General features: G+C 38.1%; 223 protein-coding genes, 2 tRNA genes, 1 pseudogene, 1 riboswitch and 1 other annotated feature (1 of these 228 cut by a window edge). Of the genes and pseudogenes, 126 read left to right on the top strand and 100 right to left on the bottom strand.

Translation table 11 applies throughout. The features are described from left to right. On the bottom strand, nt 1-528 hold the 5' portion of the coding sequence (gene yvcK / locus ABN212_RS10090) for a uridine diphosphate-N-acetylglucosamine-binding protein YvcK (RefSeq protein WP_349443178.1). Its footprint begins 411 nt before the window's first position; 528 of the gene's 939 nt are visible here — the first part of the coding sequence; the start codon lies at nt 526-528; its stop codon lies beyond the left edge, outside the window. Between the two features lie 279 nt (nt 529-807). Further along, a riboswitch (molybdenum cofactor riboswitch) is annotated at nt 808-950 on the top strand. Between yvcK and moaA the strand changes: the two genes are divergently transcribed. The 5 genes from moaA (at nt 940) to ABN212_RS10065 (ending at nt 4,049) form a co-directional block, all read left to right on the top strand. After that, nucleotides 940-1,920: a GTP 3',8-cyclase MoaA gene (gene moaA, locus ABN212_RS10085; protein ID WP_088493379.1), complete on the top strand. Its 981-nt coding sequence runs from the start codon at nt 940-942 to the stop codon at nt 1,918-1,920. It overlaps the preceding riboswitch by 11 nt. 39 nt (nt 1,921-1,959) lie before the next feature. Then, a complete protein-coding gene (gene moaC, locus ABN212_RS10080; protein ID WP_349443177.1) occupies nt 1,960-2,439 on the top strand; it encodes a cyclic pyranopterin monophosphate synthase MoaC in 480 nt (159 codons plus the stop codon). Further along, complete coding sequence (moaD, locus tag ABN212_RS10075; RefSeq protein ID WP_109373984.1) at nt 2,436-2,681, top strand: molybdopterin synthase sulfur carrier subunit; 246 nt, start codon at nt 2,436-2,438, stop codon at nt 2,679-2,681. Before moaC ends, moaD begins: the two co-directional genes overlap by 4 nt. Before the next feature lies 1 nt (nt 2,682). Next, nucleotides 2,683-3,144 carry a molybdopterin synthase catalytic subunit MoaE gene (moaE, locus tag ABN212_RS10070; RefSeq protein ID WP_098943826.1) on the top strand — a complete coding sequence of 154 codons (462 nt, stop codon included), beginning with the start codon at nt 2,683-2,685 and terminating at the stop codon, nt 3,142-3,144. Between the two features lie 194 nt (nt 3,145-3,338). Further along, a complete protein-coding gene (locus tag ABN212_RS10065; RefSeq protein ID WP_109373985.1) occupies nt 3,339-4,049 on the top strand; it encodes a Bax inhibitor-1/YccA family protein in 711 nt (236 codons plus the stop codon). Between the two features lie 138 nt (nt 4,050-4,187). On the opposite strand, the pseudogene ABN212_RS10060 reads toward ABN212_RS10065, so the two are convergent. The 8 genes and pseudogenes from ABN212_RS10060 to cecR all read right to left on the bottom strand — a co-directional run bounded on the left by ABN212_RS10060 (nt 4,188) and on the right by cecR (nt 12,497). After that, nucleotides 4,188-4,628, bottom strand: a pseudogene (locus ABN212_RS10060) (glyoxalase). Between the two features lie 16 nt (nt 4,629-4,644). Next, complete coding sequence (locus ABN212_RS10055; protein ID WP_198620440.1) at nt 4,645-5,280, bottom strand: retron system putative HNH endonuclease; 636 nt, start codon at nt 5,278-5,280, stop codon at nt 4,645-4,647. Next, nucleotides 5,255-6,685, bottom strand: a complete 1,431-nt coding sequence (locus ABN212_RS10050) for an AAA family ATPase (protein ID WP_198626137.1) — start codon at nt 6,683-6,685, stop codon at nt 5,255-5,257. Before ABN212_RS10050 ends, ABN212_RS10055 begins: the two co-directional genes overlap by 26 nt. A 65-nt stretch (nt 6,686-6,750) precedes the next feature. Then, nucleotides 6,751-7,860 carry an ABC transporter permease gene (locus ABN212_RS10045; RefSeq protein ID WP_198620442.1) on the bottom strand — a complete coding sequence of 370 codons (1,110 nt, stop codon included), beginning with the start codon at nt 7,858-7,860 and terminating at the stop codon, nt 6,751-6,753. Nucleotides 7,861-7,873: 13 nt separating this feature from the next. Further along, on the bottom strand, nt 7,874-9,025 hold the full coding sequence (locus ABN212_RS10040) for an ABC transporter permease (protein WP_109373988.1): 1,152 nt from the start codon (nt 9,023-9,025) through the stop codon (nt 7,874-7,876). Continuing rightward, nucleotides 9,018-10,787, bottom strand: coding sequence for an ATP-binding cassette domain-containing protein (locus tag ABN212_RS10035; RefSeq protein ID WP_349443176.1), 1,770 nt, complete (start codon nt 10,785-10,787; stop codon nt 9,018-9,020). The genes ABN212_RS10040 and ABN212_RS10035 overlap by 8 nt, the downstream gene beginning before the upstream one ends. Nucleotides 10,788-10,800: 13 nt before the next feature. Further along, the gene (gene hlyD, locus ABN212_RS10030; RefSeq protein ID WP_198620443.1) at nt 10,801-11,787 is read right to left on the bottom strand and encodes a secretion protein HlyD; all 987 of its coding nucleotides are present in this window, start codon (nt 11,785-11,787) and stop codon (nt 10,801-10,803) included. 11 nt (nt 11,788-11,798) lie between these two features. Continuing rightward, nucleotides 11,799-12,497: a transcriptional regulator CecR gene (gene cecR, locus ABN212_RS10025; RefSeq protein WP_198620444.1), complete on the bottom strand. Its 699-nt coding sequence runs from the start codon at nt 12,495-12,497 to the stop codon at nt 11,799-11,801. A gap of 373 nt (nt 12,498-12,870) precedes the next feature. On the opposite strand from cecR, the gene rhlE reads away from it, so the two are divergent. The 3 genes from rhlE to ABN212_RS10010 all read left to right on the top strand — a co-directional run bounded on the left by rhlE (nt 12,871) and on the right by ABN212_RS10010 (nt 15,681). Continuing rightward, nucleotides 12,871-14,286 (top strand): ATP-dependent RNA helicase RhlE, encoded by a 1,416-nt coding sequence (gene rhlE, locus ABN212_RS10020; protein WP_196534301.1) that lies wholly within the window; start codon nt 12,871-12,873, stop codon nt 14,284-14,286. Between the two features lie 9 nt (nt 14,287-14,295). Further along, entirely contained in the window at nt 14,296-15,228 is a 933-nt protein-coding gene (gene dusC, locus ABN212_RS10015) for a tRNA dihydrouridine(16) synthase DusC (RefSeq protein WP_198620445.1), read from the top strand. Nucleotides 15,229-15,432: 204 nt separating this feature from the next. Beyond that, a complete protein-coding gene (locus ABN212_RS10010) occupies nt 15,433-15,681 on the top strand; it encodes a GlsB/YeaQ/YmgE family stress response membrane protein (protein WP_075672760.1) in 249 nt (82 codons plus the stop codon). Between the two features lie 77 nt (nt 15,682-15,758). Here ABN212_RS10010 and sseA read toward each other — a convergent pair whose 3' ends face one another. The 4 genes from sseA to metC all read right to left on the bottom strand — a co-directional run bounded on the left by sseA (nt 15,759) and on the right by metC (nt 19,692). Further along, nucleotides 15,759-16,601: a 3-mercaptopyruvate sulfurtransferase gene (sseA, locus tag ABN212_RS10005; protein WP_349443175.1), complete on the bottom strand. Its 843-nt coding sequence runs from the start codon at nt 16,599-16,601 to the stop codon at nt 15,759-15,761. A 13-nt stretch (nt 16,602-16,614) separates the two neighbouring features. After that, nucleotides 16,615-16,800 (bottom strand): hypothetical protein, encoded by a 186-nt coding sequence (locus ABN212_RS10000; RefSeq protein WP_100159496.1) that lies wholly within the window; start codon nt 16,798-16,800, stop codon nt 16,615-16,617. Nucleotides 16,801-17,112: 312 nt separating this feature from the next. Next, nucleotides 17,113-18,480, bottom strand: coding sequence for a C4-dicarboxylate transporter DcuC (gene dcuC, locus ABN212_RS09995; RefSeq protein WP_109373446.1), 1,368 nt, complete (start codon nt 18,478-18,480; stop codon nt 17,113-17,115). A gap of 36 nt (nt 18,481-18,516) precedes the next feature. Beyond that, entirely contained in the window at nt 18,517-19,692 is a 1,176-nt protein-coding gene (gene metC, locus ABN212_RS09990; protein WP_198620447.1) for a cystathionine beta-lyase, read from the bottom strand. Between the two features lie 408 nt (nt 19,693-20,100). Here metC and purB point away from each other — a divergent pair, with 408 nt between their 5' ends. Together purB and ABN212_RS09980 are read left to right on the top strand one after the other, a co-directional pair. Then, entirely contained in the window at nt 20,101-21,468 is a 1,368-nt protein-coding gene (purB, locus tag ABN212_RS09985; RefSeq protein ID WP_160230094.1) for an adenylosuccinate lyase, read from the top strand. An 81-nt stretch (nt 21,469-21,549) separates the two neighbouring features. After that, entirely contained in the window at nt 21,550-22,929 is a 1,380-nt protein-coding gene (locus ABN212_RS09980) for an MmgE/PrpD family protein (RefSeq protein ID WP_198626141.1), read from the top strand. A 69-nt stretch (nt 22,930-22,998) separates the two neighbouring features. Here ABN212_RS09980 and fabZ read toward each other — a convergent pair whose 3' ends face one another. Both fabZ and ABN212_RS09970 read right to left on the bottom strand, forming a co-directional pair. Beyond that, nucleotides 22,999-23,424, bottom strand: coding sequence for a 3-hydroxyacyl-ACP dehydratase FabZ (gene fabZ, locus ABN212_RS09975; RefSeq protein ID WP_198620449.1), 426 nt, complete (start codon nt 23,422-23,424; stop codon nt 22,999-23,001). 210 nt (nt 23,425-23,634) lie between these two features. After that, the gene (locus ABN212_RS09970; protein ID WP_109373451.1) at nt 23,635-24,543 is read right to left on the bottom strand and encodes a LysR family transcriptional regulator; all 909 of its coding nucleotides are present in this window, start codon (nt 24,541-24,543) and stop codon (nt 23,635-23,637) included. Between the two features lie 242 nt (nt 24,544-24,785). On the opposite strand from ABN212_RS09970, the gene dinG reads away from it, so the two are divergent. From dinG to ABN212_RS09945, 5 genes are all read left to right on the top strand, one after another. Continuing rightward, on the top strand, nt 24,786-26,894 hold the full coding sequence (gene dinG / locus ABN212_RS09965; RefSeq protein ID WP_349443174.1) for an ATP-dependent DNA helicase DinG: 2,109 nt from the start codon (nt 24,786-24,788) through the stop codon (nt 26,892-26,894). 931 nt (nt 26,895-27,825) lie between these two features. Further along, nucleotides 27,826-29,382 (top strand): [FeFe] hydrogenase, group A, encoded by a 1,557-nt coding sequence (locus ABN212_RS09960; RefSeq protein WP_109373453.1) that lies wholly within the window; start codon nt 27,826-27,828, stop codon nt 29,380-29,382. Nucleotides 29,383-29,400: 18 nt separating this feature from the next. Then, nucleotides 29,401-30,231: a 4Fe-4S dicluster domain-containing protein gene (locus ABN212_RS09955; protein WP_198620457.1), complete on the top strand. Its 831-nt coding sequence runs from the start codon at nt 29,401-29,403 to the stop codon at nt 30,229-30,231. Continuing rightward, nucleotides 30,228-31,373: an NrfD/PsrC family molybdoenzyme membrane anchor subunit gene (nrfD, locus tag ABN212_RS09950; RefSeq protein WP_109373455.1), complete on the top strand. Its 1,146-nt coding sequence runs from the start codon at nt 30,228-30,230 to the stop codon at nt 31,371-31,373. Before ABN212_RS09955 ends, nrfD begins: the two co-directional genes overlap by 4 nt. 97 nt (nt 31,374-31,470) lie before the next feature. Continuing rightward, complete coding sequence (locus ABN212_RS09945; RefSeq protein WP_198626143.1) at nt 31,471-33,504, top strand: TonB-dependent receptor domain-containing protein; 2,034 nt, start codon at nt 31,471-31,473, stop codon at nt 33,502-33,504. 75 nt (nt 33,505-33,579) lie between these two features. Here the strand turns inward: ABN212_RS09945 and dps are convergent, their stop codons facing one another. Both dps and rhtA read right to left on the bottom strand, forming a co-directional pair. Next, nucleotides 33,580-34,086: a DNA starvation/stationary phase protection protein Dps gene (gene dps, locus ABN212_RS09940; protein WP_100159508.1), complete on the bottom strand. Its 507-nt coding sequence runs from the start codon at nt 34,084-34,086 to the stop codon at nt 33,580-33,582. 274 nt (nt 34,087-34,360) lie between these two features. Next, entirely contained in the window at nt 34,361-35,251 is an 891-nt protein-coding gene (rhtA, locus tag ABN212_RS09935; RefSeq protein ID WP_100159509.1) for a threonine/homoserine exporter RhtA, read from the bottom strand. A gap of 332 nt (nt 35,252-35,583) precedes the next feature. On the opposite strand from rhtA, the gene ABN212_RS09930 reads away from it, so the two are divergent. Next, nucleotides 35,584-36,162 carry a TIGR00730 family Rossman fold protein gene (locus tag ABN212_RS09930; RefSeq protein WP_349443173.1) on the top strand — a complete coding sequence of 193 codons (579 nt, stop codon included), beginning with the start codon at nt 35,584-35,586 and terminating at the stop codon, nt 36,160-36,162. Between the two features lie 9 nt (nt 36,163-36,171). After that, on the top strand, nt 36,172-36,636 hold the full coding sequence (locus ABN212_RS09925) for a GNAT family N-acetyltransferase (RefSeq protein WP_198620459.1): 465 nt from the start codon (nt 36,172-36,174) through the stop codon (nt 36,634-36,636). A gap of 92 nt (nt 36,637-36,728) precedes the next feature. Here ABN212_RS09925 and ABN212_RS09920 read toward each other — a convergent pair whose 3' ends face one another. The 3 genes from ABN212_RS09920 to moeA all read right to left on the bottom strand — a co-directional run bounded on the left by ABN212_RS09920 (nt 36,729) and on the right by moeA (nt 40,677). Then, complete coding sequence (locus tag ABN212_RS09920) at nt 36,729-38,429, bottom strand: amidohydrolase (RefSeq protein ID WP_349443172.1); 1,701 nt, start codon at nt 38,427-38,429, stop codon at nt 36,729-36,731. Nucleotides 38,430-38,662: 233 nt separating this feature from the next. Then, the gene (moeB, locus tag ABN212_RS09915) at nt 38,663-39,430 is read right to left on the bottom strand and encodes a molybdopterin-synthase adenylyltransferase MoeB (protein WP_349443171.1); all 768 of its coding nucleotides are present in this window, start codon (nt 39,428-39,430) and stop codon (nt 38,663-38,665) included. 5 nt (nt 39,431-39,435) lie between these two features. Further along, on the bottom strand, nt 39,436-40,677 hold the full coding sequence (moeA, locus tag ABN212_RS09910; protein ID WP_349443170.1) for a molybdopterin molybdotransferase MoeA: 1,242 nt from the start codon (nt 40,675-40,677) through the stop codon (nt 39,436-39,438). 210 nt (nt 40,678-40,887) lie between these two features. On the opposite strand from moeA, the gene ABN212_RS09905 reads away from it, so the two are divergent. The 3 genes from ABN212_RS09905 to yeiB all read left to right on the top strand — a co-directional run bounded on the left by ABN212_RS09905 (nt 40,888) and on the right by yeiB (nt 44,030). Further along, nucleotides 40,888-42,057 carry a YbfB/YjiJ family MFS transporter gene (locus tag ABN212_RS09905; protein WP_349443169.1) on the top strand — a complete coding sequence of 390 codons (1,170 nt, stop codon included), beginning with the start codon at nt 40,888-40,890 and terminating at the stop codon, nt 42,055-42,057. Nucleotides 42,058-42,205: 148 nt separating this feature from the next. After that, nucleotides 42,206-42,865 (top strand): GTP cyclohydrolase I FolE, encoded by a 660-nt coding sequence (gene folE / locus ABN212_RS09900; protein WP_023581251.1) that lies wholly within the window; start codon nt 42,206-42,208, stop codon nt 42,863-42,865. A gap of 13 nt (nt 42,866-42,878) precedes the next feature. Beyond that, a complete protein-coding gene (gene yeiB, locus ABN212_RS09895) occupies nt 42,879-44,030 on the top strand; it encodes a DUF418 domain-containing protein YeiB (RefSeq protein WP_198620463.1) in 1,152 nt (383 codons plus the stop codon). Here the strand turns inward: yeiB and sanA are convergent. The 6 genes from sanA to metG form a co-directional block, all read right to left on the bottom strand. Then, the gene (sanA, locus tag ABN212_RS09890) at nt 44,027-44,758 is read right to left on the bottom strand and encodes an outer membrane permeability protein SanA (protein WP_349443168.1); all 732 of its coding nucleotides are present in this window, start codon (nt 44,756-44,758) and stop codon (nt 44,027-44,029) included. The genes yeiB and sanA overlap by 4 nt on opposite strands. Nucleotides 44,759-44,899: 141 nt before the next feature. After that, nucleotides 44,900-46,597 (bottom strand): NAD-dependent malic enzyme, encoded by a 1,698-nt coding sequence (locus tag ABN212_RS09885; protein WP_196533004.1) that lies wholly within the window; start codon nt 46,595-46,597, stop codon nt 44,900-44,902. A 214-nt stretch (nt 46,598-46,811) separates the two neighbouring features. Continuing rightward, the gene (gene cdd / locus ABN212_RS09880) at nt 46,812-47,696 is read right to left on the bottom strand and encodes a cytidine deaminase (protein WP_198620465.1); all 885 of its coding nucleotides are present in this window, start codon (nt 47,694-47,696) and stop codon (nt 46,812-46,814) included. A 200-nt stretch (nt 47,697-47,896) separates the two neighbouring features. After that, complete coding sequence (locus ABN212_RS09875; protein ID WP_100159648.1) at nt 47,897-48,592, bottom strand: CidB/LrgB family autolysis modulator; 696 nt, start codon at nt 48,590-48,592, stop codon at nt 47,897-47,899. Further along, complete coding sequence (locus ABN212_RS09870; RefSeq protein ID WP_349443167.1) at nt 48,592-49,065, bottom strand: CidA/LrgA family protein; 474 nt, start codon at nt 49,063-49,065, stop codon at nt 48,592-48,594. Before ABN212_RS09870 ends, ABN212_RS09875 begins: the two co-directional genes overlap by 1 nt. A gap of 134 nt (nt 49,066-49,199) precedes the next feature. Then, nucleotides 49,200-51,227: a methionine--tRNA ligase gene (metG, locus tag ABN212_RS09865; RefSeq protein WP_198629724.1), complete on the bottom strand. Its 2,028-nt coding sequence runs from the start codon at nt 51,225-51,227 to the stop codon at nt 49,200-49,202. A 204-nt stretch (nt 51,228-51,431) separates the two neighbouring features. Here metG and apbC point away from each other — a divergent pair, with 204 nt between their 5' ends. From apbC to dcuC (ABN212_RS09840), 5 genes are all read left to right on the top strand, one after another. Beyond that, the gene (gene apbC, locus ABN212_RS09860) at nt 51,432-52,544 is read left to right on the top strand and encodes an iron-sulfur cluster carrier protein ApbC (RefSeq protein ID WP_036912151.1); all 1,113 of its coding nucleotides are present in this window, start codon (nt 51,432-51,434) and stop codon (nt 52,542-52,544) included. 220 nt (nt 52,545-52,764) lie between these two features. Beyond that, the gene (gene udk / locus ABN212_RS09855; protein WP_109373469.1) at nt 52,765-53,406 is read left to right on the top strand and encodes a uridine kinase; all 642 of its coding nucleotides are present in this window, start codon (nt 52,765-52,767) and stop codon (nt 53,404-53,406) included. Between the two features lie 67 nt (nt 53,407-53,473). Further along, a complete protein-coding gene (dcd, locus tag ABN212_RS09850; protein WP_006537532.1) occupies nt 53,474-54,055 on the top strand; it encodes a dCTP deaminase in 582 nt (193 codons plus the stop codon). A gap of 46 nt (nt 54,056-54,101) precedes the next feature. Continuing rightward, nucleotides 54,102-56,039, top strand: a complete 1,938-nt coding sequence (gene asmA, locus ABN212_RS09845) for an outer membrane assembly protein AsmA (protein ID WP_198620468.1) — start codon at nt 54,102-54,104, stop codon at nt 56,037-56,039. A 275-nt stretch (nt 56,040-56,314) separates the two neighbouring features. Then, complete coding sequence (gene dcuC, locus ABN212_RS09840) at nt 56,315-57,676, top strand: anaerobic C4-dicarboxylate transporter DcuC (protein ID WP_198620469.1); 1,362 nt, start codon at nt 56,315-56,317, stop codon at nt 57,674-57,676. Between the two features lie 148 nt (nt 57,677-57,824). Here the strand turns inward: dcuC (ABN212_RS09840) and ABN212_RS09835 are convergent, their stop codons facing one another. Then, complete coding sequence (locus tag ABN212_RS09835) at nt 57,825-59,405, bottom strand: TerC family protein (protein ID WP_109373472.1); 1,581 nt, start codon at nt 59,403-59,405, stop codon at nt 57,825-57,827. 244 nt (nt 59,406-59,649) lie between these two features. Here ABN212_RS09835 and gndA point away from each other — a divergent pair, with 244 nt between their 5' ends. Next, a complete protein-coding gene (gene gndA / locus ABN212_RS09830; RefSeq protein WP_023581264.1) occupies nt 59,650-61,056 on the top strand; it encodes an NADP-dependent phosphogluconate dehydrogenase in 1,407 nt (468 codons plus the stop codon). A 114-nt stretch (nt 61,057-61,170) separates the two neighbouring features. Here the strand turns inward: gndA and ABN212_RS09825 are convergent, their stop codons facing one another. From ABN212_RS09825 to ABN212_RS09815, 3 genes are all read right to left on the bottom strand, one after another. Next, nucleotides 61,171-62,523, bottom strand: a complete 1,353-nt coding sequence (locus ABN212_RS09825) for a dicarboxylate/amino acid:cation symporter (protein WP_198620470.1) — start codon at nt 62,521-62,523, stop codon at nt 61,171-61,173. Nucleotides 62,524-62,960: 437 nt separating this feature from the next. Next, nucleotides 62,961-64,310, bottom strand: a complete 1,350-nt coding sequence (locus ABN212_RS09820) for a dicarboxylate/amino acid:cation symporter (RefSeq protein ID WP_198629727.1) — start codon at nt 64,308-64,310, stop codon at nt 62,961-62,963. Nucleotides 64,311-64,742: 432 nt separating this feature from the next. Then, nucleotides 64,743-65,240: a YbaK/prolyl-tRNA synthetase associated domain-containing protein gene (locus tag ABN212_RS09815; protein ID WP_100159528.1), complete on the bottom strand. Its 498-nt coding sequence runs from the start codon at nt 65,238-65,240 to the stop codon at nt 64,743-64,745. Between the two features lie 314 nt (nt 65,241-65,554). Between ABN212_RS09815 and yiaY the strand changes: the two genes are divergently transcribed. Further along, complete coding sequence (yiaY, locus tag ABN212_RS09810; protein ID WP_198620472.1) at nt 65,555-66,706, top strand: L-threonine dehydrogenase; 1,152 nt, start codon at nt 65,555-65,557, stop codon at nt 66,704-66,706. A gap of 110 nt (nt 66,707-66,816) precedes the next feature. On the opposite strand, the gene hisIE is transcribed toward yiaY, so the two are convergent. From hisIE to hisG, 8 genes are read right to left on the bottom strand one after another with little or no spacing between them, the layout of a single operon-like run. Continuing rightward, on the bottom strand, nt 66,817-67,434 hold the full coding sequence (gene hisIE / locus ABN212_RS09805) for a bifunctional phosphoribosyl-AMP cyclohydrolase/phosphoribosyl-ATP diphosphatase HisIE (protein WP_198620473.1): 618 nt from the start codon (nt 67,432-67,434) through the stop codon (nt 66,817-66,819). Next, nucleotides 67,434-68,207, bottom strand: a complete 774-nt coding sequence (gene hisF, locus ABN212_RS09800; protein ID WP_109373478.1) for an imidazole glycerol phosphate synthase subunit HisF — start codon at nt 68,205-68,207, stop codon at nt 67,434-67,436. Before hisF ends, hisIE begins: the two co-directional genes overlap by 1 nt. Beyond that, entirely contained in the window at nt 68,189-68,926 is a 738-nt protein-coding gene (gene hisA / locus ABN212_RS09795) for a 1-(5-phosphoribosyl)-5-[(5-phosphoribosylamino)methylideneamino]imidazole-4-carboxamide isomerase (RefSeq protein ID WP_198620474.1), read from the bottom strand. Before hisA ends, hisF begins: the two co-directional genes overlap by 19 nt. Before the next feature lie 6 nt (nt 68,927-68,932). After that, nucleotides 68,933-69,523 (bottom strand): imidazole glycerol phosphate synthase subunit HisH, encoded by a 591-nt coding sequence (gene hisH, locus ABN212_RS09790; RefSeq protein WP_109373480.1) that lies wholly within the window; start codon nt 69,521-69,523, stop codon nt 68,933-68,935. Continuing rightward, nucleotides 69,523-70,590, bottom strand: coding sequence for a bifunctional histidinol-phosphatase/imidazoleglycerol-phosphate dehydratase HisB (gene hisB, locus ABN212_RS09785; RefSeq protein ID WP_198620475.1), 1,068 nt, complete (start codon nt 70,588-70,590; stop codon nt 69,523-69,525). Before hisB ends, hisH begins: the two co-directional genes overlap by 1 nt. A gap of 49 nt (nt 70,591-70,639) precedes the next feature. Beyond that, on the bottom strand, nt 70,640-71,722 hold the full coding sequence (gene hisC, locus ABN212_RS09780; protein ID WP_198632263.1) for a histidinol-phosphate transaminase: 1,083 nt from the start codon (nt 71,720-71,722) through the stop codon (nt 70,640-70,642). Further along, nucleotides 71,712-73,040 (bottom strand): histidinol dehydrogenase, encoded by a 1,329-nt coding sequence (hisD, locus tag ABN212_RS09775; protein WP_349443166.1) that lies wholly within the window; start codon nt 73,038-73,040, stop codon nt 71,712-71,714. Before hisD ends, hisC begins: the two co-directional genes overlap by 11 nt. Before the next feature lie 6 nt (nt 73,041-73,046). Beyond that, on the bottom strand, nt 73,047-73,946 hold the full coding sequence (gene hisG / locus ABN212_RS09770) for an ATP phosphoribosyltransferase (RefSeq protein WP_109373484.1): 900 nt from the start codon (nt 73,944-73,946) through the stop codon (nt 73,047-73,049). A 44-nt stretch (nt 73,947-73,990) separates the two neighbouring features. Then, nucleotides 73,991-74,120, bottom strand: a sequence feature (His leader region). Nucleotides 74,121-74,533: 413 nt separating this feature from the next. Between hisG and ABN212_RS09765 the strand changes: the two genes are divergently transcribed. Then, nucleotides 74,534-75,355 carry an SDR family oxidoreductase gene (locus ABN212_RS09765; RefSeq protein WP_109373485.1) on the top strand — a complete coding sequence of 274 codons (822 nt, stop codon included), beginning with the start codon at nt 74,534-74,536 and terminating at the stop codon, nt 75,353-75,355. Between the two features lies 1 nt (nt 75,356). Here ABN212_RS09765 and ABN212_RS09760 read toward each other — a convergent pair whose 3' ends face one another. After that, the gene (locus tag ABN212_RS09760) at nt 75,357-75,977 is read right to left on the bottom strand and encodes a glutathione S-transferase family protein (protein ID WP_198620478.1); all 621 of its coding nucleotides are present in this window, start codon (nt 75,975-75,977) and stop codon (nt 75,357-75,359) included. Nucleotides 75,978-76,134: 157 nt separating this feature from the next. Between ABN212_RS09760 and ABN212_RS09755 the strand changes: the two genes are divergently transcribed. Beyond that, nucleotides 76,135-77,337: a serine hydrolase gene (locus ABN212_RS09755; protein WP_109373487.1), complete on the top strand. Its 1,203-nt coding sequence runs from the start codon at nt 76,135-76,137 to the stop codon at nt 77,335-77,337. Nucleotides 77,338-77,487: 150 nt separating this feature from the next. Here the strand turns inward: ABN212_RS09755 and ABN212_RS09750 are convergent, their stop codons facing one another. The 4 genes from ABN212_RS09750 to ybjG all read right to left on the bottom strand — a co-directional run bounded on the left by ABN212_RS09750 (nt 77,488) and on the right by ybjG (nt 83,816). After that, a complete protein-coding gene (locus ABN212_RS09750; RefSeq protein WP_198626151.1) occupies nt 77,488-79,158 on the bottom strand; it encodes a formate--tetrahydrofolate ligase in 1,671 nt (556 codons plus the stop codon). A gap of 328 nt (nt 79,159-79,486) precedes the next feature. Next, nucleotides 79,487-80,851, bottom strand: coding sequence for an L-serine ammonia-lyase (locus tag ABN212_RS09745; protein ID WP_198620481.1), 1,365 nt, complete (start codon nt 80,849-80,851; stop codon nt 79,487-79,489). Between the two features lie 125 nt (nt 80,852-80,976). Beyond that, the gene (locus ABN212_RS09740) at nt 80,977-82,293 is read right to left on the bottom strand and encodes an HAAAP family serine/threonine permease (RefSeq protein ID WP_160230107.1); all 1,317 of its coding nucleotides are present in this window, start codon (nt 82,291-82,293) and stop codon (nt 80,977-80,979) included. A 911-nt stretch (nt 82,294-83,204) separates the two neighbouring features. Further along, nucleotides 83,205-83,816, bottom strand: a complete 612-nt coding sequence (ybjG, locus tag ABN212_RS09735; protein WP_198620482.1) for an undecaprenyl-diphosphate phosphatase — start codon at nt 83,814-83,816, stop codon at nt 83,205-83,207. Nucleotides 83,817-84,054: 238 nt separating this feature from the next. On the opposite strand from ybjG, the gene ABN212_RS09730 reads away from it, so the two are divergent. Beyond that, nucleotides 84,055-84,480 (top strand): secondary thiamine-phosphate synthase enzyme YjbQ, encoded by a 426-nt coding sequence (locus ABN212_RS09730; RefSeq protein ID WP_198620483.1) that lies wholly within the window; start codon nt 84,055-84,057, stop codon nt 84,478-84,480. A 253-nt stretch (nt 84,481-84,733) separates the two neighbouring features. Here the strand turns inward: ABN212_RS09730 and ABN212_RS09725 are convergent, their stop codons facing one another. After that, nucleotides 84,734-84,997 carry a GrxA family glutaredoxin gene (locus ABN212_RS09725; protein WP_036912158.1) on the bottom strand — a complete coding sequence of 88 codons (264 nt, stop codon included), beginning with the start codon at nt 84,995-84,997 and terminating at the stop codon, nt 84,734-84,736. Between the two features lie 171 nt (nt 84,998-85,168). Between ABN212_RS09725 and ABN212_RS09720 the strand changes: the two genes are divergently transcribed. The 4 genes from ABN212_RS09720 (at nt 85,169) to ABN212_RS09705 (ending at nt 88,622) form a co-directional block, all read left to right on the top strand. Then, a complete protein-coding gene (locus ABN212_RS09720; protein WP_196533025.1) occupies nt 85,169-85,471 on the top strand; it encodes a YbjC family protein in 303 nt (100 codons plus the stop codon). A 166-nt stretch (nt 85,472-85,637) separates the two neighbouring features. After that, on the top strand, nt 85,638-86,153 hold the full coding sequence (locus ABN212_RS09715; protein WP_109373494.1) for a YbjN domain-containing protein: 516 nt from the start codon (nt 85,638-85,640) through the stop codon (nt 86,151-86,153). A 30-nt stretch (nt 86,154-86,183) separates the two neighbouring features. Next, nucleotides 86,184-87,317 (top strand): 23S rRNA (uracil(747)-C(5))-methyltransferase RlmC, encoded by a 1,134-nt coding sequence (gene rlmC / locus ABN212_RS09710; protein ID WP_198620484.1) that lies wholly within the window; start codon nt 86,184-86,186, stop codon nt 87,315-87,317. A gap of 105 nt (nt 87,318-87,422) precedes the next feature. Next, nucleotides 87,423-88,622, top strand: a complete 1,200-nt coding sequence (locus ABN212_RS09705) for a multidrug effflux MFS transporter (RefSeq protein ID WP_349443165.1) — start codon at nt 87,423-87,425, stop codon at nt 88,620-88,622. Between the two features lie 118 nt (nt 88,623-88,740). On the opposite strand, the gene artM is transcribed toward ABN212_RS09705, so the two are convergent. The 6 genes from artM to ABN212_RS09675 form a co-directional block, all read right to left on the bottom strand. Next, entirely contained in the window at nt 88,741-89,409 is a 669-nt protein-coding gene (gene artM / locus ABN212_RS09700) for an arginine ABC transporter permease ArtM (RefSeq protein WP_196533029.1), read from the bottom strand. Beyond that, nucleotides 89,409-90,113, bottom strand: coding sequence for an arginine ABC transporter permease ArtQ (gene artQ / locus ABN212_RS09695; protein ID WP_198620486.1), 705 nt, complete (start codon nt 90,111-90,113; stop codon nt 89,409-89,411). The genes artM and artQ overlap by 1 nt, the downstream gene beginning before the upstream one ends. A 31-nt stretch (nt 90,114-90,144) precedes the next feature. Continuing rightward, nucleotides 90,145-90,879 carry an arginine ABC transporter substrate-binding protein gene (gene artJ, locus ABN212_RS09690; protein ID WP_023581291.1) on the bottom strand — a complete coding sequence of 245 codons (735 nt, stop codon included), beginning with the start codon at nt 90,877-90,879 and terminating at the stop codon, nt 90,145-90,147. 14 nt (nt 90,880-90,893) lie between these two features. After that, nucleotides 90,894-91,622 carry an arginine ABC transporter ATP-binding protein ArtP gene (gene artP, locus ABN212_RS09685; protein ID WP_109373499.1) on the bottom strand — a complete coding sequence of 243 codons (729 nt, stop codon included), beginning with the start codon at nt 91,620-91,622 and terminating at the stop codon, nt 90,894-90,896. Nucleotides 91,623-91,734: 112 nt separating this feature from the next. Continuing rightward, complete coding sequence (locus ABN212_RS09680; RefSeq protein ID WP_349443164.1) at nt 91,735-93,192, bottom strand: DUF2867 domain-containing protein; 1,458 nt, start codon at nt 93,190-93,192, stop codon at nt 91,735-91,737. Between the two features lie 52 nt (nt 93,193-93,244). Next, nucleotides 93,245-94,147 (bottom strand): lysine exporter LysO family protein, encoded by a 903-nt coding sequence (locus ABN212_RS09675; protein ID WP_196533032.1) that lies wholly within the window; start codon nt 94,145-94,147, stop codon nt 93,245-93,247. A 343-nt stretch (nt 94,148-94,490) separates the two neighbouring features. Between ABN212_RS09675 and ABN212_RS09670 the strand changes: the two genes are divergently transcribed. The 3 genes from ABN212_RS09670 (at nt 94,491) to macB (ending at nt 99,343) form a co-directional block, all read left to right on the top strand. Beyond that, nucleotides 94,491-96,167 carry an ATP-dependent nuclease gene (locus tag ABN212_RS09670; protein WP_198632268.1) on the top strand — a complete coding sequence of 559 codons (1,677 nt, stop codon included), beginning with the start codon at nt 94,491-94,493 and terminating at the stop codon, nt 96,165-96,167. 120 nt (nt 96,168-96,287) lie between these two features. Then, nucleotides 96,288-97,397 carry a macrolide transporter subunit MacA gene (gene macA / locus ABN212_RS09665; RefSeq protein WP_198626156.1) on the top strand — a complete coding sequence of 370 codons (1,110 nt, stop codon included), beginning with the start codon at nt 96,288-96,290 and terminating at the stop codon, nt 97,395-97,397. Further along, nucleotides 97,397-99,343, top strand: coding sequence for a macrolide ABC transporter ATP-binding protein/permease MacB (gene macB, locus ABN212_RS09660; RefSeq protein WP_311748487.1), 1,947 nt, complete (start codon nt 97,397-97,399; stop codon nt 99,341-99,343). Before macA ends, macB begins: the two co-directional genes overlap by 1 nt. A 137-nt stretch (nt 99,344-99,480) precedes the next feature. Here the strand turns inward: macB and cspD are convergent, their stop codons facing one another. Further along, entirely contained in the window at nt 99,481-99,690 is a 210-nt protein-coding gene (cspD, locus tag ABN212_RS09655; RefSeq protein WP_109373505.1) for a cold shock domain-containing protein CspD, read from the bottom strand. A gap of 288 nt (nt 99,691-99,978) precedes the next feature. Here cspD and clpS point away from each other — a divergent pair, with 288 nt between their 5' ends. Together clpS and clpA are read left to right on the top strand one after the other, a co-directional pair. Next, the gene (gene clpS, locus ABN212_RS09650; RefSeq protein WP_109373506.1) at nt 99,979-100,293 is read left to right on the top strand and encodes an ATP-dependent Clp protease adapter ClpS; all 315 of its coding nucleotides are present in this window, start codon (nt 99,979-99,981) and stop codon (nt 100,291-100,293) included. Between the two features lie 30 nt (nt 100,294-100,323). Further along, nucleotides 100,324-102,615 carry an ATP-dependent Clp protease ATP-binding subunit ClpA gene (gene clpA, locus ABN212_RS09645; protein ID WP_198629734.1) on the top strand — a complete coding sequence of 764 codons (2,292 nt, stop codon included), beginning with the start codon at nt 100,324-100,326 and terminating at the stop codon, nt 102,613-102,615. Between the two features lie 123 nt (nt 102,616-102,738). Here clpA and infA read toward each other — a convergent pair whose 3' ends face one another. From infA to trxB, 5 genes are all read right to left on the bottom strand, one after another. Next, nucleotides 102,739-102,957 (bottom strand): translation initiation factor IF-1, encoded by a 219-nt coding sequence (infA, locus tag ABN212_RS09640; RefSeq protein WP_004244560.1) that lies wholly within the window; start codon nt 102,955-102,957, stop codon nt 102,739-102,741. Between the two features lie 340 nt (nt 102,958-103,297). Beyond that, the gene (gene aat / locus ABN212_RS09635) at nt 103,298-103,990 is read right to left on the bottom strand and encodes a leucyl/phenylalanyl-tRNA--protein transferase (RefSeq protein WP_198620491.1); all 693 of its coding nucleotides are present in this window, start codon (nt 103,988-103,990) and stop codon (nt 103,298-103,300) included. 1 nt (nt 103,991) lies between these two features. Next, on the bottom strand, nt 103,992-105,743 hold the full coding sequence (gene cydC, locus ABN212_RS09630) for a heme ABC transporter ATP-binding protein/permease CydC (protein WP_198632270.1): 1,752 nt from the start codon (nt 105,741-105,743) through the stop codon (nt 103,992-103,994). A gap of 2 nt (nt 105,744-105,745) precedes the next feature. Then, nucleotides 105,746-107,515 (bottom strand): heme ABC transporter permease/ATP-binding protein CydD, encoded by a 1,770-nt coding sequence (cydD, locus tag ABN212_RS09625; protein WP_198626161.1) that lies wholly within the window; start codon nt 107,513-107,515, stop codon nt 105,746-105,748. Nucleotides 107,516-107,656: 141 nt separating this feature from the next. After that, entirely contained in the window at nt 107,657-108,616 is a 960-nt protein-coding gene (trxB, locus tag ABN212_RS09620; protein WP_109373510.1) for a thioredoxin-disulfide reductase, read from the bottom strand. 544 nt (nt 108,617-109,160) lie between these two features. On the opposite strand from trxB, the gene lrp reads away from it, so the two are divergent. From lrp to allD, 9 genes are all read left to right on the top strand, one after another. Next, on the top strand, nt 109,161-109,655 hold the full coding sequence (gene lrp / locus ABN212_RS09615) for a leucine-responsive transcriptional regulator Lrp (protein WP_004244566.1): 495 nt from the start codon (nt 109,161-109,163) through the stop codon (nt 109,653-109,655). Between the two features lie 132 nt (nt 109,656-109,787). Further along, nucleotides 109,788-113,510 (top strand): DNA translocase FtsK 4TM domain-containing protein, encoded by a 3,723-nt coding sequence (locus ABN212_RS09610; RefSeq protein ID WP_349443163.1) that lies wholly within the window; start codon nt 109,788-109,790, stop codon nt 113,508-113,510. A gap of 113 nt (nt 113,511-113,623) precedes the next feature. Beyond that, complete coding sequence (gene lolA, locus ABN212_RS09605) at nt 113,624-114,232, top strand: outer membrane lipoprotein chaperone LolA (protein ID WP_109373511.1); 609 nt, start codon at nt 113,624-113,626, stop codon at nt 114,230-114,232. 7 nt (nt 114,233-114,239) lie between these two features. Then, complete coding sequence (locus tag ABN212_RS09600; protein ID WP_198620527.1) at nt 114,240-115,589, top strand: replication-associated recombination protein A; 1,350 nt, start codon at nt 114,240-114,242, stop codon at nt 115,587-115,589. A 118-nt stretch (nt 115,590-115,707) separates the two neighbouring features. Next, nucleotides 115,708-116,997 (top strand): serine--tRNA ligase, encoded by a 1,290-nt coding sequence (gene serS, locus ABN212_RS09595; protein WP_109373512.1) that lies wholly within the window; start codon nt 115,708-115,710, stop codon nt 116,995-116,997. Between the two features lie 304 nt (nt 116,998-117,301). After that, nucleotides 117,302-118,288 (top strand): methionine ABC transporter ATP-binding protein, encoded by a 987-nt coding sequence (locus tag ABN212_RS09590; protein ID WP_198620495.1) that lies wholly within the window; start codon nt 117,302-117,304, stop codon nt 118,286-118,288. Nucleotide 118,289: 1 nt separating this feature from the next. Next, nucleotides 118,290-118,976 carry a methionine ABC transporter permease gene (locus ABN212_RS09585; protein WP_198620496.1) on the top strand — a complete coding sequence of 229 codons (687 nt, stop codon included), beginning with the start codon at nt 118,290-118,292 and terminating at the stop codon, nt 118,974-118,976. Nucleotides 118,977-119,028: 52 nt separating this feature from the next. Then, the gene (locus ABN212_RS09580) at nt 119,029-119,853 is read left to right on the top strand and encodes a MetQ/NlpA family ABC transporter substrate-binding protein (RefSeq protein ID WP_198626163.1); all 825 of its coding nucleotides are present in this window, start codon (nt 119,029-119,031) and stop codon (nt 119,851-119,853) included. A gap of 257 nt (nt 119,854-120,110) precedes the next feature. Further along, nucleotides 120,111-121,160, top strand: coding sequence for an ureidoglycolate dehydrogenase (gene allD, locus ABN212_RS09575; RefSeq protein WP_349443162.1), 1,050 nt, complete (start codon nt 120,111-120,113; stop codon nt 121,158-121,160). A gap of 86 nt (nt 121,161-121,246) precedes the next feature. Here the strand turns inward: allD and ABN212_RS09570 are convergent, their stop codons facing one another. The 5 genes from ABN212_RS09570 to ycaO form a co-directional block, all read right to left on the bottom strand. Next, nucleotides 121,247-122,134: a BPSS1780 family membrane protein gene (locus tag ABN212_RS09570; RefSeq protein ID WP_349443161.1), complete on the bottom strand. Its 888-nt coding sequence runs from the start codon at nt 122,132-122,134 to the stop codon at nt 121,247-121,249. A 299-nt stretch (nt 122,135-122,433) separates the two neighbouring features. Continuing rightward, nucleotides 122,434-123,174 carry a pyruvate formate lyase 1-activating protein gene (gene pflA / locus ABN212_RS09565; protein ID WP_023581312.1) on the bottom strand — a complete coding sequence of 247 codons (741 nt, stop codon included), beginning with the start codon at nt 123,172-123,174 and terminating at the stop codon, nt 122,434-122,436. Between the two features lie 108 nt (nt 123,175-123,282). After that, complete coding sequence (pflB, locus tag ABN212_RS09560; RefSeq protein ID WP_198620500.1) at nt 123,283-125,565, bottom strand: formate C-acetyltransferase; 2,283 nt, start codon at nt 125,563-125,565, stop codon at nt 123,283-123,285. Nucleotides 125,566-125,619: 54 nt separating this feature from the next. Beyond that, nucleotides 125,620-126,474 carry a formate transporter FocA gene (gene focA, locus ABN212_RS09555; RefSeq protein ID WP_100159566.1) on the bottom strand — a complete coding sequence of 285 codons (855 nt, stop codon included), beginning with the start codon at nt 126,472-126,474 and terminating at the stop codon, nt 125,620-125,622. A gap of 672 nt (nt 126,475-127,146) precedes the next feature. Then, nucleotides 127,147-128,904 (bottom strand): 30S ribosomal protein S12 methylthiotransferase accessory factor YcaO, encoded by a 1,758-nt coding sequence (ycaO, locus tag ABN212_RS09550; RefSeq protein ID WP_198620528.1) that lies wholly within the window; start codon nt 128,902-128,904, stop codon nt 127,147-127,149. Between the two features lie 230 nt (nt 128,905-129,134). Between ycaO and ansB the strand changes: the two genes are divergently transcribed. Continuing rightward, nucleotides 129,135-130,172 (top strand): L-asparaginase 2, encoded by a 1,038-nt coding sequence (gene ansB, locus ABN212_RS09545; protein ID WP_109373520.1) that lies wholly within the window; start codon nt 129,135-129,137, stop codon nt 130,170-130,172. Between the two features lie 69 nt (nt 130,173-130,241). On the opposite strand, the gene ABN212_RS09540 is transcribed toward ansB, so the two are convergent. Further along, entirely contained in the window at nt 130,242-131,675 is a 1,434-nt protein-coding gene (locus tag ABN212_RS09540) for an MFS transporter (protein ID WP_198632275.1), read from the bottom strand. Nucleotides 131,676-131,811: 136 nt separating this feature from the next. Here ABN212_RS09540 and serC point away from each other — a divergent pair, with 136 nt between their 5' ends. The 11 genes from serC (at nt 131,812) to kdsB (ending at nt 145,223) form a co-directional block, all read left to right on the top strand. Beyond that, on the top strand, nt 131,812-132,900 hold the full coding sequence (gene serC, locus ABN212_RS09535) for a 3-phosphoserine/phosphohydroxythreonine transaminase (protein ID WP_196533048.1): 1,089 nt from the start codon (nt 131,812-131,814) through the stop codon (nt 132,898-132,900). Between the two features lie 196 nt (nt 132,901-133,096). Continuing rightward, nucleotides 133,097-134,383, top strand: a complete 1,287-nt coding sequence (gene aroA, locus ABN212_RS09530; RefSeq protein WP_198626167.1) for a 3-phosphoshikimate 1-carboxyvinyltransferase — start codon at nt 133,097-133,099, stop codon at nt 134,381-134,383. Nucleotides 134,384-134,695: 312 nt separating this feature from the next. Further along, nucleotides 134,696-135,382, top strand: a complete 687-nt coding sequence (gene cmk / locus ABN212_RS09525) for a (d)CMP kinase (RefSeq protein ID WP_098943727.1) — start codon at nt 134,696-134,698, stop codon at nt 135,380-135,382. A gap of 173 nt (nt 135,383-135,555) precedes the next feature. Continuing rightward, complete coding sequence (gene rpsA, locus ABN212_RS09520) at nt 135,556-137,229, top strand: 30S ribosomal protein S1 (protein ID WP_006537421.1); 1,674 nt, start codon at nt 135,556-135,558, stop codon at nt 137,227-137,229. Between the two features lie 64 nt (nt 137,230-137,293). Next, the gene (gene ihfB / locus ABN212_RS09515) at nt 137,294-137,581 is read left to right on the top strand and encodes an integration host factor subunit beta (RefSeq protein ID WP_006537420.1); all 288 of its coding nucleotides are present in this window, start codon (nt 137,294-137,296) and stop codon (nt 137,579-137,581) included. Nucleotides 137,582-137,985: 404 nt separating this feature from the next. Then, nucleotides 137,986-140,364 (top strand): DNA internalization-related competence protein ComEC/Rec2, encoded by a 2,379-nt coding sequence (locus ABN212_RS09510; protein WP_349443160.1) that lies wholly within the window; start codon nt 137,986-137,988, stop codon nt 140,362-140,364. A 36-nt stretch (nt 140,365-140,400) separates the two neighbouring features. Continuing rightward, nucleotides 140,401-142,146, top strand: a complete 1,746-nt coding sequence (msbA, locus tag ABN212_RS09505; RefSeq protein WP_109373525.1) for a lipid A ABC transporter ATP-binding protein/permease MsbA — start codon at nt 140,401-140,403, stop codon at nt 142,144-142,146. Next, nucleotides 142,143-143,132: a tetraacyldisaccharide 4'-kinase gene (gene lpxK, locus ABN212_RS09500; RefSeq protein ID WP_198620504.1), complete on the top strand. Its 990-nt coding sequence runs from the start codon at nt 142,143-142,145 to the stop codon at nt 143,130-143,132. Before msbA ends, lpxK begins: the two co-directional genes overlap by 4 nt. A gap of 514 nt (nt 143,133-143,646) precedes the next feature. Beyond that, the gene (locus tag ABN212_RS09495; protein WP_023581324.1) at nt 143,647-143,862 is read left to right on the top strand and encodes a cold-shock protein; all 216 of its coding nucleotides are present in this window, start codon (nt 143,647-143,649) and stop codon (nt 143,860-143,862) included. 415 nt (nt 143,863-144,277) lie between these two features. Further along, on the top strand, nt 144,278-144,457 hold the full coding sequence (locus ABN212_RS09490) for a Trm112 family protein (RefSeq protein WP_004244593.1): 180 nt from the start codon (nt 144,278-144,280) through the stop codon (nt 144,455-144,457). A gap of 4 nt (nt 144,458-144,461) precedes the next feature. Beyond that, on the top strand, nt 144,462-145,223 hold the full coding sequence (gene kdsB, locus ABN212_RS09485; RefSeq protein ID WP_072069670.1) for a 3-deoxy-manno-octulosonate cytidylyltransferase: 762 nt from the start codon (nt 144,462-144,464) through the stop codon (nt 145,221-145,223). 87 nt (nt 145,224-145,310) lie between these two features. Here the strand turns inward: kdsB and elyC are convergent, their stop codons facing one another. Next, nucleotides 145,311-146,138, bottom strand: a complete 828-nt coding sequence (gene elyC / locus ABN212_RS09480; RefSeq protein ID WP_198620505.1) for an envelope biogenesis factor ElyC — start codon at nt 146,136-146,138, stop codon at nt 145,311-145,313. Between the two features lie 375 nt (nt 146,139-146,513). Between elyC and cmoM the strand changes: the two genes are divergently transcribed. The 8 genes from cmoM (at nt 146,514) to ABN212_RS09440 (ending at nt 158,375) form a co-directional block, all read left to right on the top strand. Continuing rightward, the gene (cmoM, locus tag ABN212_RS09475) at nt 146,514-147,287 is read left to right on the top strand and encodes a tRNA uridine 5-oxyacetic acid(34) methyltransferase CmoM (protein ID WP_198620506.1); all 774 of its coding nucleotides are present in this window, start codon (nt 146,514-146,516) and stop codon (nt 147,285-147,287) included. Between the two features lie 9 nt (nt 147,288-147,296). Further along, nucleotides 147,297-148,619, top strand: coding sequence for a chromosome partition protein MukF (mukF, locus tag ABN212_RS09470; protein ID WP_198620507.1), 1,323 nt, complete (start codon nt 147,297-147,299; stop codon nt 148,617-148,619). Then, a complete protein-coding gene (mukE, locus tag ABN212_RS09465) occupies nt 148,600-149,331 on the top strand; it encodes a chromosome partition protein MukE (RefSeq protein WP_109373531.1) in 732 nt (243 codons plus the stop codon). The genes mukF and mukE overlap by 20 nt, the downstream gene beginning before the upstream one ends. Beyond that, a complete protein-coding gene (gene mukB / locus ABN212_RS09460; RefSeq protein WP_198620508.1) occupies nt 149,328-153,788 on the top strand; it encodes a chromosome partition protein MukB in 4,461 nt (1,486 codons plus the stop codon). The genes mukE and mukB overlap by 4 nt, the downstream gene beginning before the upstream one ends. A 226-nt stretch (nt 153,789-154,014) precedes the next feature. After that, on the top strand, nt 154,015-154,728 hold the full coding sequence (aphA, locus tag ABN212_RS09455; protein ID WP_109373533.1) for an acid phosphatase AphA: 714 nt from the start codon (nt 154,015-154,017) through the stop codon (nt 154,726-154,728). A gap of 353 nt (nt 154,729-155,081) precedes the next feature. Next, nucleotides 155,082-156,809, top strand: coding sequence for a L,D-transpeptidase (gene ldtD, locus ABN212_RS09450; RefSeq protein WP_349443159.1), 1,728 nt, complete (start codon nt 155,082-155,084; stop codon nt 156,807-156,809). Nucleotides 156,810-157,138: 329 nt separating this feature from the next. Next, nucleotides 157,139-157,687: a DUF882 domain-containing protein gene (locus ABN212_RS09445; protein WP_198620510.1), complete on the top strand. Its 549-nt coding sequence runs from the start codon at nt 157,139-157,141 to the stop codon at nt 157,685-157,687. Between the two features lie 37 nt (nt 157,688-157,724). Beyond that, on the top strand, nt 157,725-158,375 hold the full coding sequence (locus tag ABN212_RS09440; RefSeq protein WP_196533060.1) for an MBL fold metallo-hydrolase: 651 nt from the start codon (nt 157,725-157,727) through the stop codon (nt 158,373-158,375). Between the two features lie 154 nt (nt 158,376-158,529). Here ABN212_RS09440 and ABN212_RS09435 read toward each other — a convergent pair whose 3' ends face one another. The 4 genes from ABN212_RS09435 to pncB all read right to left on the bottom strand — a co-directional run bounded on the left by ABN212_RS09435 (nt 158,530) and on the right by pncB (nt 164,408). After that, nucleotides 158,530-159,720 (bottom strand): amino acid aminotransferase, encoded by a 1,191-nt coding sequence (locus ABN212_RS09435; RefSeq protein WP_198620511.1) that lies wholly within the window; start codon nt 159,718-159,720, stop codon nt 158,530-158,532. Nucleotides 159,721-160,097: 377 nt separating this feature from the next. After that, complete coding sequence (locus tag ABN212_RS09430) at nt 160,098-161,195, bottom strand: porin (RefSeq protein ID WP_285714138.1); 1,098 nt, start codon at nt 161,193-161,195, stop codon at nt 160,098-160,100. A 340-nt stretch (nt 161,196-161,535) separates the two neighbouring features. Beyond that, a complete protein-coding gene (asnS, locus tag ABN212_RS09425) occupies nt 161,536-162,936 on the bottom strand; it encodes an asparagine--tRNA ligase (protein WP_160230120.1) in 1,401 nt (466 codons plus the stop codon). A 257-nt stretch (nt 162,937-163,193) separates the two neighbouring features. Further along, nucleotides 163,194-164,408 (bottom strand): nicotinate phosphoribosyltransferase, encoded by a 1,215-nt coding sequence (gene pncB / locus ABN212_RS09420; RefSeq protein ID WP_349443158.1) that lies wholly within the window; start codon nt 164,406-164,408, stop codon nt 163,194-163,196. 340 nt (nt 164,409-164,748) lie between these two features. On the opposite strand from pncB, the gene pepN reads away from it, so the two are divergent. The 5 genes from pepN (at nt 164,749) to ABN212_RS09395 (ending at nt 171,319) form a co-directional block, all read left to right on the top strand. Further along, nucleotides 164,749-167,364 carry an aminopeptidase N gene (gene pepN, locus ABN212_RS09415; protein WP_349443157.1) on the top strand — a complete coding sequence of 872 codons (2,616 nt, stop codon included), beginning with the start codon at nt 164,749-164,751 and terminating at the stop codon, nt 167,362-167,364. A gap of 204 nt (nt 167,365-167,568) precedes the next feature. Then, nucleotides 167,569-168,579 carry a quinone-dependent dihydroorotate dehydrogenase gene (gene pyrD / locus ABN212_RS09410; RefSeq protein ID WP_099074980.1) on the top strand — a complete coding sequence of 337 codons (1,011 nt, stop codon included), beginning with the start codon at nt 167,569-167,571 and terminating at the stop codon, nt 168,577-168,579. A 218-nt stretch (nt 168,580-168,797) separates the two neighbouring features. Then, on the top strand, nt 168,798-169,349 hold the full coding sequence (locus ABN212_RS09405) for a cell division protein ZapC (protein WP_196533064.1): 552 nt from the start codon (nt 168,798-168,800) through the stop codon (nt 169,347-169,349). 376 nt (nt 169,350-169,725) lie between these two features. Beyond that, on the top strand, nt 169,726-171,051 hold the full coding sequence (locus ABN212_RS09400) for a colicin E3/pyocin S6 family cytotoxin (protein WP_349443156.1): 1,326 nt from the start codon (nt 169,726-169,728) through the stop codon (nt 171,049-171,051). 10 nt (nt 171,052-171,061) lie between these two features. Next, complete coding sequence (locus ABN212_RS09395) at nt 171,062-171,319, top strand: colicin E3-like toxin immunity protein (RefSeq protein WP_088493276.1); 258 nt, start codon at nt 171,062-171,064, stop codon at nt 171,317-171,319. Between the two features lie 302 nt (nt 171,320-171,621). Here ABN212_RS09395 and ABN212_RS09390 read toward each other — a convergent pair whose 3' ends face one another. Next, on the bottom strand, nt 171,622-172,779 hold the full coding sequence (locus tag ABN212_RS09390) for a YcbX family protein (protein ID WP_349443155.1): 1,158 nt from the start codon (nt 172,777-172,779) through the stop codon (nt 171,622-171,624). 108 nt (nt 172,780-172,887) lie between these two features. Between ABN212_RS09390 and rlmKL the strand changes: the two genes are divergently transcribed. The 7 genes from rlmKL to ABN212_RS09355 all read left to right on the top strand — a co-directional run bounded on the left by rlmKL (nt 172,888) and on the right by ABN212_RS09355 (nt 182,739). Further along, the gene (gene rlmKL / locus ABN212_RS09385; protein WP_198629748.1) at nt 172,888-175,002 is read left to right on the top strand and encodes a bifunctional 23S rRNA (guanine(2069)-N(7))-methyltransferase RlmK/23S rRNA (guanine(2445)-N(2))-methyltransferase RlmL; all 2,115 of its coding nucleotides are present in this window, start codon (nt 172,888-172,890) and stop codon (nt 175,000-175,002) included. Between the two features lie 6 nt (nt 175,003-175,008). Continuing rightward, nucleotides 175,009-176,937, top strand: a complete 1,929-nt coding sequence (locus tag ABN212_RS09380) for an ABC transporter ATP-binding protein (protein WP_198620516.1) — start codon at nt 175,009-175,011, stop codon at nt 176,935-176,937. A gap of 85 nt (nt 176,938-177,022) precedes the next feature. Beyond that, nucleotides 177,023-178,312 carry a membrane integrity-associated transporter subunit PqiA gene (pqiA, locus tag ABN212_RS09375; protein ID WP_109373546.1) on the top strand — a complete coding sequence of 430 codons (1,290 nt, stop codon included), beginning with the start codon at nt 177,023-177,025 and terminating at the stop codon, nt 178,310-178,312. Beyond that, the gene (pqiB, locus tag ABN212_RS09370; RefSeq protein ID WP_198620517.1) at nt 178,305-179,957 is read left to right on the top strand and encodes an intermembrane transport protein PqiB; all 1,653 of its coding nucleotides are present in this window, start codon (nt 178,305-178,307) and stop codon (nt 179,955-179,957) included. The genes pqiA and pqiB overlap by 8 nt, the downstream gene beginning before the upstream one ends. Beyond that, entirely contained in the window at nt 179,957-180,529 is a 573-nt protein-coding gene (gene pqiC, locus ABN212_RS09365; RefSeq protein ID WP_109373548.1) for a membrane integrity-associated transporter subunit PqiC, read from the top strand. The genes pqiB and pqiC overlap by 1 nt, the downstream gene beginning before the upstream one ends. A 672-nt stretch (nt 180,530-181,201) precedes the next feature. Beyond that, nucleotides 181,202-181,372 (top strand): ribosome modulation factor, encoded by a 171-nt coding sequence (rmf, locus tag ABN212_RS09360; protein WP_349443154.1) that lies wholly within the window; start codon nt 181,202-181,204, stop codon nt 181,370-181,372. Nucleotides 181,373-182,247: 875 nt separating this feature from the next. Then, nucleotides 182,248-182,739 (top strand): hypothetical protein, encoded by a 492-nt coding sequence (locus ABN212_RS09355; protein WP_349443153.1) that lies wholly within the window; start codon nt 182,248-182,250, stop codon nt 182,737-182,739. 116 nt (nt 182,740-182,855) lie between these two features. Here the strand turns inward: ABN212_RS09355 and fabA are convergent, their stop codons facing one another. Both fabA and ABN212_RS09345 read right to left on the bottom strand, forming a co-directional pair. Further along, on the bottom strand, nt 182,856-183,374 hold the full coding sequence (gene fabA / locus ABN212_RS09350; protein WP_023581351.1) for a bifunctional 3-hydroxydecanoyl-ACP dehydratase/trans-2-decenoyl-ACP isomerase: 519 nt from the start codon (nt 183,372-183,374) through the stop codon (nt 182,856-182,858). A gap of 83 nt (nt 183,375-183,457) precedes the next feature. After that, entirely contained in the window at nt 183,458-185,200 is a 1,743-nt protein-coding gene (locus ABN212_RS09345) for an AAA family ATPase (RefSeq protein WP_198620520.1), read from the bottom strand. 361 nt (nt 185,201-185,561) lie between these two features. Between ABN212_RS09345 and matP the strand changes: the two genes are divergently transcribed. Beyond that, nucleotides 185,562-186,023: a macrodomain Ter protein MatP gene (matP, locus tag ABN212_RS09340; protein WP_088493264.1), complete on the top strand. Its 462-nt coding sequence runs from the start codon at nt 185,562-185,564 to the stop codon at nt 186,021-186,023. Nucleotides 186,024-186,202: 179 nt separating this feature from the next. Here the strand turns inward: matP and ompA are convergent, their stop codons facing one another. After that, on the bottom strand, nt 186,203-187,294 hold the full coding sequence (gene ompA, locus ABN212_RS09335) for a porin OmpA (protein WP_198620521.1): 1,092 nt from the start codon (nt 187,292-187,294) through the stop codon (nt 186,203-186,205). A 349-nt stretch (nt 187,295-187,643) separates the two neighbouring features. After that, entirely contained in the window at nt 187,644-188,195 is a 552-nt protein-coding gene (sulA, locus tag ABN212_RS09330) for an SOS-induced cell division inhibitor SulA (protein WP_109373552.1), read from the bottom strand. 228 nt (nt 188,196-188,423) lie between these two features. Between sulA and ABN212_RS09325 the strand changes: the two genes are divergently transcribed. Next, on the top strand, nt 188,424-189,032 hold the full coding sequence (locus tag ABN212_RS09325) for a TfoX/Sxy family DNA transformation protein (protein ID WP_109373553.1): 609 nt from the start codon (nt 188,424-188,426) through the stop codon (nt 189,030-189,032). Nucleotides 189,033-189,102: 70 nt separating this feature from the next. On the opposite strand, the gene yccS is transcribed toward ABN212_RS09325, so the two are convergent. Beyond that, on the bottom strand, nt 189,103-191,271 hold the full coding sequence (yccS, locus tag ABN212_RS09320; protein ID WP_198620523.1) for a YccS family putative transporter: 2,169 nt from the start codon (nt 191,269-191,271) through the stop codon (nt 189,103-189,105). 114 nt (nt 191,272-191,385) lie between these two features. On the opposite strand from yccS, the gene helD reads away from it, so the two are divergent. Beyond that, entirely contained in the window at nt 191,386-193,437 is a 2,052-nt protein-coding gene (helD, locus tag ABN212_RS09315; protein WP_198629753.1) for a DNA helicase IV, read from the top strand. Between the two features lie 2 nt (nt 193,438-193,439). On the opposite strand, the gene ABN212_RS09310 is transcribed toward helD, so the two are convergent. Then, a complete protein-coding gene (locus tag ABN212_RS09310; RefSeq protein WP_075673145.1) occupies nt 193,440-193,898 on the bottom strand; it encodes a methylglyoxal synthase in 459 nt (152 codons plus the stop codon). 137 nt (nt 193,899-194,035) lie between these two features. Between ABN212_RS09310 and ABN212_RS09305 the strand changes: the two genes are divergently transcribed. Next, nucleotides 194,036-194,449, top strand: a complete 414-nt coding sequence (locus ABN212_RS09305; RefSeq protein ID WP_109373556.1) for a CoA-binding protein — start codon at nt 194,036-194,038, stop codon at nt 194,447-194,449. A gap of 79 nt (nt 194,450-194,528) precedes the next feature. On the opposite strand, the gene hspQ is transcribed toward ABN212_RS09305, so the two are convergent. Beyond that, entirely contained in the window at nt 194,529-194,849 is a 321-nt protein-coding gene (gene hspQ, locus ABN212_RS09300; RefSeq protein WP_006537351.1) for a heat shock protein HspQ, read from the bottom strand. A gap of 196 nt (nt 194,850-195,045) precedes the next feature. On the opposite strand from hspQ, the gene ABN212_RS09295 reads away from it, so the two are divergent. Continuing rightward, nucleotides 195,046-195,327, top strand: coding sequence for an acylphosphatase (locus ABN212_RS09295; RefSeq protein WP_198620525.1), 282 nt, complete (start codon nt 195,046-195,048; stop codon nt 195,325-195,327). A gap of 34 nt (nt 195,328-195,361) precedes the next feature. Here the strand turns inward: ABN212_RS09295 and tusE are convergent, their stop codons facing one another. Next, entirely contained in the window at nt 195,362-195,691 is a 330-nt protein-coding gene (tusE, locus tag ABN212_RS09290) for a sulfurtransferase TusE (protein ID WP_023581360.1), read from the bottom strand. A gap of 182 nt (nt 195,692-195,873) precedes the next feature. Between tusE and ABN212_RS09285 the strand changes: the two genes are divergently transcribed. Both ABN212_RS09285 and ABN212_RS09280 read left to right on the top strand, forming a co-directional pair. After that, nucleotides 195,874-195,961 (top strand) — tRNA-Ser (locus ABN212_RS09285). 165 nt (nt 195,962-196,126) lie between these two features. Beyond that, nucleotides 196,127-197,311 (top strand): tyrosine-type recombinase/integrase, encoded by a 1,185-nt coding sequence (locus ABN212_RS09280; protein ID WP_161747994.1) that lies wholly within the window; start codon nt 196,127-196,129, stop codon nt 197,309-197,311. A 3-nt stretch (nt 197,312-197,314) separates the two neighbouring features. Here the strand turns inward: ABN212_RS09280 and ABN212_RS09275 are convergent, their stop codons facing one another. The 10 genes from ABN212_RS09275 to ABN212_RS09230 all read right to left on the bottom strand — a co-directional run bounded on the left by ABN212_RS09275 (nt 197,315) and on the right by ABN212_RS09230 (nt 201,120). Continuing rightward, the gene (locus ABN212_RS09275) at nt 197,315-197,521 is read right to left on the bottom strand and encodes a helix-turn-helix transcriptional regulator (RefSeq protein WP_004244695.1); all 207 of its coding nucleotides are present in this window, start codon (nt 197,519-197,521) and stop codon (nt 197,315-197,317) included. A 29-nt stretch (nt 197,522-197,550) separates the two neighbouring features. Continuing rightward, complete coding sequence (locus ABN212_RS09270; RefSeq protein ID WP_098943689.1) at nt 197,551-197,745, bottom strand: hypothetical protein; 195 nt, start codon at nt 197,743-197,745, stop codon at nt 197,551-197,553. Between the two features lie 84 nt (nt 197,746-197,829). Beyond that, nucleotides 197,830-198,432: an MT-A70 family methyltransferase gene (locus ABN212_RS09265; protein WP_285714146.1), complete on the bottom strand. Its 603-nt coding sequence runs from the start codon at nt 198,430-198,432 to the stop codon at nt 197,830-197,832. Next, nucleotides 198,419-198,646, bottom strand: coding sequence for a hypothetical protein (locus ABN212_RS09260; protein WP_161747978.1), 228 nt, complete (start codon nt 198,644-198,646; stop codon nt 198,419-198,421). The genes ABN212_RS09265 and ABN212_RS09260 overlap by 14 nt, the downstream gene beginning before the upstream one ends. Then, the gene (locus ABN212_RS09255; protein WP_349443152.1) at nt 198,643-198,807 is read right to left on the bottom strand and encodes a hypothetical protein; all 165 of its coding nucleotides are present in this window, start codon (nt 198,805-198,807) and stop codon (nt 198,643-198,645) included. Before ABN212_RS09255 ends, ABN212_RS09260 begins: the two co-directional genes overlap by 4 nt. 161 nt (nt 198,808-198,968) lie before the next feature. Beyond that, entirely contained in the window at nt 198,969-199,334 is a 366-nt protein-coding gene (locus ABN212_RS09250; protein WP_349443151.1) for a DUF2528 family protein, read from the bottom strand. Next, the gene (locus tag ABN212_RS09245; protein WP_349443191.1) at nt 199,321-199,458 is read right to left on the bottom strand and encodes a hypothetical protein; all 138 of its coding nucleotides are present in this window, start codon (nt 199,456-199,458) and stop codon (nt 199,321-199,323) included. Before ABN212_RS09245 ends, ABN212_RS09250 begins: the two co-directional genes overlap by 14 nt. A 64-nt stretch (nt 199,459-199,522) precedes the next feature. Then, nucleotides 199,523-200,221 carry a hypothetical protein gene (locus ABN212_RS09240; protein WP_349443150.1) on the bottom strand — a complete coding sequence of 233 codons (699 nt, stop codon included), beginning with the start codon at nt 200,219-200,221 and terminating at the stop codon, nt 199,523-199,525. A 69-nt stretch (nt 200,222-200,290) separates the two neighbouring features. Then, on the bottom strand, nt 200,291-200,605 hold the full coding sequence (locus ABN212_RS09235) for a hypothetical protein (RefSeq protein WP_349443149.1): 315 nt from the start codon (nt 200,603-200,605) through the stop codon (nt 200,291-200,293). Continuing rightward, the gene (locus ABN212_RS09230; protein WP_349443148.1) at nt 200,605-201,120 is read right to left on the bottom strand and encodes an ASCH domain-containing protein; all 516 of its coding nucleotides are present in this window, start codon (nt 201,118-201,120) and stop codon (nt 200,605-200,607) included. Before ABN212_RS09230 ends, ABN212_RS09235 begins: the two co-directional genes overlap by 1 nt. Before the next feature lie 124 nt (nt 201,121-201,244). Between ABN212_RS09230 and ABN212_RS09225 the strand changes: the two genes are divergently transcribed. Next, nucleotides 201,245-201,481, top strand: a complete 237-nt coding sequence (locus ABN212_RS09225) for a hypothetical protein (protein WP_349443147.1) — start codon at nt 201,245-201,247, stop codon at nt 201,479-201,481. A gap of 56 nt (nt 201,482-201,537) precedes the next feature. Here ABN212_RS09225 and ABN212_RS09220 read toward each other — a convergent pair whose 3' ends face one another. From ABN212_RS09220 to ABN212_RS09180, 9 genes are all read right to left on the bottom strand, one after another. Beyond that, on the bottom strand, nt 201,538-201,864 hold the full coding sequence (locus ABN212_RS09220) for a hypothetical protein (RefSeq protein WP_349443146.1): 327 nt from the start codon (nt 201,862-201,864) through the stop codon (nt 201,538-201,540). 311 nt (nt 201,865-202,175) lie between these two features. Continuing rightward, nucleotides 202,176-202,652 carry a single-stranded DNA-binding protein gene (gene ssb / locus ABN212_RS09215; protein WP_349443145.1) on the bottom strand — a complete coding sequence of 159 codons (477 nt, stop codon included), beginning with the start codon at nt 202,650-202,652 and terminating at the stop codon, nt 202,176-202,178. After that, a complete protein-coding gene (locus ABN212_RS09210; RefSeq protein ID WP_109373563.1) occupies nt 202,652-203,263 on the bottom strand; it encodes an ERF family protein in 612 nt (203 codons plus the stop codon). The genes ssb and ABN212_RS09210 overlap by 1 nt, the downstream gene beginning before the upstream one ends. 1 nt (nt 203,264) lies before the next feature. Then, on the bottom strand, nt 203,265-203,585 hold the full coding sequence (locus ABN212_RS09205; protein ID WP_349443144.1) for a hypothetical protein: 321 nt from the start codon (nt 203,583-203,585) through the stop codon (nt 203,265-203,267). After that, nucleotides 203,582-203,734, bottom strand: coding sequence for a hypothetical protein (locus ABN212_RS09200; protein ID WP_164530398.1), 153 nt, complete (start codon nt 203,732-203,734; stop codon nt 203,582-203,584). The genes ABN212_RS09205 and ABN212_RS09200 overlap by 4 nt, the downstream gene beginning before the upstream one ends. Beyond that, complete coding sequence (locus ABN212_RS09195; protein WP_164530399.1) at nt 203,731-204,006, bottom strand: hypothetical protein; 276 nt, start codon at nt 204,004-204,006, stop codon at nt 203,731-203,733. The genes ABN212_RS09200 and ABN212_RS09195 overlap by 4 nt, the downstream gene beginning before the upstream one ends. Continuing rightward, nucleotides 203,997-204,173: a hypothetical protein gene (locus ABN212_RS09190; protein ID WP_160230130.1), complete on the bottom strand. Its 177-nt coding sequence runs from the start codon at nt 204,171-204,173 to the stop codon at nt 203,997-203,999. The genes ABN212_RS09195 and ABN212_RS09190 overlap by 10 nt, the downstream gene beginning before the upstream one ends. Nucleotides 204,174-204,261: 88 nt before the next feature. Then, nucleotides 204,262-204,489 (bottom strand): hypothetical protein, encoded by a 228-nt coding sequence (locus ABN212_RS09185; protein ID WP_164530400.1) that lies wholly within the window; start codon nt 204,487-204,489, stop codon nt 204,262-204,264. A gap of 88 nt (nt 204,490-204,577) precedes the next feature. Then, the gene (locus ABN212_RS09180) at nt 204,578-204,802 is read right to left on the bottom strand and encodes a hypothetical protein (RefSeq protein ID WP_138158020.1); all 225 of its coding nucleotides are present in this window, start codon (nt 204,800-204,802) and stop codon (nt 204,578-204,580) included. Nucleotides 204,803-204,882: 80 nt separating this feature from the next. Here ABN212_RS09180 and ABN212_RS09175 point away from each other — a divergent pair, with 80 nt between their 5' ends. Next, nucleotides 204,883-205,257, top strand: a complete 375-nt coding sequence (locus ABN212_RS09175) for a hypothetical protein (protein WP_098943679.1) — start codon at nt 204,883-204,885, stop codon at nt 205,255-205,257. A gap of 199 nt (nt 205,258-205,456) precedes the next feature. Here ABN212_RS09175 and ABN212_RS09170 read toward each other — a convergent pair whose 3' ends face one another. Continuing rightward, nucleotides 205,457-205,759 (bottom strand): hypothetical protein, encoded by a 303-nt coding sequence (locus tag ABN212_RS09170; RefSeq protein WP_098943678.1) that lies wholly within the window; start codon nt 205,757-205,759, stop codon nt 205,457-205,459. Nucleotides 205,760-206,204: 445 nt separating this feature from the next. Here ABN212_RS09170 and ABN212_RS09165 point away from each other — a divergent pair, with 445 nt between their 5' ends. Beyond that, nucleotides 206,205-206,399, top strand: a complete 195-nt coding sequence (locus tag ABN212_RS09165; RefSeq protein ID WP_098943677.1) for a DUF2767 family protein — start codon at nt 206,205-206,207, stop codon at nt 206,397-206,399. A gap of 155 nt (nt 206,400-206,554) precedes the next feature. Here ABN212_RS09165 and ABN212_RS09160 read toward each other — a convergent pair whose 3' ends face one another. After that, entirely contained in the window at nt 206,555-206,842 is a 288-nt protein-coding gene (locus ABN212_RS09160; protein WP_231039483.1) for a DUF3024 domain-containing protein, read from the bottom strand. A gap of 62 nt (nt 206,843-206,904) precedes the next feature. Continuing rightward, nucleotides 206,905-207,615 (bottom strand): LexA family protein, encoded by a 711-nt coding sequence (locus tag ABN212_RS09155; RefSeq protein WP_098943676.1) that lies wholly within the window; start codon nt 207,613-207,615, stop codon nt 206,905-206,907. Between the two features lie 95 nt (nt 207,616-207,710). On the opposite strand from ABN212_RS09155, the gene ABN212_RS09150 reads away from it, so the two are divergent. From ABN212_RS09150 to ABN212_RS09040, 24 genes are all read left to right on the top strand, one after another. Then, a complete protein-coding gene (locus ABN212_RS09150) occupies nt 207,711-207,896 on the top strand; it encodes a Cro/CI family transcriptional regulator (protein WP_088495874.1) in 186 nt (61 codons plus the stop codon). A gap of 118 nt (nt 207,897-208,014) precedes the next feature. Then, a complete protein-coding gene (locus tag ABN212_RS09145; RefSeq protein ID WP_260294046.1) occupies nt 208,015-208,362 on the top strand; it encodes a transposase family protein in 348 nt (115 codons plus the stop codon). A 95-nt stretch (nt 208,363-208,457) separates the two neighbouring features. Then, nucleotides 208,458-208,631: a hypothetical protein gene (locus tag ABN212_RS09140; RefSeq protein ID WP_172409601.1), complete on the top strand. Its 174-nt coding sequence runs from the start codon at nt 208,458-208,460 to the stop codon at nt 208,629-208,631. Then, on the top strand, nt 208,628-209,395 hold the full coding sequence (locus tag ABN212_RS09135; protein ID WP_109374413.1) for a helix-turn-helix domain-containing protein: 768 nt from the start codon (nt 208,628-208,630) through the stop codon (nt 209,393-209,395). The genes ABN212_RS09140 and ABN212_RS09135 overlap by 4 nt, the downstream gene beginning before the upstream one ends. Next, on the top strand, nt 209,395-210,780 hold the full coding sequence (locus ABN212_RS09130) for a replicative DNA helicase (RefSeq protein WP_017628813.1): 1,386 nt from the start codon (nt 209,395-209,397) through the stop codon (nt 210,778-210,780). Before ABN212_RS09135 ends, ABN212_RS09130 begins: the two co-directional genes overlap by 1 nt. Nucleotides 210,781-210,801: 21 nt before the next feature. Further along, on the top strand, nt 210,802-211,137 hold the full coding sequence (locus tag ABN212_RS09125) for a hypothetical protein (RefSeq protein ID WP_017628812.1): 336 nt from the start codon (nt 210,802-210,804) through the stop codon (nt 211,135-211,137). A 67-nt stretch (nt 211,138-211,204) separates the two neighbouring features. Further along, the gene (locus ABN212_RS09120) at nt 211,205-211,654 is read left to right on the top strand and encodes a YbcN family protein (protein WP_036919942.1); all 450 of its coding nucleotides are present in this window, start codon (nt 211,205-211,207) and stop codon (nt 211,652-211,654) included. 78 nt (nt 211,655-211,732) lie between these two features. Further along, on the top strand, nt 211,733-212,023 hold the full coding sequence (locus tag ABN212_RS09115) for a DUF1364 domain-containing protein (RefSeq protein WP_004245984.1): 291 nt from the start codon (nt 211,733-211,735) through the stop codon (nt 212,021-212,023). After that, a complete protein-coding gene (locus ABN212_RS09110; protein ID WP_004245983.1) occupies nt 212,020-212,376 on the top strand; it encodes a RusA family crossover junction endodeoxyribonuclease in 357 nt (118 codons plus the stop codon). Before ABN212_RS09115 ends, ABN212_RS09110 begins: the two co-directional genes overlap by 4 nt. Then, on the top strand, nt 212,376-213,008 hold the full coding sequence (locus ABN212_RS09105) for a bacteriophage antitermination protein Q (protein ID WP_198801269.1): 633 nt from the start codon (nt 212,376-212,378) through the stop codon (nt 213,006-213,008). The genes ABN212_RS09110 and ABN212_RS09105 overlap by 1 nt, the downstream gene beginning before the upstream one ends. A 239-nt stretch (nt 213,009-213,247) precedes the next feature. Further along, nucleotides 213,248-213,706, top strand: a complete 459-nt coding sequence (locus ABN212_RS09100) for an Hsp20 family protein (protein WP_072062620.1) — start codon at nt 213,248-213,250, stop codon at nt 213,704-213,706. A 580-nt stretch (nt 213,707-214,286) separates the two neighbouring features. Continuing rightward, a complete protein-coding gene (gene cspE, locus ABN212_RS09095; protein ID WP_041701226.1) occupies nt 214,287-214,499 on the top strand; it encodes a transcription antiterminator/RNA stability regulator CspE in 213 nt (70 codons plus the stop codon). A 7-nt stretch (nt 214,500-214,506) separates the two neighbouring features. Beyond that, complete coding sequence (locus ABN212_RS18875; protein ID WP_419775829.1) at nt 214,507-214,647, top strand: cold shock small protein YmcF; 141 nt, start codon at nt 214,507-214,509, stop codon at nt 214,645-214,647. Between the two features lie 339 nt (nt 214,648-214,986). Then, nucleotides 214,987-215,064 (top strand) — tRNA-OTHER (locus ABN212_RS09090). A gap of 83 nt (nt 215,065-215,147) precedes the next feature. After that, entirely contained in the window at nt 215,148-215,555 is a 408-nt protein-coding gene (gene psiE / locus ABN212_RS09085; RefSeq protein WP_098943670.1) for a phosphate-starvation-inducible protein PsiE, read from the top strand. A 100-nt stretch (nt 215,556-215,655) separates the two neighbouring features. Beyond that, nucleotides 215,656-216,651, top strand: coding sequence for a YbgA family protein (locus ABN212_RS09080; RefSeq protein ID WP_109372766.1), 996 nt, complete (start codon nt 215,656-215,658; stop codon nt 216,649-216,651). 24 nt (nt 216,652-216,675) lie between these two features. Continuing rightward, nucleotides 216,676-217,185 carry a lipocalin family protein gene (locus tag ABN212_RS09075; protein ID WP_109850509.1) on the top strand — a complete coding sequence of 170 codons (510 nt, stop codon included), beginning with the start codon at nt 216,676-216,678 and terminating at the stop codon, nt 217,183-217,185. Between the two features lie 486 nt (nt 217,186-217,671). After that, nucleotides 217,672-217,941: a hypothetical protein gene (locus ABN212_RS09070; protein WP_098943665.1), complete on the top strand. Its 270-nt coding sequence runs from the start codon at nt 217,672-217,674 to the stop codon at nt 217,939-217,941. Then, nucleotides 217,941-218,411 (top strand): lysozyme, encoded by a 471-nt coding sequence (locus tag ABN212_RS09065; protein ID WP_349443143.1) that lies wholly within the window; start codon nt 217,941-217,943, stop codon nt 218,409-218,411. The genes ABN212_RS09070 and ABN212_RS09065 overlap by 1 nt, the downstream gene beginning before the upstream one ends. Next, on the top strand, nt 218,393-218,551 hold the full coding sequence (locus tag ABN212_RS09060; RefSeq protein WP_012367623.1) for a hypothetical protein: 159 nt from the start codon (nt 218,393-218,395) through the stop codon (nt 218,549-218,551). The genes ABN212_RS09065 and ABN212_RS09060 overlap by 19 nt, the downstream gene beginning before the upstream one ends. A gap of 2 nt (nt 218,552-218,553) precedes the next feature. Then, nucleotides 218,554-219,015 (top strand): lysis protein, encoded by a 462-nt coding sequence (locus ABN212_RS09055; RefSeq protein WP_349443142.1) that lies wholly within the window; start codon nt 218,554-218,556, stop codon nt 219,013-219,015. A 687-nt stretch (nt 219,016-219,702) separates the two neighbouring features. Continuing rightward, complete coding sequence (locus tag ABN212_RS09050; RefSeq protein ID WP_196533160.1) at nt 219,703-220,287, top strand: BRO family protein; 585 nt, start codon at nt 219,703-219,705, stop codon at nt 220,285-220,287. Further along, entirely contained in the window at nt 220,284-220,490 is a 207-nt protein-coding gene (locus ABN212_RS09045) for a hypothetical protein (protein ID WP_349443141.1), read from the top strand. The genes ABN212_RS09050 and ABN212_RS09045 overlap by 4 nt, the downstream gene beginning before the upstream one ends. Next, nucleotides 220,487-220,645 carry a hypothetical protein gene (locus tag ABN212_RS09040; protein ID WP_167392488.1) on the top strand — a complete coding sequence of 53 codons (159 nt, stop codon included), beginning with the start codon at nt 220,487-220,489 and terminating at the stop codon, nt 220,643-220,645. The genes ABN212_RS09045 and ABN212_RS09040 overlap by 4 nt, the downstream gene beginning before the upstream one ends. 15 nt (nt 220,646-220,660) lie before the next feature. On the opposite strand, the gene ABN212_RS09035 is transcribed toward ABN212_RS09040, so the two are convergent. Next, a complete protein-coding gene (locus ABN212_RS09035; protein ID WP_196566908.1) occupies nt 220,661-220,999 on the bottom strand; it encodes a hypothetical protein in 339 nt (112 codons plus the stop codon). A 306-nt stretch (nt 221,000-221,305) separates the two neighbouring features. Here ABN212_RS09035 and ABN212_RS09030 point away from each other — a divergent pair, with 306 nt between their 5' ends. After that, nucleotides 221,306-221,470 (top strand): hypothetical protein, encoded by a 165-nt coding sequence (locus ABN212_RS09030; RefSeq protein WP_167392489.1) that lies wholly within the window; start codon nt 221,306-221,308, stop codon nt 221,468-221,470. Between the two features lie 195 nt (nt 221,471-221,665). Here ABN212_RS09030 and ABN212_RS09025 read toward each other — a convergent pair whose 3' ends face one another. Further along, on the bottom strand, nt 221,666-221,896 hold the full coding sequence (locus ABN212_RS09025; protein ID WP_196566909.1) for a hypothetical protein: 231 nt from the start codon (nt 221,894-221,896) through the stop codon (nt 221,666-221,668). A 26-nt stretch (nt 221,897-221,922) separates the two neighbouring features. Here ABN212_RS09025 and ABN212_RS09020 point away from each other — a divergent pair, with 26 nt between their 5' ends. The 11 genes from ABN212_RS09020 to ABN212_RS08970 all read left to right on the top strand — a co-directional run bounded on the left by ABN212_RS09020 (nt 221,923) and on the right by ABN212_RS08970 (nt 230,542). Next, the gene (locus ABN212_RS09020) at nt 221,923-222,495 is read left to right on the top strand and encodes a terminase small subunit (RefSeq protein WP_196566910.1); all 573 of its coding nucleotides are present in this window, start codon (nt 221,923-221,925) and stop codon (nt 222,493-222,495) included. Further along, nucleotides 222,492-224,063: a terminase gene (locus tag ABN212_RS09015; protein WP_196566911.1), complete on the top strand. Its 1,572-nt coding sequence runs from the start codon at nt 222,492-222,494 to the stop codon at nt 224,061-224,063. The genes ABN212_RS09020 and ABN212_RS09015 overlap by 4 nt, the downstream gene beginning before the upstream one ends. 1 nt (nt 224,064) lies before the next feature. Beyond that, nucleotides 224,065-225,447, top strand: coding sequence for a DUF4055 domain-containing protein (locus tag ABN212_RS09010; RefSeq protein WP_349443140.1), 1,383 nt, complete (start codon nt 224,065-224,067; stop codon nt 225,445-225,447). A 2-nt stretch (nt 225,448-225,449) separates the two neighbouring features. Then, nucleotides 225,450-226,511, top strand: coding sequence for a phage head morphogenesis protein (locus ABN212_RS09005; protein ID WP_109372774.1), 1,062 nt, complete (start codon nt 225,450-225,452; stop codon nt 226,509-226,511). Between the two features lie 66 nt (nt 226,512-226,577). Next, entirely contained in the window at nt 226,578-227,264 is a 687-nt protein-coding gene (locus ABN212_RS09000) for a hypothetical protein (RefSeq protein ID WP_089503223.1), read from the top strand. Between the two features lie 5 nt (nt 227,265-227,269). Next, entirely contained in the window at nt 227,270-228,220 is a 951-nt protein-coding gene (locus ABN212_RS08995; RefSeq protein WP_285714154.1) for a major capsid protein, read from the top strand. A gap of 42 nt (nt 228,221-228,262) precedes the next feature. Continuing rightward, nucleotides 228,263-228,640, top strand: coding sequence for a DUF7370 family protein (locus tag ABN212_RS08990; protein ID WP_349443139.1), 378 nt, complete (start codon nt 228,263-228,265; stop codon nt 228,638-228,640). A 1-nt stretch (nt 228,641) separates the two neighbouring features. After that, nucleotides 228,642-228,983: a hypothetical protein gene (locus tag ABN212_RS08985; RefSeq protein WP_349443138.1), complete on the top strand. Its 342-nt coding sequence runs from the start codon at nt 228,642-228,644 to the stop codon at nt 228,981-228,983. Between the two features lie 2 nt (nt 228,984-228,985). Further along, on the top strand, nt 228,986-229,354 hold the full coding sequence (locus ABN212_RS08980) for an HK97 gp10 family phage protein (protein ID WP_198626620.1): 369 nt from the start codon (nt 228,986-228,988) through the stop codon (nt 229,352-229,354). Further along, a complete protein-coding gene (locus ABN212_RS08975) occupies nt 229,351-229,722 on the top strand; it encodes a phage tail termination protein (protein ID WP_109372776.1) in 372 nt (123 codons plus the stop codon). The genes ABN212_RS08980 and ABN212_RS08975 overlap by 4 nt, the downstream gene beginning before the upstream one ends. Nucleotides 229,723-229,786: 64 nt before the next feature. Beyond that, the gene (locus tag ABN212_RS08970) at nt 229,787-230,542 is read left to right on the top strand and encodes an Ig-like domain-containing protein (protein ID WP_349443137.1); all 756 of its coding nucleotides are present in this window, start codon (nt 229,787-229,789) and stop codon (nt 230,540-230,542) included. The last annotated feature ends 144 nt before the right edge of the window (nt 230,543-230,686 follow it).

The raw sequence follows: 230,686 nt of genomic DNA, 5'->3' as shown, positions 1-230,686 counted from the left end.
GGCTTCTCGTGTAGTCGGTACTTTAGGGTAGAGATCAAGCTTTTGGGGGATCTTTGGTAAAATATCAACATTGACCTCACCATAAATCTCATTTCCTTGGTCATCTATCGCCATAAGGTCAACGGCTTGTTCAGACATAGGAATAAGGTGAGCATTCACTCTTAATAATCCGCGGATAAGATTAATGGCTTCTAAAGGTCGAACACTTAAGTTATCAAGTGCTTTAAGCATTAGATTACCTAAATTATGTCCTGCCAGTTCGCCTGTACCAGAAAAACGGTATTCAAACATTGCAGAAGCAACGGAAGGCTCAGTAATTAACTGATTAATACAATTGCGCATATCACCCCACGCAATGCCACCTTCTTCTTGGCGAATACGGCCAGTAGAACCGCCATTGTCTGTTGTTGTAACAATACCAGTGAGACGAGAGCCTAAGTAGGAGAGTGCTGAAAGCACACGTCCAAGGCCATGACCACCACCAAGGGCAACAACACGATCTAAATCACTTAGCGTGCGATTTCGCATATTTGTTCTACTCATCTTTAAAAATTTGCCGCTAATTTATCACAGTTAAATTTTAAGCCTATGATCACGACGTGATTTCATCACATTCCTAGTTTAATTTTACTTTTGATAGCCTAATATTTAATCAATGAAAGTGTTTTTACTTATGTTATTAAAGTGATTAAAGTGTCGTAAGTCGTTGTATTATAAATTATATAGCGAAAACATTATTCGCTTTTTGAAAGATTAGCAGGTAGAATCCACAATAAATATATAGGTATTAGAAACCTGTGAAAAACAGGTAAAGATTAACTCCTAGCCTTAACGTCTAAGTCATGTGTTTACAAGATATGATGTTCTGGCCGTGACGAAACAAGTCACCAGGGTGCAAGGTAGAAATGCCCGCATCTCCCGATTTGGAAAGGTGTTACTATGCAACAACTCGTTGATGCGTTTTCCCGCAAATTTTTCTATTTACGTCTTTCAATTACAGACGTGTGTAATTTTCGTTGTACTTATTGCCTACCTAATGGTTATAAGCCTAACGGTCATAAATCATTTCTTTCGTTAGATGAAATCAGCAGACTGACACAATCTTTTGCCGCGTTAGGGACAGAAAAAATTCGCCTAACTGGTGGTGAGCCTACAATGCGTCGTGATTTTACTGATATTATCGCAACCATTAAAGACAATGCGGCTATCAAAAAAATTGCAGTTACAACAAATGGTTATCGATTATCTCGTGATGTCGCTCAATGGCGTGATGCCGGTTTAAGTGCAATTAATGTGAGTGTTGATAGCCTCGATCCTCGTCAATTCCATGCTATTACAGGGCAAGATAAATTTAGCCAAGTGATGGAAGGTATTGATGCAGCATTTACCGCAGGTTTCGAAAAAGTCAAAGTCAACGTTGTGTTGATGCGCAATGTAAATGATAAAAACCTCCCTGATTTTCTAAATTGGATCAAAGACAGACCCATTCAGCTGCGCTTTATTGAATTAATGGAAACTGGTGACGGTAGTGATATATTCAACCGCTTTCATTTATCTGGTGAAGTTATTCGCCAGCGTTTACTCAATGAAGGTTGGTTACAAATTCCTCGCGCTCGTAGTGACGGGCCTGCTCAAGTATTTACCCATCCTGATTATCAAGGTGAAATCGGTCTTATTATGCCTTATGAAAAAGACTTTTGCCTAACCTGTAACCGTTTACGTGTTTCGGCCATTGGTAATCTCCATCTTTGCTTATTTGGTGAAAATGGTATTCCTTTACGCGATCTGCTTGCTGATGATAGTCAACAAGAAGCATTACAACAGCGTATCCAGGGTGGTCTTCTTCATAAACGAGAAACCCATTTTCTTCATCAAGGCGATAGCGGTATTACACCGAACTTATCTGTGATTGGTGGATAGTTTTTCGCTCTGTTATTTCGTTAATTTCAGGAGTTGTGCATGTCTCAACTAACTCATATTAATGCTGCCGGTGAAGCTCACATGGTGGATGTTAGCGCTAAAGCTGAAACAGTGCGAGAAGCGCGTGCTGAAGCCTTTGTTGAAATGTCAGCAGAAACATTAAGCATGATCACCGAAGGCAAACATCATAAAGGTGATGTATTTGCGACCGCAAGAATTGCAGGTATTCAAGCAGCAAAAAGAACATGGGAGTTAATCCCATTATGTCATCCGCTGTTATTAACTAAAGTTGAAGTGCGTTTAGAAGCACTCACAGGATCCAACCGCGTACGTATTGAATCTGTTTGCCGTTTAACGGGTAAAACAGGGGTTGAGATGGAAGCATTAACTGCGGCATCGGTAGCTGCGTTGACGATTTATGATATGTGCAAAGCTGTTCAAAAAGATATGGTGATAGGACCTGTACATTTATTAGAAAAAACAGGTGGTAAATCAGGTCACTTTAAGGTGGAAGCATGATTAAGGTTCTCTTCTTTGCTCAAGTCCGTGAATTAGTGGGTGTTGATTCGCTTGAATTAGATTGTAAATACCACACAGTAGATGATTTACGTAAGGCATTAATTACTAAAGGTGAACGTTGGTCACTCGCATTAGAAGATGGCAAGTTACTCTCTGCGGTAAACCAATCCTTTGTTCAAGGTTCTCACGTTATTAATGATGGTGATGAAATCGCTTTTTTCCCACCTGTTACAGGAGGATAAGATGAGCGCATCAACTCGTATTTCAGTACAAACCGAAAATTTTAGTGTTGGTGATGAATACCAATGGCTTTCAGAGTGTGACAGCGATGGTGCTGTTGTGACATTTACGGGTAAAGTTCGTAATCATAATCTCGGTGATGAAGTAAGTACGCTCACGCTTGAACACTATCCAGGAATGACTGAAAAAGCACTAACAGATATTGTGAATGAAGCTCGCTCTCGTTGGCCTTTACAGCGTGTAAGTGTTATTCACCGCGTTGGAACTTTGCATATTGGTGAAGAGATAGTGTTTGTCGGTGTCACCAGTTCTCATCGCAATAGTGCATTTGAATCTGCTGAATTTATTATGGATTTCTTAAAAACACGCGCACCATTTTGGAAAAAAGAAGGGCTTTCTGAAAACAACGACAGATGGGTTGATGCACGCCAAAGTGATTATGACTCGGCTGAGCGCTGGGAATAAATCATCACACTGAATTAAACGCTACATTACTTTACTTAAATTTATTTTATGGTGACATTTCATACAGTTTAATTCGTGGAAATGTAAAATCAGTGTGATAAAATTAAATTCTAATGAGTCCATAATGGACTTTTTACTGAAATAAACGTTATTGTTAAACCTAACGTTATCACTATGATTAAAGGGTAATCATCATGGATCGATTTTCACGTTCAAATGATTCAATCGTACAGCGCACAGGTTCTGGCCTACAAACCTTTATGGCTCAGGTTTATGGTTGGATGACTGTAGGTCTGTTACTCACTGCGTTTGTTGCACTCTACGTTGCATCAAGCGAAGCATTATTATCAATGATTTTTTCTAGCAAGGTCGTCTTTTTTGGTCTGATCATTGCTCAATTAGGGTTAGTTTTCGTGTTATCTGGTATGGTTCATAAAATGAGTGGCGCAATGGCAACCTCATTGTTTATGCTCTATTCCGTGCTAACTGGTGTGACTATCTCAAGCGTATTACTGGTTTATACCGCATCTTCAATTGCTAGCACTTTCTTTATTTGTGCTGCGATGTTTGGTGCATTAAGTGTTTACGGTTACACGACTAAGCGTAGCTTAACGGGTATGGGTAGCTTCCTGTTTATGGGGCTTATCGGTATCATTATTGCTTCTATCGTGAATATCTTTATGCAAAGCTCAATGATGAGCATGGTTATCTCTTATGCTGGTGTGTTGATTTTCGCAGGTTTAACTGCTTACGACACACAAAAATTAAAAGATATGGGGAATGAAATTAACCAAGAAGATAAAGAAAATATGCGCCGTTACTCAATTATGGGTGCATTAACGCTTTATTTAGATTTCATCAACTTGTTCTTAATGTTACTGCGTATTTTAGGCGACCGTCGTTAATTTTAACGGTATCTACGGATAAACGTAATTTAAAAACAGCATAAAAAATAAATCCCATAACTTTTATAAGTTGTGGGATTTTTTTGTGCATTTATTAAGAGAATTTTTCTGTCGCACATAATTGAAATAGAATGAAGTTTAATTATCTCGTAACCAAGGCGTAATAGTTAAACCTACTAAAGCTCCTTCAGGGCTTAATAACCGTGTGACAGTTTGTCCCCAAGGTTCAATTCGATTATCAACAAGCAGTTGATAGCCTTTTTGTTTTAAAGTTTGAGTGGCGGTATTAATATCTTCTACTTCAAATTCAACCCAATATTGTGGTATCGGCAGATCATTTGGCCAAACATCATTACCAAAGCAAGACATAGCGGCTTGCTCTAAAGGTCACAGTGCAAAATGTTTAACACCTTTTAATTCACCTTCTGATGTTGATAAATAATCACTATTATCTTCCATTGGTTTTAAAGGCAAATTAAGCGCATCTTTATAAAAAAGCTGGCTTTGTGCATTATTACGAGTAATAGAACCAAAACCGGCAACAAAGAGAATGTTTATACCAGAAATAGCAGGAGTCATAATATTCCCCTTATTGTTAAGTTAACCACTGTTTTAATATATTAATAATAATAGGTGAAAAGCTTTCTAATTTTCCATCATCATTAGGTTTTGCTAGTTCTATGATTAAATCATTAAGTAAATCATCATCTTCTAGTCCTTCACTAGGATCAATTCCATTAATAAATAAGATTTGTTCAATAGCGTGTTTTCTTTTACTGATTAATAAGTTATTGGGAAAAGTGCTAGAGCCTAAATTCAATATTTCAATTGCCTTTTCAGCACGGGATGTTAAACCATTAACTCTACCACTAATTGAAAACTGTAATTCAGTCTCACACTCATCCATAAGTGGAGTAAGGGGAAGTGCGTGATGTTGATGAGAATCGCCGCATTGTTTCTTAGCATTGCAACTGGCGATAAGATTAGAGAACTCAAGCGTTTTATTTTGTGCTAATTGTTGAGGTTCGATATGTTCATTGTGGCAGTCATGAATTGATTTTATTTGCTGACAACAATGACCACATAAATAGAACTGCTCTTCTAGCAATACTTCTCTTATTTCTGTTCGAATTTCTGGGGTTAAATCAGCGTATTTTTTATATTTATTTTGCCTTTTCCATTGAGTTAAACTTGTGGGTTCATAATCATTTCTTTTGCTGATTTTTCTCAAGTTGAACTTCCTTTTTCTTTAGCAATAATCGTGCTTTAACTAGCTCAATATTATTTGTTGAAACATCTTGTTCTAATTCAGCTAATAAATCTTTTGCTGTTGCAATATCGGCATTTTGAATCGCATCAAGAATATCGCCGATTTGGCTTTGCACTTTTTGATTGATAAAGTCAGTATCCATAATTTCTGACAGTACGCTATTGATATCTTGCCCATAAAGTGAAGAGACTTTTTCAACCTGACCTTTTTCAATGCTGTAAACAAGAATATCTTTGTGATCGCTGATCAATAATGGTGAGTGTGTCGTTAATACAAATTGGCAGTTAGGAAAGGTTTTATCCAATAAAGCGATTAATCGTCGTTGCCATTGAGGGTGTAAGTGGATGTCAGGCTCATCAATTAAAATAATGCCTTTGCCCTTTAAGGGATTATCCAAAGTTGGATTTAAAATTGTTAAACGGCGTGCGATATCACCAACCATAGCAAGTAATGATTTTTCGCCATAAGAGAGTTGTTCAATAGAAAAGTGAGTACCGTCTTTCACTACTTTCATGGAAAGATCAGGTGTGCGCTCAATATAGATATTTTCAATCGTAGAACTGTCATCAGATAAGAAAATTTTAATGGCTTCACGTACAGCAGTTAATGCTTTATCTTGCAATTTCTTTTGCTCAGCTAACATACTTTGGTAAATTTCACTATTTACATCAGTATGTTTTTCTAACAATTTCATAATGCTTGTGTGAGGAGCCGTTTCATTTTCGATATCTTCACGGTAACGAAACCAAGCAAAGAAATCGGCATAATCTGTTTTAACTTCTAGAGCATCTTTATACGCGGATAAAATATCAAATTGACGGTTATTATTGGGCTGAATTGCGTTGTTGATTGTTGTGTCATAAGTATGGCGAGTTGCGCCATAATAAGCTGTGATGGGAAAATTTAATTCAATTTTTTCTTTTGATCGTAATGCATGGCGATATGAAGCAGAAAAATGATCTAATTGATTATCGCTAGCATAAGAAGAAAGTTTATTATTATCTGTTAAATAGCGCGCTGTTGTTAAATCAAAATCTAAAGTATTTGTATCTATATTTGAAGAGTGATTAATCAAAGTAATATTTGTTTTTTCTTTTTTATTAAAAGAAATTGTGGCGACTTCAGATAAAAGATTAATTTTAGCTTTAGTAATTAATTTCCCTTCCGCATTTTTATCTTCCAGCTTCGCTACAAACCAACTTAAACCTGTTGCAATCGCATCTAAAATACTGGTTTTCCCTGAACCATTATTACCAATAAATACAGTAATATTTGAGCCATTTTCGTTGCCATCTTTTGTGGCTAACGTGATGTCAGCATCAGTAAAAACACCATAATTTTCAAGTCGTAGTTTGCTGATTTGCATATTGCACGCCTATTGATTTTTTCTTTGGTATCAGTCTATTAGAGTTAGTTATCAAAGTACAGATTTTAAGCTATCTTCCTTTGGAAAAGATAATAGGCAATGCTACCTGTTCCTACAGCAATCACCAATAAAGGCCATAAACTGTGCCATATAACAGTGATATCGGCATTTTTAAGGTAAATCTGTTTTGTGATATCGGTGAAATGGCGAATTGGGTTTATCCATGTGGCATGTTGTAGCCAAACGGGCATGTTTTCTACGGGGGAAATATAGCCAGATAATAAAACAGCGGGCATCATAAACACAAAGACACCAATAAAAGCCTGTTGCTGTGTCGAGCTTAATGCGGATATTAGCAAACCAAAACCCACCAGCGATAAGCCATAAATCAGCATGGTAAAGTAAAACAGCAATAATGAGCCAGAAAAGGGAATTTGATAACCAAATATACCAATAATTAACACGATAGTACCTTGAATGGCAGCAACGACCATTGCTGGAACGGCTTTACCGACAAAGATTTGCCATGTTGAGAGAGGCGAAACTAACAGTTGATCTAACGTGCCTTGTTCGCGCTCTCTAGCAACAGAAAGTGAAGTCACAATCATGACGCCAATGGTAATAATTAATGCGACTAAAGAGGGCACAATAAACCATTTGTAATTTAAATTCGGGTTATACCAATTACGAACAACAAGTTCTGTTTTATTCAGTAAAGAAGGTGTATTGCCTGCTAATTCAGTTTGATAGTTTTGTACGATTTGCTGTACATAATTAGCGGCAATTTGCGCACTATTAGAATTTCGACCATCTAGGATTATTTGTAATTTAACAGGAACATGGCTTTCTAAATCGGCGCTAAAATTCTGTGGAAAACGAACTAATAAAAGCGCTTTACGATTATCAATAGCCTCTTTTATTTCATGTTCATTTTTAAGCAAAAGAGTTTGAGAGAATGCACTTGCTTTGGCGATACGCTGGGTTAACTCAATAGATTGTTTACCATTATCTTCATCAAAAATGGCAATAGAGGCATTGGTAACATCTAATGTTGCGGCAAATGGAAATAAGATCATTTGAAAGATAACTGGCATTATTAAGATAATGCGAGTTTGAGGCTCTTGTAATAATGACTGTAACTCTTTCATTATCAGGGTGAGAAGACGATAAAACATAAATACTCTCCCTTTAATCTAATCGACGTCGTGTTGCTAACGCCGTTAAGCCAATAAAGAATATGGCAGAAACGATCAACAACCACATATCTAACATTAATATCAATGGAATATCGCCAGCTAAAAATAGTGTTTGCAAACTACTCACAAAATAACGCGCAGGAATAAAATAGGTCACTACTTGAATAAAAAATGGCATGCTATCAATTTCAAAAACAAAGCCTGATAACATAATTGCAGGCAAAAATGCAGCATTTAACGAAATCATCGCGGCATTAAATTGATTACGCGTTAGTGTGGAAATAAGTAATCCCATACCTAAAGCAGTAGCTAAAAAGAGCGACGTAATGCCACCTAAAATCCACAATGATCCCCGATAGGGCACACCAAGCACAAATACAGTGACTACCATACATAGCACCATGACAAAACTCCCTAACACTTGGTAAGGAATAAGTTTTGAGAGAAGAAGCTCAGTACGTGTAATTTGAGTGGAAAGTAAGGCTTCCATAGTGCCTCTTTCCCATTCACGAGCAATTACCAACGAGGTAAGAATAGCCCCAACTACCGTAATAATAATGGTGACGGCACCTGGAATAATATAGTGCTGACTAATTGCCGCAGGGTTAAACCAATAGCGAGGTTCGATTTCAATTAATGGCGTCGTATCAATACCTTTACTGATAGCTTGTTGTTGTAACCAAATTTGCCAAACCCCTTTTGTGTAAGCTTGTACAAAGTTTGCCGTATTAGGTTCACTGCCATCGGTGATCACTTGAATGGGGGCTTTAGTATCTTGGCGAGCAAGTAATTCAGCAAAATTAACAGGAATAACCACAATGCCGCGGATTTGCCCCGCCTGCATTTTATCAATTAATAATTGTCGATTATCGCTAATAGTTGCATTGATATAGGGTGAATTTGTGAAGGTGTAAACAAGTTCTTGTGCTGGTTGGCTTTGTTGATTAGTTAAAATGCCAATATTTAATTTGCTTGAGTCTAGATTAATGCCATATCCAAAAATAAACAGCAAAGTAAGTGGGATAACAATAGCAATTAGGGCACTGCTGGGATCACGAGTAATTTGCTTTGTTTCTTTTAAACACAGTGCGTATAAACGTCGCCAAGAAAAGCGGGCATGAGATGATTGAGCTGAATTATGCATGTTTTTCGCTCCCTTTATCATTTTCACTTTCAAGTTTTTTATCGTAATCCAGCACTAAACCAATAAAGGCATCTTCCATTGAAGGGGTTGGATTATCTTTGCTGGCAACCATTTTTTTCAGAGAATCAGGCTCGCCAGCTGCAATGATTTTGCCTCGATAAACCAAACCAATGCGATCGCAATACTCTGCTTCATCCATAAAGTGAGTGGTAACCATCACGGTCACTCCTTTATCCACCATGCCATTAATATGTAGCCAAAACTCTCTTCGCGTTAATGGGTCAACACCTGATGTAGGCTCATCTAAAAAGAGAATATCAGGCTCGTGCATTAATGAGCACGCAAGGGCAAGGCGTTGTTTATAACCTAAAGGTAAGGTTTCAGTGATTTGATTCACCATCGGCTGTAAACCAAAGGCAGTTATCATATCGTTGATTTTATCGCGTTGTTGTTTGCCATGTAAGCCATAAACACCTGAGAAGAATTTCAAGTTTTGTCCCACTTTAAGGTTGCCATAAAGTGAGAATTTTTGTGCCATATAACCTAAATGTTGACGCGCTTTTCCAGAGCTCTCTTTCAAGTCCATACCTAGCACAAGGGCTTTACCGCTGGTGGGGACTAATAAACCACACATCATTTTAAAGGTTGTCGATTTACCTGCACCGTTAGGGCCTAATAAACCGAAAATTTCACCACGTTTAACTTGGAAATCGACATGATCAGTCGCTGCAAATTGACCAAACATTTTGGTTAACTGTTGCGCTTCAATCACAGTTTCATTAGGTGCGGGAGGGATCTGAGGCATAATTTCAGCTAATTCAGATTTATGAGAAGGACCGCCTCCTAATAAATCTATAAAAGCATCTTCAAAGCGAGGTGTAGCAGGAATAAGCTTCGTATCAGATTTACCCAAAGCGCTTAGTAATTCAGTTTGATTATTCTGTTTTTTCAGGATCAAACGAACGGATTGCCCTTGAATAACGCCATCCGTAACTTGAGGTTGAATAATGGCCTGTTGTAACACTTTTCTACGCTGATGACCTTCAACATTAAGTAGAAAAGAGCGACCTGCCATTTTTGCTGTTAAATCTTGAGGAATACCACTATAAAGTAGCTCTCCTTTGTTAAGTAAGAGAATGTTTTTACATTGCTCTGCTTCATCAAGATAAGAGGTGCTCCATAGTATCAACATGCCATCGCTGGCCAAAGCATGCACCATTTGCCAAAGCTCACGGCGTGCAATGGGATCGACACCCACGCCTGGCTCGTCAAGAAGCAGAACTTTAGGACTACCTAATAAAGTACAAGCCAGCCCAAGCTTTTGTTTCATGCCTCCAGACAGATTACCTGCAAGGCGAGATGTAAAGCGAGTGAGATCAGTAAATGTCAGTAGTTGTTGATAAACTTTTTTACGCTCTTCACCCACGACATTTTTTAAATCGGCATAAAGATTGAGGTTTTCTAATACTGTTAAATCTTCATACAGACCAAATTTTTGTGGCATATAGCCAAGAATAGCTCTGACATCGACACTCTGTTTTTGCGGATCCATTCCTAAAATACGAATATCACCAGCATCAGGCTTTAATAAGCCTGCAAGCATACGAATTAAGGTTGTTTTGCCTGCGCCATCAGGGCCAACTAAACCCGTCACAGAGCCACCTGTAATGGTGGCTGTTAATGACGAAACAGCGGGGCTTTCCAGTCCTGTAAAGTGTTTTTCAACACCGAGAAGTTCGATAGTGTAATCAGCGAGTCCCATTTTTCCCCCACACTTAATGAGAGGAAGCAAATTTTAAGGTGACAGGCATACCTTGGCGTAATGCGTCATCAGCATCCGTCACAACTACTCTGAGGCGATACACTAAATCGGTTCTTAACTCCGGTGTTTCAACACTTTTTGGGGTAAATTCGGCTGTTGGTGAAACAAATCCAATCGTACCGTGATAAGGTTTATCTTTACGTCCATCGGTGTATAGATAAACTTCTCGATTAGGAACAGCTTCGCTTAAGTGAGTTTCACTGATATAAGCTCTGACCCAAACAGGGTTAGTTAATGACACCGTAAATACAGGGCTTCCAGCCGATAATATTGTACCGGGTTCCACCGCTCGAGTTAGCACAGTACCTTGTGATGGAGAGATTAGTTGCGTGTCTTGGAGGTTTAATTCAGCTTGTGCAACAGCGGCTTTAGCTTGCATAACTTGTCCTTTCGCCGCATCAATGTCTTCTTTTCGATAACCATTTTGATACTGATTGAGCTTATCTTGTGCCGCTTTTAAGGCAGCCGCCGCTTGATTGCGATTATTTCTTGCGCTATCTAAATCATTGGCTGAGATGACTTTTCGGTTAGCAAGATCTTGCTGACGTTTATAAAAGTTTTCTGCGTATTGCCAAGCGGCTTGCTTTAATGACACATCAGATTGAGCTTGCGCGATTTCTTCAGTGCGATATCCCGCTTCCATTAAGGCTAATGCGGCGATAGCACTATCTCGTTCGCCATATGCTTTGTTAAGCGCATTACGATAAGGTGCATCGTCGAGCTGACCTAATAATTGTCCTTTTTCAACGGGCGCACCCTCATCAACATGCAATGTATCTAATTTTCCAGCAACACGAAAACTAAGATTGACTGTACGGATATCGACATTGCCATAGAGTACTAATTCAGACTCTTTGTTTTCTTCGTAATAATAGATACCTGCAACAATACTGATAATAATCATTAAGATGATAAAGAAACTGATTTTTTTAGTTTTCATAATAACTCTATTTATGCGTGATGAGTGTTAGTGTAAATCTCTCTTAATCCATTGAGTAATAAAGTAATATGAGTTTTTAACGTGTTGGAGATAATCTGATACTCATTCTTACCAATTCTATCCCATCCCGTTTGTCTTAGAATGGTTTCCCTTACTAAGCGAAATGATAACACTTCTCCTAATATAGCGTGAGTATGTAGCATTGTTGCAGGAAGTGTTTCATCTAAACCGATATAAATAGCTAATAACTTGTTTACTCGCCTTAAAAGTGGCGATAACGCTTGCTGGTGGATAAGAGAATACGCTTCGGTAGGGACAAGCTGTTCCCTTGCCATAATGCGACTAAGATGAATATTTTCTTTATCAAGCACAAGACGAGCATATTGTAAAAAACTATCTGTAATAAGCGTTTGCAGTAATGGGAGGTGTTCTACTGGGTTAGGCCGTTCAAGAAATTCGTCAAGAATGACCACGGTCGGTTCAAAATCAAGGCGAATAAGATCAGCAATATGTTGTGCAACGGCGAGATATAGCCCTTCTTTGGAACCAAAATAATAAGCGATAGCGGCAATATTTTGTTGAGCAGCTTGTGCAATTTGGCGTGTTGTGGCGGCATCTGGCCCATTTTTACCAAAGATCTCACATGCCGCTTCCAATAATTGTCGTTTTGCTAGTTCACCGCGCGTTGTCTTCTGGTGGATGTCTGACATGATAGAAGATACCTTACTTAAGTAAAATGTAACAAAACCAATGATATTAAAAACAGCGATAACAAGGCGTATTATATTAGATGATATTGAACAATAGGGAAAATTTGTGATAAATAATCGAATAAAGCTGATGTGTAATAAAAAAAGTGTAATCTATTATTGAAAATTATTTTTGTATTCTGAATATAGCAAAAACTGTTAGAATAGGTGTTATTAGGTTAACCTAACAAGATTCATTCTCTTTCATCACTGTCTATACCTAGAAATGATAGTACCTATAGAGTAATAATGCCTATAGATTGACAGTATGAAAGCCCGTCATTTTTAATTTCAATCACCGTGTTATACGTTCTGGTTGTAGGAGACTACTGTTTTGACCGATTTTACATCGCTTGGTTTAAGTGAGGCGCTTCTCCGCGCTATTGATGAACAAGGGTATAAAACCCCAACCCCTATTCAACAGCAGGCGATTGAGCCGATTTTGGCGGGTAAAGACGTATTAGCGAGTGCGCAAACAGGCACAGGTAAAACAGCAGCTTTTACATTACCAATACTGGAAAAGTTATCTCAATCAGCAGTAAAAACAAAAGGTCGTCAACCAGTTAAAGCGCTGATTTTGACACCAACGCGCGAGCTTGCGGCTCAAATTGCTGAAAACGTAAAAGCGTATAGCCGTTATATTCCTATTCGCTCGTTAGTCGTTTTTGGTGGTGTGAGCATTAATCCACAAATGATGAAGTTACGTGGTGGTGTTGATGTACTGATTGCAACTCCTGGACGTTTACTCGATCTTGAACATCAAAATGCGGTTGACCTTTCTCGCGTTGAAGTTTTAGTGCTTGATGAAGCTGATCGTATGTTAGACATGGGTTTTATCCACGATATTCGCCGTGTGATCAATAAATTACCGAAAAAACGTCAAAACTTACTGTTTTCAGCGACGTTCTCTAAAGAGATCACGGGGCTTGCTAATTCACTATTAAATAACCCTGTGAGTATTTCAGTTGCGCCAAAAAACTCGGCTGCTGAATCTGTTGATCAATATGTTCATTTAGTGGATAAAAAACGTAAAACAGAGTTGTTATCACACTTAATTGGCTTAGAAAATTGGCCACAAGTGCTTATTTTTACACGTACTAAACACGGGGCGAATAAGCTTGCTGAACATTTAAATGCCGATGGTATTAAATCAGCTGCTATTCATGGCAATAAAAGCCAAGGTGCGAGAACGCGTGCTTTAGCTGACTTTAAAGACGGCAAATTAAAAGCGTTAGTAGCAACAGATATTGCGGCTCGAGGTCTTGATATCGACCAACTGCCTTATGTGGTCAATTTTGAATTACCGCAAGTGGCAGAAGATTATGTTCACCGTATTGGTAGAACGGGTCGTGCTGCTGCAACGGGTAAGGCTATTTCGCTTGTTTGTGTTGATGAACATGGTTTATTAGCTGATATTGAACGTCTATTAAAACGCGAAATTCCACGTTTAGCATTAGAAGGTTACGATCCTGATCCTTCAATTAAAGCGGCTCCTTTACATAAAAAACCAAAGAATAATGCACCGCGTAGAAGTGGTGGTCGTGCAGATATTCGCGGTAAAGATAATCGCAACAATAGTCGTAAAGAGGGCGATAGCGAAGGTAAAGAGTCTGGACGTAATAAAAGCAAAGAAAACTACCGTAATAAAGATGGCTCTCGTACCGGAAAATTAGGGCCTCGCCGTTCACGTAAAAGTGATGAAGGTAGTGATAATCAAAGCCCTTGGTCAAAAGCTAGAAAAGAGTTTTGAGGTTAAAAAGTGCGAGTTCTATTAGCGCCAATGGAGGGGGTTTTAGACCCCCTTGTGAGAGAATTACTCACTTCGATTAACGATTACGATCTCTGTATTACAGAGTTTGTACGAGTTGTAGACTCATTACTGCCAACGAAAGCGTTTTATCGCTTATGCCCTGAATTGCAGACAGAAAGCCGTACTAAAAGTGGAACTCTGGTGCGAGTGCAATTATTAGGACAACATCCACAGTGGTTGGCTGAAAATGCTTTTAGAGCTGTTTCTTTAGGCTCTTGGGGCGTTGATTTAAACTGCGGTTGCCCTTCAAAAACGGTTAATGGCAGTGGTGGTGGAGCTTCACTTTTAAAACAGCCAGAAACGATTTATCAAGCCACAAAAGCGATGCGTGATGCTGTACCTTTAGAATTGCCAGTATCAGTTAAAGTGAGACTAGGCTGGGATTCTTCAGCGTATAGCCATGAAATTGCAGATGCCGTGGCACAAGGTGGTGCAACAGAAATCACTGTTCATGGCAGAACAAAAGAAGATGGTTATAGCGCGGAAAAAATCAATTGGCAGGCCATTGGTGAGATCCGCCAAAGACTCTCTATTCCTGTGATTGCTAATGGTGAAATTTGGAACCGTGAAGACGCATTAGCCTGCTTAGCCACAACAGGTTGCGATGCGATAATGATTGGTCGTGGTGCAATGAATACCCCTAACTTAAGCCGAGTTGTAAAAGGCATAGAAGCTAGAATGCCATGGTCAGAGGTTATCCAACTATTAAAGCGCTATGTTCGTTTAGAAAAGCGCGGTGATACGACGATTTATCATGCATCACGTATTAAGCAGTGGTTTAGCTATTTACGCAAAGAGTATCCAGAAGCCGATGAGTTATTTAGGCAAATTCGAACACTAAAAACCTCGCCAGAAATCGCTGTAGCAATAGAAGCGTTGTAATTTAAAAATCATCTCATTTGATAAAAAAATAGTGCTAATTAATAAGCGCTATTTTTTTGTTTGTTAAGTCATAATCTTTCTGTTTATCTTAAATATAATGTTACTTATCTCCAATAATTGGAAAAAATAACTATTTCGACTTACACTCAATAAGTGACATTTTTAGGTATGTTGTTTATATCATGACTATTTTTAGGGGGAAATATGGGAATTATTGCTTGGATTATCTTTGGTTTGATCGCGGGTATTTTAGCGAAATTCTTAATGCCTGGCTCTTATGATATTGGTCTGATATGGACTTGTATTCTGGGTATTGTCGGTGCCGTTGTGGGTGGTGCAATTAGTAGCTTCTTTGGTAAAGGTAAAGTAGACGGATTTAATTTTGGCAGCTTTGTAGTTGCGGTTATTGGTGCCATTGTTGTGCTCTATCTTGCAAAGATATTTGCAAGTTAATACTTTCACGCCAAACAGAGAGTGATAATAAACCCGCGTAATGCGGGTTTACTTTTTTAAGGCAAAAGCTGATTAAATTAGCATTCACAAGGGAGGGCACTTTCAGCGCCCCATTGCGCCCAAGAGCCGTCATAAAGTGCAATAGATTGGCAACCGAGTACCGTTAACGCTAAAAATAAAATAGCTGCTGTCATGCCTGAGCCACAAGTAACAATGATTGGCTGTGATAAATCCACGCCTGTTTGCTCAAATATTTGCTTCAGTTCCGCATTATCTTTTAATTGCCCATCAGTCACTAATTCATTCCAAGGTACATTTTTACTGCTGGGAATATGTCCACTGCGCAAACCAGGGCGAGGTTCTGGTGCTCTACCATAAAATCTGTCTGCCGAACGAGCATCTATCATCTGTTTTTGCTTGGTATTGAGATTATCAAGAAGCTGTTGTTTATTGGCATAACGTTGAGTATGACGCTCAACCACAAAAGGCGAAGTTGCTGGCGTAGCAATGACTTCACCTTGTTGGATTTCAAATCCAGCATCAATCCAAGCTTGTAATCCACCCGCTAAAATACGCACATTGCGACAACCTAATGTCGTGAATGTCCACCAGCCTCGTGGCGCTGAAAATAAATTACCTTGATCATAAATAATGACAGTAGTGGTATTAGAAATACCTAATTGCGTCAACGTTTCTGAAAATAGTGCATCAGAAGGTAACATATGGGGGAGTGACGTGGTTTTATCGGCGACTTCATCAAGATCAAAAAAATGCGCATGTGGAATATGACGTTCAAGATAAAGTGCTGAATAGTCAATGTCTTGTGTTGGCATCGGCGCACTGACATCAAGGATCACAAGGTCGCTATTATTTTGATGTTCAAATAGCCATTGGGGCGTGACAAAGTAATCATATTCCATAGTGCAACCTCATTTATTTTGTGGAAGGTGAGCTGTCGGGTATTGCTGGAAATTGTTGTGTTGGCGATGTTTCAGGTTGAGCTTGTTTGTTTTCTATTGGTGTAGTTGAACGGGTATAAATATTTAATCCCGCAAGGAAAACGCCACCGATAGAGCCAAAAGCAAGTAGTGCGATAACAACGATAATTATTTTTTTCATAATGTTCATTTGCAGATGAATGTTGCGCAAAAGTATATCGAGATATGAGGTTGAAACAAGCGCTAAGTCTCCAGATTGAGGAAAAACACAGAATAAAGGAGAGGCTTCTATCGCGTTAAATAGGGTGAATAGAGATGTAAAAAAGGCTATTTACCTTTTATAAATAGCCTTAATTACAGTACAAGTTGTGTTAATGATTTCAATCAAAGGTTACAGTCAATGATAAGAAAAACCCCTTAAACTCAGGAGTAAATGAGTTTAAGGGAAAGGGGTAACGCAACTTAAGACTTCATTTAAAATACAACTTAATTTTTACGAGTAAAGGAACCAGAATGTCATTGCTAAGTTCACAATGGCTGCCACAGCCATAGGAATAGCGGTTCGTTTAACTATTTGGAATGGTGAAACATTCGCAATACCTGCAATGGCGACGATGGCTGCGGTAATCGGTGAAACAGTACGACCAAAGCTTGTCATAATTTGCATAGGTAGAATTAAGGTAATGACATCCACTTTTAAGAAAGCCGCAATTTTCGGTGTTAAGGCTGCAAATGAGAAGAATGCAGCATTACCAGAGCCCATTAAGAATGCCGCTAAGGCAAGAATGGCACTCATCACAAGGATCATGGCGACAACACCGAAACCTGCATCTTGAGCAGAGCTAATAAGTGTATCGACTGCACCACTTTTTAATAAACCATTAGCAAAAAACTCACCCGATACAATTAACGATACCACTAAGACAAATTGCTTACCCATTCCTTCAAAAAACAGCATAAAGCTATTCATTACGGCCTTTGCATCACGTAAACGAACATATTCAAAGAGAAGTGCAATCACTGTACTGATAACCATCGCTGTGGTGACTTCTAATTTAATATAAGGGTGTAATAAAGGACTAAAGCCAATAATGAGTACCAAAGGGATCACGGGTAATAAGGCATAAGACAGTGGAATTTTGTTTCCTTCTTCTTTAACTGCATCAATTGTTGTTGGGTCAAAAACAAATCCTTCACGTTTATCCCACCAGCGTTGAATAAAGAAATGGGTAATCGCAACAGCAATAATAATAGGAATAGTAATAGGCAACTGGTGCTGAACAAAATAAACGGCAGGTTCAATATCCGCAGTTTTTGCTGCCATAATGACGTTACCAGAGCCGGGACCATGGTCGATAAACTGGCAGCATCCAATAACCGCTAAAGCAGAAAGTGGGCTAATGCCAGAACGAATTAATATCGGATACATGGTGACCATTAATAGCATTCCCAAACCAGCATGACTTGGAATAAAAATAACCAAGATTTGGGTAACTAAAAATGAAATAACCAAAAGTAAATAAGGCGATTTAATTGCTTTTAAAGGTTTTTCAAAAATGGCAAATAAAGCACGGCTTGCGCCAACGTGTTCCATATAACGAGAGAAACCCGCAATAGCCATTAATGTTAAGCCCAGTCCCGCTAAGCGAGAACTCATAATATCCGTAAAGATTTGGAAAATATCAAAATACTTAAATTGCGTTGATTTATTTTCTGGTAGTAACGGATTAAGATCGAGAGAAGCAGTTAGGAGCAGTAGCAATAAGCCCCCGAGTAATAATACTGGCTGAGGTTTATAACCTCTAGCCAGTAGATAAACCACCAACGCGGTTACCAGCGCGGCAATGATTAAACCTGTCATAGTAAATTCCCTAGTAGTGACGCAATAATATTGTTGTTATTTATTTAATGCTGAGAACGCTTGTGTAATGTCTGCAATTAAATCCTCAGTTGCTTCAAGCCCGATATGTAAACGAACAAAAGGACCGTGGCCTTCATGCCAATCAGAAGCACTTCTTGCTCCCGCAACATTGGCAGGTAAAGCAAGGCTTTCGAATCCACCCCAAGATGCACCAATACCAAAAAGTGTAAGAGCATCAATAAATTGTTCTGATTGTTTGGCGGTATAACCTTGTTTAAATTCAATGGTTAATAAACCGTTGCTGCCTTTACAATCACGTTTCCATAAATCATGACGAGGGTGATTAGGTAATTCAGGGAACCACACTTTTTCAACTTCAGGACGTGTTTCTAGCCATTGCGCAATAGCAAGAGCAGATTTGCCATGAGCTGCAATACGCTGTCCCAGTGTTCTCATACCACGAAGCACTAATGCCGCATCATCAGGGCTGCTGGCTTGACCTAATGCTTCAGGCAATGCACCAATTTTTTCCCATGCTTTTTCATTCGCAACCATAATTCCCATCATCACATCAGAGTGGCCGCATAAATATTTAGTCGCTGCAATAACTGAGACATCAGCACCTAATTCCAGCGGGTTATAAAGCCATGCAGAGCCCCAAGTATTATCAACACCAACAGGAATATTTCTTTCATGCGCAATACGGCAGATTTCAGGTAAGTCGAGCATTTCATAAAGTAATGAACCCGGTGATTCGACAAAAATAAGCTGTGTATTGTCTTGAATTTTTTGCTCAAAATCTGAACCATCTGTTTTAAAGAAGCTATAAGCAATGTTATTGGGTTCAAGAAAAGCAGAGGCAATTTTACGCACGGGTTCATAAACAGAATCTGCAAATAAAACATGACCACCACTGCGAGCATATCCCATAATGGTCACAGCGATAGCTGCCAATCCAGTAGGGAACAGTTGAGCGCGATGGCCACCTTCTAGCTCAGTTACTAAAGCTTCCAGTGCAAAAGCGGTTTCAGTACCACGAGCGCCGTAACTCAATACGCGCTCTGTTGCACGACGATCACGGACATCACGCCAGCTTTTAATAGAATCAAAAACAATGGTGCTGGCTCTCATAACGGGTGGATTAACTGGACCTGAGGTTTTAATTTCTTGGCGTCCACTGTGTATCAGTTTTGTTTGTTTATTTTGTTTCATTATTAATATCTCCAAATATAGAAATAGAGTTCCCCGGTAATTAAATAAAACCTTTAATTACTTTTTTCTCTGCGCTTATTCTGTTTCTATTATTTATAACAAACTTATTTATTTTTAAAATAGCTCTTTTTAAAAAAAGATGATCTTCATCTAATTTTTTAGCATTAATTATTCTAATTAAATCTTAAATAACATTTAAGATTCAAAAGTTATAACTAATAAATAAAGAGTTATTTATAACATATTGAATTAATGTTATTTTTTGATTGATTAGAAATTTTTTAATTTAGATTAAAATTATCAAAGTGTTTTTTTAGAGATTATATTGCATAAATAAAATAACAATCTAACAAGTCGTTTGATTAAAAAAACGATTTTTTTATTATTCTTTTAACAGGGGAAATAATTATGGGAACCAGCGTTTTTGATTCGGTTTTATTAAAGAATTTATGGTCAACAGAAGAAATGAGAACTATTTTTTCTGATAAAACGAGAATGCAAAATTGGCTTGATTATGAAGCGGCATTAGCCATAGAACAAGCAGAATTAGGGTTGATCCCAAAAGAGGCGGCAAACGTTATTGCAGACACCGCAAAGCTTGAAAAGCTCGATATGGATTATGTATTAGAACAAGTGCGTTTGACTCGCCATCCATTAGTGCCAACTATTCGTGGTTTAGAACATGCTTGCCCTGAACATTATGGTGAATATGTTCACTTTGGGCCAACCACACAAGATGTGATTGATACAGGTCTTGTACTGCAACTTAAAGATGCTCATCATACTTTCCTTCGTGATATCAAAATATTAGGTCGTTCATTATTATCATTAAGTGAAAAACACCGAAATACCCCAATGGTAGGGCGCACATTAGCATTACAAGCACTGCCAATCACTTTTGGTCATAAAACTGCAATTTGGTTAACAGAATTAGCCCGTCATTATCAACGTCTTAAAGAAATTGAACCACGTTTATTTGTGGGAAGTGTCGTCGGAGCGGTGGGCACAAAAGCCTCTTTAAGTGATAAGGCTGATGAATTAGAAGCGCGTGTATTAAAACGTTTAGGTTTAGGTGTGCCTGAAATTTCATGGCAACCTGCACGTGATAGATTTAGCGAATACGGCATGTTGATTGGCTTAATTAGCGGTACATTAGGTAAAATTGCCAATGAAATTTTGATATTAGCACATAACGAAATTGATGAATTATCAGAGCCTTTCAGCAAAGGACAAGTCGGTTCTTCAACGATGCCTCATAAACGCAATCCAGCTATTGTTGAAAATGCCGCTTGTGTTAGCAATACCTTAAAAGCAAACCTTTCTGTTTTAACCGATATGATGAAACATCAACACGAGCGTGATGGTGCAATCTGGAAAATGGAATGGAAAATCATGCCAGAACTGTGTCTGATGCTGTCTGTTATTTTTGATAATATGAAAACAGTATTAGGCGGGTTAAATGTTCATGTTGAAAAAATGCGCAAAAATATGGATATTTTGGGTGGCTTTATGCTGGCTGAACGCGTGATGTTTGCATTATCTGATAAAGCAGGTAAACAAACGGCACATGAAATTGTGTATGAAGCATCAATGTCAGGGCAAGAAGAGGGCATTACCTTCGTAGAAGCAATTAATCGTGATACACGTATTCGTGATCATATTACGCAAGAAGAACTTGATGCTTTGTTAGATCCAACGACTTATGTGGGTAATGCACCAGCTCAGGTTGATCGCGTTGTCGCACAAACCAAAGCCTCTGGCTGGTTAAATGACTAAGTGAATTAATTACCTCCAACCTTCTTATTATCTAAAAGCCGGTGATATTGCTGGCTTTTTCTTATCAATTTCGAGGTGTTTATGACATTGAGTCAGCAGTTAGCCCAATTTATTACCACAACCACATTTTCTGATTTACCTGCTCAAGTTGTTAGCCGAGCTAAAATTCATTTATTAGATACATTAGGTGTCGCTTTGGCTGGCAGTGTGCAGCAAAGTGCAATTCAAGGACGACAAGGCGTTGCTTTTTTACCTGATAGCCAAGGTGATATCCCTATTTGGGGAAGTTCACAAACGGCAAGTACAACCGTGGCAGCTCTTGCCAATGGAATTGCAGCACATGCTTTAGATTTTGATGATACACATACCGATTCCATTACACATGGTAGTGCAGTATTAACACCGATTGCTTTTTCATTGGGTGAATCTATCGGTGCATCATCACAAGATATTTTAACGGCGTGGGTGATTGGCTGGGAAGTCGCGGCAAGAGTAGGCTTAGCAAGCCATAGTGGATTTCATCAGCGTGGTTTTCATGCCACCGCAATTGCTGGTATTTTTGGCGCAACGGCTTGTGCCGCTTCGCTATTAAAATTGACGCCTGAACAAACTGTGAATGCATTAGGGTTAACAGGAAGCCAAGCAGCAGGAGTAGCTGAATATCTTACTAATAGCTCATCTTCTAAATGCTTTCATGCGGGATGGGCTGCGCAATCAGGTATTATCGCCGCATCATTAGCAAAAGGTGGAATGACAGGCCCTGAAACAATATTTGAAGGTCGGTATAGCCTTTATCAAACCCATGGTATTCGAGAGCAAGCGCAACCAGAACAAGTAGCATTGGGATTAGGTGAAGTATGGGAATTTTTAAATGTTTCTATTAAGCCTTATCCGGTGTGCCATTTTGCTCATGCAACGGTTGATTGTGGGCGTAATTTGCTGAAAAAAGGGATCACCGCTGATGATATCGAGAGTGTCGAGTGCGTTGTCGATCCAGTAGCTGCTGCTTTGATTTGTGAGCCACCTGAAACAAAATGGGCACCTCAAACAGCTTATGGCGCTAAATTTAGTTTACCGTGGTTATTTGCTGCGGGTTTTTTAGATAATGCATTAACACTATCTTCATTATTACCTGAAAACCTCCAACGGGAAGATATTCAATCGTTAGCGAAGCGTGTAAGTTATCGTTATCCCGAAAAAGGAGAAATTCCATTTCCTACTTATTTTCCCGGGTTAATTTTCGTGACATTAAAAAATGGCGAAAAGATCACGGAGAGATTAGATATTCAGTATGGTAACCCGAAGAATCCAATGACAGATAAAGATGTGATCAGTAAGTTTTACGATAATGCATCTTTGGTGATAGAAGCTGAACAATCGGCACAATTAGTTGAGAAAATACTGCATTTCGACAATGTAACTATTTCAGAAATAACACAATTATTACGTGTTAAAAAATAGAAGGTTAAGCTGAAATAGTATAAACAAGATTATTGTGTGAAGGATTGGTTTTATTTGCCAATCCTTTATCTATTGCCTTGCACACATAAATTCAGATGTACAAACTATCTTTTCCCCAATTTTCACCGTACCTGAAAAGCTAACAATAGTGCGTCGCTGTCGGCGAAATTGGATCTCAATAACTAGCTGATCGCCTGCTTTTACCGCATCATAAAACCGAGCATTCTTTATGCTGGCAAAATAACATTGCTGATCCTCACTCATAGGTGAAAGGTAGTAATGTGCAAGAATGCCCGAAGCTTGAGCCATGCTTTCAAGAAGTAATAAAGGTGGGTAGAACTCGCCAAAAACAACGGTATCATTGGTTGTGACATTTTTGATGGCGGTTAATTTGCCACTGGCAAGCTCAGTTGGCTCAGAAATAACGCGATCAATTAATAAGAATGGATAACGATGAGGCAATATTTCCATTATTTCACTGATGGAAATGGGCATATATTTTCTCCTCGTTATGATGATAGAACAAATAGGCTTTTTACAATAAAGGTGGCTATTATTCCATTCTTATTCAATATGGTACAGTATTGAGCTATGTTTTAGCTAAGAAATTTGGGTTAAGTGGATAACAAAGACCAGAATAGGAAAAATCCAGTCTTTGTTACTTCTCATTTTTTGATGAGTTATCGAAATAATTTATTTTTTTGGTTATTCTTGTTGTAGCGTGATATCTGCATGATTAATCACTTCATTTTGTTCATTTTTCAATGAATCAAACAGAATTTGTGCCGCTTTCCCTGGGCTATTAGAATTAAAATAAAGGTTATAACGGATCGCAGGTAAAGCAGGTAAACCTTCTTTTTCGCCTAAAATACGCAAATCATCACCAGAAAGCTCAATCGAACGCGCCATAATCCCTAAACCAGCTCGTACTGCCGCTCTTGCACCAGAAAGTGTGGTTGCAATATAAGCAATTCGCCAACGAATACCTTGCTGATCAAGATGATTTATCATCATATCGCGGTAAGTGCTTGGCTCATCAAGCACCACGAGAGGTAACGGCTCATCAAGATCAAATCTAAAATGTTTTCCGCAATACCATAATGAAGGTGAAACGCGTAATACGATTTTAGGATAACCCACATGCTCTTCAGTAGAGATGGCTAAATCTAGCTCATTGTTTTCTAACATAGACATTAAAAACGGACTACGTTTAACAATAATTTCCATAATTAAGCGAGGATAAGCGCCTGAAAAACGAGCGAGAAGTTCAGGTAAAATCGTGTTTGCGGTGTCATCGGGAGAACCAATTTTTAAAATGCCGTCAATCTCTTCATGCATTAGTGAAAGGCATGCTTCATCGTTAAGGCGTAAAATACGGCGAGCGTAATTAAGCAGTTGTGTACCCGCTTCTGTCAGTGTTTTATTTCGACCTTGGCGAGCAAATAGCTCTTTTCCAAGTAGAGACTCAAGTCGTTGCATCTGTTGGCTAACGGCGGATTGTGTTCGGCAAACGGATTCCGCCGCTGCAGCAAAGGTATTTCCATCGACAACGGCGACAAAGGTTCGAAGTAAATCAAGTTCTAAGTTAAAAATAGGGCGTTTTGCGGAAGTCATTATAGATATCTCTTAACTGGTGTTGTTGTGCTTAATAAAACAAAAGAAAAATATTTTTATAAGACTATTTTGGATGTTACTCATACTATGAAGAGTTGAATGAATAATCCATAACAAAGAGCAATAATTTCGAGAAGTTATCCATTCTTTGATGAAAAAGAGAGTAAATAAAGGTAACTACTGATTTTTATACAGTGTTATGAGACAATGACGCCTTTCTTAAAATCAGTTACAGAGTGGTTATGTCCCTTTCTCAATCCGTTAAAAATCAAATAAGTCAGTGGTATAAAGCCCTACCAGAGCATATCGAAGGGTTTATTCCGCGTGCCCCACAGCGTGAAATGATTGCTGAGGTAGCTAAGACTTTTTCTGATGAAATGGGGCGCCATCTTGTTATTGAAGCCCCTACTGGGGTGGGTAAAACACTCTCTTATCTTATTCCCGGGATTGCAATTAGCCGTGATGAGAAAAAACCATTGATAATCAGTACGGCGAATGTGGCACTGCAAGATCAAATTTATAGCAAAGATCTGCCATTACTTAAAAAAATCATTCCTGATCTTACGTTCACAGGCGCTTTTGGTCGTGGCCGCTATTTATGCCCTCGCAATTTAGATGCGATTTGTACCACTGAAGGCGAGCAAATCGACTTAATGTTTTTGCTTGAAGATAAAGTGGATGTGGCGACCAGTGCAGAAAGAGAAATTTGCCAAGAGCTCAAAAATGATTTCACTAGTTTCGGCTGGGACGGATTACGCGATCACCATAAACGAGCATTAACCGATAGTTTATGGCGTAAAATCAGTACGGATAAAATGAATTGTTTAGGGCGTAATTGCCAATATTATCATCGTTGTCCTTTTTTTATTGCGCGCCGTGAAATTGATGAAGTCGATGTGGTTATTACCAATCACGCTTTAGTCATGGCAGCAATGGAAAGTGAATCCGTGTTACCTGATGCTAAAAATCTGCTTTTGGTACTTGATGAAGGGCATCATATTCCTGATGTTGCGCGAGATGCACTTGAAGTCGAAGGAGAAATAACCTTAGTTTCCCTTAATAATCAGCTTGATAATATCACTCGTCATGTTAGTCAGTATTTAGCGCAATTTATTCCTGTAAGACCGCCTAAATTGGCTGATCCTATTCGTTTTGATGCTCATATTGCTAAGTTACGTGAAGCCTATCAAGAGGTTGATACATACACGCGAGCACTATTACCAGAACGTAGTGAACAAGATGAATATCTCTTCCCGTTAGGTGAATTACCTGAACAACTTCTGTTAAGTTGCCAGACCTTATTTAAGCTAACGGATGGTTTAAAAATGCTGGGCGAAGCTATTTTAAACGATTTAACAGAACGGACAGCGAAAGAAGATGTTGTGCGTTTACATCGTGCCATTTTAACTACCAGTAGGATGGTGGGTTATTTAGAAAATATGGCGAAACTTTGGCGCTTAGCCACATTAGAGCAAACCTCAAAAGCACCAGTATCCAAATGGTTAACTCGTCGTTACGATAAAAAACAGTCGCATCTCTATTTTCATTGTGCTGGCATTCGGGTTAGTGAGCAATTGACGCAATTATTATGGAAAAATATTCCTCATGTGGTTATTACGTCTGCAACATTACGTTCATTAAATAGCTATTCTCGTATTCAAGAATTGACGGGATTAAGCGAGCAATTTGATGATCGCTTTATTACGTTGTCTTCGCCTTTTGAGCATCAAAAGCAAGGCAAACTCGTGATCCCCAAAATGCACTATGAGCCAACTATGCACCATGAACGTGAGCATTTAAAAGAGATGGCTCGTTATTTTCGCCAAGAAATGAAAGAGAATAATCATCGAGGGCAATTGGTTTTATTTAGCAGCCAACGTGCAATGGATGGTTTTTTAGAAGAAGTGAAAGATTTGCGTTTATGCTTATTAGTACAAGGGGATCAGCCACGCTATCGATTAGTTGAAACACATTGCAAGCGTATTGATGCGGGTGATAATAGTGTATTAATTGGCTTACAATCTTTTGCTGAAGGTCTAGATTTAAAAGGTGATTACTTAACGCAGGTACATATCCATAAAATTGCCTTTCCTCCGGTGACTGATCCGGTGATTGTAACTGAGGGAGAGTGGTTAAAATCACTCAAACGCTATCCTTTCGAAGTGCAAAGCTTACCCAGTGCATCGTTTAATTTAATTCAGCAAGTTGGGCGCCTTATTCGTAGTCATCACTGTCATGGTGAAATTGTCATTTATGACAGACGTTTATTAACAAAAAACTACGGTTCACGCTTATTAACTGCACTGCCAGTTTTTCCAATTTATCAACCAGATATGCCTAAAGAGAAGTGATTTTATATTATATTATAGAGATTTTACTTTTGTTAGTGATTTATGCTTCTCTAACTTACTTTGATATATTTATTAATGTGTTATTAATAAATATAGGCTATTTACTATAATTTTTTATTCTTAATAAAAGAAAAATTGTTTTTTTTGTTTAAAATAATACAAGTCATCTTATGGTTAAATATATTTAATAATTTCGTTTTATTTTTATTTAAGGTTCCATCTGGTATTATTAACTTGTATTTTTTATGAATCTTATTAATGATTAAAAAATAAAAATATCTTATATTTAAAATTAAATAATTATTTTACATAAATTAATGTAATTATAACAAAATAAACAATTATATTGTAATGCTCTTATTTTTATTAATTTAGAAAAAGTGAATACTTTATTTAGAAATTATCAGCCTGATGTTTTTTTAAATTATTTATTTTATATTAAATAGTATGCGATAATCTTTTTTTATTTAGTTAAGATAAATGCTCAATAAATTTATAAAAAATAACATCCGTTTTAACTATATGATTTGTTTTAATTTTTTGTATTGATTTTCTCGTTTTTTTATAGAGTTATTTTTATTGTTTTATTTCTATTTTGATATGTATCAATAAAATTAAATATATTTAATTAATAAGGTTGTAAGCTGTTTTTTTTTAATTTCTCTTCAGTACAATATATCTCATAAACACCCTATCACTTATTGAATTAAAAAATCTCTCCTGATTTTCTTAAATGAAACGATGATTGCTGATAGGGTGTTTTTTCTCAAATAAACTAGGTTCTTTAAGGTTAATACTTATTTTAAGTATTGATCTTTTTATTAATAAAATCATATAAATATATTTAACAAAAATAAGTTTTAATCCTTTATATATTACTACTTTTAAACGGTAGTTTTATTTATATATTAAAGCAGGAGCATTGTAAAAAATGAAATCTATTCTCCCTACAAAAGAAGAGAGTGACGAGAAATTATTATCTCGACGTTCTTTCTTTTCATTTGCTGGAAAGATGAGTCTTGCGGCAGGGGTAACCGCTGTAACGGCGGGATGTGATGGTAATATTTCTGGAGGTACTGGCTGGGTTCCCGAGCAATACAATGCAAAAGGTACTTTTCCTGTACAAGTCCGAGGCCGAATTCCTATTGATCCTAATAATGTGGCAATTTGTCGTGATGATAAAAAATGCATTTTATGTGGTCAATGTGTTGAGGTGTGTGAAAAAGTACAAACGGTGATGGGAAATTACGATTTACCGTTAATTGATAGCGTTCCTTGTATTGATTGTGGGCAATGTACGCTTTGGTGTCCAACAGGTGCGATAACAGAAGTTGATGATACGGATAAGGTGATTAGGGCGTTATTAGATCCAACACTGCATGTTGTTGTTCAAACTGCGCCCGCTACGCGCGTTGCTTTGGGTGAAGAGTTTGGTATGCAACCGGGTAAGGATATTGAGTTACTGCAAGTTGCTGCACTGAGAAAACTGGGTTTTGATAAAGTTTTTGATACGAACTTTTCTGCTGATCTGACCATTATGGAAGAAGCGACAGAATTACTGCAACGAATTCAAAATAATGGCGTATTACCACAATTTACATCGTGCTCGCCGGGTTGGGTTAAATTCTGTGAAATGTTTTATCCTGAATTAATACCTAATTTATCTTCAGCAAAATCACCCATGACAATGTTGGGAACGATGATAAAAACCTATTATGCCAAAGAGCAAAATATCGATCCTACCAAAATTGTCTCTGTTGCCATTATGCCATGTACCGCTAAAAAATCAGAAGCGGCACGCCCTGAAATGAATGGCGCTAGCGTGTTATGGGAAAAACCTGATCTTCGTGATGTTGATATCGTGCTAACAACAAGAGAGCTCGCCAGATTAATTAAAAGTCACAATATCGATTTAACGTCTCTTCAACCCGCAAATTATGATCGCTTAATGTCTGAATACAGTGGTGCTGGTGCTATTTTCGGCGTGACAGGGGGCGTGATGGAAGCGGCGGTCAGAACCAGTTACTACTTTATTACAGGTGAAAGACCACCAGAGCCTTTATTTAATTTGCAACCTGTACGTGGATTAGAAGGTATTAAAGAAGCCGCTCTGGATATTCCGGGAGTGGGGGAAATTCGCGTGGCAGTTTGCTCTGGTATGGGAAATGCGCGTCCTGTCTTAGAAGCAATTCAAAAAGGGGAAAAACAGTGGCACTTCGTTGAATTTATGGGATGTCCTGGTGGGTGTATTGCGGGAGGAGGACAGCCTCGTTCGGCATTACCGCCTTCTGATGAAATACGTGCTTTACGCATGAAAGCGCTTTATAGCAAAGATGAACGCGCCACAATCCGCTTGAGTTATGAAAACAGTGAAATTCAAAGTATCTATAAACAATTTTTAGGTGAACCTTGTGGTGAACGTGCTCATCAATTGCTTCATACGCATTACCAAGATCGCAGTATTCATTTTAACAAAAAGAAAGCTTAAAGATTGAGGAAACACATTATGTCTAAAGGTGTATTAGTCGATCTTACAAAGTGTATCGGCTGCGGTAGTTGTACAGTTGCATGCAAAATGTACAACGAAAATAAATGGATAGAAGACAGACAACCCACAAGTGGTGAGAATGCCAAACTCGCGGATGAAAACTGGACAGTTATCAAAACAGTCACGGTTGAGAAAGAAGATAAAGCGGTTTGGCGTTATGTTAAAGAGCAATGTTTTCACTGTATTGATCCCGCTTGTGCTTCAGCATGTTTTGCAAAAGCCTTCCAAAAAACACCCGCAGGGCCAGTGGTTTATTATCCTGATCTCTGTGTGGGTTGCCGATATTGCATGGTGGCATGCCCGTTTGATATTCCTAAATATGAGTGGGAAAAGTCACTTCCTTATGTCACTAAATGCATGATGTGCTCATCTCGTGTGGAAGAAGGGCAATCTCCCGCATGTGTTGCAGTATGTCCTACTCAAGCCTTGGTATTTGGTGAGCGACAAACCTTATTAGAAAAAGCCAGAGAAACCATCACGAATAATCCAGAATATGTTCAACATATTTATGGTGAGAAAGAAGTAGGGGGGACTGAATGGCTCTATATTTCTGATGTGCCATTTGAACAGCTTGGCTTTAAAACGGGATTAACGGAAAAACCACTCTCTTCTTATACCTCTGATTTTATGAAATATACGCCGATAGCAGGCGCTACTTGGGCTGTGATTTTGGGTGGTATTGCCATGTTTAATCACAGAAAAGATAAAGTGAGCCGCGATGAGCAATCCCATCAGCATCTAGATCATAACCAGAATAGTACTGATGAAGAAACAAGGAGATCAGAATGAGTGTTATCGATAATTCTACCCACTTTGGTAAGTGGCGTTTTCCTATGACACCAGTGCGCTGGGTGCTTGTTGCTATCAGTTTGATTGCCGTAGGGCTTATCTTATTTCGCTTAGTCACAGGATTGGGATTAGTGACCAATCTTAATGATGAATGGCCTTGGGGGCTTTGGATCTCTTTTGACGTGATGTGCGGTGTGGCGTTAGCTGGGGGCGGGTATGGTACTGCGTTAATTGTTTACGTATTTAAACAAGAACAATTTTCAAGTATTGCTCGAAGTGCAGCATTAACGTCATTAATTGGTTATTTATTGGTGATGGTCGGGCTTTTCCTTGATATCGGGCAGTGGTGGAATTTCTGGCGTCCATTAGTTTCTCAAGGGCATAGCTCAGTGCTTTTTGAAGTCTTTATTTGCGTCTCTGTTTATACCAGTGTGCAATTAATTGAATTTGGAGAAGTGGCAACTGAACGAGTTGGACGAAAATACCATAATTTTTTCCGTAAAATATTACCAGTATTGTTAGTCATTGGTATTGCAATTCCATCAATGCATCAATCATCACTTGGGGCGCTTTATTTATTAATGGTCGATAAACTGCATCCATTATGGTGGTCGCCAATTATTTTCTTCCAATTTTTAATTTCGTCGTTTTTTGTTGGCCCTGCAATGATCGCAGTTGAAACTGCATTAGCAGGCCGAGCGTTTAATCACAAAGTGCCAATGTCGGTATTAAGCGGATTAGTTCGAATTTCAGGTTATGCAATGCTGGTTTATTTAGCGTTGAAATTCGGCAGTATTATTGCAGAAGGTAAAGTGCATTACCTTTTCGAAGGCAGCTTTGAATCTTTATTCTTTTGGATTGAAGTTGGTTTTGGCGTTATTGTGCCGTTAATTATCTGCTTCTCACCATTAATAAAACGTCGTGGCTGGCTGGTAACCTTTGGTGCGCTAGTCGCTTCGGGGGTTATTTTAAACCGTTATAACGTTGTGGTGACAGGTATGGTGACATCAACGGGTGTCTCTTATTGGCCATCGCTACCAGAATTAACTATCACTCTTGGTCTAGTTTCAATGGGAGCGCTCGCTTATTTATTTATCTGTGAAAACTTCCGTATTATTGAACATGAAGACGACAAACATTAATTAACTTAATGCCCAATTTAATTGGGCATTTTTTATAAATAAAAACAAGAAAATACTCTTTTTTATTCTTTTATTAATGATAAATAGAACGATAAATATGCCTATTTTAAAAAAATCCTTGTGGTTTATTTCATCCTCTTTGCTTTCGATTACACCAATATTGAGTTATTCCCAAGCGAATGAAAATAAATCAGAACATATTATTGTCAGTGGACAAAAAGAAGGTCATTCGTCAAATCGTATTTATAACATTGAAGCTGAAAAAATAAGCAATATAGCAGGGGGAACTAATTTAATTACGGTTGATCATGAAAATCGCTTATTAACGTTGAATGATGCCTTAAAGGATCAACCTGGTATCGTGATACAAAGTTTATTTGGTGGATTAGATCAACCTCGTTTAAGTATTCGAGGCTCAGGTGTTCAAAGTGCGCCACTTTCTAGAGGGGTATTATTACTCCAAGACGGACTACCTCTTAATGAAGCCGATGGTAGCTTTCACTCAAGTATGATTGATGTACGAGATGCACAATTTATTAGCATTCGCCGCGGTGCAAATAGTACACAATTGCAAAGCAATAACTTAGGGGGAGAGCTTGATTTTATCACCTATACAGGACGAAATAATCAAAATCAATTGCGCTATGAGCAAGGTTCTTTTGGACGTCAAGGTCTACAAATGGCGTTAGGCGGTTATAGTGATGATCATCCTATTGATGCCAGAATAAGTCTAAGTTATGACCATTATGATGGGTATCGAGAGCACTCAGCTTCTCAACGTAAAACAATGCGCTCAACACTCGGGTATACTTCAGACAACTTTGAAAATAGAACATGGATTAATTGGACTGATCTGCGTTTTGATGTTCCTGGCCCAGCAACCTTACAAATGGTTGAGAATGATCCTAAAGCGGTATTACCTGCAATTAAGAAAAAAGATCCCCATAGAAATGTCGAACAATTACGTATAGCCAATAAATCGACATGGAATAGTGGTGCTCACGATATTCAATTTGGATGGTGGTATTCACAAACACATGATAATTTCAAAACACCCAGTCATTACCAATTTGTGAATTACTATACTAAAGGTGCTCAATTTAATTATAAATTAGAAACTCAGCATATTAGTTATCGTGCCGCGTTAGCTTGGGATCACTCGATAATGAAAGATGATATCGAGAAAAATCCCAAAGGCTGGCTAGGACGATATGATGGACGAGCTGAAAATATCTATGCGTCTTTAGGGGCGGGTATACATATTAGTAACAGTGTGTTGTTTAATCTGGATGTAAAAGGAACTCATGCGAAAAGAGATGTATTTTCGAGCCATAATTCTCTTGAACAGTCCTTTAATTTCTTAACACCTAAAGTTGGGCTGATTTGGTATCCTAATTACAATGCACGCTTATTTGCTAATGTCAGTATGAGCCAAGAGCCGGCTTCCTTTAATGATATTATTAATCCTAAAGCGCCGTTAAATAAGGTTAATCTGTTAAAACTTTCACCTCAAAAAGCAACCAGTTTTGAAATTGGTAGTGATATTGAATTAACAGATAATATCAGTTTAAGTACGGTGCTTTATCGCAGTTTTATTAAAGATGAATATATTACATCCCACGATCAAAATGGGAATATTGTTGATATTTATAATTATCCTGCAAAAACTCGCCATCAAGGTGTTGAATTCAGTATCAATGCGATTCAACCGCTTCGTGTTGGTGATTTTCTCTATCGCGCAACATGGACGTATAATGATTTTCGTTTTATGGGCGGGGAATATAATCGAAAATATATTGCAGGTATTCCTAGAAACCTTATTTCGGGTGAAATTAACTATCAATTAAATGGATTGAGATTTGGTCCTACACTGTATTGGTCACCCACAAATGTTGCTGTTGATCATGGTAACCATCTTAATATTCAAAAGAGTAAACCTTATGCATTATTAGGATTTAATGCACATTATCAATATGATAATCAGTGGTCTACTTATTTGAATTTAGACAATATTACGAATAAACGCTATGCAGCAAGCACTTTGGCCAATCCAACAGTGAAAAAGAATGATGCCTTACTTTTCCCTGGGAATGGTTTTAGTGTTAATGCGGGTGTGGTGTATACATTTTAATTCAATCAGAAAATAGACAAAGGCTACCTTACATGGCAGCCTTTTTTATATTAATCACGTCTCTTTACACGTAGATTAATTTTCAATATTGGCTTCAATAAACCATAGGAATTTATCAAGATCACGCGATGCAGCAGTAAACATATCGGCGGTATCTTCGTCTTCAACTTCGTCAATGGCTTTACGAATATCATTAGCAACAACAGCATAACGATCAGCCAGTGCTTTTAGGTGATCTTGCACATCATGAATATCCAGTGGATAAGCTTTCAGTGGTGTTTTTTTACCGACAACTTGCGCGGTGCCTAATACTGTGCCACCTAACTGAACAATACGCTCTGCGAACTCATCAGTGTGCTGATTAATGGTATCGCGGAAGCCATCAACCATCTCATGAACAGAAATAAAGTTTCTGCCACGCATATTCCAGTGCGCTTGTTTTGTGATGAGAGATAGGTCGATAAACTGCGTCACCATCTGTTGCAATAATTCAATAGCGTGCAGTTTTACGCTGTCATCGAGGTTATTACGGGTATAAAGCAGAGTTGAAGGTGTGGATTTGACTAATTTAGCAGTACTCATAATCGTTCTCCCTAAATAATTAATAACTCAATATCTTAATTTCTGTTAATGATGATAGTGAATTATTAATGGTTAGTCTTATCGATTGATACTATTAAATTGATAGGTCATCTATTAAAAAAATCTAATCTATCGAAATAGTCTATTTAGGGTAAGACAATGAGCGCAAAATAGCAATGATAGGTCAGTAAAGTTATTATTGAATAAGAAAAAAGGATCATAAGATCCTTTTTAAATAAATATTTATTTCTTATAAGAAAATACGGTTAAGTAATTATTTAACCTCTTCAATTTTGGTTTTATTTTTCATGGTTGCTGTTGAACCTATAGAGGCTAATACAATAAAGGCAAGGGCAATCCATTGAATTAGTGTCAAATGTTCGTGTAAGAAAATAATACCAATAAAGGCACCCATACAAGGCTCTAAGCTCATTAGAGTACCGAACGTTTTAGCGGGTAAACGTGTAAGCGCAATCATTTCTAAGGTGTAAGGAAATGCAGTTGATAAAATTGCAATGGCTAATGCAACTGGTAAAATTGACCAGCTAAACATAATGTCAGGGCTACTTTGTAACATACCAATAGGAACGAAAATAAAGGCAGCCACTAATGAGCCAATTGAAACTGTTGCCGCACCGTAGCCTTTACCTGCACGTTGTCCGAATACAATATATAGCGCCCAACCTACACCAGCACCCAGTGCATAAAGAATACCTAGAGGATCTAATCCATGAATATTATCGCCAATAGGTAGCAATAATCCTAAGCCTGCAATGACTAAAATTATCCATAAAAAGTCGATGGCTCTGCGTGATGAAAACATAGCAACAGCTAAAGGGCCTGTAAATTCAAGGGCAACAGCAATTCCTAAAGGAATAGTTTCAAGAGCAAGGTAGAAAAGGTAATTCATTGCTCCTAAAGATAAACCATATAGAAACAGTGGCATAATTGATTTTCGAGTAAATTTGAGTCGCCACGGTTTAAAAATAAAAAAGAGGATCAAAGTACCCAATAATAGACGTAACGCCGTTACAGCTGGGGCACCAATAACAGGAAATAGGCTTTTAGCAAGGGATGCGCCGCTTTGAATTGAAAGCATGGAGAGAAGCAAAAGAAGCACAGGGTAAAACACCTGTAATTTAGCTGAGTGTCTGGCTGACAACATCCTATAAAACCTCGTCAATAATCAATCGTTATGTGTTCTCTGTTAGCAGATAACAAAGGATCGCATAATATAAAATAAAATCACCGACTTTAATATAGCTACTCATTAATAAATATTTTTTATTTTAATTTAGTTGAGTGCGATTAGCTAAAATATAACTTAATTTATTTTTAATAAAATAAAAAATGACGTCTCATAAATATAAGCATTAATAATGATTAAATATATATGTGAAATAAAAAGCGTAAAAACACTTTTTTTAACCTTTTTTATTAAAAATACCTTCAGTATAATTCCAAGCTCGATTTAACTAGCTAAAAGAGAATAAAGAAATGAGTAAAATAAAATCTATCGCAGTGTATTGTGGTTCTAGTTTAGGCGCTTCACCTATTTATAAAGAACAAGCAATTATTTTTGCCAAAGAGCTAGTTAAACGTAATATTACCTTAGTTTATGGTGGTGCCAGTGTCGGTATTATGGGCACTCTCGCTGATACTGTATTAGCTGAAGGCGGAAAGGTGATAGGGGTTATTCCTACACTATTAGAAGGGCGTGAAATATCGCATAAAAATCTGACCGAACTGCATGTTGTTGAAACAATGCATCAACGTAAAAATAAAATGATAGAACTGGCTGGTGGTTTTGTCGCTTTACCCGGTGGTTTCGGTACATTAGAGGAGTTTAGTGAAGTCTTTACATGGAGCCAAATTGGTTTGCACCAAAAACCATTGGGCATACTTAATATTAATCAATTTTACGATCCGCTTTTGATGATGATTGATAAAATGGTGGATGAACAATTCCTACATGAAAAATATCGCCATATGGCGATTGTGGAACAATGCCCTATTCAATTATTAGATAAATTTGAAACATATATTGCACCTCCAGTAAAAACCTATAACAAATAAAGGTAAAAAATGGTAATCATAAGAAAAGCAATATTGTCTGATGTAGAAGAAATTAATACTCTTTATATCCATTTATTTGATGAAATGGCAACATTACAGCCAGAAAGATTAAAGCCGGGTAAGCAAGATGAAGCATTTATTATTAATGGAATAAAAAATAATAAGTTTCATCTTTTGGTTGCAGATTTAGATGGCAAAGTGGTTGGATTTAGCATAGCGCAAATTCAAGAAACACCTATGTTTAACTGCTTGGTTCAACGTAAATATGCTTATATTTACGATATTGTTACTGATCCTACGGTACGTAGCCAAGGCGTAGGCCGTTTATTGTTGACCGCAATGAAAGAGTGGGCAAAATCAGAAAAAATGACGCATCTCGAATTGTCTGTATTAGCTGAAAATGGTGCCGCTAAACGTTTTTATGAGCGAGAAGGATTAAAAGAAGTCAGCACAATGATGGGAATTGCTTTATAATTTTATTAAATCTATCTTATTTTTCATAAGATTAAGTGCGATGATAAAAATAAACCCGCTTTTTAAGCGGGTTTATTAATTATATTATTCAGCTAAATTGTGGGTTTCCCCGCAATGATCGTACACAATACCCTGACATTTTCAACATCTTCTGCCGATATTTCAAACAGGTTTCTATCTAATACGATTAAATCGGCAAATTTTCCGACTTCTAATGATCCAATTTGTTTATCCATATCTAATGCTTGAGCGGCATTAATGGTAGCAGCACGTAGGACTTCAATTAACGTAAGGTTACGATCATTATCAAGGCGTGGGCTTGCTGCATCTTTTTGGCGAGTCATCGCAACTTTAAAATCGTACCATTCATTAAGTGGGTCAATTGGCCAATCGCTACCAAAAGCAACAGTAACGCCAGCATCAATAAACTTGCCAGCAGTCTCTAAATAGTCACAGCGAGATTTACCTAGCATTTCAATATCTTTTTCGATATTGCTCTGTTCTGCTGCTGCCCATTGGAAGGAGAGGAAAGGGAAGGCTTTTAGTTGTGTAAAACGGGCATAATCTTTTTCACACATCAATTCATTATGTGCAAGCCCCGGTCTTATGTCTTTTTCAGGTAAGGCTTTGCGCATTGCACTAATAGCATCAAGTGCCGTACTAATTGCACCTTCAGCAACAGTATGAATATGAGGGTGATAACCCGCACGGGCAATTTCTGTGACTAACGGTGTTAAAATTTCAGGTGAGAAATAGAGATCGCCAATATGTTCAGAGTCTTGCCAGTGTGGCGTATCATCAGTGCCAACGTTAATACGATAAGGTGAGTGCAAGCGCGCTGTCATAATCGGCGCTTGTAATACACCATCAAGGAAAAGTTTGATATGGCGGATCGCAACACTGGGTTGAGCACCTTCGCTGATTTGATGCCATTGCGAAAAGCGAGTGACAGCATGGCATACAGCGTTTGGAATATCCTCAATACAAGGTACATCATCTGGCGTGATTTCAACGGCATTCTCTATGCGCAGGGTTAATTCACCTGCTTGTCTTAACGTGTTGAAGGCGCGTAATTGAGGCTCACCCACACGAGCATCCATAATCGTGGTTACGCCTTGTTCATTTAATAATCTTTGAACATGGCGAGCTATTTGTAAATTTTGATCTTCAGTTAATGGGGGCAAGCTATCAATGGCTTGCATTGCTGGCGCATCTTCAAGAATGCCAATCGGTGTTCTATCACCATCACGTTCAATATTTCCATCAGGTGGATCGGGCGTTTCAGTGGTGATATTTAACAGTTCTAAAGCGCGAGAATTAGCAAGAACACTATGACAATCGCTAGAAAAGAGCAAAATAGGGCGAGTCGTATTTAAGGTATCAAGGTGATAACGTGTCATTTGCACACCTTCAGGTTGCATACCTTCACGATACCATGCGGAAACTTTTAACCATTCGGTATCACTATCAATAAAGTTTTCATCAAGGTATTTCTGAATACGTAATAAAATGTCATCGATAGAGAGTGATTGATAATCAAGATGGCAACCCGCTAGTGTTGCGCCTCCCCAGAATGGGTGCATATGTGCATCAATAATGCCCGGCATGACCATTCTTCCCTGTAAATCAATCTGCTCAGTATTTTCATTACAGTAAGAAAGTAACCCCTCTTTTTTACCTGAAGCAATAATCACACCTTGGCTGATCGCGATAGCATCAACAATAGTGTCATTATGATCAGCGGTATAAATAAGTCCGTTGTAATAGAGAGTGTCTGCAATTTGAAATGTCATTCTTCTACCTTGTATTGCTTTTTTAGCACGTAGAATGCGTGCTTAAATGATTATTTTGTTTATAGGGCATCCTGTTGCGTTTTGACGCGGGCGGTCATAGTAGAATTAAATCAGAGTGAATACTACAAGCTTGTTACATCGACTTAATGATGAATATGAATACAACTTAGAGATTGAGTGAAATAAGGTAAGCTTAAAGAATATAGACTTACCTTATTCAAGCATCAGCGTGGTTAATTGTCTGGTAAATTGGTTGAGCACACTTCGCAATGTGGATTTTTAGGTAATTTGAATTCACGAAATTGCATTCGCATTGCGTCAAACATCAACACCTTGCCATGTAAATGTTCACCATACCTTGTAAGCAGTTTGATAGCTTCAACGGCTTGTAAAGTACCAATAGTGCCTACAACAGGCGCCATTACGCCAGCTTCAACACAACTTAAAGCGTTATCACCAAAAAGATGACTTAAACAGCGATAGCAAGGCTCATCATCTCGATAGGTGAATACGCTGATTTGACCTTCCATCCGAATAGCCGCACCAGAAACGAGCGGTTTTTTCTGATGAAAACAGAGGCGATTAAGTTGCTCACGCACTGTCACATTATCAGTGCAATCCATAACAAGGTTATGGTGGCTAATAAGCTCCGCTAAAGCTTCATCTTCAAGTAATGCATCAACGGTTTCTATTGTGACATGAGGATTAATTGCTTCTAATGTTGCTTTCGCAGATAGTACTTTGGGTTGACCAATCGTGGCGTCGCGATGAAGAATTTGTCGCTGAAGATTAGAAAGGGAAACCGTATCAAAATCTAATAAAGTGAGTTTTCCTACACCTGCTGCTGTAAGATATTGTGAGGCACTACATCCTAAGCCACCTGCACCAACTATCAGTACAGAGGCACTTTTCAGCGCCTCTTGACCATCAAAATCAAAGCCCCTTAATACAATCTGGCGATTGTAACGTAGTGTTTCTTCATCCGTTAATTCAATACTCATAAAGGCTATTCGCTTTTTAATAGAGAATTAAATAGCTCGATAGTAACAGTTTCGCCAGCTGCAACTTTACCGCGTTCACGCTCTAAAACGATAAAGCAATTAGCGGCACTAAAAGAGCTATAAACATGGGAACCTTGATGCCCAGATGTTTCGACTTGCCATACGCCCTCGGCATTAATACTGGCAATACCACGTTGGAAATCAAGACGACCCGCTGATTTTTTCAATGGAGATTGTGCAATAGCTTGGAAACGTTGCGGTGCTTTCCAATGGCTAAAACCAGATAGGCGTGCAATTAACGGTTGAACCAATTGATAGAATGTCACTGTGGCTGACACGGGATTACCCGGCAAACCGCAGAACCATGCATTGTGTAAGCGACCGAAAGCAAAAGGTTTTCCCGGTTTAATGGCTAATTTCCAAAAACCAATTTCGCCAATTTCATCAAGAATTTGTTTCGTATAATCGGCTTCGCCTACAGAAACACCGCCACTGCTGATGACTAAATCTGCTTCTTGATCAGCCTTTTTAAAGGTTTCACGCAGTTTTTCTGGTGAATCAGGAATAACGCCTAAATCTAAAACTTCACATCCTAGTTTTTCAAGCATTAAACGTACCGCAAAGCGGTTGGTATCATAAATTTGTCCCGCTTTTAATGGCTGACCGATAGTTTGTAATTCATCACCCGTTGAGAAAACAGCGACTTTTAAACGACGATAAACTTGTACTGTTGCTACACCTAAAGAGGCAATTAAAGGTAATTGCGCTGTTGAAAGCTTCGTGCCAGCAGGTAATACAATATCGTTTTCTTTAATATCTTCACCAATACGGCGAATATTCTGGCCTTTTTTAGCAAGCTGTGAAAAACGGACACCATGTTCGGTCACTTCGGCTTCTTCTTGCATAATAACAGTATCAACACCAGCAGGAACCATAGCTCCTGTCATAATGCGTACACATTGCCCAGCTGGGAGTTCTCCCTCAAAAGGAATACCCGCGAACGATTTACCAGCAACAGGAAGTGGAGTTTGAGCTTCTAAGTCAGCGTAACGAAGTCCATAACCATCCATTGCCGAATTATCAAACGGTGGCACATTCAGTGGAGAGGTAATATCTTCACTTAGAATATAATCTGCGGCGTTATTTAATGGAATGTTAAGGGTATTGGTAATTGCCAGCGGTTTTTCAAGTAGTTTTTCTAGCGCTTCATCAAGAGATAATAAACCGCTAACGTGACATTGACTCATCATATACTCCAAGATCTATCGAAATGTTCTGTTTTATTTCATGATACTAATCTATCACGATGAACATCATCATGTCAGAGATCATCTTGTGAATAGAAAGAAATGAAACTTTTTATTGCAAAAATGTTAACTGATTGGAGTTAATATGTTGCTTGTTCTGTTATTAATGAGTAGCACATTTAAAATGATAAAACAAAATAATGGATATCCATGAATACTTCAAATCACCAAAGTCATTCAGCGCAAGCTTTTCATATCGCGTTTAGCGGGTTTCTTGCTTTAGTGGTTGCAATGGGAATAGGGCGCTTTACCTTTACACCGCAAGTGCCGTTGATGATTGCAGAATATCAATTGACGTTAACAAGTGCGGGAATTGTCGCTGCATTTAATTATCTTGGTTATCTTGCAGGCTCCTATGATGCGATGAAAGCTGTTAAAGGTGTGGGGTATCGCTTGTGGGCGGGTCTTTGGGGGGCGGTGATAATCACGCTGTTGTCTGCTTTTTTAAATGATGCTTTTACACATAGTATTGCACGTTTTTTTATTGGTTGGGCAAGTGGTTGGACATTAGTGCTGGTGGCTTCATGGGCTAACGAGTTACTGGCTCGCCTTAATCGACCTGCATTAAGTGTGGCTGTTTATGCAGGAACGGGTGCTGGTATATTTATCAGCGGTATTCTTGCTGTGTTAATTATGAAATGGCAAATGAGTGCAGCGGTAGGGTGGTTAATTTATGGTTCTCTTGCTTTTATTTGTGCCATATATGTGAGCTACCATCTTCCAAAGCCTTGGACAATGAGCAGAGAGGAAGTAAAAGTCACCTCTTTAACGCTTACGCCAGCGATAAAAAGGCTGATTTGGGGTTATACCTTTGCTGGGTTTGGCTATATTTTACCCGCAACTTTTCTTTCTCAAATGGCAGCAGAACGCTTTCCAGGGAGCTTAATTGCGCAATTTGTTTGGCCTGTTTTTGGTGCTTCTGCGGCATTATGTATTGGGATCGCTATTTTCACGCGTAATGTATTAAACACGCAGTTACGTTTAGCCATTACGCTTTGGTTACAAGCGTTAGGCATACTGATTGCGCTGTGGGTTCCTACCATTACTGGGTTGGCGATAGGGGCATTTTTAATTGGTGGCGGCTTAATGTGTGCAGTACAACTGGCGTTTTTACGAGGTCGTGAATTAGCGCCTCAACATGGGCGTTATATGGCGGGTTTACTCACCACTTTTTATGCCATCGGGCAATTAGTTGGCCCCGTAATTTCTTCACTTTCAACAGCATTGACGGGAAAATTAGAACCTGCTCTTTATGTCGCTTTTATTGTATTGATAATCGGTGGTTTTCTGGTGTGTTTAAAAGAAAAAAATCAGGCTTAAACTAAAAATAGCTCATACAAAAATGCAATAATTTCATAACGGAAAATGCGGTATTGCTGGATAATGTGATTGAGGTCATCTAAAGTGTAGGCTGTTGTTGCTAATAGCGATAACGGCTACTTAATTAATGTGTTTATCGGAGAGTCCAATGTCATCATTAAGTAAAGAGGCGCAATGGGTGCACGCTGCGTTAGTTGAACGCGGTTTGGAAACGCCTCTTCGTGAACCGAAACTCTCTCCAAGTGAGAGCAAACAGCAAATTGAACATCATATGACAGAAGTGATGAAGCTGTTAAATCTAGATTTAAGCGACGATAGTTTAGCTGAAACTCCTCGTCGTATCGCTAAAATGTATGTTGATGAAATTTTCTCAGGGCTGGATTACCACAATTTCCCCAAAATCACACTAATCGAAAATAAAATGCAAGTTGATGAAATGGTGACGGTACGAGATATCACATTAACAAGTACTTGCGAACACCACTTTGTCACCATTGATGGTAAAGCTATTGTGGCTTATATCCCGAAAGATAAAGTGATTGGGTTATCTAAAATTAATCGAATTGTGCAATTCTTTGCTCAGCGTCCTCAAGTTCAAGAGCGCTTAACACAGCAAATCCTTATCGCATTACAAACGTTACTAGGCACAAAAAATGTAGCTGTTTCTATTGATGCGGTTCACTATTGTGTTAAAGCTCGTGGTATTCGTGATGCAACTAGTGCAACAACAACAACTTCATTAGGCGGGTTATTTAAATCTAGTCAAAATACGCGTCAGGAGTTTTTGCGCGCTGTTCGTCATCTTTGAGATTTAAATAAAAATGAATGAATCGTCTCATCAACGTATTGAAGCCCTCGATGCGTTGAGAGGAATGGCGATCCTTGGCATTTTATTGCTCAATATTTCAGGTTTTGCATTATTAAGAGTGGCTTCATTTAATCCATTACATTCGGGAGAAGCCTCTTTTGGTGATCGTATAACATGGATGGCATTAAATCTGTTTGCTCAAGGAAAATTCCTCTTTATTTTTGCGTTGCTATTTGGTGGTACGCTTTATCTCCTTTTGTATAAAGGAACTCGTTTTAATTTATCGCGATTAGTTGTACTGGCATTAATTGGTGTTATTCACACATTATTTATTTGGGAAGGGGATATTTTATTTCCATATAGTATATGTGGTTTATTTGTTTTTGCGTTTATCAAATCAATCGCAACAAAGCACCAATTTATATTGGGAGTGATACTCTATTTTTGTGGCGCACTGATTTTAGGTGCGCTGTTTTACTATTATCGTGATTTTATTGATACCGTTTGGTATAGCACGCCATATTCTCAATTGTCTGAATCAGATTGGAAAACAGGGCCTTATTTAAATAGTGTTTATTATCGTTTGAATGAACTAAGTCTTTTTGTTTTTAATCTAGTACGTCAATACAGTTGGTTTTTGTTTGGTGCGATGTTGATGGGTTCTGCATTAATGGCATCAGGTTGGTTGCAGCAGAAATTTAGTCGCGCTCATTATGGTCATGTGGCACTTTATTTCCTCACAATTAGTTTAAGCTTACAAACGGTTATTGTGCTGGTGGATTATTATCTTGATTGGGATTACCGCTGGGCGGCTATTTGGGCACAACCTTTAACCATGTTGATCCAAGTGATGCAAAGTTTGGGGTATATTGCGCTGTTTTATTGGAGTTGGAATATTATTCAACACTCTTATTTTGCCTATGCTTTACGTTGTGTTGGCAAAATGGCGTTAACAACTTATTTAATGCAAAGTGTTATCGGTATTTATTTATTTCAGCGTATGGGGCTATTTAATCAATTTACTCTACCTGAACTGATGCCTTTTGTTGCCGTCATTTGGGCAATCAATATTGCTTTTGCTGTGATTTGGTTACGTTATTTTCCACAAGGGCCAATAGAGTGGATTTGGCGTAAATCAGCCTCGAAATTAGCGCAATTCTTTTAGCTTTTTTCATGATTATTTTCATTTAGAGGAAGTGATTCGACTTCCTCTGGTGAAACCGCAGGATAACCTTTAATGCCTTCAGGAATAGATTGTATTGCGGGAATAGTTTCTGGCGGCCCTAAAAAGCGTGGTTCGCGGTTTAGAATATAAACATCAATTATGGCACCTGCTCTGGCAAATACTTCACGTACACGTACTTTAAACATGCTTTTAGGCGATGCAACCGCAAAGCATTGTGCATCAATTCCTTTTTCTAATGCGATAAAAACAGCTCGTTCACAGTGAAAACGCTGAGTAATAATGGTAAATCCATCTGTACCAAATACCTCTTTTGTTCGTACTACTGAATCAAGTGTTCTGAAGCCTGCAAAATCCATCACAATACGAGAGGCAGGAATGCCCGCTTTAATGAGATCCTTACGCATCGTATTTGGTTCATTATAACTATGTTTTGCATTATCGCCGCTGAGCAATAAATACTGAATTTTGCCACTATTATAAGCATTTACAGCGCCTTGGATGCGGTATTGATAAAACTGATTTATATAACCGCTGGTATAGTACTTTGATGTGCCTAACACCATGCCCACTTTTTTAGCAGGTAATGTATCCACGTCTTCAAATATATAGGGATTGGTTTTCCACCCGATCCAGCGATCGCAGGCAATCAAGGTGACTGCAAGTAGAATAAAAATTGTGAGAAAAAGATAAATGAGGCGTTTTAGCATGTCCTTGCCTTAATGACGCAAATAACGAATGACTTTCATAATAGTTAAGGCTACTTGAGCGGCGATAGGGAAGCAAGAAAAAAGCGCCTCATATTAAGTAATGACGCGCTTTTCGGAATGGTACTTAGTGTTTCAAACTACTTAGAACGAGGTTCTTTTGTAAATACGGTACTCTGGTGACCAATAGTTACGTTCAATTGCTTCTTCTAATGCTGAATCAGAAGTAACAGTAGCAACACCTTGTACTTGTGCTTCTTTTGCAACTTGTTTTGCGATATAGCGCGAAACTTTTTGAATATCAGCCAGTAAAGGTAACAGAGAACCATCACCGTCTTTTGCCATTGGTGAGCAATCTGCTAATGCGCGACTTGCCACCATCAACATGGCATCAGTAACACGTTTTGCACCACATGCGATAACACCTAATCCAATACCTGGGAAGATATAAGAGTTGTTGCACTGTGCAATTGGATATTCTTTATCTTTGTATTTAACTGGTGCAAATGGACTACCTGTTGCCACTAAAGCTTGTCCATCAGTCCAGTTGATAATATCTTCAGGACGCGCCTCTACACGAGACGTCGGGTTAGATAATGGCATTACGATAGGGCGTTCACAGTGTTTGTGCATTTCACGAATAATTTCTTCAGTGAATAAGCCTGCTTGTCCTGAAACACCAATCAAAATAGTTGGTTTTGCATTCTTAACCACTTCTAGTAGTGAAATAGCATCGCTTTCGGTTTGCCAATCAGCAATAGTTTCGCTTTTTTGGATAAGTTTGCTTTGGAAATCAAGTAAATTTGGCAGTTTGTCTGTTAATAAGCCGAAACGGTCAACCATAAAGATACGTTCACGCGCTTGCTCATCACTTAAACCTTCAGATTTCATTTGGGCGATGATTTGCTCGGCAATACCACAACCCGCAGAACCTGCGCCTAAGAAAGTGACAGTTTGATCTTTTAATTGGCGACCCGCAGCACGACTTGCTGCAATTAGGCTACCTAAAGTGACCGACGCTGTACCTTGAATATCGTCATTAAAGCAACATAATTCATCACGATAACGATTTAATAAAGGCATCGCATTTTTTTGTGCGAAATCTTCAAATTGTAGTAAAACATTTGGCCAGCGACGTTTAACAGCTTGGATAAACTCATCGACAAACTCGTTATATTCATCACCTGTAATACGAGGATGACGCCATCCCATATACAGTGGATCGTTTAAGCGTTGTGGATTATTCGTTCCCACATCTAGCACAACAGGCAGGGTGTAAGCTGGGCTAATACCACCACACGCGGTATATAAAGAGAGTTTACCGATAGGAATGCCCATACCACCGATACCTTGATCACCTAAACCAAGAATACGTTCGCCATCAGTCACAACAATCACTTTTACGTTTTGTTTAGTGGCATTTTGTAGCATATCGTCGATATTGGCGCGGTTAGGGTAAGAGATAAATAAACCGCGAGCGCGACGATAAATATCGGAGAAATGTTCACAGGCTTCACCCACTGTTGGTGTGTAAATGATTGGCATCATTTCAGTGAGGTGAGATTCTAATAAACGGTAAAATAGAGTTTCGTTAGTGTCTTGAATATTTCTTAGGTAAATATGTTTATCGTTATCGTTTTTGAAATCAAGATATTGGCGATAAGCGCGTTCAACCTGTTCTTCAATGGTTTCTACTGCTTCAGGCAGTAAACCATGTAAGTTAAAGGTGCTGCGTTCTTCATCGCTAAAAGCACTACCTTTATTTAACAGGGGAAATTCAAGCAGGATTGGGCCTGCATACGGGATGTAGAGAGGGCGTTTACTTTCGTGTTCCAGTTCCATGAAAAATACTCTTGTAAGGCAGTTAGTCACATGACAATTGTAGATCCTACAAAATAATAAAAATATGTACAGCTTATGTTATTTTTTTATGATTTTTATGCTTGGAAATGAGAGATAGATACGGTTGTTACAACTTTTTCTGGTAAGCATCAGCAAAATTTACATGCTGATGCTTTTTTTAGGAGAGATTTTTAGAGGAATAAGTTAAAACTTTTTACAAAGTGATGCGTTGCATTTGGCGGCAACCTAAAGCAGTTAATGTTGCTTGTGTTGCATCCCATTGCGTTAAAATTGTCTCTGCTTTTTCAATTAAGACAGCAGATTCAATATCCATCACACACTCACCTGCCATATTTAATAAAATTAATGCCGCTTGTAATGGCGGTAAACTTGGATTAAATGCGGCATTTTCAGCGTAGCTACCTTGGAAAATTTTGCCATTTTTCATTTGAACAGCAATACCACTGTGCGATCCACTATAAGGAGCATGGCTACGATTGGCAGCTTGTAGTGCCTGTTGTGCTAATTCACTAGGGTTATCAATTTTGTAACCGTGATTAACTTTGTCCATTAATAAAGAGGTGATATTGAGATCTTTCGGGCCAAAGCTATCAGGTAAATAATCGCCTAATGTTGCCATTTTTCTACCCGGCAACTGAATTTGAATATGGGTGCCACTGTTCAATTCGTTCATAAACTGGCGGCAATGACCACAAGGTGTATAGTTAACGGTGACTGAGATTAAGCGAGATTCACCACGTAACCATGCATGAGTCACGGCGCTTTGTTCAGCATGAACCGTTTGTTGTAGCGGTGCGCCAGCAAATTCCATATTGGCACCGAAATAGAGATTACCACTTTCGCCACGAGCAATCGCACCCACTTTGAAATTAGAGATTGGCGCGACAGCACAAGCTGCGGCAACTGGTAGAAGTGCTAGGGCTAAGGCATCATCATTACATTGTAACTGTGTTTTTATGGCATTGACCTGTTCTGCCGTAAACATTGCAGGGAATTCATCCTGCTCAAGATAAGGAGCAAGTGCTTGTTGTAACTGAGGGGATAAATCTGACCAAATTGCCTGAAAACGAGTATGCATACATGAGTCTCCCATTAATCTTTCTGTATTATAAGATTCTAGGCATCTTTACCCATTCTTATATGTGATGAAAATCATATTTTCAATGAAACAATTGCAACAAATTCATTAATTGAGAGATGTATCTCAAATTTATAGTAAAAATCCCCGAAATAAATTTAATTAAATCGAGGATTTAAGAATGGAGAATTAGAAAGGTATCAACTATAAAGATGCAAAATAATAGGGAAGATAAATGGCGCTGTAAGGGAAGTAATAATCCCACAGGTCATTAATGCCAGTGAGCTATAAGCACCTTCAATATAATCGACTTCAGCCGCTCTTGCTGTTCCCACTGCGTGAGAAACGGTTCCCATTGCTAAACCACGAGATGCGTGAGTAGGAATACGCAGTATTTTAAAGAGTGTGTGACCAAAAATGGCACCTAAAATACCTACTGCAATAACACATGCAGCACTGATTGCAGGAATACCACCTATGGAATCTGCGACAGCCATTGCGATAGGCGTTGTCACTGATTTAGGTAAAATTGATGCAGCAATTTCGGGTGTTGCTCCTGCCCATAAGGCAATTGCAGTACCACTGACCATTGCGGCAATACTACCAATAAAGCAAATACTGATCAGCGATTTCCACTGTGCGCGAATTTGGTGTAATTGCTGGTAAAGCGGTATCGCTAAAGCGACAACAGCAGGTTGCAGTAAGTCATTTAAAATACGACTACCTGCAAAATAATGCTCATAAGGTGTGTGCGTGATTAATAGAATGGGAATAATAACTGCAATACCAATAAGCAACGGGTTTAATATTGGTAATTTATAACGAGCCGCAAGTTTACGTGATAAATAAAAGACGATTATGGTGAGAGGAAGTGACCACCAGATATTCATTAACATTAACATTTTTTCTTCTCACTTAACGTTTTATCGTCGTCTTTTTCTTTTGCTACAACAACATCTTCAACTTGGTCTGGTTTTGCACCAACAATAATGCGTTCACGATGAACGTAGTGTGAACAATAAGCAACCAATGCCATTACACCAAAGGTACTGACTATACAGGCTAAAACAATCGGGAAGAGTTGCTGACTTAATAAATCATAATAGTTCATGACGGCTACCCCGATAGGAATAAAGAGTAATGTCATATTTTTTAATAGAATATTGGCACCCGGTTTTACCCAGCGTAATGGAATAAGCTGGAAAGCAAGTAAACCAAAAAGGATCAGTAAGCCAACAATACTGCCTGGAACCGCAAAGGGCAAAAGGGCTGAAATAAGATTACCTGCAAAAAGACAAAGATAAAGTACCAAAAAAGATCGTAGATAGTGCCAAAGTGTAATCTGCACTCGTGCCCGTTTAGATTTCATAAGTAAGTGTCCCAAATCAACTAACAGATTTATCATACACCGATTTTGAAAGTGTGCTACGGATCACAATAAAAAAAGAGCGGGGCTCTTATAGAACCCCGCCATTTATTTATTTGGCAAATGAATCTTGGTTGTTATTTCACTTGCTGACCCGGTTTTGCACCAGAATCTGGGCTGAGTAAGAAGATATCTTTATCACCAGGGCCTGCTGCCATTACCATGCCTTCCGAAATACCAAAACGCATTTTACGAGGTGCTAAGTTTGCTACCATAACGGTTAGACGACCTTCCAACACTTTTGGATCTGGGTATGCTGTACGAATGCCAGAGAATACTTGGCGAGTTTCACCGCCTAAGTCCAAAATTAGTTTCAGTAACTTGTCTGATCCTTCAACAAAATCAGCTTGTTTAATTTCAGCAATACGCATATCGATTTTCGCAAAATCATCAAAGTTGATGGTTTCTTGAATTGGGTCATCTGCTAATGGACCAGTCACTTCTTTTACTGGTGCAATGGTGCTTTTAGATGCTTCAACCATTGCATTAGCTTTATCCATTTCAATGCGGTTAAACAGCGCTTTGAATTTTGTAATATCTTGATTTAGCAGTGGTTGCTCAAGCGCATCCCATGTTAATTCAGTTTGCAAGAAGGCTTCTGTACGTTCTGTTAATGAAGGTAAAACAGGTTTCAGATATGTCATCAGTACACGGAATAAGTTAATACCCATTGTACAAATAGCTTGTAGCTGTGCATCTTGACCTTCTTGTTTTGCTACAACCCACGGCGCTTTTTCATCAATATAGCGGTTGGCTTCATCCGCTAATGCCATGATTTCACGAACTGCTTTACCAAATTCACGATTTTCAAATGATTGTGCGATAGTTTCTTTCATATCAACAAAGTGTTGATAAAGCTTAGCATCATCTAAAGAATCAGCTAATTTGCCATCAAAACGCTTGCTGATAAAACCCGCTGTACGTGATGCAAGGTTAACGACTTTATTAACAATATCGCTGTTAACACGTTGAACAAAGTCTTCTAAGTTTAGGTCAATATCGTCAATGCGTGAGGAAAGTTTTGCCGCATAGTAATAACGCAGGCAATCTGCATCAAAATGATCAAGGTAAGCACGAGCTGTAATAAAGGTGCCACGAGATTTTGACATCTTCGCGCCATTGACAGTGACATAACCGTGAACAAACAGGTTGGTTGGCTTGCGGTATTCGCTGCCTTCTAACATGGCAGGCCAGAATAAGCTGTGGAAATAGACGATATCTTTACCAATAAAGTGATAAAGGTCTGCTTTGCTGTCTTTATTCCAGAACTCATCAAAACTTAAATCACCACGCTTTTCACATAAGTTTAAGAAAGAGCTCATGTAGCCGATTGGTGCATCTAGCCATACATAGAAATATTTACCCGGTGCATCTGGGATTTCAAATCCAAAATAAGGTGCGTCACGAGTGATATCCCACTGTTGTAAACCGCTGTCGAACCACTCTTGCATTTTATTCGCAACTTGCTCTTGCAGAGCACCAGAGCGGATCCACTCTTGTAACATGTTGCTAAATGCAGGTAAGTCGAAGAAATAGTGTTCAGTTTCACGCATAACAGGTGTTGAACCTGATACAACAGAGCGTGGATTAATTAATTCTGTTGGGCTGTAAGTTGAGCCACAAACTTCACAGTTATCACCATATTGGTCTTGCGCTTTACATTTAGGGCAAGTGCCTTTTACAAAGCGGTCAGGCAAAAACATGCCTTTTTCTTCATCATAAAGCTGAGAAATAGTTTTGCTTTTGATGTGACCATTTTTTTTCAGTGCAAGATAAATTTTAGTCGATAATTGGCGACTCTCTTCACTGTGTGTAGAGTGATAATTGTCGTAACTGATATTAAAACCAGCAAAATCCTGTTGATGCTCTTTGCTCATTTCTTCAATCATGGCTTCTGGCGTAATACCCAGTTGTTGAGCTTTCAGCATAATTGGAGTGCCGTGAGCGTCATCAGCGCAGATGAAATGAACTTCTTTGCCGCGCATTCGTTGATAACGGACCCAGATATCTGCCTGAATGTGCTCAAGGATATGACCGAGATGAATTGAACCGTTAGCATAAGGTAACGCGCAGGTTACCAATAATTTATTCGCGACGTGAGACATAGTAAGGATCTTACTTCCATAAAATTAATAAAAGGGACTTTGATGTTAACCGATCCGTCATGATGTCGCTAGGGCAATAATCGAGTTTTTGCAAGAGAAATTTCAGTTGGCAAATTGAGGTAAGGCATTAACGTAGTCATCTACTATCTGATATGATAGATGCACTCATATATTTAATAAATAATGAAAACGAGAGGAGCCGGGATGAGTGATAAATCCCCCGAGCAGACCACCCCTGAGATTCTGAACGAAAAAGTTTCAGGTGTCTTGTCTACTTTTGAACACCCGACATTGAAGCGTAATCTGCTTTCTCTAAAAGCATTACATCAATGTGCGATGATTGACGATGTTCTTCATATCGAGTTAGTGATGCCATTTGTTTGGAAAAAACCTTTCCAAGTCCTAATCGAAGAAAAAACAGCTGAACTTCGCAACATCACTGGTGCAAAAGCCATTGAATGGAAACTCAAGCACAATATTTCAACCTTACGCCGTGCAAATGATCTACCAGGCGTTAATGGTGTGCGTAATATTCTTGCTGTGAGCTCTGGTAAAGGTGGCGTTGGTAAATCAAGTACAGCAGTTAACCTTGCATTAGCTCTTGCACAAGAAGGTGCTAAAGTAGGTATTCTTGATGCTGATATTTATGGACCGTCTATTCCGAATATGTTGGGTACCACAATGGAGCGTCCAACGTCTCCTGATGGACAACATATGGCACCGATTATGGCTTATGGTTTAGCATCTAACTCTATCGGTTATTTAGTTACAGATGATAATGCAATGGTATGGCGTGGTCCTATGGCGAGCAAAGCATTAATGCAAATGCTCCAAGATACGCTATGGCCTGATTTGGATTATCTCGTTATCGATATGCCGCCGGGAACAGGTGATATCCAATTAACCTTATCTCAAAATATCCCTGTAACCGCTGCGGTTGTGGTAACAACACCACAAGATATCGCGCTGGTGGATGCAATGAAAGGGATCGTCATGTTTAAGAAAGTCAATGTACCTGTATTAGGTATTATTGAAAACATGAGCGCGCATATTTGTAGTAACTGTGGTCACCTTGAACCTATCTTTGGTACTGGTGGTGCGGCGAAATTGGCAGAGAAATATCATTGCCAATTATTAGGTCAAGTTCCTCTTCATATCTCTTTACGTGAAGACTTAGACCGCGGGCAACCAACAGTGATGCGTGATCCTGAAGGCGAATTTGCTGATATTTATCGCGAAATCGCATCAACAGTGTCTGCTCAAATGTATTGGGATGGCGATGCAATCCCAACGGAAATTTCTTTCCGCGCAGTGTAATGACAGTAAAATAATACGTTGAGTTATTTGCTGATTTAAATGGAGAGCTATTTGGCTTTCCATTTTTTACATGCGATTTCCGACTGTTTTTGATAAAAAACGAATAGATTTCTGGTTTTACGCTGGAACCAGAGTGATTTCAAAACTATAATCTGCGCTAGCGTAATATTTACATATTATTACGTTATCCCTCTTTTTATTTCAAACCAGGTTTTTGATTATGGCTGACACAGCACATCAGTGCACAATTGTAGGTATCGCTGGAGCTTCTGCTTCGGGTAAAAGTCTTATTGCAAGTACACTTTACCGCGAATTAAGAGCGCAAGTAGGTGATCATAATATCGGGGTGATACCAGAAGATTGTTATTATCGTGACCAAAGTGATTTAACGATGGAAGAACGATATAAGGTCAATTATGACCACCCAAATTCGATGGATCACGCACTTTTATATCAGCATTTGTGTGAACTAAAAGCAGGAAAAACCATCGAACTCCCTCAATACGACTACGTTGCTCACACTCGCAAAACAGAATCCATTCCTTTTCAACCTAAAAAAGTTATTATCATTGAAGGCATCTTGTTATTAACAGATAAACGCCTGCGTGAAGAGATGGATTTCTCTATCTTTGTTGATACGCCATTAGATATTTGCTTAATGCGTAGAATTAAACGTGATGTGAATGAACGTGGACGTAGCTTAGACTCAGTCATTGAACAATATAATAAAACCGTTCGTCCTATGTTCTTCCAGTTTATTGAACCTTCTAAACAATATGCCGATATTATTGTACCTAGAGGGGGTAAAAACCGCGTTGCGATTGATATTCTGAAAGCAAAAATTGGGCAGTTCTGCGAATAATAGGTTCATTTGTGGGCAGCTTTCATGCATGATGAAACTGCCTGTTTAACTTGAAGAAGGAAATAAAATGCGATTATGCGACCGTGATATTATTCAGTGGCTGGATGAAGGTAAATTAGTCATTGAACCCCGCCCGCCCGTCGAGCGAATTAACGGCGCAACAGCAGATGTTTGCTTAGGAAATCAATTTCGTGTTTTCCAAGGTCATACTGCTGCTTATATTGATTTGAGTGGCCCTAAGGCTGAAGTGAACGCTGCGCTAGAACGTGTAATGAGTGATGAAATTGTGTTACCTGAAGGTGAAGCATTTTTCTTACATCCGGGTGAATTAGCGTTAGCGGTGACACTTGAGTCAGTCACTTTGCCTGATAATGTTGTTGGATGGTTAGATGGACGCTCATCATTAGCCCGTTTAGGTTTAATGGTACATGTTACCGCACATCGTATTGATCCCGGCTGGCATGGACAAATCGTATTAGAATTTTTTAATTCAGGTAAACTTCCTCTCGCATTAAGACCAGGTATGGTTATTGGTGCATTAAGCTTTGAACCTATGTCTGGTTCTGCTGATAGACCTTATAATCGTCGTCAAGATGCAAAATATAAAAATCAACAAGGTGCTGTTGGTAGTCGGATTAGTGAAGATTAACTATCTTTATAATCATCATTATCATGTTCACTAAGCGGGTAATTATATGAAAAGGTTTTTGACAACACTGGCTATCTTGCTTGTGGTTATTTTGGCAGGCTTAACAGCGTTAGTTTTACTCATTAACCCGAATGATTTCCGTGGATACCTTGTTGAAAGGGTCGAAAAACAAAGCGGTTATAAACTCACATTACAAGATGATATGCGTTGGCATGTGTGGCCAAAGTTAAGCATTATCAGTGGTAAAATGTCATTGACAGCACCAGGTGCTGAAATGCCTTTTATTACTGCCGATAATATGCGTCTTGATGTTGAGTTATTACCGCTACTTTCTCATCAACTTGAAGTAAAAGAAGTCATGCTTAAAGGTGCCGTAGTTCGCCAAACACCTGAAAGTAAAGCTATTCCTAAAATATCACCACCTTCTACTCCTCGAGATATTTCTCACCCAGTTGTCGAACCTAGAGCCAATAATTGGCAGTTGAATATCGCCAAAGTAAAAATTTCAGACAGCTTAATTATTTGGCAAATGAAAGACGGTGAGCAACTTAATTTACGTGATATTGATTTATCGTTGAAAACAGACGAGAAAAAACAAGTTAGTCTTGAAATGAGCACGAAAGTGAATCGTGACCGTCGTGAGATCACGCTAAATGTTGCTGCTGATGTGGATATGAACAGCTATCCTTACCAAGTTACGGGTAAGATCACACAGTTAGATTACGCTTTATCAGGAGTCGAGATCCCTGAAAATGGAATTGTAGGAAGTTTAACTTCAGATTTTACGATCCAAAATGAGGGCATAAGAAAAGTTTCACTTGAGAACTTAAATCTCACAGCTAATGATAGTCAATTGCAAGGTAATATCAGTGCAGAATTTGCAGATGCTACTCGCTATCAAGTTGATTTAAAGAGTGAAATGCTAAATTTAAATACTTTATTGCCAGAATTAGCAACAGCTAACGTATCAGAAAATGCGTTATTAGTGCCAACGACTGATAATCATATACCTCCTTCATTTTCATTATTTAGTACAGCCCATGCGGCACCCGCACCGAATGCCACCATTATGGCAAAACCGGTTATTACTTCAGTTACCATTGAAAATAAAGAATATGATCTAACGAGTTGGGGGGATATTGAATTTACACTGAAATTAGCCCTGAATAAGCTTCTCTATAAAGATTTAGAGATTAATAATTTTAAACTTGATGCATTAAATAACCCTAATTCACTGAATATTCAAACCTTAACAGGGCAAATCCTTCAAGGTGATTTTTCACTGCCAACGGTTATCTCAACAAGCATTGTGCCAGCGCATATCAGCATGGATATCACAATGAACAATATTCCATTAGAGCCACTATTGCGTGTCTTTAATCAACCTGAAAATTTCAGTGGATTAATTTCAGCAAAAGGGAATTTAGAAGGAACGGGATATAACCGAAAAGCTTTTTATCGTTATTGGCAAGGTACACTTAATACCTCTGTTACCCAATTTAAAATGCAGGGATTTAATGTACCACAGGTTATTCAGCAATCAGTCGCTCAAGCGACGGATAAAGTGATTTACCCTGAAGATATTGAAAGTTATACCCAAGCAGATAATGTGATTGCCCAATTTAAGTTAGCGCCAAAAGGAAAAGTAACCGTTAATTCACTTGATGCTCAAGCAGAGGCTTATCAAATTAAAGGGCAGGGCAAAGTGGATCTTCAACGCCATGATCTTGATGTGATGTTACTTGTTAATATCAAAAAAGGTTGGGGTAAAGAAAATGAATTTATCCGTCAATTGGCTAAAATTGAAATTCCATTAAGACTCTATGGTGATTGGAATGCTATTCAATATGAACTTAATATTGAAAAATTATTGCGCGATCAATTACAGCAAAAAGCCAAGCAAGCTATCGATAATTGGCTAAATAAACAAGATGCCGAAAGCCCTGAAGTAAAAGCACTTAATCAGCTATTGAAGAAAATCTAGTTTCACGATTTTTAACTTCATCACATTCTTAATAAAAGCACACTATTTTGATAATTGTGTGCTTTTTGCTTTATATCTATCATTTAATTTATGTTTTGAATAAAAAGTAAGCATTCGTGCTATGTATATGTAAAAAAATAGTCGTTTTTTTTGATATATGTCATACACTGCAACGTTGCCTTTGGGCAGAGTGTGTCAATCGCACTAAACGCAAAAATGATGATAAAAATAAAAAACTTCATTTTATAAATGACTATTTTAGACAGGATAAATAAATGATCGAAATTCTTATCGGCGCCTTCGTTGCCGTAGGTGTTGGACGTTATATCGTAAAAGGCTATTCAGCAACAGGTGTCTTAATGACGGGTGGTCTGTTATTACTGATCATCAGCGTAATTATGGGAAGGGCTGTTTTACCTGCGAGTGCGACTGCAACAGGCTATGGCTTAATTGATATTGTCGAGTATGTGAAAAATCTACTAATGAGCCGTGGTGGCGATTTAGGTATGATGATCATGATACTTTGTGGTTTCGCTGCTTATATGACGCACATTGGCGCTAATGATGTTGTTGTAAAATTAGCATCACGCCCACTGAAAATGATTAACTCACCTTATCTGCTGATGGTTGCGGCTTACATTGTTGCATGTTTGATGTCACTGGCTGTTTCATCAGCAACAGGTTTAGGTGTGTTATTAATGGCAACGCTGTTCCCTGTTATGGTGAATATGGGAATTAGCCGCGGAGCTGCTGCTGCAATCTGTGCGTCTCCAGCTTCTATTATCTTAGCACCAACATCAGGTGATGTTATTTTAGCTGCTGAAGCATCTCAAATGCCGCTGATTGATTTCGCATTTAAAACCACATTGCCTATTTCTATTGCTGCAATTATGGGTATGTGTATCGCTCACTTCTTCTGGCAGCGTTATCTTGACCGTAAAGAGCATATCGAAACAGAAATGTTAGACGTGAATGAGATCAAAACTCACGCACCAAGTTTCTATGCAATTTTGCCTTTCACGCCAATTATCGGTGTTCTCGTTTTTGATGGTAAATGGTTACCAGAACTTCATATTGTTGCCATTATTATTATCTGTATGATTTTAGCGGCTGTTATCGAATTTATTCGTAGTTTCAGTGCAAAACAAGTTTTTGAAGGCTTAGAAGTGGCTTACCGTGGTATGGCAGATGCATTTGCACAAGTTGTGATGTTATTAGTCGCTGCTGGGGTATTCGCTCAAGGTTTAACAACCGTTGGCTTTATCAATGCGCTAATTGAAGGTGCTCAGTCATTAGGCTCAGGTGCCATTGTGATGATGATTGCACTGGTATTAATTACCATGTTAGCGGCAATGACCACAGGCTCTGGTAATGCGCCATTCTATGCATTCGTTGAGTTAATTCCTCGTTTAGCAAGCAATATGGGTGTTAACCCAGCTTATTTAACCATCCCAATGTTACAAGCTTCAAACCTAGGTCGTACATTATCACCAGTTTCTGGTGTTGTCGTTGCCGTATCGGGTATGGCAAAAATTTCACCTTTTGAAGTGATGAAGCGTGTTTCTGTACCCGTATTAGTAGGGCTGGTTATTGTTATTGTTGCAACTGAAATTCTTGTACCAAGTACATTAGGTTAATTATTAACTCATTGAATTAATAATAAATTATTATTTTAAATTTTATTGGCGGGCTTTGTGTGAAAACAAAGCTCGTTTTTTATGGTACATAAAATGCAGATAAAAAATATCCGCCTTAAAGGCGGATATTTTGCTATTTTGACAGGGATTACGCTTCGTCAACGTTTTCTTCGTCTTCTGGTGTAGGTTCAACAATTCGAACTTTATTAATTCGATGGTTGTTCACTTCTAACGGCTCAAATTCAATGCCATCAATAAGGATCTTCTCACCAACAGTTGGAACACGTTGTAAATGCTCCATTAATAAGCCTGCTAAGGTTTCATACTCACGTTTTTCATCCAGTTTGATTGGAATATAAAGCACTAAGTCTTCAAGTGGTGTAAAACCGTTTACAGTCCATGAACCGTCTTCGTTTTGAACCAAATCATGACGTGAATCGTTTTCTTCAGAACTGACAGGTAAGTTACCTGCAATAGTTTCCATAACGTCAGTCAGCGTCACGATCCCTTCTACTGAACCAAATTCATCTACAACAAAAGCGAAGTGAGTGTGAGCACTGCGGAACTGTTCTAACGCTTGCAGTAAAGATAAACCTTCAGGGAAAATCAAAGGTTGAGTGACCAATAAACGTAAGTTTAGAGGTTCATTACGCAACTGTTGATTCAGTAGTTGAATAACATTAACAACACCGACCGGTTCATCACCAGATTGTTCATCTGTGATCACTAGGCGAGAGTGAGGATCCTTTTCCAATAATTGGCGAATATCATCTTGTGTTGCATTTAAGTCTACGTATTCAACATCATGGCGAGACGTCATGATACTGTTAACATTACGTTGGCTTAAACCAAGCACACGTACAATCATTTGGCGTTCTTGAGGATCAAACACTTCTTCTGAACTGGAGACTAAATCAGATGTGTGAGGATCTAATTCAGAAGATTCAGGTTTACCATTAATAATACGTAGAACCGCTTCTGCTGTACGTTCACGCAAAGAGCGAGAAGCCGATAAGAAACGGCGACGGTTAAATTGTGCAAGCTGATTAAAGACTTCTATCATGATAGAGAAGCCAATCGCTGCATATAGGTAACCTTTTGGAATGGCGTAGCCAAAGCCTTCGGCAACTAATGCAAAACCAATCATCAGCAAGAAGCTTAAACACAAGATAACAATAGTTGGGTGGTTATTGACGAAATTTGTTAGAGGCTTACTTGCAAGGATCATCAAGAACATTGCAATAGTAACAGCCGCAATCATAACACCTAAATGATCAACCATACCCACAGCGGTTATCACTGAGTCAAGCGAGAATACCGCATCCAGCACGATAATTTGTGCAACGACAGACCAAAAGCTGGTCGTTTTGCGTTGTTTCCCTTCGTTGTGATCTTTACCTTCTAGCCGTTCATTAAGCTCCATTGTGGCTTTGAACAGCAAGAATATCCCTCCGAGAAGCATGATCAAGTCTCTTGCACTGAAAGGATGATCAAACAGTGTAATAAGAGGTTTTGTCAGAGTGATAAGCCAAGAGAGACTAAATAACAACACAATTCGCATAACAAGGGCACACAATAAGCCTGTTATACGTGCTTTATCTCTTAGTTTTGCTGGGAGTTTATCTGCCAGAATAGCAATGAAAACAAGGTTATCAATACCAAGTACGATTTCGAGAACAATTAAGGTGGAGAGTCCTACCCAGATTGTCGGATCTAAGATCCATTCCATACAGTTTGTTTTACCTTCTATAAAGACGGCATATGCCGACTTGAGAATAATGAGCAATTTGAAGGAATTTTTCAATAAATTATTATCAGTAACAGGGGAATAATTTCATTTTGTCTAAAAGATTGTGATACCAATTACATCAATAACTACCACCAAGTGAGAGAGTGAGTTACTATGTGATCAGGTTAACAAATTGTCAGTACATTGATACTGGCAGGTTTATTTTCAGACGGGAGTTATTTTCATGTCCAAACAGCAAATCGGCGTGGTTGGTATGGCAGTTATGGGACGTAACCTTGCGCTAAATATTGAAAGCCGTGGTTATTCTGTATCTATTTACAACCGCTCAAGCGATAAAACCAACGAAGTTATCGCTGAAAATCCAGGTAAAAAACTGGTTCCGAATTATTCTATTGAAGAGTTTGTTGATTCGTTAGAAAAACCGCGCCGTATTTTATTAATGGTAAAAGCGGGTGAAGCAACGGATAAAACAATTGCTGCATTGACACCGCATTTAGATAAAGGCGATATCCTTATCGATGGCGGAAATACTTTCTTTAAAGATACTATTCGTCGTAACCGTGAATTATCAGCGCAAGGCTTTAACTTCATCGGTACAGGTGTTTCTGGTGGTGAAGAAGGTGCATTAAAAGGCCCTTCAATCATGCCTGGCGGACAAAAAGAAGCTTACGAATTAGTTGCTCCTATCCTTGAAAAAATTGCGGCTGTTGCTGAAGGTGAACCTTGTGTAACTTATATCGGTGCTGATGGTGCGGGTCACTATGTGAAAATGGTTCATAACGGTATCGAATATGGCGATATGCAGCTGATTGCAGAGGCGTATTCAGTATTAAAACACTCACTAGGCCTAACTAATGAAGAATTAGCAGAAACCTTCACCGAGTGGAATAAAGGTGAATTAAGCAGCTATCTAATTGAAATTACAGCTGATATCTTCCGTAAAAAAGATGACGAAGGTAAATATCTTGTAGATGTTATTCTTGATGAAGCGGCAAATAAAGGTACAGGTAAATGGACTAGCCAAAGTTCTTTAGACTTAGGTGTGCCAGTTACTCTTATCACTGAGTCTGTGTTTGCTCGTTATATCTCTTCATTAAAAGATCAACGCGTTGCTGCATCTAAAGTATTATCAGGCCCAACACCTAAAGCATTCTCAGGTGATAAAAAAGCCTTTATTGAAAATGTTCGCCGTGCACTGTATTTAGGTAAAATTGTCTCTTATGCTCAAGGCTTCCAGCAACTGAAAGCAGCATCAGACGAATATAACTGGGATTTAAACTACGGTGAAATAGCGAAGATTTTCCGTGCGGGTTGTATCATCCGTGCTCAATTCCTGCAAAAAATTACAGATGCCTATAACGAAGATGCAAGTATTGCAAATCTGCTGTTAGCACCATACTTTAAACAAATCGCTGACGATTACCAACAAGCTCTGCGTGATGTTGTTTGTTATGGTGTACAAGCAGGTATTCCTACTCCAACATTCTCTGCGGCTATTTCTTACTACGATAGCTATCGTGCAGAAGTGTTACCAGCAAACTTAATCCAAGCTCAACGTGACTACTTTGGTGCGCATACTTATAAACGTACTGATAAAGATGGCGTATTCCATACCGAGTGGATGGAATAAATAAGATTAAATATTCGGTTATTTTAATCGAAATATAACAAATAAAAGGTGCTCAAATAGAGCACCTTTTTTATAGAAGTGACCCACCCTAAATAAGGTCGAGATTTTTCCAATCTATTGCTCAGAGCCTTTCACATAATGAGGTTCTTCATTTACATTATCAGAGACTAAATTATCATTAGCAAAGTCTTCTCTGGATATTTTGCCACTAAAAATATCATTCATTCTCTCTTTGTCTAATGCATTTTCCCAACGAGCGACAACAATGCAAGCACAAGCATTACCGACAATATTGGTCAATGCACGGCATTCTGACATAAAGCGATCTATACCTAAGATAAGCGCCATACCTGCGACTGGAACACTAGGTACAACCGATAGCGTTGCTGCTAAGGTAATAAAGCCCGCGCCAGTGACACCCGCTGCACCTTTTGAGCTGATCATGGCAACAAACAGTAACGTAATTTGTTCTGTTAACGACAAATCAACGCCTGTTGCTTGAGCGATAAATAAAGCTGCCATAGTCATATAGATATTGGTGCCATCTAAATTAAAGGAATAACCTGTAGGAATAACTAAACCCACGACAGATTTTTTACAGCCCAGTTGCTCCATTTTACTCATTAATGTGGGGAGTGCAGCTTCAGATGAAGAGGTACCTAATACTAACCATAACTCGTCTTTAATGTATTTAATTAAAGAGAGAATGGAGAAGCCGTTATATTTGGCAACAGCACCTAATACCACGAGAACAAAAAGTAATGCAGTAAGATAAAAAGTAATCACTAACAACATTAAATTGCCAATAGAAGAAATACCATATTTACCTATGGTAAAAGCCATGGCACCAAAGGCACCAATAGGTGCTAACTTCATTAGCATACCAACCATCTTAAAGATGGGGTCGCAAAGATGCTGTAAGAATTTTAATACAGGTTCACCCTGTGAGCCTATTGATGCTAATGCTAGACCAAAAATCACAGAAACAAACAATACTTGCAAGATATTGCCGTTAACTAATGGGCTAACGATAGTATCTGGGATGATATTCATTAGAAAACTAACAAGAGAAGAGCTGTGTGCTTGTGTGACATACATTTCTACTCGACTACTATCTAATGATTCAGGAGAGATATTTAAGCCATCACCAGGGCGAATAATATTAGCGGTTATTAATCCAATAACCAGCGCAATAGTTGAAAAGGTTAAGAAGTAAATCATTGATTTACCCGCTACTTTTCCTACTGTTTTCATATTGTTCATGCCAGCAATACCGGTGACGACGGTTAAGAAAATCACAGGTGCAATAATCATTTTGACGATTTTGATAAAACCATCACCTAGCGGTTTGAAGGATTCACCCACATCAGGATAAAAATGACCAAGCAAAATACCTAGAATGATAGCGATAATCACTTGGACATATAACACACGATAAAAGGGGAGCTTGCGGGATGAAATCTGCATAAAATTTCCCTGTAACTGAAAGATATTGACTAAATAAAAAAGAAATTATGATGTAAATTATTATTTACATTTATTTTGTTGTGACAGGTAACTTAAAGGTATGAGTAAATCAGGTCAATAAAATAAAGTTGATTTTATCAAATATTGTGCTCTTCATCTAAAAAATTAGATTTAATTTCAATTTATTACTATTTATGGAATTTATTTTTCTTAAATCAATAAGTTAATGAAATTATGGTTTGTTTTAATTTATTGTATTTATTTAATGATATGTATATTTGGCTTTATTTTTTGGTGAATAAAATAGTTTAAATGTAAAACAACATGAAAGGGAAGTGGTGAGAAAAGAAATGTGAGGCAATGGTTTGTTTTTATTGAATTATTTTGAAAATAAAAGAGCGCATAAGCGCTCTTTTATGGATTGTAGAAAATGATTTTTATTTTACTGGGATCTTAATTGAGTTATCAGACTCAATGTTAATAGGAGCTAATGGAGCATCTTCAACAAATTCGCTTGATGCTCTACCACTAAAGACATCATTCATTCTTTCTTTATCTAAGGCATTTTCCCAGCGAGCAACAACAATACAGGCACAAGCATTACCAACAAGATTGGTCAATGCGCGACACTCTGACATAAAGCGGTCAATCCCTAGAATTAATGCCATACCTGCAACGGGAACACTAGGTACAACGGATAAGGTTGCCGCTAAAGTAATAAAGCCAGCGCCAGTAACACCCGCAGCACCTTTTGAACTTATCATTGCGACTAAGAGTAGAGTGATTTGTTCTGTTAATGAAAGCTCAATACCTGTGGCTTGTGCAATAAATAGAGCAGCCATGGTCATATAGATGTTAGTACCATCTAAGTTAAAGGAGTAACCCGTTGGAATAACTAAGCCGACGACTGATTTTTTACAGCCTACATTTTCCATTTTACGCATTAAGCTAGGTAAAGCTGCTTCTGAAGAAGAAGTACCTAATACTAACCAAAGTTCATCTTTAATATATTTAATTAAAGAGAGAATAGAGAAGCCATTATATTTTGCAACAGCGCCTAACACGACAAGAACAAACAATAATGAAGTAATGTAGAAAGTCAGAACAAGCAATACTAAGTTACTGATTGATGAAATACCGTACTTTCCGATGGTAAAGGCCATGGCACCAAAAGCGCCGATAGGTGCTAATTTCATTAGCATACCGACCATTTTGAATACTGGCTCTGAGAAGTTTTGTAAGAACTTAAGAACTGGCTCGCCACGAGCCCCTATAGAGGCTAATGCGATACCAAAGACCACAGAAACAAACAGTACTTGCAGAATATTGCCGTTAACTAATGGGCTGACAACAGTATCAGGGATGATATTCATTAAGAAACCAACAATAGAAGAATCATGGGCTTTTGCGACATAACTTTCTACTTTGCTCGCATCTAATGAAGCAGGAGAGATATTTAAACCATCACCTGGGCGAATAACATTTGCAACGATTAACCCAATAATTAATGCAATCGTAGAGAAAGTCAGGAAGTAAGCCATGGATTTACCCGCAACTGTACCTACCGCTTTCATATTATTCATACCTGCAATACCCGTTACTACTGTTAAGAAGATAACAGGTGCGATGATCATTTTTACAATTTTGATAAATCCATCACCAAGTGGTTTAAAGGATTCACCCAAATCAGGGTAAAAATGCCCGAGCAAGATACCAAGTAAGATGGCAACGATAACTTGCACATAAAGCACTTTATAAAGCGGTTGTTTTTTAGTTGAAGTTTGCATGAAGATTTCCCTGCACCTATTGGTACATTGTTTATATATTTATTTGTATGTTAGAAAATAACTGAGTTGTAAATAGAATTTTACATTATTGTATTTTTATTGATGCTAACTTAAATGTACTACTAAATCAGGTCAATAAAATAAAATCTATTTAGTTAATTATTGAGTGCTGAATCGAAAAAAATAATTTAAATTTTCTGCTTGGTACATTTTATAGTGTTATAGCTAAGGTAATGTGGAATTTATGGGGGTTATTCTGACTTTTTGATTATTTTTGGTGTTAAGTGCTACTTGCGCTTTGGATTAGATTATCTAATATTACTTTTAAGTGTGTAAATATATACATACAGCAAGAATTGTTATCATACTAACAATTACCCTTGGCTAAATTTATCTCTAGGGTAATTGTTAAATATAAGTTAGCTATTTTTATTATTCGTTTTCTTCATCACGAATAAAAGAGATTAATTCAGGTTGTGCAATGCGTTTGTAATCTTGCGTATTCAGAATAATAGAACGCTCTAATGTGCCCGCATTAAAAGCTAGCTCATCAAAGCGTTCAAAAAGCAAAGGGTCAGCGACAAGCTTCAACGCAGGATGAAAACTAAAAGGGGGAATTGCACCAAATACGCATTGAGTAAGATCATCCACTTCTTTAGGGCTTGCCAGCGATGCTCTTGTTCCACCAATTTGGTGAGCGAGTTTTGACAGATCAGCCTGTTTATCGGCGGGTAATATTGCAAGAACATGTTGTTTAACGCCGTTACCTTTTATATGGCAAACAAGTCCTTTTGCTCCCTGTCCTAATTGTGTTCCTCTGATTTTTGCAACTTCTTCAGAACGACCTGCGGTAGGGTGTTCCATAACACGGTAAGTAGCGTGGTTTTTATCTAATAAAGCAGTAAGTTGCTCAAAAATAGTCAAAGACATCAATGACTCCTGAATTTAATAAGTTATTTCTTTGATGTCATTATACGACTTTAAAAAAAATATTCTGCTGTGATGTTCACGGCTGGTTTTGATTATTTTGATAAGCTTTTCAAATTATTTTGTTACAAATGATAATATGTTAATAGTATTATCCTATTGAATTAATAGGGTAATTGGGCTTCTTTATTTAATTACCTGTAATAAAATGATAAACAAATTGATATTTATTCATTATTTTGATGATGATCAATTTAAGAACAAAAAGAATAGAACATATTAAAACGTAGATTTAATTACTAAAAAGGAAGTCAATAATGGCAGTTTCAACATTCTATATCCCTTCTGTAAATAAAATTGGTGCTGGTTGCCTTGCTGATGCTGTAAATTCAATGAAAGACTTCGGTTTTCATAAAGCGTTGATCGTCACTGATAGCATTTTAAATCAACTAGGTGTTGTTGATAAAGTAAGTAAGTTACTGACAGAGGCTGGTATTTCTAGCGTTACTTATGATGGTACTGCACCGAACCCTACTGTTGAAAACGTAGAAGCGGGTTTAGCTCTGCTGAAAGAACATCAATGTGACTGTGTGATTTCTTTAGGTGGTGGTTCACCACATGATTGTGCTAAAGGTATCGCGTTAGTGGCTTCTAATGGTGGAAAAATTGCAGATTATGAAGGTGTTGACCGTTCAGCTAAACCGCAATTACCACTGATTTCAATTAATACCACAGCAGGTACAGCATCAGAAATGACACGTTTTTGTATCATCACAGATACTGCGCGTCATATCAAAATGGCTATCGTTGATAAAAACGTGACACCAATCTTATCTGTAAATGATTCAGAGTTAATGATTGGTATGCCAAAAGGTTTGACCGCTGCAACAGGTATGGATGCATTAACTCATGCTGTTGAAGCGTATGTTTCAATTGCTGCAAATCCAATCACTGATGCGTGTGCATTAAAAGCAGTTGCTATGATCAGCGAATCTTTACGTAAAGTTGTTGATAATGGTGGTGATGCAACAGCGCGTGAAAACATGGCTTATGCTCAATTCTTAGCAGGTATGGCATTTAATAACGCTTCTTTAGGTTATGTACATGCTATGGCTCACCAATTAGGTGGTTTCTATAACTTACCTCATGGTGTGTGTAATGCGGTTTTATTACCACATGTTCAAGCTTATAACATTCAAGCAGCAGCAGGTCGTTTAAAAGATATCGCACAAGCTATGGGTGTTGATGTTTCTGCAATGAGCGATGAGCAAGGCGCGAAAGCGTGTATCGAAGAAATTCGTAAAATGGCTAAAGATGTTGGTATTCCAGCTGGTCTGAAAGAATTAGGCGTGAAAGAAGAAGATTTCAAAACATTAGCTGAAAATGCGCTGAAAGACGCTTGTGCAATCACTAACCCAGTTCAGGGTTCTGAAAGTGATGTTATCGAGTTATTCCGCCAAGCAATGTAATGCTTAGAAAATAAAAAGCTAATTAAGCTATTACTTTTTATTTTTCTTAAAAATGAAGCCGATACTTTATTTTGTATCGGCTTTTTTCATCTTTATTAAGGTGATATCAATTACTCTGCTTTTTTATGGCGTTCTTGTAGGCAACCGATAACATCAGTGAGTGATAATGATTGGTCTTGCAGTAATACCATTAAGTGATAGAGCAAGTCTGAGGCTTCATTTTTTAGCTCTTCTCTGTCATTAACAGTTGCGGCCAGCGCTGTTTCTACACCTTCTTCGCCCACTTTTTGCGCTATTCGTTTTGTACCACTGGCATAAAGGCGGGCAGTATAAGAGCTATCTGGTGAGGCATTTTTACGTTCACGTAATAAATTTTCAAGCTCGTAGAGGAATCCCCACTGGCTTTGTGCAGGCGCAAAGCAACTCTCAGTGCCATTATGGCAAGTTGGGCCAATCGGATTGGCTAAAATAAGTAAAGTATCGTTATCACAGTCAGGATAAATATTGACTAATTTGAGAAAGTTGCCTGAGGTTTCACCTTTTGTCCATAAACGCTGTTTAGTGCGTGAATAGAAGGTAACATTCCCACTTTCTAGAGTGACATTTAATGCTTCTTTGTTCATGTAACCTAGCATTAATACATCACCTGAAATGGCATTTTGGATAACCACAGGCATGAGATTATCGACTTTTTTCCAATCTAGTTGCGCTAATGTTTCACTATTCATTATATTCTTACCTTAACGTCATTCTTTGCAAGATACTGTTTTAATTCGTTGATATTAATTATTTGTTTATGAAAAACAGAGGCTGCAAGAGCGCCATCAACATTGGCTAATTTAAATGCATCAAGAAAGTGTGACATTTCACCCGCACCGCCAGAGGCAATAAGAGGAACATCTGCAACTTGGCGTACTTGAGCTAATTGTTTCAAGTCATAACCTTGTCTGACACCATCTTGATTCATCATATTTAAAACAATTTCACCTGCACCTAATCGCTGAACTTCACGTACCCAATCAAGGGTTTTCCAGTGTGTTTGCTGAGTACGTTTTTCATCACCTGTGAATTGATAAACTAAATATTCACCTGTTTTTTCATCAAACCAAGTGTCAATACCCACAACAACACATTGCACACCATAACGTTCAGCAAGACGCGAAATAAGAGAGGGATCTGAAAGTGCAGGTGAATTAATTGATATTTTATCTGCACCAAAAGAGAGAATTTTCCCAGCATCTTCAATAGAGCGAATACCACCAGCAACACAAAATGGAATATCAATCACTTCAGCAACGCGCGACACCCAGCTTTTATCAACCACACGGCCATCAGAAGAGGCGGTAATATCGTAAAATACCAGTTCATCAGCGCCTTCTTTGGCATAGCGTTCAGCAAGAGGGACAATATCACCAATGATTTCATGATTACGAAATTGAACACCTTTAACGACTTGCCCATCACGAACATCAAGACAAGGAATTATGCGTTTTGCCAACATGATATCGCCTCTTTTAATGTAAATTTGCCTTCTAATAATGCTCTACCAACAATAATACCGGCAACACCAGATGCTGGAAGATCTGCGATATCTTGTAAATCACCAATACCGCCCGAAGCTTGGAATAAAATATCAGGGAAACGCTGGCTAATTTCTTTATACAGTTCAACGTTAGAACCTGCTAATGTGCCATCACGAGAAATGTCGGTACACAACACATGCTTTAAACCCACACTTTGATAAAGCTTGATGATATCTTCAAGAGTATAGGGAGAGTTCTCTTGCCACCCACTGACAGCTACCCACTTTTTGCCTTGTTTATCAATGCGAACATCGAGAGCTAATACAATGGCATCTGCACCATAGCGCTCAAACCATGTTTTCACCATTTCAGGCTGACTGACTGCGGTAGAGCCAATAACAACACGGCTTGCACCTGCTTCTAATAGTGATTTCACATCATCTTCAGTGCGAATACCTCCACCCACTTGTACAGGCACATTGACACAAGCAACAAGCTTTTTTAACAGTGGAATTTGGCGAGCAGACGGATCTTTTGCACCCGTTAAATCCACTAGGTGAAGTAGCTTTGCGCCATCTTTTTCATATTGTTGGTAGCGTGTCAGCGGATTATCATCATAATCACGCTGTTTTGCATAATCACCCTGATGAAGACGAACCACTTTCCCATCAATTAAATCTAATGCTGGAATAATCATAACGGGTTACATCTCCAAAAAATTCTTGATAAGTTGAGCACCCGCTTTCCCTGAACGTTCTGGGTGAAATTGCACTCCATAAAAATTATCTTTTTGAATTGCGCTACTAAAGCGAGAGCCGTATTCAGTTTCCGCAATCGTCGATTCATTGAGCGCTAGAGCGTAGCTATGAACAAAATAGAACCAAGCATTGTCATCAAGTGAACGAAAAAGAGGATGTCCTGGTTTTGCTAATACTTGGTTCCAACCCATATGGGGTAATGGTAAACCCGCTGTATCAAGCTTATCTATGGTGCCATCAACTAAACCTAATAAAGGAATATCTTTACCTTCTTCGCTTAGTGAAGCCAATATTTGCATACCTAAACAAATCCCTAAAACAGGTTGTGTTAAGGCTTTAATTAAAGGAATTAACTCACGAGCTTTGAGTTGTTCCATTGCCGCTCTAGCCGTTCCTACTCCGGGTAAAAACAGTTTATCCGCAGATAACACCACGTTTTTTTCATAGGACACAATTGGATCATAACCGAGTCGCTTAACGGCGTAAGCGACAGAGGCTAAATTGGCACAACCCGTATCAAGAATAACCACTTTCATCACAGAACACCTTTTGAGCTTGGTAACGTATTTCCTTCAACACGAATGGCTTGGCGCAATGTACGACCAAAGACTTTAAATAAGCTTTCAGCTTTGTGGTGATCGTTTTTGCCTTTTGATTTCAGGTGCAACGTGCAACCCATGGTGTAAGAGAGGGAACGGAAAAAGTGTTCAATCATCTCTGTACTTAAATCACCGACGCGTTGATATTTAAATTCGGCTTTGTACTCAAGGTGTGGACGACCAGAAATATCTAACGCACAACTTGCAAGGCACTCATCCATTGGTAATGTAAAACCAAAGCGAGCAATACCTCGCTTATCACCTAATGCTTCACGTAATGCTTCACCCAAAGCAAGACCGGTATCTTCCACTGTGTGGTGATCATCAATAACTAAATCACCTTTTACATTGATATTCATGCGAAAACCGCCGTGTGTGGCAATTTGATCAAGCATGTGATCAAAGAAACCAACACCAGTGCTGATCTGACTATCACCTTCGCGATCTAGCCAGATATCAATGGCGATTTGTGTCTCTTTTGTTTTTCGCTCAACGTGAGCGTAGCGATCTTTTTTCGTCAGTTGTTCTGTAATGCCCGCCCAATTGAGTTTATCGGCATTATAAAGCATGCCTTTGATACCCATATTTTCAGCTAGCTGAATATCAGTTTGTCTATCACCAATGACATAACTGTTATCTTTATCTAGTGCGCCATCAACTAAATACTGAGTAACAAGTCCTGTTTCTGGTTTGCGACAAGGGCAGTTGTCTTCAGGTTTATGAGGACAAATTAAAACATCATCAAATGAGATCCCTTGTGATGAAAAAATCTGCATCATTAAATTATGAGGAGGATCGAAATCTGCTTGAGGAAAACTTTCTGTGCCTAACCCATCCTGATTTGTGATCATAATGAGTTTATAACCTGCTTTTTGTAGCGCAGTCAGTGCGGGGATCACGCCGTTTTCAAAGGCAAGTTTATCGAGTCTATCAACTTGGTAATCTGTGGGTGGTTCCGTGATTAAAGTACCATCACGGTCGATAAAAAGAATTTTTTGGCTCATGGTTGAGATCCCTCAGTTGCGATTTTTTGTTGTTATCGTTTTTAATGTTTTATACGTTTGCAGTTTGAATATTTTTTATGGCATTAATCACGCTATCACATTCTTCTGCTGTACCGATAGAAATACGCAAACAGCCATTAAGCCCATATTGACGCTGTTGATCGCGTAAAATAATCCCTTGTTCCCATAAAGTACGGAAAACCAGATTAGCATCAGTGAATTTCACTAAAATATAGTTGGTTTCACTGTTATAAACCTGTTCTACATTAGGCAATTTTTTTAACCTATCAGATAAAATGCTTCTGTTACGTGTAATTTCTGCCACTCGCTTTTTCATTATCTCAATACTTGCTTCTGTTAATGCTTGCGCAGCAATATCGGCAACAGGTGTTGAAAGTGGGTACGGTGCGATCACCTTTAGTAATAATTCAATGACCGGCGGGTTGGCAAGCGTAAAGCCACAACGAAGCCCTGCTAAAGCAAAAGCTTTCGATAAGGTTCGCAAAATAACTAAATTCGGATAATCTTCAAGCCATGAAACAATTGACGCTTGTGGGCAAAATTCAATATAAGCTTCATCGACTGCAACAATCGCTTTGTCTTTCGCCAACGCTAATACATCCCGAATAAGAGAAGGATTAACAATATTTCCAGTTGGATTATTTGGGCTGCATAGGTAGATAAGTTTTACATTATCAAGCTGTGACGCTATTGCTTTAATATCAGGGCTCCAATCAGCAAGTGTAGGGACAACACGCTGCTCTATACCAAAGGTTTCAGCACTAACGCTATACATACCGTAAGTAGGAGGGCAATAAAGTACAGCATCTTTATCTGGCTCACAAAAAGCGCGAATAAGTAGTTCAATCGCTTCATCTGCACCACGGCTAACTAAGACTTGATTCGCATTCACACCTACGTATGCAGCATAACGATTGATCACATTAACAGGCTGGCATTCAGGGTAACGATTTAAGTTTTTTTCATTAAAAGTAAAGTCAGGCGCGATAGGGTATTCATTGGCATTTAACCACACAGAACCATTTCCGCCTAAGCGTCGAGCAGATTGATAAGGTGTTAATTCTCGTACATTTTTTCTTGCAAGTGTATTGATATCAAATTCAGTTTTCATCACTCTTTTTCCCCTGAGCTAAAGCGTTAACGCGAAGTGTGACAGCATTTTTGTGTGCGGTGAGTTGTTCTGCTTGCGCTAATATTTCAATAGTCTGTGCTAAATCAGATAAACCTTGTGCTGTGAGTTTCTGTACTGTCATACGTTTCATAAAATCAGCTAAGCCTAAGCTTGAGTAGGTTGCTGTATAGCCATAAGTCGGTAGAACGTGATTAGTACCAGAAGCATAATCTCCCGCAGATTCAGGCGACCAAGCACCAAGAAAAACAGATCCAGCGCTGGTAATGCTATCAACACGACTATCAGCATCATTAGTTTGAATAATTAAGTGTTCTGGACCATAGCTGTTACTAATTTCAATACACTGGTCGAGATCACGAGTAATAATGACGCGGCTTTCTGCAAGTGCTTGTTTAGCGATTTCAGCGCGGCTTAATAGCGCCAGTTGTGTTTCTGTTTCAGCAATAACGGCTTTAGCGAGTGTTTCATCAGGTGTTAATAATACAACTTGTGAATCAGGGCCGTGTTCAGCTTGTGAAAGTAAGTCAGCGGCAATAAATGCAGGATTTGCATCCGCATCAGCAATCACTAATACTTCAGAAGGGCCTGCTGGCATATCGATTGCAGCACCTTGTAGTGATTGACTTGCTTGGCGTTTGGCTTCAGTGACATAGGCATTACCAGGGCCAAAAATTTTATCAACCTTAGGAATAGATTCAGTACCAAATGCCATAGCTGCAATCGCCTGTGCACCACCTACTTGGAAAATTTCATCAATACCAATTTGTTGAGCAATATATAAAATTTCATCAGCAATAGGGGGCGGCGAGCAAAGAATAACTTTGCGACAACCCGCAATACGGGCGGGAATACCTAACATCATTACTGTTGAGAGTAATGGTGCCGAACCTCCCGGAATATAAAGCCCTACCGCATCAATGGGTCTGCTTACTTGTTGGCAAAATACACCCGGCTGAGTTTCCACGTTGATAGTGTTAGGAATTTGAGCCTCATGAAAGCGACGAATATTATTCATCGCCTGTGCTATTGCCTGTTTTATTTTGCTATCAAGTCTTGATGAGGCTGCATCAATTTGCGATTTTGACACCAAAACACTTTCCAGCGCTGCCTTATCGAATTTTTGGCTGAGTGCTTTAAGCGCTTTATCTCCATCATTGCGTACCTGTGAAATGATGCTAGCAACTTGTTCTGTAATTGAACCTGATGCAGAAATAGCAGGGCGAGTTAATAGCACTTGTTGCTGTTCTTTAGTGCATTTATTCCAGTAAGTTAATGTATTAAAACCCGTTTTCATCATTTCACCTTATTCCATCATTTTTTCAATTGGTAAAACAAGAATTGAACTTGCACCTAATGCTTTAAGTTTTTCCATTGTTTCCCAGAATAGGGTTTCGCTACTTACCATGTGCATTGCAACGCGATTTTGGTCACCTGCCAGAGGTAAAATAGTCGGTCTTTCAGCTCCCGGAAGTAATGCAATGACATCTTCAAGACAATCACTTGGTGCGTGTAACATAATGTATTTTGATTCTCGAGCTTGAATAACGCCTTGAATACGCGTTAATAAGCGGTCGATAAGTGCTTGTTTATCGGTTTCCATGTCACCATCGCGTTGGATCAAACAGGCTTTTGAGCGATAAATCACTTCGACTTCTTTTAAACCGTTGGCTTCTAATGTTGCACCAGTAGAAACTAAGTCGCAGATAGAGTCAGCAAGACCTGCACGAGGGGCGACTTCAACAGAGCCATTTAATAAACAGGATTTAAACTTGATGCCTTTTTGGTCTAAATAGCGTTTGAGCAGATTTGGATAGGAGGTCGCGATACGAGTATTATTTAAGCATTCCACACCTTGATAATCGAAATCAACAGGGGTTGCGAGAGATAAGCGACAGCCACCGAAATCAAGACGACGTAGTGTCAGATAATTTGGGTTTTCACCTTGTGAACGACGCTTTAATAGCTCTTCTTCTAAAACGTTTTCACCAATGATCCCTAAATCAACAACGCCATCCATTACCAATCCTGGAATATCGTCATCTCTAACACGCAAAATATCGATTGGCATATTTTCAGCGTAAGCAATCAGGCGCTGTTGATTTAAGTTAATTTTGATGCCACAACGTGCTAAAAGAGCACGAGAATCATCGCTTAAACGTCCTGATTTTTGCATTGCGATCCTTAATCTTGCTTTATCTAACATATTATTACCCTATCATTGTCCATATTTTTGTTATGAAAATTAGCTATAAAAAAACCCCGGAAGTTGCCTTCCGGGGTTTTAGTTGTTATCTGCATTCAGACCACCGGAAGCGTTTCTTAAACGTCTTCCAGCACTCATCGCCTGAAAGACTAGTCAGGGTGATGGTGATGATGGTGGTTTAGTTGAATGCTATACATAATTATTTTCCTAGCTAATAACACTATTTGTTATTTAATAATGCCCGTTACTGTTAATCTGTATTTAGTAACCAATATTTAGTAACCAATATTGAGTAACCAATATTGAGTAACCAATATTGAGTAACCTGCATTTAGAATTTGTCTGCCTTTCAACCTACATGATTTACAAAGCAGAAAGCAACCTATTTTTTAATAATAATTTAATTATTTTGTAACCTTTTGTTTTTAATGTAATTTTAATATTTCTCTTATTTACTTAATGGAACAAGTAGGCGAGTATATAGGGAGATGCTAAACGTTCACGAAATATAAGTAGTATTTATAAGTAATGGCGAAACTAAAATTTTATAGCATACTTTGACTAAGCCATTTAAGTAGGGGAGCAAAATGAAACGAATAACCATCGTAGGATTAGGTTGGTTAGGTTTACCACTTGCCGTTGCGTTGCGTGATGCAGGCTATCAAGTTAAAGGGACTAAAACCACTGAAGATGGTGTAGAAGCAGCAAGAATGAGTGGCATTGACTGCTGTTTAGTGAATTTAACACCCGCAATTGAATGTGATAGAGATGATTTTGATTACTTAATGGAAACTGACGTTCTCATTATCACGTTACCACCCAGTGCTGCTGGTGGAGGTTATGATTATGTTGAAGCCATTCAGACGCTGGTGGATAGCGCAATGTCTCGCCATGTTACGAGAGTCATTTACATTAGCTCTACTTCTGTATATGGCAATCAAACAGGTAATATCACGGAAGAAATGGATATTCGACCAGAAACACAATCAGCAAAAATGTTAGCAGAAGTTGAGAACTGGCTACACCGTTTACCGTTGACTACAGTTGATATTCTTCGATTAGCAGGATTAGTCGGGCCGGGTCGTCATGCAGGACGTTTTTTATCAGGTAAAAAACAGGTAAAAGGCGCTCATCAATGCGTTAACTTAGTCCACTTAGACGATGTGATTTTTGCAGTCGAACAACTTCTTGCGCAGAATGAAGGTGGTCATTTATATAATTTATGTGCTCCAATTCACCCTAAAAAGAAAGAATTTTACTCAAGAGTGTCGAATCAACTCGATCTTATTCCGCCAGAATTTGTTGAAGAAGAGAAGCCTTTAATACGAGAAATTGATGGTCAGGAGATCTGTCGAGATCTTGGATTTCATTACCATTATCCAGATCCCGACAAAATGCCAATGAATTAACTTAATTTACAGGCAATAACACGATATCACGGAAAATAGGTCTTTCACTTAATTGTGCAAACCAGCGCTCAATGTGAGGGAAGTTAGGTCTATCTTTGCAAACTTCAAGCCACGGGTAGACCAATGGTGCGATCGCCATATCGGCAAGAGAGAATGCATCTCCTGCGAAATAAGTTGTTTTTGCAAGTTGGTCGTCAGCTATTTTGATTAATTTATTCAGTTTCTCTTTCAACGCGTTAACAATCTCAGGATTTTGCTGCTCTTTAGGCGTGCGAACAATCATGATCATCATTTGTTGAATGGGAGAAAATAGGCTGCCATTTGACCAATCCATCCATTTTTCTACATTTGCTCGTTGTTTCGGATCAATGGGATAGAGGGTATTATTTTCATATTTTGTACATAAATAACGAATAATGGTATTAGACTCCCATAAAGCAAAGTCATCATCTTGTAAGGTTGGAATAGAAGCGTTGGGATTCATCGCTAAATAATTTGCTTCATTGAGTCCACCAAAAGGGCCACCAACGTCGATTTGTTCATAAGGAACATTTAATTCTTTTAAGCACCAAAGAACTTTTTTAACGTTAGATGAGTTTTTTCTACCCCAGACTTTTAACATAAAGGTCTCCTAAACCACGATAAGTAATAAAATTTCCCTCTATAGGGCGCTAAATATGAATATAAGATAAATCTCTATATATCAATGTTGGCGTCTTATTCCAGAAAGCCATATAGTAGGAAAGCTTTAACAAATTGATATAAAAGGGTGATCGGTAATGAAAAAAAATATTCCATCTGTTCTGGGTAAGGTTACCGCGGGAATGGGTTTACTGCTAATTATTTCTAGTCCTTCATTTGCAGTAAATAATCCGGTACCTCCTCAAATAGAGGCAAAATCTTATGTATTAATGGATTACAACAGCGGAAAAATTCTGGCATCAGAGAAACCTGATGAGCGTTTAGATCCCGCCAGCCTGACAAAAATTATGAGTAGCTACGTTGTTGGGCAAGCTATCAAAGAAGGTCGTATGTCTCCTGACGATATGGTTATTGTTGGGCGTAATGCGTGGGCAACGGGAAATCCGGTATTGAAGGGATCATCATTGATGTTCTTGAAACCGGGGGATCAGGTCAAAGTGATTGATTTAAACCGCGGTATGGTTATTCAATCTGGTAATGATGCCAGTATTGCATTAGCAGAACATGTTGCGGGTAGTCAGGAAACCTTTGTTGATTTAATGAATTCTTATGCTAAGAATCTCGGTTTAAAAAATACACACTTTAAAACCGTTCATGGGTTAGATTCTGATGGACAATATACAACCGCACAAGATATGGCATTACTGACAGCAGCCATGATCCGCGATGTTCCTTCTGAGTATGAAATTCATAAAGAAAAAGAATTTACATTCAACAATATTCGTCAGCCAAACCGTAACCGTTTATTGTGGAATAAAAATATGAATGTCGATGGTGTGAAAACGGGTCACACTAATGGAGCAGGGTACAATCTTGTTTCTTCGGCAACTGAAGGTGATATGCGCTTAATTGCTGTTGTTTTAGGAACACCATCAGATAAAGTGCGTTTTGCTGAAAGTGAAAAATTATTAGGCTGGGGTTTCCGCTTTTTTGAAACGGTAACACCTGTAAAAGCAGATACACCACTGACAACTCAAAAAGTGTGGTATGGCGATAAAGGTGAAGTAGCATTAGGGGTTGCTAACGATGCTTCAATTACCATTCCTAAAGGTGAATTGAAAAATCTGAAAGCCTCTTTTACTTTAACTAATCCTGTATTAGAAGCGCCGTTAACGCAAAATCAGGTTGTAGGTACAGTTAACTTTTTATTAAATGATGAAGTGATTGAACAACGCCCATTAGTTGTAAAAGAAGCGGTTGAGGAAGGCGGTTTCTTTAGTCGTATTTGGGATTTTGTTGTTAAAACAGTATCTGGTTGGTTTAATGCTATTTTTGGTTAATTCACCAATAATGGATCTATCAAAGCGTTACTGAGTTTTTCACCCAAAAAGAAAGACTAGCTGTTATTTTTATATAAATAATCCGTAATTTTTTAACGATTACGGATTTTTTTATACTCAATAAAATAGAGAGATATCCTATTTTAGAACTTAAATAAGCCCATCTATTTTGCCTTGATTATCAACATTAACAGCGATAGCAGCAGGTGTTTTCGGTAATCCGGGCATCGTTGTGATAGAGCCTGTTAAGGCGACAACAAAGCCTGCGCCAGCAGAAACATACACTTCACGAACGTTTATTGTAAAGTCAGTCGGTCGGCCTAATAACGAGGGATCATCTGAGAGTGAATATTGAGTTTTTGCCATGCAAACAGGGAAATGAGCAAACCCCATACTTTCTATCTTTTCTAACATCTTACGAGCATGTTGGCTATAAGTCACACCACCTGCACCATAAACTTCTTTGGCAACAATCTCGATTTTTTGACTAAGTGAAGCATCATCAGGATAAATTAATTGAAATTGGCTCTGTTCATTTTCAAGCGTATCAATCACTTGCTTAGCCAATTCAATACCACCTTCGCCGCCTTTTTCCCACACTTTGGTAATTGCGAAGCGACAATCTCTATCTTGGCAAAATTGTTCGATAAACTGGTGCTCTGCAATACTATCAGTGACATACGCATTAAGAGAGACAATCACGGGTAAGCCATATTTTTTAAGGTTTTCAATGTGTTTTTCAAGATTTACAATGCCTTTTTCAAGGGCGGCTAAATCTTCATTATTCCACTCGCCTTTACCTAAGCCACCGTTATATTTTAGCGCTTTGGTGGTTACAACAATAACGGCACAATCAGGGCGTAATCCACTGACCCGACATTTTATATCAAAGAATTTTTCAGCACCTAAGTCAGCACCAAAACCAGCTTCTGTCACAGTAATATCAGCAAGTTGAAGAGCAAGTTTTGTCGCTCTTACGCTATTACATCCATGAGCAATATTAGCAAAAGGACCTCCATGAATAATGGCAGGAGTATTTTCGAGTGTTTGTACTAAATTAGGATTAATAGCATCTTTTAATAAACTCGCCATTGCTCCGACGGCTTGTAGATCGTTTGCTGTAACAGGATCACCATTATAAGAATAAGCAACAATGATGCGAGAAAGTCGCTGTTTTAAATCATCAATATCCAAAGCTAAACATAGGATAGACATAATTTCAGAAGCAACAGTAATAACAAAGTTCTCTTCTCTTGTGATACCGTCTTTTTCGCCACCTAATCCCACAACAATATTACGTAAAGCACGATCGTTCATATCCATACAACGTTTAAACACGATTTTTTTAGGATCGATATTTAAAGGATTACCTTGATAAATCGAATTATCAAGCATGGCTGCAAGTAAGTTATTGGCAGAGGTAATAGCATGAAAATCGCCAGTAAAATGAAGGTTGAGATCTTCCATCGGAACGACTTGTGAATAACCACCACCAGTTGCTCCACCTTTAATGCCAAAACAAGGGCCTAAAGAGGGTTCACGCAATGCAATAATGGCATTTTTCCCAATATGATTAAGTGCTTGCCCTAATCCAACAGTCACCGTTGTTTTACCTTCACCAGCCGGTGTTGGGTTTATTGCTGTCACTAAAACTAACTTTCCGGGCTTTTTTGTCGCAATTTTTGACCAAATGTTGTGGCTAAATTTGGCTTTGTACTTGCCATAAAACTCGATATCGTCTTGATCAATATTTAAATTTTTAGCAATGTCCTGAATAGGTAAGAGGTGTGCTTCTTGGGAGATTTGAATATCTGATTTCATTTTAATTCTCTTTTTATCCCGTTAATGATGTCTCTAGTGATCTTCATTTATCAACTCTAGACAATAATCTAAATATGGCCAATAGATTGATTAATTTGTAGTTATTTACTTTAGATAACGCGTTTATCGTCACGTCATTTAAATAATTTTTGAGGTTAGCGCCTATTTTTTTCAAAAAAACTATTTTAACTAAGGATGACAATTTAATCTCATACAAAAAAGAGGATATTAAAAAAAGAAGAGTCTCAAGATTGAGGTTAATAAACAAAAAAGGCGCTGATATCAGCGCCTTATCTATCATAAATATCTGTATTTCAGACTTTCAGATTTAGTCACAAGAAATTTTAATGGCTAATCCACCTTGAGAGGTTTCACGATATTTAGCATTAATGTCTTTCCCTGTTTCGTACATTGTCTCAATGACTTTATCTAAACAAATACGAGGATCGCTAACACGACGTAAAGCCATACGAGATGAGTTTACAGCTTGTACGGCTGCGATAGCATTACGTTCAATACAAGGAACTTGTACTTGTCCTGCCACTGGGTCGCAAGTAAGCCCTAAGTTATGCTCCATCGCAATTTCTGCTGCGATACAAACTTGTTCTGGGCTACCGCCTAAGAGTTCAGTCAATGCACCTGCTGCCATTGAACAAGCAACACCGACTTCACCTTGGCAACCGACTTCAGCACCCGAGATAGATGCATTCATTTTGTAAAGTGAACCAATAACACCAGCAACTAAGAAAAAGCGAGTGTAAGAGTTTTCATTTACAGGGCGAATAAATTTATCATAGTAAGATAATACTGCTGGGATAATGCCGCAGGCACCGTTTGTTGGTGCTGTGACAACACGTCCACCAGCCGCATTTTCTTCATTCACGGCAAGGGCAAACATATTAATCCAGTCAACAACAGTCATTGGATCTGTTGTCGTTTTATCTTCTGTGACTAACATACGGCGTAATGCAGAAGCACGGCGAGGTACACGTAATGGCCCTGGTAATAAGCCTTCGGTATTTACACCGCGCTCAATACCTGACTTCATTACTTCCCAAACAGCCGCAAAATGAGCCGAAATTTCTTCTTTGCTACGTAATGCTAATTCGTTTTGCATCACTAATGCTGATAAAGAAAGGCCTGTTTCTTTGCAATGGCGACGTAAATCAGCCGCATATTGATAAGGATAAGGAACTTGAACTGCATTTTCTTCAGGTTGGCCAAAATGTTCTTCATCAACAATAAAACCGCCACCAGTAGAATAATAGGTTTTTTTCAATAAAACCTGCTCACCGTTATAAGCGGTAATGGTCATGCCATTTTCATGAAGGGGTAGATTGTTTTTATGAAAATTCATACCGCCTTCAACAGGAAAATCGACTTCTTTTATGCCATTTGCCAGCATTAAGCGACCAGTTGTTTCTACTTGTTTAATAAACGGGGCGATAGAATCAATATCGACAGTATCAGGTAAATTTCCTGCGAGTCCCATAATAATAGCAATATCCGTTGCGTGACCTTTACCTGTTAAAGATAAAGAGCCATAAACATCAACGATAACGCGGGAAACAGAAGAGAGGAGATTTTTTTCTGCAAGTAAATCAACGAATTCTTTACCTGCTTTCATTGGACCTACAGTGTGTGAGCTTGAAGGGCCGATACCGATTTTAAAAATATCAAAGACGCTAACCATAATATTCGCCTCCCTAATTAATTTAAAGGCGCAACTGTGTGATTATTAGAGTGAGAAGTGTCAGTTTTGAAGTCTAAAGCTGTAATGGCTACTTTCTTTTATGAAAGTAGCCATCAGGTGCTTTATTAGCCCATGAATGAACTAATTAAGCTATAGAAAACTGCTGAGATTGCGATAAGACCCATAATTACAACGAATGCGTTGCTGATATGGCCTTGGTATTTCTTCATCGCTGGTACTTTACGGATTGCATACATAGGCATCAGGAACAGTAACATTGCGATAATTGGGCCACCTAATGTTTCAATCATACCTAAGATGCTTGGGTTTAATGTTGCAACAATCCAAGTTGTAACCAGCATAAACAGTGCAGTGATTTTGTTTAAACGATCTTTTTCGATTGTTTTACCTTTTTCACGCAGTGATTTGATGATTAAACCGTTGAAACCTTCACGAGCACCTAAGTAGTGACCTAAGAAAGATTTAGTGATCGCAACGAAAGCAATAAATGGAGCAATATAAGCGATAACAGGTGCTTCAAAATGGTTAGCAAGGTAAGACAGAATACTGATGTTCTGTGCTTTTGCTTCTGCTAAGTTTTCTGGTGTTAAGCTAAATACACAGCTAAACACGAAGAACATTACAGTGATAACCATCATGATGTGCGCATAAGCTAAAATGCGTGAACATTTTTTCTCAGCGTTTTCGCCGTATTCTTCACGTTTTGCAACAGCAAACGCAGAGATGATTGGAGAGTGGTTAAAAGAGAACACCATTACAGGGATAGCTAACCATAGGGTTACTAATAGGCCTTGACCCATACCTGATGTTGTTGCGTGATCAAAAGAGAGAGTATCAAGGATCGCACCATTCCACTCTGGGATCAGATACAGTGCTAAGACCATCAGGACAGCAACAAATGGGAACACTAAAACGCTCATTGCTTTAACGATAGCTTGTTCACCAAAGCGAATAATCGACATGATACCGACAATCAGTACCAACGATAAAATTGCGCGAGGTGGTGCAGACATGTGCATTTGGTTCACAATAAAGCTTTCTACTGTATTGGTGATAGCAACACTATAAACCAATAGAATAGGATAAATTGCGAAGAAATAGAGCAGGGTGATTAATTTACCTGCTGTTTTACCAAAGTGTTCTTCAACAACTTCAGTGATATCTTCACCTGGATTTTTACCTGATAACACAAAGCGGCACATACCACGGTGTGCAAAGAAGGTCATTGGGAATGCAAGTACTAACATGATCAACAGAGGAATTAAACCACCAATCCCTGCGTTGATAGGTAAAAATAGAACGCCAGCACCGATAGCCGTACCGTATAAACCTAACATCCATACTGTATCTGACTTACGCCATGTTTTGTAATCACCTTGGGTGTTACCCGACGCGATAGAACCAACTTTGGTTGTATCCATAATACTCTCCGAAATAACGCGGTAAAAAAAATAATGAATAAAAATAAGAGCGCGATTGTATTTCTTTTTAGAAATAATCACGGCATAAATTTAATTATGAATAAATGAGTGCATTGAGTACCTGGTGTTATCTCAATATCTTCAATTACCACATACAAAATCTTTAAATTTCAAAAGAATTAGACTCTTCCAAAATTTGAAAAAATATTCAATAAGTTTATATCCAGACTTAAGAGGTGCAGAATATAGTGTTTTTCAGGATAAACTACCGTGATCACCATCTCAAATGCTAAATATAACTGAAAAACCTGAAAATGTAACATTTTTTATATTTTGTGTTTTTCGAGGCGGTTTTTAAAACATTTTGAAATAACTTTCCAATTTTAAAGGAAATACAAAATAAAGCTAAATACTTAAATATTCATATGTTAATGATTATTTTTAGGTATTTTTATTAACTAGAAAATAAATGATTAAAATCAACTAGGTTATTTTTGTTTACAATTAAAACATTACATTAACCACATATCTAATTGAAATATAATGATAAATTATTTTCTCTAATTAATGTTTAAAACTAGACAAAAGAATATAGAAACAATGCAATATGATTATTTATTAATGAATTTCTTTTATTTTATGAAATGTATATAGCTATATTTCATTTATAAGTAGAATATTGTTTATAAATACGACAATGAATTTGTTAATAAATGAGTTTGGTAGGTTGTTATATAACGAATATAAAAGTTTCATTTTGATTAAAATAACAACATATTTATTTTTTTGGACAAATACTATAATAGTAGAGAATATTTTTATTTATATATTAATATATTGAAGGGCGGTCTCACTTAAGTTAAATATAAAAAAGACCACAATAAATGTGGTCTTTTTCGGTATAAGAAAGGTTATGCCTTTGTCCAACCTTTGCGAATAGGATAAGCAAAACAGAGCTGATAGAGCTGTTGTACCCATTTTTGGAGTATATTTCCACCTTTAGACCAGAAGATCTGGCAAAGGCCACAAGAAAGTAGAGCAACGATAAAAGCTCCAATCATATCGATTGGCCAATGTACGCCAAGATAGATACGCGCCCAAGCAATCGCAAGTCCTAAACCGAGCATAATATAGCCAATACGTTTGCTGTTATGCCAAAAGAGATAAGCTAAAGCAATGGTGAAAACAAACGTACCATGGTTACTTGGGAATGATGGTGTTGCATCGTGATCAAGAAAGTTGTAGCCAATGTTAGCTGCAAAAGGGCGTTCATGAGGAGCAATAGCACCAATCACCCAAGAGATAGAAAGTGCGATACCTAAAGAGATAGCCGCTTTACATACCAATGTTCTTTGCTGGCTAAGATATTTTTCATTACCCCATAACCAATAGAACACTAAAGATAACGGAAAAAGATAGACAAGGTACTTAGCAATAATTATCGCCGTACCGATTTCTAAAGGAGATGCCGCAGGTGTTGCATTCATCATTGAAAATACGGCTAAATTGAATTGTTCCAGCAAAGTAGGCTCCATACATGTCGTACTGATAAGCGATGTTTATGATGCATAATACGCAAGTTTTTAAGGGTAAATGAGGGAGTAATAGGGGTAAAGTGTTTTTTTCTTATTTAATTGTGCTTTTTTAAAAGATTTGCCAGTTTTATACAAAACTGAGCTAAAGCACTCTTAAAAAGAGTATTGCGCTTATGTTATTGCTCCTACATCGTTCTTTTTCTTATCTTCAACGAGGTATAACTTTATGTGGTTCCAGAAAAATATAGTCCTTAGTGCAAGGTCTAGAGGATTTCACTTAATTACACAAGCATTGATTCAAGAATTACCAGAACTAAGACAATATAAAATCGGAATTGCTCATTTTTTTATTCAACATACATCGGCCTCATTAACGATTAATGAAAATGCGGATCCAACAGTACGAAGTGACTTTGAAAACTTCTTTAATCACAACGTAAAAGAGAACGAAGATTACTATCTTCACACTTATGAAGGCAGTGATGATATGCCCGCGCATATTAAAAGTAGCTTACTTGGACAAAGTGTCATGGTTCCTATTAGTCAAGGTGAGCTGAATTTAGGGACTTGGCAGGGGATTTATCTCGGTGAACATCGTAATCACGGTGGTAATCGTCGTATTATTGTGACATTGCAAGGTGAGTGTTACTAAATTTCAAGCAATAAAAAACCCGACAGCTATTTCACCAAAAGGGTTGAAACTATCGGGCTCCTCAATATTTGGGGACATCAAAGAAAAGCAGTGGCACTAATTCAGACTACGGGTTAGAAAGAAAGTTCGCTGACTAATGAAAAAAAATAGAATTTTTTTTTGGAAAGAGTGAGATGATAGAGAAAAGATGGATGATACAAAAAGAGAAAGCGCTAAAACATATTGATAAATAAACTGTTTTAGCGCTTTTAAATTAGTTGTAGATGCCTAAATTTTCTTTAGCATAAGCTTCAAAATCTGTGCAACCACCAATGTGTTTCTCATCAATAAAAATTTGTGGCACAGTTTCAACAGGTTTACCGACAGTTTTAGATAAATCAGCTTTTGTAATTCCTTCAGCTTGAATATCTACATAGCGGAAATCAAAATCGTCACGTTTTTCAGACAAAGTTTCAGCCAGTTGTTTCGCACGAACACAATATGGGCAACCTGGGCGACCAAAAATGACAACAAACATACGACACTCCTTATTGAGGAAATAAAATTCAGGCATAATAGTTTCTATTGGTTGTTACTATGCCCTTTTATTAGGCTAAACAAAAACAGTTATTGCCTTTTAGTGTGATAAATTATACCAATTTGCCGAATAATGAGATAGGACTGCAACACAGCATTTAGCGGAGAAATGATGGAAAAGCCTTCAAATCGAGATATGAAATCACTGTCAGATATGCCAAAACCCATTATCATCATTGAAATAATTGGGATTATTCTATTGGTGGTTGCTTATCTTTATATCAACCAATATATGACCTCTCCGCAGTGGCTAGGAACATATACAGGACAGTTAACGTTGGTTGTTTTAGGGGTTATCTGCATGATCCCGCCAGCTATCCATATTGTATGGCGTGCTATTTATCGATTAACTTTTTTAGGGATTGACCATAAATCCCTAAATAATAAAAAGAAAAAAGAGAATAACGAAGAATAGCTATCTGTTTTTCCTCAAAATATATTAGAAACTAAGAAAATCCAATGTGTAAATTGGCTTAATTTTCTTAGTTTTTCTATTTATTAGTGCCTTCAAGATAGAAAAAGTGGCAAAATAGCGCCAATGCCAAAAGGCACTCTTTTTTTTGCGCGTAAAGGTTATTTGAATGAACGCTGTTGTGACTACCGATCTGGATCAGCTAAAGTCTTGGCTTGATGAACTACAGATTGCTTATTATGAATGTGACTCTTGTCAGGCGTTACATTTACCGCATCTTCAATATATCAGTGGCATTTTTGATGCCAAAATTGATATTCTTGAGGATGTACTTGTATTTACCGCTATCGCTGAGCTAAAACCGTCAGCAATAGTGCCTTTAATGGCAAATCTAAGCCAAATTAATGCAAGCTCTTTATTTATTAAAACATTTCTAGAAATTAGTGATGAGAACTTACCAAAATTAGTTTTCTGCCAATCATTCCCGGTTGCTGCGGGTATCTCACTTAATCAATTTGACCTATTCTTACAAAAAGCAGAAGAGCAATCTGCTGAAGTCGTCAGCGAAATTTTTAATAACGGTTTCTTGTATGGCGAAAAGCAAGAAAGTGAAAACGAAGAAGATGAGGAAGAAGATGTTGAGATAAACAGCGCATCAACTGACTCCTCCTATACTGTACATTAATATTAATCTCCATAACGGTTACAAAATCTTATGCAATGCGCACGATTTAGTGCGGGTGAATGTCATTCTTGTGAGTGGCTTTCTCTTGCTTATCCTGAACAAATCAAGAAAAAACAGCACAGCCTATTAGCATTACTTCCAGAAGATTATGCTTTTGATAAATTAGCGCCAGTTGAAAGCCAACAGGCGCAATTTCGTAATAAAGCAAAAATGGTCGTCAGCGGGAGTGTCGAAAGACCCGTCTTAGGTTTAAAAACTAAAGACGGTGTTGCTGTCGATTTATGCGAATGTCCACTGTACCCAGTTTCTTTTGCCTCCGTGTTTCCTGTTCTAAAAACATTTATTGCAAAAGCAGGGTTAGTTCCTTACGACATCGAACGTCGCCGCGGTGAACTCAAGTTTATTTTATTAACTGAGAGTCGAAGTAATAGCACCATGATGTTGCGCTTTGTTTTGCGCTCAGAAAAAAAACTAGAACAACTTCGCAAAGCACTTCCTTGGTTACAAGCGCAATTGCCTCAATTAGCCGTTATCTCCGTGAATATTCAACCTATCCATATGGCTATTTTGGAAGGCGAACAAGAAATTATTCTGACTGAAAAAACGTTCTTGGATGAATCATTTAACCAAATTCCATTGCATATTCGTCCAAGAGGTTTTTTTCAAACTAATCCAGAAGTTGCCTCATCACTTTATGCTACTGCTGGGTGTTGGGTAAGAGAATTAAATATCACGCATCTGTGGGATATGTTTTGTGGATCTGGGGGGTTTGGGTTGCATTGTGCGGATAAATCAACCCAATTAACAGGTATTGAAATTAGTCCAGAAGCTATTGAATGTGCGCGTTTATCAGCTCAGGAATTAGGGCTAGAACATGTCGAATTCCAAGCGTTAGATTCAACGGGCTATGCATTAGCAAAAGAGTCTGTTCCTGAATTAGTGCTTGTGAATCCACCAAGGAGAGGTATTGGTGAGGCATTATGCGGTTATCTAAATAAAATGAAACCTCGCTTTATTCTTTACTCAAGTTGTAATGCTCAAACCATGGCAAAAGATATTCAGCAACTTTCTCACTATCAGATAGATAGAGTGCAATTATTTGATATGTTTCCTCATACTTCTCACTATGAAGTGCTTACGTTATTGGTATTACAAGACAACTAAGATATTTATTACAAAATAGTGATTGAGTGTTAGTATAAATAAGCATTTAACGCTCGATGGATAACATCGGGCGTTTTCTTTTTTATTAGATAGGCATTCTATTTTATGCAGAACTTAAAAGCGTTGTTATTAGTGATGGTGTTATTGGGGCCTTTGGGGATCGATCTCTATTTACCGACGATACCTGCGATTGCTCAAGATCTAGGAAGTAGTGTCTCTCTTATTCAATCAACTATCGCTTTATTTATTTTTGTCCTAGGTGTAGGGCAACTTATATCAGGGCCTTTAGTGGATAAGTTTGGCCGTAAACCAATCGCTATCGCGGGGATACTTATCTATATTGTGGGTTCTGTTATTGCAACGATTTCGACAGACTCAACGCTTTTTATTATCTCACGATTATTACAAGCTTCAGCTGTGTGCTGTACTTCTGTTGTCGCTTTTACCTGTGTTCGTGACTGTTTTAATGGTAATGAAGCTGCCCGCGTTTTTGGTTTTTTAAATGGTACGTTAAATATTATCCCTGCATTGGCACCATTATTAGGTGGATTATTGGCAGAATATTGGGGATGGCGTGCTCCTTTCGGATTTTTAATTTTCTACTCCATACTTGTTTTAATTCTAATTGCGCGTTTTTTACCAGAAACAAAGCCTGAAAATACTGCTCAATCAAAACAAAAATTAGGTAAAACATACCTTGAGATTTTATGCAGTAAACGCTTTTTGACTTTTGCTTTAGTGAATGCGGGCACAATGGGGATGGCATTAACCTATGTGTCATTTGCCCCAATTGTATTGATGAAAGATGCAAAATTATCAGCACTGATTTTTTCTATTGTTTTTGGTGTAAATGGTTTTTGGATCATGTTTGTCAGTTTTTATGCGAACCGCGTTATTCACCGTGTCGGCAGACCTATTTGTTTGATCTTAGGGAGCGGATTAATGGGATTAGGCTGTGTGAGCTTATTAGGTGGCTTGTTGTTTATTCCTGCCGAAATGCAAAATCATTGGTTGATCTATATGCTTCCTGTAGCAAGTGCATGTGCTGGTCTTGCTTTTATTATGGGACCCGCGACAAGTTATGCGCTTGAGCCTTATTCAAAAACGGCAGGTATTGCCTCTGCATTAGTGGGTTTTATTCAAATGGCAGGTGGTGCCGTCTTTGGTTTAACGGCATTGGCTTCACCAGTACAACCTAAATTAGCGTTAGCTATTGTGATGTTACTCGGTAGTTTATTAGCGTTGAATGCTTATCGAGTAAGCCACAAAGAAGCGTTAATGGAAAAACAGGCTACACAAGAATAGAACAAGTATTTGTTGTTTATTCTGACATAAAAACACCCCAAAGTTGGTGTCCAACTTTTGGGGTGCAGTTCATAACCTGCTGGGGTGTTTTTATATCGACAGTTCGGCTTACGCGTTTTTAATTACGATGTTCAAACTCTAAGGCTTTTTTCTCAATTAATCTCATTAAAAGTGTCAGTATTCCGTTGATACACAGATAAATAATACCTGCGGCAACAAAAACCATCACATCATAACTTTGACCAAAGACTTGTCGGCTATAACCTGTTAACTCAAGTAAGGTGATAGTACTGGCAAGTGAGGTACTTTTGAATATTAAGACTACTTCGTTTGAATACGATGAAAGCGCACGCTTAAATGCGTAAGGTAATATCACTCTTGCTGTTTGTACTGGTGACATTCCTAGCGCTTGGCAAGATTGCCATTGTCCTGACGGAATAGCTCTTACAGCACCATAGAAAAGTAAGGTTGAATAAGCCGCACTATTTAATGCTAATGTGACCATTGCACAAAACCATGGTGTTGATAATAACTCCCAAATCAACGGGAAGTTTTTCAACGCAGGAAATTGCCCAGGACCATAATAGATTAAGAAGAACTGCACCAATAATGGCGTACCAGTAAATAAGGTAATATAAGCTTTTACAATCGGGGTAATGATGGGAGTTTTTAATGCCAAGATAAAGGTCATTAATACCGATAAAGTAAATGCTACCAATAAAGCCACAAAAGTTAATGAAAGGCTTGTTGGTAATCCCGGTAAAATATCAACAATATAATCCCACATTATGAGGCACTCCGTTCAAATCGAGTCGTTCTCATTTCTAGCCATTTCAGGATATATTGACTGACTAATGTAATTGCTAAATAAATCAGAGCAACAATGCTATACCAAGTAAAAGGCTCTTGAGTTCTATTGGCGATACTTTGTGTTTGTAGCATTAAATCATTGACGCTGATTAATGAGACTAACGCGGTGTCTTTTAATAGAACTAACCACTGATTACCTAAACCTGGTAAAGCATGACGCCACATTTGAGGCATAATAAAACGTAAGAAAATAGTAATACGCCCCATGCCTAATGCTTGACCCGCTTCCCATTGTCCTGTTGGTACAGCTTTTAATGCGCCACGTAAAGTTTGTGAAGCATAAGAAGCATAAAGAAGTGAAAGGGCGATAACACCGCAATAGAAAGGTAAAGATTCAGTATCACCAAAATCAATTTGCAAGGTGAATGAACCTAATTCAATACCATCCATTAGCATCATGACACCTTGCAAGGTACCATAATAGACAAAAAGAACCACCAGCATTTCTGGTAGTCCTCTAATTAGTGTTACCCAGCATGTTCCTAAGAAAGCAAAGGCTTTCCATCTCGCGGATTCCCAAGCTGTAAACAGCATGGCAAGAACTAATCCGATAATAAGAGCAGAAATAGCAAGTGAGACCGTTGTGACGGCCGCACCTGCTAGAGTTGTTATTTCATTCATCTATTAAGCTATTGTTGTTATTGAAATATCGTTATTCAAACCATTTTTTATAAATGACATCATAGGTGCCATCAGCTTTTACTTCAGCTAATGCTTTATTTAATTTATCTTGTAAATCAGCATTGCCTTTTCTTACTGCGATTGCAAGACCAGTACCAAAATAGTTAGGATCTGCAACTTTGTCACCTACAATACCTAATTCAGGATTCTTTTTCAGCCATTCATTAACAACAGCTGTGTCACCAAAGATAGCTTCGATACGACCATTTTTCAGATCTAATACTGCATTTTGGTAACTGTCATAAGGAACCGTTTTCATCTCTTTGTGTTGTTCATTGATGAATTTCTGATGGGTTGTCCCATTCTGCACACCAATTTGCTTGCCTTTTAGGCTTGCAACATCAGAGATTTTACCTGTTACTGTGATAAATACTGCTGAGTTATCATAGTAAGAATCAGTGAAATCAACTTGTTTTTGACGCTCTGGCGTAATATCAATGCCTGCCATTAATGCTTCAAAACGACGGAATTTCAGACTAGGAATTAAACTATCAAATGACTGATTGGTAAAGGTACAATCAGCATTAATTTTTGCACACATTGCATTCGCTAAATCAACGTCAAATCCCACAATTTGATTATTCGCATCAATCATTTCAAATGGAGGATATGTTGCTTCCGTTGCAAAACGAATTGTCTCTTTCTCAGCCGCAGTTGCAGAAAGTGTAATACTGGTCAGAAGTGCTGCAAATAATATTTTTTTCATTGTCTGATCCTGATTTAGTGTGACAAGTAATTAGCAAAAGCTTCCGTTTGTGGAGCAGTGAAACGATAGTTATCACCTTGCTCTATAATACGGCCGTTTTCCATATATACAACTTTGCTCGCGGCTTTGCGTGCGATTTCAACTTCGTGGGTCACAATCACTTGTGTAATACCCGTTTCAGAAAGCTCTTTAATTATATCAACAACTTGAGCGGTAATTTCAGGATCTAATGCTGCCGTTGGTTCATCAAATAAGAGAACTTGAGGCTCCATCATTAATGCTCTAGCAATAGCAACACGTTGTTGCTGTCCTCCTGATAAATGCAGTGGGAAGCGTTCTGCGTATTCACTTAAACGTAAACGTTCAAGTAATTTCATTGCTTTTTCTTTGGCCTGTGGTTTTGATAAACCTAATACACGGCAAGGTGCCTCAATTAAATTATCAAGAACCGTTAAATGTGGCCATAAATTGTATTGTTGAAATACCATGCCCACATTTTGGCGTAATGAACGAATTGCCTTTGCGTTGGGTTGTTGGCTAAAGTCAAAATGTAGACCCGCAATTTCTAATTCGCCTGAACGTGGCATTTCTAATAAATTAAGAACTCTCATTAGTGAGCTCTTACCTGCACCACTTGGTCCTAATAGAACCATTGTTTCACCAGCAGAGCATTCTAGATTAATATCATAGAGTGCTTGGTGCGAACCGTAGAAACAATTTATGTTTTTTAATTGAATACTCATGCGTTTTTTCTGAATAGTCATTAACTGGTTCAAATAATAAAACGGTAAGAATAATTATGCAACTAAAACTGCATAATAAAGTGGTTTTTTTACGTAAAAATGGGTAATTCGGCTATTTTTTTTCACTGTTAGGTGAATTTTTATCCAGTTTGTAAGCGTTAGTACTTATTGTTTTAGCCATACCTTTGAAAATAAATAAGTGTGCTGGCATCATGGCAAACCAATAAAGTAATCCACTAAATCCTGCGGGATGCCACCAAGCACGAACATCTATTGAACGAAGATTACCACTGTCGTGGATCGTAAAAGAGAGTCTGCCTAAACCGGGTGCTTTCATTCCAAATAACAGTGTGAGCTGTTTTTCAGGCTCAAGTTTGATCACTCGCCAGCCGTCAATCATATCGCCAAGCTCTAATGTTTCTCTTGATGGGCGCCCATAAGTGACTTTATTTCCAGCGATATCATCCATAATGGCGCGTGCTTTCCATAGCGCATTACCATAGAAATAGCCTTGTTCTCCGCCAATTTGTTGCACTGTATGCCAAAGGGATGCCGCGCTTGCAGGTGTGGATACTGTGCAGCCTGCATTTTTAGGGTAATAACCATAACCGGGTTTCCAGCGACTACGGACAGCCGAAGAGTAACCCCAATCTTGGTTATCTAAAGCCGCTTCTTCATCAGCGAGTGTTTCTTTTACCGCATCATCAAATTTAATTAGAGATTGAGGAATAAGTTTACGTAATGGCGCATCGTTGGCAGGGAGATCATATTTAAGCCCTTGGATCAGTTCTTTGGCAATAGAGGTGGGCACAGACGTTATCATACTGATAAATCCTGCCGAAATTAAACTAGCTGGCATCGGAATGGGGATTAGCATCCGCTTTTTACCTGAAATTTTAATGAAGCGCTCAAAAAGGGTTTGATAGCTGATGTATTCAGGGCCACCAGCATCAAAAATTCGGTGCTGATGTGTAGGGTGATGAATAATTTCCGTTAAATAGTGAATTAAGTTTTTTAAGGCAATAGGGGAGGATTTTGAACGAACCCAGCGAGGTGGCGTAAGAATAGGAAGGTTATAAACCATATCACGCATAATTTCAAAGGCAGCAGAACCCGGTCCTACAATCATTGAGGTACGGATTTCTGTTACAGGAATAGTGCTGGTTCTTAAAACTTCACCTGTAAGTTTTCGTGCAATAAGATGAGGTGAATATTGCTGATCTTCATGTTGTAAGGCACTTAGAAAGATAATTTGTTGAACGTTTGAGCCTTCAAGTGCTTCAACAACATTTATGGCAGCTTGACGCTCTAGTTCAACTAGATTATGCGCATCTCCCATACTATGAACAAGATAATAGACAATATCGGTATCTTGCATCACCTTTTTAAGTGTTTCAGGATTGTGGAGATCGACAAAAATACAGCGTGTATTTTCCCAACCTTGAGACATCATCCAGTCAATTCTACGGGCACCTGCCGTGACTTGATGACCTTGTTTTATCAGAGCTGGAATAAGATTTTGACCAATATGTCCACTGGCACCAAGTACTAATACACGTTGTTGATTCATTGTTAATCCATTGTAAAAAGAGAACGTTATCGTTCTATTGTTACTGATTTTTCTATGAAGTAAAGAACGCCATCAAGATTGGTGTGATTAAACTTAACACGAATCCATGCACAATAGCTGCGGGAACGATGGCAACACCACCACTGCGTTGTAAAACAGGTAAGGTGAAGTCCATTGATGTTGAACCACAAATCCCTAATGCTGTATTTCTATAACGATTAACAATAATAGGAATAAGCATGATTGCCGCTAATTCTCGCATTAAGTCATTAAAGAAAGCGGTACTCCCGATAACGGGACCAAATGCATCTGTTAAGACAATGCCTGATAAAGAATACCAGCCATAACCTGATGCTATTGCTAATCCCATTTTCAAAGGTAATCCCAGTAAATAAGCGGCTAAAGCTCCACCTGCAAGGGCGCTAACGCCCATTACTACCGCGACTGTTGTACCTCGACGGTTAATTAAAATTTGTTTTGGGCTCATTCCGCTATTACGCAATTGTAACCCTACTAACCAAAGTAAGAAGATAAGCGCGCCTTGGCTGGCATGAGAGGCGTAATGAAAAATTGACCAGCCAGTTAATCCCACAAAAAAACCCACAACGACAACACCGCATAGTTGCAGTGATTCGAGCACCATTTTGATGCGTGATGGAGGCTTGGATTGCTTATGAGCAGGCACATGCCAAGGATCTTTTTTATCGAGTAACCATAAGAACACTAAGTTTGCGCCAAAGGTACATAAAAAGAAAACACTGGCATAAGCAAGAATGGAGACTAAGTTTTCACCAATATTATCTAGCATGGCTAAACTAACGCCCATTAGAAATAGGATAACGTAAACCATCGCGCTAAGTAGGCGGTTTGCTAGATGAAGCAATGGGCGATTGTTTAACTTAATCAAATATCCTACAAAAAGTGGAAGTAGGATAATCAATAACCCTGACAGCATTTCTATTCCTTACTGAGTGTGCTCAAATTATAAAATAAACTAATAACGTGAATTGGATTATAACATTTACTTATGATGTTGTGGATACAGAAATTAAGATAAGTCTAAAATATTTATTAAGGGTAATGAGCCTACCACGTTTAGGTGTAAGAGGCTTTAATTGTTTGAAATGCGAACGATTTGGGTATATATCGAATAGTTGAGTAAATTTTATTACGGCGCGCTTTAACTGTGATATTAATGAAAACATCCATTAAGTGAAATTATTAGCTGATTAAGCATAAAATTAAGATAGAAAGCATAAAATAAAACCAGAGCTTAGTCATAACTTGCGAGGGAATTTATGTATTTAGAAAGAGTGGAAATAGTTGGATTCCGTGGACTTAATCGTCTCTCATTACCTCTTGATATGAATACAGTCTTAGTGGGTGAAAATGCGTGGGGTAAAAGCTCATTACTTGATGCATTAACACTCAGTTTAGGTATTGAAACCTATCAATATGCATTTACACCTGAAGATTTCCATCGTTTGCCGAATGAACCTGAAGAAAATGGCAAAAAAAGCCTACAAATTATTTTAACGTTTACCGAATCTCGCCCAGGACGTCATCGTTCTTATCGTTTCCATAAAATAGCGCCTGTATGGGTTGAAAATGGTGACGATCTTAAACATATCTATTACCGTATCAGTGCTGAACTCGATGAGCAGAAAAATGTAAAAACATTCCGCTATTTTCTTGATAAAGAAGGAAAGCAAATTCGCTTACCTAATGGACAAACTCAAGAAATCATTGCAGAGATTGTTAGGCTTTATCCTGTTCTCCGCTTACAAGATGCGCGTTTCGTACGTGATCTTGCCTCTGACGTTATCGATTCTCACAACAGCCCTCATCGAGAAGCGTTTAATAACAAAATGAGCGAGTTAACCAAAGCGTTAGTCAAAAATCCTGACGAGTTATCAGATGAGGATTTACGTGAAGGCCTTGATGCAATGCAACAACTGTTAGGGCACTATTTTGCAGATCACGGTTCGTTGCTGTTCAAATCTCACTCTCGCCATAGCAAAGTCAACGAGCCTCATGTTCGCGGCTGGCATGCGTTAGAAAATATCAATAAAGTGTTGGCAAAACCCAATCAGAGAAGTATTCGATTAATTATCTTGGGGATGTTTTCTTCTATTTTACAGTCTCGTGGTAGTGTTGCGCTGGATCCGTATGCAAGACCTATCGTGATTGTTGAAAACCCAGAAACGCGTTTACATCCTATTATGCTTTCGGTGGCTTGGGGGTTACTCAATCTTTTCTCATTACAACGGATCACAACCACAAACTCAGGTGAACTGCTTTCACTAGCACCGTTGCAGAGCGTTTGCCGTTTAGTGCGTGATACCGATAAAGTTGCTGCTTACCGTGTTGGAGGTCAGCAACTACATTCTGATGAAGAGCGGCGTATCTCATTTCATATTCGTTATAACCGACCTTCTGCGTTATTTGCGCGTTGTTGGTTATTGGTAGAAGGTGAAACAGAGATTTGGTTAATGAACGAATTGGCAAGGCAATGTAATTATTTCTTTGAAGCGGAAGGAATAAAAGTCATTGAGTTTGCTCAATGTGGGCTTAAGCCATTATTAAAGTACGCAACTTATATGGGGATAGAATGGCATACCTTAGTGGATGGTGATGAAGCGGGTAAGAAATATGCCGCTACCGTTAAGGATTTTGCGTTAAAAAGCAATGATGCAGAGCGTGATAGATTAACGAAGCTTCCGGCGTTAGATATGGAACACTTTTTATACAAAGAAGGCTTTCGCAATGTATATCATGATGTCGCAGGTGTGCCAGATAATGAAAAATGGCCAACTCGACGCGTGATCATTAAAGCAATTCAACGTTCATCCAAGCCTGATCTCGCACTAATGGTGGCTAATAATGCGGCTCAACGTGGAGTAGACTCCATCCCTTCAATACTGAAAAGTATGTTTTCCCGTGTTGCATGGCTTGCCCGAGGCAAAGCGAATTAATTAAGTTCGCCAATAAGTGAATTATTGCGTAATTACTGATCTTAATATTGAGTTGTGGCATTAAGTTGCAACTCAATCTCACGGCTTTTATTTAGTCTTATTGTATTAGAAGGATATTTTATGGCTTTTTTATCTTTAAAAAAGCAAGGGAAAGTGATCACCCTTATTTTGATTATTGTGGCAATTGCGATGTATTTTTTCTGGCCGAGAGAAAATACACCCACCTATCAAACTCAAACAATTACACGCGGTGATCTGGCAAAAGAAGTGACCGCAACAGGTAAGCTTGATGCTGTGCGTAAAGTTGATGTCGGTGCGCAGGTTAGTGGTCAGCTACAAACTTTATATGTAAAAGAAGGGGATGTTGTTAAAAAAGGTGATTTATTGGCGATTATTGATCCTAAAAAAGCGCAAAATGACGTCATTGAATCTCAAGAAACAAACAATGAATTAAAAGCCAACCTTCAACAAGCACAGGCTGAATTGCGCTTGGCACAATTGACATATCAACGACAATTAAAGTTGATTGCTACCCATGTGATTGCACAAGAAGAGCTTGATCGCACTAAAACCGATGTTGAAGTGAAAAAAGCACGCATCATCACTTATGAAGCGCAAATTAAAAAGAACCAAGCGACTTTAGATACAGCAAAAACAAATCTGCAATATACGCGTATTACGGCACCTATGGATGGTGTTGTCACGTTTATTAAAACCCTTGAAGGTCAAACGGTGATTGCAGCGCAAGAAGCGCCGACTATTTTAACTTTAGCTGACTTAGACACAATGCTAGTAAAAGCAGAAGTATCAGAGGCAGATGTTATCTATTTAAAACCTGATCTCAGCGCCTCTTTTACCGTTCTAGGTGCGCCAGATAAAGCCTTTAGCGGTAAGTTAAAAGATATTTTACCCACACCTGAAAAAATTAATGATGCCATTTTTTACTATGCACGTTTCGAAGTGCCTAATGACCAACACTTATTACGTTTACAAATGACGGCACAAGTTAAAATTCTTATTGAAAATAAGAAAGATGTGCTTCTCGTCCCGCTTTCTGTGTTAGGTGATGATGCTGGAATTAATGAATATTATGTTGATGTATTGGTTAATGGTCAGCCAGAAAGACGCACAGTAAAAATAGGAATGCGTACTGATGTTTATGCAGAAGTTCTCAGCGGATTGAAAGAAAACGATGAGGTTATTCTGGGTGAAACTTCAGGAGAAGCATGATGCCTGCATTATTAGAGCTCAATGAGGTTAGCCGTTTATATACTAATGGTGAAGAAGAAACCGTAGTTCTCAATAAAATTTCATTAACGATTAATGCCGGAGAAATGGTGGCGATTATTGGCGCTTCTGGCTCCGGTAAATCGACTTTAATGAATATTTTAGGTTGCTTAGATAAACCAAGTAGCGGTGAATACAAAGTTGCAGGTCAAAGTGTTGCGAAAATGGAAGGCGATCAACTTGCTGCATTACGTCGTGAGCATTTTGGTTTTATCTTCCAACGCTACCATTTAATGTCGCATTTAAATGCAGAACAGAATGTTGAAATTCCTGCAATTTATGCAGATAAAAATGCCACTCAAAGAAAAGAAAGGGCTCGTGAATTATTAACGCGCTTAGGATTAGGTGATCGCGTTGATTATCGCCCTAATCAACTCTCTGGCGGTCAGCAACAGCGTGTAAGTATCGCTAGAGCATTAATGAATGGTGGGGAAGTCATTCTTGCCGATGAGCCGACAGGAGCATTGGATAGCCATTCTGGTAAAGAGGTGATGTCCATTCTTAAGCAATTAAATGAACAAGGGCATACGGTTATTATCGTAACCCATGATCCGTTAATTGCGGCACAGGCTGAGCGAATTATAGAAATAAAAGATGGTAAGATTATTAATGATAATTACCATCAAATAACAGCAAATAAAGTTAAAAAAGAGACAACCTCTGTTTTAGCTTCTTCTTATTTAGGGCAAATATTTGGGCGTTTCACACAAGCATTAGATATGGCTTGGCGTGCAATGGTTGTGAATAAAGTACGCACTTTGCTAACGATGCTCGGCATTATTATTGGTATAGCCTCTGTCGTCACTATTATTGTGATTGGCGATGCAGCTAAAAGCATGGTGCTGGCAGATATAAAAGCTATTGGCTCTAATACTATTGATATCTATCCTGGGAAAGATTTCGGCAGTGATTCGCCTGAAGATAGGCAATCATTAACTATCCAAGATGTCTATGCACTTAAGCAACAATCTTACATACAAGCGGTGACACCACAGGTGCAATTTAGTACGCGATTACGTCGTGGAAATCAAGACTCACCTGCCACTGTTGCGGGTGTCAGTGATGATTATTTTTCTGTCTATGCCATGAAATTCGCTCAAGGACATTCATTTACACCTGATATGATCCAACGGCAAGCTCAAGTTGTAGTGATTGATCAAAATACATTACGCCGATTTTTTCCTACTAAAAAAGAGGTGATTGGTGAGCAAATTATTATCCGTAATATTCCCTCTACGATTATAGGGGTGGTTGCTGAACAAAAATCGAATTTTGGTGATAATAAGTCATTACGAGTATGGGTACCTTACAGCACATTAAATAGCCGAATTTTAAATCGGGCTTACCTTGATAACATCACAGTAAGGGCGAAAGAGGGCTATGATGCGGGTGTGGCAGAGCAGCAAATACTTCGCCTATTAACGATTAGACATGGTAAGAAAGATATTTTCACCTATAACATCGACAGCTTGTTGAAAGCCGCTGAAAAAACCACACAGACAATGCAACTGTTTCTGACATTAGTTGCTGTTATTTCGTTGGTGGTTGGTGGTATTGGTGTAATGAATATTATGTTAGTTTCCGTAACTGAGAGAACACGAGAAATAGGAATTAGAATGGCGGTTGGTGCCAGAGCGAGTGATGTGATGCAACAATTCCTGATCGAATCTGTTTTAGTTTGTTTAGTGGGTGGATTATTAGGTATTGGCCTTTCATTTGGTATCGCAATGATTGCCAGTGTGATGTTGCCTGATTGGCATTTTGTTTTCCAGCCTATTGCCTTAGTCAGTGCGTTTATCTGTTCAACTGCTATTGGAATTATTTTCGGATTTTTACCTGCAAGAAGTGCAGCAAAAATGAATCCAATAGATGCTCTCGCGAGAGAATAACGCAAGCCATAAGATAAAAGCCCTTAATAGAAAGGGCTTTTATTTGAATGAATTAGGCATTCTTTTAAATTAAAAGTATCGAACTGCATTGTGTAAAAGGTATTTTTATTGGGTTTATCTATACTGTCAATTATCCTCTATTCAATAATAGGAATGATAAGGTCAGCATGATCACCTTTAGGTCCTTTTATCGTGCTATAATTAACTTTCTGTCCCGCTTTAAGTGTGCGGTAGCCTTCCATTCTAATTGTTGAATAGTGGGCAAAAATATCTTCGCCACCATTTGCCGGGGTAATAAAACCAAAACCCTTAGCATTATTGAACCACTTTACTGTACCTGTCTCCATACTTAGCTTCTCTCATATACTTGTATTTATTTGTTTAACATCACTTTCAGTATATTTACTGAGCTGTTCATAAAACATACTCTATTTTATTGTTTAAGTCGTCAAGAGGTGAAGGGGATAGAAAGTGTTTCAATGAGGCGAAATTTTGATGTAGCTAACGCTTTGTTATTTTTTGGATGTAAAAAGAGGGAATAAAAAAGCGTTGATAGGCAGACTTTCCTGTGAGATGGTAAACTAAATGTCATAATTGAAAGTGACGTTTAACAAAACTATGAGTAATGCAAAACAATGGGTCAGTTTGATTTTTTAACAGAAACCACGTTAAGGGATGATGTTCATCAGCTAAATGAGCCACCAGCAATGTATAAGGTGATCTTGAATAATGATGATTACACCCCCATGGATTTTGTTGTAGAAGTGCTTACGATGTATTTTTTCCTTAGCGAGGAAAAAGCAACGCAAATTATGTTGGACGTTCATCATAAAGGAAAAGGAGTTTGTGGGGTTTATAGTGCGGATATTGCCGAAACAAAAGTGGCTCAAGTTAATCTGTATGCAAGAGAAAACGAATACCCACTTTTGTGCACTCTTGAACAGGCATAATCCGGTTAGTTTTTTAAGGAGGAGGTGCTTATGCTTAATCACGAATTAGAGCTGAGTCTTAATGTTGCATTCGCGAAAGCCCGTGATAACAGACACGAATTTATGACTGTAGAGCACCTGTTGTTGGCGCTATTAAGTAATAAATCGGCACGCGAAGCATTGGAAGCTTGTAAAGTCGATCTAGTAGTCTTACGCGAAGAACTTGAAGTCTTTATTCGTAAAACGACCCCAATTCTGCCTGAAAATGTGGACAGAGAAACACAGCCAACGCTGAGTTTTCAGCGTGTATTACAGCGCGCTGTTTTTCATGTTCAATCATCAGGCAAAAATGAAGTCTCTGGCGCTAATGTGCTGGTGGCTATTTTTAGTGAACAAGAGTCTCACGCAGCTTACTTATTACGTAAACACGACGTTAGTCGCCTTGATGTCGTTAACTTTATTTCTCATGGCATTTCAAAAGAAGATCAACAAAACGAAGATCTTTCTGACATGAATGATATGAACGCACAATCTCAACAAGAGATGCCTCAAGGTGACGATCATATGGATAATTTTACCACTAACCTTAATCAGTTAGCGCGCCAAGGTAAAATTGATCCCCTAATTGGGCGCCAAGCTGAATTAGAAAGAACAATCCAAGTGTTATGCCGCCGTCGCAAGAATAACCCATTATTAGTGGGCGAATCGGGTGTCGGTAAAACAGCTATCGCAGAAGGGCTTGCATGGCGTATTGAGCAAGATGATGTACCTGATGTGATGAAAGGTTACACGATTTACTCACTCGATATTGGTTCGCTATTAGCGGGAACAAAATATCGTGGCGATTTCGAAAAACGGTTTAAAGCATTACTGAAAACCCTAGAAAAAGATGAAAAAAGCATCTTATTCATTGATGAGATCCACACCATTATTGGTGCAGGAGCAGCATCGGGGGGACAAGTTGATGCGGCAAATTTAATTAAGCCTTTACTGTCAGGTGGTCGAATTCGCGTTATAGGCTCTACGACTTATCAGGAATTTAGCAATATCTTTGAAAAAGACAGAGCACTTGCTCGTCGTTTCCAAAAAATTGATGTGACTGAGCCATCTCCAGATGAGACGGTTTTGATCATCAAAGGATTGCGCCAGAAATACGAAGCGCACCATGATGTACGTTATACCAATAAAGCGATTCAGGCCGCGGTGGACTTATCGGTTAAATACATCACCGATAGACATCTACCTGATAAAGCTATTGATGTTATCGACGAAGCAGGTGCAAAAACACGTTTAGTTGCACCAAGTAAACGTAAGAAAACCATTAATGTCTCTGATATTGAGTCGGTTGTGGCTAAAATTGCACGAATTCCTGAAAAAACAGTTTCTAGCAGTGATAAATCAATGCTGAAAAATCTCGATAACCAATTAAAAATGTTGGTATTCGGTCAGGATCAAGCAATTCATGCCTTATCTGAATCGATTAAGATGAGCCGTGCAGGATTAAGCCAAGATAATAAACCCGTGGGGTCGTTCTTATTTGCTGGTCCTACGGGGGTAGGTAAAACGGAAGTCACTGTACAGTTAGCAAACGCATTAAATGTAAAACTGTTACGTTTTGATATGTCGGAATATATGGAAAGACATACGGTCAGTCGTTTAATTGGTGCTCCTCCTGGTTATGTTGGTTTTGATCAAGGTGGATTATTAACAGACGCTGTCATTAAAAACCCATATTCTGTTGTGTTACTTGATGAAATTGAGAAAGCACACCCTGATGTATTCAATATCCTGTTACAGGTAATGGATAACGGTACATTAACTGATAACAATGGACGTAAAGCAGATTTTCGTAATGTTATTTTAGTGATGACAACCAATGCGGGTGTACGTGAAACTCAACGTAAATCGATTGGGTTTACAGAGCAAGATAACAGTACTGATGCGATGGTTGAAATCAAAAAAGCCTTCTCACCAGAGTTCCGTAACCGTTTAGATAGTATTATTTGGTTTAATGCATTATCACCAGAAATTATCTCTATGGTGGTGGATAAATTTATTGTCGAACTGCAAGTGCAGTTAGATGATAAAGGAGTATCGCTAGAAGTTAGCCAAGAAGCACGTCAATGGTTATGTGATAAAGGTTATGACAGAGCGATGGGCGCAAGGCCAATGGCGCGTGTTATTCAAGAAAACTTGAAAAAACCATTAGCTAACGAGATTTTATTTGGTTCTCTTGTTAATGGTGGTTCAGTTTCTGTAACACTAGATAAGCTGGCAAGCAAATTGAATTATGAGTTTGTTAGCCAAGAAAAACTAGCCAAGAATGAAGATACCGTTATCTAAGGATAGCGGTTAATCTCACTAAGCTATAAAAGCATACACCACAGGTGAGCATCAATAAATGCCTTGCCTGTGGTGTTTTTTTTCACCCGTTATATGACAATAGCGGGAGAGAACAGATTGGGATCAACGGCTACGGAAGATGATACGGCCTTTGCTCAGGTCATATGGGGTCAGCTCAACGGTAACCTTGTCGCCTGTCAGGATACGAATATAGTTTTTACGCATTTTTCCTGAGATATGAGCGGTAACGACGTGTCCGTTTTCTAATTCAACGCGGAACATCGTGTTTGGCAGAGTATCCAGTACAGTGCCTTGCATTTCAATGTTGTCTTCTTTGGCCATCTAATCCTCTAAGTTTTAATAACCATATTTTTTAAACGGCAAGATAATGCCGAAAATATTGTCCTATGTAAAGGAATGTTATTGGATAGCAATGGTGTTCACCTTGCTATTGCACTTAACATCCTTACCGCAACTTGCGTTTTACTTTGCTAAAGTAAAAGTAATAACAGAAGTCGTAATTCTTTATTTTGTGGTATTTGTAGCAATAAAATAACAGCACCCAAACCACATAATGGGTGTGTAAGATAAAATTTTTGTATAAACCTTTTTTGCATAAATAACAGAATGGCATTCTCGATTCTGTCTTAAATAAGAAGGGCTTTACAAAAACAAGCAGTGATTATAATTCCAACGATTGCTGATACCAACACTTTTTATCAATAATCACTTTTTTCCAACGAGATAACGCAACTAAATAATGTTCACGAGAGATCTCAGTGGCACCTAACGAGGCAGTATGAGAGTTTAGCACCTGACAATCAAATAGTTGACCCCCATAACGAAGAAAATGGTTATAAAAAGCAATAAAGGCACATTTAGAGGCGTTATCTCTACGGCTAAACATAGATTCGCCACAAAAAACGGCACCCATGTTTACACCATATAATCCTCCAACGAGTTCATCACCTTCCCAAACCTCAACAGAGTGAGCTTCACCTTGTTGATGAAGCCCTTCATAACCTGTTTTTATATCAGGGCCTATCCACGTACCTTCTTCACGTACAGAACAAGCCTCAATAACTGAAGCAAAGGCATGATTTAACGTGATTTTATAAGGCTGGTGCCGAATAAATTTACGTAAACTGCGCCCAATATGCAAATCACCAGCTGGTAAAACGGCCCTTGGATCAGGTGACCACCAAAGTGGTTCTTCATAAGGAAAGTACCAAGGGAAAATACCCGATTGATACGCAACACGTAATCGTGAAAGGGAGATTTCTCCCCCTATCGCTAATAAACCATTAGGCTCTTTTAAAGCTAAGTGAGGCTCTGGAAAATCTAAATCATTATCATCCAATTGAAACAACGGCATATTATGCCTCGTGCGTTGGTGTTAATAGAGCCTGTCTTTGATGAAATTTAGCATAATGCCCTTGTTGTTGTAACAACGAAGCATGAGTGCCTGTTTCAACGATTTTTCCGCCATCCATAACGCAGATTTTATCCATTTTATCTAAACCGTGAAGTCTGTGTGTGATCATTAATACAGCTTTACCTTGGCAATGCTGATGCAAGAGTGCAAGGATTTGCTGTTCTGTATCGGCATCAAGGCCTTCTGTTGGCTCATCAAGCAATACAAGAGGTGCATTATGGAGTAGGGCTCTTGCAAGTCCTAAACGTCGCTGTTCGCCACCAGAGAGCTGTCTACCACCATCACCCATCCATGCATTTAAGCCTTCCTCATTTTCAAGTAGTTGCCCAAGACCAACTTGCTGAAGAACATGTTTAATCTCTTCATCTGTTGCATTTTCTTTAGCCATTGTTAAGTTTTCTCTTAATGTATGACTAAAAACATGAACACGTTGAGGAACAACTGACATCATTGAACGTAATGTCGCTTCATCATAATCAGCAATAGGCAGATTATTTAAACTGATAGTGCCGTGAGTCGGATCAAAAGCTCGATTGATCAACTGCAATAGCGTCGATTTACCACACCCTGTTTTTCCTAGTAATGCAATGTGTTGTCCAGCTTCAATCGTTAAATCAACATGATTGATCACTTGCATTGGTTGGGCTGGATAAGTAAAGCAAATATTGTGCATTGTAAGTGTGGCGCGATTATTTTTTTCTCCCCCTTTTTCAGGGAAAGTGACATCGGGTTTTTGCTCAATTAAATGAGAAATTCGTGTTGCTGATGTCATCACTTGACCTAAATGCTGGAAAGCGACAGTAACAGGCGCTAAAGATTCAAATGCTGCCAATGCACAGAACGTAAATAAGGCAATTAACGCTTCTGGCATAAAGCTATTGTCGATACCATCAGCCGCCAGCCATAAAATTAATGTTGCTGTTAGGCCTGATGCGAGGATCATCAATGATTGCGATAAACCAGTTAAATTTGCTTGTTGTGCTTGTCTATGTAGCCATTTAGCTTCAAGTTGCGCCAGATTTTGTCTAAAACGAGGTAATGCGCCAAAAACAGTTAGCTCGGCTTGTCCTTGCAACATGCTAGTTAATACTGTGCGGTATTGACCTCGTAAATCGGTGAGATCACGACCAATAGGTTTACCCGCGTAGTAGAATACGAAAGGCAAAACAATCAGCAAGGTAAGCATAATGCCACCTAGCGTATTGGCTAAACGTGCATCGATTAAACCAAGGCCAAACATAATTGTCATAATGACAACAAAAGCGGCAATGATAGGGGAAATAACGCGAATATAAAGATGATCGAGCGTTTCAACATCAGCAACTAAGCGGTTTAGTAACTCACCTTGACGAAAACGTGCAATTCCACCTGGCGAAAGAGGGAGGATCTTTTTAAAGGTGAATACACGTAGGTGCGATAATACGCGAAACGTTGCGTCATGGCTGACAAGCCTTTCAAAATAACGACCCGCAGTACGAAAAATTGCAGCACCTCGAACACCCGCTGCGGGTAGCATATAGTTAAAGCTATAAATACCCGCAAAACCCGCAAGAGAAGTACCTGCTAAAAACCAGCCCGATAGTGTTAAAAGGCCAATACTCGCCAGTAACGTCAGAATTGCAAGGATAATCCCCAGCAATAACATAAACCAGTGACGTCGATAGAGCGCAAGAAAAGGAAGCAATACTCTCATGATTAAAGTTCCTCTTTACGATGAGCAAGAAGGCGAGCAAAAGTGCCGTTCTGTTGGCTTAATGATGCATAAGTGCCAGTTTCAATAATCTGACCTTTTTCCATCACCCAAATTTGGTCGTAACCCAATGTTTCTTCAAGTAGATGGGTAATAAGCAAGGTTGTTTGATTTAATGAAGCGTTATTAAGCGCATGCATGACACGTTGTTCACTATGAGAATCAAGGCTTGCTGCGGGTTCATCTAATAACAAAAATTGACAAGGCGACAATAAAGCACGAGCAACAGCAATACGCTGAGCCTGACCAACAGAAAGGCGTGCAGCACTATCGCCAATAATCGTATTTAAGCCGTCAGGTAACTCATTAATAAAATCGCTGACATACGCTTTTTCAATGGCAAGATTGATTTGTTCATTGCTGGCATTAGGATTACTTAAGCGAATATTATCTAGCAAGGTTTGTTCTGGTAAATTAGGATTTTGACCAACCCAGCTTAAACATTGACGCCATGCTTCAGGTGAGAGTTGCGTCAATTCAACGCCATTAACTTTTAATGAGCCACGATAAGGTAAAAAGCCGAGTAGCGCATTTAATAGCGAGCTTTTGCCTGCACCACTTAGACCCACAATCGCAATTCGTTGATTAGGGTTAATGGTAAAGTTTAATGGACCTGCGAGTTTAACACCTTGATGAGATAGAATTTCTAGTTCATGAGCTGTAATCTCAATACTTTCTGTTGTGTCGATGCGCTCATTACCTGTGAATTGTGGTTTTTCACCATCGGCTTCTAAAAATTCAACCAGAGATTCTGCGGCGCCAATGGCTTGTGCTTTGGCATGATAGTAAGTTCCTAAATCACGCAAAGGTTGAAAAAATTCAGGGGCTAAGATCAGTGCTAAAAAGCCTGAGAATAGTGTGACACCTAAGCCATAACTACCGAAACTAAGTTCACCTAAGTAAGAAAAACCAAAGTAAACAGCCACAACAGCGATAGAAACAGCGGTAAAGAATTCCAATACGCCTGACGAAAGGAATGCCATTCTTAGCACTTCCATTGTACGTTTGCGGAAATCTTCTGTTGCTTCGGTGATTTGTTTAACTTCTGCATTACCACGGTTAAATAACCGTAATGTATCTAGCCCTCTTAATCTATCTAGGAAGTTACCACTTAAACGACCTAATGCGAGGAAGTTTCTGCGGTTAGCATCTGCTGCACCTAATCCAACTAATGCCATAAATAGCGGGATCAGTGGGGCGGTGAAAAATAGAATCAAGGCAGCAGCCCAGTTAACAGGGAAAATGGTGATAAGGATAAGAATAGGCACAATAGTAGAAAGATACATTTGCGGAATATAACGCGCATAGTAATCTTGCATATCTTCTATTTGCTCTAGAATAATTGTTGCCCAACTCCCTGCGGGTTTGCCTTTAACCCAAACAGGACCTAGCTCTTCAAGTTTATCAAGCACGATTTTACGAATTTGTTGCCTGACCGCCATACCACATCGATAACCTACACGCTCTCTTATCGCCATCACTACAGCGCGTAAGATAAAAATACCAATAAGGGTGAGAAAGGTAGGTATATGTATATCACGACTCAGACTGTCCATGATAAATGCTTGAAGTAAAACAGCTAATAACCATGCTTGTGCAATAATTAATAAACCGCTTACAACACCTAAGATCATTGATAGCCGTAGCCATCGGCGGGCTGGAGCACTTTGCTGTTTCAGCCATCGAACCAATTCACTTTGTTTAGTTTTATCCATAAGAAAAGATTCAAATTTGCAGGTGAGATACACAGTATCAGAAAGGCCAAGGGTAAGTAGTTATACGCTTTGGCAACCAGGCTAGTATGTTACATGGTAAAAGGCGCTACTGAAATAGCGCCTTGAAAGGAAGTGATGATTTTAGTTGGATTTTAGTGCGTCTAAGTAACGTTCTGCATCTAAAGCAGCCATACAGCCTGTGCCTGCGGAGGTAATTGCTTGACGATAAATGTGATCCATTACGTCACCTGCTGCAAAAACACCCTCGATAGAGGTTTGTGTTGCATTACCTTGAGTACCTGATTGTACTTTGATGTAACCATTGTCTAATTCTAATTGACCATCAAAAATAGCGGTATTAGGGCTATGTCCAATAGCAATAAAGACACCCATAACCTCTAATTCTTCGGTTTTATCGCTCTTAGTATCTTTTAAGCGAACTTTAGTTACACCCATATCATCGCCAAGAACTTCGTCTAAGGTGCGATCAGTATGCAAAATAATATTGCCACTGTTGACTTTGTCCATTAAACGGTTAATTAAGATTTTTTCAGAGCGGAAAGAATCACGGCGGTGGATCAGATGAACTTCTGATGCGATATTCGCTAAATAAAGAGCTTCTTCCACAGCGGTATTTCCGCCACCGACAACAGCGACTTTCTGGTTACGATAGAAAAATCCGTCACACGTTGCACAAGCCGAAACGCCTCGGCCTTTAAAAGATTCTTCTGAAGGTAAACCGATATAACGTGCAGAAGCGCCTGTTGCGATAATTAATGCATCACAAGTGTATTCTTGTTCATCACCAAATAGGCGGAATGGACGGTTTTTCAGATCGACTTTATTAATATGGTCAGAGATAATCTCTGTATTAAATTTTTCAGCGTGCTGAAACATGCGGTCCATTAATCCAGGACCTGTTAACCCTTCTGGGTCACCGGGCCAGTTTTCGACTTCTGTTGTCGTTGTCAGCTGACCGCCTTTTTCAACACCCGTAATCAGTACTGGTTCTAAGTTTGCTCTTGCAGCATAAACGGCGGCGGTATAACCCGCAGGGCCTGAACCTAAAATAATAAGTTTGCTATGTTTGATGGTGCTCATGTATACCTCATCTCTGATTAGGCGTGATGCGAATTGAGGGATTGTAGGAGAAATAAGACGTTAAAAAAAGCCAATGACGAGAAATAGACATAATATTTTAGCTATTTTAGCAATAGTTAATACTAATATAGTTTAATAATTATAGAGTTATATTGGGCTAACATCATCGAATTAACCTGAAACATTTTGCTTTACAATTGATGTTTATCTTGCGTATATAGAGAATAACATAGCGCCTTGTTCTGATTTTTACTCATTTGCTTTGACAATCCGCTGTACATTTGCGAAAACATGATTGTTAAAGATAATTATCCTCGGATGTTGTACGTATTATTTTTTAGACAGACAGGGCATAGGATAGTTACTTTGTGATATTTGCTAATGAGTATTTGGATAAAATAGAACTTTTATCTGGCATTAAAAGAAAATAGATTGGTAGTTTGCTCTGACCGTTTGATACCGAAGTTTCGACAGTGATGCTGAAGGTGTACAGGTATGGGTATAGGAAAATAAAGTAAGAGAAAAAGAGAAAGAGAGTATAGAGATGATTGATAATAAAAAACGTCCGGGTAAAGATCTTGATAGAATAGACCGGAATATTCTAAATGAGCTTCAAAAAGATGGTCGTATTTCAAACGTTGAGCTATCTAAACGTGTAGGTTTATCACCAACGCCTTGTTTAGAGCGTGTACGTCGTTTAGAACGCCAAGGATTTATTTCTGGTTATACTGCACTGTTAAACCCACATTACTTAGATGCATCATTACTAGTATTCGTGGAAATCACATTAAACCGTGGTGCACCAGATGTTTTTGAACAATTCAATATGGCTGTTCAAAAACTTGAAGAAATCCAAGAATGCCATTTAGTTTCTGGTGATTTTGACTATCTGTTGAAAACTCGTGTACCTGATATGTCCGCTTACCGTAAATTACTCGGTGAAACACTGTTACGTCTTCCAGGCGTTAATGACACACGTACATACGTGGTTATGGAAGAAGTTAAACAAAGTAACCGTCTTGTAATTAAAACTCGCTAAGCCAACTTAATAGGTTGGTGCAAAGCAGGAAAAAGTTAGGTACACTCCTGTCTATGCATACAGTTTCAACGCTGGGATATCTCAGCGTTGTTCCGTTTTAATTCACCCTAAGTTAAACCTGGAGAGCCCTCTTTGAGCCAGGAATATACAGAAGATAAAAATATTCGTTTAACAAAGATAAGCAACCGTCGCCGTATTTGGGAGGCTATTCTCATCCTCATCGGCATTGGCGCTGTCTTTTTAATGGTTTCATTACTTAGCTTTCATCCCTCTGATCCTAGCTGGTCACAAACCACTTGGAATGAGCCTATTCAAAATTTAGGCGGTAGTATTGGAGCATGGTTAGCTGATATTCTATTTTCTGCATTTGGTTTACTTGCCTATGCAATTCCTGTCGTCGTGGTTTTTGGGTGCTGGAATTCTCTACGCTACCAACAAAATCGTGAATACACTGACTTCTTTTCCCTTGCACTACGCACGATTGGTGCTTTGGCTCTGATCTTTACCTCTTGTGCATTGGCTGATCTTAATTTTGATGATATCTATAATTTCAGCTCTGGTGGTGTTATTGGAAGTTTGTTTAGCAAAGCCCTATTACCGTGGTTTAATGTTTTAGGTGCTACTCTTGCTCTGTTATCTGTTTGGGCTATTGGCTTTACACTGTTTACCGGCTGGTCTTGGTTAACAATCACAGAAAAGATTGGTGTCGTTATTTTGGGAAGTGTTGGTTTTATTACCAATAGAGGCCAAAATGAAGCTGATTACGAGGATGAAGAAGAGGAAGATGATACTCAAGACGTTGTTACAGAATTAGCTGATAATTTAAATCAAAAAGAAAATCAGCAATCTGAATTAGCAACAGAAGAGAGTGATGATATTTTATTTTCTGCGCCTTCAGCACTTGAGCTAGCTCGTCAGCAAGAGATAGACACATTACAAGTTAAAGCAGAACAAGAAGATGATTTGCCATCTTTCCCTGCAACAAATGACATAGCAGATGGACATGCGCAAACATTGACGCAAGCTGATCCTCTTGTGCCAGCAACGGTTTCACAACCAACTCATACAGAGGAAGAGCCAGAACATTACCGTTTTGATATTCCAGAAGCATTTTTGAAAAAAGAAGCTCAATCAGAAGTCAATGCGCCTTCAAGTTCAGTTTACTCAATACCAGAAAAGAATATACCTTCTGTGATGCCGTTTGATAATGAACCTATGGCACAGCCATCGTCCATATCTACAGATAGTGTAATGCCTGCAGGCAGAGCTGAACCTACATTCTCGTTAGCACCTGATACAGACTCTTTAACGCAAGCAGCTACAGTGGCAGCAGGTGTGGCAGCAACTAGTGCTCTTGTTAGTCATGGCTCTCAAGTTAAACAAGGATTAGGCCCTGAATTACCACGCCCAAATCCAGTGCGATTGCCAACACGCCGTGAGCTTTATGGCATTCATATACCTTCACAACGCGAAGCTGAATTGCGTCGTCGTGAGGAAGCCGTTCAATCTGAATCTGAAGATGAGTTAGCTGATATTCAAGAACAAGCGAATTTCGAACAAGAGTTGCGTCAGCAATTCCTCGAACAGCAACGCGAACGTTATGGTGAGAACGATAGTGTTGATCCTGAAGCTATTATTGGAGCCCATCAGCCAAATATTACAACACCATTACCTTCATTTGATCATCAACAAGATGATTATCGTGATGAACCAACGGTTACCGCGAATACGTTCTCTTCCACAGAAGAGAATAACAGCGATATTGATGAAGATGAGCAATATCAGCAACAATTAGCAGCACAATTTAAGCAACAATTGCAGGATCGTTATGGTGATGATGTTTCGTTAGATGATAACGAAGATGAGGTTTTACCTCAAATATCAACATCAGCACCTTCATTGCAAGCAACAACGGGTTATCAACCTCATATTCAACATTCATTCGCTTCACAATCAGCGCAACCGACTCAAACTATTGAGAAAAAAGTTGAATACCCAGCCAGCAATGCATTTCTACAAATTTCGCCTCGTGATGAAGAAGAGGAAGAATACAGCCCTAAAATTGAGTTAGAAAGAGAGCTCACCGCATTAGAGGCATTTTCGCCAATTGATGATCTATTGGATGAAGATCCTATAGAGCCAGTGTTTACACCGATTGTTTCAGAACCTGTTACGCCACAAGCTGTACCTCAATCACGTATTGAGCCTCAGCCTAATATGGCTCAGCATTTTGCACAGCAACAGCAACAGCAACAGCAACAGCAACAGCAACAGCAACAGCAACAGCAACAGCAACAGCAACAGCAACAGCAAGAATCGTTAATTCACCCATTCTTGATGCGTAATGATAGACCATTGCTGAAGCCAACAACGCCAATGCCTTCTCTGGATCTACTAACAACGCCACCAGTAGAAGATGAACCTGTTGATATGTTTGAGCTTGAGCGTATTGGTAAACTTATTGAAGCTCGTCTTAATGATTACCGTGTTAAAGCCAAGGTGGTTGGCATTTCACCAGGGCCTGTTATCACTCGTTTTGAACTTGAACTTGCACCAGGTGTAAAAGCTGCGCGTATATCAAATTTATCACGCGACTTAGCTCGTTCATTGTCTGCTATTGCAGTACGTATTGTTGAAGTTATTCCGGGCAAACCTTATGTAGGGCTGGAATTACCTAACAAAAAACGTCAAACCGTCTATATGCGTGAGTTGTTAGATAGCGATGCATTTCGTGATAGCCGTTCTCCATTGACTGTTGTTTTAGGTAAAGATATCGGCGGTCAGCCAGTTGTTGCCAATCTGGCTAAAATGCCTCACTTACTTGTTGCTGGTACAACAGGCTCAGGTAAATCTGTCGGTGTGAATGCGATGATCATCAGCATTCTCTATAAAGCGAAACCAGAAGATGTTCGCTTTATTATGATTGACCCTAAAATGCTTGAGCTTTCGGTTTATGAAGGTATTCCACATCTTCTAACAGAAGTCGTTACCGATATGAAAGATGCCGCAAGTGCTCTGCGTTGGAGTGTGGCTGAAATGGAACGCCGTTATAAACTGATGTCGGCATTGGGTGTGCGTAATCTTGCAGGTTATAACGAAAGAATTAAAGAAGCAGAAGCGATGGGACGCCCAATTCCAGATCCATTCTGGAAACCAACAGACAGTATGGCAACAGAAATGCCAACGTTGGAAAAAGAGCCTTATATCGTGGTTGTTGTTGATGAATTTGCTGATTTAATGATGACAGCAGGTAAGAAAGTCGAAGAGCTGATTGCACGTTTAGCACAAAAAGCGCGTGCTGCGGGTATTCACCTTGTGCTTGCAACGCAAAGACCTTCCGTTGATATCATTACTGGGTTAATTAAAGCCAATATTCCTAGCCGCATTGCGTTTACTGTATCGAGTAAAATCGACTCTCGAACTATCTTAGACCAAGGTGGTGCAGAATCATTACTAGGTATGGGGGATATGCTTTATGCACCTAATGGTTTTGTACCTGAGCGTGTTCACGGTGCTTTTGTGAGTGATGATGAAGTTCATGCAGTCGCAACCGACTGGAAAGCACGCGGTCGTCCTCAGTATATTGAAGCTATTACTAAATGCAGTGAAGAAGGTGAAGGTAATAGTGGTGGTGGATATGACGATGGCGAAGAGCTTGATCCGTTATTTGACCAAGCTGTAGAATTTGTGGTTGAAAAACAACGTGTTTCTATTTCTGGAGTGCAACGTCAATTTAGAATTGGCTATAATCGTGCAGCAAGAATTGTGGAACAAATGGAAATGCAAGGTATTGTCAGTGCGCCAAATCACAACAATACGCGTGATGTCCTTTCGCCACCACCTTCAGATATGTAATATCTTGAAAACACAGTTATCAGCTAATGAGATAGCATGATAATCTGCACAACATCATCAATAATTTATACGCCGACATTATGTCGGCGTTATCTCATGCCGAGGCTTGTAGAATGAAAAAAGTATTATTTGCAGTGTGTGCGATGACATTATTTAGTAGCCAAGCCGCTTGGGCTGATGCACGTCAGGATTTGCAACAACGATTAAATAAAGTAAATAGTTTTCAAGCAAACTTTAGTCAAACCGTGACCAGCAACGAAGGCTCACTTATCCAAAAAGGGGAAGGCAGTTTAAAAGTACAACGCCCTGATTTGTTTAATTGGCACATGACAGCACCGGATGAGAGCACATTGATCTCTGATGGTAAAACATTGTGGTTTTACAATCCTTTTGTCGAGCAAGTTACAGCAACTTGGTTGGAAAGTGCTACAACCAATACGCCTTTTATGCTGATCGCCCGTAATGACAGTAAAGAGTGGCAAAACTATGACGTGAAACAGTCTGGTGATCGTTTTGAGTTAACACCTAAAGTAGAAAATAACTTAAAACATTTTACGATAACTGTATTACCTAACGGACAAATTCAGCAATTTGCAGCTACAGAACAAGACGGTCAAGTAAGCAATTATCAATTGACTGCACAGACTGCCGCGCCAATCGATGCATCCGCGTTTCGCTTTACTCCTCCTGCGGGTGTGACTGTGGATGACCAACGTCAGTGAGGATATTTTGAGTAATTTATCACTCGATTTTTCACGCAATGAGTTCCAACCTTTAGCCGCAAGAATGCGACCTGAAACGTTGGAACAATATATCGGACAAACTCATTTACTTGCCGAAGGTAAACCATTACCTCGAGCGATTAAAGCAGGTCAATTGCATTCCATGATCTTATGGGGACCTCCTGGTACGGGTAAAACTACCCTTGCTGAGATCATTGGTCGCTATGCACAAGCTGATATAGAACGATTATCTGCGGTGACATCGGGTATTAAAGAAATTAGAGAATCTATTGAAATTGCGCGCCAAAATCGCAATGCAGGGCGTAGAACGATCCTGTTCGTTGATGAAGTTCATCGTTTTAATAAGAGCCAACAAGATGCCTTTTTGCCTCATATTGAAGACGGTACAATCACTTTTATTGGCGCAACAACAGAAAATCCCTCTTTTGAATTAAATTCAGCATTGCTATCCAGAGCAAGAGTTTATTTATTACGTTCATTAACCGAAGCTGATATTGAGCAAGTGCTACAACAAGCGCTGGACGATCCTGAACGGGGTTTAGGCGGACGTAATATTATTCTGCCAGATGATACACGCAAAATGATTGCACAATTGGTTAATGGTGATGCGCGCCGTTCATTAAATTTGCTTGAAATGATGGCGGATATCGCTGAAGTTGATAATCAAGGAAAACGAGTATTAACACCAGCATTACTGACAGAAATCAGTGGTGAACGAAGTGCTCGTTTTGATAATAAAGGTGATCGCTTTTACGATCTTATTTCTGCATTACATAAATCAGTCAGGGGATCAGCGCCTGATGCTGCTCTTTATTGGTATGCAAGGATCATAACAGCCGGCGGTGATCCGCTTTATGTTGCTCGTCGCTTATTGGCGATTGCGTCAGAAGATGTGGGAAACGCCGATCCTCGTGCTATGCAGGTGGCAATAGCTGCATGGGATTGTTTCACGCGTGTTGGTCCCGCCGAAGGTGAGCGCGCTATTGCTCAAGCAATTGTATATCTGGCTTGTGCTCCCAAAAGTAATGCTGTTTACACTGCATTTAAAGCAGCCATTGCTGACGCTAAAAGTAAACCTGATTATGATGTACCTGAGCATTTGCGTAATGCACCAACAAAATTAATGAAAGAAATGGGGCTTGGTGCTGAATATCGCTACGCTCATGACGAGCCTAATGCTTATGCTGCTGGTGAGGTCTATTTTCCTAAAGAAATGGCTGATACACAGTACTATTACCCAGTGAAAAGAGGGTTAGAGATCAAGCTTGCAGAGAAATTAGACTGGCTTACTCAACAAGATCAAAATAGTACGACAAAACGCTATCGCAAAATGTAAAGATGCGGTAAGGTTATTCAATTATCATTAATTTCTTAACTATGCCTTGTCTCAGATATCTTTTTTATAAGATAGGAGAGAAGGTTTTTATTAATCTATCAATAAGCACAGGATAAGCATGCTCGATCCAAATCTACTGCGTAATGAGCTAGACGCGGTCGCCGAAAAACTGGCTCGCAGGGGATTCATCCTCAATGTGGAAAAAATTCGTCAACAAGAAGAACGCCGTAAGGTGTTACAGGTTGAAACTGAATCCCTGCAAGCAGAACGTAATTCCCGATCGAAGTCCATTGGTGCGGCAAAAGCGCGTGGTGAAGATATTGAGCCACTTCGTCAAGAAGTTAACCTGTTAGGTGAAAAACTTGAAGCTGCAAAAGCCGAACTTGAAGTGCTTCAAGCGGAAATTCGTGATTACGTTTTAACTATCCCAAATATGCCAGATGATGCTGTTCCAAATGGCAAAGATGACAGCGAAAATGTTGAAGTTTCTCGTTGGGGCACACCAAAAACTTATGATTTTGAATTAAAAGATCATGTGACTTTAGGTGAGCTAACAGATGGTTTAGATTTTGCTTCTGCGGTAAAAATTACCGGTTCACGTTTTGTTGTGATGAAAGGTCAAGTTGCACGTTTACATCGTGCTATTACACAATTTATGTTGGATCTGCACACAGAAGAGCACGGCTACCAAGAAATGTATGTTCCTTACTTGGTTAACCACGCAACTCTGTACGGTACAGGTCAGTTACCTAAATTTAGTGAAGACTTATTCCACACTAAACCGTTAGAAGAAGAAGCAGAAAGCCAATACGCACTTATTCCAACAGCGGAAGTGCCTGTGACAAATATGGTAAGAGACGTCATTCTTGAAGAAGACGACTTGCCATTGAAAATGACAGCTCACACACCATGCTTCCGTTCAGAAGCAGGCTCTTATGGTCGTGATACTCGTGGTTTAATTCGTATGCACCAATTTGATAAAGTTGAGCTAGTTCAAATCGCTCATCCTGAAAAATCAATGGAAGCATTAGAAGAGCTGACTGGTCATGCTGAAAAAGTACTGCAATTACTGAATCTACCTTACCGTAAAGTGGTACTTTGCACTGGCGATATGGGCTTTGGTTCACGTAAAACTTACGACTTAGAAGTTTGGGTACCAGCTCAAAATACTTACCGTGAAATCTCTTCATGTTCAAATATGTGGGATTTCCAAGCACGTCGTATGCAAGCACGCTTCCGTTCTAAAGGTGATAAGAAGATCCAGTTAGTTCACACTTTAAATGGTTCGGGCTTAGCAGTAGGTCGTACTTTAGTCGCAATTATGGAAAACTATCAAATGGCTGATGGCCGTATTGAAATTCCAGAAGTGTTACGCCCATACATGAAAGGTTTAGAATATATCGGTTAATTATTATCTAATTAATTGAGTATTAATAATTTAACCCCCTGCTTAGGCCGGGGGTTTTTTATTAACTGTAGTAAATATTTAACGCTATTTATTTGTTTTTTATAAGTCATTAAATCCACAATATTTTATTTCATCAGAGTTAAATCTCAATAAAGAGCGTATCAAAAATAATTTAATTCTAAGGTATGTCTTTTTTGTTTATCTCTTTTTCATTCCTTGCTTGACAATTTCTCATATTGACATTAACTTGGATTTCTAGATGTTTAGCCGTCTAGATTTCTATTTAATAGGTGAGTTGATTAAAATGATAACACTAAAAAATGTCAGCAAAATTTATCAGCGAGGGAAAAAGCAAACTATTGCTGTTGATGATATTAATTTGAATATTGAGCAGGGAGATATCTTTGGCATCATTGGTTATAGCGGTGCTGGGAAAAGTAGCTTAATTCGTTTATTGAATCGCTTAGAACCTGTAACAAAAGGAGAAGTGATTGTTGGTAAATACAATATTACTACCAGTAGTGAACGTGAGATCCGTAAAATCCGCCACTCAATTGGTATGATCTTTCAACATTTCAATTTGCTATGGTCACGTACAGTTAGAGAGAATATTGAATTCCCACTTGAAATTTCAGGGGTAGATAAGAAGCAACGTTTTCAACGTGCGAGTGAATTAATGGAGTTAGTTGGGCTTGCTGATAAAGCTGATGAATATCCATCAACATTAAGTGGTGGGCAAAAACAACGTGTTGGTATTGCTAGAGCGCTGGCAAATAATCCTGATGTTTTATTATGTGATGAAGCAACATCTGCATTAGATCCAAAAACAACACAAACAATTTTAGCACTACTCGCTGAAATTAATCAAAAAATGAATATTACGATTGTGTTGATCACGCATGAAATGCAAGTTGTAAAAGCGATATGCAATAAAGTAGCCGTTATTGAGCAAGGAAAAATAATTGAACAAGGCGAAGTAGTAAAAATATTTAACCAACCAAAACATAAAGTGACACAACAGTTTTTATCACAATCAGTACATGTAACAGATAACAGTGATGATATTGAGAATATAAAGCAGCAAAGCACAGTAATAAAACTGTTACTGCAAGAGGGTAAAAAATATGACTATTTACTTTATGATTTAATTTCTAAATTTAATGAACCAGTTAATTTAATAAAGGGCAGTTTTTCACAAGAAAACGGGTTTATTTATTTACAGCTAAATAATAAATCGGATGAAATCATCCAATATCTTGAGAATAATAAATTTGATATAGCGGTCGTGTGATATGGATGAAATACAAAGTTGGTTTAATAGCTATTTACCTCATTTAAAACTCAATGTACTCGGTGAAGAAACATTAAATACATTATATATGACACTGGTTTCTGGTGCATTATCCTGCTTATTAGGGATCTTAATTGGCGTGGCATTATTTTTAACAGCAAAAGAGGGTTATAAAGAGCAACTTTCTATTTATCGAATACTCTCATTTATTGTAAATATTTTTAGAGCCGTTCCTTTTATTATTTTAATTATTTTATTGTTCCCTTTTACTAAATTAATTGTGGGAACCATATTAGGTGTTAATGCAGCGCTACCTGCATTAGTGATTTCAGCAGCAGCCTTTTATGCCAGACTAGTTGAATTAGCATTACGTGAAGTAGACAAAGGTGTTATTGAGGCAAGTCTTTCAATGGGCGCTAATTTGCCTACGTTAATATTTAAAGTGTTATTACCAGAATCATCACCTGCACTTATTTCTGGCTTAACTGTCACGTTGATTTCTTTAGTGGGTGGAACCGCAGTTGCAGGCGCAATTGGGGCGGGTGGACTAGGTAACTTAGCTTATTTAGAAGGATTCCAACGCAGTCATCTTGATGTGGTTTGGGCTGCGACTTTAGTGATTTTATTTATTGTATTATGCATTCAGTTATTAGGAGATAGTGTTGTAAGAAATATAGATAAACGCTAATTAAAGAATTAATTCAATTAAAAATCAAATTTAAAAAAATAAGGTTACAATAATGAAACTAACAGTATTTAAAAAACTGGGGTCACTGCTACTTATTAGTCTAGTGCTCTCTGCTTGCAAACCATCAGATGAAAAATCAGAGAATAAATTAATTATCGGCGCATCAAGTACACCTCATGCAGAAATTTTAGAATTTGTTAAACCGCAATTAGCAAAAGAAGGGCTAGAGTTAGATATTCGAATTTTTAATGATTATATTATTCCCAATCAAGCATTAGCCGAAAAAGAATTAGATGCTAACTTTTTCCAACATGTACCTTATTTAAATAAAACACTAGCAGATCACCCTGATTGGAAATTAATTTCTGCGGGAGCTGTACATATGCATCCATATCGTTTTTTCTCGCAAAAATATAAAAGTCTGCAAGATTTACCTAACGGTGCAAAAATGATTAGTAGTAATAACTTGGCACAACATGGACATATATTAAAACTATTTCAAGATGAGGGCTTAATTAAATTACGTGATGGCATCGATCCTGATGACTCCACAATTGATGATATTGTAGAAAATCCTCGTAATATTAAATTCTTATTCACCTATGATGGCCCATTGTTGCCACAAATTTATAAAAATGGTGAAGCAGATGTCGCTTCTATTGATGGGCACTTTGCCATTAATGCTGGGCTAGATTTAAGCAAAGAAGTAATTTATACAGAGCCTGCGGCTAACAGTAAGTTTGCCAATGTGGTTGTTATAAGAGAAGAAGATAAAAACGATCCGCGTATTGCTAAATTAATGGCACAACTAAAAGCGCCTGAAACCAAAAAATTTATTTTGGATACCTTTAAAGGCGAAGCAGTTCCTGTTCCATAATTAGTTTATTTTTAAATTAATGTATCAAAGAGTGGTGTAAGAGATTATGCCACTTTTTTGTTTTTTATAAGAGGGATTATAAAAAGGTTTTTAATAAAGAAATGACTATTTAACAAAAATATAACGCAATCCGCCATTGGTTAAACCGATCACGGCAGATCCTATTTATGCTGTTAAATTAGACCTATCACTCGAATTTACCCCCGTTATTTTATGACGTTTCTATTTAATTAGAACCCTACAAAAGAGCATATTCTATGATAGTTTCTAAACAGCAGTTACATCAATTAATAAAAAATAAATTACATCATGCAGGATTGAGTGAGTCTCATGCTGATACGGTGGCTGATGTCTTAGTCCATGCTGATGCCAAAGGTATTCATTCTCATGGTGCTGTGCGTGTGGAATATTATGCAGAGCGGATCAGTAAAGGCGGTACAAATACGGCGCCTAATTTTACGTATACTGAAACGGGACCATGTAGCGCTGTATTTGATGGAGATAATGGAGCTGGGCATGTTGCAGCGAAAGACGCAATGGAACGCGCAATTAAAATGGCACAAGAGAAGGGAGTTGCAGTTGTTGGTGTAAGACGAATTGGTCATAGTGGCGCGCTATCTTACTTTGTTGAACAAGCATCGCAAGCAGGCATGGTAGGTATTTCGTTGTGCCAGTCCGATCCTATGGTTGTTCCTTTTGGCGGCTCAGAAGTCTATTACGGCACTAATCCTATCGCTTTTTCAGCGCCAGGAGTTGGCGATAAACGTATTACATTTGATATGGCGACAACTGTACAGGCATGGGGCAAGGTACTTGATGCGCGCTCGCGTCATGTCGATATTCCTGATACTTGGGCTGTCGATGAAAGTGGTAAACCTACGACAGATCCCTTCGCAGTAAAAGGTTTATTACCTATTGCGGGACCTAAAGGTTATGGTTTAATGATGATGGTTGATGTGTTGTCTGGTATTTTGCTGGGGCTTCCTTTTGGTAAACATGTCAGTTCGATGTATCACGATTTAACTCAGGGGCGAGAGCTAGGGCAATTACATATTGTTATTAATCCTGCTTTCTTTACTGATGCCTCATTATTTAGAGAACATATCTCACAGGCTATGGGGGAGTTAAATGCAATTAAGCCAGCTCCTCATGTGGAGAAAGTGCTTTATCCTGGTGAGAATAGTCAAATAGAAGAACAAAGAAGTGAAAAAGAAGGTATTGAGATTGTTGATGAAATTTATAATTATTTAATATCTGATGCACTTTATAATAAATCTTATGATAATAAAAACCCGTTTGCGGGTTAATGATGTAAGCTATGTATTCTAGATAATAAAAAGCAGTAGGATTTACGCTCTACTGCTTTTTTATTTAAGTAAGCTAATGCTAAGAATTAACTGACTAATTTACCAATATTGGATTCAGCGGTTTTATTAAGAGAAATCGTTCCATTTCCACCATTTCCACCATTATTTCCTTGGTTGCCTACATTATGGTGATAAAAAACGTCACGATAAGAGCCATACATCGCAGTGTAAGAAAGAGGAATAGTAATTAATAACCCTAAACCAAATGGAATAATACTCACTACCAGAATAAATAGCAGTAAAATAAAGAAGAAGAATCCACCCGCTAAATTTATTTTTACTGCCGAAAGGCTCGCTTTAACAGCAGGGAGCGCTTTATAACCGTTTACTAATACCAACGCAGGGACAAACCAATATGCAGCAGTACTAATTGTACCAAAAATAGCAATAATAATGATAAATAGAGTAAAACCTGATGTGTTATCTGCCATCATTTCAGCAATAATTTCTTCAGAATAATCACTAGAAGCTGCATAGATAACGTCCATCATGGCTGCACCAGAGATAATAACTGCGAGAATAATCCCAAACAGCAAAATAAGGAAACTAATGCCGTAAGCGCCCATTATACTTAGATAGCGTTTGTTATAAAAACCAAAGAATAGATTATCAACGTCCATCCGTCGGGTTTCATATTGCTGATGGGCAATGGCAATAAGGCCTGTAGCTAATACAGTAGTAATAAAAGGTGATATGATTGGACCTATTAGCGGAATAAATCCAAGAATGGTCGATATAATAAGACTAACGATAAAGTAGATAATAATAACGCCTACCCACATCCAAAAACGTTCTTTTATTAAATCCCATCCCAGTCCTAACCAACGTACTCCGCCTGAGGCACCTCGTGCTTGAGGAATAGGCGTAAATACCTCTTGAGGCTCTGTTAGCGATGAATTATTGTCTTGTTCCATTTCCTGTACCTTAATCCCAATATCTTTAGTTTATAAATATAAGATTTCTATAATATCTTTTTGTTTTGTTATTAATCAACTGTATTCAACTTAATATAGGTTAAGGATAATCTTAGAATGTATATTTTTACTTGTGAGGACAGACATTCTTTAATTAATACAAAATGATTTAAATAATTTAAGTTAACTTCATCTCATTAAAAAATAACTTTATTTGTTTTGAATATTTTTAATTATATAAAAACAAAAAAGCAGCGCTTTAATGCGCTGCTTCTTAAATTAATCTTAAGTAGAAAAGCTTAGTAGATCACTTTATGGCCATAAGATTCAAGAATTGATTTTACATTTTCCATCGTCTCTTTTGACGGTGGATGAATGCCATCTAGCTTGTATTCTTCTCCTAAAGCTACCCATTTATGTTTGCCGAGTTCGTGGTAAGGAAGAAGTTCTACTTTTTCGATATTTTTCATATCTTTAATAAATTCGCCTAAACGATGAGCAGAATCATCATCATCAGACCAACCCGGTACAACTACATAACGAACCCATGTTTTTTGGCCTCGTTTTGCTAAATAACGTGCGAATTCAAGTGTACGCTGGTTTGATACACCAACGAGCTTTTGGTGGATCTCATCATTGACTTGTTTTAGGTCGAGCATCACTAAGTCAGTGGCATCCATTAATTCATCAATAACGGGATCATAACGACGAACAAAGCCATTAGTATCTAGGCAGGTATGGATATTTTCTTTCTGACAAGCACGAAACCAATCACGTACAAACTCTGCTTGCAAAATTGCTTCGCCACCTGAAGCAGTAACACCGCCGCCAGAAGCATTCATAAAATGACGATAGGTAACCGCCTCTTTCATTAGTTCATCAACTGTGACGATTTGCCCACCATGAGTATCCCATGTGTCACGGTTGTGACAATAGAGGCATCTCATTAGGCATCCTTGAAAGAAAACAATGAAACGTATTCCGGGACCGTCAACAGTACCGCAGGATTCAAATGAGTGGATACGACCAAGTACGGACATAACAGGGTTACTCCAAAACTGTCTAATAAAAAGGCCCCAAAGTAGGGGCCTTTATTCTAAGCGATTTTATCTACTTTCTCAGTAAATAAATGCATATAGTTATCTTTATTACATTGTTTGTGTAAATGTACGGGTGATAACGTCTTGCTGTTGCTCTTTAGTCAGTGAGTTAAAGCGAACTGCATAACCAGAAACACGGATAGTTAACTGAGGATATTTCTCAGGATCTTCCATTGCTTCTAACAGCATTTCACGGTTCATCACGTTGACGTTCAGGTGTTGACCACCTTCGATGCCCGCTTCGTGGTGGAAGTAACCATCCATCAGACCCGCAAGGTTTGCTTTACGAACATCATCATCTTTACCTAATGCATTAGGTACGATTGAGAAGGTGTAAGAAATACCATCTTTCGCATAAGCAAATGGCAGTTTCGCAACAGAAGTCAGAGAAGCTACCGCACCTTTTTGGTCACGACCGTGCATTGGGTTAGCACCTGGTCCGAATGGTGCACCTGCACGACGACCATCTGGGGTATTACCTGTTTTCTTACCGTAAACAACGTTTGAAGTGATAGTCAGGATTGACTGTGTAGGTACCGCATTACGGTATGTACGCAGTTTCTGAATTTTCTTCATGAAACGTTCAACTAAGTCACAAGCGATGTCATCTACACGAGAATCGTTGTTACCAAATTGTGGGTATTCGCCATCAATTTTAAAGTCAACTGCTAAGCCGTTTTCATCACGGATTGGAGAAACTTTTGCATATTTGATTGCAGACAGTGAGTCAGCAGCAACAGACAGACCTGCGATACCACATGCCATTGTACGATATACGTCACGATCATGAAGTGCCATCAGAGCTGCTTCATAGCTGTATTTATCGTGCATGTAGTGGATAACGTTCAGCGCAGTTACGTACTGAGTTGCTAACCAATCCATAAAGTGATCCATTTGGTTCATCACAGTATCGAAGTCTAATACTTCGTCCATGATTGGAGCATGTTTTGGACCTACTTGGATTTTCAGTTTTTCGTCAACACCACCATTGATGGTATACAGTAAGGTTTTCGCTAAGTTCGCACGAGCACCGAAGAACTGCATTTGTTTACCAACAACCATTGGGCTAACACAACATGCGATTGCATAGTCATCGCTGTCGAAGTCAGGACGCATTAAGTCATCATTTTCGTACTGGATTGAAGAAGTATCGATTGAGACTTTAGCTGCATATTTTTTGAAGTTGATAGGCAGTTGTTCTGACCACAGGATGGTCATGTTTGGTTCTGGTGATGGACCCATTGTGTACAGGGTATTTAAGAAACGGAAAGTATTCTTAGTTACCAGAGTACGGCCATCTAAACCCATACCTGCTAAAGATTCTGTTGCCCAGATTGGGTCACCAGAGAACAGTTCATCATATTCAGGAGTACGTAAGAAACGAACCATACGTAATTTCATGACTAAGTGGTCAATTAATTCCTGAGCTTGTTCTTCTGTCAGTAAGCCAGCTTCAATATCACGTTGGATGTAGATATCTAAGAAAGTAGATACACGACCAAATGACATTGCAGCACCATTTTGAGATTTAACAGCGGCTAAGTAACCGAAGTAAGTCCATTGTACTGCTTCTTTTGCGTTTTGCGCTGGGCGAGAAATATCGTAACCGTATTTCGCAGCCATTTCTTGGATTTGACCTAAAGCAGCGTGCTGCTCTGCGATTTCTTCACGCAGTTGGATAGTCATTTCCAGATCTTCGCCTTTTTCCATTCTTTCTTGTAAAGAGGTGAATTGGGCAAATTTATCTTTACGCAGGAACTCAATACCATACAGTGCAACACGACGGTAGTCACCGATGATACGGCCACGACCATATGCATCTGGTAAACCTGTTAAGATACCAGATTTACGGCATTTCATGATGTCTGGAGTATAAACATCGAAAACGCCTTGGTTGTGAGTTTTACGGTAATCAGTAAAGATTTTTTTCAGTTCTGGGTCCAGCTCACGGTTGTAAGCGTGGCAAGAACTTTCAACCATACGGATACCACCGAATGGGATGATCGCACGTTTCAGAGGTGCATCAGTCTGTAAACCTACGATTTGTTCTAAATCTTTAGAGATATAACCTGCATCGTGAGATGTGATAGTTGAAGCAACAGAAGTATCAAAATCAACCGGCGCATGCGTGCGGTTTTCGATTTTGATGCCTTCCATAACTTGTTCCCAAAGTGTATCAGTTGCTTTAGTGGAACCTGCTAGGAAAGATTCGTCGCCTTCATATGGAGTGTAGTTTTTTTGGATAAAGTCACGAACGTTAACATTGTTCTGCCATTCACCTTCAGAAAAACCTTTCCATGCTTCAGCAAATTTTTCATTTAAATCAGACATGATACTTCTACCTTTTTACAATGGAACTTAAGAAATCAGTCATACCTGCGTGGATTAATGTTTATCGCCACGCAGATGCATTAACCAGTATACCAAACCGACTAGGACTGCTCCGCCAATAATGTTACCGATAGTGACAGGTAATAAATTGTCAGCGAGGAAATTCGAAACTGTTAAATCCGAAAATTGTTCGGGTGATGCACCTACTTTAGTCCAGAATTCTGCGGGTGCAAAATTCTTAATAACAATACCTAAAGGGATAAGGAACATGTTAGCGATACTGTGCTCAAAACCACTAGCAACGAACATACCGATAGGTAAAATTAATGCAAAGAGTTTATCAATTAGTGTGCGACCTGCATAGCTCATCCAAACTGCAAGACAAACCATTAAGTTAGCTAAAATACCTAAACAAACTGCTTCAATAAAAGTGTGTTCAACTTTATGTTGTGCTGTTTGTAAGACATTAAGCCCCCAAAGCCCATTCGCTGCCATATGCTGACCTGCGAACCACATTAAGGCGACAAAAAAGAGTGCGCCAACAAAGTTACCAAGATAGACATTTATCCAGTTTGCAAACATTTTGCCCCAAGATATACGTCCAGTTGCTTTAGGAATAATAGTAAGAACAGTAGAGGTGAATAAGTCAGCGCCACAAACGACGACGAGCATTAACCCCAGAGAGAAGCAGATCCCACCGACTAATTTAGCCAGCCCAAATGGAACAGATGCGGTACCTGTAGTAGCAGTAATATAAAAAACAAAAGCAATTGATATAAACATACCCGCGGTAAATGCAGATAAGTAAGTCGTTGGAATATGTTTATTTGCTTTATAACAACATGCATCATCGGCAACTTTTGCCATATCTGCAGGTGATAATAAATTAAAAGGGCTGTCAGCTTTCATACTAACACTCTCTTATATGTTGGAATAATTATAGCACGCAATAATAGTAGCAAAGGGGCTTACTTCTAAAATTGATATGGATCATGGTCGCTCATTAGAATCCCGTTTTTAGTGCGTAAAAACCCGCTATTTTGGCTATAACTATTTGATTAATAAAATGAAAAAATTTTTTAAAAATTATCAAAAAATTTTAGACTAGCTGGATAAATAAAGTAGAAAGTAAATATAAAGTATTATTTAAACCCCGCATGTTAAGAATTAAAAATTAAATTTAACGCCTTATTTACTTTTGTCATAAATATAAACATTACTTTATTTGTGGTTAATCTTTAATGATTACTCCAGACATATACCCATTATAAAAATAAGGTTTTTTAATTTTTGAGATCTGGTTAAACAAATAGCAATTTAAACTATATTTAAGTAATATTCTTGGTGTAAAAGTTCAATATGTATTTATAGTGTCATATTAAATGCCTTAAATCGTCACTTTTGCCATATTTTGACAATTTTGTCAGATGGCAAATTTGTCAACATGACAAATCTGTCAATATTTTATTTTTAGCAAAATAAAACACTCTACTTTTCAATAGAGTGTTTCAATTTAAATACGCGCTTATTATTCAGTTAAAGTTAATTATTATTTAATAAATAACCTTAAACAAAATAGCCTTATTTAGTCGATTGACGTTTTGCTTTCTGTAATTTCTCATAGGCAGCAAGTAATGACTGATGAACAGGTAAATTAGCTAAATCAGGATCAATAGTTTGTAATCCGTAAAATGCTTGTTTGCCTTGTATTGCATTTAAGGCTGCTTGTAATGTTTTTTCGCCATACATACGAGAAAATGCGTACATATATTGTTCTGGTTCACGCTCAGTCTCTTGTTGTAATAATAAGAGATTGTGTAAACAGCGATAATAGTTTTGACGCTCTGGCGTAAATAAAGAAGCATTAAAGTCTTGAGTCCATTCAACCCAAACGAGCGCTTGATCAAGATCGCCACCCGCAAGCGCTAACATTGATTTTAATTCACCTACACGCAAATGGCTCCAACCATTATCTTTGCCCGGAGCAATACCAATCATCTCTCTGATACGTGTAAAGTCATCTAAACCATCTTCATCAAATTGACCAATAAGAGAAAGATACTCTTCTTTAGTGCCTTCGCTCGTTGGTAGAGAAAGAATGGTGTCACGCCAATGTACACCCATAATGTTATTGGCTAATTGTAAATCCTCAGCAGGATAAATATCAGATAAGCCCGGTACTAAAATACGACAAGCGTAAACACCTAGGTGTGAGTAGTCCATGATATAGACTTCTGCATCGCACTGCTGGCAAAGTGACATTAAGGTATGGAACTCTTCTTCTGTCGTACCACTGAAGTTCCAGTCAACAAATGCGTAATCGGCATCTTTCTTAAATAGATCCCAACTAATTAAACCACTTGAATCAATAAAGTGTGTTTCAAGGTTAGTATGATCACCAACTTCTTCATCATCAAAGCTTGGCGGATTAAAGACATCGAGATCTTTAAGGCTACGGCCTTGCAATAATTCAGTGACAGTACGCTCTAAAGCCACACCAAAATCAGGGTGAGCACCAAAAGAGGCAAAACAGGTACCATTTTGTGGGTTGAATAATACGACACAAATAACAGGGAATTGACCGCCTAAAGAGGCATCAAAACTAAAGATTGGGAAACCTTCTTGCTCTAATGTTTCAATCGCTTCAATAACAGCAGGGTAGCGAGCTAAAACTTCTTTAGGAATTTCAGGTAAGCTAATTCTCTCAGTGATAATGCGATTTTTTACATAACGTTCAAAAACTTCAGAAAGCCCTTGAACTCGTGCTTCATTCTTTGTATTTCCCGCTGACATGCCATTAGAAGCATATAAATTAGCAATAATGTTTACAGGAATATAAACAGGTTTTTCATCAGATTGACGTATAAATGGCAGAGCACAGATTCCGCGATCATGATTACTTGATTGTAAATCAACTAACTCACTACCACATAACTCACCTTCTGGATCATAAAATTCGCGTAAACGCGCATCTAATAAGCCAGCGGGAACAGAATCATCTTCTGTTAGTGGGAACCATTTTTCACTTGGATAATGAACAAATTCACCTTCTGCAATATCAGCACCTAACCAGAAATCAGAGAAGAAATAATTGGTTGAAAGACGTTCAAAGTATTCGCCTAGAGCAGAGGCTAATGCCGCCTTTTTGCTGGCACCTTTACCGTTAGTAAAACATAAAGGGCAATCTTTATCGCGAATATGCACAGACCAAACGTTTGGTACAGGGTTTAACCATGAAGCTTCTTCAATGTTAAATCCTAAGTCGGTTAATTTTTGCTGAAAGCTAGCGATAGAATCTTCCAGTGCGGCATCTTTGCCAGGAATAAATGTTTGTGACATGGCAGGTTTCATCAATATTTTGCTGGTGATAGTTAGGGGGCACATGATACTGAAATCCCCTGTAATGCACTAACGATTTCTTATGTCGAAAAATAACCAACTATATAGAAGCCTCATTATTTATTTGATATATGAGTTTTTTTAATAAATTCGTTTGATTTATCACGGAATTGATAATTAAAAATCATCATAATTAGATTTATTTATTAATTCATAAGGGATCGAAAAAAATGATGAAGAAAACATTGCTTGCCAGTTTGTTAGCTGTAATCAGTGGTTCTGTTTTCGCTTTGCCTAATGTCACTATTCTTGCAACAGGTGGAACGATTGCAGGCGGCGGTGATTCAGCAACACAGTCTAGCTATACGGCAGGTAAATTAGGCATTGATGTGTTGATCAATGCAGTGCCTGAAGCGAAGCAAGTGGCTAATTTAAAAGGTGAGCAAGTCGTTAATATCGGTTCTCAAGATATGAATGACCAAGTTTGGTTAAAACTCGCTAAAAAAATTAATGAAGATTGCGATAAAACCGACGGGTTCGTGATAACACATGGTACTGATACCATGGAGGAAACAGCTTATTTTCTTGATTTAACAACTGCTTGTAAAAAACCTGTTGTAATGGTAGGTGCAATGCGTCCTGCTACGGCATTAGGCGCTGAAGGCCCTTTAAACTTATTTAATGCGGTTGTGATTGCCAGTGATAAAGCCTCTGAAAATCGTGGTGTGTTAGTCACTATGAATAACGCGGTGATTAGTGGTAAAGACGTTGTTAAAATGAATACTACTGAAGTACAAGCATTCCAGCCTGTTAACGCAGGTGCTCAAGGTTATGTGCATAACGGTAAGGTTCATTATTATACTGCGGCATTACCTCGTGCAGATAAAGCCGCATTTGATGTGAGCAAACTAACCGAATTGCCAAAAGTTGGTATTGTTTATAACTACTCCAATGCGTCTGATTTACCAGCAAAAGCCTTTATTGATAATGGCTACAAAGGTATTGTTAGTGCAGGTGTGGGTAACGGTAACTTATATACTGATATTTTTAATACCTTAGCTGATGGCGCGAAAAAAGGTGTTGCAGTGGTTCGTGCAAGCCGTGTGCCAGTAGGATTTACCACCCAAAATGGTGAAGTGGATGATGCAAAATATGGCTTTATTGCGTCAGAGCGCTTAAATCCACAAAAAGCGAGAGTGTTATTACAGTTATCACTGACTGAAACTCAAGATCCTGCAAAAATTCAAGAAAACTTTGAAAAGTATTAAGTTAAACAAGTCTAAATAATAACAAGGCCTCATTCGTGAGGCTTTGTTATATTAAAAATCACATCATATTCATTGATTCTTTTTAGCGCTAGATACCACAACTTTCGCTGTAAAAAACGCCACAAACGGCGTAAAAGCAAACACAATAAACAGCCAATGTGCAGCATTTTGCGCGCCAAGAATACCTCCTGGATCTGTTAACCCTGCCATATTAACCACAGTCCCTGAAATAGATGCACCGACAGCTGTTGAAAACAATTGAATAGTGGTAATGGATGTTGCCGCTTTTTGAGCTTCTTGTCCCTGAGAAACGTGTAAAACACGGGTTAAATAATGAGGCCATGCCATACCAATTCCGGCACCTGTAAAAAAGAGAGCGATACAAATAATGATAATCTGCCCATAAGGTACGGTTAAAACATTAGAGATAAATAAACCGAGGATCACAATGGCTGAAAAATTAATCATTGGGCCAAAACGCATTAACCGCTGTGCAGTAGATTGTTTACTTGATGAAGACACAATGGCAGAGAAAGACCAACCCGCACCAACCAATGCCGCTAAATAACCTGAAAGTAGTGGGGTAACATTATGGATAATTTGCAAGAAATAGGGCACAAAGACTTCTGTTTGTACACTAATCCCTAATAAAGCCATTGTGAGATATATGGGTGCTAACGGTGCAGAAAAAGAAAATGTCCCTCTAGGAAATAAGCCATCATTTGATTTTTTATCAATATTGACTAACAGGAGAATAAAGATAAAAGCAAATATAAAGGATAAGGCGTTATATAAAATAACGTTATAAAGACTACCAATAGAAATAGATAATACAGCAAGCATTAATAAAATAAGCTGCTGATAAGGTAATGGGGTTTTCGCGACGATATTATCAGCATTATTTTCGGTAGGAAGAATAGTAAATAATAAAATAGCGTAAGGAATACCTACAAATAAAATAGACCAAAATGCACCGCGCCAAACATCATATTCAGCAAATATTCCACCTAGCGCAGGGCCTAATAGTGTTGATATTCCCCACATGCTAGACATTAATGCCATGGCTCTAGACCAAAGTGGTTGAGGAAACATGACCCGAACTAAAGAGTAAGCAAGAGCCAGCAACATTCCTCCGCCAGCTCCTTGAATAAATCGCCCTAAAAGTAATATCTGCATTGAGGGTGCTGTCGCACAAATAACAGAACCTGCTAAAAAGCAAATTGTGGCAAAAAGATAACTATTGCGGGGTGCAAGTACGCTCAGTAATCGAGAAGTTAATGCAGAAGAGAGAATTGAAGCCAGAATAAAAACAGTGGTGTTCCATGCATATAAATTAAGCCCACCAATATCACGTACAATTGAAGGTAGCGTTGTGATCGTAATATAGACATTAATTGCATGTAATGCGACACCTCCTGCCAAAGCGAGCGATTTTAGACTATTTTTTCCATGAAGAAGCATTCCCCAGCTCGCTTCTTCTTTTTTATTTACACTCCCCGACATAAAACACTCCTAACCATTATTTTTATGCTCTGCATATTATGCGTTAGTTCACAATAATCATTGCGCCAATTTAACGGGAATGATACAACCGATAAAGGTCATTTTGTAAAAACATATTCAGATAGGGTGAATTTGAATGAGTCAGGTATATAACTTTAGTGCAGGTCCGGCTATGTTACCGGCAGAAGTCCTTCGTCGTGCAGAATTAGAATTATGCAACTGGCATGAACTTGGGCGTTCGGTTATGGAAATTAGCCACCGCAGTAAAGAGTTTCTTGAGGTTGCTCATCAGGCAGAACAAGATCTTCGCGATCTTCTCAATGTGCCAGAAAACTATAAAATTCTTTTTTGCCACGGTGGTGCTCGTGGCCATTTTGCTGCTTTACCTCTCAATTTATTAGGCGATAAAGCAAGCGCTGATTATATTGATGGTGGTTATTGGGCTAAAAGTGCAGCCGAAGAAGCTGAAAAATATTGTTCGCCGAATATCATTAAAATTAAAACAGAAATTGATGGCAAAATTGGCGTTAAGCCAATGAAAGAGTGGCAATTAAGTGCTGATGCTGCTTATGTGCATTATTGCCCAAATGAAACCATTGATGGTATTGCCATTCATGAAGAGCCAGATTTTGATGACAGCAAAATTGTTATTGCTGACTATTCATCTTCTATTTTATCTCAACCGATAGATGTTAGCCGTTTTGGTGTTATCTACGCGGGTGCACAAAAGAATATTGGTCCTGCGGGTTTAACGATTGTCATTATTCGTGAAGATCTATTAGGTAAAGCGCGTAAAGAAACGCCTTCCGTGTTTGATTACACTGTGCTTGCTGAAAATGATTCCATGTTTAATACACCACCTACCTTTGCTTGGTATTTATCAGGTATGGTCTTTAAATGGCTGAAAGAGCAAGGTGGTTTGCAAGAGATGGCAAAACGTAACTATGAAAAAGCAGCGCTTCTTTATAGTGCAATTGATAATAGTGATTTCTATATCAATCGTGTTGCCACAGAGAATCGTTCACTAATGAATGTACCTTTCCAAATGTCTTCTCCTGAGTTGGATTCTGTATTCCTAAAAGAGGCAGAAGCGCAAGGTTTAGTCGCATTAAAAGGTCACCGTGTATCAGGTGGTATGCGTGCTTCAATTTATAACGCAATGCCATTGGAAGGTGTTCAAGCATTAGTTGACTTTATGGCTGATTTTGAACGTCGCCATGCGTAAGAAATAAAATTTAGAATAAGAAAATCTGCTTAACATACAGGTTTTCTTATTCATTCAATATTCAAGATGTTAATAATTAAAATTGAATTACTTAGTGCAGAATTAATAAATAAAAATATAAGTATCTAAATAATTTTATATTTAATTAAATAACATCCCTCTTAATTTATTTGTCTATTGGAGTTTTTACCTGTTTATGGAATCGTTAACATTACAACCTATCGCTCATATCGAAGGTGTTATTAATTTACCAGGATCAAAAAGTGTCTCTAACCGTGCGTTGTTATTAGCGGCTTTAGCTAAAGGTAAAACTCGTCTAACCAACTTATTAGATAGTGATGATATTCGTCATATGCTTAATGCATTAAAAGCGTTAGGTGTGCAATATCAATTATCAAATAACAATACGGTATGTGATATTGAAGGGCTCGAGGGAAAGTTTAAAACAAATTCGCCATTAGAGCTCTTTTTAGGTAATGCAGGTACAGCAATGCGCCCATTAGCGGCTGCATTAAGTCTTGGTGAGCACGATATTATTCTTACGGGTGAACCTCGTATGAAAGAGCGTCCAATTGGGCATTTAGTTGACGCTTTACGCCAAGGTGGCGCAAAAATTGACTACCTTGAACAGACAGATTATCCGCCAATTCGCTTATGTGGTGGTTTTTTAGGTGGTAATGTTGAGGTTGATGGGCGTGTTTCTAGCCAATTTTTGACTGCATTATTAATGACGGCACCTTTAGCTGAGCAAGATACTATTATCACTATTAAAGGCGAATTAGTATCAAAACCTTACATTGATATTACCTTAGCATTAATTAATACCTTTGGTGGGAAAATTGAAAATCAAGACTACCAACGCTTTGTTATAAAAGGTGGGCAGCAATATCAATCACCAGAAAAGTACCTTGTAGAAGGTGATGCTTCATCTGCTTCTTACTTTTTAGCCGCTGCTGCCATTAAAGGTGGCACTGTACGAGTTACAGGTATAGGTAAAAATAGCTTACAAGGGGATATCCATTTTGCTTCTGTGCTTGAAAAAATGGGCGCAAAAGTACGCTGGGGTGATGACTATATAGAGTGTGAGCGTGGAACGTTAAAAGGCATTGATATGGATATGAATACTATCCCTGATGCAGCAATGACCATTGCTACCACGGCACTTTTTGCTGAAGGTGAGACTGTTATCCGTAATATCTATAACTGGCGTGTAAAAGAAACTGACCGATTAGCGGCAATGGCAGCAGAGTTACAAAAAGTAGGTGCGATAGTTGAAGAAGGGCACGACTACTTAAAAGTAACGCCACCAAAACAGTTAATCACTGCGGATATCGAAACTTATAATGATCACCGCATTGCGATGTGTTTTTCGCTGGTGGCACTTTCAGATACGCCAATTACTATTCTTGATCCAGGATGTACTGCAAAAACCTTCCCTGATTATTTTGAGAAATTAGAAACACTTTCTCAACGTAATAATTAATGTGAAAATCATTAATTAAAATGAGTCAAAATTAAATCAATTAAATCGGTAGTATTGGACTTTTTAAAGAACAATACTGCCGATTTTTTATTGTGATTAGATTAATTTTTCTAAAAAATACACTATCTCGAAAAAATAATATTAAATAAGACCCTTTAGTGCTTATCTGCTTGTTTCTTCCTATACATTGTATGCGTATAATGTCGCGCATATATTAATACTGTTTTTCTCTGTTTGAATACAATGCCTATTATATCAATGTAATAAGAGCAACAAATACAGAAATGCAGTGCCCACGAAAAGGAGAAACTCATGGCGGTTATCGTCCCTGTTATAACTGTTGATGGGCCTAGCGGAGCAGGTAAAGGAACATTATGCCAAGCATTAGCGAAAGCGTTTGGCTGGCATTTACTCGATTCTGGCGCTATTTATCGTGTATTGGCATTAGCGGCTTTACATCACCATGTTGATATCACCTCAGAAGATGCTTTAGTTCCCCTGGCTGCAAATTTAGATGTACGTTTTATTCCTAATGAGAATGGCTTAAGTGTCATTCTTGAAGGTGAAGATGTTTCAACTGAAATTCGAACAGAAACAGTTGGGAATACGGCATCACAAGCTGCGACTTTTCCTCGTGTAAGAGAAGCATTACTGCGTCGTCAACGCGCATTTCGTACAGCGCCGGGCTTAATTGCAGATGGTCGAGATATGGGCACAATTGTTTTTCCTGATGCTCAAGTAAAAATATTTCTAGAAGCGAGTGCAGAAGAGCGCGCGCGTCGTCGCATGTTACAGTTGCAGGAAAAGGGCTTTAATGTTAACTTTGAGCGCCTTTTATCCGAGATAAAAGAACGCGATTACCGTGACCGGAATCGCGCTGTTGCGCCACTTGTTGCGGCGAAAGATGCATTAATTCTCGATTCTACAAGCTTGTCTATTGACGAAGTCATTGAAAAATCGTTGACTTATGCTAAAAAAAATCTGCAATTATCAGCGTAATTAATTTTTATTTCGTTTATACTAGGTAATTATCAAAATCGGGTTGACGTGTTAATGAAAACACAACAATGCCCGATGACCTTGTCACAAAGGATGTAACGAGGTATGTGAAACAACCCCATTCGGCCGGATGCTAAATGGACGTTAATTAAATTTACTTGAAGATCATTAACATGACAGAATCTTTTGCTCAACTCTTTGAAGAATCCCTAAAAACAATCGAAACTCGTCCTGGCGCTATCGTTCGCGGCGTTGTAGTTGCTATCGATAAAGACGTTGTTCTGGTTGATGCAGGTCTGAAATCAGAATCTGCTATTCCTGTAGAACAATTCAAAAACGCTCAAGGCGAATTAGAAATCCAAGTGGGCGACGAAATTGATGTTGCTCTGGACGCGGTTGAAGATGGCTTCGGTGAAACCGTTCTGTCTCGTGAGAAAGCTAAACGTCACGAAGCGTGGCTGATGCTGGAAAAAGCTTACGAAGAAAACGAAACTGTTGTTGGTATCATCAACGGTAAAGTTAAAGGTGGTTTCACTGTTGAACTGAACGGCATTCGTGCGTTCTTACCAGGTTCACTGGTAGACGTTCGCCCAGTTCGCGATACAACTCATCTGGAAAACAAAGAGCTTGAGTTCAAAGTCATCAAATTAGACCAAAAACGTAACAACGTTGTTGTGTCTCGTCGTGCGGTTATCGAATCTGAAAACAGCGCAGAACGCGATCAGTTATTAGAAAACCTGCAAGAAGGCATGGAAGTTAAAGGTATCGTTAAGAACCTTACTGACTACGGTGCATTCGTTGATCTGGGCGGTGTTGACGGCTTACTGCACATCACTGACATGGCTTGGAAACGTGTTAAACACCCAAGCGAAATTGTCAATGTTGGCGACGAAATCACTGTTAAAGTCCTGAAATTCGACCGTGAACGTACTCGCGTATCATTAGGTCTGAAACAACTGGGCGAAGATCCATGGGTAGCTATCGCTAAACGTTATCCAGAAGGTACTAAACTGACTGGTCGTGTAACTAACCTGACTGATTACGGTTGCTTCGTAGAAATCGAAGAAGGCGTTGAAGGTCTGGTACACGTTTCTGAAATGGATTGGACTAACAAAAACATTCACCCATCTAAAGTTGTTAACGTTGGTGATGTTGTTGAAGTTATGGTTCTTGACATCGATGAAGAACGTCGTCGTATTTCACTGGGTCTGAAACAGTGCAAATCTAACCCATGGCAGCAGTTCGCAGAAACTCACAACAAGAACGACCGTGTTGAAGGTAAAATCAAGTCTATCACTGACTTCGGTATCTTCATCGGTTTAGACGGCGGTATTGATGGTCTGGTTCATCTATCTGACATTTCTTGGAATGTTGCAGGTGAAGAAGCAGTTCGTGAATACAAAAAAGGCGACGAAATCGCTGCTGTAGTTCTGCAAGTTGATGCTGAACGTGAACGTATCTCACTGGGCGTTAAACAATTATCAGAAGATCCATTCAATAATTACCTGTCTGCTCACAAAAAAGGTGCTATTGTTTCTGGTAAAGTAACTGCTGTTGACGCTAAAGGCGCAACTGTAGAATTAGCTGACGGTGTTGAAGGTTACCTGCGTGCTTCAGAAGCTTCACGTGACCGCGTTGAAGATGCAACTCTGGTTCTGAATGTTGGCGAAGCTGTAGAAGCTAAATACACTGGCGTTGACCGTAAAAACCGCGTTATCAACTTATCTGTTCGTGCTAAGGACGAAGCAGACGAGAAAGACGCTATCGCTTCTGTAAACAACAAAGAAGAAGTTGGTTTTTCAAACAACGCTATGGCTGAAGCTTTCAAAGCAGCTAAAGGCGAATAATTTAAGTTATTAACGGAAGGCAACGTTAATCGTTGCCTATTTATCGGTAGTTTAGGGAGGTAATATGACCAAGTCTGAGTTAATCGAGAGACTTGCAGGCCTACAATCTCATCTTTCGGCTAAGACGGTTGAAGAAGCTGTAAAAGAAATGCTTGATCATATGGCTGATACTTTAGCTGATGGTGAGCGTATCGAAGTCCGCGGATTCGGCAGTTTTTCTCTACACTACCGTGCGCCGCGTACGGGTCGTAACCCGAAGACTGGTGATAAAGTAGATCTGGAAGGTAAATACGTTCCACACTTTAAGCCAGGTAAAGAGTTACGTGACCGTGTAAACATTTATACGGAATAATAACTCCTGTCGAAATGGCACGATGTTAGTTAACTTTCTCAAAAACGGTGCTTAGGTGCCGTTTTTTTATTACCAATTATTATGACTTTTAGCGTATTTTTCTGCTCTCTAATCTTCTTCAATCTCTGATCTTGAATTGATTGATTTGCTCTATTTACTTTATCCCACTAGTACCTACCTTTCTTACTTCTTCTTTACTACTGTATTCTGCTTTAGTTGTAATTTCTCTATTTAATTACCTGTATCACTTAGTTGTTTGGCTTTTTACGAGTTTCTTCTCAAAATTCATTGTATGCAACAAGAGATCTTTTTCTTTTTATAAAGCATCGCTAAAAAATGACCTAAACGTCTTTCTTTAACTGAATGGTAATATCATGATATTTAAAGAATGATTGAAGGTAAGGATGCTGAAAATGATTTTATTGAATCGAATAATAAACTTTTTTGAGTTAAGGGTGGTATCAATAAAATGGAGGTGCTTTCATTCAACCTATTTTCAAAAACTCTATTTCACAAAGTTAACTTTAGATAATATTGCTTTAGCAATGATATTAGGTTGCTTACCGTTATTAGCTCAACATACACTTTTTAGCCAAACTATTTATTCTATTATTATTCTAGTTGCTCTATTTCTATTATTTGTTCCTTTTTGCTCATTCCGATTTTTAGCAATATTTCTGTTTTTCTGGGTTTATTCAAATATGGCTGCGTCATCGTTAATGACGAGAACGGAACAGTTTGCTGATAATATGGCAACATTTGAAACCAAAGTTATGGGATATCGCCAATTAGCAGATGGTAATATTATTATCAAAATACCTATTACGAAAAAAACGCTCTTTTCATCATCTGTTTACGCTAACGTGTATTGGCGAAATCCGCCTAAAAATATAGCGGTAGGGCAATATTGGAAGCTTAAGATTCAATTCAGAGCTGTACATAGCTATTTAAATGAAGGTGGGTTTGATAGCCAAAAATATGCCGTTTCTATGAAAGAAACTCTAACGGGTAAAGTGATGACGGCTAAGTTTATCCGAGATGATATATCACTGCGTATTCAGCTTATTCAGACCATCTCAGCTTATTGGCAAACAGCAAAAAATAAAGGTGAAATAATTGCTTTAGTCTTAGGTGATAAGCGATATATCGAACCTGAAAAAAAAGATCTCTATATGAAAACAGGAGTTGCACATTTAATTGTGATATCGGGTTTACATATAGGTTTAGCTGCCTTTGCTGGTTGGGTTATTGCAAGAGGTATTCAATTTCTTTTTCCTATTAGATGGATTAATCCACAATTTCCATTAGTTATAGCTTGGCTATGTGGTGTTTTCTATGCCGCGTTATCGGGTTGGGGAATACCAGCAACAAGAGCTGTTATTGGATTAACCGTTTGGGTTATTTTGCATTGGGGGAGCCGATTATTTTTACCGTGGCAATGGGCACTTTGGAGTGCTGTACTCATTCTTATTGTTGAACCTCTTTCTATACTTTCAGCCAGTTTCTGGCTCTCATTTTCTGCTATATTCGCCATTATTTTTTGGTATTGGATGTACCCATTAAAAGCTAAATATAATTATCAAAAACGGTGGTTTATTTTAAGATTAGTACATTTACAATTTGGTTTATTAATTATTTTATTACCATTTCAATTATATTTATTTAGTGGTGCTAATTTTTTTAGTATTATTGTTAATTTATGGGCGGTTCCTGTTATTTCTTTTATTACCGTACCATTAATAATGCTTGGATTATTGACATTTTTTCTCTCATTTTTTCAACCGATAATTTGGCATTGGGTTGATCTTTCAATTAACCTTGCTTTTTGGTGTGCTCCATTATTTTTACCATTTTGGCAAGATAGCGGCGCTATCCCCTTATTATTAGGATTTTTGGGAATTGGTATTATTTTAGTCATCAAAATGTCATGGTGGTATCATCATTTTATTTGTATTGTGGCTATTGCTACTATTTTATATTGTGAATTCGCCGCTTCTTCACGCTATCAATGGCGAATGTCTATGCTAGATGTTGGGCATGGTTTAGCGATTATTATTGAAAAAGAAGGAGAGGCAATTATTTATGACACTGGAATACGTTGGAAAAGTGGTGGTTCAATTGCAAAAAGTGTCATTATTCCTTATTTAAAAAGCCATCGACTTAAACCCGTTGCATTGATAATTAGTCATGATCATCTTGATCATACGGGTGGTATTAAAGATTTAATAAAAGCTTATCCTAACTTAAGCATTCGTAGTAGTTTTGACGATCCTTCGCATTTACCTTGCTTAAGCAATAAATCATGGCAGTGGAAAGAGCTTCAATTTGATGCATTATGGCCACTGAATAAATCACTTTCTCCGAAGAATAATCAATCCTGTGTAATTAATGTCAGCGATGGTAAACACAATATTCTTTTGACTGGAGATATAGAGAAAGAAGCTGAAGCTCAATTGGTAAGAGTAAAAAAAGAACAACTGAAAGCAGATGTTTTACAAGTCCCTCATCATGGTAGTCAAACATCATCCACATTGATGTTTATTCAAGCTGTATCACCAAAAATTGCACTTGTTTCTGCTGCTCGTTATAGCCCTTGGCGTTTACCTTCTGATAAAGTACATCATCGCTATAAAAAAGAAGCTATTAATTGGCTAACAACCTCTATTAGTGGGCAAGTTTCTATCGAGTTTAATCAAGATAATATTGATGTATTTACCTATAGACGAGATATTTTACCTCGTTGGTATCATCAGTGGTTTGGTATTTTGACGTTTCCCGAGTAGAATGTCCGGCTAATTATTAAAAGTTTGGTAATATATATGAATGATATAGATCTATCAACGTGGCAAACATTCCGCCGCCTATGGCCAATGATCCGACTTTTCAAAGCGGGTTTAATCACTGCTGCAATTGCATTAATTATCAATGCGGGCGTGGATGCATTTATGATTTCTTTATTAAAACCGCTTCTTGATGAAGGTTTTGGTAAAGCGAGTAATGACGTATTAAAATGGATGCCTTTTGCCGTTATTGGACTGATAGTTCTGCGTGGTATATCTAACTTTATTTCAAGTTACTGTCTTTCTTGGGTATCAGGAAAAGTGGTAATGAATATGCGTCGCCGACTGTTTTCCCATATTATGGGAATGCCGGTGAGCTTTTTCGATCAGCAATCAACAGGGACTTTACTCTCCCGTATCACATATGATTCAGAACAAGTTGCCTCTTCATCATCAGGTGCATTAATTACTGTTGTACGTGAAGGTGCCTATATCATCGGGCTATTCTGTTTGATGTTTTACTATAGCTGGCAATTGTCTCTGATCCTTATCGTTATCGCGCCTATTGTTGCTTTTGTTATTCGTTTAGTATCGACTCGCTTTAGAACGATCAGCAAACGAATTCAAAATAGCATGGGGCAAGTGACAACTAGTGCAGAACAAATGCTAAAAGGGCATAAAGAAGTTCTGATTTTCAATGGTCAAGAAGTTGAAAATAAACGCTTTAACCATGTGAGCAATCATATTCGCCGTCAAGGTATGCGTATGGTTGTTGCGTCGTCAATTTCAGATCCTATTATTCAATTGATTGCTTCTTTCGCATTAGCATTTGTCCTATATGCAGCAAGTTTCCCTGAAATTATGGATACATTAACAGCTGGTACAATAACGGTTGTTTTCTCCTCAATGGTTGCATTAATGCGTCCATTGAAATCGCTGACTAATGTGAATGCTCAATTTCAGCGTGGTATGGCCGCTTGTCAGACGCTATTTGCTATCCTCGATATGGAGCAAGAAAAAGACACAGGTAAATTAGAGCTGAAGAAACCGACTGGTGATATTGAGTTTCGCAATGTCACTTTCCAATATGTGACGAAAGATACACCAGCTTTAAAAAATATGTCATTTACTATTCCAGCTGGGAAAACTGTTGCATTAGTTGGACGCTCAGGTTCGGGTAAATCTACGATTGCAAACCTGATCACACGTTTTTATGACATTAATGAAGGTGAGATATTGATTAATGGTCATGATATTCGTGAATACACATTGAAATCTTTGCGTAATCAAGTGGCTCTGGTTTCTCAAAATGTGCATCTTTTTAATGAAACTGTAGCAAACAATATTGTCTATGCTTGTGAAGATCAGTATACCCGTGAAGATATTGAAAAAGCGGCGAAAATGGCACATGCGATGGATTTTATCCAAAAAATGGATAAAGGCTTAGATACTGAAATTGGTGAAAATGGTGTGCTACTTTCAGGCGGACAACGTCAGCGTATTGCAATTGCAAGAGCGTTATTGCGAGATTCACCAATTCTTATTCTTGATGAGGCAACATCAGCACTAGATACAGAATCAGAGCGTGCTATCCAGTCAGCACTTGATGAATTACAGAAGAATAGAACTTCTTTAGTGATTGCTCACCGTTTATCAACGATTGAGAAAGCGGATGAAATATTAGTTATTGAAGACGGTGAAATTATTGAACGCGGCGCACATCTTGATTTGATTGAGAAAAAAGGTATTTATGCTCAACTTCATAGGATGCAATTTGGCAAATGATTGAACGGATTTGGTCTGGTAAATCTTGGTTTTATATCCTATTGCTTCCATTCTCATGGTTGTATGGTGCGATCACACTGTTAAGGCGTTTTGCATATCAAAAAGGGTGGTTAGCATCATGGAAAGCCCCTGTTCCTGTTGTGGTTGTTGGCAACTTAACTGCAGGTGGGAATGGTAAAACACCTGTTGTGATATGGCTTGTTGAGCAATTAATACAGCAGGGATTTAAACCAGGTGTTGTGTCTCGTGGTTACGGCGGGAAATCAGACCATTATCCATTACTTTTGACATCCGATACATCACCTTCTATGGCAGGTGATGAACCTGTATTGATTCATCATCGAACAGGTGCTCCCGTTGCGGTTGCACCTAATCGACGAGATGCAGTAAAAGCGTTATTAGCTCAATATGAGCTTGATGTGATCATCACTGATGATGGTTTACAGCATTATGCATTACAGCGTGATTATGAAATTGTTGTTATTGATGGCCAACGTCGGTTTGGCAATGGTTGGTGGTTACCAGCAGGACCTATGCGGGAGCGTGCAGGGCGCTTAAATTCAGTAGATGCAATTATCGTTAATGGCGGAGTAAGCCAAGGTAACGAGATAAGCATGGTACTGGAAGGTGATATTGCTGTTAATCTTAAAACGGGAGAAAAGAAACCTGTTCAGCAAATTAAGAAGGCTGTTGCTATTGCTGGAATTGGTCATCCACCTCGATTCTTTAACTCTTTACATGAAAAAGGGATAGAGTTAATCACAACAAAAGCATTTAGTGATCATAGTGATTATAGCGCTCAAGAATTACAGGATCTAACGCCAGATTTAGAACCCCTTATTATGACAGAAAAAGATGCCGTTAAATGTCAGCATTTTGCGCAAGATAATTGGTGGTATTTACCCGTTAGCGCTGAATTAAATAGTCAATCTGTGCTAAAACAAGTCAGCAATTTAATTTACGGCTCGAAAAAAACTTGTATCTGATCTGAAACAATGATATTTATAGTGGAAATCAGGATAGCGTTACATAAAAGATTACCTACCTACAGTTGCATATCGCTTTTGTCGTAGTTCAATTTAACTCGCAATTACCCTATCTACTCAAAAGCCTTGTGTGGAGAGTTTGTGGATCTTGAATGTAGGGTTAATATTTTGTGCAGTGAATAGCGTTGGCTTTTGTGCACTATGAATAATAAAAACCATTTTTGATGGTGACTAGTTATCTCTATATTCGGTTATCTTTTTTATCAGTGCTCAATAAATATCAACATGTCATCTTTTTGTCATATTGATACTGTAAATATTTATTGTGCTTTAAGATATTTATTAAGCTTAGCTATCACGATTTTGAACATTTATATTGAATAATAAAATGCACTACTTAAATTAATGTGTTCAGAATTTAATTGGGGTTTTATATAAGAAGACTTAATAAAAAGTAGGATGCATTTGTATAGGAAAATAAAACTATACAAAGAACAAAAGGAGTTTATCTATCATGACATTACAATTAAGAATGGGTCGCGTAAAATGGTTTGACAATAACAAGGGTTATGGTCTTATTGTTGCAAGAGACATTGAACAAGAAGTTTATGTCAATAAAAAAGCGATTGCCAATACAAAAAATAAAGCATTAACAGAAGGTCAAGACGTTGAGTTTTCTGTTATCAGAACAGCAGCAGGTTTAGAAGCCGCTGATGTTATTGGATTTTAAATAAGGTTTAGCCTTGTTAAAGTTGTAGATAAAACGGTAGTTTAACATTGAGATTAAATTATCGTTTATGCCTATTTTTAGGTAGGTAGGCGGAAATAGTTTACCATCAAGCTGAATAAGTAATATAAAAGAGTCATTTCGTTAATTAGAATGCAATAAAGATAATAAAAAGGTTAAATTATTATCAATAAAAGCTGAATGTAATTCTTTATTAATGATGTTGCAGACTCAACGATAAAAAGCCACACTAATGTGGCTTTTTTGTTGCTTATAGTAAAAGAGAAAATAATAAATTTATTAATAAATAAAATAATTTTCGAATTATCACTAAACGAGAGGTTTTGAGTATTAACGCTGATCCTTCCTTATGATATCCTTTTGCCATATAAAATGATTAACCCTTGAGAGGGACAAAATGGATCACCGCTTACTTGAAATTATTGCTTGCCCAGTTTGCCACGGCAAACTTATCTTTGATAAAGAAAACTCAGAGCTTATCTGCAAAATTGATCATTTAGCTTATCCTGTTCGTGACAATATCCCCGTTCTTCTGGAGAATGAAGCAAGAGAATTATCACTAGAAGAGGAAAAGTAACTTCATGTTCACGGTCATTATCCCAGGTCGATATGCATCGACCCGTTTACCGGGTAAACCCCTCGCGGATATTCATGGCAAACCTATGATTGTTCGTGTGATGGAACAGGCTATGCGCTCTGGTGCAAACCGCGTCATTGTTGCAACCGATAACTTAGATGTTGTTGCAGCAGTTGAAAAAGCGGGCGGGGAAGCGTGTATGACTCGCGAAGATCACCATTCAGGTACAGAACGTTTAGCAGAAGTCATTGAAAAATATCAATTTGCAGATGATGAAATAATCGTTAACGTACAAGGTGATGAGCCTCTTATTCCACCCGCTATTATTACCCAAGTTGCTGAAAACTTAGCAAATTGTGGTGCAGGAATGGCAACATTAGCGGTGCCTATTGTTGACTCAAAAGAAGCTTTTAATCCTAACGCGGTGAAAGTCGTGATGGATGCAAAAGGTTTTGCACTTTATTTCTCTCGTGCAACCATTCCTTGGGAAAGAGACCGTTTTAATTTATCACATGATGAAATTGGTGAGCATTATCTTCGCCATATTGGCATCTATGCTTACCGTGCGGGCTTTATACGTCGATATATTACTTGGGAACCAAGCCCATTAGAATCTATTGAAATGTTAGAGCAACTGCGTGTGCTGTGGTATGGCGAAAAAATCCATGTTGCAAAAGCATTAGAAGTTCCTGGTGTGGGTGTAGATACACAAGATGATCTTGTCGCAGCAAGAGCGGCATATCGAGCGCTTAACCAAGAATTTTAGTCTTTGAGCGACAACAAATAATATCAACGGCACTTAATTTTATTTAAGTGCCGTTTTTGTCTCAGTCAGCAAAGATATTTTTAATTATTAGCTTTTTTCTTTATCAGATTGATGATCTTCATTTTCAGGAATAGTGGCGGGTTGTCCAGTCGGTTTTATTGATTGCCACATCGATCCTAAAAACTCATACCATGCACGTTCACTGTGTTGAAAATAAGTGGCGGAGGGAAAATATTTCTCCCAAGGATGTAATGGTGAAGTGATAGCCAATTGGTTAGCTGGCGCAACGATAGGGTTCATGCCTCGTGCTAAAAAGAAACGTTCAGCGCGTGCTAAATGGTTGGCAGACGTCACAAGCAAAAATGGTTTCTTTCCAATTAATTTATCAACTTCATAGGCTTCTTCTTCTGTATCTTTCGGTGTTGATAGTGCGATAGTTTTATCCGCAGGTACACCTAAAGATTGTGCCACCTGAGCCGCTACCTCTGCACTACTTATCTGATTAACACCTGCTCCCCCTGTAAAAATCAGTGTCGAATTGGGATTGCGATAATAAAGTCTTACACCTTCAGCAACACGAAACAAACTATTGTTAAGAAGATTAGAACTTGGTGCCCATTCTGGGTTATAAGTAAATCCACCACCTAAAACAACAATGTAGTTCACATCTTGTTGCGAATTTTCTCGTAATTCATAACGAGCTTGATACTCTTTTTCACTTGGCATTAATAGTGTATCGGCAACAGGTTGTATGCCTAGAATAGTTAACAGAACAAGCGCAACAGTGAGTAGGCTTTTTCCGGTTTTTTGCCAACGTGTAAACCAAAGTAGTGCTAATGCAAAAAAGGCGATTAATAAGAGCAAAGGCAAGGGCATCAGAAAGCCTGCAACATATTTTTTGAGCAAAAACAGCATAAATCATCCTAGATTGAGTGAAATACATGCAATTGATAGCGAAAGTTTAGTGAAAACTAGGGGAATTCCAAGACGTTGTGTCAAAATAGCTAACACAACAACGATTCACTAAGTTTTCATCAATAGAAATAAAGAACCGTTTAATTATTTATAAAACGATAAACGTTTGAACGTTAATTTTTTCATTAATAAGCGTTATATTTGTACTGCGCTTTGCGAATAGTCTGATTCATGACTTATTTCTTTAGAGAAAACAGTCAGTATCATAGAACACTGGTAAAATTGCCGTCTTTATTTATGTACAGTGTCTCATATTTTTGAATTTATCAGAACGCAGAGAGCGCAAGTAGTAAGTTGTTATCATGAGGCGTTTTAATGTCAGATCGTAATTTTGACGATATTGCAGATAAATTCTCCCGCAATATCTATGGCACAACAAAGGGTAAAATACGTCAAGCGGTGATTTGGGAAGATTTACAACAATTATTGACCCTTTTACCTAACCGAAGTTTGCGTATTTTAGATGCAGGTGGAGGTGAAGGTTATTTCTCTCGTCAGCTTGCTAAATTAGGACACCAAATTATCTTATGTGATTTATCACAAGAGATGCTTAATCGCGCACAAGAAGCTGCGATTGAAGAGGGTGTCATCGAGAACATGATGTTTATTTGTTGTGCGGCTCAAGAGATTAAAGAGCATATAGATGAAGGGGTTGACTTAATTCTATTTCATGCAGTATTGGAATGGATCACGGATCAGAAAGACGCAGTAAATGTTCTTACCGATATGTTGCTACCTAATGGTATCTTATCGCTAATGTTTTACAATGCGAATGGTATTGTCATGAGAAATGCGATTTTAGGGAATTTTCATCTGGCAAATCCTGAGATCCCACGTAGAAGAAAAAAATCGCTATCACCTCAAAATCCATTACAACCAGAAGATGTTTATCAATGGTTAGATGAGTTTTCGATGACAATATTGGGAAAAACGGGTGTTCGTGTTTTCCATGATTATTTGCAAAGTCGTCAGTTACAAAATAAAGATTTTCCATCGTTGCTTGCATTAGAGCAACGATATTGTCGGCAAGAGCCCTATATCAGTCTGGGGCGTTACATTCATGTCATGGCACAAAAGCGTGTAAATTAAGGATGTACTATGAGTGATTTTACCCAGACCGTTCCTGAGTTAGTGTCTTGGGCGAGAAAAAATGATTTCTCAATCTCACTGCCACCAGAAAGATTAGCTTTTTTGATGGCTGTCGCTGTATTAAACAGCGAGCGCCTTGATGGCGAAATCAGTGAAGGGGAGTTAATTGATGCCTTTAGGGAAGTGTGTAAAGGCTTCGAACAACCAGCAGAATCAATACAAGTTCGCGCGAATAATGCCATTAATGACATGGTAAAGCAGCGGCTTTTTAACCGTTTTACCAGTGAATTGGTAGAAGGTAATGCAATATACCGTTTAACCCCGTTGGGTATTGGAATTAGTGATTACTATATTCGCCAACGCGAATTTTCATCATTGCGCTTATCTATGCAACTTTCTATTGTGGCGGGTGAGCTTGATTCAGCGGCAAGCTCTGCTGAAGACGGCGGTGATGAATATCATTGGCATCGTAATGTTTTCGCGCCTCTAAAGTATTCAGTGGCGGAAATTTTCGATAGCATTGATTTATCTCAGCGAATTATGGATGAGCAGCAAAATACAGTAAAAGAAGATATTGCTGCGTTATTAAACCAAGATTGGCAAGCGGCTATTTCAAGCTGTGAACAGCTGTTATCTGAAACATCTGGTACATTAAGAGAGCTACAAGATACGCTTGAAGCAGCTGGCGACAAACTTCAAGCCAATCTCTTACGTATTCAGGAAGCAAACATGAATACGGGCCATGTTGAGCAAATAGATACATTAGTATTTGAACTTCAAAGTAAGTTAGACCGCATTATTAGTTGGGGTCAGCAATCTATTGATTTATGGATTGGATACGACAGACATGTCCATAAATTTATTCGTACAGCGATTGATATGGATAAAAATCGTATTTTCTCTCGCCGTTTACGTCAATCCGTACAAACCTATTTCGACAACCCGTGGGCATTAACTTACGCTAATGCTGATCGGTTGTTTGATATGCGTGATGAAGAACTGGTTCTACGTGATGAAGAAGTCACGGGTGAGTTACCCGAAGAGCTTGAATATCAAATGTTCAGTGAAGTGAACGAACAGATAGCGCAATGGGTAGAGCAAGAGCTTGCTTCTTACAAATTAGAACAAAGAGCATTAGATCTCAGTTCAGTGTTAGTTGAATATCTTAATCGTTATCCGCAACAGAAACATTTCGATGTTGCACGTATTGTCATTGATCAAGCAGTACGATTAGGTGTAGCGAAAGCTGAGCTCGCAGGATTACCTGCAAAATGGTCAGAAATTAACGAATATGGAGCTAAGGTACAAGCGCATGTCATCGATACATACTGAACAATTTATGCCAGCAAAACTGGCGCAGGCATTAGCGAACTCACTTTTTCCTGAACTGGATAGCCAGTTACGTGCAGGTCGACATATCGGTATAGACTCTCTGGATAATCATGCTTTTTTGATGGATTTTCAAGATGAGTTATCAGACTTTTATGCGCGTTATAACGTCGAATTAATCCGAGCGCCAGAAGGATTCTTCTATTTGCGACCGCGTTCAACCACACTTATTCCACGCTCTGTCCTCTCTGAAATGGATATGCTGGTGGGAAAAATTCTTTGTTATCTCTACCTTAGCCCTGAGCGGTTAGCCAATCAGGGAATATTCACCGTTCAAGAGCTGTTCGATGAATTAAGAACATTAGCAGATGAAACCAAACTTTTACGTTTAGTGAATCAACGCTCAACAGGTTCTGATCTTGATTTGCAAAAATTACAAGAAAAAATAAGAACCTCGTTAAATCGTTTACGTCGTTTAGGCATGATTTCATTCTTATTAAATGATATGCAGCGTTTCTCGATCACAGAATCTGTTTTCCGTTTTGGTGCAGATGTGCGTAGTGGTGATAATCCGCTTGAGGCTCAAATGCGCATGATCCGTGATGGTGAAGCAATGGCGCTTGAAGATAGCTCAGAAACACTTAACGACGATGAAGAAAATGAAGATGAGCAATTACAATCCAGTGAAGATGATGCGGAGGGAGAAAATAAATGATTGAACGGGGAAAATTTCGCTCATTAACACTTATCAACTGGAATGGGTTCTTTGCTCGTACTTTTGATTTAGATGAGTTGGTGACTACGTTATCAGGTGGTAATGGTGCGGGTAAATCAACCACTATGGCTGCATTTATCACAGCTATGATCCCTGATCTTACTTTGCTTCATTTCCGTAATACCACAGAAGCAGGATCGACAAGTGGATCTCGTGATAAAGGGTTATACGGGAAATTGCGCCCTGGTGTGTGTTATGCCGTATTAGATGTGATCAACTCGCGTCACTTACGTGCTGTGGTCGGTGTTCGCTTACAGCAAATTGCAGGACGTGATAAGAAAGTTGATATCAAACCCTTTATGATCCAAGGGCTGCCAATGGCAGAAAATCCAACAGAAATTTTAACGCAAGCTGTTGCAGATCGCCAAGCCCGTGTTTTACCGCTTAATGAATTAAAAGAAAAAGTTGAAGCCATTGATGGGGTTGTTTTTAGACAATTTAACTCTATCACTGATTTCCACGCGGTGATGTTTGATTTAGGGGTTATTCCTAAACGTTTACGCTCAGCAAGTGATCGTGCCAAATTCTATCGTTTAATTGAAGCCTCATTGTATGGCGGTATTTCAAGTGCGATTACACGCTCTTTACGTGATTATTTACTACCTGAGAATAGTGGTGTAAGAAAAGCTTTCCAAGATATGGAAGGCGCATTACGTGAAAACCGAATGACGCTTGAAGCTATTCGAGTCACTCAATCTGATCGTGACTTATTTAAGCATTTAATTACAGAAGCGACATCTTATGTTGCAGCTGACTATATGCGCCATGCTAACGAACGACGTGTTCATCTTGATGAAGCTTTAGAAGTACGTCGTGAATTATGGAGTCAGCGTAAATCCATTAATAACGAAGCGTATCGTTTTGTTGAAATGGGAAAAGAGCTAGAAGAGCAACAAGCGTTATCTTCTGATCTTGAAGCCGATTATCAAGCGGCAAGCGACCGACTAAACTTAGTGCAAAATGCGGTTCGCCAACAAGAAAAAATTGACCGCTATGTTGCCGATGTCGAAGAAATCACTTTTCGCTTAGAAGAACAAAGTGAAGTTGTTGAAGAAGCAGCTTCTAAGAAAGAAGAGCTTGAAGCGCGCGTGGAGTCTGCTGAAGAAGAAGTTGATGAACTGAAAAATCAGTTGGCAGATTATCAACAAGCATTAGACGTACAACAGACGCGTGCTATTCAATATCGTCAAGCTGTACAAGCGTTAGAGCGCGCTAAAGCACAGTGTGATATTGCGGATTTAGACGAGAAAAATGCTGAACAATGGGCTGAACGTATTCAAGCCAAAATTCAAAACATTACGCATTCATTACTCTCTATGGAACAGAAACTCAATGTTTCTGAAGCGGCTAAAACGCAATTTGATCAAGCCTATAAACTGGTAAGTTCAATTGTAGGTGAGGTTGAACGTCAAAATGCATGGGATGCGGCAAAAACAGCATTACGTGAATGGTCTTCTCATCGACATCAAGCGGATAGGGTTCATCCTATTCGCATGCAGTTGGCAGAATTAGAGCAACGCCTGCATCAACGAAATAGTGCAGAGCGCCAGCTTGAAGAGTTTAACAAACATCATGGCAAGTCGATGGAGCCTGATGATTTGTTAATTCTTCAAGATGAGTTAGAAGCCAAAATTGAAGAGCTTAGCGATTATGTTAATGAGTCTGGCGAACACCGCATGCAAATGCGCCAAGAGCTGGATCAACTTAAACAACAAATTGAAAAGCTGAAAAAACAAGCACCCGCATGGCTTGCTGCACAAGATGCGTTAACACAATTATGTGAACAGACTCGTCAATCTTTTGAAACGGGTCATCAAGTAACAGAATATATGCAACAGTTACTTGAGAAAGAGCGTGAAGCAACCGTATTACGTGATGAAACTGCAACTCGTAAACAGCAGATTGAAGCACAAATTGAACGTTTAAGTCAGCCAAGTGGTGCAGAAGACGGACGTTTAATTACATTAGCGGAACGTTTTAATGGTGTTTTATTATCAGAAATTTATGATGATATTACGTTAGACGATGCGCCTTATTTCTCTGCATTATATGGCCCTGCACGTCACGCAATTGTTGTGCAAGATCTCTCGTTGATTCAGGAACAATTAGAAACATTAGAAGATTGCCCTGAAGATCTCTATTTTATCGAAGGTGACCCACAATCTTTCGATGATAGTGTATTTAATGCTCAAGAGATGGATAAAGCGGTTCTTATCAAAAGTACTGATAGACAATGGCGTTATTCTCGCTACCCTGAAATTCCGCTTTTTGGTCGTGCTGCGCGTGAAAATCAATTAGAAATTTTATCGCGTCAGCGTGATGAACTTTCTGAGCTTTACGCAACACAAGCTTTTGATGTACAGAAGATCCAACGTGCCCACCATGCCTTTAGTCAGTTTGTGGGACAACATATTTCTGTGGCATTTGAGGCTGATCCTGAAGAGAATATTCGCCAGCTTAATCAACGACGTAACGAGCTAGAAAGAGCGTTAGCGCAATACGAAGAGAGTACTCAACAACAGCGTCAACATTATGCACGTACTAAAGAATCGCTGAATCTTCTTAATAAACTTATTCCTCAAGTTAATATCTTGATGGATGAAACTCTGATTGATCGTGTTGAAGAGTTACGCGAAGAGCTGTATGCCGCTGAAGAGTCAATGCGTTACTTACAGCGTCACGAAAAAGCATTAGCAGCATTAGAGCCTATCGCTTCAATCTTGCAAAGTGATCCACAAGCGCATGAACAATTAGCGCAAGATTACGAGCAAGCAAAAGCAGAGCAACAACGTTATCAGCAACAAGCTTTCTTACTGGTGGAAGTGGTACAGCGTCGCCCACACTTTAGTTATAGTGATGCCGTTGAGATTGTCAGTGAAAATAGTGATCTTAACGAGAAGCTACGTCACCGTTTAGAGATGGCAGAAACAGAACGTGCTACGGCAAGAGAACTTTATCGTCAGCAACAAGCTCAATGTGCTCAATTTAATCAAGTGCTTGCCTCATTAAAAAGCTCTTTTGACACTAAATCTGAATTGCTCAGAGAGCTTGAGCAAGAGATGAGTGATACGGGTATCCAGATTGATGTTGGTGCTGAAACAAGAGCAAAAGAGCTACGTGACCAGCGCTATTCTGCGGTAAGTGCAAACCGTACTCGTATTAGTCAACTTGAGCGTGATATCGCATTGAGTGAAGCAGAGCGAGATAATCTCACCAAGAAAATTCGTAAACTTGAGCGTGATTACGTTCAAATTCGTGAGCATGTTGTGAGTGCAAAAGCGGGTTGGTGCGCGGTTATGCGATTAGTGAAAGAAAATGGTATGGAGCGTCGCTTACATCGACGAGATTTTGCTTATCTTTCTGCTGATGAGCTACGTTCAATGTCGGATAAAGCGTTAGGTGCTTTACGCCAAGCGGTTGCTGATAATGAATATTTACGTGATGCGTTACGTCGCTCAGAAGATGCGAAATATCCAGATCGTAAAGTTCAGTTCTTTATTGCGGTATACCAGCATTTAAGGGAACGTATTCGTCAAGACATCATTAAAACTGATGATCCGGTTGATGCAATTGAACAGATGGAAATCGAACTTGCTCGCTTAACTGAAGAGTTAACTAGTCGTGAGCAAAAATTAGCGATTAGTTCACGAAGTGTCGCGAATATTATTCGTAAAACTATTCAGCGTGAGCAAAATCGTATCCGTATGTTAAACCAAGGTTTACAAGCAGTTTCATTTGGTCAGGTGCGAGGTGTCCGACTCAACGTCAATATTCGTGAAAGTCATCAAGTGTTATTGGATGTGTTATCTGAAGAAGATAACCAGTATCAAGATCTATTTAAAAACCAAAACCTTACTTTCTCTGAAGCAATGGCGAAGCTTTATCAGCGTTTAAACCCTCAAGTGGACATTGGTCAACGTATGCCACAAACCGTGGGTGAAGAGCTGTTAGATTACCGTAATTACCTTGAAATGGATGTTGAAGTTAATCGTGGACCAGAAGGTTGGTTAAAAGCAGAAAGTGGTGCTTTATCAACAGGTGAAGCGATTGGTACGGGGATGTCAATTCTGGTTATGGTGGTACAAAGCTGGGAAGAAGAATCGCGACGTTTAAGAGGAAAAGATATCTCTCCTTGTCGTTTACTCTTCCTCGATGAAGCTGCGCGTTTAGATGCGAAATCTATTGCAACGTTATTTGAGCTTTGCGACCGTCTTGATATGCAGTTAATTATTGCGGCACCAGAAAATATCAGCCCAGAAAAAGGAACAACCTATAAATTAGTGCGTAAAGTGTTCAACGGCACTGAACATGTACATGTTGTTGGCTTAAAAGGTTTTGGTCAACAGGCTGAAAAAGATAAAATCGGATCATCAAATGTTGCTGAAATAACAGAATAATTTTATCCCATTATTAGCCTCAAACGGGCAAGAATAAAGGCGCTACGGGCTTATGCTTATAGCGCCTTCTTTTTTCAAAGTGTTACATAGATCAAAAAATGAAAGCAAATTAACAAAAAAATGAAATTTTAAGTGGTATAACGTGCGCCATATCTCATTTAAATGTAATCATGATGTTTATGATTGTTCCCGTATGTGATTAATATAAAAATTTAAAGGAAAAAGAATGCGTAAAGTCACGTTAGCTTTTAGTGCAATTGCTTTAGCGTTAAGCTTAAACGGCGCAGCAATGGCAAAAGTACATCTACCAGAAGTTGTTAGCCCAGGTGTTACTGTTGCACAACTTGCACAACAACAACCAATTCATTGGGTTTCTGTTGCTGATATTGAAAAAAGCCTTGCAGGTCAAGCACCGATGGCGGTTGGTTTTGATATTGATGACACCGTTCTGTTCTCAAGCCCTGGTTTCTACCGTGGTAAACTAGAATACTCTCCAAACGATTTCAGCTACCTGAAAAACCCAGAATTCTGGAACAAAATGAATAATGAGTGGGATAAATTCAGTATGCCTAAACAAGTCGGTATCGATCTTGTTCAGATGCACCTAAAACGTGGGGATACTGTTTATTTCATTACTGGTCGTACTCAAACTAAAACTGAGACTGTGACCAAATATGTACAAGAAGGCTTAAACATTCCTGCTGATAAAATGCAGCCGGTTATTTTTGCTGGTGACCAACCTGGCGCAAATAACAAAGTAAGCTGGATGCGTGATCATAAACTGAAAATTTACTACGGTGATGCTGATGCTGATATCGCAGCTGCAGATGAACTGAATATCCGTGGTATTCGTATTCTGCGTGCGGCTAACTCTTCTTACCAACCACTGCCAAAAGCAGGCCAGTTTGGTGAAGAAGTTGTTATCAATTCAGAGTATTAATCTTTACCCTTTGTTTACCTTTATTTGTAAGGCGTAGGAAACTGCGCCTTTTTCTATTTTAAAATACCTTCCATTTAAATAATCTTATTTATCTATTCACAATTCTTTATTATTTCCTGAATGCTTATTTTCAATATGTCTATTTTTTGTTCTTTTATTGTATCTTTAATTTAAATTATATATTTGAATATAAAAGCAGCTAGATAGTCTTTTTTTGATTAAATAAAACCAAATTTCTATCAGGGGCTTACAAAACTTTAAAAATATTAGTTTATTCCTATAAAACTCTTTGCCTAGCTCATCTAATATTCTAGGATACCAAAATAATAATAAGGAATGAGGGTAGAGGATTTATGGCGCATCAACCAATTAAAAGAGCAATCGCATATTCAGTTGTTATAGGTACACTCCTTTCTGGTCATTATGCAATAGCCACAGAAACAGAATCGGTGACTTTATCTACACCCGAAATAGAAAACGCAACATTAGTTCCTGTCACTAGTGAAGTTATGCCAGCACCTGCAATTGTAGTTATGAAGGTTCCACAATTGACTGAGTTAGCAGTAAGAACAAAACTACAATCATGGAGCTCAACGGGATATAAACCGTTATATTTAAACCAGTTAGTGAAAGTTTACCAAGCAAGTGATTTAGCATTAATCTGGCAAGATGAAAAAACAGTACAGCAATTACAGCAACAAATTGCTGAAGTGGCGATGTCGGGAACCCAACCTCAATTTGGGCAATGGTTAATACAACTAGAGTCGCCTGAATTAACAAAAGAAGCACGCGACCTTATTTTATCAGATGCTTTTTTAGGCTATATCAGTTTTGTTGAGCAAGTAAATAAATCAGGTATATCTTTACTGTATCGTGATGTGATGCAAACATTACCATCACCAACTGATAAGTCAGTCGTGGAATTACAGCAAAATATTCAAAATAACACCTTAGGTAGCTTTGTTATTTCTTATGCACCGTCTCATCCTTATTACGCCTTAATGAAAGAGGAAGTGCGAAAGCAGTTACATAGTTCAGTTGTTTGGCCAGAAATGAAAGGAACAACATCATTAAAGCCAAATCAATCATCACAAGAAGTTGTACCGCTGAGACAGATTTTACGTAATTTAAAATTAATTCCTGAGTTGGCAGCGAATGAGCAGGAAATTGTGACAACCGTTTATGATGCGCCTTTAGTTGCGGCTGTTAAATTATTTCAAACTGCTCATGGATTAGAGCCGGATGGTGTTATTGGGCGACAAACGCGAGTGTGGTTAAATATAACACCAGCACAGCGCGCTAGCATTATGGCATTAAATATTCAACGTCTTCGCCTGACGCCAGCCATTGGTGATACTGGAATTTGGGTTAATATTCCTGATTTCTCGCTCTATTTTTATGCCAATAACGAGCTTATTCTCGACTCAAAAGTCATTGTCGGTCGCCCAGATAGAAAAACACCGATTATGAGTAGTGCACTAAATAATGTTGTGGTTAACCCACCTTGGAATGTGCCAACAAGCATGACTCGTAAAGATATTGTGCCTAGAGGTAAAGCAGATCCTAGTTACTTTAGTCGTAAGGGATATACCATTTATTCAGGGTGGGGAAATGATGCTTATCCTATTAACCCTTACGATATTGATTGGCAAAATATGAGTGCTAATAACTTCCCTTACCGAATTTGGCAGGCTCCGGGACCAACAAACTCATTAGGCCGTTATAAATTTAATATGCCAAATTCAGATGCGATATATCTGCACGACACACCAAATCATTCACTGTTTTCAAAAAATATGAGGGCAATCAGTTCAGGCTGTATTCGTGTTAATAAAGCCTCTGAACTTGCTTCAATTTTATTGGGCGATGCGGGATGGAAACAAGATAGAATTGATGCGGCACTAAAACGTGGTTCAACACAATATGCGCCAATTCCTGAACGTATTCCGGTTTATTTATATTATCAAACAGCATGGGTGGCTCAGGAAAATGCACCTCAATATCGTGCAGATATTTATGGTTATGACAAAGCCACGACTAATGCACAACCTTATTTAGAGAATATTAAGAAATACTTGTGATATAAATAAATATAAATTGAATAAAGGGTAGCTAATTTGGCTATCCTTTATTTTTATATAAATCAATAAGATGAAATTATTCTCTTATGATTATTAATAGGGTAATTAAAAATATAATAAATTATAAAATATTTTTAAAATTTCCATTAAAAATAGAATGATAAAAATGGAATTTAGTATAAATAACTAAACTTATAAAATTACTAATGGCATTAAATTGAAATGAAGTGTTATTTACAATACTATACAAACTGTAAGAAACAATTCGAGAAAAATATTGTCATAATAAAGGTTCTTCTTCCTGAAATAATTTTTTGAGTGCATATACTATGGATATTATTGATTCACATCGCCGTAAATGGCTGGGGCTTGGTATGGCCGCAGTGGGGTTAGGGTTATTACCTTCTCATGCATTTGCTTCACTAGCGACACCTCGTCCAAAAATCCTTCGCTTTAATAATTTAAATACAGGTGAAACTATTAAAGCCGAGTTTTTTGATGGAAAACGTTATAATAAACATGAGCTTGCTAAACTAAATCATCTCTTTAGAGATTACCGTCAAAACAAAATAAAAACGATAGATCCTGCACTGTTTGACCAAATCTACTTATTGCAAGTAATGCTTAATAACAATAAACCCGTTGAGCTTATTTCAGGTTATCGTTCTTTAGTGACAAATAATAATCTACGTCATAGTAGTAGCGGAGTGGCAAAGAAGAGCTATCACACGCGTGGTCAAGCAATGGATTTTCGTTTAGTCGGCACTGATCTTTCTAAAGTGCGTCAAGTTGCATTAAGAATGAAAGCAGGTGGTGTAGGCTATTATCCAAAAAGTAATTTTGTACATATTGATACAGGGCCTGTCCGCTCATGGTAATCTATTGAGAATTAGATAATAAAGAGTGGAGTGATTCATGATGTATCACATTGTACCTGTGACAAACTATATGCAAAATTGCACCCTTATTTGGTGTGATGAAACGAAGGAAGCAGCAATTGTTGATCCCGGTGGTGATGTTGAAACGTTAATTGCAGAAATAGAAGAACGCCAATTAACATTGACCAAAGTATTATTAACACACGGACACTTTGATCATATTGCAGGCACCTCACAAATTGTTGAGCACTTCAATGTCCCTGTTTACGGTCCTCATAAAGATGATAATTTCTTATTAGAAGAATTAGAACAACAGTGCCGTATGTTTAATTTCCCTTGCGGAAAATCATTTACACCAGATAGTTGGTTAAATGAAGGTGATACCGTCACGATAGGTAAAACAATTTCGTTATCTGTCTTACATTGCCCTGGTCATACTCCAGGACATGTTATTTTTGTTAATCATCAGAATAAACTTATCTCTATGGGAGATGTGTTATTCAAAGAAAGCATTGGTCGTACTGATTTCCCTCGTGGAAACCATGCCGATCTTATTGCTTCAATCAAAAATAAAGTATTACCTTTAGGCGATGATTATCTGTTTATTCCGGGACATGGTCCTATGTCTAATTTAGGGCATGAACGCCAATATAATCCTTTTTTACAAGATGAAATGCCAATCTGGTAATACTGATAATATCCATTAATTGACGAAAAGCTCTTTATTATAAAGGGCTTTTTTTATGAATAAAAAAAGTGTGGTTTATCTTTCTTTTATATCAATAAAAATGCCATGTTATTTAATAACATGGCATTTATCTTAATTACACTTTAGAAGGCAATTAGAGTACAGCAACAATGGCTTCGCACAGTGGAACCATATTCTCAAGGGTTAAACCTGCAACGTTAATACGGCCTGAACCCACGATATAAATACCATATTCAGCACGTAAACGCTCAACTTGCTCTTTATTTAAACCACTAAATGAGAACATCCCATTTTGGTCAATAATAAAGCTAAAGTCTTGCTTGGCGCCTTTTTCTTGTAGCGTTGTTACTAACAATTGACGCATACGCTGAATACGTTCACGCATGGTTGTGAGTTCTTCAATCCACTCTTCTTTTAACTCTGGGTTAGAAAGAATCGTCGTTACCACTGAAGCGCCGTGTGCTGGTGGGTTAGAGTAGTTTGCACGAATAATGGCTTTTGCTTGGCTAAAGGCTTTTTCCGCAGTCTCACTGTCTTTTGTGACAATAGTACATGCGCCTACACGCTCATTATAAAGGCCGAAATTTTTAGAGTACGAACTTGCGACAATAAGCTCAGGATTTTTTTCTGTAAAGAGGCGTAAGCCTTGGGCATCCTCTTCAAGACCACGCGCAAAACCTTGGTATGCAAAGTCAAAGACAGGTAGCCAGCCTTTTTCTGCTGATAAGGCTGCGAGTTGGCGCCATTGTTCTTCTGTTGGATCAATACCGCTTGGGTTATGACAGCATCCGTGGAATAACACTACGTCGCCAGCCTGTGCATTTGCAAGGCTTGCCAGCATGCCTTCAAAATCTAACCCGCGATTTTCTGCATCATAATAATCATAATTACAGATCTCAAGACCTGCAGTTTGGAAAATATTATTATGGTTAGGCCAAGTTGGATTACTGATCCAGACACGTTTTGCTGTTGTTTGCTGAGCAATGAAATCAGCGGCGATACGTAAAGCGCCAGTACCACCCGGTGCTTGAGCTGTGCGTGCGCGCTTTTCAGAGATAATAGGATGTTGTTCACCAAACAGAAGTGCTTGGGTCACATTGCCAAATTCAGGGATACCGCTAATAGGAAGGTAGTTTTTAGTGGTTTCGTTTTCTAACAGGTATTTTTCTGCTTTCTTAACAGTGGTTAAAACAGGAGTTTTGCCTGTCTCATCCTTGTAAACACCAATTCCTAAATTAATTTTGTTTTCACGAGGATCAGAACGGAAACTATCAGCTAAACCCAGAATAGGATCGGCTGGTGCAGCAATGATTTTCTCAAACATAGTGTAATTGTTCCCTAAGCTCAAAACGAAGCCGAAATATGAGTATCAAGAGTAACGCTATGAGGCCTTTTTGCCAACTGTTTGTAGTGAAATTAACAAGAAGTTGTGAACTAAGTGAGAATAAATAGCAAATCAAGATGTAAATAAGTGAATATCCTGTGATTACATTAACATGTAAAAATTATCACTAAAAACACCTAATTGTTTAGTGTGATAAACTTTTTGATAATTTGAAAAATAAAGAAAAGGGGGGATATTTTTAAGCGAATAAATAAATGGCGTGTTGTGATGGTTAAATTGTATAAATAAAAAAGCAACACCGAAGTGTTGCTTTTCAAATCAATTAACTTGACTGTTTAATTACCTATAAGCGGTAATTAGAACTGATAAGTCAGACCTAAACCAACTACGTTGTCGTCGTTCAGACCTAAAGCATTATCAGATTTCAGCAGGTTGATTTTATAATCAACAACTGCAGTCATGTTTTTGTTAAATTTGTAGAATGAACCTACAGAGATATATTTAACTAAATCAGCATCAGAAACGCGTGAAGCACCATTAGCATCTAAATCTTTACCTTTAGATTGAACATAACCTAAAGATGGTTTCAGACCTAAATCTTTAAAGTCATACTGTGCAGTTAACTCGATGTTTTGAGTTTTGTTAGCGATACCGTCTTTATAAGTAGTCATGTTACGGGTTTCACCGTACATTGCTGCTAAGTAAACGTTGTTAGCTTCGAATTTACCACCGAAGTTCCATGCTTCTGCACGGCTACCACGAGCTGTCGCATTAACGCCATCTTGTTGAGCAGAAGTACGAGCAGAGTTAGAATAACCACCACCCAGTGTTACACCCCAGCCTAAGTTATAAGCTGTAGAGAAACCGAAACCGTCGCCATTAGCTTTTGAGCCTTGACGTGCATTGTTGGTGTTTTCGTTGTTTTTACCTTGGTATTGCAGAGCAAAGCCTAAACCATCAACATAGCCAAACATATCAGTATTACGGTAAGTCAGAACGTTGCCAGTACGACCAGTCATGTAAACGTCAGTTTGTGACATTGAGTCGCCGCCCCATAAAGGCAGAACGTCTGTCCATGCGTTGGTGTCGTAAATTACACCGTAGTTACGACCGAAGTCCATTGAACCGTAGTCAGCGAATTTAAAACCAGCGTAAGCGAAACGAGTTTTCGCATTACCTTCGCTACCTTCAGTATTGTTAGTTTTAACTTCGTATTCAAAACGACCAAAACCAACTAAATCTTTATTGATTTGAGTTTCGCCTTTGAAACCGATACGTGCACGAGAAGCGTCACCGCTTTCATGTGAATCTTTATCAGCGAAGTAATGACGAACGTCAACTTTACCGTAGATGTCTACTTTGTTGCCGTCTTTGTTATACATTTCAGCTGCGTTTGCTGCACCAGCAAACATTAAAGCTGGGATTACCACTGCAAGAAGATTGCGCTTCATCATTATTATTACCCTCATTGGTGTTATTCAGACACCTTTGCCACTGCCAGAAATAGTTTCTTAATTTTTATGGAACTATTTATGAGAGTTAAGTGTCGTCTGTGTCGGGAGACAGTGTTCCATTGGTAAAAAATTTTATCTACCCCCAATTTGCTACAAAAACGAAAAAAGTGTAACAAATTGTAACTATGTATTTCAAAGTATGTATTTAGGGGAACTTTTGAATCAAATAACAGCCATGCATAAAAAAAGCCAACCTTGTGGTTGGCTTCTTCACTTAAGTTAAACTTGTGCAATAAAACAGCAGTGCAAATTTTTAGCTGAATACTAATTAATCACTAAATTAGAAATCAGCATTTCTTGGTGTACGTGGGAATGGAATAACTTCACGAACGTTTGCGACACCCGTCACATAAGCAACTAAACGTTCAAAGCCTAAACCAAATCCTGAGTGAGGTACGGTGCCATAACGACGCAGGTCGCGATACCACCAGTAGTCTTCTTTGCTCATTCCCATTTCGTCTAAACGTTTATCAAACATATCTAAACGCTCTTCACGTTGAGAACCACCGATGATTTCACCAATTCCTGGCGCTAACACGTCCATTGCTGCAACTGTTTTACCATCTTCATTCATGCGCATATAGAATGCTTTGATATCTTTCGGATAGTTTTTCACAACCACAGGCGCTTTAAAGTGTTTCTCTGCAAGATAGCGCTCATGCTCAGAAGAGAGATCAACACCCCAGTAAACTGGGTTTTCAAATTTCTCACCACAGTTTTCAAGCACAGTGACCGCATCGGTATAGTCAATTTGAGCAAAATCAGAGGTAATAAAGTTCTCTAAGCGTGTGATAGCGTCTTTATCGACACGTTGTGCAAAGAACTCCATATCATCTTTACGCTCTGCTAATACAGCTGCAAAGGTGTATTTCAGCATTTTTTCAGCAAGGGCTGCAATATCGTTAAGATCAGCAAATGCTACTTCAGGCTCTACCATCCAGAATTCAGCGAGGTGACGACTGGTATTTGAGTTTTCAGCACGGAATGTTGGGCCGAAGGTGTACACTTTGCTTAATGCAGAGGCGTAAGTTTCACCATTTAGCTGACCAGAAACAGTTAAAAACGCTTCACGGCCAAAAAAGTCTTCACTGAAATCGACTTCGCCTTTATCTGTGCGTGGCAGGTTGTTCATATCTAATGTAGAGACGCGGAACATTTCACCTGCACCTTCTGTATCTGCCGCCGTAATCAGTGGCGTAGAAACCCAGAAGAAGCCTTGTTCATCGAAGAAACGATGTAGTGCTTGTGCTAATGTGTGACGAACACGAGCAACCGCACCAATTAAGTTAGTACGAGGACGAAGGTGAGCAACTTCACGTAGGTACTCAATACTATGACGTTTGGCGGCCATCGGATAAGTTTCCGGATCATCGACCATTCCTACCACAACAACATGAGTGGCTTGAATTTCAAAGTTCTGTCCCTGGCCCGGAGATTCAACAATTTTACCGGTGACTTCCACAGAACAGCCTGTGGTTAAGTGCAGCACTTCATCTTGATAATTCGGTAAATTATTATTAATGATGGCCTGTACTGGATTAAAGCAGGAACCGTCATAGACGGTAAGGAATGAGATACCAGCTTTTGAATCTCTTCTTGTACGTACCCAACCGCGAACGGTGACGTCTTCGCCAACCGCGATACGGCCTTGCAGTACGTCGACTACAGGCGCAACGATCATAAATAAATCTCTCTTCGTTTAATTAAAATAATTGTTTGGTTAATTCACTCTGCCCCTGTCGGACAGTTTTTCTATGTTACTTGCAATAGCGCAGGAAACAAGTAGGAAATTTTAGTTTAAAGAGTCAATAAAGAAGAGAAAAGCTTTTGTATAAAATAAATTGATAAAAATAGGTGAAATATTGATAAAGGCAGGTGTTATGACAAAAGAAAGGGCAATTATTACCCTTTCTTTTATTAATGAAGATTTTTAGCTAATTAACAGGCCTGTTTAACAAGAGGAACGTCAAAGGCTTTGCGTAGCTTGTCAACAAAGTCATTATCGTCACAAATTGTTTTACCTGGGCTATCTGATAATTTAGCCACTGGCTTACCATTACACTCCACCAGCTTAATCACAATATTAAGAGGCGTTATTTCAGGTATGTTACAAGTGAGTCGAGTACCAATACCAAAGATTAGACGAATACGCTTATGGAAATGCTTATAAAGTACGAGTGCTTTTTGAAAATCGAGGCTATCAGAAAAGACTAATACTTTACTCATGGGATCAATGCCCAATTTTTCATAATGCGCGATCGCTTTTTCACCCCATTCAATCGGATCGCCTGAGTCATGACGTAAACCTTGGTAGCTTTCTGCAAAGGTTTTATCAAAATCACGCAAAAACGCATCCATTGTAATGCAATCTGTTAATGCAATACCTAATTGATCTGGATATTCATCTAACCAAGATTGCAAGGCTGCTCGTTGGCTATTTGCCAGTTCAGGGCTAATCTGCTGATGAGCTTGAAACCACTCGTGAGCTTGTGTTCCCACAGGAGCCAAATGCATACGCTCAGCTAAATGATAGTTACTTGTACCAATAAGATAAGGGAAATGATTTTTCAGCTCATCCACAATGGCACACTGCACATCATAAGAGAAACGGCGGCGAGTACCAAAATCCATTAATTTAAAATCAGCTAAGTCAATCTGTTGTTCAGCCGCATCACGGTAGAAGATGTCAATTAATTTACGTAGTTGATTAACTGCATCATCAGGCGTGATTTGAGGAGAACGAGCACGATGTACAATTTCACTCACTAAAGCCAACAAAGGAACTTCCCATAGAATAACTTCGCGCCAAGGCCCCGTTATTCTTATCGACAGTTGGTTTTCAGGTATTGTTGAAATTTGGACTTGTTCTGGTTTAAAGCGAAAATGCTTAAACCATTGCAGATAGTCATTTTTGAAAAAGGGGAGGCTCTGAAGATAGTCAAATTCTTCATTCGTTAATGACAAGTCTGCCATCATATTAACTTGATGGCGTAAGGTTATTGCATATTCACCTAGACGTTCATCACTCCGACAGCGGAACTCAGCAACGACAGGAATATCACTATAATGGTGGTAAACCGCTTGTTGCATGTGGAGCTTATATGCATCGGTATCCAACAGTGATGTAATAATCGGTGTAGCGTCTAAAATCATAGCGCGTCAAGCATCCTCACGGAGCGTTTTTATGTCTGCTAAATCGTTAAGGTTGGAGAGTATACCCGAATATGACAACAAAGCGTCACTATTCAACAATATTTCTCTGCGACATAAAAACAAGCTGTAAAACTTAGATGAGTTTACCACGTTAAACATAATTTGGGAGTATATTAGCATCATTTACCAAATAAATTGATTACATGTATTAATAAACTATTAACATTCTGTTGACTTTTAATGGTTTCAATTGAATATTCGACTGGCTAAACAGATTTTTGACGAGTAAGCTTTGGCAATATAACCGTTAAATAGTCGTGTTAACTAAAAGGTTTTTTCTATGACACAACAAAGAATCGCGAAATTTCGCAAAGATTATCGTGCCCCTGACTACACAATCACCGATTTACATCTTGATTTTATCTTAGACAAAGAAAACACCCAGGTTACAGCGATAAGCCAATGTAAACGCTTAAACTCAGATGCGACAGCATTAGTGTTAGATGGTGAAGATTTAACATTAAAATCAATCGCAGTGAATGATGTTGCTTGGACACACTATAAAGAAGAAAACGGCAAACTCATCATTGAACAACTGCCCGAACAATTTACATTAAAAATTGTTAATGAGATTAACCCATCAGCTAATACCGCATTGGAAGGGTTGTATGTTTCTGGTGATGCATTATGTACACAGTGTGAAGCTGAAGGCTTCCGCCATATTACTTACTATTTAGATAGACCTGATGTATTAGCTCGTTACACCACAACAATCACGGCAGACAAAAAACAGTATCCTTATTTGTTGTCCAATGGTAACCGTATTGCACAAGGTGAACTGGATGATGGTCGTCATTGGGTAACATGGGAAGATCCACATCCAAAACCAAGTTATTTATTTGCTGTGGTAGCGGGTGATTTTGATGTGTTACGAGATACTTTTATCACCAAAAGCGGTCGTGAAGTTGCTTTAGAGCTTTTTGTTGATAAAGGTAATTTAGATCGTGCAGATTGGGCAATGACATCATTGAAAAATGCGATGGCATGGGATCAAGCTCGCTTTAATTTAGAATATGATCTCGACATCTATATGATAGTTGCTGTTGATTTCTTTAATATGGGGGCAATGGAGAATAAAGGGCTGAATGTCTTTAACTCTAAATATGTGCTAGCGAAAAGTGAAACGGCAACTGACAAAGATTACTTAGGTATTGAGTCTGTTATTGGGCATGAATATTTCCATAACTGGACAGGTAACCGTATTACTTGCCGTGATTGGTTCCAGTTAAGCTTGAAAGAAGGTTTAACCGTTTTCCGTGATCAAGAATTTAGCTCTGACTTAGGCTCTCGTTCTGTTAATCGTATCAATAATGTACGCGTGATGCGTACCGCTCAGTTTGCAGAAGATGCAAGCCCAATGGCGCACCCAATTCGTCCTGATAGTGTGATCGAAATGAACAACTTCTATACTTTAACAGTATATGAAAAAGGTTCAGAAGTGATCCGAATGATCCACACTGTATTAGGCGAAGAGCAATTCCAAGCTGGCATGCAGATGTATATTCATCGTCACGATGGCAGTGCTGCAACTTGCGACGATTTTATTCAAGCAATGGAAGATGCTTCTAATGTTGATCTTACTTTATTCCGTCGTTGGTATAGCCAATCAGGTACACCACAACTGACAGTTCGTGATAGTTATAATGCTAATAAAAAGCAATACACTTTAACTGTTAGTCAAATGACGCCACCGACAGCCGATCAAACTGAAAAGCAGCCATTACATATTCCATTAGATATTGAATTATATGATACCAAAGGCGATGTGATCCCACTGCGTTCACAAGGTCAAACTGTTTCTAATGTATTGAATGTGGTACGTGAAGAGCAGCAGTTTGTCTTTGACGATGTGCCAGAAAAACCAATCCCATCTTTATTACGTGAGTTCTCTGCGCCTGTAAAACTTGATTATCCATTTACGGATGAGCAACTCTCTTTCTTAATGAAATATGCACGTAATGCATTTTCACGTTGGGATGCTGCTCAAGCATTATTGGGTCGCTATATAAAAGAAAACGTGGCTCGAGTTCAAAAGGGTGAAATCTGCATTCTGCCTGAAATGGTGGTTGATGCTTTCCGTGCAGTATTACTTGATAAAGATATCGATCCTGCATTAGCTGCACTTATTCTGACATTACCAACAGATGTCGAAGCGGGTGAATCATTTAGTATTATTGATCCAGTTGCTATCCATAAAGCGCTTGGTTTTATTCGTAAAACATTAGCAACTGAAATGGCAGATGAGTTCTCTGCTGTTTATCATTCAATGCATATCGGTGCTTATCGTGTTAATCATGATGATATTGCAAAACGTGATTTACGTAATGTGTGTCTAGCTTATTTAGCAGTTGAAAATGAGCAAACAGGTAATCAACTTGTCGACGCGCAATATCACAACAGTGACAATATGACGGATGCACTTGCCGCATTGAATGCAGCAGTGATGGCACAGTTACCTTGTAAAGATGCATTGCTACAAGAGTTCGATGACAAATGGCATCAAGATGGTTTAGTGATGGACAAATGGTTTAGTTTACAAGCCATGAGCCCAGAAAAAGGGGTGTTACAGAAAGTACGTAGTCTGTTATCTCATCGCTCATTTACACTTGCAAACCCTAATCGTACTCGGGCGTTAATTGGTGCATTTGTGAATAATAATCCTGTGGCATTCCATGCTGAAGATGGCTCTGGTTATTTATTATTGACAGAAATTCTGACTGACTTAAATAGTCGCAACCCACAAGTTGCTTCACGCCTTATTGAGCCGTTTATTCGTTTAAAACGTTATGATGCAACTCGCCAAGATAAAATGCGTGCTGAGTTATTAAAACTGAAAGCACTTGAGAATTTGTCTGGCGATTTATATGAGAAAATCACCAAAGCATTAGCTGATTAATATCATGTTTTATATCACTTTATGAGTGAATAAATAGTATAAAATCAGCAAGATAATCAGATCCCCAGCATAGTCTGGGGATTTTTTATGGCGAATTGTGAAATTGAAACGTTTACTTTTCATGCTTTTATCTATATGATGCTCGACGCTTAAATTGTCGTAGACATATCATTCCTAATACCCGATATTCTCAATGGAGATCGTATGTATTATTCCTTAGTAAGGAAGGCATTGTTTCGGCTAGATCCTGAACGTGCCCATGATTTTACCTTCCGTCAGTTAAAACGTTTATCTCATTCCCCATTTCAATTTCTTATTCAGCAGTCACTTCCTTCTAAACCTGTTTCCTGTATGGGACTCTCATTTAAAAATCCACTTGGTCTTGCCGCCGGTCTTGATAAAAACGGTGATTGTATAGATGCACTGGGTGCAATGGGATTTGGTTTTATTGAAGTTGGCACGGTGACACCACGTCCTCAAGTGGGAAATGATAAACCTCGTTTATTCCGCTTAGTGGAAGCCGAAGGCTTAATTAACCGTATGGGATTTAATAATCTCGGTGTTGATAACCTAATTGAAAATGTAAAACAATCCCGTTATGGCGGTGTACTGGGCATTAATATCGGTAAAAATAAAGATACCCCAGTAGAGCAAGGTAAAGATGACTATCTGATTTGTATGGAAAAAGTCTATGCTCATGCTGGTTATATCGCAATTAATATCTCATCACCAAATACCCCAGGTTTGCGTACATTACAATATGGTGAAGCATTAGACGATCTGCTATCAGCAATTAAAAATAAACAATTAGAGTTGCAAGGAAAATATCAAAAATATGTTCCTGTTGCAGTTAAAATTGCGCCTGATTTAACACATGAAGAATTAATTCAAGTTGCAGATAGCTTAGTGCGTCATCATATTGATGGTGTTATTGCGACAAATACCACATTAGATAAATCATTAGTGAGTGGATTAAATCATTGTAATGAAGCGGGTGGATTAAGTGGTCGTCCGGTACAATCAAAAAGTACACAAATAATCCGTCAATTAAATGAAGAATTAAAAGGTGCATTACCTATTATTGGTGTAGGTGGAATTGATTCACTAACGGCAGCTAGAGAAAAAATGGATGCTGGTGCTTCTCTAATTCAAGTCTATTCAGGATTCATTTATCAAGGTCCTGCACTTATCAAATCTATAATTAATCATATCTAAATACATTTAATAATGAGTTAGGGGCTTTTCTTCTGCCCCTAACTCGTTTATATTGCCCCTAGTTGGTTATTTTTTATTAAATTGCACTGATTGTGCTTAATTAATAGTAAAATGAATCCTGTTTTTGTTAGGTGATATTAAATATTTTATTTAGGTCATTTAATTTTGATTGTTTATCAGAGTATAAAACAGGGAATGAATCGAAGGGGGATTAATTAGTGATAATAAAACCCGATGATCGCTGGCGTTGGTATTTTGATGTTGAGCAACAAAAATTAATGCTTGATTTAGCAAATGGTATGGTTTTTCGTTCCCGCTTTCCAAGCAAAATGTTGAGTGAGAGTGCTCGACAATCAGCATCTTTTACCGTCGATGATGCAGCTCTTTATTATGGATACGATGAGCAAATTCGACAAATAGATATGCCATCAGAATCAAGAGCTGAATTAGCTTTAAATGCATTAATAGCCCATCGCTTTTTAAAGCCGCTGATGCCTAAGAGTTGGTATTTTGAAGTTAACAATAATCAAATCAACCCTTATTTATCTCAAGTGGTAGAAGCCTCATTAAAAGAAGAAGGCGAAACCGCTCTTTTTTTAGTGACTGAAGTGGGGGCTCAAGCTTGTTTATGTTTATTAGCTCAACCTCAGTTAACATTATTTGATAGAACTCTTAATTTTTGTGATCCAATAAAAATTATGAATGATAGGTTAAGCAATTACCATAAAGAGTCAGAGTCAGGATCATTTTTGTACGAGAAAGTTATTTAACAAAAAGAGTAAAAAGGACTTACTCTTTTTATCGTCACTCATTATTTATAACATTCTAAAAACAAATTCACCCCAAACAATACTCCCTAAAATCAAATCTTCATTACTCTCTTTCTGTAATCTTTTTCTAAAAAATAAAATGAGTTTATTGATAATTCATTATTGAGTTCTTAATAAGATAATTCTTATTAAATAAACTGTTTTATTTAAAATAAAAAATAAGGTAAGGGAAAATTATCTTCTTTATGTCAAATGTGAGCTATAGATCAGGAGGTTTATAACACTCGTATCAAAAAACAGAATAGTCAAATAATGGTGTGTTGGTCATATTAGATCACTATCGTCATTGTATGATTGAATATAAAAAGGAATTTATATGAGTGAACGTGTCAAACCGATCGAGGTAATGAAGCGTAATATTTGCCCTGTATGTGCAAAAATAGATTGCATCTTTTTAACAAAAGATAAGCATTGTAAAGAGATGATGGATGCTTTCAGGGAAGGTGATATAACCAAAGCGATAAAAATTTATTCTCAGCGTTATCTACAGTATGCAGGGATGATGAGTGGTAGTTTAAAGAAAGCGGTTGGATCATATGATTCTATTGTTCAAATGTTAACTTCGGCACCTAAGCAGCAAATCAGTATTTCTGCTGAGTTAAATACAGCAATAACATCTGCTCAATCTACGTTAATCCCAGGAAAGAGTATCAATAAAGCTAATTTAGCCCCAGTGGCTATTTTTACTCCAGTGGTAACAACGGCAAATGCAACGGTTGCATCAGAAACGTTGGGGGCTATTTTAGGTCGTGCATTAGGTTTAGGTGCAGGCCTCATGCTGTATTCTCCTCCAGTTGGAGTAGGGAGTGATAGATACCCTTCGATGATTTATCAAGAATTTCCCCAAAATAAAGAAACTGCGCTTACTGCGGCAGGTCAGAGATTAAATATTCCTAAAGAAGCGCAATTAAAAGATATTGCAAAGCAAAAAGGGATAATTAATACCTCGGCTACTGTTATTGAACAGGTAGTTAATGGAACAAAACAAATTGAGTTAGTGAAAACGAATGTACCAGTTAAAACTCGAGTAGTTGAAGCGAGAAAAACTGTTGAGAAAGGTATTTTTGCTTATACTTTACCAAATGAGAAACAAGAAAGAATTGTTCAGATTGGTAGTGCGGAGATCTTAACGGGTACTGAATTACCTCAGCCAGAAAGACATAGATATCTACTTGGTAAGGTATATGATATTCCTAGGTTTAATAACTTACCTTTAGATGCCCCCACTTTTTTTACAGAAAGTGAGAAAGAACAGTCTTCGCTGAAAGAGCCTATAATTTTAGTGTTTCCATGGGAATTGGGAATAAAACCAATTTATTTATCGACAGGGAAGAAAGATAAACCCCGCCAAGGCGTAAAAGAGCGTGGTCATAGTTATCATGAACCTCCTAAAACTCAAGATATTAAAGGGTTAGGTGAATTAAAAGAAAGTAAACCTAAAACACCGAAACAGGGCGGTGCAGGTAGACGAACTCGCTGGATTGGAGACAAAGGGCGTAAAATTTATGAATGGGATTATCAGCATGGGGAAATAGAAGGTTACCGAGCTAGTGATGGACAGCATATTGGTGCATTTGATCCAAAAACGGGTAATCAATTAAAGCCTGCTGATCCAAAACGTAGTATCAAAAAATATCTGTAAGGACAATATAATGGGATTAAAATTGAGAGTTTATTGGTTTGATAAAAAAACTGATGATTTTATTGGTGAAGAGTATTCCAAAGATTTTGGTGATGATGACTTTCTAATTGATGAAACTATTAACCCCCAAGATGAAAATATTATCAATAATGGTGAGTTTGATTTGGAAACAGAGTGGGTTAACAATATTCAAAAACATATAACTCATAAAATTGAACAAGATAAATATGACTATTTTATTAGTTTTGCTTATCGTGATAAATGGTAAATATGTACAATATTCACTTACATCATTTTGAAAGTCTCTTAACGGAGACTTTTTTTTGCACTGGAGATATCATAGAAAAATCAGTTGGTTAATAAACTAACTTGCTCATTCTCAATAAATTTTTTTCATTACCTTTGTACTTAATAAGGTGATGCAGTTCTGGAAAATCATAATACTGCCAATGCAATGGTATCGAGGGTGCATCAATAAACTCAGTTATATATGATTGGGGTAAAATTAATCAATTTAATATTTACTGATAACGATATATATCATACATAACTGTGTTTATATTGAGTTCTTTATTTCATTTTTTTGTTTATATCTATTTGATTTTTATTATCTTTAAGAGAAACTTTTACATTACCTTTAGGAATGCAACTACAGGCTAAAATCTTACCTGAGCGTTTAATTGCTCCGGCTTTTAATGCATTAACATCGCCTTCATCTAATTGGATAACACAAGAGCCACAAAGGCCAGCTCGGCAACTATAAGGAATAACATAACCATTATTTTCAAGCTGTTCTAACAGGACTTCTTGGTTATTACCCTCAAAAATTTCACCATTAAATTCAATACTGACAGTTTGCTCTTGTGCGTGTTCAACAATAGGTGTTGATTGTGTTTCAACAGGTGCCGTTACAAGATATTGTTTCGCTTCTTTATAAGCTAATACCTCAACAGTATCTCCCACACGAATTATGCCAGTTTGACGAATGATGACATTTTGACCAAAATCGACATCACCTGTTTCATCGCTACGGAATGTTTGCAGTGTTGCGAGTGGTTCTGTGTTAGGATGTTTAACACCTTTATCTATACTTATAGTGGTCATGATGCAACGGCTACAAGGTTTCATCAGGTCCATCACAACAGAGCCAACACGAATAGTCTGCCAAGTATCTTCTTCAAAAGGCTTTGCACCTGTTATGAGGATATTACCTCGAAATTGCTCAATATTAATTGAAGCGGGGCAACGCTGTTGTAAGTATTGAAATGAGGCTTCATTAATTAATAAGTAAGGGTAACCATCAGCGAAAGAAACAGCGGTTTCTGGATTCTTTTTCACTCGGCGTGTCGATTTTTCGCCAGTCCAACGAAGTTGAACATCCATTTTTAAATAACGACTGAACCACTGATTTATTTCATCTGGAGCCACATACGCGGTAAAATGGTTGCCCCAAACTTCTGTCGGTTGCAATGTGGTTTCAAAATCTTGATAGGTGATAGCAATGCCTTCACCATCAGGAGCTTGAATATAAATACCATTTGCCATGACTGTGGGAATAAAACACAGCAAAACGGGAAATTTTCGTGCCGTGATAAAAGTCCCTTCAGGGGTGGTTATCATAAAATCGCGATCAAACGTGAATCCGCTCTCACGAGCAAATGCATGAGAAAGTCGAATTCCCTTCATTGATTTAACTGGGTGTATATAAAGGCGTGAAACGTTGATCATCAGTGCTCCCAAAAAGACATTATTATTTTTTATAGCCAGTAACTTTATGACAACGTAATACAATTAGCTATAATGCCCAACAATTTTATTTTAGGTGGTAACAATATTATGCGCTCTCTGTTTGCCAGCACAGGCCGAGGTCTGGAAGAACTATTAAAATCTGAACTTGAACACTTAGGTGCTCAGGCTTGCCAGATAACACAAGGCGGTGTTTATTTCCGTGCTGATAATAAAACCATGTATCAGTCTTTACTTTGGAGCCGTTTAGCGTCGCGTATTATGTTGCCGTTAAATGAATTCAATGTTTATAGTGATCTAGACTTATATCTTGGTGTGCAGGCAATTGATTGGAGTGAGATTTTTACTGTTGATCAGACTTTTGCTATTCATTTTAATGGCACGAATGACATTATTCGTAATAGCCAATATGGCGCATTAAAAGCGAAAGATGCCATCGTTGACTCATTCCAACGTAAAATAGGGCAACGTCCAGATGTCGCTAAACAATCTCCTGATATCCGCTTAACTATCCATCTTCATAAAGAAAAAGCCTCGCTATCTTTAGACTTAAGTGGCGATGGTTTACATCAACGTGGTTATCGTGATTTAACAGGTCAAGCGCCTTTAAAAGAAAATTTAGCTGCTGCAATTATTATGCGTTCAGGTTGGAAAACTGACACACCATTAATCGATCCAATGTGTGGCTCTGGTACATTATTAATTGAAGCAGCTATGATGGCGACTGATTGTGCGCCAGCATTAAATCGTGTGCATTGGGGATTCCGTCATTGGTTAGGCCACGATGAAGCGCTATGGAAAGAAGTGACTCATGAAGCTTTTGCCCGTTTCCGTGAAGGCAAAAAGAATACAACAGCGCGTTTTTATGGCTTTGATGTTGATAAACGTGTGTTGGATATGGCGAGAGCCAATGCCCGCAGAGCGGATGTGGCTGAACTGATTACATTTGCTCACGGTGATGCAGCTAAACTGACAAACCCTGTTTCAACAGAAATAAAAGGGACAATTATCAGCAATCCACCTTATGGTGAGCGTTTAGAAAGTGAGCCTGCATTAATTGCACTGCATAGCCAATTAGGAAGAGCGATAAAAGCACACTTCCCAGGTTGGAGATTGTCACTATTTAGTGCATCACCTGAACTGTTAAGTTGCATTCAATTACGTGCTGAACGAGAGTTCAAAGCAAAAAATGGTCCTCTTGATTGTGTACAAAAGAACTATTTACTTTCTGATACACCATCCACGATTAACACTGGACTTGCGGAAGATTTTGCAAACCGTTTACGTAAAAATGAGAAAAAACTCGCGAAATGGGCAAAACAACAGCAAATTGAATGTTATCGCTTATACGATGCTGATTTACCTGAATATAATGTTGCTGTAGACCGTTACGGCGATAAAGTGGTTATTCAAGAGTATGCACCACCTAAAACAGTTAATGAACACAAAGCCCGCCAGCGTTTATTTGATGTAATTAGCGCAACAATGGAAGTACTGGCATTACGTTCTGATCAACTGATTTTAAAAACACGCCAACGCCAAAAAGGTAAGCAACAGTATGAAAAAATGGCCGAAAAAGGTGATTTCTTCTTAGTTGACGAGTTTGGTGCAAAATTCTGGGTAAATCTAACCGATTACCTCGATACAGGATTGTTCTTAGATCACCGTATTGCACGAAAAATGCTGGGTGAAATGAGTAATGGAAAAGACTTCTTAAATCTTTTTGCTTATACCGGTACGGCTTCTGTTCATGCAGGAATTGGTGGTGCAAAAAGCACAACAACCGTTGATATGTCCCGTACTTATCTTGAATGGGCTGAGAAAAACTTCCAAGCGAATGGCTTATCAGGTAGACAACACCGTTTAATGCAAGCAGATTGCATTCAATGGTTAATGCAGAGCAACGAACAATTTGATGTGATCTTTATCGATCCGCCTACGTTTTCTAACTCAAAACGAATGGAAAATACCTTTGATGTACAGCGTGATCACATTGAACTAATGAAACATTTAAAACGTTTGTTGAGAAAAGGCGGAACAATTATGTTCTCAAATAATAAACGTGGATTCAAAATGGAACATGACGAGTTAGCAAAAATTGGGTTGTGTGCAAAAGAGATAACACAGAAAACATTATCACAAGACTTTGCACGTAACCGTCAAATTCACAATTGCTGGCTGTTAACTCATGCTGGTGAGGAATAATTTACAATGCCGTTAATTAGTTTGACTGGGGCTTACTTATCTTTCAGTGATGCCCCACTATTAGATAGCACCGATTTATTTATTGAAGAAAATGAACGCGTTTGTTTAGTTGGGCGCAATGGTGCGGGTAAATCAACACTATTAAGAGTGTTATCTAAAGAGCAACCTTTAGATGATGGTCAAGTTGTTTATGAGCAAGATCTTGTAACTGCTCGCTTACAGCAAGATCCCCCAAGAGATATTGAAGGCACTATTTTTGACTTTGTTGCAGAAGGCGTTGAAGAAGATGCTAAATATCTAACGGATTATCACCATATTTCTAAACTGATTGAGACAGATCCTTCTGATAAAAATCTCAATAAAATGGCAGAGCTACAAGAAGTACTTGATAGTCGTAACTTGTGGTTGCTTGATAGCCGAATTGCAGAAGTACTAGAAAAACTCGGTTTAGAGGGTGAAGCAGAGCTTTCTTCTTTATCAGGTGGTTGGTTAAGAAAAGCAGCATTAGGGCGCGCACTAGTCAGCGCACCAAGAGTACTATTTTTAGATGAACCAACAAACCACCTTGATATTGAAACGATCCTTTGGCTTGAGAAATTCTTAAAAGATTTCCAAGGAAGTATCGTGTTTATTTCCCATGACCGTTCATTTATCCGTAATATGGCAACGCGTATTATCGATCTTGATCGTGGAAAGCTTTCTTCATGGCCGGGAAATTACGATAAGTATCTTGAAAGCAAAGAAGAAGCATTGCGTGTTGAAGAGCAACAAAACGCAGAGTTTGATCGCAAATTAGCGCAAGAAGAAGCGTGGATACGCCAAGGCATTAAAGCACGACGCACTCGTAACGAAGGTCGTGTAAGAGCATTAAAAGCACTGCGTGTTGAGCGTAGCGAACGCCGTGAAGTGTTAGGCAGTGCTCGTATGCAGGTCGAAGAAGCAACTCGCTCTGGTAAAATTGTATTTGAACTTGAAGATGTTAATTACAGCATTGGAATGCGTAAATTAGTTCGTGACTTTTCTGCCAAAGTACAACGTGGTGATAAAATTGCGCTGGTGGGGCCAAATGGTTGCGGTAAAACCACTTTATTGAAACTCATGTTAGGCGATTTAAAAGCAGACAGCGGACGAGTTCATTGTGGTACTAAGCTTGAAGTCGCTTACTTTGATCAGCACCGTGCGACACTTGATCCTGATAAAACAGTCATGGATAACCTTGCAGAAGGTAAGCAAGAGGTGATGGTAAATGGCCGTCCTCGCCATGTACTTGGTTATTTGCAAGATTTCTTATTCCCACCTAAACGTGCGATGACTCCTGTTCGCGCACTTTCAGGGGGTGAGAGAAACCGTCTATTATTGGCACGTTTATTCTTAAAACCTAGTAATTTACTTATTCTCGATGAGCCAACCAATGATCTCGATGTTGAAACATTGGAATTACTAGAAGAGCTCGTTGATGCTTACCAAGGCACTGTTTTACTGGTTAGCCATGACCGTGAATTTGTTGATAATAGTGTTACTGAGTGTTGGATCTTTGAAGGTGATGGTGTTATTAACAGTTACGTTGGTGGATATTACGATGCTCAGCAACAACGAGCACAGTCGGTTTCACTAAAGAGTGAGACAAATAAATCACGCAACGCACCAGAAAAAGCTGAAAAAGAAGCAAAAGTAAAAGATAGCTCTAAAAAGAACACTCGTACTAATAAGTTAAGTTATCATTTGACACGAGAGCTTGAGCAACTTCCCGCTAAATTAGAAAGCTTAGAAACGCAGTTAAGTGAATTACAAGAAGAAGTAAGTGGGGCGGATTTCTTTACTCGTCCTCATGAAGAGACAGAAAAAGTCTTAAAGGCGCTTGCTGACAAAGAACAAGAACTTGAAACGGCTTTTGACAGATGGCAAGAGCTAGAATTGATGCAAAACGGCGAATAGCCAACCGAAAACGGGGCATCACGCCCCGTTTTACTTTCTGGATTAAATATTCTTTTATTGATTATTCTAAATAAGAGGTGTCGCTGTGTGCTCTGGTCAACAACATCGTCATGAACATAAACATGAGCAAATATTATGTCCTCAGTGCGATCTGGTGGTCAGTGTTCCTGAATTAGTACAAGGAACAAAAGCAACATGTCCTCGCTGCCATACTGTGCTAACTGCACGTTGGCGCCAACCTTTTTATCAACCTGTTGCGTTAGCAATCAGCGCATTGTTTATGCTGTTAATGGCGAGCCAATTTACTTTTGTTAGTATGGAAGTGGCAGGTATTGCTAATAATGTCACACTGATGCAAATTCCAACGGTGATGTTTAGTGAAAACTACGTTGAACTAGGTGCCTTTTTCCTATTGTTTGTGCAGATTGTGCCCGCTTTTTGCATGATCGCAATCTTGCTTCTTTGCACACCCGTTAAATTACCAAGAAAGCTACAAATTTGGTTATCGCGTATTTTATTTCAACTAAAATCGTGGTGTATGGCAGAAATTTTTCTTGCAGGAATTTTAGTTAGCTTTGTAAAATTAATGGCTTATGGTGATATTGGGCTGGGGTTGAGTTTCCCACCTTATGTGCTTTATTGCTTATTTCAAATTCGTGCTTTCCAATGTCTTGATAGGCATACTTTATGGGAAAAATTAGAGCCTCGTCCTGCTTATCCTGACATAGAATCGGGTAAGCCGGGATTAAAACAAGGTGTAAGATTATGTCGTTCATGTACGGCAATTTTACCTGCCGACCAATATGAATGTAGTCGTTGTGAAGTCAAAGGACATGCAAGAAGGCCGAAAAGCTTGCAATGGACAGTATCACTGTTGATTACTTCGTTGATCCTCTATATCCCCGCGAATTTATTGCCGATTATGGTGACTGAGTCATTGGGTAATAACCTTTATTCAACCATTATGGCAGGGGTTATTTTGCTCTGGGAAGATGGTTCTTATCCTGTTGCAATGGTGATATTTATTGCCAGTATTATGGTGCCAAGTTTAAAAATGGTAGCAATAGCTTGGTTGTGTTGGGATGCACACAAATCTAATGGGAAAAGAGATCCTGCTAGAATGCATTTTCTCTACGAAGTTGTTGAATATGTAGGGCGTTGGTCGATGATTGACGTCTTTGTAATTGCTGTTTTAGCTTCATTAGTCAGAATGGGACGTCTGATGAGCATCTATCCTGATTTTGGTGTGGTGCTATTTGCATTGGTTGTAGTGCTAACTATGTTCTCTGCAATGATGTTTGATCCTCGGTTGACGTGGGATAAGTGTACAACCGATGATGATAAACCCACGATTAAGGAGCCTAAGGGTGACTGAAAAGAATGAAACTGCTTTAACTGAAGCAAAAATTAACAAACTAAAAAGCTGGTCTCCAGTTTGGATCATACCACTTGTCACCTTACTGATAGGTGCATGGATACTTTATTATCATTTCAGCCATCAGGGTCCAGAAGTTACATTAATTACCTATAATGCAGATGGCATTGAAGCAGGTAAAACCAAAATTAAAAGCCGCAGTGTGGATATCGGTTTAGTTGAAAGTGTCACACTCGATAGCAATTTTAGTCGCGTTATCATCACAGCGCGCCTTGATACTGGCATGAAAGAGTTATTACGTGCAGATACCGCATTCTGGGTTGTAAGACCGCAAATAGGTAAAGAGGGTGTAACGGGTTTAGGCACCTTGCTTTCAGGCGCATATATTGAGCTACAACCGGGATTAACGGGTAAAGAAGAAGATGAGTTTAACCTTCTTGATTCACCGCCACTCGCTTCGCCTGATGCAAAAGGTATTCGCATTAATTTAGTGAGTGAAAAAGCAGGTCAATTAAATGCAGGCGACCCAGTTTTATTTAGAGGTTACCAAGTTGGTTCAGTTGAAACCAGTGAATTCAATATTGATACAAGAGATATGCATTATCAACTCTTTATCAAAGCACCTTATGACAAAATGGTGACATCTAATGTGAGATTCTGGAAAGATTCAGGTATCGCCTTTGATATGTCTTCATCGGGTGTTCGTGTTGAAATGGCATCACTTTCCACATTGTTTAGTGGTGGCGTTAGTTTTGATGTTCCAAACGGATGGTTACCAGGCGATCAAATTGCACCTAAAACAGAATTTAAACTTTACGATAATGAGAAGAGCATTCAAAACTCGCTATATACTGATTATCGCAGTTACATTATGTTTTTCTCTGATTCTGTAAGGGGATTACAGGCGGGGGCACCTGTTGAATTCCGTGGAATTCGCATGGGTACTGTTGTTCAAGTACCTTATTACACTAAAGGCATGCAACAATCACTGGATAAAGATTTTCGTATTCCAGTGCTAATTCATGTTGAACCAGAGCGTTTTGCTAATGATGTTGGTGAAAGTTTTGACTTCGTCAAAGAGATCACTTCAGCCTCTAATAATGGGCTAAGAGCTTCTTTAAAATCGGGAAATCTTTTAACTGGTGCGCTTTATATTGACCTTGATTTCTACCCTGATGCAACAAAATGGGAAGGCCCTCAAGAAGTTGCTGGTTTCCAACAAATACCGACTACAAGTTCAGGTTTAGCGCAAATTCAGCAAAAAGTCATGACATCTCTTGATAAGATCAACAATCTTCCTGTTGAGCCAATGCTTAAAGAGATGACGGCAACGTTAGCTGAAAGCCAAAAAGCAGTTGCTGAAGCGAAAGAGACACTAAAAGCATTGAATGCCATGATTGGTAGTGATGAATTTAGAAATCTTCCTAATGATATTCAACAGTCATTGAAAGAGATTAATCGCAGTATGCAAGGCTTCCAACCGGGCTCTCCTGCATACGGAAAAATGATTGATAATATGCAGCAGCTTGATCAGGTTTTAAGAGAGATGCAGCCTTTATTGAAAACATTGAACAATAAGAGCAACGCATTAATTTTTGAAGCGAAGGAAGGTAAAGATCCAGAACCGAAGAGGGCTGAAAAATAATGAAATACATCATTGGGGTATTTGTATTGATGCTAACGGCATGTTCAAGTCAGATTGATAAAACGTATTATCAGTTGCCCGATGTTTATCAAGGTGGCGTGTCAGAACAAGTCTCGACAACACAGTCAGCCAAGAAGCCCCAAATTTGGGTTCAGCCGATCCGTTTGTCTAATATGCTAGTTAATGCAGGAATTGTTTATCAAACGACGGATATTAACTATACCGTGGCTAATCAACATTTATGGATTAATCCACTTGATCAGCAATTACAACAGAACCTTATTTCAGGTTTAACAAAAGCATTGCCGGATACAGTTGTTGCTAATCAACCGGTTGAAGATAATCTTGCGAAATTAACCGTTACCGTTAATTACTTCCAAGGCCGTTATGATGGGCAAGTGATTATTTCAGGTGACTGGATCTACGCTGAAAATAATAAGGTTATTAATCAGCCATTTTCTTTAGTTTTAACACAAACGGAAGATGGTTATCCTGCTTTAGTGCGTACATTAGGGCAGGGATGGGAGCAAGTTGTTTCTGAGATAGCGAAAGCAATTCAAGCTCAATACTAACTGATTTAGCATTATGTTTATTTAAACCCAATATTCTTTTAAATTGTATTTAAGTTGAATATTGGGTTTTTGTTTATATCTAAAAGAGAAAAGATGAAGAATAGTTAAGCTTGGCGTATTGCATAGCATTTTTTTTAGAAGATATGTAACTTGTATTTGAAGAGTTTGAATTAATAGAAGTATGTAAGAGGTATTAATAGCTTATTTTACCTCCAATGATGGCTAATTCCTTAATAAAGCAAAGGTAATTAAAAAGAGTTTTCTACGAAAAAATAAAAATAGAGCAAAAAGTTATATTTATAAACTAAGTCTTATATTGATATAAACATAAAAACAAACATTATTATATCTTATTTAATTTATTGATTTTCTAAGATAAAAATAAAGAAAATTGTTTTTAATTAATAATACCCATTAAATATCAATTAGTTATGTTTTTGTTTGGGTATAACCCATTAAAAGAATTAGATAATATTTAAATTAAATCATTAAATAAAATAAATAATAACATTTGGTATTACATTTTTAGCTGGCTCAACATCACAAATATGACATTTGTATTAACTTCTTTACTTGCTTAAATGCGCAATAAAGCGTATCAATTTATAGTGGTTGTTGAAAAAACAATCATTATCTTTCCGCTTAAACTTAGAACGTGAGGGTTGTCTAGATATGAAAAGACAGAAACGAGATCGTTTAGCAAGAGCATTATCGAAAGGTTATCAAGCTGGTATGCAAGGTCGTTCAAAAGATCTTTGCCCTTATTTCGCCATTGATGCGCGTTCACATTGGCTTGGAGGCTGGCGACAGGCGATGGAAGATCGCCCTAGTCTGGTAAAATAAATAACCCGTCGTAGTGAAATATGTCATGGCTAATTTTGAGTCCTATTGAATATTATCACTAAGATTTTACCGACAATCAAAACGAGGGTTATTTATATATATTCCTATGTACATATTGAGCATAGGACAATTTGAGTATAAATAACAAACAATCAATTTGGATATAAAAAAGGCTTACATTTTTGTAAGCCTTTTTACGTTATATTGTCATTATTTTTTTATTCTGATCTATAAGAATTTCTACGTAAACGAAACCCATAAATAGTAAGAAAAATAGCAAGTATTGTATTAACAGAATTATAGAGCCAATCAATTTTTTCTGAAGTAAACCAAGGTATAGAAAATGTAAATATCAGAAATATGCCACAATAAAACATAAAGTCTGCATTTTTTTAGATACTTTTCCTTTATTAATCACTTATTTTCCTTAAATTATTTTTATGACGATTAATTTAACTTAAAGATTTCCTTTTGATTTTTTAAATAACTTATATAAATTTGGACTATATAAACATAATGAGGTTATAGAAAAACCTAAGATCCATTTTATATTGAATTGATTAGCATACATACAAATAAATATAATCAATAAAACTGTGATCTTATAGCCAATTGCTTTGCAAAGAAAAAAGATAAGATCAATCAGAAAGCTCAACAGTTCTACTATTGCGCTTATAATCATATCCATACGATTATTTCTTGACGTAATCTACTTATACTAAGTGGATATAAATTTTAAGTTTAGTATTTGTTTGGAATAAAAAAAGTTCACTTAAATTAAATTTATCTTTATATATAAATTTTATTTATTAATATAATGACACTATACATCGATTAATTTATGATAGCGACTTTTATTTACAAGGAAGATTTCAATGAAAAAACCAATATCATTATGGATAATATTAATTGTTTTTATTTTCTTTACTTTAGGGCAATTAATATCTTCATTTACTAGTGTTTCTACTTTAGTGGGCATATCTATAAAAGATAGCGAAAATTTAAATTTAATAGCTTATCTTTCTATATTGTGGAGTTTGATACAAACTTTTACTCTCCCAACTTTATATGTTATTACTCTTTTTGTTATCTTTATGAATAAAGAAATAGCATCGATGATGCTAAAAATATTCTGGAGTATATCAATGCTTCCTATCACTATTGCAATAGTCGTAGGTATGCAAAATACATTGGATAATACAAGTGGTAGTAATCAAGCAGAAAATTCAGGTGAAGTATTAGGGATCTTATTTTTAGTAGGATTACTTGTTTATCTTACATACAGCTTATTTTTCTCTCTTAAAATTAAACAATATTTTCAGTATCTAAAAGATAAACAATCGACAGCATGTATTGATAAAAACTGAGTTGAATATGATCTGTTTTTTATAAAAAAATAAATACGTTGTTAGCATAGATAAAAAAATACCGTGTACTTTATGTTACACGGTATTTCTATAATAGATTCGGGTTGTTATCTATCTTAGAATGCAGTTGTATCTTTAAATAAGCCAACTTTTAAGTCTTTTGCTTCATAAATCAGCTTACCATCAACATACACTTCACCATCGGCAATACCCATGATCAGTTTACGATTGATAACACGTTTGAAATCAATTTTATAGGTAACTTTCTTTGCTGTTGGTAATATTTGCCCAGTGAATTTAACTTCACCAACACCAAGCGCACGGCCTTTACCTTCACCACCAAGCCAGCCAAGATAGAAGCCAACAAGTTGCCACATGGCATCTAGGCCTAAGCAACCTGGCATAACAGGATCATTCACGAAGTGGCAATCAAAGAACCATAAATCTGGCTTGATATCGAATTCTGCTTCGATAAAGCCTTTATTATGGGTGCCGCCATCTTCTGTCATTTTAATGATGCGATCCATCATTAGCATATTACCAGATGGCAGTGGTGGGCCATCTTGGCCAAATAATTCACCACGGCCTGAAGCAATGAGGTCTTCTTTAGAATAAGATTCGCGTTTATCAACCATTGTCTATATAGCCTTTATCAAGTGTAAGACAACAGAATAGCTTACACTTGTACGCTGAACAACTCCGATCACTTGAAACAGAATTATCTGAATAGACGTAAGAACCAAGGTAATTTAGGTCTATCCTGATTATTTGCAAGTGTTATACGATCATGAATAACAGCTAACAAGTGTGAGTCTGATTGTTCTGGTTCACATTGCTCTTCATAATATGGCTGACGCGTCAGTAACGTTATCGCTTCCGCTACATGAGTGACAGGCCAAATATGAAATTTTTCTTCTTTTACCGCTTGTTGCACATTTTCGTTGAGTACAAGATGGCGAATATTGGCAAGAGGAATAATTACGCCTTGTGCACCAGTTAGCCCTCTTTGTTGGCAGATATCAAAGAAGCCTTCGATTTTCTGGTTTACGCCGCCAATCGGTTGGACTTGACCAAATTGATCAACGGCACCTGTAACAGCAATTTGTTGATCAATAGGTTGTTGTGCCAGAGTGCTAATAAAAGCACATAATTCAGCCAGAGAGGCGCTATCACCATCCACCTCACCATATGATTGTTCAAAAACAATCGAGGTGCTAAATGGCTGTGGTTGGTCTAAACGTAATTCTGAGTTTAAGTAAGCTTGCATAATCATCATTCCTTTAGCATGAAGATTGCCACCAAGCTCAGCTTTTCGCTCAACATCTGTAAACTCACCATCACCTATATGTGCAACGCAGGTAATGCGAGTCGGTTCTCCGATTAAATCAGGATATCCAGGGTAATCCAAGACAGAAAGTCCATTGATTTGACCAACAGCTTCACCTTCTGTTTGTATCATTACTTGGTCTTGTAAAATCTCATCACGACTACGTTCTAATAAATAACTGTGTCGCCATAGGCGATTTTCTTCTGCTTTTTTCAATGCATCAGCATTTAGAGAAGGACCATGATTAAAACGAATTGCATAACGAAGCTGGCGTAAGATCCATTCTAAATCTAGGCTCAGCATTAGCTGATCTTCATGTTGTCTTGCTGCTTGTGTTAGCAAGACTTCCCAAGCATCCGCAGATAGAGAAGGGAGGCTATATTTTTGGCACAATGAATTTACAAAGCCACACCATTGAGAAAGAGCGGTTTCGTCTTCTAAATACATATCGTATTCATATTCACCATATAAAGCTGTGCTACTTAGCTCAGGCTCCATAAATTCAAGCTCTTCAAGGCTTAATCTATCACCGACTAAAATAACCCGTAAATTGAGAGGCATGCTTTCAATAGGCAAAGGCAGGGATTGATTGTCATTCCAAACAAGCCATTCAAAACGCTGCTCTTCAACCATTTTTTTAAGGCGGAACCACATTAGTGGTTGTGCAAGTAAAGATTTTATAGAGAGGACTAAAATGCCTCCATTTACTTTATGCAATAAACCTGGGCTGAGGGTAACTTCGTCTTTATGGCAATAGAATGAACCAAAGAGTTGTTCTGGCTCTATCCATTGGCAACAAGTAATAGATTCTGATGATGAAAATGCACCTTGTACATTTTCTTGCCAATCGATTTTATTGGTTTCTGCTTGATAACTGCCAACAACAGGATCAGTTTTGATCCCTGATTGCGTTAATGTGTCTGTCAGCATATCAAAGTAAGCAGTAGAATCATCCGCTTTTAACAGCATAAACTGCCCTGAATCTGCATTGTTTAACCATTGCAGGCTTTCATACAGGCGAGGTTGAACCTCACGAAGTAGAGATGCAGGTAATTGAGATGCTGTTTGAAAGAAAGTTTGGTAGGAGGCGTAATCAGGACGTAACGCCTGCCATTCTAATTCGTTGTTTTTCAAGGTTACCGTTTTTATTATTGATTAGTGAAAAGAGATAATTAGATATCGTATAAGTCGATACCTATCCTGCAATAAGACGGTTCTTTAACTGTCATCAACTGCATAGGCAGGGAATATGTACCGCTACGACCTTATAATGACGGGTTAATAATTGGTCATTAAGGTTTTATGATAGCGACGCTCGATTCTATCATAACGTGCTCAGAAAACTATCCCTTATCAAGGCTTGTTATTAATTGATAAGAAAGATTATCTAAAATAACTTTGCCTATAAAATAGTCAAAAAATTTCGGTTCAGTGGCAGTATTTTTGTAAAATTGTTGATATGCTACTATATAGTTACGTTGTCACGGGGATTTGTATGAAATATCAACAATTAGAGAACCTAGAATGTGGCTGGAAGTGGGCCTATCTAGTAAAAAAACACCGTGAAGGTGAATTAATTACCCGTTATATAGAAAAAAGTGCCGCTGATGAAGTTGTCGAGCAATTGTTGCTTCTTGAATCACAACCATTAAAAGTTTTAGAGTGGATAGATTTGCATATGAATCCTGATTTATCTAATAGGATGAAGCAAACGATTAGAGCTCGCAGAAAACGTTATTTTAATGCTGAGCATCAGCATACGCGCAAGAAATCAATCGATTTAACGTTTAAAGTTTGGCAACGCTTATCTGCATTGTCACAACGAAGAGGGATCACATTATCAGAAACGATCGTGCAATTAATTGAAGACGCTGAACGAAAAGAACAATATGCATTAAAAGTGCATAGTTTAAAAGATGGACTCATTGAGTTATTAGAACGCGATAAAGAAAAATAAGTTACATTATTCTTAGCTTACTGGCTTCGACAATTTATTTGTTTTTATTGTGATATTTCATACTGGCCTGAAAACGTTCTTGTCTTTATATTTTGATCTAATTTTATCTCCATAAAAGAAAAACCCTGCCAATGGCAGGGTTTTGAATTCATCAACAGTAGATTATTCTACTATCTGAATTATTTACCAGCAGGAACAACAACTTCAGTTGTACCTTGGATTTCGATCTCAACACGACGGTCTGGCGCTAAGCAATCGATCAGAGCTGAACGAGCTTTAACGTTGTCACATGTGTTGCCAGTAACTGGGTTTTCTTTACCACGACCTTCTGCAGAGATGCTGTTTGCAGGGATACCTTTAGAAACCAGGTAATCAACTACAGATTGAGCACGTTTTTCTGACAGAGGCAGGTTGTAGTTTTGTGAACCGATACGGTCAGTGTAACCGATAACTACTACACGACCTTGAGTTGGGTCGATGTTAGCCAGTTCAGCGTACAGACCATTCAGAGCTTCTTGACCTTCAGCTTTCAGAGTAGATTTGTTGAAGTTGAACAGAACGTCTGAACGCAGAGTAAAGGTTTTGTTCTCAACAACTGGAGCTGGAGCTACAACTGGTGCTGGAGCTACAACTGGAGCTGGAGTTTCTTGGTTGAAGCGGTAAGCAACACCAACACTCAGCATGCCGTTGTCTGGACGTGCATTCAGAGTACCTTTATCACCGATGTTGTTGATCCATTGATATTCAACACGGGTAGCGATGTTTGGAGTGATCGCGTATTCAGTACCTAATGCGAATACTGGAGAAACGCCAGTATCGTTATTAGAGAAACGTTCTTGAACTGGAGATGCTGAAGTAGCATTTTTAGTTGCAGAAGAATCTGCACGCCATACCATACCACCTAAACGAGTATAAACGTCTAAGTCTTCCATTACTGGATAACTTAATTTAGTGGTTAATTGGATACCTTGAGCACGGAATGCACCGTTGTCATATGAACCTTTATAAGTCATACGACCTAACCAATCGTAACCCAGTTCAAAACCTAAGTATTGGTTGTATTGATAACCAGCAAATGCACCTGCACCTAATTGATCACGGTGAGTGTTACCATTACCGATAGAAGTACCATCGAAATGGTTGCTAGTACCTTGGTATTGAGACCAACCTAATTTACCACCGGTATACCAGGTATTGTCTTTTGGAGCTGCTTGCGCTGCAGTTGCGAAAGCTGCCACTGCCACTGCTAATGCGATAGCTGTCTTTTTCATTTTTACGCCTCGTTATCATCCAAGTTAGGCATTTGGCTTTAAGCCTTATTATTTGCCCTTGGTTAAATTATTGTTAGGAATCCAATGCTTTCATCAAATGATGATCCCGAAAAATGGGATTTAAAGCATAACCTTAACGACATAAAGTCTACAATGAACTTAAAAAGTTACAAGTAATCCTTTAAAATTCGACTTAAAATTTTAAAAAGATCCGTCTTATTCCACAATGGGAAAGATTCTGTATTTTTGTTAAATTTCTTGTAACTATATGATTTAGGTTATAAATACTTTTGACTTATCTTAAATGACACAAGGGTGTTTTGAGTATTAGGAAAACTCTTAAATTTCACTAATGGTAGTGAATTGAATGAATTTTTACGGAATTCAAATGTCGTTTAGATGTATTAGTACTTTCTAAATGGATATTTGAATTAACTTGCTGTCGCATAATAAACCCAAGGGTTTTTCCTTTACTTGCAGCAGATTCTAATCGTTTCATCTCTTCTGACGATATTTCTGGTAACCAACCGAGTACTACACTGTAATTACCACTCATCAGTGCTTTTTCCATTAAATCAACAGTAGTTATCATATTTATATGATTTAACTGGATTATTTTGTTAAGTGGTAATCCTGCGTTTTTTAACCAAGTACGATTTAGTTTTTGTTGTGGGTTTAGCCACAATAACCAACGCGATTCATGACTATACTGTTTCAGTAATGGCAAAAGGATGTGATTAATGACGAGCGGGTTTTGGTAGAGAAGTTCACTCACCATACCTTGTTTATTATTACTATCGTAAGTCGCCACTGTTGAAGGGATAGATAGAGGTAATACCTCATTTGAGATCTCTTGGAGAATGGCGTTCTGTCTTGTCGGAGATGATGTTGAGAGTTTCATATTTACCTCGTTCCATATGTACTGTATGAATATACAGTATCTCTATATTTCGCTTAAATCAAGCTCATTTTTTTGAAAGTTCCTCTCAAATTTTATGTAAATCTCTATTTTTAAGTCGTCAACTATTGGCAATATAAAGGAAATTCTTTATTGTCCTTCTTGTTATGTTTATGCATGTTTTTGAATTCAAAGATAAAATTTAATCTTAAAGTATGTGTTGGAGTTTCAATGTTATTTTTACCTGAGCAAAGGAAGGCTCATTTATTATCGCGTATTGCGCAATATGGAGAGTTAACAACAAAGTCTCAATTTGGTGGTGTTAGCTTAATGATTGATGATGTTATGTTTGCTATCACGTCAGATAATGAGTTTTATTTAAAAGGAAGTGGTTTTTTAGAAACTCTTTATAAGGCAACAAAAATGAGTTCCTATACCTATTTGAAAAAAGGAATTCCTATCATATTGCGTTATTACCATATAACGGATTCGCTATGGAAAAATCAGCAGAAATTAGATCAATATATTGATATGTCATATCACTACAGTATTCAAGAATATTTAGGACAACGAAAGAAGCCTTGCAGAATAAAAGACTTACCTAATCTAGGTGTGATATTAGAAAAAAGGTTGAATCAAATTGGCATTAATCAAGTTGAAGAACTGCGTTTAATCGGTGCTAAAGCGTGTTATCTAAAATTAATGCATAGCCACAATTTGAGAAATAGTGAACTTTTACTTTCATTGGCAGGAGCTATCGTTGGGTGCCATCGTTCTGTATTACCTAGTCAACTTAAAATGGAGTTATTAGATTGGTACAACGAATTATCTTTTCAATAAGATAAAAGTAATGACTGTTATTTTCTCTAATGTACTTATGGCAATTAGAGAAAATAACGTCAATATGGGACTAAACTTGGGGTTTAGGTAGGCTGTTTGATTCGCTTTGCTCAATAATTTGGATACAACTAATAATTTGTGGCAGCAAATCCAATAGTAATCGGATTTGAGTGAGTACTAATTGAATGCGAGGATTATCTGCATTAGGTAATAGGTTGATCCTTTCAATTAATTCTACATGAGATTGCTTAAATCCTTCGTCTTGTGGCGTTTTGCGACGTAAAGCAGAATCGATATAACAAACCGTATCATTAAGCAATGTAAGTACATTCTCATCTTCTATTTTTGAACGATGAACGCCAAGTGCAGAAATATAACTGAGTAAAGTGTGATTTAAGCAAAGCAACTGGAAAGCCACTTCTTGGGATGCTTGATAACTTTTTGGCTCTGATGACATGTTTGAGATCAATGATGCTAATTCACCATCACTGCTATGAGCATTTCGACGAGCAATTCGATAACTCAAGCTATTATTTTTTCCTTGGTAATATTGAATAAGGATGGCGTCAAGATAATAGCAGTTATTCGTCATTGTTTTTTGAATAACAACGGGCAGTTGACGGAATTTCCAATCAGGCCAAATAAAGCTAACAGCAAACCATGCTATGGCACAGCCAATTAAGGTATCGATAATACGAGGAAGGGCAACATCATAACCTTCACCAAGCAAATTGAAGCTTAATAAAACCAATAAAGTAATAAATAGTGTGGCATGTGCATATTGTATGGTTCTAAATGCGAAAAAGAGCGTACCCGTTATCACAATTAAAACAAGTTGCCCTTCAATTGAAGGAACAAAATATAAAATAGGGAAGCCAATTAAAATACCAATAATAGTACCACTTACTCGTAAGGTAAGACGTCGGCGAGTGGCATTGTAGTTAGGTTGGCAAACAAACAGACTGGTGAGTAATATCCAATAACCTCTGTCTAATTGGAAGAATTGAATAATGGCATAGCCAATACATAAAACGAGTGACATCCTAACGGCATGTCTAAAAAGCGCCGATTTAGGTGTAAGGTGTTCTTTTATTCTTAGTGCAATATCGCGCCATCCAGTTAAACCATCATCAGAAAGTTGCGTTTCTTCCTTTTGGTCGTGGGATATTTGGTATTGCTCTGTACTAATACTTCGTAAAAGCGCATCAATACCTTGAAGATTTTGCAGTAAATTATTTAAAGGCGTTATTAATTGTGGCTCTGAAGTCGTATTTTTTAAATGATTTAGTGCATTCTCTAAATAATTTATAGCACGTTCTAATGAAGGGTTATGCTGATATTTTTTATGCCAAAGAATAGATTGTGCAACTTGTTCACAAGCTCGTGCCTGCATAGAAAGCAAACGTTGAAAACGAAATAACACATCGCTATGTCGCAATTCATTACTTAATAGTTGGTATTGAACATGCGACGAACTTGCTCGCTCATGAATATCTTGAGCAACAAAATAGTAATGAAGAGTGAAACGGCTACTACGTTGGCCTCTATCACCTTTTAATCGACTTAATAATGTAACTTTAGTTTGGTTCATCGTGTCAATTAATTGGCTATTTGCCATTGCTAAATTATAAAGCGAATGTTGATAGTCATCTTCGATATCAGGATCAAATAATGTCGCTTTAGCTTCGAGGTAAGTGGCAAGTTGTTGGTAGCAACGAGTTAAATTGTCCTGAACTGGGCGAATTGGGAATAATAAGTGACCAACTAATGTTAATGAGTTATACCAAATAGCGCCTAACAGTAGTAAAACGGGTTGTTCATACCATTCAGGGAAAATAGGCATACCGAGCATAGTATAAATTGCGATTAATAAAGCACCAAACGCAATGGTTGCGTACCGTTGGCCTAAAGCGCCTAATAAAATAAATCCCCAAGTAGAAATGGCTAAACCACAAAAGAATAAAATAGGATATGGGTAAAGTAATCCTATTGATGCTGAAGCAAGAAGAAAACAGCATAAAGTGATAACAAGGTTTTTTAAACGGCCAACAAGCCTATCATCTAAGTCAGTTAATGCTGCCGCAACTACCCCTAAAGTTAGCGGAATTGTGTATTTAGGCTCTTGCCCTAAGATCCAAGGAAACAAAGTCGTTCCTGTAAGCGCGATTATTATGCGAATATAATATAAAAAGTGGCTATTATAGATAAATCGGCGGGCGCCATTTAGCAAAGTGAACACAAAAAGCCCTTAAATAAACAAGATGAAGATAATTACCTCTTAGAATATAGGGTTTATCACCGATTAAAAAGAGCTTAACAACAGACTATTTGTTATTTATTGCAGGAATTACGTATGGAACTGAAATCCACCCCGATGGGACAACGTTTAGCACAGCATCCTTATAATAGAGTCAAATTGTTAAATGCTGGTATTGAAGTCAGTGGTGAAAAACATCAGTATTTAATTCCTTTTAACGAATTGATTAATATTCTCTGTAAAAAAGGAATTGTGTGGGGGGAATTAGAATTTTTATTGCCTGAAGATAAAGTTGTTCGATTGCATGGAACAGACTGGGAAGAAACTCAGCAGTTTTATCGTTATCTTTATCAATCATGGCAAAATTGGAGTAAAGAAATGAGCGAAATAAGTGCTCAGGTGCTTGAAAAGCAACTCCATAATATTAATGAAATCACTCAATCAAATAGATGGATAAAAAAGTCTAAGCTTGTTGAGATCCAACAATCTATCAAAGAAAGCTTTTCTGCTATTCCCCTTCCTCTTGAACGCCTTACTCAATTTGATAATTGCCATACTCTTTATCAGCAATGTTTAGAATGGTTAAAGCAAGGTGACGCACTTATTAATAAAGAAAATTCTGCATGGGTAACTCAAATATTAAATGAGTATGCGGAATTTTTTAATACGATTGAATCATCGCCATTAAATGAATCGCAGTGTCGTGCTGTGATTAATGGTGAAGAAAATACTCTTGTTCTTGCTGGTGCGGGCAGTGGTAAAACATCAGTATTAGTCGCAAGAGCAGGCTGGTTATTACGTCGTCAATTAGCACAGCCAGATCAAATCTTATTACTTGCTTTCGGTCGTAAAGCCGCACAAGAAATGAATGAAAGACTTTCTAGTCGTTTAAATGCCGATATTATGGCAAAAACGTTCCATGCACTGGCATTATCCGTTATTCAACAAGCGACTAAAAAACAACCCAAAATTAGTGAGCTTGAAATAAATAGTGAAAAAAGAAGAGCGCTATTATTAGGTGAGTGGCGAGAGCAGTGCCAACAGAAAAAAGCACAAGCAAAAGGGTGGCGAGAGTGGTTATCTCAGGAGTTAGAGTGGGATATTCCTGATGGTGAGTTTTGGCATGATAAAAAATTAGAAAACCAAGTTGCCGTAAGATTAGAGCGTTGGATTGGTTTATTAAGGATGCAAGGCGGTAGCCAAAAATCTCTGATTGAAAGTGTACAACCCGAATATACAGAAGCCTTTAAAAAGTATTTAAAATTATTATCTCCATTATTAAAAGCTTGGAAAACTGCATTAAAAGAGGAAGATGCGATCGATTTTTCGGGCTTATTACATCAAGCTATCAATCTTATTGAAAAAGGGCGTTTTATTAGTCCTTGGAAACATATTCTCGTTGATGAATTCCAAGATATTTCTCCATTAAGAGCTTCATTATTAACTGCATTAAAACAGCAAAATAAACAAACATCTCTATTTGCAGTAGGAGACGATTGGCAAGCCATTTATCGTTTTAGTGGCGCAGAATTATTATTAACGACTTCTTTCCATCACTCTTTTGGTGAAGGTGCTGAATGTGCATTAGATACGACTTATCGTTTTAATGACACGATAGGAAATGTTGCCAATACGTTTATTCAACAAAATCCAGCTCAATTATCTAAGCCTTTAAATAGTTTAGTGAAAGGTAATAAAAAGTCAGTTGTGCTGTTATCTGATGATCAACTTGAAAATCTATTAAATAAAATGAGTGGTTATGTAGAAGAAAATGAAACTATCCTTTTACTCGCTCGTTATCACTATTTAAAACCAGAATTATTAAAAAAAGCGAAAACACGTTGGCCTAAATTAGATCTACAGTTTATGACTTTTCATGCTTCAAAAGGGCAACAAGCGGATTACGTTATTATTTTAGGTTTACAAGAAGGCAAAGATGCTTTTCCAGCACCAGCAAGAGAATCGATTATTGAATTGGCATTACTGCCTAGTGTTGAAGATTATCCTAATGCAGAGGAGCGACGCTTAATGTATGTCGCTTTAACAAGAGCAAAAAAACAAGTATGGCTATTATTTAATAAACAACAGCCATCTTGTTTTGTTTCAGAACTAAAATCTCAAGGTGTGCCTATACAGCGAAAACCTTAGGATTATTTTAATCTCTCTTTTAAATAACCCTCATAATCTGGAATTTTAATTGTAGATTCTTGTGAAAAGAGAGGTGATGAAATTAAAAAATTCGCAGTTGCACGATTTGTTGCAACTGGGATGTTCCAAACTGTAGCTAAGCGTAGAAGAGCTTTAACATCGGGATCGTGCGGAACAGCATTTAATGGGTCCCAAAAGAAAATCATAATATCAATTTTCTTTTCAGCGATCATTGCACCTATTTGTTGGTCGCCACCCATAGGACCACTTAGCATTTGAGTAACAGTAAGGCCAGTGTGGTGATTAATTAAATTACCGGTAGTTCCTGTTGCAAATAACTTGTGTAGAGACAGTTGTTCACGATTATTTTCAACCCATTCCAGTAATGAGCTTTTACAGTGATCATGGGCAACAAGCGCGATATTTTTTTCTTTTAAGAGCGTGCGGTCAATTTGTTCCATTTGATACCTTTAAAAATAAATATAGTAATTATTCCAGTTTTCAAAATACCTTTTTTTTATCTTAGAAGCTATGAACAGATCAAGATACTATGATGTATCATAATATTTTCAATCTTCATGATGAACGGAGTAGATAAATGGTGGATTCAGACATTTATGACATTTTAAGAAGCGTTAAAACCATTGCGCTTGTTGGTGCGAGTAATAAAGAAGATCGCCCAAGCTATAAAGTCATGAAATTCCTATTAGAACAAGGCTATGATGTTATTCCTGTCAATCCAGGTATGTCAGGGCAGACCTTATTGGGGCAACCATGCTATGCCTCATTAAAAGATATTCCTGTTGCTGTTGATATGGTTGATGTTTTTCGTCAATCTGACGTAGCATTAGAAATTGCGCAAGAAGCCATTGAAATTAATGCCAAAGTATTATGGTTACAGATTGGTGTTATTAATGAAGATGCTAAAAATTTAGCCGAAGATGCAGGGTTACGTGTGGTAATGGATCGTTGTCCTAAAAAAGAAATTGAAGCACATGGTCTTCCTTGGTAATACGCTAAAATAAAATCGCCGAAAACAAATTCGGCGATTATCATTTCATTCAGATTACTGGTTATGTAGATTAATTGGGTTAATTTCTTAATCGTGGTGCCTGTAATTGGCTACGAATTGACTGTGATAACTCATCTAATGAGTCATTATCTAAGTGTTCATCTGAAACTTCATAGGTTATCTGCGCTTCAGCAAGATAAGTATGAACAGGTTGTCCTTCATCATCTTCCATCACAACATGGTACCAAGGTGCTGCTCGCAAGGTCACATTAGATGCAATATCATCCTCATTAGGTTGATCAAGGGAATATTCAGCATCCACATCGACAACAACGCCTAAGTAGCCGAGTAATTTATGTCTAACCTGCTGTCCTATCCCAAATTTGCTGGCGGTCATCATAGTATCACCTCCATATAGCCTTGCTTATTGGTTACATATATGAGGTCACAAAGTGAAATTTCAAGGGTTTGAAAAAATATAATCCTTTGCTTTCATTATGAATAAAAAACCTCACAAAATCAGATTATCTATTGTATAAAGAAAAGACAATAACCTAGACAGAATTTTTATTTGAAGAGGGTTACTAGAAGGGTATATGAAAATCGGTAGAGAATATATTATTCAAGGGCGTGTTCAAGGTGTTGGTTTTCGTTTTTTTACTTATCAGTGGATGAAAAAACAGCCAATAACAGGGTATGTTTGGAATCGTGATGATGGTAGCGTGGGAGTAAAGGCTTTTGCGGAAGAAAATGTATTAAAAGAATTTGAAGATTGGTTAGAAGCTGGTGGCCCAAGAAGTGCCAAAATTACATTTTGGTCAGCGACATCTTGTGAATATGAACCAATGGCAGACTTTTCAATCCGCCATTATGAGTAATATTATTTTAATGATCTTTTATCGAAAGATAATATTAAATACATTTAACGGGTTTTGGTAAACCAGCAAGTTTTGTCGCTTGTTTTGCAGGGCCTTTAGGAAACAAACGATAAAGATAACGGCTATTTCCTTTTTCATCGCCATATTTTTGTGCAAGCGCTTTTACTAACATCCGAATAGCAGGGGAGGTATTAAATTCTAAATAAAACTGGCGAACAAAACGGATAATCTCCCAATGTTGTTCTGTAAGCTCAATTTCCTCTAGTTCAGCTAATGTTGGAACCATATCTTCATTCCACTCATTGCTATTTTTTAAATAACCGTGACTATCTGTCTCGATTTCTTTTCCGTTAAATACAAACATGTGCGTAGCAACCAATCAAAAATAATACCGCTAATTTAGCAAAAATAAGGAAAATACCCAAGTAGAACCCATAAATCGTTGATAAATTAAGCCATTGACTTGTAATGCGTTTAATTTTACGGCAAACAGTACAATAAGGGCTTTACAACATAAGCCTAGGTGTTTATATTGCTCCCCATTGCGGAGGGGTGGCCGAGCGGCTGAAGGCAGCGGTCTTGAAAACCGCCGATGGGAAACCATCCGAGAGTTCGAATCTCTCCTCCTCCGCCATTTCAACATCTCCTAGCGTCTCCTGAAGTCTCCTAATCCCAGTAAAATCAAGCAATCCAATCAAATTATTGTCTCTTGAAGTCTCTTTATGTCTCTTGAAAGCTCCATTTTTTTGGGGTACAAATGGGGGGACATTATACCCCCTTAATATTTAATACCCCCAATATGAAACTAACAGTTAAGCAAGTTGATAGCAGTAAGCCAAAAGAAAAGGACTACAAACTATTCGATGGAGGAGGTTTATATCTATTAGTTACAAAATCAGGAAGTAAATATTGGAGATTAAAATACCGTATAGATGGCAAAGAAAAAGTTTTAGCTATCGGTGTCTACCCAACGATAACTCTCGCGGAAGCCAGAAAGAAAAGGGATGATGCAAAACGGCAGTTATCTGATGGCGTTGATCCTAACAAGATAAAGAAGGATAAGAAAAGGGATTCAAAGTTTGATGGAAGCAATACGTTTAAAAGCATTGCTCTAGAGTGGTATGAGGGAAGAAAAGACCGATGGTCTGAAGGTTACCGCAATGACATGATGGAAGCATTTGAAAATGATGTTTTCCCATATATTGGAGATCGCCCAATAGCAGAGATTAAACCTCTCGAATTGCTTGAGGTGCTTTCGATAATGGAAAAGCGTGGCGTTACAGAGAAATTAAAAAAAGTTCGTCAGCGCTGTGGTGAGGTTTGGAAATATGCCATCATAACTGGACGAGCTGAATATAATCCCGCCCCAGATTTAGCTAGTGCGTTTATTCCACATCAACGAGAAAACTATCCGTACTTATTAGCTGATGAATTGCCTGAGTTTTTATCTTCGGTAGACAAGTATCAAGGAAGTCAGATCGTAAGAACTGCATTAAACATCTTAATGCTCACCGGTTTAAGACCAGGGGAGCTAAGAAAATCAGAATGGTCATTTATCGACTTTGAAAGCAGAACATGGAAACTGCCAGAAAGAATCATGAAGATGGGGAGAGTGCATGTGGTGCCAATGTCAGATCAGGTGATTTCTTTACTGCGTCAAATACAGCCGATAAGTGGCGATTATCAGTATATTTTCCCTAGCCGAACGAATCATAAGAAACATCTGTCTGAAATGGCGATAAATACAATGATTGGCAGAATGGGTTATAGAGGAAGGGCTACTGGTCACGGCTTTAGACACACCATGAGTACAATATTGCATGAGAAAGGATTTAATACAGCGTGGATAGAGTTACAACTTGCTCATGTTGATAAAAACTCTATCCGTGGTACTTATAACCATGCACTGTATTTTGAGGGGAGAAGGGAAATGATGCAGTGGTATGCTGATTATATAGACGAGCTGAGAAGTAAAAAGAAATAAAACTCAATTGATGGTATTATCAGGGCAACGAGCATTATTGATTCGTTGCTCTATCCATTCATCTACTTCACTTTCAATAAAACGAACTGAGCGAGATCCTATTTTTACCTGCTTTGGAAACTCTCCTTTATCTATTAATTTGTAAGTCCATGACTTGCTATATCCTGTTCTATCTAAAACTTCATCCAAGCGTAATAGTTTATATTCCATCTTTCTATTCCTTTTGTAATTTCGTAATACTATCCATTCTTCCGTTTATATTGCTCATGATCGTCACCACAATCTTTACTGCAATATGCACTATTAGGTGCAACTGGCTCTTCGTGACACCAAATACACATTCCGTTATGAGATTTAATTGCTGGTTTACGATTTGATAATGATGTTTGAATATGTAATTCGTTTATTTCATTTGCTGAGTCAATAATATCCATAATTACGCTTGTCCTGTTTCAATTAAATAAATAAGTACACATAATGCTATTAGCTCTGCAAGTTCAGTAAATGTCATAATTCATCTATATTAATTTAATGCTTCCTTCTACTTGGTTGCCATATACATCCCAATCACCATATTTCTCTCGTGCAAATAATTCGAGTCGAGGAACATCTCCGTATAATTCTTCTAACCTATAATGTATTTCTTTTGGCTTTTCGCTATGCTCACCAAGACATGAATAAATAACTTGCCTAACACTTGCAGACTTACGAGATAATCCATTACCTCTTGTGGCTATTAAACACATTTCAATATTTTGACGGGTGTAATTACCGCAATTAATCTTCGTCTCATTGTTTAATATTTCCATAAAGTCAAAGAAATCTTCTGGTGGTTTTTTATTTATTCTATTTTCTGCATTTTTATTTAATTTCACCCATGCGAACCCGAACATGTTTTTAACTTTAAAATCCCATGCTTCGGCTAGTTTAATAGCTTCGAGTGCAAAGTTGCCTGTGTACCATATAAATAGTACGGCATTTTTAGAGGAGTGTTTTTCTATTGGTAATCGGGAGAGGGAATATAAATCTGTGGTGTTGTAATGATTATCTGCTGCGCCATTTGAAACTTTGTTATTGTAAGACCAAGGTGGATCGCACAATATCAAGTCATATTTTTTCATTCTCCGCTCCACTATCACCTATATTAAACGGCAGTCCATCTGCTTCCATTGGCTTTATATCAGCAAACGCGCAAGGAAGAATTATTCCACCGAACTCTTGAGCAAACATTAACGCCTGCTTTGCCTGAAGAGAGACATATTGCTTAGGTAGAGCTATTTGATATGTAACGCCATCAATTAATACTAACGTCGTCATTGCCTGAACTTGTTTCATTTGTTGTCCTCCACCTCTTTCATCATTAAGAATGCTTCCATAGCGCCACGATATGGGTTTTTATTTACTGAGATGACGTCATAATCAAGGCAATCAGCCGTCCATTTATTAGAATGGTACATTGGTGATAACCCTATTTTATTCTCAATAATAATCGGCATGGCGTCGGCTGGATTATTGCATGGGTCGAAAGTCCGATCCGATAGCCGCTATCCATATAAGCTAATACAGATTCTTCCGTTAATAAGCATTTCTTCTTTAACCTTGTAGCAACCAATTCATTAATTTGAAGGTCGGTGTACTTATTATAGCTATTCATTGATTACCATCCTGTAATTTCTATATCATCAGAGTCAATAAACCAAGATTCTATTTCGTCAATCCGAATCCCCATATCATCTAGCGAAGGATAGCCTTCAATTCCTTTATCTTTAGACCAATCGAATTGCTCGGTAAGCCATTCTTCATCCTTGAAGTTATTGAATGCTATTTGCTGGAAGCACTCGGCACAGAACATTGCAAAGCCTGCTTTCTCATAGCTACCGTGTATATCAGCTCTATATTCATCACCAGAATAGAATTTATTAATTTGTTCACATGATTTTTTAAATTTATCTTCATCGATAACAGTGATTACCATTTCTAAATCTTTTTGCCACGAACCAGAAGTTATTTTAATTTGCCTCATCTGTATATTCTCCACAAACAACTTCAACATTATTCACTGACATTAAATATTCAGCACGTTTATTGTATTTCGATTGCGTATATATACCTTCCGTGATAGGCACAGCAGAACCCTGTATTAGCATGAGTAATACATATCCGATTATTTGCATTAATTATTACTCTGAATTTTAGGTATAAAAAACCCTGCTAGTGCAGGGGGAGTGATGATTTTATGTTTATATCGTTTAGATAATCTTTGTTTTTTGTAAAAAGTAAACATTTCATCATATCTTTTGTTTTATCTCTATCTATTACATTTTTTTTTGGCGCGTTTTTATTATATTTTGAAAATACATGGTTTATTCTTCTGTGAAAATTATCAACTGAATTTATTAATTCTTTTGATGATAGATATAACCCTATATCTACATTAATAGAATTTTGTCTTAAATCATATATTCTATATTTTACTGTATCACTCCATTTTATTATGATTTTTTTTGGCTTTTTTATCCCTTTAATTTTAAAAAAGAATGTATAAAAATCTTCTTTGTGTCTGATGTATAATTTGTCTATGTTACCATTTCTAATGATTTCCTTTATTTTTGATATGTTTTCCTTATTTTTATTTAACCCACTAATTTCTTCATGCATTGCGTTCAAATATGCATTAACGATCTTTTTTTCATTTCTATCTGAGTGAAATTTTTGCAGTAGATAGACTACAATAGTAGCTGCAATTCCAAATGTTGAAATAAAGCTAAAAAATGATGATATTTTGCTATCTAGACTTATTTCTGAATAATAAATAAAAGAAAAACCGAGAAGAAACACGGTAGTACATAATATAATTATAAATGACCATTTTAGTACGAAAGTTAAACAGCACTCACCCTTGTCTGACATAGCTCCTCCTTATTTAAAGCAGGAATCATACTCATATCCATGTGACTAATCCACTGTCAAAATGCCTCCTTAATTCACACTTATTTGCTTTAATGCTTCACGAACGGCATTTAATCTAGAATCGAGTCGCTTATATGCAATGCTTCTCACACCTAATGGTTTTGGAGAAAGGTGGCTAATTAAATACCCGTTATCATTTCTGATAATAAAATCAATTAACGAACCTGACATTGCAGGCCAATATGCAGTCCAAGCTTCTCCCCATTCAGTTATGGTTAATCGACCATGACCTTGATTATCATCTTCTAAATAGACTCTAATTGGGTCGTGTTTTTCTACATTTGTAATTTCAAACTTAGTAACTTGAGATTGCTCAACTTTCATCACTCCACCTTTTTAAACTCAATAACCCACACCCATTCGTTATTTATCCAGCTATTAAGTCCATATATCGATGACCACAATTCTTTGTATGCGTTTTTTGCTGTTACATACGGCTGATTACTGTTTGGAATATAAAATCCAGTTAACCAGTTACCTTCATTTCCATATTTACCAGTTGTAATTCCCTCTGCGATAACATCATCCTGTGATATCTCCTGAAGTTGCTGAATCCAAACATCAGTAATTTCAATTTTCCCTTTGATATTACCGTCTTTGTCTGCAATGTTGATGATGTCGCCAGCTTGTCCATAAGGGCAATTATCATCAATAAATCCGTGTCGCCACGCTGCGCATGTTTGTTGAGATAGGGTATAGCCTTCTTGCCATATTCCAAACTTACGTAACCTATCCTCGGTTACTTTTGGTTGTGGCTCAATTGGTCTGCGCGTCTGTGTTTTTCTGCCATCCATGACAGCCGATAACATGGCATCGTTGAATTTAATACTGTCTTTCATAATTACCTCTATTGATATGTTTTTGAGCAAAATATGTAATCTGTAAAGCTATGTTTTAAAAGGTTTATTTATTTAATTGTTGGTGGTATGATCGATTTTTAACCATTAACGAGGAAGAAGAAAAATGAGTAATCGATATTATGAAATAGAAGTGTTTGGTAGGAATTATCAGTTGATAGCTAGAGAATCTAGTGATACTAATTTAATGTTTAAATTGGATGATAACTCCGAGTTTCCGCCAATTTATAATGTACATGCAAAGAACAAGCTTCCTCTTAAAATAAAAATGCCTAATGGTTTTTACAATCAGGCTTATGTAAGTAGAGCTCCTTTCGGCATGTTTATAGCTAGCTTTATCTAAATTTGCATCTGCCAAGGATTGGCATTCATTCCTCTATTGCATCCCTGCGAGTTAAATTAAGCTGTCCGTAGCTTTTCGATTTCTGGATATAATTCACGAGTTATTTTTAACGCCTGCTCGGTGCTTGCTGCGCCTTCCATTTGCTTATTAAACCAAGCGTTAATATCTCCAGTATTGTTTTTCATCTCTTTGTGAAATTCTGAATCAATCCACTGAAATATACTTTGAACCCAAAGGTGAGCTTCTTTGGGATTATTTTCTGAAAGGTAATGTTCAGCTACTAAGAGTAGTAAATTTAGCCTGTGTAACTCCCACTCATATACGTGACCTCTAGCTACTTCTTGTTGAAGTGCGTTAATCTCTTCTTTGAGTTTATCTGTCATATCTATCTCCTGTTTGCATCCTTGCATTGAGTCCATGAATTAGTTGATGTTTTTCTTTATTAGGTAACAAAGAAAACGTAATGCTCGATGATAGAATTCAGGTCTATCATCCAAAATGTTGTAGCCAGCATATCCAGTGTCGGATTCATAAGGCTCAGATGGGTATTTCTTGAATATTCGCGCCTTGGCTTCGGCCTTAATTGCGGCTTCCTTGCTAAAATATCTCCTATTCCTAGTTGGCGAGTAATAGACTCTCACCACCTCAGTAGTTACAGGCATGGTTATATCCTTTGGTTAAACGGGTAGGTTGTTCAAAATGGGATGTCGTCTGAGAAATCCATGGGGGGTTCAGGATATTGTGGTGCTTGTTGCTTAGCTTGCTGTTGCTGCGACTGACCCCATCCTTGGTTTTGTTGTGGACTCTGCCTACCTGTCTGATTGTTGTTACCTAACATTTGCATTGAACCATTGATATTCACTACAACTTCCGTGCTGTATTTATCTTGTCCATTTTGATCTTGCCATTTACGTGTTTGTAATTGACCTTCTATATAGACTTGTGATCCTTTACGCAGATATTCGCCAGCAATTTCGGCGAGCTTTCCAAATATCACAACTCTATGCCATTCAACACGTTCCTTGGTTTCACCTGATTGTTTATCTTTCCATGAATCGCTGGTGGCTAATGTAATATTAGTAACTGCATCGCCATTTGGGAGGTAACGCATTTCAGGATCTTGACCTAGATGTCCTATCAATAAGACTTTGTTTACACCTTTACTTGCCATTACATCGCCTCCAATTCAGATTTTCTGATGTTATATACTTCCTTTGCTTTTGATTGTTCAGGCGTTTTTCTGAGTAACTTCCATGTTTCTCCAAATTCTTTTTTCAAAATATTGAGATCTGTAATAGCCATTACTGAATTAGTAAAATCTTTCAATATCTGATCTGGTGTTCTCGGTGCTACATTGTGGGCTTCTGCATCCGCATCGATTGCTGTTTCTTCGGTTGGTATACAAAATGTTTGGAAAGCTGCGTATTTATATGCAATAGACATGGCTTTATTTGTGGCTTTGTCTCCGCTATCCATTGCTTCACCATAAGTCACAACCGTGTGTTTGCTTCCATCTTCAACAGAAACAAATTCAAACTCAGCTTTCACTACGACATAAAATAACAAGCCACCTCTTTGTGTTTGCCTTTCCGTGACAGTGCGTTCAATGATCCGTGGAAGAATCAGCAATCCATGCTTAACTAGAGCAGGGGCAAGGGCGTTATATACCGCGTCAATTCCTCTGAACATAAATCCTTGTTGCTGGTTTACACTTCCTTTTTTAATGCCCGTTTCAGCCATTTCTCTAGCAACATTACTAATAGCTTTGTATACAGCAGTCATATTAATCCCCTAAATATTGACCTTGACGGCGATCACTTCCGTAGTAATCGACTTCAAATTTATTACTAGGTGTATATGTCCTTTTTGAATCTCGTTGGGCTCGAATATGCTCAGGAAGAGGAGGGTGATTTTTCGATGTGTTCAAGTTCATGTGTAGCAATTCCATTGCTAATCGTTTTTCCCTATCTGGCACACTTGTATTCGGCAATTGACCGTCAATCATTGCAATTGCCTTAGCGAGAGCCTCTTCTCTATTTTTTTCTAACTGTGATGTTAATCGAGGGTATTTTTTTGTTGGGCAGAAATGAGAGATATTGTTCATTGAAAATCTCCCTGAAAGTCTTTCATTGGCAATGACAATCCTTGCCGTCCTAACACTTCCGTTTGATACATAAATTCATCGAGCTCGCGTTCCTGCGATTCTTTGCACCTCCTGCGCAATTCTTCTAACCATTGTTGATGGTCTGTCACGCAACCCTCCTGAAATACAACTCATTGAGTATCTTTGCGACCACTTCCCCTCGTCCTGAGAGATGAATAGCCGTAGCAAGTGACTTTTCATCATATTGACTGATTATGTAATCAACGATTTCTGAGGGTTCAGGTTGGTAATATTGGGTAAGTTCTCCGAATGATTCGGTTTCAATGTGGACATCGTTGAGATTCTGAAAGGTTATTTCCGTGCCATTATTTCGGTTTCTGCTCGTCATATCGGCATAGGTGTAACGTATGGTCAGTGACATACTTTCCTCCCATAAGCTTTCATTTGTAATTGACTGGCTAATCGCCAAATATTTTTGTTATTTGTCGAGACGGCTATCCTTGCAGCTTGACGAGCGAGTTGTAAAAAAGGCGTAGAGATACTCACTGCCATGCCGTCACGCATAGCGCTGTAATAGTTAGTTTTCATGGTGACCCCGTTAGATGAGAGATAAGGCGGTTATCTGGTGTTGACGAAGTGAAGGTGTATTAATTTATTTTTAATGATTTGAATTTTATTAGTGTGTTATTTTATTGAGCAATGTGTTTATTACAGCTTTTTTAAATGATGATTTAATTGAATTTTCTCCAACTAAATTATCTGAGAAGTTACTTAGTAATATAGCTAATTCAGGTGCTTCTTCATGAGCGTATACTTGTGTTTTTACTTCAACATGTGGTGATTTAATTTTATGGTCTAAAGTTAATTTCACATTAATAACGACACTGGTTTCTTGTTTCATCATTTTTATTTCCTTTTAATGAATATAATTAACTACTAAATGTTTTGTTTATATATCTAAATATATGGTGGGTTATTGTTGAGCGAGAGCTTTAGAGTTTTGCTACAACTTCGTCATAATTGACTTCAAAGTCTTCGCAGGTTTCTTTCAAGTCGTTAAAGTTAATTGCGTGATTTAAGGCGCTAACTTCATCCTGAGTTAGTTGTTCATCTCGGTAATCATTAAATCCAACTGATAACAATTTACCGCCTAATATCTCTGTTCCTGTATTAACAGACGGCTCCTTACCATCTTCATACTCAACTACGAATGTCATTTTACTCATGTCATACATCCTTCGTTATTAACTAACATACTGATATACTCCATTTAACTTAAATAAATGGATTTGTTTTCATGAAATTAATTACTGTTGCTGCGCTTTTATTCACAACATCTGCAATAGCTGATAATCAGTGCAAGCCAGATGATATTTGTTTGTCTTTCAAAACTAGTAAAGGTGAGCTTTTTATTGCATGTAAAAATATAGAATCAGCAGAAATTGACTCTCATATACAAGAAAATGATTCCTTGAGAATTAGACTTAAAAATGATACTGGTCTGAGTAATTTTTCTGTTAAAAATATCGGTCAAATAGCAGATATTAATATTAACGGAGTCAAGTATACTCAGGCTGTCATCACATCTCGTATGGATACTTCTATTAGAGTTACAGTAACTTCAAGTCCTAACTTTCAATTAGTAGACGATTTGATAAGGTGTATTAATTAAACATGACGCTAGTAGCCTGAATACTCACGAAGTGCGTCTACTATTTCATCACATTCAACAATTAGACTAATTTTTGAATTATCATCACACTCTTTTAACCGACCAAGTTTGATGGATTATTTTCTCAACATCTTTGCTTGCCATTCTGGATTGTAACTATCTGGAGTTTTAATTCCCATCTCTATCTCCTATCTATTAATCAACGTGCCGTAACCCCGAATTCACTGCTCGGCTGTTTTGTTTTAACTCCTGAAAATACTGCTACATTAGGTAAGCAACAGTTATCTGCTGAGTCATAAACTTTAGTACTACGAATTGAAATTGCTTTTTCAACCCTACTAACTGGTTTGCGTGTTAGTGATAAAGTAGGGCGCTTTATTTCTTCTTTTGGCTTGCCATGAATGGCAACTTTTAACTGTTCATTCATAGCATATGCGTTTTGTAATTCCGTTCTACGGTCAGCTCTGCGACTTCTAGCGCAGTTATATCCGCGAATACACATAATTACCACCTCCGAATAAGTTTTGGTGATTGGTGGTAGGTGCTGATCTCCTACTTTCGGTGTTACGTCATGCGACTTATTGAGTTATTGCCGATCCCTATATTGCTAATCAGCTTTATCATTCACCAATCCAAAAACTTACTGTTTTTGGTTTGCGCATTTTTCAGCGCGTTCTGTTAAAGAGCGAACATCCTGTTTATCTATGGCTTCTTGCCTTTGGTATGTTAAATATAACCAGCGGTGATTTATAAGTCAACACCGCGGGTAATTAAAATATAACTAGCGGTGTTAATTTATTGTATTTCCAGATAATTTATTTTCAAAAAAATCTCAAGTTGGAATGCAGATCACTTTAATAGACAAACCTCAGTGCAGAAAACAAACAAAAATGTTTATGTGCATATCCAGTAGAGTGTTATTGTTTAAATATTGAACGGAGGTGTGTATGAATATTGAAAGAGATGCTATTTATGAAAGTGTATGCCAAGTTGTAGGAAGGTCTGTAATGTTATTAAACGAAAAAGGTTACCGCATTACACATAAGAATATCTCAGCAATTTTAGAAGAGCAGCGTGTAAATGAAGAGAGTAAACATATGATTGCTATTTATAGTATAGCTATTGATTTGATTGATAAATAAGTGAAAAAGAAGCCCCCATGGGAGGGCTGGGCATTAGTAATTAATCTTCATCTTCAAACAAGCAGTTATATTCACTATAAGCCATTAATTCTGGATAATATACAAGGCCAGCTTTTTCTTGAATAGATTATATTGTCGTTGAGCATACTCAGTTACTAACCAAAGAAATATCCGCAAACATTTTCTTCTACTAATTGAATTGCATCAGAGAAGCTACCTAACATTTTTTCATCGTAGTGGTGCCAGTTGCTATTTTTATCCATCCAAAGCAGAGACCATGAACTAGAATGCCTATTATATGTTATTTTTGCTATTGGTTCTTCTACTTTGCCATCACTCCATATTAGTTGTCTAATTTCAAAGATAATTACTGAGTCGTCCTCGATACGATACTGTAGATCTAATTCATCTCTCAGGTGCTCTGCTGGGCGGCGTTTTTCCATGAAAAACTCCATACACCGTCTAATATTTGCTATCTCAATATTGTTAAACGCCATACTCCCTCCTAAAACGTGTCGTCAGGCCATTGTGACTTGATTACCTTACCTATGATTGTGCAATTCCCATTAATGGGGATCAGGTCATAGCGTGGGTTTAATGGCTCTAGATACTCAATCCCGCCTTCTCTAATAAGTCGTTTGAATGTAAATTCATCATTCAGTAAACGAGCAACACAGAAATCTCCGAACTCGACTTCTTCTTCAGGATCTACCAGAATTAGCATTCCTTCTGGAAAACTTGGCTTTCCTCCAGGTGGGGCTGTCATTGATTGCCCTTCAACTTCTAACCAGAAAGCGCGCTCACTAGCTTTCTTAGCTGTCGGTATCCAATACACAGCATCTTTCTGAGTGTATGAGTTAAATTCTGTTGAGAAAGCGCCAGCTTGTACCTTTGTAAATAGAGGGTACTGGTATTTTTCATTCATGCTTGGTGTTTTTAATGGGCTGACAGCTTTAAACATACCTCTAATTTCTTTGGCTAGAGATGGGCTAAATTCATCAACAGTGACTTGCAATGCTTCTGCTAGCTTAGCTGCATTCTCTATATTTAATGCATTTACGCCATTCAATAATTGAGCAATGGCACTTTGCCCCATGCCGATTGAATCACCAAGGGTTTCTTGTGACAAGCTGAGCTCTTTCTTTTTTGCCTCAAATATATTTTTTAGGCGAAGAGCGTCAGCTTTTTGTTCATCTGTGATCGGTTTTTTTTTCATACTGCAATTTTATTACCAAATGGAATATTTACCAATCACCGCAGGTGTTGACTATTTTATCACTTGCGGTAATAATGATTAAAAAAGGAGAAACTATGGAAAAAGTCCCTCTTACTAAATTTGCTACTGAGCTAGGACAACACAAAACGGCTGAATTGTTAGGTGTTAGGCAAAGCGCAATAAGTAAAGCAATTTTAAAGAAAAGAAATATTTTCATTATCAGAAAACAAGATGGAACAGTTGAGGCTGAAGAAGTTAAGCCGTTTCCATCAGGAAAATAAGTATCATCCTGCTCTTTAACAGCTCTGCGCTGAAAAATGCGCACCTAAACAATCCGCTCATATGGAATGAGCCACGGATCATTATTGTCCCTTAGTTAACTCATAAGGACTCTAAACAATGGAATGCGCAAATACACGCAAACAATTCAATCAATTTATCTCTAATCACCTAATAGCTTCAGCATTGCAAGCATTGAGAAATAAAACTCAATCTGCTGTGGCTAGAACGTTAGGTGTTCATGATTCAACAGTCCTACGTCGAACTGAAAAATATCCTGAAATATGCGAAACACTTGTCGCATCGGGAATTATTGATTTTGTGATGGAAGGAGAACGAAAAATCTCAGAAGAAGAGTACCGATTTTTGTGGAAACAAATGGGTGAACTTTCTCAAATGAAAATAAAAGAAAACGCCTCGATTGCGGCAACAAACGAGGCGTGTTGTTCAATGGAATTCACCATTTAACGTACAAATACACTGTATCAATATCCAGTTTTTATCACAAGGGGAAACTTCGGTTTCCCTTTTTTGATACAGCTTTGGAATGGAGAAATTATACCATGAGACAAAGAATAAATCATGAATTTAATAGCTGTGATGAGCATAAAAACATCATGAGAAATAGGCTATTACAAGAAATAACTCCACTGGGTTGTCAGCGTTTAAAGGAAGCATTGAAAGACGCAAAATTAAGGAAAGCACATCGGGATAAGTTATTAGGAGAGCGAAAATGAGTATGCTTCTAATGGCAAAAGCCATGCAATTACAGGTGGGGAGTACAGCACAAAAAATGGTGCTACTGAAACTTGCCGATAATGCCAATGATAAAGGCGAGTGCTTTCCTTCTTATGAAACTATTGCACGTCATTGCGAAATTAGCCGTCAAAGTGCGATAAACCACATTAAAAGTTTATGTAAAAAAGGGTTTGTTCGTAAAGTTACGCGAAAAACTGATAAGGGGCATACTTCCAATTTATATATTTTGGATTTGGAGGCTAAATCTCTTGATGAGGGTAGTCAAAATACAGTACCCCCTAGTCAAAATTCTGTACCAGAGGTAGTCAAAGAATTTGACCACGGTAGTCAAACGGTTGGACTAGGGGGTAGTCAAAAATTTTTACCCAGAACCAGTCAGTCTTTTAACCAGTCAATTAACTCTAAAAAATTATCGTCTGACGACTCGAAACCTGCAAAGCAGATTTCAATTAATCGGCAAGCTAAAATTCCTTATCAGGAAATCATGCAAGCCTTCAACGAATCAGCAGGGGATAGATTACCCAATGCCGAATCACTGAATGACAAACGCAAACGAGCAATATCCAAATTCCTGAAAGAGCTTAAAGAGCCCACAGTCGAATCAGCTAAAAATTATTTTGATTATTTTATGGAAACAGCGAGTGCTTGGTACTTTGGAGAAAATAATCGGGGTTGGCGAGCGAATTTTGATTATTTACTCAGACCAGAAACGGTACTCAAAACAAGGGAGGGAGCACTGTGATGAACCAAGTTCCGAATAATTTAATGGCGGAACAAAATGTCATTGGAGGACTCCTGCTCGACCCGCAAAGTGATAATGCGCAATCAATTTTTTCACTGCTAAAACCTGAAGATTTTTATACCCGACACCATCAAATTATCTATCTCACTCTGCGAGAAATGTATACCCAACGTATGCCAATAGACATCATGACGGTGACGGATTATCTGGAGTCAAAAGGGCGAATTAATCAATCAGGTGGTTTTGCCTATCTTGCTGAGATGGCAAGAGAAACACCGAGTATTGCTAACATTATGGCTTATGCGAAAAAAATCCGAGAGTGTTCCGCACAGCGTTTTGTTATCGAAAAGACGGTTGAAATTCAAAAACTCATGATGGTGCCAAGTGAGTTAAGTTTTACGGATAAAATTGAACAAGCACAACGCTTGCTTGATGAAGCCACTTCGTTTGGAAAAATGGGAAAAAAAACAGGGTTGCGCCGAATTGATGATGTGTTGGATGATGTTTTTACCGACATTTGTGACCGACAAGATAACCCAGAGAAACATCGAGGATTAAAAACGGGATTTAAAGATTTTGACCGCCTATTAAGCCCGAAACAGATTGTTATCGGTTCACTGTTCGTGATTGGTGCTCGCCCTAAGATGGGGAAAACAACCGTTCTCACTGAAATGGCAAAAAATGTCTCACAACAAGGTAAGCCTGTATTGCTGTTCAGCATGGAAATGACGGATAAACAGCTTGTTGAACGGACACTAGCCCAACAAACCCAGATTAATTCAGATAAATTTTACCAAAAGTTAGAGGAGCATGAATGGGATAGGCTTTGCAGTGCCATCGGTCGCCTTAAAGATGAGCCCAATATTTGGGTGGATGATACACCTGGCATGTCCTTACAACACATTCGTTCTGAAAGTCGGAAAATCAAACGCAAAGTCGGTGATATTGGGTTTATTGGTGTCGATTACCTCACTCTGATGCAAGCGGGAAAAGCTGACCGTAATGATATTGCCTATGGTGAAATCACTAAGGGGCTAAAAATATTGGCAAAAGAGCTCAATACGGTGGTTGTGTTGCTTGTACAACTGAATCGGGGATTAGAAAACAGGGCTGACAAACGTCCCGTACCAAGTGATTCAAGAGACACAGGACAAATCGAGCAAGATTGTGATTATTGGTTAGGCATTTATCGTGATGCGGTGTACCACGATAATGCGGATGAAACGCTGACCGAGATGATTTTAAGGCTCAATCGACACGGTAAAACAGGCACCGTGTATGTTGATCAACAAGGATTGAGTATTACACCGGTTGATCAATATATGGCTGCTTATCGCGCTCAACCGAAACGAGAACCCAAAAAATATTGTGAAAAATCGTTTTAATTCGATAGAGGGATTTTAGATATGACAATAAAACAACTACAGAAAAAAATTCATCAACAAAACATTGAGGCTGGATGGTGGGATATCCCAAGGGAAAAAGGAACCTTACTTTGCTTGATCCATTCTGAAATTAGTGAAGCAATGGAGGGAGAGCGTAAAGATCTAATGGATTACCATTTACCACATAGAAAAATGGCAGAAGTTGAACTTGCTGATGCTGTTATTCGTATTTTGGATTATGCGGAAGAGTTCGGTTACGACATCGAAAGCGCTATTACAGAGAAACTCGAATACAACAAACATCGAGTAGATCATCAGCGAGAAAATAGAGTTAAAAAAGGAGGTAAACGATTTTAATTTAGCAATTTCCGAGATGAAACTAGGTGTTTGTATATTTAAAAAATAATGATGGAGAGGTTGTTTAGTGACAGATGATATCTGTCTCCATAAATCCAATCTCAACAGTATTTTCAAAGTGCTCTCCGAAATCGTGACAACAGGTAAACGCTATCGCATCAAAATCACCGAGTGGCGTGATTTAAGAACCATACCCATGAATAAAACATGGCGTATGTGGATGGAAACCACAGGCGAGTGGTTACGTGCACGTGGCGTTGTTATCGATATTAAAAATGGTGTCGGTGAAGTTGTTTTATCAAAGCCCATCACTAATGAGGAAACTCATGAATATTTCGTTGGACATTGGCTAGGACGCAATGAAAACGGTGAGCGTGAAAAAACCAGCAAGATGGATAAAGCAAGGATGCTTTACATGATGGAGAAACATGAACAATGGTGCATTGAGAAGGGAATTCCGATCATCATTCCTCGTAACTCTGAATATATGAGTTTGAAAAGAAAGCAAGAAGAATAGGAAATAGTGATGATTATTTCAGTTAATAACATGATCGTTTTTATTTTAGAGTGATAAAAAATAGTAATCAGGAGGCTCATGATGAATTTACGCAATGAGGCAAAAGGGCGTGAATGTCAGATTAGAATACCTTCAGTTTGTAATGGTAACTCTGAAACGGTTGTTTTAGCCCATTACAGAATGTCAGGTCTTTGTGGCGTCGGAATAAAATCGCATGACTTATTTGGCGCTTGGGCTTGTAGTGCATGTCACGATGAAGTTGATAGACGAACACGATTTACGGATATGGAGTATGCAAAACAATGTCACCTAGAAGGTGTTTTGAGAACGCAAGCCATATTGATCCAAGAAGGGAAGTTGAACGTGTGAAGGTCTTTAATATCGAACCAGTACCTAAACCAAGGATGACTCAGGCTGATAAATGGAAAAAACGTCCCCCAGTTTTAAAGTATTTTGCGTTTAAGGACGAAGTAAAGTTAAACAAAATCACCCTACCTGAATCACATTACCACATTACATTCATTCTACCCATGCCGAAGAGTTGGAGTAAAACTAAACGCTCCGAAATGAACGGTAAACCCCATCAACAAAAACCGGATAAAGATAATCTCGAAAAAGCATTACTTGATGCTATTTTTGACGATGATTCACGTGTATGGGATGGGCGGGTAACAAAAGTGTGGGGAAAAAGGGGGCAGATAATTATCCAAGAGGTGCGATAGTGAATATTGAGTGGATACGCGAGCGAGTAAGTACAGCGTTGATGAATGTTTGTATTATAGAAAATAGGCCGTTAAGTGCCATGGAGGAACAAGCAATACTTGTAACCGATAGGTTTAAAAGAAACCCAATACGCTATGCGGGTGAAAGAAAGTCTCGATACAGACTCCCCTCACATCCACTCAAAATTAAGCAAAAACATGCCAAAGGAAAATCAAAACCATTAATTAATGAAGTTACTTATCGCACTTCATCATGGCGCAGAGGTATTCATCAATTGCCTAACGAAATGCGCTTATGGTTACTCTATTGCTATGGTGATTATCAATATTATCGTGAGCAAATACTCATTATTCCCTATATTTGGCATGAGTTTCAGCGATTAAATAGTAAAAAAAGGATAACGAAAAAAGTTAAGCAACGACTTCAATCTCTTACCTTACTAGCCATTCAGGCGGTAAAAGCAGAAATTAATCAAACAGCAAAAAAATATACGGATGTTAAGCTCGCTGAATTGTTGGGCGTCAGTGCTGACGCTTGGCGAAAGAGCTATAAACTGTATTGGATTTGTTTATTAGATTGTTGCTATCAATTAGATAGAGATTCGCTATTCAAAATTAGCGCTTTAAGCTGATTAAAAAAGTTGCAAAACTCCGTTTTTTTCTATAAATTAAATGCAATATTTATATAATAGTATAAATGTAAGTATTTCAAACCTCGCTTCGGCGGGGTTTTTTGTTATCTACAATCCCATGTAGGTCAAAGATAAAAAATTTAGGATTTAGGGCTTGAAAAATGCTTGCTCGTTCATATTTATATTTTGGGCAAATAAGATACCGCCCATAATTCACTAAATACTGAAGGAGGAGTTATATGCCTAACATTAAACCTTTTTCATTATTCCCAACATTATCTGACAACCTACTTTCAAATCGTTTTGATCAGATAGATCGCCTGTTTAGTCAGTTAACAGGCAGTAAGCCCATTGCATCACCAATTCAGACCTATAACCTGAAACAGATTGATGATAACCACTATGAACTGACAGTGAGTGTGCCTGGATATCAAGAAAATGACTTATCGGTTTCATTGAAAGGAAGTCGTTTATTGATTGAGGGGAAAAAAGAAGAAAAATCAGAAGAAGACAATGATAAATGGATCCACCGAGGCATATCTCAAGGGCAATTTACGTTGCAATTTGACCTCGGTAAAAATGTTAAAATAGAAAAAGCCGATTTATCAAGTGGACTTCTGACCATTGCTATTGAGTATGAATTACCTGAAGAAGAAAAACGACAAACAATAGCGATAGAAAATAAAGATAAAAGTTAATTGAGTTAGATAACGTGAATAAGATTAAGGCTACGCATGATGTGTAGCCTTAATTGTTTTCAATACACAATAAAAAAATGCCGATACGCTAGGAGTCATATCGGCATATAAAATAAACGCAAGAAGCAATGTAAGTCATGTCGTACTAATTCGTATCAAACCTGTCAATTTGATACGAATGTAATGATAATTATTCTCACTAAGATATTCAACCCTAAATTAAATAAGGTTACTTTGTAGCCTTTCCGTCTATGCCGACCACAGAATCAATACCCACTTATACCGTTCACACAAGAGCTGTGAGTCGGCACCTTTTAATAGGGTTTCATTCTTGATAGCACACACAAGTGTTTTTATTGCAAAAATAAAGTTTGCTATCTGAATTTTTCTATGGCTTAATGACATCACTGGTTTGGAAGTACAGGCCTATTTATGTTAGTCAGTTTAAAGTTGTTCACCGTTTAGCGTTATCCTCGATACCACTTCATTGCGAATTCCTTCTAATTAATTCCCATAAGTAAAAATAAAAAACAAACCCTCATATGCCTTATGGCAAATTAAATAAATTAAAGGAAATTCTATGTCTAATACAATGACTGGTTCAGTAAAATGGTTTAACGATGATAAAGGTTTTGGTTTCATCACTCCTAAAGATGGAAGTAAAGATGTATTTGTACATTACTCTGCAATTCAGAGTGATGACTTCAAATCTCTGATGGAAGGCCAAGAAGTTTCATTTACCATTGAAAATGGTATGAAAGGCCCCGCAGCAGGCAACGTGGTGGCTCTCTAAAGGCGCTATTACTATTCGCCTCTATTTTAAATGCCCTTGTTGTAGCGGTTCACAATATAGAACATCACAATTTGATGTTACAGTGAACAATCCACACGGCGCAAAATGTATTTTTTGTAAGACTGTGATGGCTGCTCAAATGAGTTAAGCGTTAAATAGTTGAATATATAGAACCTCGCTTTGGCGGGGTTTTTTTGTTGCTTAAATTTAAATATGATCCCTTTATATTTTAAAACGTACATATTCATTAGTGTGTGGTAAACTTAGGAAAGTAAACATACCTCATTGCTATCAACAGCAAACCTTGCATTTGCAAGTTTTTATCGAAAATAGATGCGGTATCTAAAGGAATGATTTCCTAAGGAGATGCCTATGAATTGGTCTGCGCTATTACACCGAATCCCCGCTTTTTTACGGAATGTAATTATCATTGCTTTATTGCTCTTAGTTGCATTTGTGATAGTTCGTTGGTTCAGGTAAATTCATTCCGCCATTAGCTTAACTGGGAGAGTATTTAGTTTTATTTAAACTAAAAGTCGAGGTTCGATACCTTGATGGCGGTCCAATTAAATATAAAGCTTCTCATCTATTTTTTATTTTAATCTATAGAAAACTTGATATTAGGAGCATAAACTCTTAGGAGTTATTATGACAGGACTAAATCAAACAAAAGTAATTAGTCGAGTTTTACAATGGATTAGTAGTGTTGGCCTGATATTGCTTGCAATTATTTTAATAATTTTTTTAGTTAAAGAAACTATTATCCTTGCTAATTTATTATTTACAGTTAGTGATCCAGTTTCAATTTATTTATTAGTTGATGGACTTATCATTTACTTTCTTTATTTTGAATTTATTGCATTAATTATTAAATATTTTCAGTCGAATTATCACTTTCCATTGCAATATTTTATTTATATTGCAATAACTGCGGTAATTAGGTTAATTGTTGTTGAACATAAAAATCCTCAGTTACTTATTGTTTACTCAGGAACGATACTGCTACTTGTTATTGCATTATATATTTCTAGTGCTGAAAGATTGAAACCTAATTAAAATTATAAAAGTAGTAAAAAAAGCATAATCTTACTAATATGAATACAGTTATGATCTACTATAATCAGATTATATGAATGTTTCATATGAGGTAGTAAGAATGTTTAACTCTGTTACAGATATTCACAAAAATAATTTTGTTGGTAAAAAAATTATTGTAGGGATTAGCACTTGTTTATTAGGGAATAATGTTAGGTTTGATGGTGGTCATAAGCGCTTTCATCTTGCCGTAGATGAACTATCTGATTATTTTGAATATCAATCGGCTTGTCCTGAGATGGCTATTGGTTTACCTACACCAAGGCCCGCACTAAGATTAGTTAAATCAAATTCAGGAGAAATTGCATTAAAATTTAGTAACGGGAGTGAAGGTGATTTAACTGAAAAGATGAATCGGTATTCTGTTGAGTATTTAGAGAAATTTAATCAGTTTAGTGGGTATATTGTTTGTGCAAAATCACCAAGTTGTGGATTAGAGCGTGTTCGTGTATATGATCCTATTGGTAATGGTAATAGGAAGGCTGGGACGGGTATTTTTACAGAAAATCTGAAAAAAATGATGCCTTGGTTACCAATAGAGGAAGATGGACGATTGAATGATCCTCATATAAGAGAAAATTTTGTTATACGTGTATTTGCACTGGATGAGTTGAATGAATTGAGAATGAACGCATTTACTCGTCAGTCTTTAATCGATTTCCATACAAGATATAAACTGCTCTTATTGGCTCATTCACAACCTCTTTATAGAGAGTTAGGTCGCTTTGTTGCTAATAATAAAGAATGGCATTCATTGGAAGCTTTTTTTGATGAATATCGAAATAGATTTATGACATTATTACAGCACCAAGCAACACGACGTAATCATACCAATGTTCTTATGCATGTGCAGGGGTATTTTAAGCGCTATTTAACATCAAATCAGCGACAAGCATTAAGTCAATTGATTTTAGAATACCGTCAAGGAATACAGCCTTTATTAGCACCTTTAACATTAATTAATCATTATCTATCAGAGCATCCTGATAATTATTTGAGTAAACAGAGATATTTTCATCCTTATCCTCAATCCTTAAGATTACGTTATGGATTATAATAAACTTATTGATAGGAGGAAAATATGATACGTTCTTTTGTCACTTTTTTAAGTTCATTTATTCTTACTGGATGCAATGTTATTCCTCCGAGTGACATTAAGCCTGTTAATAATTTTGATCTATCACGTTATCTTGGGCAGTGGTATGAGGTCGCTAGAATAGATAATCGTTTTGAAAAAGGCTTAACGAAAGTTACCGCAAATTATTCATTACGAGATGATGGTGGTGTTAAGGTTATTAATCGAGGTTGGAGTCAAAATAAACATCGCTGGAAAGAAAGTATCGGTAAGGCTTATTTTGTTGATTTATCTAATAAAGGTGCATTAAAAGTATCATTTTTTGGTCCATTCTATGGTGGATATAATATCATCAAATTGGATAAGAATTATCAATATTCTTTGGTTGTAGGACCAGATAAAGATTATTTATGGATATTATCACGTACACCGACCATGCCATCAAATTTGTTGAATGAATATATTCATTTTGCAACATCATATGGATTTGATAGTAACAGGATCATAATATTTTAACAAAAGGTATATAGCTGAATTTAAATACTATCTAATTTGATGGTATTTAATTATAATTTGAAAATGCCTATTCATATTATCCATTATAATAACACTGGTAATGATTATTTACACCTAAGAGCATGGGGATTTATGAGTTAGTGTTATCCAGGCTAGTCGTTTTGTTTTTATTGGTGAATAAAATGTGCACTTTTCTGATTTTTTATTTATATCGTTCTCGATTTGAGTTGTTTGTTTAACTGACTGATTTTTATCATTATTAGTTATTATAATGAAAGTAATTATAAAAAATAAAGAAATAAGAAATAAAATAATATATCGCACTTGATTACTCCGTTTCATAAATATTATTTATTATTTTATGAATAAATTTATAAATATGTACAGTAATAAATAAGAATTACTATATTTTTATAAATCATCTCGAAAATCTCTTAATAATTTCTCTTTATATTAATCATTAATGGGCACTCCGTAGGGGTGTATATGTGTATGGATAAATTAACCAATGTAACCTATGGAACAGCAGGCCTAACGGCCTTTTTTGCCAGTCTCTCTTTATATGAATGGGGATTTGTTATCGGGATGGCGTTCAGCATGGTTCTAGGTTTAGCCACTTATTTTATGACTCGAAGAGAACAGCGAAAACGTACTCAATTATTTGAAGAGCTTGTTCGTCATGTTGACCCACAAAACCCGACCGAAACGTTAAAAAGACTTGCTGAATTAATGGTGAAAGCACCAAAGGATATTTAATGTCTCTCAAACAGAAAATAGCTGCGCTAACAACTGCGGGAGCAACAGCCATCGCATTAGTAGTAATATCCCATTTTGAAGGTGTACGTTATGAACCTTATCGTGATGTGGCGGGTGTTCTAACAGTTTGTTATGGGCATACAGGCAAAGACATTATTCAAGGTAAGAGATACACACAACAAGAATGTGATGCGTTATTACAAATCGATTTTATTAAGACACAACAGCAAGTCGATGCATTAATCAAAGTATCACTCGATGACTACACCAAAGCTGCTTTATATTCCTTTGCTTTTAATGTGGGTACAACCGCATTTGCTCGCTCAACATTACTCAAGAAGCTAAACGCTGGTGATAGAGCGGGTGCCTGTGAAGAAATGAAACGTTGGATATATGCAGGCGGAAAGGTCTGGCGAGGGCTTGTCAGTCGTCGAGAGGCGGAGTCAGCACTATGTCATGGAAAACTTTAATCATCATTATCGGCTTTATTCTTGCATTACTCATTACAGTCGCTGGTGGCATTTATCTCTTGATTGATAACTCATGTACTAAAGACCAAGTTAGTTTAGAAAAGCGCTGTCAGATTGCACTTTCATATCATCGGTACTAATCATGAAATACGGAAAACTCTATGCCGTCATTGCGATGGTAGGCATTATTGTGGGTAGTTATTGGGTGATTAACTGGCAAGCTAACAGAGTCAATCTGTTGATAGAAAAAAACAAAGAACTAACGATTGCACTCGAAGAACAGAAGTCTATTAACACTGATTATCAAGCACGCATAATGCGATTAAACCAACTAGATATTCAATATACGCAGGAGTTAGCGAATGCTAAGAATGAAATTAGTCGCTTGCGTGATATTAGCGAGCGTCATCCTGAGCGGGTGTATATCAAAGCCGAGTGTCCCAAAATCACAACCACTCCCTCCACCCGCTTGGCTTATGCAACCACCGCCAGACCTACTGACACCGCTATCCGAAATTATTGGTTACTCCGAGAACGAATTGCAGAGTCAGAACAGATGATTAAAGGGTTGCAGGATTACATTAGAGTTGAGTGTGTGAACTAAAAAAAGCCCAGCATGGGTGCATGGGCAAACTAACTAAACACCAATCAGTAAGAGTATAGCGAGGTTGATTTTAGTTAGTATAGCTTAAGTAAGTATATATACCAGATTGATAATTCTGATTAACCTATTTAAAAAACGCAAGATAAAAATAACCCTGTGAGTTTGGGCTCCCACAGGGCTTTCACTAGTATGAGTGAAAACAATAGATTACCAATATCGACTAAACCAATCTGTTAATAATCAACGCTATTTTTTAGAAAATAATCCTCTTGTAATGATGTTTTAATGCGTTGCGTTGTCGCTGTTCTCATACATTAACGATGACATGTTCTCCTCACATTGAGTGTGTAAGAGAAATCAAAAACAACGAATACCACCGTTTTGTTATTTTTTGGTCATTATCAGCAACGTCAGCTGTAGGTAGAAGAAGGGGCGTGACGATGGAGAGACATCAATATATTTAATTCTACAAACGTCATTTATTTAGTGACGTATATGGATAGCCATCAGTTAATCGCTGGTGGCTTTTTTTATACGCATTTCATCGCTTATTCACAGAGCAATTCACAAACGTCGAATCCGATCACTTTGATATGAGCCTTCGAGGAAGTCAGTTATAGCTGGCGAGCTTCGACGGGCTGATTTTCTATGTGAACGAGGGTTCATTTCAAATGAAGGTAATACGCTATGAATAAATCCTTAGTTTTTAAAGGTAACAAAATCACCCCATTTGATAATGGTGATGGAAAAATCTGGTTTACCAACAAGCAACTTTCAGAATTACTTGGGTACAAAGATGAGTCATCAGTAACTCGTATCTTTAATCGAAATAAAGATGAATTTACCGACGGCATGTCTCAGACGGTCAATTTGACCGTTAGTAATAAAAACAATGGGATGCAAAATAAAAGAGTGAGGATATTTTCGGTTAGAGGTGCTCATTTGGTCGGTATTCTCTCTAAAACTGATATTGCTAAAGCACTTCGACGCTGGCTACTAGACTTGGCAGAGAAGGAGTCAAAACCTCAAGTAGAGCTAGCAAATCTTGATATGGATGAGCTCAAAAGCCTTACCATTAACGAAATGCAAAATAGATTAGTAGCAGCGGATAATTGGTCTTTCGAAAATTTTGGCAAGAAAGGTAGTGACCTGATGAATTTGCGCAAGCGTCATTTGAAGAAAATACGCAAAGCAAAGAAAGCCATTATTGATTTATCACAACTTACTTTACCTGATATGGGTGATTTTCCAGATGGAGGAGAACCCGCATGAACCACGAACAATTTATAGAAAAGAACATACAGGCCGAGTTAAAGAAGCTCGGCTTTTCTTTATCTGTCACCCAGAGAGCAAGCTACATGGCAGTAGAGCATTATCGCCGAATCGCTCAAGCGAGTAAGAAAGGGAGAATATTTGACGATTGCTTGCATATCGCCAAAGTATGGGCGAGTAAGTTCGCTAAGGATAAGATATGACCAAAAAAGAAAAAGACTGTCTATCCACTCTTCATTGTCAATTACAGCAATTACTTGAATACCTGCATTGTGGCAGAGTTGATGATGGTAGGATAGTTGCTGAAATCGTTGAACGCGAGTTAGGTAAGTTAGTCAACAAGCAGAAAACCAAATAGGCTCTAGTGGTCTTTTTATTTCACTTGAGAATCTTCTCTTTCTGCAAATGCCTGTAACTCCCTAACATACCTATGCCATTGTCTTCCTTTTGATTCTTGCGCATATTCATGGATAGGAATGGTTCGGTCATGAATTATAGATTGGTCTATGCGAGACATTTCAAATATGACCACTGTGTCAGCGTTAACTAAATAGGTGTAAATATTTTCACCTTGTTCAATCATTTCGTAAATACAAAATACCGACTTTAGTTCGGTAGGATGAATTACTTTCCTCAAATAAGGCACAAATACATCTCTCTGCATCTTGAGAAATTTCGTCATATAATTTGGGTTATCATGTTTATCTCTCACTATTGAGCTCCTCTATCTGTTTTCATTTTAGATAACTATATACCAGCATTCCGCTTAGCGCGGGTTTTTTATTGGGTGGGATATGTCAGAAAAATATCATGTAATAGCAACTAAGAAAGATGGGACTACCTACGAAGGCATGATGACCACTAAAGAGCCTCATGTGACCAATAGGATAATCGGTAGCGCAAAAATAGAATACTAAATAAATTAGACCAAAAATAGCGTGTTTTGGGCATTCTTCAGGCCTGTGAGGATAAATAAAGGTGAGCAATTAAGCTCTATAAAAGACACAGGAGAATTCTAATGTCTAAAACAACCGATCAGCTGATCAACAATCTTAAGCATAACTTCAAGTTACTGGAAACCATTTATCAATCAGGCTTGTCAATTTACTACAATACTGACGTAATCCATGATGCTATTGATGCAATCATGGATGAGTTAAGGCGACGAGGAGTTGCTATCTAACAATAGCCCGCTCCGGCGGGTTTTTTATTGCAAATCACAAAGCTCACTACGGTGAGTTTTTTAATTTGTTATGAGGAAAATAATATGGCGTTAGAAATTGAATATATTAATACTAGGCCACCAAAAAGGTGGCTTTTTATTTTCTTAAACTATTACTAGGGTGATTTTAGTCCAATTTTATTGTAGAACAGAGAATTAAATTGATTTTCCATCAACCATAACAGATGTATTTGCATTACTGTTAGGGATGTAAATTTCCACTTTTTTCCCTGAGTCTGTTATCACTGTTATTGTTACTGATCTAGGTGGTGCACCAGTATCATCACCAGTAAATGCCTCAACGATTTCTGATGAGGTTTTGTCATCGTTAATAATTGGCATTAAGTCGCCATTAACTAATCCCGCATGAATTGTAAGATTTCCCATGTAACACCTTTATTAGAGATAAATAAATGGCACTCAATGATAAACAAGAAATGTTTTGTCGCGAGTACCTCATCGATTTAAACGCTACACAAGCGGCTATTCGTGCGGGGTACAGCGAGAAAACTGCTAACGCACAATCAAGCCGATTGTTAGTAAATGTTAACATCCAAAATAGAATTCAAGAACTTAAATCAAATAGGAATGAGCGTGTTGAAGTAGACGCTGATTATGTGCTCAAGCGTTTAGTTGAAATAGACCAAATGGACGTATTGGACATTCTTCGAGAAGATGGGAAGCTTAAGCCAGTTAGTGAATGGCCTAAAACATGGCGTACAACATTATCTGGATTTGATATATCCACGACAATTCGTGATTACGATGAAAGCACCGAAGAAACCATTCTCAAGAAAATCAAGTGGCCTGACAAAGTTAAGAACCTTGAGCTTCTTGGTAAACACGTCAAAGTACAAGCATTCAAAGAGCAAATTGAGCAAAAAATAGAAGCTACACACAACATTATGCCTGTTCCATCCTGTGACAATGTAGATGACTGGGAAAAGGCTGCACAACAGCAACAAGGTGAGGTATTAGGTGGATGAATTACAACGTAGTATGGAAACCTTTGCCCGGATCTCAGTCTTTATCACTAAGTTGTCCGTGTAACGAAATACTGTATGAAGGTACACGAGGCCCCGGTAAAACAGCGGCTCAATTGGCACGTTTTAGGCGCAATGTTGGCGTTGGTTATGGTTCATTTTGGCGCGGTGTTATATTCGATACGGAATATAAAAACCTTGCGGATATCATTACTCAATCCAAACGTATGTATCGCCTATTTAAAGATGGCGCCCGCTTTCTTGCTTCTGCTTCAGAGTTACGCTGGGTGTGGCCTACGGGTGAAGAGCTGTTATTCCGGTTTGGTAAAGAAGCAGATGATTACTGGGATTACCATGGTCAAGAGTTCCCCTTTATTGGCTTTAACGAATTAACCAAGCAAAAATCAGCCGATTTTTATGAAGCAATGTTCTCCTGTCGTCGTTCGTCATTCCGTCCTGAAGACTATCCACTTGAAAATGGTTCGCTGTTAAAACCTATCCCTTTAGAAACATTCAGTACTACGAATCCGTTTGGTATTGGTCATACGTGGGTGAAAAAGCGTTTTATCGAACCAAAGCCACGAGGAACAGTTATCCGTGAAACACAAAAAGTATTTAATCCGCAGACTGAACGTGACGAAGAAATTACATTAACCCGCGTTGCTATCCATGGCTCATTTAAGGAAAACCCTTATTTAGATCCTCAGTACATTGCAACATTGATGAGTATCAAAGATCCAAATCGTCGCAAAGCGTGGGTAGAGGGTTCTTGGGATGTGACGAGCGGTGGGCGTTTTGACCATCTTTGGAATGCAACTCATCACGTTATTAAACCGTTTCAGATCCCCGACAGTTGGATTGTTGACCGCTCACATGACTGGGGGGAGTCAAAACCATTTTCTAACCTGTGGTGGGCTCAGTCTGATGGTACAGAAGCAACATTGTCTAATGGTCGTAAATTCTGCCCCCCTGCTGGCTCTTTAATTTTGATTGGTGAATGGTACGGCTGTCCGCCTGATGAATTGAATAAAGGACTGAATATGTCATCAACCAATGTTGCTAAAGGAATTAAGTGGATTGATGAACGTTTAATCGGAGTTGATTCCGTTATGCCGAGTGAGATTAGTAAGGACGGAAAGACTCAGGGGCAATTAAACATCATGCCAGGTATTTGTAAAAAGGTAATTAAAGGGCCAGCTGATAACTCTATTTATACACCAAGTGATGATGAAGACTCTATCGCTCAAAAAATGGAAGCTCAGGGTGTTGTCTGGATGAAAGCAAACAAGAATCCCGGTTCCCGTATCAACGGCGCCTCACTTTTCGCTGACATGCTTGAGGCGGTGATTGAGGGTAAAAAAACAGAGTCAGGCATGCCAGAAAAACCCGCTTTCTATGTATTTGATTATTGCCGAGGGTGGATTAGCCGTGTACCTGTTTTAGTTAGAGACTCTAAAAACCCTGATGATGTGGATACTGAGCAAGAGGATCATGATTGGGATGCTACTCGCTATCGTGTGTTGCATAAACCTATCCGATTGACTAAGAAAATAGAATTTAACTGGAATTAACATGAATACAAACGTTGATTATAAGCATCCAGCTTACAATGAGTTTTTGCCTGAATGGGACATGATTGGCGATTGTGTTGATGGCGAACGAGTTGTTAAAAGCAAGAAAGAGAAATACCTCCCTCATCCGGCAGATAACAAAGATGAAGATGATAAGGGTAATGAGCGTTATAAGCGCTATTTAGCTAGAGCATCCTTTCTGAATGCCACGGGTAGGACACTTAGTGGTTTACTTGGTATTGCTTTCAGTAAGCCAGTAAAGATTAGTGTTAGCGGTGGTGTCGAGTATTTAGAAACTGACATAGACGGTCAAGGCCAGCCACTAACCCAAATGATAAGGGATGCGTTATCGCAAAACTTACAGCGTGGTCGAGCTGGTCTATTAAGTGATTTTAGCGGAGCAGGGATTCAGTCAGAAGCTAATAAGGGACGCCCTTATGTTCGATTGTTCACAGCAAAAGAAATCATCAACTGGCGTGTAACGAATGGGAAAACATCCCTCGTTGTCCTCAAATATCAAGAGCCAGTAGATACAGATGATTTTGAACTGCAAATGCAGAATAACTGGATTGAATTAAGGCTTATTAATGATGTCGCTCATTCTCGTCGTTGGTATGAAGATGGAGACATAAAGGTTACAGATTGGGTTGTATTGAGTGATGCGATTGGCAGTCCATTAAATGAGTTGCCATGGTCATGGATTGGCTCAATGAATAATGATCACACTCCTGATTCTCCACCTCTTGCTGATATAGCATACGTGAATATCAAACATTATCAGGCTGAGGCTGATATAGCAGAATCGGCACATACTGTCGGTCAACCAATGGTTGCATTAACAGGTCTTACAGATGACTGGGTTGAGAAACATATGTCTGATGGATTTACTGTTGGCTCCCGTAAAGGGGTATTGCTACCACAAGGTGGTGACATGAAGTTTGCACAGCCCGAAGATAGAAATATTCAAATCACTCTAGCTGAACGTAGAGAGAAGCAAATGGCAATGCTAGGCGCTAAGTTAGTTGAACGAGGAACGTCAGCAAGAACTGCTACACAGGCACAGGATGAGGCACAAACAGATAATTCAGTGCTGTCATTGTGCGCGGGTAATGTTGAGCAAGCATTTAACCGAGCACTTGATTTTTGTATCCAGTTTGCGGGTGGTGGCGAAGCGTCAATACAACTGAATAAAGTTTATGATATCGCTAAGTTAGATTCACCAACGATTACAGCGTTATTGGCTGCGTTGCAATCAGGAACTATGCGATTGATTGATTTTGTTAAGTACTTGCAAAGTATCAATATCATTTCTCAAGATGAGAGGGCTGAGGATGTTGTTGATGAATTGGAATTAACGAGAGGGGCTAATATGTTGGGAGTGTAACCATGCAATCAAGTGTCATCTTTGATAACGCATTAATGATACAAGTTATGCTGGAAAGGTTGAAATCATCAACGGCAGATACTCGTGATTTAGTGTTGGATATTCGTGCCACTGTGGCATCTGCGCTGTCTACCTTCTCAGGTAATATTTCCTCTATAAGTAAAGCAAAATCAATCGCGCTTGCATTAAAAAAATCACTAAAGCCAGTTCTCTCTAGTCATTCTGGAAAATTGCTTGATGAAGCCATCAGTGTTGCCATTGTTATGGCAGATGCCGAATATCGAGGTTTTAACTCACTTCTAGAAGGTGTTAAACCTGCCAATTATGAGAAAGTGCGTAAAGATGTACAAAACATCCCCATGAACCTGACGGGATGGAGTGGTTCTTTATTCCTAGAAAAGTTTATTGAATCTTGGGCTGATACATCCATTCAACAAGTAGAAAATCAGGCACTGATATCACTATCATCTGGTGGTGATGTGTCTGATCTGCAATCAACGATTAACGGGACGTCAGTTGAACCTCTAATCATCGCATCGTCGGTAGTCGGTAGGATTGCTAGGGGCTTTCAGATGATATCCAGAACCTCTTTACAGCATGCGCACAGTATAGGGGCAATGGATTTTTACAAAGAGAATCCTGATCTGATTAAGTATGAAGAGTTCAGCGCAATACTGGACAATAAAACATCATCAGTATGTAGATCATTATCCGGTAATCGCTATCCACTAGGAAAAGGCCCCAAACCTCCTCTTCATCCTAATTGCCGTAGTCGATTACTTCCTGTTTTAGATGAGAAATACATAAACTTAATTACAACAGATTATGTTGGTAATTCTGAATGGGGTGAAGAGTCTTATTACGAGTGGCTTTATCGCCAGCCAGCGAACAGGCAGGACATTGTATTAGGTAAGACTAGGGCTCAGTTGTTTCGTGATGGTGGATTACCGCCTGATAAATTCGCAAAGTTACAGCTCGATAAATACTTTAAGCCAATAACGCTTAAGGAACTTCAACGGATCATACCTGAAGCTTTTAATAAAGCAGGTATCGACCTCAAATGACCCACTTCGGTGGGTTTTTTATTATTCGCAGTTAGAGACTGCACCATCTAAACCAGAGGTTTTACGATGTTTAAATACCTATTAACAAAAGAAGAATTTGATGCATTAACTGATGATAAAAAGGTTTTGTATAAAGAAGTCGGTGGAAATTACCAACTTCAAATCGAAGGTATGCCAGAAATTCCAGATGTGTCAGGGCTTCAAAAGAAGGTTGATGAATTACTTTCTGAGAAAAAAGCAGAGCAAGAAAAGCGCCGACAAGCCGAAGATGCAGCGAAGAAAGCGGCTGAAGAGCAGGCTCGTAAAAATGGTGATATTGAATCACTAGAAAAAAGTTGGGCTGAAAAGTTAAAGGCGCGTGAAAGTGAGCTATTAGCACAGCTACAGGAAAAAGACGCGAGCCTACACACACTATTGGTTGATAACGTCGCACAAACGTTGGCTACAAAGCTTGCTGGTGATGCTGCGCCGTTAATTATCCCGCACATTAAATCTCGATTATCAGTAGAGGACGGTAAAACGCGAGTAGTTGACGCTAATGGGCATCCTTCAGCATTCACTATTGATGATTTAGAAAAAGAATTTCGTAATAACCAGTTATTTGCTCCGGTAATTATCGGTAGCAAAGCCACCGGAACCGGAGGGGAAGGCGGCAAAGGGAAATCACCAGCCGGAGGCAGTGATAAACCCAAAAGCGCAAATCCATTAGTTGATAGCGCACGTGAAATCATTGCTAATATCCCAGAGGATTAATTTATATGTCTTTACATATTTTTCAAAAACAAGTATCGCTAGCAGCAACAGAATTAGTTGCTCAAGCTGTCCGTCAGTTTAACGAAGCATCTGGCGGCGCTTTAGTTATCGGTGATGGTGATCATATCGGTGACTACATTGAGCAAACATCATGGCAGTTACTTGGCGGGCTGGCTCAGCGACGTAACGCTTATGGCTCAGGCAATCTAACGCCGCAAGAATTGGGTCAAATCCTTGACCGTATGATTAAGGTTGATGGTCGTATTGGTCCTGTATCTGTTACCCCAACGATGATGAAGCGACTAGGTAAAGATGTGTCAGAAGCGGCCGCGGTAGTTGCTGCTCAATCAGCAGAAGCCATGTTGCAAGATTACCTTAATACTGCTGGTGCAGCATTGAAAGCAGCTATTTCTGGTAATACAACGGCAGTTACTGTTGGCGGAGAAACGCCATCATTAAGAGGTTTGAATAAGGCCACACGTCCATTCGGCGATGCTTATTCACGCATTGTCGCTTGGTTAATGGATGGTGCAACGTTCAACGACTTTATGGATGAGACACTAACCAACGCGAATAACCTGTTCCAAATTGGTAACGTCGCCATTAAACAAGATAACCTTGGTCGTCGTTTTGTTATCTCTGATATTCCCGCTTTGTCAGATGCAGACAAACAGCATTCGTTAGGTTTGGTTACTGGCGCCGCAGCGATTCAAACATCGCCATTGATCATGAAGGCTCAGGATGTGTTAGGCCAAGAAAATATTAAGGCACTAATGCAAGGTGAGTATGACTTTACTATTGGTCTGCGTGGTTATCAGTGGAGTAAAGATAGTATCAAATCACCCACTAACGCACAGATTGAAACGGTAGCTAATTGGAAGCAGATTGCTACTGATATTAAAGATACCGCTGGCGTTATGGTTTCATTTGGCAAGAATACTAGTATTGGTGGGTAATGCGAGGGGCAGTAGCCCCTTATTTATCCATGAGGAGTGATCATGTCTATTGTGATTACGGTTGAGCAAGTTAATGAGCAATTAGAGGTGATGGGGTTTGAGGCAACAAGCCTTGTTATAAGCTCTGCCATATCTATTGTGGATACTATTGATACTTGCCTTGATAACGCAGGATATTCAGATGCAGTTGTTACTTTAATTAAGCTGTATTCGGTTATCCTCATATTATCATCTGCTGATGTTAGAAAAATATCCTCAGAACATGCACCTTCTGGCGCTTCTATTTCATATCAGTATTTTGCTGATGGTAGAAAAACATTGTTAAAAACGCTGTCTTCTCTAGACCCCTCTGGATGTACCGATAGCTTACCTATTGAACGACCTGTTGGTCTTGTTCAGTTTGATGTGGTTCGGGGGTGATATGGGGAAAATCCTGCGACGATTTTGCAAGGGGTGGGCAACCATTTGGAAAATTATAGGTAAAGATGGTTACGGTAAACCCATATTTTCAGAGCCAATTCATATCCGATGTGATTACGGAAGTAGTTTTAAAGATGGTAGAAAAACCATTGGCACTGAAATAATCATTAAGAATGTTATTTGGACTGAGTATAGCGAAGCAACTCAAGAAGACTATATCGCTATTGGCAAACATGAAGATAGAGATCCATTTTTGCATGGTGCTAGTAGGATTAAGTCTATCGATAGAGACCGAGATATTAATGGTGGTCTAGATGATTACACATTAACGACGGCGGTATAACTATGGGGGCAAAAGTAAAAGGAATAGGTAATGCGATATCTAACTTAAACTCTCTGGTTGGAAGTATAGCGTCAAAAAAGATAGCTCGAGCCATGCATAGAGCGCTAGATATTGGTGGTAGGCAAGCTGCTATATACACACCCATTGACACTAAAACGCTCATTAACTCACAATTTAGAGATGTAAAAGTAAAAGGCACACTATTTACTGGTCGCGTTGGTTATTCTGCTTCGTATGCTGTTTTCGTTCATGATCCTAATGTTAAGCAAAGTTTCCGCAGACCTACTGCGAAGAAAGAATTCCTCCTGAAAGGATTTGAGGAAACGAAACAAATGATTGATAAGGCTGTTGCTGAGGAGTTTAAAATATGACGACCTTTGAGCGACTGAAAAACTATTTTTCTGAATCAGGTTTATCAGATGGTCTCATTAAGCAGGATTATATTTGGAATGAAAAAGAAGGTAATGATTCGGACTCATACATCGTATTTCAGCAACAAAATGGAACTGGACGTATTGATGATCTAAGTGGTGATGATTTTTTTACCATTTCACTCATATCTGGTAAGGCGTGGATTGAGTTTATTGTTCAGCGAGCTAACGAAATACTAGAGTATGTAAGGTGTCATTCTAGAAGCCATAACATTGGTTTCATTATCAATACATCTGGTTTTGTTAATCCAATTCAAACAACAGAAGGTAGGTTTATCATCCCACTTTCTTTCCGTTGTACATCTTAAATTAAATACATCTCAATAGGTCGCTTATGCGGCCTTTTTTATTTGCAAATAAAGAGGTTATAACATGTCACAATGTCCTGACAAAAAAGGTCTGGTGATGGGCAATGCAGGAATTATACGTATCGCAAAAGGATGCCCTGACCAAGTGCCAGCACAAGATCAGTTTTTACGCTTAGGTGCGTTAACAAGCAAATCATTCGATTTCGGTATGGAGACGGTAACGTCTAATGCTGATGATATCAAAGGATTAACGGAATCAATTGTTACTGGCGCTGATTTCACCATTAGTTTTGATGGTGAATTGAAGAAAGCTGGCGTAACTGGCTCTACTTCTGCTTTCGATATTGCAAAAGAAATCCTTGATGAAATCAAAGCTGGTCGCCAGTCAGATTATTGGGTTCAACTTGATATGAAAGGTGATGGCTCTGATGTTGTTCAGGGCTATATGTTATTTACATCATGGTCTATGGAATTTCCAACAAAAGAAATCTCCACTTATTCAGGTGAACTGAAAGTTGCTGATGCAGAAACGGTTGAATGGCTACAAGAAGAAATCATTGTTGAGAGTGTCGCAGTCGAACCAGCTACTCTGTCTGTAAAAGTGGGTGAAACTAAGACATTTACTGTCAAATTTACACCAACCGATGCAACTAACAAAAACTACACCGCTGTGAGCGATAAGACAAACTTTGCAACAGTTACCCAACTTGCGAATGTGGTTACTGTACGTGGTATTGCCGAAGGTACCGTAAACGTTATTGTCAAATCCGAAGATGGTAGTAAAACAGCCAAATGCGTGGTCACAGTTACCGCTGCTTAATATTACAAAGGGTACTTTCTAGTGCCCTTGATAATATTCAGGAGGGATTATGACACCTATTTTAGACATCGGTGAGATGGTTATCTCTACTGATAAAAAGGATTACTTATTTAGACCATCGTTCATCAATATGACAAGAATCGG

It is taken from the genome of Proteus genomosp. 6 (assembly GCF_040139785.1).
Classification (GTDB): Bacteria; Pseudomonadota; Gammaproteobacteria; order Enterobacterales; family Enterobacteriaceae; genus Proteus.
Note: the sequence above shows the minus strand (reverse complement) of the source record. Positions and strands in the feature narration are given on the sequence as shown.

Excerpts from the sequence above, each read along its gene's own strand:
- ABN212_RS09020 (WP_196566910.1), top strand. The coding sequence starts at position 221,923 with ATGGCACTCAATGATAAACAAGAAATGTTTTGTCGCGAGTACCTCATC.
- mukF (WP_198620507.1), top strand. The coding sequence starts at position 147,297 with ATGAGTGATTTTACCCAGACCGTTCCTGAGTTAGTGTCTTGGGCGAGA.
- metG (WP_198629724.1), bottom strand. The coding sequence starts at position 51,227 with ATGTCTCACGTCGCGAATAAATTATTGGTAACCTGCGCGTTACCTTAT.
- yeiB (WP_198620463.1), top strand. The coding sequence starts at position 42,879 with ATGAATGAATCGTCTCATCAACGTATTGAAGCCCTCGATGCGTTGAGA.
- artM (WP_196533029.1), bottom strand. The coding sequence starts at position 89,409 with ATGTGGGATTATATTGTTGATATTTTACCGGGATTACCAACAAGCCTT.
- ABN212_RS09240 (WP_349443150.1), bottom strand. The coding sequence starts at position 200,221 with ATGTCAGACAAGGGTGAGTGCTGTTTAACTTTCGTACTAAAATGGTCA.
- helD (WP_198629753.1), top strand. The coding sequence starts at position 191,386 with ATGGAACTGAAATCCACCCCGATGGGACAACGTTTAGCACAGCATCCT.
- matP (WP_088493264.1), top strand. The coding sequence starts at position 185,562 with ATGAAATATCAACAATTAGAGAACCTAGAATGTGGCTGGAAGTGGGCC.
- rlmKL (WP_198629748.1), top strand. The coding sequence starts at position 172,888 with ATGCGCTCTCTGTTTGCCAGCACAGGCCGAGGTCTGGAAGAACTATTA.
- ABN212_RS09220 (WP_349443146.1), bottom strand. The coding sequence starts at position 201,864 with ATGACAGATAAACTCAAAGAAGAGATTAACGCACTTCAACAAGAAGTA.
- ompA (WP_198620521.1), bottom strand. The coding sequence starts at position 187,294 with ATGAAAAAGACAGCTATCGCATTAGCAGTGGCAGTGGCAGCTTTCGCA.
- lpxK (WP_198620504.1), top strand. The coding sequence starts at position 142,143 with ATGATTGAACGGATTTGGTCTGGTAAATCTTGGTTTTATATCCTATTG.
- ABN212_RS10065 (WP_109373985.1), top strand. The coding sequence starts at position 3,339 with ATGGATCGATTTTCACGTTCAAATGATTCAATCGTACAGCGCACAGGT.
- cydD (WP_198626161.1), bottom strand. The coding sequence starts at position 107,515 with ATGGATAAAACTAAACAAAGTGAATTGGTTCGATGGCTGAAACAGCAA.
- ABN212_RS09190 (WP_160230130.1), bottom strand. The coding sequence starts at position 204,173 with ATGAAAACTAACTATTACAGCGCTATGCGTGACGGCATGGCAGTGAGT.
- ABN212_RS09015 (WP_196566911.1), top strand. The coding sequence starts at position 222,492 with ATGAATTACAACGTAGTATGGAAACCTTTGCCCGGATCTCAGTCTTTA.
- ABN212_RS09835 (WP_109373472.1), bottom strand. The coding sequence starts at position 59,405 with ATGGAATGGATCTTAGATCCGACAATCTGGGTAGGACTCTCCACCTTA.
- ABN212_RS09675 (WP_196533032.1), bottom strand. The coding sequence starts at position 94,147 with ATGCTGTCAGGGTTATTGATTATCCTACTTCCACTTTTTGTAGGATAT.
- ABN212_RS09160 (WP_231039483.1), bottom strand. The coding sequence starts at position 206,842 with ATGGAAAAACGCCGCCCAGCAGAGCACCTGAGAGATGAATTAGATCTA.
- dps (WP_100159508.1), bottom strand. The coding sequence starts at position 34,086 with ATGAGTACTGCTAAATTAGTCAAATCCACACCTTCAACTCTGCTTTAT.
- ABN212_RS09885 (WP_196533004.1), bottom strand. The coding sequence starts at position 46,597 with ATGGAACTGGAACACGAAAGTAAACGCCCTCTCTACATCCCGTATGCA.
- ABN212_RS08990 (WP_349443139.1), top strand. The coding sequence starts at position 228,263 with ATGTCTATTGTGATTACGGTTGAGCAAGTTAATGAGCAATTAGAGGTG.
- nrfD (WP_109373455.1), top strand. The coding sequence starts at position 30,228 with ATGAGTGTTATCGATAATTCTACCCACTTTGGTAAGTGGCGTTTTCCT.
- ABN212_RS09170 (WP_098943678.1), bottom strand. The coding sequence starts at position 205,759 with ATGTGTATTCGCGGATATAACTGCGCTAGAAGTCGCAGAGCTGACCGT.
- kdsB (WP_072069670.1), top strand. The coding sequence starts at position 144,462 with ATGTTCACGGTCATTATCCCAGGTCGATATGCATCGACCCGTTTACCG.
- ABN212_RS10045 (WP_198620442.1), bottom strand. The coding sequence starts at position 7,860 with ATGTTTTATCGTCTTCTCACCCTGATAATGAAAGAGTTACAGTCATTA.
- ABN212_RS08995 (WP_285714154.1), top strand. The coding sequence starts at position 227,270 with ATGTCTTTACATATTTTTCAAAAACAAGTATCGCTAGCAGCAACAGAA.
- ABN212_RS09255 (WP_349443152.1), bottom strand. The coding sequence starts at position 198,807 with ATGCCGATTATTATTGAGAATAAAATAGGGTTATCACCAATGTACCAT.
- ABN212_RS09440 (WP_196533060.1), top strand. The coding sequence starts at position 157,725 with ATGATGTATCACATTGTACCTGTGACAAACTATATGCAAAATTGCACC.
- pyrD (WP_099074980.1), top strand. The coding sequence starts at position 167,569 with ATGTATTATTCCTTAGTAAGGAAGGCATTGTTTCGGCTAGATCCTGAA.
- ABN212_RS09820 (WP_198629727.1), bottom strand. The coding sequence starts at position 64,310 with ATGCAAACTTCAACTAAAAAACAACCGCTTTATAAAGTGCTTTATGTG.
- ABN212_RS09115 (WP_004245984.1), top strand. The coding sequence starts at position 211,733 with ATGATGAATTTACGCAATGAGGCAAAAGGGCGTGAATGTCAGATTAGA.
- moaE (WP_098943826.1), top strand. The coding sequence starts at position 2,683 with ATGAGCGCATCAACTCGTATTTCAGTACAAACCGAAAATTTTAGTGTT.
- ABN212_RS09040 (WP_167392488.1), top strand. The coding sequence starts at position 220,487 with ATGACCAAAAAAGAAAAAGACTGTCTATCCACTCTTCATTGTCAATTA.
- sseA (WP_349443175.1), bottom strand. The coding sequence starts at position 16,601 with ATGGAATATGATTACTTTGTCACGCCCCAATGGCTATTTGAACATCAA.
- ABN212_RS09930 (WP_349443173.1), top strand. The coding sequence starts at position 35,584 with ATGAGTAAAATAAAATCTATCGCAGTGTATTGTGGTTCTAGTTTAGGC.
- ABN212_RS09265 (WP_285714146.1), bottom strand. The coding sequence starts at position 198,432 with ATGAAAAAATATGACTTGATATTGTGCGATCCACCTTGGTCTTACAAT.
- ABN212_RS09030 (WP_167392489.1), top strand. The coding sequence starts at position 221,306 with ATGTCTAAAACAACCGATCAGCTGATCAACAATCTTAAGCATAACTTC.
- lrp (WP_004244566.1), top strand. The coding sequence starts at position 109,161 with ATGATTGATAATAAAAAACGTCCGGGTAAAGATCTTGATAGAATAGAC.
- ABN212_RS09970 (WP_109373451.1), bottom strand. The coding sequence starts at position 24,543 with ATGACTTCCGCAAAACGCCCTATTTTTAACTTAGAACTTGATTTACTT.
- ABN212_RS09715 (WP_109373494.1), top strand. The coding sequence starts at position 85,638 with ATGAACGCTGTTGTGACTACCGATCTGGATCAGCTAAAGTCTTGGCTT.
- macA (WP_198626156.1), top strand. The coding sequence starts at position 96,288 with ATGGCTTTTTTATCTTTAAAAAAGCAAGGGAAAGTGATCACCCTTATT.
- hisIE (WP_198620473.1), bottom strand. The coding sequence starts at position 67,434 with ATGAATAGTGAAACATTAGCGCAACTAGATTGGAAAAAAGTCGATAAT.
- pflA (WP_023581312.1), bottom strand. The coding sequence starts at position 123,174 with ATGTCCGTACTTGGTCGTATCCACTCATTTGAATCCTGCGGTACTGTT.
- asmA (WP_198620468.1), top strand. The coding sequence starts at position 54,102 with ATGAAAAGGTTTTTGACAACACTGGCTATCTTGCTTGTGGTTATTTTG.
- ABN212_RS09050 (WP_196533160.1), top strand. The coding sequence starts at position 219,703 with ATGAATAAATCCTTAGTTTTTAAAGGTAACAAAATCACCCCATTTGAT.
- pepN (WP_349443157.1), top strand. The coding sequence starts at position 164,749 with ATGACACAACAAAGAATCGCGAAATTTCGCAAAGATTATCGTGCCCCT.
- hisG (WP_109373484.1), bottom strand. The coding sequence starts at position 73,946 with ATGTTAGATAAAGCAAGATTAAGGATCGCAATGCAAAAATCAGGACGT.
- dinG (WP_349443174.1), top strand. The coding sequence starts at position 24,786 with ATGTCCCTTTCTCAATCCGTTAAAAATCAAATAAGTCAGTGGTATAAA.
- ABN212_RS09905 (WP_349443169.1), top strand. The coding sequence starts at position 40,888 with ATGAATACTTCAAATCACCAAAGTCATTCAGCGCAAGCTTTTCATATC.
- artP (WP_109373499.1), bottom strand. The coding sequence starts at position 91,622 with ATGAGTATTCAATTAAAAAACATAAATTGTTTCTACGGTTCGCACCAA.
- rhtA (WP_100159509.1), bottom strand. The coding sequence starts at position 35,251 with ATGTTGTCAGCCAGACACTCAGCTAAATTACAGGTGTTTTACCCTGTG.
- ABN212_RS09955 (WP_198620457.1), top strand. The coding sequence starts at position 29,401 with ATGTCTAAAGGTGTATTAGTCGATCTTACAAAGTGTATCGGCTGCGGT.
- hisH (WP_109373480.1), bottom strand. The coding sequence starts at position 69,523 with ATGAAAGTGGTTATTCTTGATACGGGTTGTGCCAATTTAGCCTCTGTC.
- fabA (WP_023581351.1), bottom strand. The coding sequence starts at position 183,374 with ATGGTTGATAAACGCGAATCTTATTCTAAAGAAGACCTCATTGCTTCA.
- ABN212_RS09125 (WP_017628812.1), top strand. The coding sequence starts at position 210,802 with ATGACAATAAAACAACTACAGAAAAAAATTCATCAACAAAACATTGAG.
- ABN212_RS09510 (WP_349443160.1), top strand. The coding sequence starts at position 137,986 with ATGCTGAAAATGATTTTATTGAATCGAATAATAAACTTTTTTGAGTTA.
- hisD (WP_349443166.1), bottom strand. The coding sequence starts at position 73,040 with ATGATGAAAACGGGTTTTAATACATTAACTTACTGGAATAAATGCACT.
- ABN212_RS09925 (WP_198620459.1), top strand. The coding sequence starts at position 36,172 with ATGGTAATCATAAGAAAAGCAATATTGTCTGATGTAGAAGAAATTAAT.
- ABN212_RS09815 (WP_100159528.1), bottom strand. The coding sequence starts at position 65,240 with ATGTCTTTGACTATTTTTGAGCAACTTACTGCTTTATTAGATAAAAAC.
- mukB (WP_198620508.1), top strand. The coding sequence starts at position 149,328 with ATGATTGAACGGGGAAAATTTCGCTCATTAACACTTATCAACTGGAAT.
- ycaO (WP_198620528.1), bottom strand. The coding sequence starts at position 128,904 with ATGTCACAAACATTTATTCCTGGCAAAGATGCCGCACTGGAAGATTCT.
- ssb (WP_349443145.1), bottom strand. The coding sequence starts at position 202,652 with ATGGCAAGTAAAGGTGTAAACAAAGTCTTATTGATAGGACATCTAGGT.
- hisF (WP_109373478.1), bottom strand. The coding sequence starts at position 68,207 with ATGTTGGCAAAACGCATAATTCCTTGTCTTGATGTTCGTGATGGGCAA.
- ABN212_RS09875 (WP_100159648.1), bottom strand. The coding sequence starts at position 48,592 with ATGTTAATGAATATCTGGTGGTCACTTCCTCTCACCATAATCGTCTTT.
- ABN212_RS09380 (WP_198620516.1), top strand. The coding sequence starts at position 175,009 with ATGCCGTTAATTAGTTTGACTGGGGCTTACTTATCTTTCAGTGATGCC.
- sulA (WP_109373552.1), bottom strand. The coding sequence starts at position 188,195 with ATGAAACTCTCAACATCATCTCCGACAAGACAGAACGCCATTCTCCAA.
- ABN212_RS10035 (WP_349443176.1), bottom strand. The coding sequence starts at position 10,787 with ATGGGACTCGCTGATTACACTATCGAACTTCTCGGTGTTGAAAAACAC.
- ihfB (WP_006537420.1), top strand. The coding sequence starts at position 137,294 with ATGACCAAGTCTGAGTTAATCGAGAGACTTGCAGGCCTACAATCTCAT.
- elyC (WP_198620505.1), bottom strand. The coding sequence starts at position 146,138 with ATGCTGTTTTTGCTCAAAAAATATGTTGCAGGCTTTCTGATGCCCTTG.
- hisB (WP_198620475.1), bottom strand. The coding sequence starts at position 70,590 with ATGAGCCAAAAAATTCTTTTTATCGACCGTGATGGTACTTTAATCACG.
- ABN212_RS09045 (WP_349443141.1), top strand. The coding sequence starts at position 220,284 with ATGAACCACGAACAATTTATAGAAAAGAACATACAGGCCGAGTTAAAG.
- rpsA (WP_006537421.1), top strand. The coding sequence starts at position 135,556 with ATGACAGAATCTTTTGCTCAACTCTTTGAAGAATCCCTAAAAACAATC.
- ABN212_RS09745 (WP_198620481.1), bottom strand. The coding sequence starts at position 80,851 with ATGGTTAGCGTCTTTGATATTTTTAAAATCGGTATCGGCCCTTCAAGC.
- cydC (WP_198632270.1), bottom strand. The coding sequence starts at position 105,743 with ATGAGAGTATTGCTTCCTTTTCTTGCGCTCTATCGACGTCACTGGTTT.
- ABN212_RS09135 (WP_109374413.1), top strand. The coding sequence starts at position 208,628 with ATGAGTATGCTTCTAATGGCAAAAGCCATGCAATTACAGGTGGGGAGT.
- ABN212_RS09155 (WP_098943676.1), bottom strand. The coding sequence starts at position 207,615 with ATGAAAAAAAAACCGATCACAGATGAACAAAAAGCTGACGCTCTTCGC.
- clpA (WP_198629734.1), top strand. The coding sequence starts at position 100,324 with ATGCTTAATCACGAATTAGAGCTGAGTCTTAATGTTGCATTCGCGAAA.
- ABN212_RS09080 (WP_109372766.1), top strand. The coding sequence starts at position 215,656 with ATGTTTAACTCTGTTACAGATATTCACAAAAATAATTTTGTTGGTAAA.
- ABN212_RS09305 (WP_109373556.1), top strand. The coding sequence starts at position 194,036 with ATGGTGGATTCAGACATTTATGACATTTTAAGAAGCGTTAAAACCATT.
- ABN212_RS09670 (WP_198632268.1), top strand. The coding sequence starts at position 94,491 with ATGTATTTAGAAAGAGTGGAAATAGTTGGATTCCGTGGACTTAATCGT.
- ABN212_RS09005 (WP_109372774.1), top strand. The coding sequence starts at position 225,450 with ATGCAATCAAGTGTCATCTTTGATAACGCATTAATGATACAAGTTATG.
- ABN212_RS09250 (WP_349443151.1), bottom strand. The coding sequence starts at position 199,334 with ATGAGGCAAATTAAAATAACTTCTGGTTCGTGGCAAAAAGATTTAGAA.
- ABN212_RS09270 (WP_098943689.1), bottom strand. The coding sequence starts at position 197,745 with ATGGATATTATTGACTCAGCAAATGAAATAAACGAATTACATATTCAA.
- artJ (WP_023581291.1), bottom strand. The coding sequence starts at position 90,879 with ATGAAAAAAATATTATTTGCAGCACTTCTGACCAGTATTACACTTTCT.
- serC (WP_196533048.1), top strand. The coding sequence starts at position 131,812 with ATGAGTCAGGTATATAACTTTAGTGCAGGTCCGGCTATGTTACCGGCA.
- ABN212_RS09275 (WP_004244695.1), bottom strand. The coding sequence starts at position 197,521 with ATGGAATATAAACTATTACGCTTGGATGAAGTTTTAGATAGAACAGGA.
- ABN212_RS09435 (WP_198620511.1), bottom strand. The coding sequence starts at position 159,720 with ATGTTTGAGAAAATCATTGCTGCACCAGCCGATCCTATTCTGGGTTTA.
- ABN212_RS09570 (WP_349443161.1), bottom strand. The coding sequence starts at position 122,134 with ATGGAACAAGACAATAATTCATCGCTAACAGAGCCTCAAGAGGTATTT.
- dcuC (WP_198620469.1), top strand. The coding sequence starts at position 56,315 with ATGATCGAAATTCTTATCGGCGCCTTCGTTGCCGTAGGTGTTGGACGT.
- gndA (WP_023581264.1), top strand. The coding sequence starts at position 59,650 with ATGTCCAAACAGCAAATCGGCGTGGTTGGTATGGCAGTTATGGGACGT.
- ABN212_RS09945 (WP_198626143.1), top strand. The coding sequence starts at position 31,471 with ATGCCTATTTTAAAAAAATCCTTGTGGTTTATTTCATCCTCTTTGCTT.
- sanA (WP_349443168.1), bottom strand. The coding sequence starts at position 44,758 with ATGCTAAAACGCCTCATTTATCTTTTTCTCACAATTTTTATTCTACTT.
- hspQ (WP_006537351.1), bottom strand. The coding sequence starts at position 194,849 with ATGATGACCGCCAGCAAATTTGGGATAGGACAGCAGGTTAGACATAAA.
- artQ (WP_198620486.1), bottom strand. The coding sequence starts at position 90,113 with ATGAATGAAATAACAACTCTAGCAGGTGCGGCCGTCACAACGGTCTCA.
- ABN212_RS09585 (WP_198620496.1), top strand. The coding sequence starts at position 118,290 with ATGGATGAAATACAAAGTTGGTTTAATAGCTATTTACCTCATTTAAAA.
- ABN212_RS09705 (WP_349443165.1), top strand. The coding sequence starts at position 87,423 with ATGCAGAACTTAAAAGCGTTGTTATTAGTGATGGTGTTATTGGGGCCT.
- focA (WP_100159566.1), bottom strand. The coding sequence starts at position 126,474 with ATGAAAGCTGACAGCCCTTTTAATTTATTATCACCTGCAGATATGGCA.
- ABN212_RS09580 (WP_198626163.1), top strand. The coding sequence starts at position 119,029 with ATGAAACTAACAGTATTTAAAAAACTGGGGTCACTGCTACTTATTAGT.
- ABN212_RS09205 (WP_349443144.1), bottom strand. The coding sequence starts at position 203,585 with ATGAACAATATCTCTCATTTCTGCCCAACAAAAAAATACCCTCGATTA.
- ABN212_RS09145 (WP_260294046.1), top strand. The coding sequence starts at position 208,015 with ATGGAATGCGCAAATACACGCAAACAATTCAATCAATTTATCTCTAAT.
- dcd (WP_006537532.1), top strand. The coding sequence starts at position 53,474 with ATGCGATTATGCGACCGTGATATTATTCAGTGGCTGGATGAAGGTAAA.
- clpS (WP_109373506.1), top strand. The coding sequence starts at position 99,979 with ATGGGTCAGTTTGATTTTTTAACAGAAACCACGTTAAGGGATGATGTT.
- ABN212_RS09495 (WP_023581324.1), top strand. The coding sequence starts at position 143,647 with ATGACATTACAATTAAGAATGGGTCGCGTAAAATGGTTTGACAATAAC.
- asnS (WP_160230120.1), bottom strand. The coding sequence starts at position 162,936 with ATGATCGTTGCGCCTGTAGTCGACGTACTGCAAGGCCGTATCGCGGTT.
- ABN212_RS09075 (WP_109850509.1), top strand. The coding sequence starts at position 216,676 with ATGATACGTTCTTTTGTCACTTTTTTAAGTTCATTTATTCTTACTGGA.
- ABN212_RS09060 (WP_012367623.1), top strand. The coding sequence starts at position 218,393 with ATGTCATGGAAAACTTTAATCATCATTATCGGCTTTATTCTTGCATTA.
- ABN212_RS09920 (WP_349443172.1), bottom strand. The coding sequence starts at position 38,429 with ATGACATTTCAAATTGCAGACACTCTCTATTACAACGGACTTATTTAT.
- aat (WP_198620491.1), bottom strand. The coding sequence starts at position 103,990 with ATGCCGTTGTTTCAATTGGATGATAATGATTTAGATTTTCCAGAGCCT.
- ABN212_RS09165 (WP_098943677.1), top strand. The coding sequence starts at position 206,205 with ATGAATATTGAAAGAGATGCTATTTATGAAAGTGTATGCCAAGTTGTA.
- ABN212_RS09310 (WP_075673145.1), bottom strand. The coding sequence starts at position 193,898 with ATGGAACAAATTGACCGCACGCTCTTAAAAGAAAAAAATATCGCGCTT.
- ansB (WP_109373520.1), top strand. The coding sequence starts at position 129,135 with ATGATGAAGAAAACATTGCTTGCCAGTTTGTTAGCTGTAATCAGTGGT.
- ABN212_RS09025 (WP_196566909.1), bottom strand. The coding sequence starts at position 221,896 with ATGGGAAATCTTACAATTCATGCGGGATTAGTTAATGGCGACTTAATG.
- apbC (WP_036912151.1), top strand. The coding sequence starts at position 51,432 with ATGAGTGATAAATCCCCCGAGCAGACCACCCCTGAGATTCTGAACGAA.
- ABN212_RS09225 (WP_349443147.1), top strand. The coding sequence starts at position 201,245 with ATGAGTAATCGATATTATGAAATAGAAGTGTTTGGTAGGAATTATCAG.
- ABN212_RS09490 (WP_004244593.1), top strand. The coding sequence starts at position 144,278 with ATGGATCACCGCTTACTTGAAATTATTGCTTGCCCAGTTTGCCACGGC.
- ABN212_RS09590 (WP_198620495.1), top strand. The coding sequence starts at position 117,302 with ATGATAACACTAAAAAATGTCAGCAAAATTTATCAGCGAGGGAAAAAG.
- infA (WP_004244560.1), bottom strand. The coding sequence starts at position 102,957 with ATGGCCAAAGAAGACAACATTGAAATGCAAGGCACTGTACTGGATACT.
- ABN212_RS09430 (WP_285714138.1), bottom strand. The coding sequence starts at position 161,195 with ATGATGAAGCGCAATCTTCTTGCAGTGGTAATCCCAGCTTTAATGTTT.
- moaD (WP_109373984.1), top strand. The coding sequence starts at position 2,436 with ATGATTAAGGTTCTCTTCTTTGCTCAAGTCCGTGAATTAGTGGGTGTT.
- moaA (WP_088493379.1), top strand. The coding sequence starts at position 940 with ATGCAACAACTCGTTGATGCGTTTTCCCGCAAATTTTTCTATTTACGT.
- hisA (WP_198620474.1), bottom strand. The coding sequence starts at position 68,926 with ATGATTATTCCAGCATTAGATTTAATTGATGGGAAAGTGGTTCGTCTT.
- ABN212_RS08975 (WP_109372776.1), top strand. The coding sequence starts at position 229,351 with ATGACGACCTTTGAGCGACTGAAAAACTATTTTTCTGAATCAGGTTTA.
- metC (WP_198620447.1), bottom strand. The coding sequence starts at position 19,692 with ATGAAACAAAATAAACAAACAAAACTGATACACAGTGGACGCCAAGAA.
- allD (WP_349443162.1), top strand. The coding sequence starts at position 120,111 with ATGATAGTTTCTAAACAGCAGTTACATCAATTAATAAAAAATAAATTA.
- ABN212_RS09760 (WP_198620478.1), bottom strand. The coding sequence starts at position 75,977 with ATGTTAAAAGTCTGGGGTAGAAAAAACTCATCTAACGTTAAAAAAGTT.
- ABN212_RS10010 (WP_075672760.1), top strand. The coding sequence starts at position 15,433 with ATGGGAATTATTGCTTGGATTATCTTTGGTTTGATCGCGGGTATTTTA.
- ABN212_RS09180 (WP_138158020.1), bottom strand. The coding sequence starts at position 204,802 with ATGACATTCGTAGTTGAGTATGAAGATGGTAAGGAGCCGTCTGTTAAT.
- ABN212_RS09730 (WP_198620483.1), top strand. The coding sequence starts at position 84,055 with ATGTGGTTCCAGAAAAATATAGTCCTTAGTGCAAGGTCTAGAGGATTT.
- dcuC (WP_109373446.1), bottom strand. The coding sequence starts at position 18,480 with ATGACAGGTTTAATCATTGCCGCGCTGGTAACCGCGTTGGTGGTTTAT.
- cmk (WP_098943727.1), top strand. The coding sequence starts at position 134,696 with ATGGCGGTTATCGTCCCTGTTATAACTGTTGATGGGCCTAGCGGAGCA.
- trxB (WP_109373510.1), bottom strand. The coding sequence starts at position 108,616 with ATGAGCACCATCAAACATAGCAAACTTATTATTTTAGGTTCAGGCCCT.
- ABN212_RS09235 (WP_349443149.1), bottom strand. The coding sequence starts at position 200,605 with ATGAAAGTTGAGCAATCTCAAGTTACTAAGTTTGAAATTACAAATGTA.
- ABN212_RS09280 (WP_161747994.1), top strand. The coding sequence starts at position 196,127 with ATGAAACTAACAGTTAAGCAAGTTGATAGCAGTAAGCCAAAAGAAAAG.
- ABN212_RS09750 (WP_198626151.1), bottom strand. The coding sequence starts at position 79,158 with ATGAAATCAGATATTCAAATCTCCCAAGAAGCACACCTCTTACCTATT.
- ABN212_RS09725 (WP_036912158.1), bottom strand. The coding sequence starts at position 84,997 with ATGTTTGTTGTCATTTTTGGTCGCCCAGGTTGCCCATATTGTGTTCGT.
- ABN212_RS09740 (WP_160230107.1), bottom strand. The coding sequence starts at position 82,293 with ATGGATACAACCAAAGTTGGTTCTATCGCGTCGGGTAACACCCAAGGT.
- hlyD (WP_198620443.1), bottom strand. The coding sequence starts at position 11,787 with ATGAAAACTAAAAAAATCAGTTTCTTTATCATCTTAATGATTATTATC.
- ABN212_RS09960 (WP_109373453.1), top strand. The coding sequence starts at position 27,826 with ATGAAATCTATTCTCCCTACAAAAGAAGAGAGTGACGAGAAATTATTA.
- ABN212_RS09395 (WP_088493276.1), top strand. The coding sequence starts at position 171,062 with ATGGGATTAAAATTGAGAGTTTATTGGTTTGATAAAAAAACTGATGAT.
- udk (WP_109373469.1), top strand. The coding sequence starts at position 52,765 with ATGGCTGACACAGCACATCAGTGCACAATTGTAGGTATCGCTGGAGCT.
- ABN212_RS09540 (WP_198632275.1), bottom strand. The coding sequence starts at position 131,675 with ATGTCGGGGAGTGTAAATAAAAAAGAAGAAGCGAGCTGGGGAATGCTT.
- ABN212_RS09065 (WP_349443143.1), top strand. The coding sequence starts at position 217,941 with ATGTCTCTCAAACAGAAAATAGCTGCGCTAACAACTGCGGGAGCAACA.
- ABN212_RS09870 (WP_349443167.1), bottom strand. The coding sequence starts at position 49,065 with ATGAAATCTAAACGGGCACGAGTGCAGATTACACTTTGGCACTATCTA.
- macB (WP_311748487.1), top strand. The coding sequence starts at position 97,397 with ATGCCTGCATTATTAGAGCTCAATGAGGTTAGCCGTTTATATACTAAT.
- ABN212_RS09010 (WP_349443140.1), top strand. The coding sequence starts at position 224,065 with ATGAATACAAACGTTGATTATAAGCATCCAGCTTACAATGAGTTTTTG.
- ABN212_RS09055 (WP_349443142.1), top strand. The coding sequence starts at position 218,554 with ATGAAATACGGAAAACTCTATGCCGTCATTGCGATGGTAGGCATTATT.
- ABN212_RS09185 (WP_164530400.1), bottom strand. The coding sequence starts at position 204,489 with ATGATGAAACAAGAAACCAGTGTCGTTATTAATGTGAAATTAACTTTA.
- mukE (WP_109373531.1), top strand. The coding sequence starts at position 148,600 with ATGTCATCGATACATACTGAACAATTTATGCCAGCAAAACTGGCGCAG.
- cmoM (WP_198620506.1), top strand. The coding sequence starts at position 146,514 with ATGTCAGATCGTAATTTTGACGATATTGCAGATAAATTCTCCCGCAAT.
- cspE (WP_041701226.1), top strand. The coding sequence starts at position 214,287 with ATGTCTAATACAATGACTGGTTCAGTAAAATGGTTTAACGATGATAAA.
- moeA (WP_349443170.1), bottom strand. The coding sequence starts at position 40,677 with ATGAGTCAATGTCACGTTAGCGGTTTATTATCTCTTGATGAAGCGCTA.
- cdd (WP_198620465.1), bottom strand. The coding sequence starts at position 47,696 with ATGCATACTCGTTTTCAGGCAATTTGGTCAGATTTATCCCCTCAGTTA.
- folE (WP_023581251.1), top strand. The coding sequence starts at position 42,206 with ATGTCATCATTAAGTAAAGAGGCGCAATGGGTGCACGCTGCGTTAGTT.
- ABN212_RS09210 (WP_109373563.1), bottom strand. The coding sequence starts at position 203,263 with ATGACTGCTGTATACAAAGCTATTAGTAATGTTGCTAGAGAAATGGCT.
- ABN212_RS08970 (WP_349443137.1), top strand. The coding sequence starts at position 229,787 with ATGTCACAATGTCCTGACAAAAAAGGTCTGGTGATGGGCAATGCAGGA.
- ABN212_RS10050 (WP_198626137.1), bottom strand. The coding sequence starts at position 6,685 with ATGCAAATCAGCAAACTACGACTTGAAAATTATGGTGTTTTTACTGAT.
- ABN212_RS09245 (WP_349443191.1), bottom strand. The coding sequence starts at position 199,458 with ATGCTAATACAGGGTTCTGCTGTGCCTATCACGGAAGGTATATATACG.
- ABN212_RS10000 (WP_100159496.1), bottom strand. The coding sequence starts at position 16,800 with ATGAAAAAAATAATTATCGTTGTTATCGCACTACTTGCTTTTGGCTCT.
- yiaY (WP_198620472.1), top strand. The coding sequence starts at position 65,555 with ATGGCAGTTTCAACATTCTATATCCCTTCTGTAAATAAAATTGGTGCT.
- ABN212_RS09390 (WP_349443155.1), bottom strand. The coding sequence starts at position 172,779 with ATGATCAACGTTTCACGCCTTTATATACACCCAGTTAAATCAATGAAG.
- ABN212_RS08985 (WP_349443138.1), top strand. The coding sequence starts at position 228,642 with ATGGGGAAAATCCTGCGACGATTTTGCAAGGGGTGGGCAACCATTTGG.
- ABN212_RS09195 (WP_164530399.1), bottom strand. The coding sequence starts at position 204,006 with ATGTCACTGACCATACGTTACACCTATGCCGATATGACGAGCAGAAAC.
- ABN212_RS09295 (WP_198620525.1), top strand. The coding sequence starts at position 195,046 with ATGAAAATCGGTAGAGAATATATTATTCAAGGGCGTGTTCAAGGTGTT.
- ABN212_RS09230 (WP_349443148.1), bottom strand. The coding sequence starts at position 201,120 with ATGAAAGACAGTATTAAATTCAACGATGCCATGTTATCGGCTGTCATG.
- psiE (WP_098943670.1), top strand. The coding sequence starts at position 215,148 with ATGACAGGACTAAATCAAACAAAAGTAATTAGTCGAGTTTTACAATGG.
- rlmC (WP_198620484.1), top strand. The coding sequence starts at position 86,184 with ATGCAATGCGCACGATTTAGTGCGGGTGAATGTCATTCTTGTGAGTGG.
- ABN212_RS09400 (WP_349443156.1), top strand. The coding sequence starts at position 169,726 with ATGAGTGAACGTGTCAAACCGATCGAGGTAATGAAGCGTAATATTTGC.
- ABN212_RS09140 (WP_172409601.1), top strand. The coding sequence starts at position 208,458 with ATGAGACAAAGAATAAATCATGAATTTAATAGCTGTGATGAGCATAAA.
- purB (WP_160230094.1), top strand. The coding sequence starts at position 20,101 with ATGGGAACCAGCGTTTTTGATTCGGTTTTATTAAAGAATTTATGGTCA.
- fabZ (WP_198620449.1), bottom strand. The coding sequence starts at position 23,424 with ATGCCCATTTCCATCAGTGAAATAATGGAAATATTGCCTCATCGTTAT.
- ABN212_RS09980 (WP_198626141.1), top strand. The coding sequence starts at position 21,550 with ATGACATTGAGTCAGCAGTTAGCCCAATTTATTACCACAACCACATTT.
- ldtD (WP_349443159.1), top strand. The coding sequence starts at position 155,082 with ATGGCGCATCAACCAATTAAAAGAGCAATCGCATATTCAGTTGTTATA.
- pqiC (WP_109373548.1), top strand. The coding sequence starts at position 179,957 with ATGAAATACATCATTGGGGTATTTGTATTGATGCTAACGGCATGTTCA.
- ABN212_RS09355 (WP_349443153.1), top strand. The coding sequence starts at position 182,248 with ATGAAAAAACCAATATCATTATGGATAATATTAATTGTTTTTATTTTC.
- ABN212_RS09150 (WP_088495874.1), top strand. The coding sequence starts at position 207,711 with ATGGAAAAAGTCCCTCTTACTAAATTTGCTACTGAGCTAGGACAACAC.
- moeB (WP_349443171.1), bottom strand. The coding sequence starts at position 39,430 with ATGAGTATTGAATTAACGGATGAAGAAACACTACGTTACAATCGCCAG.
- ABN212_RS09765 (WP_109373485.1), top strand. The coding sequence starts at position 74,534 with ATGAAACGAATAACCATCGTAGGATTAGGTTGGTTAGGTTTACCACTT.
- moaC (WP_349443177.1), top strand. The coding sequence starts at position 1,960 with ATGTCTCAACTAACTCATATTAATGCTGCCGGTGAAGCTCACATGGTG.
- ABN212_RS09720 (WP_196533025.1), top strand. The coding sequence starts at position 85,169 with ATGGAAAAGCCTTCAAATCGAGATATGAAATCACTGTCAGATATGCCA.
- msbA (WP_109373525.1), top strand. The coding sequence starts at position 140,401 with ATGAATGATATAGATCTATCAACGTGGCAAACATTCCGCCGCCTATGG.
- aroA (WP_198626167.1), top strand. The coding sequence starts at position 133,097 with ATGGAATCGTTAACATTACAACCTATCGCTCATATCGAAGGTGTTATT.
- ABN212_RS09755 (WP_109373487.1), top strand. The coding sequence starts at position 76,135 with ATGAAAAAAAATATTCCATCTGTTCTGGGTAAGGTTACCGCGGGAATG.
- ABN212_RS09000 (WP_089503223.1), top strand. The coding sequence starts at position 226,578 with ATGTTTAAATACCTATTAACAAAAGAAGAATTTGATGCATTAACTGAT.
- ABN212_RS09100 (WP_072062620.1), top strand. The coding sequence starts at position 213,248 with ATGCCTAACATTAAACCTTTTTCATTATTCCCAACATTATCTGACAAC.
- ABN212_RS09070 (WP_098943665.1), top strand. The coding sequence starts at position 217,672 with ATGTGTATGGATAAATTAACCAATGTAACCTATGGAACAGCAGGCCTA.
- ABN212_RS09130 (WP_017628813.1), top strand. The coding sequence starts at position 209,395 with ATGAACCAAGTTCCGAATAATTTAATGGCGGAACAAAATGTCATTGGA.
- lolA (WP_109373511.1), top strand. The coding sequence starts at position 113,624 with ATGAAAAAAGTATTATTTGCAGTGTGTGCGATGACATTATTTAGTAGC.
- tusE (WP_023581360.1), bottom strand. The coding sequence starts at position 195,691 with ATGTTTGTATTTAACGGAAAAGAAATCGAGACAGATAGTCACGGTTAT.
- ABN212_RS09680 (WP_349443164.1), bottom strand. The coding sequence starts at position 93,192 with ATGAATCAACAACGTGTATTAGTACTTGGTGCCAGTGGACATATTGGT.
- cspD (WP_109373505.1), bottom strand. The coding sequence starts at position 99,690 with ATGGAGACAGGTACAGTAAAGTGGTTCAATAATGCTAAGGGTTTTGGT.
- ABN212_RS09260 (WP_161747978.1), bottom strand. The coding sequence starts at position 198,646 with ATGAAACAAGTTCAGGCAATGACGACGTTAGTATTAATTGATGGCGTT.
- aphA (WP_109373533.1), top strand. The coding sequence starts at position 154,015 with ATGCGTAAAGTCACGTTAGCTTTTAGTGCAATTGCTTTAGCGTTAAGC.
- ABN212_RS09825 (WP_198620470.1), bottom strand. The coding sequence starts at position 62,523 with ATGCAGATTTCATCCCGCAAGCTCCCCTTTTATCGTGTGTTATATGTC.
- ABN212_RS09325 (WP_109373553.1), top strand. The coding sequence starts at position 188,424 with ATGTTATTTTTACCTGAGCAAAGGAAGGCTCATTTATTATCGCGTATT.
- ABN212_RS09445 (WP_198620510.1), top strand. The coding sequence starts at position 157,139 with ATGGATATTATTGATTCACATCGCCGTAAATGGCTGGGGCTTGGTATG.
- rmf (WP_349443154.1), top strand. The coding sequence starts at position 181,202 with ATGAAAAGACAGAAACGAGATCGTTTAGCAAGAGCATTATCGAAAGGT.
- ABN212_RS08980 (WP_198626620.1), top strand. The coding sequence starts at position 228,986 with ATGGGGGCAAAAGTAAAAGGAATAGGTAATGCGATATCTAACTTAAAC.
- ABN212_RS09175 (WP_098943679.1), top strand. The coding sequence starts at position 204,883 with ATGAAATTAATTACTGTTGCTGCGCTTTTATTCACAACATCTGCAATA.
- serS (WP_109373512.1), top strand. The coding sequence starts at position 115,708 with ATGCTCGATCCAAATCTACTGCGTAATGAGCTAGACGCGGTCGCCGAA.
- pncB (WP_349443158.1), bottom strand. The coding sequence starts at position 164,408 with ATGATTTTAGACGCTACACCGATTATTACATCACTGTTGGATACCGAT.
- hisC (WP_198632263.1), bottom strand. The coding sequence starts at position 71,722 with ATGAAAACTGAATTTGATATCAATACACTTGCAAGAAAAAATGTACGA.
- ABN212_RS10040 (WP_109373988.1), bottom strand. The coding sequence starts at position 9,025 with ATGCATAATTCAGCTCAATCATCTCATGCCCGCTTTTCTTGGCGACGT.
- cecR (WP_198620444.1), bottom strand. The coding sequence starts at position 12,497 with ATGTCAGACATCCACCAGAAGACAACGCGCGGTGAACTAGCAAAACGA.
- pflB (WP_198620500.1), bottom strand. The coding sequence starts at position 125,565 with ATGTCTGATTTAAATGAAAAATTTGCTGAAGCATGGAAAGGTTTTTCT.